This is a genomic window from Microbacterium endophyticum (assembly GCF_011047135.1).
In the GTDB taxonomy this organism is placed as follows: Bacteria; Actinomycetota; Actinomycetes; order Actinomycetales; family Microbacteriaceae; genus Microbacterium; species Microbacterium endophyticum.
The window spans coordinates 2588336-2815591 of sequence record NZ_CP049255.1 but is presented as its reverse complement, the minus strand read 5'-3'; the positions used below and the strand labels follow the sequence as shown (position 1 = coordinate 2815591).

The 227256-nt window shown below is 60.8% G+C and carries 227 protein-coding genes, 9 tRNA genes, 1 other RNA gene and 2 pseudogenes (2 of these 239 only partly in view); 94 read left to right on the top strand and 145 right to left on the bottom strand.

Annotation, left to right across the window (positions count from 1 at the left end; translation table 11 throughout):
* Positions 1-620: the start of an isoleucine--tRNA ligase gene (gene ileS, locus G6N83_RS13260; protein ID WP_165142795.1), read on the bottom strand. The gene continues 2767 nt to the left of window position 1, outside the view; 620 of the gene's 3387 nt are visible here — the first part of the coding sequence; the start codon lies at positions 618-620; the stop codon falls past the left edge of the window.
* Between the two features lie 194 nt (positions 621-814).
* On the opposite strand from ileS, the gene G6N83_RS13805 reads away from it, so the two are divergent.
* Entirely contained in the window at positions 815-961 is a 147-nt protein-coding gene (locus G6N83_RS13805; RefSeq protein ID WP_206535815.1) for a hypothetical protein, read from the top strand.
* A gap of 35 nt (positions 962-996) precedes the next feature.
* On the opposite strand, the gene G6N83_RS13255 is transcribed toward G6N83_RS13805, so the two are convergent.
* Positions 997-1821, bottom strand: coding sequence for a type IV toxin-antitoxin system AbiEi family antitoxin domain-containing protein (locus G6N83_RS13255; protein WP_165142793.1), 825 nt, complete (start codon positions 1819-1821; stop codon positions 997-999).
* A 248-nt stretch (positions 1822-2069) separates the two neighbouring features.
* On the opposite strand from G6N83_RS13255, the gene G6N83_RS13250 reads away from it, so the two are divergent.
* The 4 genes from G6N83_RS13250 to G6N83_RS13235 all read left to right on the top strand — a co-directional run bounded on the left by G6N83_RS13250 (position 2070) and on the right by G6N83_RS13235 (position 8490).
* Positions 2070-3386, top strand: coding sequence for an MFS transporter (locus tag G6N83_RS13250; RefSeq protein ID WP_241246225.1), 1317 nt, complete (start codon positions 2070-2072; stop codon positions 3384-3386).
* Positions 3387-3574: 188 nt separating this feature from the next.
* Positions 3575-6154 carry a valine--tRNA ligase gene (gene valS, locus G6N83_RS13245; RefSeq protein ID WP_165142791.1) on the top strand — a complete coding sequence of 860 codons (2580 nt, stop codon included), beginning with the start codon at positions 3575-3577 and terminating at the stop codon, positions 6152-6154.
* A gap of 49 nt (positions 6155-6203) precedes the next feature.
* A complete protein-coding gene (locus G6N83_RS13240) occupies positions 6204-6404 on the top strand; it encodes a hypothetical protein (RefSeq protein ID WP_311737111.1) in 201 nt (66 codons plus the stop codon).
* A 31-nt stretch (positions 6405-6435) separates the two neighbouring features.
* A complete protein-coding gene (locus tag G6N83_RS13235; RefSeq protein ID WP_165142787.1) occupies positions 6436-8490 on the top strand; it encodes a M3 family metallopeptidase in 2055 nt (684 codons plus the stop codon).
* Positions 8491-8528: 38 nt separating this feature from the next.
* Here the strand turns inward: G6N83_RS13235 and clpX are convergent, their stop codons facing one another.
* The 6 genes from clpX to G6N83_RS13205 form a co-directional block, all read right to left on the bottom strand.
* A complete protein-coding gene (clpX, locus tag G6N83_RS13230) occupies positions 8529-9797 on the bottom strand; it encodes an ATP-dependent Clp protease ATP-binding subunit ClpX (protein WP_165142785.1) in 1269 nt (422 codons plus the stop codon).
* 174 nt (positions 9798-9971) lie between these two features.
* Positions 9972-10637 (bottom strand): ATP-dependent Clp protease proteolytic subunit, encoded by a 666-nt coding sequence (locus G6N83_RS13225; RefSeq protein WP_165142783.1) that lies wholly within the window; start codon positions 10635-10637, stop codon positions 9972-9974.
* A 29-nt stretch (positions 10638-10666) separates the two neighbouring features.
* Positions 10667-11251, bottom strand: coding sequence for an ATP-dependent Clp protease proteolytic subunit (locus G6N83_RS13220; RefSeq protein ID WP_165142781.1), 585 nt, complete (start codon positions 11249-11251; stop codon positions 10667-10669).
* A gap of 102 nt (positions 11252-11353) precedes the next feature.
* Positions 11354-11851: a tetratricopeptide repeat protein gene (locus tag G6N83_RS13215; protein ID WP_165142779.1), complete on the bottom strand. Its 498-nt coding sequence runs from the start codon at positions 11849-11851 to the stop codon at positions 11354-11356.
* A 66-nt stretch (positions 11852-11917) separates the two neighbouring features.
* On the bottom strand, positions 11918-13288 hold the full coding sequence (gene tig, locus G6N83_RS13210) for a trigger factor (RefSeq protein WP_165142777.1): 1371 nt from the start codon (positions 13286-13288) through the stop codon (positions 11918-11920).
* Between the two features lie 68 nt (positions 13289-13356).
* Positions 13357-13430: transfer RNA gene (locus G6N83_RS13205), tRNA-Pro, on the bottom strand.
* Positions 13431-13628: 198 nt separating this feature from the next.
* On the opposite strand from G6N83_RS13205, the gene G6N83_RS13200 reads away from it, so the two are divergent.
* Together G6N83_RS13200 and G6N83_RS13195 are read left to right on the top strand one after the other, a co-directional pair.
* A tRNA-Gly gene (locus G6N83_RS13200) sits at positions 13629-13702 on the top strand.
* Positions 13703-13834: 132 nt separating this feature from the next.
* Positions 13835-14881, top strand: coding sequence for an NAD(P)-dependent alcohol dehydrogenase (locus G6N83_RS13195; RefSeq protein WP_165142775.1), 1047 nt, complete (start codon positions 13835-13837; stop codon positions 14879-14881).
* A 121-nt stretch (positions 14882-15002) separates the two neighbouring features.
* Here G6N83_RS13195 and G6N83_RS13190 read toward each other — a convergent pair whose 3' ends face one another.
* Positions 15003-15539 (bottom strand): gamma carbonic anhydrase family protein, encoded by a 537-nt coding sequence (locus tag G6N83_RS13190; RefSeq protein WP_165142773.1) that lies wholly within the window; start codon positions 15537-15539, stop codon positions 15003-15005.
* 137 nt (positions 15540-15676) lie between these two features.
* Between G6N83_RS13190 and G6N83_RS13185 the strand changes: the two genes are divergently transcribed.
* Positions 15677-16162: a Dps family protein gene (locus G6N83_RS13185; protein WP_165142771.1), complete on the top strand. Its 486-nt coding sequence runs from the start codon at positions 15677-15679 to the stop codon at positions 16160-16162.
* 51 nt (positions 16163-16213) lie between these two features.
* Here the strand turns inward: G6N83_RS13185 and G6N83_RS13180 are convergent, their stop codons facing one another.
* The 5 genes from G6N83_RS13180 to G6N83_RS13160 all read right to left on the bottom strand — a co-directional run bounded on the left by G6N83_RS13180 (position 16214) and on the right by G6N83_RS13160 (position 21120).
* The gene (locus G6N83_RS13180; RefSeq protein ID WP_165142769.1) at positions 16214-17713 is read right to left on the bottom strand and encodes an amidohydrolase; all 1500 of its coding nucleotides are present in this window, start codon (positions 17711-17713) and stop codon (positions 16214-16216) included.
* Complete coding sequence (locus tag G6N83_RS13175) at positions 17710-18345, bottom strand: FMN-binding negative transcriptional regulator (protein WP_165142767.1); 636 nt, start codon at positions 18343-18345, stop codon at positions 17710-17712. The genes G6N83_RS13180 and G6N83_RS13175 overlap by 4 nt, the downstream gene beginning before the upstream one ends.
* Positions 18346-18352: 7 nt before the next feature.
* Positions 18353-19354, bottom strand: coding sequence for an Fpg/Nei family DNA glycosylase (locus G6N83_RS13170; protein ID WP_165142765.1), 1002 nt, complete (start codon positions 19352-19354; stop codon positions 18353-18355).
* Entirely contained in the window at positions 19354-19887 is a 534-nt protein-coding gene (locus G6N83_RS13165; RefSeq protein ID WP_165142762.1) for a ribose-5-phosphate isomerase, read from the bottom strand. The genes G6N83_RS13170 and G6N83_RS13165 overlap by 1 nt, the downstream gene beginning before the upstream one ends.
* 66 nt (positions 19888-19953) lie before the next feature.
* The gene (locus G6N83_RS13160) at positions 19954-21120 is read right to left on the bottom strand and encodes a ferrochelatase (RefSeq protein WP_165142760.1); all 1167 of its coding nucleotides are present in this window, start codon (positions 21118-21120) and stop codon (positions 19954-19956) included.
* A gap of 147 nt (positions 21121-21267) precedes the next feature.
* On the opposite strand from G6N83_RS13160, the gene pepN reads away from it, so the two are divergent.
* The 8 genes from pepN to G6N83_RS13120 all read left to right on the top strand — a co-directional run bounded on the left by pepN (position 21268) and on the right by G6N83_RS13120 (position 30878).
* Positions 21268-23814 carry an aminopeptidase N gene (pepN, locus tag G6N83_RS13155; protein ID WP_165142758.1) on the top strand — a complete coding sequence of 849 codons (2547 nt, stop codon included), beginning with the start codon at positions 21268-21270 and terminating at the stop codon, positions 23812-23814.
* A gap of 154 nt (positions 23815-23968) precedes the next feature.
* Positions 23969-24880, top strand: a complete 912-nt coding sequence (locus G6N83_RS13150) for an ATP-binding cassette domain-containing protein (protein ID WP_165142756.1) — start codon at positions 23969-23971, stop codon at positions 24878-24880.
* Positions 24877-26532: a histidine kinase gene (locus G6N83_RS13145; protein ID WP_165142754.1), complete on the top strand. Its 1656-nt coding sequence runs from the start codon at positions 24877-24879 to the stop codon at positions 26530-26532. The genes G6N83_RS13150 and G6N83_RS13145 overlap by 4 nt, the downstream gene beginning before the upstream one ends.
* The gene (locus G6N83_RS13140) at positions 26483-26986 is read left to right on the top strand and encodes a sensor histidine kinase (protein ID WP_165142752.1); all 504 of its coding nucleotides are present in this window, start codon (positions 26483-26485) and stop codon (positions 26984-26986) included. Before G6N83_RS13145 ends, G6N83_RS13140 begins: the two co-directional genes overlap by 50 nt.
* Positions 26987-27053: 67 nt before the next feature.
* A complete protein-coding gene (locus G6N83_RS13135; RefSeq protein WP_208379940.1) occupies positions 27054-27674 on the top strand; it encodes a response regulator in 621 nt (206 codons plus the stop codon).
* Between the two features lie 45 nt (positions 27675-27719).
* Positions 27720-28796 carry a mechanosensitive ion channel family protein gene (locus G6N83_RS13130; RefSeq protein ID WP_165142748.1) on the top strand — a complete coding sequence of 359 codons (1077 nt, stop codon included), beginning with the start codon at positions 27720-27722 and terminating at the stop codon, positions 28794-28796.
* Positions 28793-29191: a globin gene (locus G6N83_RS13125; protein ID WP_165142746.1), complete on the top strand. Its 399-nt coding sequence runs from the start codon at positions 28793-28795 to the stop codon at positions 29189-29191. The genes G6N83_RS13130 and G6N83_RS13125 overlap by 4 nt, the downstream gene beginning before the upstream one ends.
* Before the next feature lie 25 nt (positions 29192-29216).
* On the top strand, positions 29217-30878 hold the full coding sequence (locus G6N83_RS13120) for an FAD-binding dehydrogenase (RefSeq protein ID WP_165142744.1): 1662 nt from the start codon (positions 29217-29219) through the stop codon (positions 30876-30878).
* On the opposite strand, the gene G6N83_RS13115 is transcribed toward G6N83_RS13120, so the two are convergent.
* Positions 30875-31549 carry a DUF8185 domain-containing protein gene (locus G6N83_RS13115; protein ID WP_165142742.1) on the bottom strand — a complete coding sequence of 225 codons (675 nt, stop codon included), beginning with the start codon at positions 31547-31549 and terminating at the stop codon, positions 30875-30877. The genes G6N83_RS13120 and G6N83_RS13115 overlap by 4 nt on opposite strands.
* A 57-nt stretch (positions 31550-31606) precedes the next feature.
* Between G6N83_RS13115 and G6N83_RS13110 the strand changes: the two genes are divergently transcribed.
* Entirely contained in the window at positions 31607-32470 is an 864-nt protein-coding gene (locus G6N83_RS13110) for an acyl-CoA thioesterase (protein ID WP_241246224.1), read from the top strand.
* Between the two features lie 4 nt (positions 32471-32474).
* On the opposite strand, the gene G6N83_RS13105 is transcribed toward G6N83_RS13110, so the two are convergent.
* From G6N83_RS13105 to ssb, 4 genes are all read right to left on the bottom strand, one after another.
* The gene (locus tag G6N83_RS13105) at positions 32475-32978 is read right to left on the bottom strand and encodes an acyl-CoA thioesterase (protein WP_241246223.1); all 504 of its coding nucleotides are present in this window, start codon (positions 32976-32978) and stop codon (positions 32475-32477) included.
* Positions 32971-34653: an energy-dependent translational throttle protein EttA gene (gene ettA, locus G6N83_RS13100; protein ID WP_165142740.1), complete on the bottom strand. Its 1683-nt coding sequence runs from the start codon at positions 34651-34653 to the stop codon at positions 32971-32973. Before ettA ends, G6N83_RS13105 begins: the two co-directional genes overlap by 8 nt.
* Positions 34654-34740: 87 nt before the next feature.
* The gene (locus G6N83_RS13800) at positions 34741-35241 is read right to left on the bottom strand and encodes a DUF6993 domain-containing protein (RefSeq protein ID WP_183408390.1); all 501 of its coding nucleotides are present in this window, start codon (positions 35239-35241) and stop codon (positions 34741-34743) included.
* Between the two features lie 62 nt (positions 35242-35303).
* Positions 35304-35828 carry a single-stranded DNA-binding protein gene (gene ssb, locus G6N83_RS13090; protein ID WP_165142738.1) on the bottom strand — a complete coding sequence of 175 codons (525 nt, stop codon included), beginning with the start codon at positions 35826-35828 and terminating at the stop codon, positions 35304-35306.
* On the opposite strand from ssb, the gene G6N83_RS13085 reads away from it, so the two are divergent.
* The gene (locus G6N83_RS13085; RefSeq protein WP_165142736.1) at positions 35815-36318 is read left to right on the top strand and encodes a hypothetical protein; all 504 of its coding nucleotides are present in this window, start codon (positions 35815-35817) and stop codon (positions 36316-36318) included. The two genes, ssb and G6N83_RS13085, sit on opposite strands and share 14 nt — an antisense overlap.
* A gap of 7 nt (positions 36319-36325) precedes the next feature.
* Here the strand turns inward: G6N83_RS13085 and yczR are convergent, their stop codons facing one another.
* Both yczR and G6N83_RS13075 read right to left on the bottom strand, forming a co-directional pair.
* Complete coding sequence (gene yczR, locus G6N83_RS13080; protein WP_165142734.1) at positions 36326-37759, bottom strand: MocR-like transcription factor YczR; 1434 nt, start codon at positions 37757-37759, stop codon at positions 36326-36328.
* A gap of 104 nt (positions 37760-37863) precedes the next feature.
* Positions 37864-37939, bottom strand: a tRNA-Arg gene (locus tag G6N83_RS13075).
* Between the two features lie 138 nt (positions 37940-38077).
* Between G6N83_RS13075 and orn the strand changes: the two genes are divergently transcribed.
* The 5 genes from orn to G6N83_RS13050 all read left to right on the top strand — a co-directional run bounded on the left by orn (position 38078) and on the right by G6N83_RS13050 (position 39935).
* Entirely contained in the window at positions 38078-38704 is a 627-nt protein-coding gene (gene orn, locus G6N83_RS13070) for an oligoribonuclease (RefSeq protein WP_165142732.1), read from the top strand.
* A gap of 32 nt (positions 38705-38736) precedes the next feature.
* Positions 38737-38812: transfer RNA gene (locus G6N83_RS13065), tRNA-His, on the top strand.
* Complete coding sequence (locus G6N83_RS13060; protein WP_165142730.1) at positions 38813-39163, top strand: metallopeptidase family protein; 351 nt, start codon at positions 38813-38815, stop codon at positions 39161-39163.
* Positions 39154-39456: an ATP-dependent Clp protease adapter ClpS gene (clpS, locus tag G6N83_RS13055; RefSeq protein WP_165142728.1), complete on the top strand. Its 303-nt coding sequence runs from the start codon at positions 39154-39156 to the stop codon at positions 39454-39456. Before G6N83_RS13060 ends, clpS begins: the two co-directional genes overlap by 10 nt.
* Complete coding sequence (locus tag G6N83_RS13050; protein ID WP_241246222.1) at positions 39453-39935, top strand: DUF2017 family protein; 483 nt, start codon at positions 39453-39455, stop codon at positions 39933-39935. The genes clpS and G6N83_RS13050 overlap by 4 nt, the downstream gene beginning before the upstream one ends.
* Before the next feature lie 12 nt (positions 39936-39947).
* Here G6N83_RS13050 and G6N83_RS13045 read toward each other — a convergent pair whose 3' ends face one another.
* The 6 genes from G6N83_RS13045 to gatC are packed head-to-tail and all read right to left on the bottom strand — an operon-like array spanning position 39948 to position 45521.
* On the bottom strand, positions 39948-40484 hold the full coding sequence (locus G6N83_RS13045) for a nucleoside/nucleotide kinase family protein (RefSeq protein ID WP_165142726.1): 537 nt from the start codon (positions 40482-40484) through the stop codon (positions 39948-39950).
* Positions 40485-40515: 31 nt separating this feature from the next.
* A complete protein-coding gene (locus tag G6N83_RS13040) occupies positions 40516-40836 on the bottom strand; it encodes a hypothetical protein (RefSeq protein WP_165142724.1) in 321 nt (106 codons plus the stop codon).
* 47 nt (positions 40837-40883) lie between these two features.
* Positions 40884-42146, bottom strand: coding sequence for a DNA polymerase IV (dinB, locus tag G6N83_RS13035; protein ID WP_165142722.1), 1263 nt, complete (start codon positions 42144-42146; stop codon positions 40884-40886).
* A 53-nt stretch (positions 42147-42199) separates the two neighbouring features.
* Positions 42200-43714: an Asp-tRNA(Asn)/Glu-tRNA(Gln) amidotransferase subunit GatB gene (gatB, locus tag G6N83_RS13030; RefSeq protein ID WP_165142720.1), complete on the bottom strand. Its 1515-nt coding sequence runs from the start codon at positions 43712-43714 to the stop codon at positions 42200-42202.
* Positions 43714-45225 carry an Asp-tRNA(Asn)/Glu-tRNA(Gln) amidotransferase subunit GatA gene (gatA, locus tag G6N83_RS13025; RefSeq protein ID WP_165142718.1) on the bottom strand — a complete coding sequence of 504 codons (1512 nt, stop codon included), beginning with the start codon at positions 45223-45225 and terminating at the stop codon, positions 43714-43716. Before gatA ends, gatB begins: the two co-directional genes overlap by 1 nt.
* Positions 45222-45521, bottom strand: a complete 300-nt coding sequence (gene gatC / locus G6N83_RS13020) for an Asp-tRNA(Asn)/Glu-tRNA(Gln) amidotransferase subunit GatC (protein ID WP_165142716.1) — start codon at positions 45519-45521, stop codon at positions 45222-45224. The genes gatA and gatC overlap by 4 nt, the downstream gene beginning before the upstream one ends.
* A 49-nt stretch (positions 45522-45570) precedes the next feature.
* Here gatC and G6N83_RS13015 point away from each other — a divergent pair, with 49 nt between their 5' ends.
* Entirely contained in the window at positions 45571-47268 is a 1698-nt protein-coding gene (locus G6N83_RS13015; protein WP_165142714.1) for a long-chain-fatty-acid--CoA ligase, read from the top strand.
* Here G6N83_RS13015 and ligA read toward each other — a convergent pair.
* From ligA to G6N83_RS13000, 3 genes are read right to left on the bottom strand one after another with little or no spacing between them, the layout of a single operon-like run.
* On the bottom strand, positions 47265-49514 hold the full coding sequence (gene ligA / locus G6N83_RS13010) for an NAD-dependent DNA ligase LigA (RefSeq protein WP_165142712.1): 2250 nt from the start codon (positions 49512-49514) through the stop codon (positions 47265-47267). The genes G6N83_RS13015 and ligA overlap by 4 nt on opposite strands.
* A gap of 32 nt (positions 49515-49546) precedes the next feature.
* A complete protein-coding gene (gene mnmA, locus G6N83_RS13005) occupies positions 49547-50644 on the bottom strand; it encodes a tRNA 2-thiouridine(34) synthase MnmA (RefSeq protein WP_165142710.1) in 1098 nt (365 codons plus the stop codon).
* Between the two features lie 9 nt (positions 50645-50653).
* Positions 50654-51835, bottom strand: coding sequence for a cysteine desulfurase family protein (locus tag G6N83_RS13000; RefSeq protein WP_165142708.1), 1182 nt, complete (start codon positions 51833-51835; stop codon positions 50654-50656).
* A 56-nt stretch (positions 51836-51891) separates the two neighbouring features.
* On the opposite strand from G6N83_RS13000, the gene glgX reads away from it, so the two are divergent.
* Genes glgX through glgB form a run of 3 tightly spaced genes read left to right on the top strand, consistent with a single transcriptional unit; the run spans position 51892 to position 58251 of the window.
* Positions 51892-53976, top strand: a complete 2085-nt coding sequence (glgX, locus tag G6N83_RS12995; RefSeq protein WP_165142706.1) for a glycogen debranching protein GlgX — start codon at positions 51892-51894, stop codon at positions 53974-53976.
* Between the two features lie 52 nt (positions 53977-54028).
* Entirely contained in the window at positions 54029-56110 is a 2082-nt protein-coding gene (locus tag G6N83_RS12990; RefSeq protein ID WP_165142704.1) for an alpha-1,4-glucan--maltose-1-phosphate maltosyltransferase, read from the top strand.
* A complete protein-coding gene (gene glgB / locus G6N83_RS12985; protein ID WP_165142702.1) occupies positions 56107-58251 on the top strand; it encodes a 1,4-alpha-glucan branching protein GlgB in 2145 nt (714 codons plus the stop codon). The genes G6N83_RS12990 and glgB overlap by 4 nt, the downstream gene beginning before the upstream one ends.
* 6 nt (positions 58252-58257) lie before the next feature.
* Here glgB and G6N83_RS12980 read toward each other — a convergent pair whose 3' ends face one another.
* On the bottom strand, positions 58258-59232 hold the full coding sequence (locus G6N83_RS12980; protein ID WP_165142700.1) for a tetratricopeptide repeat protein: 975 nt from the start codon (positions 59230-59232) through the stop codon (positions 58258-58260).
* Positions 59229-61049 carry a DUF8094 domain-containing protein gene (locus G6N83_RS12975; RefSeq protein ID WP_165142698.1) on the bottom strand — a complete coding sequence of 607 codons (1821 nt, stop codon included), beginning with the start codon at positions 61047-61049 and terminating at the stop codon, positions 59229-59231. The genes G6N83_RS12980 and G6N83_RS12975 overlap by 4 nt, the downstream gene beginning before the upstream one ends.
* A 152-nt stretch (positions 61050-61201) precedes the next feature.
* On the opposite strand from G6N83_RS12975, the gene G6N83_RS12970 reads away from it, so the two are divergent.
* The gene (locus G6N83_RS12970) at positions 61202-62257 is read left to right on the top strand and encodes an AI-2E family transporter (RefSeq protein ID WP_165142696.1); all 1056 of its coding nucleotides are present in this window, start codon (positions 61202-61204) and stop codon (positions 62255-62257) included.
* A gap of 8 nt (positions 62258-62265) precedes the next feature.
* Here G6N83_RS12970 and G6N83_RS12965 read toward each other — a convergent pair whose 3' ends face one another.
* From G6N83_RS12965 to rpsB, 9 genes are all read right to left on the bottom strand, one after another.
* Positions 62266-62991: an alpha/beta hydrolase gene (locus G6N83_RS12965; protein ID WP_165142694.1), complete on the bottom strand. Its 726-nt coding sequence runs from the start codon at positions 62989-62991 to the stop codon at positions 62266-62268.
* 1 nt (position 62992) lies between these two features.
* A complete protein-coding gene (locus G6N83_RS13895) occupies positions 62993-63277 on the bottom strand; it encodes a hypothetical protein (protein WP_165142692.1) in 285 nt (94 codons plus the stop codon).
* A 5-nt stretch (positions 63278-63282) separates the two neighbouring features.
* A complete protein-coding gene (locus tag G6N83_RS12955) occupies positions 63283-64026 on the bottom strand; it encodes an aggregation-promoting factor C-terminal-like domain-containing protein (protein ID WP_241246219.1) in 744 nt (247 codons plus the stop codon).
* Between the two features lie 81 nt (positions 64027-64107).
* The gene (locus G6N83_RS12950) at positions 64108-64689 is read right to left on the bottom strand and encodes a DivIVA domain-containing protein (protein ID WP_165143471.1); all 582 of its coding nucleotides are present in this window, start codon (positions 64687-64689) and stop codon (positions 64108-64110) included.
* A 68-nt stretch (positions 64690-64757) separates the two neighbouring features.
* On the bottom strand, positions 64758-65759 hold the full coding sequence (locus G6N83_RS12945) for a phosphatidate cytidylyltransferase (RefSeq protein WP_165142690.1): 1002 nt from the start codon (positions 65757-65759) through the stop codon (positions 64758-64760).
* Positions 65760-65770: 11 nt separating this feature from the next.
* Positions 65771-66325 carry a ribosome recycling factor gene (frr, locus tag G6N83_RS12940; RefSeq protein WP_165142688.1) on the bottom strand — a complete coding sequence of 185 codons (555 nt, stop codon included), beginning with the start codon at positions 66323-66325 and terminating at the stop codon, positions 65771-65773.
* 61 nt (positions 66326-66386) lie between these two features.
* Complete coding sequence (gene pyrH, locus G6N83_RS12935; protein WP_165142686.1) at positions 66387-67106, bottom strand: UMP kinase; 720 nt, start codon at positions 67104-67106, stop codon at positions 66387-66389.
* Positions 67107-67190: 84 nt separating this feature from the next.
* Positions 67191-68018, bottom strand: a complete 828-nt coding sequence (tsf, locus tag G6N83_RS12930; protein ID WP_165142684.1) for a translation elongation factor Ts — start codon at positions 68016-68018, stop codon at positions 67191-67193.
* Between the two features lie 91 nt (positions 68019-68109).
* The gene (rpsB, locus tag G6N83_RS12925) at positions 68110-69021 is read right to left on the bottom strand and encodes a 30S ribosomal protein S2 (RefSeq protein ID WP_165142682.1); all 912 of its coding nucleotides are present in this window, start codon (positions 69019-69021) and stop codon (positions 68110-68112) included.
* A 303-nt stretch (positions 69022-69324) separates the two neighbouring features.
* Here rpsB and G6N83_RS12920 point away from each other — a divergent pair, with 303 nt between their 5' ends.
* Positions 69325-69852: a murein hydrolase activator EnvC family protein gene (locus tag G6N83_RS12920; RefSeq protein ID WP_165142680.1), complete on the top strand. Its 528-nt coding sequence runs from the start codon at positions 69325-69327 to the stop codon at positions 69850-69852.
* A 14-nt stretch (positions 69853-69866) separates the two neighbouring features.
* Here G6N83_RS12920 and G6N83_RS12915 read toward each other — a convergent pair whose 3' ends face one another.
* The gene (locus G6N83_RS12915) at positions 69867-70439 is read right to left on the bottom strand and encodes a DUF3060 domain-containing protein (RefSeq protein ID WP_165142679.1); all 573 of its coding nucleotides are present in this window, start codon (positions 70437-70439) and stop codon (positions 69867-69869) included.
* Positions 70440-70475: 36 nt separating this feature from the next.
* Positions 70476-71381 (bottom strand): tyrosine-type recombinase/integrase, encoded by a 906-nt coding sequence (locus G6N83_RS12910; RefSeq protein WP_165142678.1) that lies wholly within the window; start codon positions 71379-71381, stop codon positions 70476-70478.
* A gap of 162 nt (positions 71382-71543) precedes the next feature.
* Between G6N83_RS12910 and G6N83_RS12905 the strand changes: the two genes are divergently transcribed.
* A complete protein-coding gene (locus G6N83_RS12905) occupies positions 71544-71981 on the top strand; it encodes a VOC family protein (RefSeq protein WP_165142677.1) in 438 nt (145 codons plus the stop codon).
* 48 nt (positions 71982-72029) lie between these two features.
* Here the strand turns inward: G6N83_RS12905 and dprA are convergent, their stop codons facing one another.
* The 8 genes from dprA to G6N83_RS12865 all read right to left on the bottom strand — a co-directional run bounded on the left by dprA (position 72030) and on the right by G6N83_RS12865 (position 78120).
* Positions 72030-73232 carry a DNA-processing protein DprA gene (gene dprA, locus G6N83_RS12900; RefSeq protein WP_165142675.1) on the bottom strand — a complete coding sequence of 401 codons (1203 nt, stop codon included), beginning with the start codon at positions 73230-73232 and terminating at the stop codon, positions 72030-72032.
* The gene (locus G6N83_RS12895) at positions 73229-74764 is read right to left on the bottom strand and encodes a YifB family Mg chelatase-like AAA ATPase (protein WP_165142673.1); all 1536 of its coding nucleotides are present in this window, start codon (positions 74762-74764) and stop codon (positions 73229-73231) included. Before G6N83_RS12895 ends, dprA begins: the two co-directional genes overlap by 4 nt.
* Positions 74761-75123, bottom strand: coding sequence for a YraN family protein (locus tag G6N83_RS12890; protein ID WP_165142671.1), 363 nt, complete (start codon positions 75121-75123; stop codon positions 74761-74763). Before G6N83_RS12890 ends, G6N83_RS12895 begins: the two co-directional genes overlap by 4 nt.
* Positions 75124-75222: 99 nt before the next feature.
* The gene (locus G6N83_RS12885) at positions 75223-75546 is read right to left on the bottom strand and encodes a DUF2469 family protein (RefSeq protein WP_165142669.1); all 324 of its coding nucleotides are present in this window, start codon (positions 75544-75546) and stop codon (positions 75223-75225) included.
* Positions 75547-75585: 39 nt separating this feature from the next.
* A complete protein-coding gene (locus tag G6N83_RS12880) occupies positions 75586-76245 on the bottom strand; it encodes a ribonuclease HII (RefSeq protein ID WP_165142667.1) in 660 nt (219 codons plus the stop codon).
* Complete coding sequence (lepB, locus tag G6N83_RS12875; RefSeq protein ID WP_165142665.1) at positions 76242-77003, bottom strand: signal peptidase I; 762 nt, start codon at positions 77001-77003, stop codon at positions 76242-76244. The genes G6N83_RS12880 and lepB overlap by 4 nt, the downstream gene beginning before the upstream one ends.
* A 105-nt stretch (positions 77004-77108) precedes the next feature.
* A complete protein-coding gene (gene rplS / locus G6N83_RS12870; protein WP_165142663.1) occupies positions 77109-77453 on the bottom strand; it encodes a 50S ribosomal protein L19 in 345 nt (114 codons plus the stop codon).
* A gap of 172 nt (positions 77454-77625) precedes the next feature.
* Positions 77626-78120 carry an MFS transporter permease gene (locus tag G6N83_RS12865; protein ID WP_165142661.1) on the bottom strand — a complete coding sequence of 165 codons (495 nt, stop codon included), beginning with the start codon at positions 78118-78120 and terminating at the stop codon, positions 77626-77628.
* A gap of 118 nt (positions 78121-78238) precedes the next feature.
* On the opposite strand from G6N83_RS12865, the gene map reads away from it, so the two are divergent.
* Positions 78239-79021, top strand: coding sequence for a type I methionyl aminopeptidase (map, locus tag G6N83_RS12860; RefSeq protein ID WP_165142659.1), 783 nt, complete (start codon positions 78239-78241; stop codon positions 79019-79021).
* A gap of 8 nt (positions 79022-79029) precedes the next feature.
* On the opposite strand, the gene trmD is transcribed toward map, so the two are convergent.
* The 4 genes from trmD to rpsP are packed head-to-tail and all read right to left on the bottom strand — an operon-like array spanning position 79030 to position 81029.
* Entirely contained in the window at positions 79030-79719 is a 690-nt protein-coding gene (trmD, locus tag G6N83_RS12855; RefSeq protein WP_165142657.1) for a tRNA (guanosine(37)-N1)-methyltransferase TrmD, read from the bottom strand.
* Between the two features lie 10 nt (positions 79720-79729).
* Positions 79730-80377, bottom strand: a complete 648-nt coding sequence (gene rimM / locus G6N83_RS12850; RefSeq protein ID WP_165142655.1) for a ribosome maturation factor RimM — start codon at positions 80375-80377, stop codon at positions 79730-79732.
* Positions 80377-80607 (bottom strand): RNA-binding protein, encoded by a 231-nt coding sequence (locus G6N83_RS12845; protein WP_165142653.1) that lies wholly within the window; start codon positions 80605-80607, stop codon positions 80377-80379. Before G6N83_RS12845 ends, rimM begins: the two co-directional genes overlap by 1 nt.
* Positions 80608-80612: 5 nt before the next feature.
* The gene (gene rpsP / locus G6N83_RS12840; RefSeq protein WP_165142651.1) at positions 80613-81029 is read right to left on the bottom strand and encodes a 30S ribosomal protein S16; all 417 of its coding nucleotides are present in this window, start codon (positions 81027-81029) and stop codon (positions 80613-80615) included.
* Between the two features lie 261 nt (positions 81030-81290).
* On the opposite strand from rpsP, the gene G6N83_RS12835 reads away from it, so the two are divergent.
* The 3 genes from G6N83_RS12835 (at position 81291) to G6N83_RS12825 (ending at position 83182) form a co-directional block, all read left to right on the top strand.
* Positions 81291-81638, top strand: coding sequence for a DMT family transporter (locus G6N83_RS12835; RefSeq protein ID WP_165142649.1), 348 nt, complete (start codon positions 81291-81293; stop codon positions 81636-81638).
* Positions 81638-81958 carry a DMT family transporter gene (locus G6N83_RS12830; protein WP_206535848.1) on the top strand — a complete coding sequence of 107 codons (321 nt, stop codon included), beginning with the start codon at positions 81638-81640 and terminating at the stop codon, positions 81956-81958. The genes G6N83_RS12835 and G6N83_RS12830 overlap by 1 nt, the downstream gene beginning before the upstream one ends.
* Positions 81959-82024: 66 nt before the next feature.
* Positions 82025-83182, top strand: a complete 1158-nt coding sequence (locus G6N83_RS12825) for a glutamate--cysteine ligase (RefSeq protein WP_165142647.1) — start codon at positions 82025-82027, stop codon at positions 83180-83182.
* Between the two features lie 11 nt (positions 83183-83193).
* On the opposite strand, the gene ffh is transcribed toward G6N83_RS12825, so the two are convergent.
* The gene (gene ffh / locus G6N83_RS12820) at positions 83194-84747 is read right to left on the bottom strand and encodes a signal recognition particle protein (RefSeq protein ID WP_165142645.1); all 1554 of its coding nucleotides are present in this window, start codon (positions 84745-84747) and stop codon (positions 83194-83196) included.
* Positions 84748-84827: 80 nt separating this feature from the next.
* Entirely contained in the window at positions 84828-85397 is a 570-nt protein-coding gene (locus tag G6N83_RS12815) for a TetR/AcrR family transcriptional regulator (RefSeq protein ID WP_165142643.1), read from the bottom strand.
* Positions 85398-85471: 74 nt separating this feature from the next.
* Here G6N83_RS12815 and lipB point away from each other — a divergent pair.
* Together lipB and lipA are read left to right on the top strand one after the other, a co-directional pair.
* Positions 85472-86119: pseudogene (lipB, locus tag G6N83_RS12810) on the top strand (lipoyl(octanoyl) transferase LipB); the annotation flags it as partial.
* A 65-nt stretch (positions 86120-86184) separates the two neighbouring features.
* On the top strand, positions 86185-87156 hold the full coding sequence (gene lipA / locus G6N83_RS12805) for a lipoyl synthase (RefSeq protein WP_241246347.1): 972 nt from the start codon (positions 86185-86187) through the stop codon (positions 87154-87156).
* A gap of 1 nt (position 87157) precedes the next feature.
* On the opposite strand, the gene G6N83_RS12800 is transcribed toward lipA, so the two are convergent.
* The 9 genes from G6N83_RS12800 to G6N83_RS12760 form a co-directional block, all read right to left on the bottom strand.
* A complete protein-coding gene (locus G6N83_RS12800) occupies positions 87158-87658 on the bottom strand; it encodes a DUF2004 domain-containing protein (protein ID WP_165142636.1) in 501 nt (166 codons plus the stop codon).
* A 71-nt stretch (positions 87659-87729) separates the two neighbouring features.
* Complete coding sequence (gene ftsY, locus G6N83_RS12795; protein ID WP_165142634.1) at positions 87730-88602, bottom strand: signal recognition particle-docking protein FtsY; 873 nt, start codon at positions 88600-88602, stop codon at positions 87730-87732.
* Between the two features lie 26 nt (positions 88603-88628).
* The gene (smc, locus tag G6N83_RS12790) at positions 88629-92138 is read right to left on the bottom strand and encodes a chromosome segregation protein SMC (protein WP_165142631.1); all 3510 of its coding nucleotides are present in this window, start codon (positions 92136-92138) and stop codon (positions 88629-88631) included.
* A 112-nt stretch (positions 92139-92250) separates the two neighbouring features.
* On the bottom strand, positions 92251-93141 hold the full coding sequence (mutM, locus tag G6N83_RS12785; protein WP_165142629.1) for a bifunctional DNA-formamidopyrimidine glycosylase/DNA-(apurinic or apyrimidinic site) lyase: 891 nt from the start codon (positions 93139-93141) through the stop codon (positions 92251-92253).
* The gene (gene rnc / locus G6N83_RS12780; protein WP_165142627.1) at positions 93134-93826 is read right to left on the bottom strand and encodes a ribonuclease III; all 693 of its coding nucleotides are present in this window, start codon (positions 93824-93826) and stop codon (positions 93134-93136) included. Before rnc ends, mutM begins: the two co-directional genes overlap by 8 nt.
* A gap of 8 nt (positions 93827-93834) precedes the next feature.
* Positions 93835-94044 (bottom strand): 50S ribosomal protein L32, encoded by a 210-nt coding sequence (gene rpmF, locus G6N83_RS12775; protein WP_165142625.1) that lies wholly within the window; start codon positions 94042-94044, stop codon positions 93835-93837.
* 18 nt (positions 94045-94062) lie between these two features.
* Complete coding sequence (locus tag G6N83_RS12770) at positions 94063-94557, bottom strand: YceD family protein (RefSeq protein ID WP_165143467.1); 495 nt, start codon at positions 94555-94557, stop codon at positions 94063-94065.
* A 99-nt stretch (positions 94558-94656) separates the two neighbouring features.
* Positions 94657-95154 (bottom strand): pantetheine-phosphate adenylyltransferase, encoded by a 498-nt coding sequence (gene coaD / locus G6N83_RS12765; RefSeq protein ID WP_165142623.1) that lies wholly within the window; start codon positions 95152-95154, stop codon positions 94657-94659.
* 35 nt (positions 95155-95189) lie between these two features.
* On the bottom strand, positions 95190-97376 hold the full coding sequence (locus G6N83_RS12760; RefSeq protein ID WP_165142621.1) for an ATP-dependent DNA helicase RecG: 2187 nt from the start codon (positions 97374-97376) through the stop codon (positions 95190-95192).
* Positions 97377-97428: 52 nt separating this feature from the next.
* Between G6N83_RS12760 and rsmD the strand changes: the two genes are divergently transcribed.
* Positions 97429-98001: a 16S rRNA (guanine(966)-N(2))-methyltransferase RsmD gene (gene rsmD / locus G6N83_RS12755; protein WP_183408391.1), complete on the top strand. Its 573-nt coding sequence runs from the start codon at positions 97429-97431 to the stop codon at positions 97999-98001.
* On the opposite strand, the gene thiL is transcribed toward rsmD, so the two are convergent.
* Positions 97971-98963: a thiamine-phosphate kinase gene (thiL, locus tag G6N83_RS12750; protein ID WP_165142617.1), complete on the bottom strand. Its 993-nt coding sequence runs from the start codon at positions 98961-98963 to the stop codon at positions 97971-97973. The genes rsmD and thiL overlap by 31 nt on opposite strands.
* Before the next feature lie 32 nt (positions 98964-98995).
* Between thiL and G6N83_RS12745 the strand changes: the two genes are divergently transcribed.
* Positions 98996-99469 carry a DUF3515 domain-containing protein gene (locus tag G6N83_RS12745; RefSeq protein WP_165142615.1) on the top strand — a complete coding sequence of 158 codons (474 nt, stop codon included), beginning with the start codon at positions 98996-98998 and terminating at the stop codon, positions 99467-99469.
* On the opposite strand, the gene G6N83_RS12740 is transcribed toward G6N83_RS12745, so the two are convergent.
* Genes G6N83_RS12740 through leuC form a run of 6 tightly spaced genes read right to left on the bottom strand, consistent with a single transcriptional unit; the run spans position 99466 to position 105835 of the window.
* Entirely contained in the window at positions 99466-100557 is a 1092-nt protein-coding gene (locus G6N83_RS12740; RefSeq protein ID WP_165142613.1) for a D-alanine--D-alanine ligase family protein, read from the bottom strand. The two genes, G6N83_RS12745 and G6N83_RS12740, sit on opposite strands and share 4 nt — an antisense overlap.
* Positions 100463-101593, bottom strand: a complete 1131-nt coding sequence (locus G6N83_RS12735; RefSeq protein WP_241246217.1) for an NAD(P)H-dependent glycerol-3-phosphate dehydrogenase — start codon at positions 101591-101593, stop codon at positions 100463-100465. The genes G6N83_RS12740 and G6N83_RS12735 overlap by 95 nt, the downstream gene beginning before the upstream one ends.
* Complete coding sequence (locus G6N83_RS12730; RefSeq protein WP_165142609.1) at positions 101583-102353, bottom strand: lysophospholipid acyltransferase family protein; 771 nt, start codon at positions 102351-102353, stop codon at positions 101583-101585. Before G6N83_RS12730 ends, G6N83_RS12735 begins: the two co-directional genes overlap by 11 nt.
* A gap of 3 nt (positions 102354-102356) precedes the next feature.
* Positions 102357-103721 carry a UDP-N-acetylglucosamine 1-carboxyvinyltransferase gene (gene murA, locus G6N83_RS12725; RefSeq protein ID WP_165142607.1) on the bottom strand — a complete coding sequence of 455 codons (1365 nt, stop codon included), beginning with the start codon at positions 103719-103721 and terminating at the stop codon, positions 102357-102359.
* A gap of 13 nt (positions 103722-103734) precedes the next feature.
* Positions 103735-104346, bottom strand: coding sequence for a 3-isopropylmalate dehydratase small subunit (gene leuD, locus G6N83_RS12720; RefSeq protein WP_165142605.1), 612 nt, complete (start codon positions 104344-104346; stop codon positions 103735-103737).
* 1 nt (position 104347) lies between these two features.
* The gene (gene leuC, locus G6N83_RS12715; RefSeq protein WP_165142603.1) at positions 104348-105835 is read right to left on the bottom strand and encodes a 3-isopropylmalate dehydratase large subunit; all 1488 of its coding nucleotides are present in this window, start codon (positions 105833-105835) and stop codon (positions 104348-104350) included.
* Between the two features lie 364 nt (positions 105836-106199).
* On the opposite strand from leuC, the gene G6N83_RS12710 reads away from it, so the two are divergent.
* Entirely contained in the window at positions 106200-107102 is a 903-nt protein-coding gene (locus G6N83_RS12710; protein ID WP_165142601.1) for a hypothetical protein, read from the top strand.
* Positions 107103-107215: 113 nt separating this feature from the next.
* Here G6N83_RS12710 and G6N83_RS12705 read toward each other — a convergent pair whose 3' ends face one another.
* A complete protein-coding gene (locus tag G6N83_RS12705; protein ID WP_183408392.1) occupies positions 107216-108265 on the bottom strand; it encodes a TerC family protein in 1050 nt (349 codons plus the stop codon).
* A 255-nt stretch (positions 108266-108520) separates the two neighbouring features.
* Between G6N83_RS12705 and G6N83_RS12700 the strand changes: the two genes are divergently transcribed.
* Genes G6N83_RS12700 through G6N83_RS12685 form a run of 4 tightly spaced genes read left to right on the top strand, consistent with a single transcriptional unit; the run spans position 108521 to position 112330 of the window.
* The gene (locus tag G6N83_RS12700) at positions 108521-109075 is read left to right on the top strand and encodes an RNA polymerase sigma factor (protein WP_165142599.1); all 555 of its coding nucleotides are present in this window, start codon (positions 108521-108523) and stop codon (positions 109073-109075) included.
* The gene (locus tag G6N83_RS12695; protein ID WP_165142597.1) at positions 109075-110226 is read left to right on the top strand and encodes a DUF4349 domain-containing protein; all 1152 of its coding nucleotides are present in this window, start codon (positions 109075-109077) and stop codon (positions 110224-110226) included. Before G6N83_RS12700 ends, G6N83_RS12695 begins: the two co-directional genes overlap by 1 nt.
* 33 nt (positions 110227-110259) lie before the next feature.
* Positions 110260-111636, top strand: a complete 1377-nt coding sequence (locus G6N83_RS12690) for a TrkH family potassium uptake protein (protein WP_165142595.1) — start codon at positions 110260-110262, stop codon at positions 111634-111636.
* Entirely contained in the window at positions 111629-112330 is a 702-nt protein-coding gene (locus G6N83_RS12685; protein WP_165142593.1) for a potassium channel family protein, read from the top strand. Before G6N83_RS12690 ends, G6N83_RS12685 begins: the two co-directional genes overlap by 8 nt.
* Before the next feature lie 10 nt (positions 112331-112340).
* Here G6N83_RS12685 and G6N83_RS12680 read toward each other — a convergent pair whose 3' ends face one another.
* The 3 genes from G6N83_RS12680 to msrB are packed head-to-tail and all read right to left on the bottom strand — an operon-like array spanning position 112341 to position 114541.
* Positions 112341-113480 carry an NAD(P)-binding domain-containing protein gene (locus tag G6N83_RS12680; protein ID WP_165142591.1) on the bottom strand — a complete coding sequence of 380 codons (1140 nt, stop codon included), beginning with the start codon at positions 113478-113480 and terminating at the stop codon, positions 112341-112343.
* A gap of 48 nt (positions 113481-113528) precedes the next feature.
* Positions 113529-114074: a peptide-methionine (S)-S-oxide reductase MsrA gene (gene msrA / locus G6N83_RS12675; RefSeq protein ID WP_165142589.1), complete on the bottom strand. Its 546-nt coding sequence runs from the start codon at positions 114072-114074 to the stop codon at positions 113529-113531.
* Entirely contained in the window at positions 114071-114541 is a 471-nt protein-coding gene (gene msrB / locus G6N83_RS12670) for a peptide-methionine (R)-S-oxide reductase MsrB (protein ID WP_165142587.1), read from the bottom strand. The genes msrA and msrB overlap by 4 nt, the downstream gene beginning before the upstream one ends.
* 145 nt (positions 114542-114686) lie before the next feature.
* Here msrB and G6N83_RS12665 point away from each other — a divergent pair, with 145 nt between their 5' ends.
* The 4 genes from G6N83_RS12665 to G6N83_RS12650 all read left to right on the top strand — a co-directional run bounded on the left by G6N83_RS12665 (position 114687) and on the right by G6N83_RS12650 (position 118831).
* A complete protein-coding gene (locus G6N83_RS12665; protein WP_165142585.1) occupies positions 114687-115226 on the top strand; it encodes a TetR/AcrR family transcriptional regulator in 540 nt (179 codons plus the stop codon).
* A gap of 57 nt (positions 115227-115283) precedes the next feature.
* Positions 115284-115907 carry a GNAT family N-acetyltransferase gene (locus G6N83_RS12660; RefSeq protein WP_165142583.1) on the top strand — a complete coding sequence of 208 codons (624 nt, stop codon included), beginning with the start codon at positions 115284-115286 and terminating at the stop codon, positions 115905-115907.
* A 1-nt stretch (position 115908) separates the two neighbouring features.
* Positions 115909-116991 carry an NADH:flavin oxidoreductase/NADH oxidase gene (locus tag G6N83_RS12655; protein WP_165142581.1) on the top strand — a complete coding sequence of 361 codons (1083 nt, stop codon included), beginning with the start codon at positions 115909-115911 and terminating at the stop codon, positions 116989-116991.
* A gap of 124 nt (positions 116992-117115) precedes the next feature.
* Positions 117116-118831 carry a long-chain-fatty-acid--CoA ligase gene (locus G6N83_RS12650; protein WP_165142579.1) on the top strand — a complete coding sequence of 572 codons (1716 nt, stop codon included), beginning with the start codon at positions 117116-117118 and terminating at the stop codon, positions 118829-118831.
* A gap of 8 nt (positions 118832-118839) precedes the next feature.
* Here G6N83_RS12650 and G6N83_RS12645 read toward each other — a convergent pair whose 3' ends face one another.
* The 3 genes from G6N83_RS12645 to G6N83_RS12635 all read right to left on the bottom strand — a co-directional run bounded on the left by G6N83_RS12645 (position 118840) and on the right by G6N83_RS12635 (position 120222).
* Entirely contained in the window at positions 118840-119556 is a 717-nt protein-coding gene (locus G6N83_RS12645) for a YidC/Oxa1 family membrane protein insertase (RefSeq protein WP_165142577.1), read from the bottom strand.
* 102 nt (positions 119557-119658) lie between these two features.
* Positions 119659-119937, bottom strand: a complete 279-nt coding sequence (locus tag G6N83_RS12640) for a DUF6412 domain-containing protein (RefSeq protein ID WP_165142575.1) — start codon at positions 119935-119937, stop codon at positions 119659-119661.
* Between the two features lie 209 nt (positions 119938-120146).
* Positions 120147-120222: transfer RNA gene (locus G6N83_RS12635), tRNA-Glu, on the bottom strand.
* Between the two features lie 108 nt (positions 120223-120330).
* Here G6N83_RS12635 and G6N83_RS12630 point away from each other — a divergent pair.
* Positions 120331-120969, top strand: coding sequence for an MBL fold metallo-hydrolase (locus G6N83_RS12630; RefSeq protein WP_165142573.1), 639 nt, complete (start codon positions 120331-120333; stop codon positions 120967-120969).
* A gap of 68 nt (positions 120970-121037) precedes the next feature.
* On the opposite strand, the gene G6N83_RS12625 is transcribed toward G6N83_RS12630, so the two are convergent.
* The 8 genes and pseudogenes from G6N83_RS12625 to G6N83_RS12590 all read right to left on the bottom strand — a co-directional run bounded on the left by G6N83_RS12625 (position 121038) and on the right by G6N83_RS12590 (position 128541).
* On the bottom strand, positions 121038-121307 hold the full coding sequence (locus G6N83_RS12625; protein ID WP_165142571.1) for an HPr family phosphocarrier protein: 270 nt from the start codon (positions 121305-121307) through the stop codon (positions 121038-121040).
* 34 nt (positions 121308-121341) lie between these two features.
* Positions 121342-123414 carry a PTS fructose transporter subunit IIABC gene (locus tag G6N83_RS12620; RefSeq protein WP_165142569.1) on the bottom strand — a complete coding sequence of 691 codons (2073 nt, stop codon included), beginning with the start codon at positions 123412-123414 and terminating at the stop codon, positions 121342-121344.
* Between the two features lie 34 nt (positions 123415-123448).
* Positions 123449-124405, bottom strand: coding sequence for a 1-phosphofructokinase family hexose kinase (locus tag G6N83_RS12615; protein ID WP_165142567.1), 957 nt, complete (start codon positions 124403-124405; stop codon positions 123449-123451).
* Positions 124402-125187 (bottom strand): DeoR/GlpR family DNA-binding transcription regulator, encoded by a 786-nt coding sequence (locus tag G6N83_RS12610; protein WP_183408393.1) that lies wholly within the window; start codon positions 125185-125187, stop codon positions 124402-124404. The genes G6N83_RS12615 and G6N83_RS12610 overlap by 4 nt, the downstream gene beginning before the upstream one ends.
* A gap of 95 nt (positions 125188-125282) precedes the next feature.
* Positions 125283-125786, bottom strand: coding sequence for an SRPBCC domain-containing protein (locus tag G6N83_RS12605; RefSeq protein ID WP_166769993.1), 504 nt, complete (start codon positions 125784-125786; stop codon positions 125283-125285).
* A gap of 93 nt (positions 125787-125879) precedes the next feature.
* Positions 125880-125951, bottom strand: a tRNA-Gln gene (locus tag G6N83_RS12600).
* 86 nt (positions 125952-126037) lie between these two features.
* On the bottom strand, positions 126038-127549 hold the full coding sequence (gltX, locus tag G6N83_RS12595) for a glutamate--tRNA ligase (RefSeq protein WP_165142561.1): 1512 nt from the start codon (positions 127547-127549) through the stop codon (positions 126038-126040).
* A gap of 50 nt (positions 127550-127599) precedes the next feature.
* Positions 127600-128541, bottom strand: a pseudogene (locus tag G6N83_RS12590) (LysR family transcriptional regulator).
* A gap of 82 nt (positions 128542-128623) precedes the next feature.
* On the opposite strand from G6N83_RS12590, the gene G6N83_RS12585 reads away from it, so the two are divergent.
* A complete protein-coding gene (locus G6N83_RS12585; RefSeq protein WP_165142559.1) occupies positions 128624-129673 on the top strand; it encodes an aminotransferase class V-fold PLP-dependent enzyme in 1050 nt (349 codons plus the stop codon).
* Here G6N83_RS12585 and G6N83_RS12580 read toward each other — a convergent pair.
* From G6N83_RS12580 to G6N83_RS12560, 5 genes are all read right to left on the bottom strand, one after another.
* Entirely contained in the window at positions 129654-130901 is a 1248-nt protein-coding gene (locus G6N83_RS12580; protein ID WP_165142557.1) for an MFS transporter, read from the bottom strand. The two genes, G6N83_RS12585 and G6N83_RS12580, sit on opposite strands and share 20 nt — an antisense overlap.
* Positions 130894-131661, bottom strand: coding sequence for a fumarylacetoacetate hydrolase family protein (locus G6N83_RS12575; protein WP_165142555.1), 768 nt, complete (start codon positions 131659-131661; stop codon positions 130894-130896). The genes G6N83_RS12580 and G6N83_RS12575 overlap by 8 nt, the downstream gene beginning before the upstream one ends.
* Before the next feature lie 35 nt (positions 131662-131696).
* A complete protein-coding gene (locus G6N83_RS12570) occupies positions 131697-132803 on the bottom strand; it encodes a branched-chain amino acid aminotransferase (RefSeq protein ID WP_165142553.1) in 1107 nt (368 codons plus the stop codon).
* A gap of 66 nt (positions 132804-132869) precedes the next feature.
* Positions 132870-133922 (bottom strand): 3-isopropylmalate dehydrogenase, encoded by a 1053-nt coding sequence (locus tag G6N83_RS12565; protein WP_165142551.1) that lies wholly within the window; start codon positions 133920-133922, stop codon positions 132870-132872.
* Between the two features lie 43 nt (positions 133923-133965).
* Positions 133966-135516: an MFS transporter gene (locus tag G6N83_RS12560; RefSeq protein ID WP_165142549.1), complete on the bottom strand. Its 1551-nt coding sequence runs from the start codon at positions 135514-135516 to the stop codon at positions 133966-133968.
* 67 nt (positions 135517-135583) lie between these two features.
* Here G6N83_RS12560 and G6N83_RS12555 point away from each other — a divergent pair, with 67 nt between their 5' ends.
* Positions 135584-136129, top strand: a complete 546-nt coding sequence (locus G6N83_RS12555; RefSeq protein ID WP_165142547.1) for a TetR/AcrR family transcriptional regulator — start codon at positions 135584-135586, stop codon at positions 136127-136129.
* Positions 136130-136591: 462 nt separating this feature from the next.
* Here the strand turns inward: G6N83_RS12555 and serA are convergent, their stop codons facing one another.
* The 9 genes from serA to G6N83_RS12510 all read right to left on the bottom strand — a co-directional run bounded on the left by serA (position 136592) and on the right by G6N83_RS12510 (position 146765).
* Positions 136592-138196 carry a phosphoglycerate dehydrogenase gene (gene serA, locus G6N83_RS12550; RefSeq protein WP_165142545.1) on the bottom strand — a complete coding sequence of 535 codons (1605 nt, stop codon included), beginning with the start codon at positions 138194-138196 and terminating at the stop codon, positions 136592-136594.
* Between the two features lie 134 nt (positions 138197-138330).
* Complete coding sequence (locus tag G6N83_RS12545) at positions 138331-138690, bottom strand: bacitracin resistance protein (protein ID WP_165142543.1); 360 nt, start codon at positions 138688-138690, stop codon at positions 138331-138333.
* Positions 138687-139181, bottom strand: coding sequence for a DNA polymerase III subunit gamma/tau (locus tag G6N83_RS12540; protein ID WP_165142541.1), 495 nt, complete (start codon positions 139179-139181; stop codon positions 138687-138689). Before G6N83_RS12540 ends, G6N83_RS12545 begins: the two co-directional genes overlap by 4 nt.
* Positions 139182-139306: 125 nt before the next feature.
* Complete coding sequence (gene ilvC, locus G6N83_RS12535) at positions 139307-140332, bottom strand: ketol-acid reductoisomerase (RefSeq protein ID WP_165142539.1); 1026 nt, start codon at positions 140330-140332, stop codon at positions 139307-139309.
* Between the two features lie 90 nt (positions 140333-140422).
* The gene (ilvN, locus tag G6N83_RS12530; protein ID WP_165142537.1) at positions 140423-140932 is read right to left on the bottom strand and encodes an acetolactate synthase small subunit; all 510 of its coding nucleotides are present in this window, start codon (positions 140930-140932) and stop codon (positions 140423-140425) included.
* A gap of 1 nt (position 140933) precedes the next feature.
* The gene (locus tag G6N83_RS12525) at positions 140934-142736 is read right to left on the bottom strand and encodes an acetolactate synthase large subunit (RefSeq protein WP_165142535.1); all 1803 of its coding nucleotides are present in this window, start codon (positions 142734-142736) and stop codon (positions 140934-140936) included.
* Between the two features lie 42 nt (positions 142737-142778).
* A complete protein-coding gene (gene ilvD, locus G6N83_RS12520) occupies positions 142779-144497 on the bottom strand; it encodes a dihydroxy-acid dehydratase (protein ID WP_165142533.1) in 1719 nt (572 codons plus the stop codon).
* 55 nt (positions 144498-144552) lie between these two features.
* Positions 144553-145353 (bottom strand): trehalose-phosphatase, encoded by an 801-nt coding sequence (gene otsB / locus G6N83_RS12515; protein WP_165142531.1) that lies wholly within the window; start codon positions 145351-145353, stop codon positions 144553-144555.
* The gene (locus G6N83_RS12510; RefSeq protein WP_165142529.1) at positions 145350-146765 is read right to left on the bottom strand and encodes an alpha,alpha-trehalose-phosphate synthase (UDP-forming); all 1416 of its coding nucleotides are present in this window, start codon (positions 146763-146765) and stop codon (positions 145350-145352) included. Before G6N83_RS12510 ends, otsB begins: the two co-directional genes overlap by 4 nt.
* Positions 146766-146894: 129 nt before the next feature.
* Between G6N83_RS12510 and G6N83_RS12505 the strand changes: the two genes are divergently transcribed.
* Entirely contained in the window at positions 146895-147152 is a 258-nt protein-coding gene (locus G6N83_RS12505) for a protein BatD (protein WP_165142527.1), read from the top strand.
* Between the two features lie 9 nt (positions 147153-147161).
* On the opposite strand, the gene G6N83_RS12500 is transcribed toward G6N83_RS12505, so the two are convergent.
* From G6N83_RS12500 to G6N83_RS12490, 3 genes are read right to left on the bottom strand one after another with little or no spacing between them, the layout of a single operon-like run.
* Complete coding sequence (locus G6N83_RS12500) at positions 147162-148343, bottom strand: acetyl-CoA C-acetyltransferase (protein WP_165142525.1); 1182 nt, start codon at positions 148341-148343, stop codon at positions 147162-147164.
* Entirely contained in the window at positions 148340-148987 is a 648-nt protein-coding gene (locus G6N83_RS12495) for a CoA transferase subunit B (RefSeq protein WP_183408394.1), read from the bottom strand. The genes G6N83_RS12500 and G6N83_RS12495 overlap by 4 nt, the downstream gene beginning before the upstream one ends.
* 1 nt (position 148988) lies before the next feature.
* Complete coding sequence (locus G6N83_RS12490; RefSeq protein ID WP_165142523.1) at positions 148989-149765, bottom strand: CoA transferase subunit A; 777 nt, start codon at positions 149763-149765, stop codon at positions 148989-148991.
* A 114-nt stretch (positions 149766-149879) separates the two neighbouring features.
* Between G6N83_RS12490 and G6N83_RS12485 the strand changes: the two genes are divergently transcribed.
* From G6N83_RS12485 to G6N83_RS12475, 3 genes are read left to right on the top strand one after another with little or no spacing between them, the layout of a single operon-like run.
* Positions 149880-150692: an IclR family transcriptional regulator gene (locus tag G6N83_RS12485; protein WP_165142521.1), complete on the top strand. Its 813-nt coding sequence runs from the start codon at positions 149880-149882 to the stop codon at positions 150690-150692.
* A 32-nt stretch (positions 150693-150724) separates the two neighbouring features.
* Positions 150725-151162: a MarR family winged helix-turn-helix transcriptional regulator gene (locus tag G6N83_RS12480; protein ID WP_165142519.1), complete on the top strand. Its 438-nt coding sequence runs from the start codon at positions 150725-150727 to the stop codon at positions 151160-151162.
* A 32-nt stretch (positions 151163-151194) separates the two neighbouring features.
* Positions 151195-152382, top strand: a complete 1188-nt coding sequence (locus G6N83_RS12475; protein ID WP_165143461.1) for an MFS transporter — start codon at positions 151195-151197, stop codon at positions 152380-152382.
* Between the two features lie 6 nt (positions 152383-152388).
* Here the strand turns inward: G6N83_RS12475 and G6N83_RS12470 are convergent, their stop codons facing one another.
* The 3 genes from G6N83_RS12470 to G6N83_RS12460 all read right to left on the bottom strand — a co-directional run bounded on the left by G6N83_RS12470 (position 152389) and on the right by G6N83_RS12460 (position 153902).
* Positions 152389-153105 carry a hypothetical protein gene (locus G6N83_RS12470; RefSeq protein ID WP_165142517.1) on the bottom strand — a complete coding sequence of 239 codons (717 nt, stop codon included), beginning with the start codon at positions 153103-153105 and terminating at the stop codon, positions 152389-152391.
* Positions 153106-153114: 9 nt separating this feature from the next.
* Positions 153115-153648: a hypothetical protein gene (locus G6N83_RS12465; RefSeq protein ID WP_165142515.1), complete on the bottom strand. Its 534-nt coding sequence runs from the start codon at positions 153646-153648 to the stop codon at positions 153115-153117.
* A 181-nt stretch (positions 153649-153829) separates the two neighbouring features.
* Positions 153830-153902: transfer RNA gene (locus G6N83_RS12460), tRNA-Lys, on the bottom strand.
* Positions 153903-154005: 103 nt separating this feature from the next.
* On the opposite strand from G6N83_RS12460, the gene G6N83_RS12455 reads away from it, so the two are divergent.
* Complete coding sequence (locus G6N83_RS12455) at positions 154006-154860, top strand: inositol monophosphatase family protein (protein WP_165142513.1); 855 nt, start codon at positions 154006-154008, stop codon at positions 154858-154860.
* Positions 154857-155435, top strand: coding sequence for a hypothetical protein (locus G6N83_RS12450; RefSeq protein WP_165142511.1), 579 nt, complete (start codon positions 154857-154859; stop codon positions 155433-155435). Before G6N83_RS12455 ends, G6N83_RS12450 begins: the two co-directional genes overlap by 4 nt.
* On the opposite strand, the gene G6N83_RS12445 is transcribed toward G6N83_RS12450, so the two are convergent.
* Positions 155413-157416: a sensor histidine kinase gene (locus tag G6N83_RS12445; protein ID WP_165142509.1), complete on the bottom strand. Its 2004-nt coding sequence runs from the start codon at positions 157414-157416 to the stop codon at positions 155413-155415. The genes G6N83_RS12450 and G6N83_RS12445 overlap by 23 nt on opposite strands.
* A gap of 70 nt (positions 157417-157486) precedes the next feature.
* Here G6N83_RS12445 and G6N83_RS12440 point away from each other — a divergent pair, with 70 nt between their 5' ends.
* The 3 genes from G6N83_RS12440 to crcB are packed head-to-tail and all read left to right on the top strand — an operon-like array spanning position 157487 to position 158764.
* Complete coding sequence (locus G6N83_RS12440; protein ID WP_165142507.1) at positions 157487-157867, top strand: response regulator transcription factor; 381 nt, start codon at positions 157487-157489, stop codon at positions 157865-157867.
* A 1-nt stretch (position 157868) separates the two neighbouring features.
* Positions 157869-158390, top strand: coding sequence for a fluoride efflux transporter FluC (locus tag G6N83_RS12435; protein ID WP_183408395.1), 522 nt, complete (start codon positions 157869-157871; stop codon positions 158388-158390).
* Positions 158387-158764: a fluoride efflux transporter CrcB gene (gene crcB / locus G6N83_RS12430; RefSeq protein ID WP_165142505.1), complete on the top strand. Its 378-nt coding sequence runs from the start codon at positions 158387-158389 to the stop codon at positions 158762-158764. The genes G6N83_RS12435 and crcB overlap by 4 nt, the downstream gene beginning before the upstream one ends.
* On the opposite strand, the gene G6N83_RS12425 is transcribed toward crcB, so the two are convergent.
* The 6 genes from G6N83_RS12425 to ssrA form a co-directional block, all read right to left on the bottom strand.
* Positions 158761-159609, bottom strand: coding sequence for an SDR family oxidoreductase (locus tag G6N83_RS12425; RefSeq protein WP_165142503.1), 849 nt, complete (start codon positions 159607-159609; stop codon positions 158761-158763). The two genes, crcB and G6N83_RS12425, sit on opposite strands and share 4 nt — an antisense overlap.
* Positions 159610-159657: 48 nt before the next feature.
* Complete coding sequence (locus G6N83_RS12420; protein WP_165142501.1) at positions 159658-159804, bottom strand: hypothetical protein; 147 nt, start codon at positions 159802-159804, stop codon at positions 159658-159660.
* 81 nt (positions 159805-159885) lie between these two features.
* Positions 159886-160191 (bottom strand): hypothetical protein, encoded by a 306-nt coding sequence (locus G6N83_RS12415; RefSeq protein WP_165142499.1) that lies wholly within the window; start codon positions 160189-160191, stop codon positions 159886-159888.
* 58 nt (positions 160192-160249) lie between these two features.
* Positions 160250-161344: an N-acetyltransferase DgcN family protein gene (locus G6N83_RS12410; protein WP_165142497.1), complete on the bottom strand. Its 1095-nt coding sequence runs from the start codon at positions 161342-161344 to the stop codon at positions 160250-160252.
* A 116-nt stretch (positions 161345-161460) separates the two neighbouring features.
* On the bottom strand, positions 161461-161778 hold the full coding sequence (locus G6N83_RS12405) for a YbjQ family protein (RefSeq protein ID WP_165142495.1): 318 nt from the start codon (positions 161776-161778) through the stop codon (positions 161461-161463).
* Positions 161779-161877: 99 nt separating this feature from the next.
* Positions 161878-162248: a transfer-messenger RNA gene (gene ssrA / locus G6N83_RS12400) on the bottom strand.
* Positions 162249-162383: 135 nt separating this feature from the next.
* Between ssrA and G6N83_RS12395 the strand changes: the two genes are divergently transcribed.
* The gene (locus tag G6N83_RS12395; RefSeq protein WP_165142493.1) at positions 162384-163049 is read left to right on the top strand and encodes an SIMPL domain-containing protein; all 666 of its coding nucleotides are present in this window, start codon (positions 162384-162386) and stop codon (positions 163047-163049) included.
* A gap of 13 nt (positions 163050-163062) precedes the next feature.
* On the opposite strand, the gene smpB is transcribed toward G6N83_RS12395, so the two are convergent.
* The 4 genes from smpB to prfB all read right to left on the bottom strand — a co-directional run bounded on the left by smpB (position 163063) and on the right by prfB (position 166713).
* Complete coding sequence (smpB, locus tag G6N83_RS12390; protein ID WP_165142491.1) at positions 163063-163539, bottom strand: SsrA-binding protein SmpB; 477 nt, start codon at positions 163537-163539, stop codon at positions 163063-163065.
* A gap of 66 nt (positions 163540-163605) precedes the next feature.
* Positions 163606-164520: a permease-like cell division protein FtsX gene (gene ftsX / locus G6N83_RS12385; RefSeq protein ID WP_165142489.1), complete on the bottom strand. Its 915-nt coding sequence runs from the start codon at positions 164518-164520 to the stop codon at positions 163606-163608.
* Entirely contained in the window at positions 164517-165494 is a 978-nt protein-coding gene (ftsE, locus tag G6N83_RS12380; protein WP_165142487.1) for a cell division ATP-binding protein FtsE, read from the bottom strand. The genes ftsX and ftsE overlap by 4 nt, the downstream gene beginning before the upstream one ends.
* Positions 165495-165603: 109 nt before the next feature.
* Positions 165604-166713: a peptide chain release factor 2 gene (gene prfB / locus G6N83_RS12375; protein ID WP_165142485.1), complete on the bottom strand. Its 1110-nt coding sequence runs from the start codon at positions 166711-166713 to the stop codon at positions 165604-165606.
* A gap of 119 nt (positions 166714-166832) precedes the next feature.
* Here prfB and G6N83_RS12370 point away from each other — a divergent pair, with 119 nt between their 5' ends.
* From G6N83_RS12370 to G6N83_RS12330, 9 genes are all read left to right on the top strand, one after another.
* Positions 166833-167996, top strand: a complete 1164-nt coding sequence (locus tag G6N83_RS12370; RefSeq protein ID WP_165142483.1) for a TadA family conjugal transfer-associated ATPase — start codon at positions 166833-166835, stop codon at positions 167994-167996.
* A complete protein-coding gene (locus G6N83_RS12365) occupies positions 167993-168853 on the top strand; it encodes a type II secretion system F family protein (protein ID WP_165142481.1) in 861 nt (286 codons plus the stop codon). Before G6N83_RS12370 ends, G6N83_RS12365 begins: the two co-directional genes overlap by 4 nt.
* On the top strand, positions 168850-169779 hold the full coding sequence (locus G6N83_RS12360) for a type II secretion system F family protein (RefSeq protein ID WP_165142479.1): 930 nt from the start codon (positions 168850-168852) through the stop codon (positions 169777-169779). The genes G6N83_RS12365 and G6N83_RS12360 overlap by 4 nt, the downstream gene beginning before the upstream one ends.
* 26 nt (positions 169780-169805) lie before the next feature.
* Positions 169806-170018: a hypothetical protein gene (locus G6N83_RS12355; RefSeq protein ID WP_165138070.1), complete on the top strand. Its 213-nt coding sequence runs from the start codon at positions 169806-169808 to the stop codon at positions 170016-170018.
* Positions 170019-170021: 3 nt separating this feature from the next.
* Positions 170022-170420, top strand: a complete 399-nt coding sequence (locus G6N83_RS12350; protein ID WP_241246209.1) for a TadE/TadG family type IV pilus assembly protein — start codon at positions 170022-170024, stop codon at positions 170418-170420.
* A gap of 28 nt (positions 170421-170448) precedes the next feature.
* Positions 170449-170886 (top strand): TadE family protein, encoded by a 438-nt coding sequence (locus tag G6N83_RS12345; RefSeq protein ID WP_165142477.1) that lies wholly within the window; start codon positions 170449-170451, stop codon positions 170884-170886.
* Complete coding sequence (locus G6N83_RS12340) at positions 170883-171308, top strand: hypothetical protein (protein WP_165142475.1); 426 nt, start codon at positions 170883-170885, stop codon at positions 171306-171308. The genes G6N83_RS12345 and G6N83_RS12340 overlap by 4 nt, the downstream gene beginning before the upstream one ends.
* A gap of 48 nt (positions 171309-171356) precedes the next feature.
* A tRNA-Leu gene (locus G6N83_RS12335) sits at positions 171357-171438 on the top strand.
* A gap of 36 nt (positions 171439-171474) precedes the next feature.
* Positions 171475-172200, top strand: a complete 726-nt coding sequence (locus G6N83_RS12330) for a DedA family protein (protein WP_165142473.1) — start codon at positions 171475-171477, stop codon at positions 172198-172200.
* 11 nt (positions 172201-172211) lie between these two features.
* On the opposite strand, the gene G6N83_RS12325 is transcribed toward G6N83_RS12330, so the two are convergent.
* From G6N83_RS12325 to murI, 4 genes are all read right to left on the bottom strand, one after another.
* Entirely contained in the window at positions 172212-173129 is a 918-nt protein-coding gene (locus tag G6N83_RS12325) for a cation diffusion facilitator family transporter (RefSeq protein ID WP_165142471.1), read from the bottom strand.
* 73 nt (positions 173130-173202) lie between these two features.
* Positions 173203-173811, bottom strand: coding sequence for an RdgB/HAM1 family non-canonical purine NTP pyrophosphatase (gene rdgB, locus G6N83_RS12320; RefSeq protein WP_165142469.1), 609 nt, complete (start codon positions 173809-173811; stop codon positions 173203-173205).
* Entirely contained in the window at positions 173808-174560 is a 753-nt protein-coding gene (gene rph / locus G6N83_RS12315; protein WP_165142467.1) for a ribonuclease PH, read from the bottom strand. The genes rdgB and rph overlap by 4 nt, the downstream gene beginning before the upstream one ends.
* A gap of 28 nt (positions 174561-174588) precedes the next feature.
* The gene (murI, locus tag G6N83_RS12310; protein WP_165142465.1) at positions 174589-175407 is read right to left on the bottom strand and encodes a glutamate racemase; all 819 of its coding nucleotides are present in this window, start codon (positions 175405-175407) and stop codon (positions 174589-174591) included.
* 52 nt (positions 175408-175459) lie between these two features.
* On the opposite strand from murI, the gene G6N83_RS12305 reads away from it, so the two are divergent.
* Positions 175460-176803 (top strand): nicotinate phosphoribosyltransferase, encoded by a 1344-nt coding sequence (locus G6N83_RS12305; RefSeq protein ID WP_165142463.1) that lies wholly within the window; start codon positions 175460-175462, stop codon positions 176801-176803.
* On the opposite strand, the gene G6N83_RS12300 is transcribed toward G6N83_RS12305, so the two are convergent.
* Genes G6N83_RS12300 through G6N83_RS12290 form a run of 3 tightly spaced genes read right to left on the bottom strand, consistent with a single transcriptional unit; the run spans position 176789 to position 179732 of the window.
* Complete coding sequence (locus G6N83_RS12300) at positions 176789-177055, bottom strand: DUF3039 domain-containing protein (RefSeq protein WP_165142461.1); 267 nt, start codon at positions 177053-177055, stop codon at positions 176789-176791. The genes G6N83_RS12305 and G6N83_RS12300 overlap by 15 nt on opposite strands.
* A gap of 44 nt (positions 177056-177099) precedes the next feature.
* A complete protein-coding gene (locus G6N83_RS12295) occupies positions 177100-178668 on the bottom strand; it encodes a hypothetical protein (protein ID WP_165142459.1) in 1569 nt (522 codons plus the stop codon).
* A complete protein-coding gene (locus G6N83_RS12290; RefSeq protein WP_165142457.1) occupies positions 178644-179732 on the bottom strand; it encodes an ABC transporter ATP-binding protein in 1089 nt (362 codons plus the stop codon). The genes G6N83_RS12295 and G6N83_RS12290 overlap by 25 nt, the downstream gene beginning before the upstream one ends.
* Positions 179733-180205: 473 nt before the next feature.
* Here G6N83_RS12290 and G6N83_RS12285 point away from each other — a divergent pair, with 473 nt between their 5' ends.
* Positions 180206-180898, top strand: coding sequence for a phosphocholine cytidylyltransferase family protein (locus G6N83_RS12285; RefSeq protein ID WP_165142455.1), 693 nt, complete (start codon positions 180206-180208; stop codon positions 180896-180898).
* Between the two features lie 51 nt (positions 180899-180949).
* A complete protein-coding gene (locus tag G6N83_RS12280) occupies positions 180950-181858 on the top strand; it encodes a hypothetical protein (protein ID WP_165142453.1) in 909 nt (302 codons plus the stop codon).
* 3 nt (positions 181859-181861) lie between these two features.
* Here G6N83_RS12280 and G6N83_RS12275 read toward each other — a convergent pair whose 3' ends face one another.
* Positions 181862-183136, bottom strand: coding sequence for a CDP-glycerol glycerophosphotransferase family protein (locus G6N83_RS12275; protein ID WP_165142451.1), 1275 nt, complete (start codon positions 183134-183136; stop codon positions 181862-181864).
* Positions 183137-183175: 39 nt separating this feature from the next.
* Between G6N83_RS12275 and G6N83_RS12270 the strand changes: the two genes are divergently transcribed.
* Positions 183176-184270, top strand: coding sequence for a glycosyltransferase family 2 protein (locus G6N83_RS12270; protein WP_165142449.1), 1095 nt, complete (start codon positions 183176-183178; stop codon positions 184268-184270).
* A gap of 5 nt (positions 184271-184275) precedes the next feature.
* Here the strand turns inward: G6N83_RS12270 and G6N83_RS12265 are convergent, their stop codons facing one another.
* From G6N83_RS12265 to G6N83_RS12255, 3 genes are read right to left on the bottom strand one after another with little or no spacing between them, the layout of a single operon-like run.
* Positions 184276-185730 carry a CDP-glycerol glycerophosphotransferase family protein gene (locus G6N83_RS12265; RefSeq protein WP_165142447.1) on the bottom strand — a complete coding sequence of 485 codons (1455 nt, stop codon included), beginning with the start codon at positions 185728-185730 and terminating at the stop codon, positions 184276-184278.
* Positions 185727-186998, bottom strand: a complete 1272-nt coding sequence (locus tag G6N83_RS12260; protein ID WP_165142445.1) for a CDP-glycerol glycerophosphotransferase family protein — start codon at positions 186996-186998, stop codon at positions 185727-185729. The genes G6N83_RS12265 and G6N83_RS12260 overlap by 4 nt, the downstream gene beginning before the upstream one ends.
* 49 nt (positions 186999-187047) lie before the next feature.
* Positions 187048-188583 (bottom strand): S1C family serine protease, encoded by a 1536-nt coding sequence (locus G6N83_RS12255; protein ID WP_165142443.1) that lies wholly within the window; start codon positions 188581-188583, stop codon positions 187048-187050.
* A gap of 97 nt (positions 188584-188680) precedes the next feature.
* Between G6N83_RS12255 and G6N83_RS12250 the strand changes: the two genes are divergently transcribed.
* Entirely contained in the window at positions 188681-189886 is a 1206-nt protein-coding gene (locus G6N83_RS12250) for an aminotransferase class I/II-fold pyridoxal phosphate-dependent enzyme (RefSeq protein ID WP_165142441.1), read from the top strand.
* 6 nt (positions 189887-189892) lie between these two features.
* On the opposite strand, the gene G6N83_RS12245 is transcribed toward G6N83_RS12250, so the two are convergent.
* Positions 189893-190702, bottom strand: coding sequence for a carbon-nitrogen hydrolase family protein (locus G6N83_RS12245; protein ID WP_165142439.1), 810 nt, complete (start codon positions 190700-190702; stop codon positions 189893-189895).
* A 99-nt stretch (positions 190703-190801) separates the two neighbouring features.
* Between G6N83_RS12245 and G6N83_RS12240 the strand changes: the two genes are divergently transcribed.
* Positions 190802-190878, top strand: a tRNA-Met gene (locus G6N83_RS12240).
* 63 nt (positions 190879-190941) lie between these two features.
* On the opposite strand, the gene G6N83_RS12235 is transcribed toward G6N83_RS12240, so the two are convergent.
* On the bottom strand, positions 190942-191415 hold the full coding sequence (locus G6N83_RS12235; protein ID WP_165142437.1) for a MarR family winged helix-turn-helix transcriptional regulator: 474 nt from the start codon (positions 191413-191415) through the stop codon (positions 190942-190944).
* 77 nt (positions 191416-191492) lie between these two features.
* On the opposite strand from G6N83_RS12235, the gene idi reads away from it, so the two are divergent.
* The 7 genes from idi to G6N83_RS12200 are packed head-to-tail and all read left to right on the top strand — an operon-like array spanning position 191493 to position 197059.
* Entirely contained in the window at positions 191493-192044 is a 552-nt protein-coding gene (idi, locus tag G6N83_RS12230) for an isopentenyl-diphosphate Delta-isomerase (RefSeq protein ID WP_165142435.1), read from the top strand.
* A complete protein-coding gene (locus G6N83_RS12225; protein WP_165142433.1) occupies positions 192041-193105 on the top strand; it encodes a polyprenyl synthetase family protein in 1065 nt (354 codons plus the stop codon). The genes idi and G6N83_RS12225 overlap by 4 nt, the downstream gene beginning before the upstream one ends.
* Entirely contained in the window at positions 193102-193968 is an 867-nt protein-coding gene (locus G6N83_RS12220) for a phytoene/squalene synthase family protein (protein WP_165142431.1), read from the top strand. The genes G6N83_RS12225 and G6N83_RS12220 overlap by 4 nt, the downstream gene beginning before the upstream one ends.
* A complete protein-coding gene (gene crtI, locus G6N83_RS12215) occupies positions 193965-195536 on the top strand; it encodes a phytoene desaturase family protein (RefSeq protein WP_165142429.1) in 1572 nt (523 codons plus the stop codon). Before G6N83_RS12220 ends, crtI begins: the two co-directional genes overlap by 4 nt.
* A gap of 1 nt (position 195537) precedes the next feature.
* Positions 195538-195873, top strand: a complete 336-nt coding sequence (locus G6N83_RS12210; protein ID WP_165142427.1) for a lycopene cyclase domain-containing protein — start codon at positions 195538-195540, stop codon at positions 195871-195873.
* Entirely contained in the window at positions 195870-196175 is a 306-nt protein-coding gene (locus G6N83_RS12205; RefSeq protein ID WP_165142425.1) for a lycopene cyclase domain-containing protein, read from the top strand. The genes G6N83_RS12210 and G6N83_RS12205 overlap by 4 nt, the downstream gene beginning before the upstream one ends.
* Positions 196172-197059, top strand: a complete 888-nt coding sequence (locus tag G6N83_RS12200) for a prenyltransferase (protein WP_165142423.1) — start codon at positions 196172-196174, stop codon at positions 197057-197059. The genes G6N83_RS12205 and G6N83_RS12200 overlap by 4 nt, the downstream gene beginning before the upstream one ends.
* Before the next feature lie 19 nt (positions 197060-197078).
* On the opposite strand, the gene G6N83_RS12195 is transcribed toward G6N83_RS12200, so the two are convergent.
* Together G6N83_RS12195 and G6N83_RS12190 are read right to left on the bottom strand one after the other, a co-directional pair.
* Positions 197079-200009 (bottom strand): UPF0182 family membrane protein, encoded by a 2931-nt coding sequence (locus G6N83_RS12195; protein ID WP_165142421.1) that lies wholly within the window; start codon positions 200007-200009, stop codon positions 197079-197081.
* 66 nt (positions 200010-200075) lie between these two features.
* Positions 200076-201200 carry a YlbL family protein gene (locus tag G6N83_RS12190; RefSeq protein ID WP_165142419.1) on the bottom strand — a complete coding sequence of 375 codons (1125 nt, stop codon included), beginning with the start codon at positions 201198-201200 and terminating at the stop codon, positions 200076-200078.
* 129 nt (positions 201201-201329) lie between these two features.
* Here G6N83_RS12190 and G6N83_RS12185 point away from each other — a divergent pair, with 129 nt between their 5' ends.
* Positions 201330-202712, top strand: coding sequence for a zinc-dependent metalloprotease (locus tag G6N83_RS12185; protein ID WP_165142417.1), 1383 nt, complete (start codon positions 201330-201332; stop codon positions 202710-202712).
* A gap of 728 nt (positions 202713-203440) precedes the next feature.
* Here the strand turns inward: G6N83_RS12185 and G6N83_RS12180 are convergent.
* Together G6N83_RS12180 and nudC are read right to left on the bottom strand one after the other, a co-directional pair.
* A complete protein-coding gene (locus tag G6N83_RS12180; protein ID WP_165142415.1) occupies positions 203441-205204 on the bottom strand; it encodes an ATP-dependent helicase in 1764 nt (587 codons plus the stop codon).
* Positions 205201-206112 (bottom strand): NAD(+) diphosphatase, encoded by a 912-nt coding sequence (nudC, locus tag G6N83_RS12175; RefSeq protein ID WP_165142413.1) that lies wholly within the window; start codon positions 206110-206112, stop codon positions 205201-205203. The genes G6N83_RS12180 and nudC overlap by 4 nt, the downstream gene beginning before the upstream one ends.
* A 62-nt stretch (positions 206113-206174) precedes the next feature.
* On the opposite strand from nudC, the gene G6N83_RS12170 reads away from it, so the two are divergent.
* Positions 206175-207416 carry a phosphotransferase gene (locus G6N83_RS12170; protein ID WP_165142411.1) on the top strand — a complete coding sequence of 414 codons (1242 nt, stop codon included), beginning with the start codon at positions 206175-206177 and terminating at the stop codon, positions 207414-207416.
* 6 nt (positions 207417-207422) lie between these two features.
* Here G6N83_RS12170 and G6N83_RS12165 read toward each other — a convergent pair whose 3' ends face one another.
* Positions 207423-210758, bottom strand: a complete 3336-nt coding sequence (locus G6N83_RS12165; RefSeq protein WP_277601908.1) for a UvrD-helicase domain-containing protein — start codon at positions 210756-210758, stop codon at positions 207423-207425.
* Positions 210755-213865: an ATP-dependent helicase gene (locus tag G6N83_RS12160; RefSeq protein ID WP_165142409.1), complete on the bottom strand. Its 3111-nt coding sequence runs from the start codon at positions 213863-213865 to the stop codon at positions 210755-210757. The genes G6N83_RS12165 and G6N83_RS12160 overlap by 4 nt, the downstream gene beginning before the upstream one ends.
* Before the next feature lie 141 nt (positions 213866-214006).
* On the opposite strand from G6N83_RS12160, the gene G6N83_RS12155 reads away from it, so the two are divergent.
* Together G6N83_RS12155 and G6N83_RS12150 are read left to right on the top strand one after the other, a co-directional pair.
* Positions 214007-214231: a DUF3107 domain-containing protein gene (locus G6N83_RS12155; protein WP_165142407.1), complete on the top strand. Its 225-nt coding sequence runs from the start codon at positions 214007-214009 to the stop codon at positions 214229-214231.
* 33 nt (positions 214232-214264) lie between these two features.
* Positions 214265-214555, top strand: coding sequence for a hypothetical protein (locus G6N83_RS12150; protein ID WP_165142405.1), 291 nt, complete (start codon positions 214265-214267; stop codon positions 214553-214555).
* 10 nt (positions 214556-214565) lie between these two features.
* Here G6N83_RS12150 and G6N83_RS12145 read toward each other — a convergent pair whose 3' ends face one another.
* Positions 214566-215282, bottom strand: a complete 717-nt coding sequence (locus G6N83_RS12145; RefSeq protein ID WP_165143453.1) for a ferritin-like fold-containing protein — start codon at positions 215280-215282, stop codon at positions 214566-214568.
* Between the two features lie 154 nt (positions 215283-215436).
* Between G6N83_RS12145 and G6N83_RS12140 the strand changes: the two genes are divergently transcribed.
* A complete protein-coding gene (locus G6N83_RS12140) occupies positions 215437-216867 on the top strand; it encodes a DEAD/DEAH box helicase (protein ID WP_165142403.1) in 1431 nt (476 codons plus the stop codon).
* Positions 216868-216945: 78 nt separating this feature from the next.
* Positions 216946-217362, top strand: coding sequence for an SHOCT domain-containing protein (locus tag G6N83_RS12135; protein WP_165142401.1), 417 nt, complete (start codon positions 216946-216948; stop codon positions 217360-217362).
* 35 nt (positions 217363-217397) lie between these two features.
* Here G6N83_RS12135 and G6N83_RS12130 read toward each other — a convergent pair whose 3' ends face one another.
* Positions 217398-218267, bottom strand: a complete 870-nt coding sequence (locus G6N83_RS12130; protein WP_165142399.1) for a PHP domain-containing protein — start codon at positions 218265-218267, stop codon at positions 217398-217400.
* 67 nt (positions 218268-218334) lie between these two features.
* Here G6N83_RS12130 and G6N83_RS12125 point away from each other — a divergent pair, with 67 nt between their 5' ends.
* Both G6N83_RS12125 and G6N83_RS12120 read left to right on the top strand, forming a co-directional pair.
* On the top strand, positions 218335-219351 hold the full coding sequence (locus tag G6N83_RS12125; RefSeq protein ID WP_165142397.1) for an endonuclease/exonuclease/phosphatase family protein: 1017 nt from the start codon (positions 218335-218337) through the stop codon (positions 219349-219351).
* Between the two features lie 47 nt (positions 219352-219398).
* On the top strand, positions 219399-220838 hold the full coding sequence (locus G6N83_RS12120; protein WP_165142395.1) for an aminopeptidase P family protein: 1440 nt from the start codon (positions 219399-219401) through the stop codon (positions 220836-220838).
* Positions 220839-220850: 12 nt separating this feature from the next.
* On the opposite strand, the gene G6N83_RS12115 is transcribed toward G6N83_RS12120, so the two are convergent.
* On the bottom strand, positions 220851-221504 hold the full coding sequence (locus tag G6N83_RS12115; protein ID WP_183408396.1) for a YflT domain-containing protein: 654 nt from the start codon (positions 221502-221504) through the stop codon (positions 220851-220853).
* Positions 221505-221576: 72 nt separating this feature from the next.
* Between G6N83_RS12115 and G6N83_RS12110 the strand changes: the two genes are divergently transcribed.
* The 3 genes from G6N83_RS12110 to G6N83_RS12100 are packed head-to-tail and all read left to right on the top strand — an operon-like array spanning position 221577 to position 224573.
* Complete coding sequence (locus tag G6N83_RS12110; RefSeq protein WP_165142393.1) at positions 221577-222848, top strand: magnesium transporter MgtE N-terminal domain-containing protein; 1272 nt, start codon at positions 221577-221579, stop codon at positions 222846-222848.
* Complete coding sequence (locus tag G6N83_RS12105) at positions 222848-223444, top strand: DUF1003 domain-containing protein (protein WP_165142391.1); 597 nt, start codon at positions 222848-222850, stop codon at positions 223442-223444. Before G6N83_RS12110 ends, G6N83_RS12105 begins: the two co-directional genes overlap by 1 nt.
* Entirely contained in the window at positions 223416-224573 is a 1158-nt protein-coding gene (locus G6N83_RS12100; RefSeq protein WP_165143451.1) for an Mrp/NBP35 family ATP-binding protein, read from the top strand. The genes G6N83_RS12105 and G6N83_RS12100 overlap by 29 nt, the downstream gene beginning before the upstream one ends.
* 4 nt (positions 224574-224577) lie before the next feature.
* Here G6N83_RS12100 and G6N83_RS12095 read toward each other — a convergent pair whose 3' ends face one another.
* Complete coding sequence (locus G6N83_RS12095; protein WP_165142389.1) at positions 224578-224952, bottom strand: twin-arginine translocase TatA/TatE family subunit; 375 nt, start codon at positions 224950-224952, stop codon at positions 224578-224580.
* A gap of 72 nt (positions 224953-225024) precedes the next feature.
* On the opposite strand from G6N83_RS12095, the gene G6N83_RS12090 reads away from it, so the two are divergent.
* Positions 225025-225666: an O-methyltransferase gene (locus G6N83_RS12090; protein ID WP_165142387.1), complete on the top strand. Its 642-nt coding sequence runs from the start codon at positions 225025-225027 to the stop codon at positions 225664-225666.
* Positions 225667-225741: 75 nt separating this feature from the next.
* Here the strand turns inward: G6N83_RS12090 and G6N83_RS12085 are convergent, their stop codons facing one another.
* From G6N83_RS12085 to dapE, 3 genes are all read right to left on the bottom strand, one after another.
* On the bottom strand, positions 225742-225915 hold the full coding sequence (locus G6N83_RS12085) for a DUF3117 domain-containing protein (RefSeq protein ID WP_163620836.1): 174 nt from the start codon (positions 225913-225915) through the stop codon (positions 225742-225744).
* An 83-nt stretch (positions 225916-225998) separates the two neighbouring features.
* On the bottom strand, positions 225999-227228 hold the full coding sequence (locus G6N83_RS12080) for a hypothetical protein (RefSeq protein WP_241246207.1): 1230 nt from the start codon (positions 227226-227228) through the stop codon (positions 225999-226001).
* Positions 227210-227256, bottom strand: the 3' portion of a protein-coding gene (gene dapE / locus G6N83_RS12075) for a succinyl-diaminopimelate desuccinylase (protein ID WP_165142385.1). The gene runs 1030 nt beyond the window's last position; only the last 47 of its 1077 coding nucleotides appear in the window; the start codon falls outside the window, past its right edge; it ends in the stop codon at positions 227210-227212. Before dapE ends, G6N83_RS12080 begins: the two co-directional genes overlap by 19 nt.

The window sequence follows — 227256 nt, the reverse complement described above, 5'->3', positions numbered from 1 at the left end:
TTCGACAGCGGAGTTTCGTCACGCCAGCAGTAGGGCAGAACGCGGTATCCCTCGTACGCGAGATCTTTGTCGTAAAGGCTCTTGAACGCCCACAGGACCGACTCCATGAACCCCGTATCGAGCGTCTTGTAGCCCCGTTCGAAATCGACCCAGCGCGCCTGACGAGTGACATAGTCTTCCCACTCGTGCGTGTATTCCAGCACCGAAGCGCGCGCCTTCGCATTGAATGTGTCGATGCCCATGGCTTCGATTTCGCTCTTCTCGGTGATACCAAGCTGCTTCATCGCCTCGAGCTCGGCGGGGAGCCCATGGGTGTCCCAGCCGAAGACGCGGTCGACCTTTTTGCCGCGCATGGTCTGAAAGCGCGGGAAGAGGTCCTTGGCGTAACCCGTGAGGAGATGCCCGTAATGCGGCAGCCCGTTGGCGAACGGAGGCCCGTCGTAGAAGACCCACTCTTCAGCGCCTTCGCGCTGTGCGATCGACGCACGGAAGGTGTCGTCGGCCTTCCAGAACTCGAGCACGTCACGCTCGATGTCGGGAAAGCGCGGGCTCGGAACGACGGCGTTCGCGGTCGTTGAATCTGCTGCTGCTCCGAAGGCGGAGCGACGCGGATAGCTCATGAGTGTTCTCGCAGGGGTGTCGGCGTTTGAGTTATGCCGGGACGACCCTGGGAAGGACCGCGATACCACCCTGCGTTGTCGGTTGCCGAGGCATCCGACCTCTCTCACTGCGGCTATAACGGGCCTGACCCGCTCGGTTCTACCTGGCATAAGCCGCTCTTCCGAGTGCTCCCCGGTGATATCCGGATCAAAGCGTGTTCATTGATTCTACTCGTTACACCGCGCGTGCGCTCGCCGCAGTTGCTTGTGCGTTCCGCATCCCGCGGGGCGGTAGTGCTGAGCGCAGCTACGTCGGAGAATCGCACGATGTCGGAGCTATTCCGGCGATAGCTTCCGAATGAGTGCGATTCTCCGACGTAAGTCGCACAAGGGCATCTCACTTCGCGAGGTGCAGACCCTGGGCAACGGCCCGCATGATGACATCTTGCACGCGCGCCCAGTCCCCCACGATCTGCGAATACCCGACTCGGATCACATGAAATCCGTTGATCATCAGCAGCGCGTCGTGGGCGTTGTCGCTTAAGCGCTGAGCGCCCATGTGGTGCCCGCCATCAATCTGCAGGATGAGTCGGTCGCCAATAAGAAAGTCGACCCGATGCCCAAGTAACCAAGCCTGTGGAATTATCCGCACCCGCATCCACTTCAGCCTCGGGACGATGAAACTCTCCAAGCCGGAATCCGAGTACGGCGACGCGACGGCAAGGATCTCCCGGGCGCGATGATGGAAGGGCAGCATCTCCAACGCTGTCTTGGTCACGAGCCCGACCCGAAGCGCCGATTCCCACACAGCGAGTGCTGGCTCGAAAGGTTGACATGCCGAGACGATCGCAAGCATGTTCTCGACACCGTCGACCAAGGCATCTGGATGCCGCGGCACAACGGGTTGAGCCCAGTGCACATGCGCGCCTGGACGCTTGCCGCCGCGAGCGTGCGGCGCCGCAGCAACGTGGTACTCGGTTTCTTCGAGCACCCACAGCGAACGTCGACGCGCCGCGGTAATGCACGAGAGCACGACTCCCGCCCTAGCCGCGGCGACGAGTTCGATGTCAGCATCCGGGAGCGCAACCCATCCCCGGCGAGGTCGGATCAAAGTCCCACTGTCGAGAGCTGCGGCAATGCGAGCGCGCCTCACACCCCGTCGCTCCAGCGTCGCAACGCGTGCGATTCCACTTGATGATTCGACGGCATCGAGGAGATCCATGGAAATGAGGATGCGTCGACCACCCGTCTTCAACGACGATGCACACAGCATCCCTGAAGTTCTGTCGCTGAGCGCGAGTTGTGGAGAACACATCGGATCCGGTCGGAGAATCGCGATACGTCGGGCTTCCTACACGGCTTACATCCGACCGAGCGCGATTCTCCGCCCCAACATCTCGACCGAAATGGTTGAGGTAATTGTTGGCCTGCGTGCAACAACGCGCGAAAGCAGTGGCAAGATGGTCTCTCGTGACTTCTGCTGCGACACTTCCTCCCTCGTCCGCGTCGACGAAGCCCACTCGCCGTGTGGCGTGGGCATCGATGGTCGGCACCTCACTCGAATCGTTTGACTTCTACGTCTACGCCTATTTCGCAGCATTCTTTGTCGGGCCGCTCTTCTTCGATCCGCTCGGCGAAATCGGTGGCACAACGCTTGCGTTCCTCACCATCGCGATCGCGTTCGTTGTGCGTCCCATCGGCGCCTTGATCTTCGGGTACATGGGCGACCGCCTTGGAAGGCGCGCAACACTTCTCTGGACAATCGGAATCATGGGGGTGGCAACCGGCCTGATCGGCGCTTTGCCCACCTACGCACAGGCAGGGTGGCTGGGCGCAGTCCTCCTCGTCATCCTCCGTATTGCACAGGGAATCTCGCTCGGAGGAGAGTGGGGCGGATCGATTTTGATCGCCACAGAGCACGCGAGCCCGCTCAAGCGCGCTTTCTACGCGGCAATACCCCAGCTCGGGTCACCGGTGGGATCGATCCTGTCGGCCACGCTGTTCATCATCATGACCACCGTTCTTCCCTCCGAGGAGTTGGCGGCATGGGGCTGGCGCATCCCTTTCCTCGTCGCTTTCCCGCTGCTCGCAGTTTCGCTGTATCTGCGGCTCAACATCACTGAAACTCCGGTGTTCGAGGGAGTCAAGGAAGAAAAGCGCCGCGATCGCGTGCCGTTCTTGACGATGTTCAAGAGCAGTCCAATAGCAATGGCCGTCGCTATCGGTGCCGCGCTTCTCGGCATTGGATCGTACGCACTAATGAACACCTACACGATCAACTACGGCGTGACCGAACTCGGCTTTACGTATCAGAGCCTGCTCGTTGCGACCACTATCGGAGCGCTCCTCCAGCTCGTGACAATCCCATTGTTCGGCGTATGGGCGACGCGCATCGGCTCTGCGCGTCTCGTGATGTTCGGTTCGCTCGGCACGCTCATCATCGCGTTCCCGATGTACTATCTCCTGCAGTTTGCAACCTTCCCGATCTTGGTCAGCACGATGATCATCGGCGGCATCCTGCCAACGATGGCTTGGGCGGGCCTCGGCGGGCTCATGGCGGACCTCTTCCCCGCGCACTTCCGCTACTCAGCGCTTTCGTTCGCCTATGCGATCGCCGCGACCGCGAGTGGCTTCGTTCCGAGCATCACGCTCGAACTTGGTAAGTCCACCGACTTCGCCTGGTGGCACCCTGGAATTGTTCTGGGCGTGATGTCGGCCATCACCCTGGTGTCCGCGTGGGCTGCATCGCGCATGAAGAAGGTCGACATCATCCAAGAGCGGGTCTGAGTTCGGTCGGAGAATCGCATTCCGTCGGATCCCTTCGCAAAGAACCTTCCGACGCAGTGCGATTCTCCGACCGAACGTGGTGAGCGCGATCGCGGGGAACGCGAGCGCCGTTAGCGCCGTTAGAATCGGGGAGTTCCGACATTCAGGCACGCTCACACAGTGCCGCACATATCGCCGAGGAGTCTCCCGTGGCCGAAGCAATCATCCCCGACAAGCCCGCCCTCGAAGGACTCGAAAAGAAGTGGGATGCCGCGTGGTCGGCGGCCGCAACCTACGCGTTTGATCGGGCCGCTGCGTCGAAGGTCGGCCGTGCCGGAGTATTCAGTGTCGATACTCCCCCACCGACGGCATCGGGGAGCCTCCACATCGGGCACGTCTTCAGTTACACGCACACCGATGTGAAGGTGCGTTTCGAGCGGATGCGCGGCAAGACCGTGTTCTACCCGATGGGTTGGGACGACAACGGTCTCCCCACCGAGCGGCGCGTGCAGAACTACTACGGCGTGCGTTGTGATACCTCGCTCCCCTACACACCTGACTTTGTTCCGCCCTACGAGGGTGGCGACAACAAGAGCAGCAAAGCTGCGGACCAGTTGCCGATCAGTCGCCGCAACTTCATCGAGCTCTGCGAAAAGCTCACCGTCGAAGATGAGAAGTTCTTCGAAGAGCTGTGGCGGAGCCTCGGCCTCAGCGTCGATTGGTCGCAGACATACCGCACTATTTCCGATGAGACGATACGCAGCAGCCAGCTCGCATTCATCAAGAACATCGAACGTGGCGAGGCATACCAGTCGATGGCGCCCACGCTCTGGGACGTCGACTTCCGCTCGGCTATCGCGCAGGCAGAGCTCGAAGACCGCGAGCAACAGGCTGCCTACCACCGCGTCGCCTTCCACAAGACAGATGGCAGCGGCGACGTCGTAATCGAAACAACTCGCCCGGAACTGCTCGCGGCGTGCGTCGCGTTGGTCGCGCACCCGGATGACGAGCGGTACCAGCCGTTGTTCGGTACAACAGTTCGCAGCCCGCTATTCGATGTTGAAGTGCCAGTACTCGCGCACCAGCTCGCGCAGAAAGACAAGGGCTCAGGCATCGCGATGATCTGTACGTTCGGTGACGTCACCGACATCATCTGGTGGCGCGAACTCGATCTCCCCAACCGTACGATCCTCGGCAAAGACGGACGCATCGTCGCCGACGCGCCCGAAACGCTCGTCAGCGAAACAGCGAAGACGCATTACGCAGAGATCGCTGGAAAGACGGTGTTCAGCGCGAAGAAGCGCATCGTCGAGCTGCTGACCGAATCGGGCGAACTTCTGGAGGTCGGAAAGCCCTTCGCACACGCCGTCAAGTTCTTCGAAAAGGGTGACCGACCGCTCGAAATCGTATCGACCCGCCAGTGGTACGTGAGAAATGGCGCTCGCGATGCGGAACTTCGCGAGAAGCTGGTGAACCTCGGTCGCGAAGTGGCGTGGCATCCGGAGTTCATGCGCGTTCGCTACGAAAACTGGACCAACGGACTCACCGGTGACTGGCTCGTTTCTCGCCAGCGTTTCTTCGGTGTGCCGATTCCGCTCTGGTACGCGCTCGATGAGAACGGTGAGCGCGACTACGAGCGGGTCCTCGTGCCAGACGTGTCGCTCCTCCCGGTAGACCCCACCACCGATGTTCCTGCTGGCTACAGCGAAAACCAGCGCGGTGTCGCGGGCGGGTTCGATGCCGAGCGCGACATCTTCGACACGTGGGCAACGTCATCACTCACTCCGCAGCTCGCCGGCGGCTGGGAGCGCGACCCGGAACTATGGAATCTGGTCGCGCCGTTCGATCTTCGCCCGCAGGGCCAAGACATCATCCGTACCTGGCTCTTTTCGACCATGTTGCGAAGCGCGCTCGAAGACAACCGCACACCGTGGAAGAACGCGGCAATTTCGGGCTTCATCGTCGACCCGGACCGCAAGAAGATGTCGAAATCGAAGGGTAACGTCGTTACGCCTGCCGACATCCTGGAAAAGCACGGATCGGATGCCGTTCGCTACTGGGCGGCATCTAGCCGACTCGGAACCGACGCTGCTTTCGATCCGCAGAACCCGACACAGATCAAGATCGGTCGCCGCCTCGCGATCAAGGTTTTGAACGCTGCCAAGTTCGTGCTGTCGTTCCCAGTTCCCGACGGTGCGGAAGTGACGCACCCGCTAGACGCTTCGATGCTGGCGAATCTTGACACGGTCATCCGGGATGCCACAACAGCACTCGAGAACTACGACCACGCTCGCGCACTGGAAATCACCGAATCGTTCTTCTGGACATTCTGCGACGACTACCTCGAACTCGTGAAGGAGCGCGCATACGACCAGGGCCACGAAGCACAGGCATCAGCTGCTCTCGCGCTGCGTCTCGCGCTTTCGTCGTTACTGCGGTTGCTCGCGCCCGTGCTCTCGTTCGCTACTGAAGAGGCCTGGTCGTGGTTCAACGACGGATCTATCCACACTTCCCCGTGGCCCGAAGCCCAGACACGAGGGGGAGACACGACCGTACTGTCGATCGTCGGGGAAGCGCTCATCGGCATCCGTCGCGCGAAAACGGAGGCAAAGGCATCCCAGAAGACGGCAGTCGCACGGATGACAATTGCCGGCGCGCCTGTCGCACTCGCGGCCCTCCGACTCGCCGAAGACGACCTCAAGGCAGTGGGTCGGATCGCAGAAATCGATTACGTTTCGGGTGAGACAACCGCCGTCACCCACATCGAACTCGCACCGCAGGAGGCCTGATATGCAACTCGGAACCCGGTGGAGCGTAGGTGCCCAGCCGCCTGCCGCCGTGCCCGCTGCACTTCACAAAGAGATAGCTCGCGTCGAAGAGTCGATGATCTCCGACGGGCTCGCCGCTGCGACACCTAGGTGGACACTCACATTTTTAGAGGGCCGCCCGATCGCTGAACTGGAAACCGGCATCATCGTCACTCTTGACGCCGACGGACAGGCAGTCGTGCATCACGACGTCGACGACGAATTCGCATAACGCGAGCACCGGCCGCCGTTACGCTCGAATCATGACGGATGCCGCGGCCAATCCACTCCTCACGCCCAGCGATCTGCCCTACGGCCTGCCGCCCTACGAGCTCATCGAGCCCGGGCATTACCTGCCCGCGTTCGAGATCGCTTTTGCTGAGCACAACGCCGAAATCGCTGCCATCGCTGCTTCTAGCGAACCTGCCACGTTCGAAAACACTCTCGTCGCGTGGGAAGAGAGCGGGAGGCTGCTCGGGCGACTATCGCGCACGTTCTACACAGTTTCTTCCGCTGATGCGACAGAGTCCATTCAGCAGGTGGACGAAACTCTTGCGCCACTGATGTCAGAACACTTCGACGGAATCCTGCTCGACAGTGCGCTTTACGAACGCGTTGTTGCGATTCATAATCAGAGCGCTGCCCTTCCAGATGCCGACCAGCGTTACCTCGCCGAACGACGATTTACGGCCATGACGCGCGCCGGCGCCGGACTTGACGATGAGGCAAAGGGTCGTCTTCGCGCCCTCAATCAACGTCTTTCCGTACTCACGACAGCATTCGAAAAGAATCTGCTAGCCGACACGAACGATCTCGCCCTTCACCTCACCGATGACGCGGAACTCGAAGGGCTCACCCCGGGCGAGTTGCAATCCGCGGCGGCGGCTGCGCGCGAACGCGGGCTCGACGGGTATCTGATCACGCTGCGATTATTTACGGGGCATCCGCTTCTGTCATCACTGACCTCGCGAGCCACACGTGCGAAGCTGATGCACGCGTCACGCGCGCGCGGCGCCGCCGGTGGCGCCCACCCTAACGACCGAGTACTCCTCGAAATCGTGCGGCTGCGTGCCGAACGCGCAGAGCTCCTCGGCTTTGCCTCTCACGCCGCTTTCATCACATCCGGCGAAACTGCTGGGTCGCCGGAAGCCGTCGCTGACATGCTGCGGCGGCTTGCGGTCCCCGCGGCCCGAAACGCCGCCAAAGAACAGCGTGCACTGCAGCATGTCAGCGATGAGAGCAGCGAGTCACGCGATCCTCTGGAAGCGTCTGACTGGGCGTATGTCACTGAAAAAGTGCGAGCCGCGCAATACGACCTCGATACGGCCGCACTTCGTCCCTGGTTCGAGGCAGATCGTGTGCTTGTCGACGGCGTGTTCTTCGCGGCGTCGGCTCTCTTCGGTGTCACCTTCACAGAACGTGCGGATGTGAAGGCCTACCACCCTGATGCGCGTGTCTTCGAAGTGCACGAGCACGACGGCACCCCGTTGGGTTTGTACATTTTGGATCTCTACACGCGTGACTCTAAGCGGGGCGGAGCATGGATGAATTCCATAGCCGTGCAGTCGCAACTGAGTGACGATCATCCGATCGTGGTCAACAACCTCAACGTATCGAAGCCCTCGAGCGGCGAACCGACGCTTTTGACGCTCGACGAAGTGACGACACTCTTCCACGAGTTCGGCCACGCACTGCATGGGCTCTTTGCGCGCGTCACATTTCCTTCATTTGGTGGAACGAACGTCTTTCGCGACTTTGTCGAGTTTCCCAGTCAGGTCAATGAGATGTGGATCTACTGGCCCGAAGTACTGCGCAACTATGCACGACACGTCGAAACCGGCGCACAACTACCCGATGAGACCGTTGCGGCGCTCACCAGCTCGGTCGCCTTCAACGAGGGCTTTGCGACGAGCGAGTACTTGGCCGCGGCCTGGATCGATCAAGCATGGCACTCGTTGAGCACATCGGATGCTGCCGCTATCACCGACGTTGCAGCTTTCGAAGCCGAAGCACTTGCAGACATCGGGCTTCTTAACCCGGTCATCCCGCCCCGATACTCGTCGACTTATTTCGCGCACGTCTTTTCTGGCGGCTACAGTGCGGGCTATTACTCCTACATTTGGAGCGAAGTGCTTGATGCCGACACTGTCGAATGGTTCCGTGACAACGCCGGGCTAACGCGCGCGAACGGGGATCGATTCCGGTCGCGCATCCTGGGCGTGGGTGGATCGCAGAATCCTCTGGCGGTTTATAGAGATTTTCGCGGACGTGATGCCGATATCGCGCCGCTCCTCAAACGCCGCGGCCTGCACGACTAAGCGTTGTCGATCACGCTGGCACTACCGGTGTGATCGAGTTACGCGCTCTTGCGCTTTTGCTGTAGAACGAACGTGGGAGCGGCGTTCGTCTCGACCGACTCGCGAGTGATGATGACCTTGTCGACGTCATCGGCAGACGGAATCTCGAACATGATTGGCCCGAGAACGTCTTCCAGGATGGCTCGCAACCCGCGTGCGCCCGTCTTTCGCAATACGGCGAGGTCAGCGATCGCCTCTAGTGCACCGCTTTCGAACTCTAGCTCGACACCATCGATCTCGAACATGCGCTGATACTGCTTGACGAGCGCATTGCGCGGAGTCGTGAGAATCTCCATCAAAGCTGACTGGTCGAGGGGCGCGACGGAGGCGACGACCGGAAGGCGCCCGATGAACTCCGGGATGAGGCCGAATTTGTGCAGATCCTCTGGAAGCACCTCGCCGAACAAATTCGCCTGCGCGTCTTTGTCTTGCAGCTGAGCACCGAACCCGACACCGTGCCGGCCGACGCGCGAAGAGATGATGTCTTCGAGACCGGCAAATGCTCCAGCGACGATGAACAGCACGTTGGTCGTGTCGATCTGAATGAACTCTTGGTGGGGGTGCTTACGGCCACCCTGAGGTGGAACCGAAGCGACCGTGCCCTCGAGGATCTTCAGCAACGCCTGCTGCACGCCCTCACCCGAAACATCGCGCGTGATCGAAGGGTTCTCGGCCTTGCGAGCAACCTTATCGACCTCGTCAATGTAGATGATGCCCGTCTCGGCACGCTTTGTGTCGAAGTCCGCAGCCTGGAGCAGCTTGAGAAGAATGTTCTCGACATCTTCGCCGACGTAGCCTGCTTCAGTCAGGGCCGTTGCATCGGCGACGGCGAACGGAACGTTCAGTCGCTTCGCGAGCGTCTGCGCGAGATAGGTCTTGCCACACCCGGTAGGACCGAGGAGCAAAATGTTGCTCTTCGCGATCTCCACTTCATCGGCCCGCTGCTCGGCGGAAGTGATCGTCGTGTGCGACTGCACACGCTTGTAGTGGTTGTAGACAGCCACAGACAGCGCACGCTTCGCATCTTTTTGACCGACGACATACTCCTCGAGAAAGTCGAAGATCTCGCGCGGCTTGGGGAGTTCAAAATCGGAAACGACGCCAGAGCCCTGCTCTGCCATGCGCTCTTCGATGATTTCATTACACAACTCGACGCATTCGTCGCAGATGTACACACCCGGGCCGGCGATCAGTTGCTGCACCTGCTTTTGGCTTTTGCCACAGAAGGAACACTTGAAAAGGTCGGCGCTTTCACCGATTCGTGCCATTTCATTCCTCCTTAAGGCGGCTTCCACCGTGGTTTTCGAGCCTAGCTGCTGCAACCGACATCCGTGGGTATTGTCGGGCGCTCGCCGCGAATGGCTTGTCCTACGTGCGCGGTCCGAGACAAAAAGCGACGGCGCCCTGATGCGAAGCCAGGGCGCCGTCGCGAGAAATCATGCTCAGGATGTGATCGCAGCAGGTGTGCGCTTGCGCGTGGTCAGCACCTGGTCAACGAGGCCATACTCGACGGCTTGCTCCGCTGAGAGGATGTTGTCACGATCGATATCGCGGTTGACCTGTTCCTGAGTGCGGTTCGAGTGCTTCGACAGCGTCGCCTCAAGCCAGGTACGCATGCGCAGAATTTCCGCGGCCTGAATCTCGATATCCGAAGCCTGCCCCTGGCCCGCTTCGCCGACAGCGGGCTGGTGGATCAGGATACGAGCGTTCGGTAGCGCGAGCCGCTTGCCCGGTGCACCAGCAGCGAGCAGAACAGATGCAGCGGATGCTGCCTGGCCCAAAACGACAGTCTGAATCTGCGGCGAGACGTACTGCATCGTGTCGTAGATCGCTGTCATCGCGGTGAAGGATCCACCGGGTGAGTTGATGTACATGATGATGTCACGGTCTGGATCCTGGCTTTCGAGAACCAGGAGCTGCGCCATAACGTCATCCGCCGATGCGTCGTCTACCTGCACACCGAGGAAGATGACGCGGTCTTCGAAGAGCTTGTTGTACGGGTCCTGGCGCTTGTAGCCGTATGCCGTTCGCTCTTCGAACTGCGGCAGTACGTAGCGGCTGCTGGGCATCTGAAGGCCCAGCGGGTAGCCGAAGGAGGGGGTGTTCATGCGGATTATCTCTCTTTCGCCTTCGATACTCAGTTTTTGGTACCGCCGCCGCCAGTGACGTCGGTGGCGTGTTCGCGAATGTGGTCGACGAAGCCGTACTCAAGTGCCTCTTCGGCCCCGAACCAGCGGTCACGGTCACCGTCAGCATTGATCTGCTCGACGCTCTTTCCGGTCTGGCCAGCGGTGATCTCAGCGAGGCGGCGCTTCATATCGAGAATGAGCTGCGCCTGAGTCTGAATGTCACTGGACGTGCCACCGAATCCGCCGTGAGGCTGGTGCAACAGCACGCGGGCGTTCGGTGTGATGTAGCGCTTGCCCTTGGTTCCGCTGGTCAGCAGAAGCTGACCCATCGATGCCGCCATGCCGATTCCTACGGTGACGATGTCGTTCGGGACGAATTGCATCGTGTCGTAGATCGCCATTCCCGCGGTGATCGAACCACCGGGCGAATTGATGTAAAGGTAGATGTCTTTCTGCGCGTCCTCAGCTGCCAGAAGCAAGATCTTGGCGCAGATTTCGTTTGCGTTCTCGTCGCGCACCTCTGAACCGAGCCAGATGATGCGATCCTTCAGCAGCCTGTCAAAGACGCTGGTTGCCATGAGAGGTTCGGCCATGTTCACTCCTGATTTCGTGGACGTGACATTGAATCTACCGGCGCAAAAAGAAGGCTCAGCCCGTGTTCGCCGTCGGCATACGAGGTGTCGTGGCCACGTTGGCTAATTCTCGGAACGCAGCGATGAGAGCTCATCAGCGTATGCGCGCACAGAACGTGAATATTGCGGAAGATGTGGGGCGAGAGCCGCAAGCGCAACCGCGGCAGCCTCGACGGGCCGATCGTCGCTCGCGAGTGCCAGTGCGTAGAACGCCTCCACTGCGTCCGCAAGACCGTGACGATGGGCGTTCGCTCGCTCAGCTTGCAGAAGCCGGATGCTTTCGGAAACTTCACCGAGGTTGCGGAGAGTGCTCGCAAGTTGGACCGACGCTTGCACGCGCTGCAGTTCGGGCAGGCCTGCCTCGAGCGCACGTCGGTAGAGGGCGACGGCTTCGTATTCGATGCCAGCCGAATCCCGGGCTCCCCCGCGTTCAAAAAGGGCAACTGGATCGGATTCACCGCGCTCTGCGGCAACATCGTCGATAGCGGCGATGCGTTCCGCATCACTCAACGTCGTGTCGGCCCACACCGCATCGATGCGCTCTTGCCAGCTCAGGCTCATGTCGCCGTCTCCTCGAACGACGAAGGTGCGGATGCCGCAGCATCCGCACCTTCGTCTGTAGATCTTCTACTTGGTGTCTTCTTCGCCCTCAGCGTCTGCTGCGGCCGCGGTGATCTCTTCAGCCTCGTCGACGGTCTCTTCTTCAGCTTCTGCTTCATCTTCGATGGCGATGAAACCCGAGAGGTCGACAGCGTTGCCGTTTGTGTCGACAACGTTGACGCGACCGAGAGCTACAGCAAGAGCCTTGTTGCGAGCTACTTCGCCCATGAGAGCGGGAAGCTGGTTGTTCTCCTGAAGCGCGTTGACGAAGTCCTGCGGAGCCATTCCGTATTGAGCTGCGGACTGGATGAGGTACTGCGTCAGCTCATCCTGCGAGACCTGAACGTTGTTTTCTTCGGCGATCTTGTCGAGAAGAACCTGCGTGCGGAACTGCTTCTCGCTGGCTTCGGTGACCTCTGCGCGGTGCTCGTCATCTTCGAGACGATTTTCGCCTTCGAGGTGGGTGTGCACCTCGTCTTCGACCAGCTGCGGCGGAACGGGGATCTCGACCTGTTCGAGCAGCGCCTCGACGAGCTTGTCGCGAGCTGCTGAACCCTGCGAGAAGGTCGACTGCTGCGCAACGCGGTCCGCGAGCGAGCCGCGAAGCTCTTCGAGCGTGTCGAATTCGCTGGAGATCTGAGCAAAGTCGTCGTCTGCTTCCGGAAGCTCGCGCTCCTTGACAGCTTTAACCGAGACAGCAACTTCTGCCTCTTCGCCAGCGTGGTCGCCACCAACGAGCTTCGAGCGGAACGTCGTGTCTTCGCCAGCGGTGAGCGAGTCAAGCGCTTCGTCGATGCCCTGCAGAAGTTCACCGGAGCCGACTTCATACGACACGCCTTCGGCGCGATCGATTTCGTTGCCGTCGATCGTGGCTACGAGGTCAAGTTCAACGAAGTCGCCGGTTGCTGCGGGGCGGTCCACCGTGACAAGGGTGCCGAAACGCGCGCGAAGTTCGTCGAGTTCCTTGTCGATCGCTGCGTCATCGGTCTCGACGGCGTCAACGGTGATGGTTGTACCTTCGAACGCTGGCAGATCGAACTCGGGACGCACATCCACCTCAACGGTAACGAGGAGGTCTCCGGAGAAGTCCTTGTCGTTGGGCCATTCAACGATGTCCGCGCTCGGGCGACCGATCACGCGGATCTCGTGAGCCGAAACGGCCTCGCGGTAGAACGTATCAAGGCCCTCGCTGACGGCGTGCTCGATGACAGCGCCACGACCGACGCGCTGGTCAATGATCGGGGCGGGAACCTTACCCTTGCGGAATCCGGGAACCTGGATGTCCTGAGCGATGTGCTCATATGCGTGGGCGATGCTCGGCTTGAGCTCGTCGGGGGTGACCGTGATGTGGAGCTTCACACGTGTAGGCGTGAGTGTCTCGACGGTGCTGGTGACCATACCTGTTCGTTCTCCTCTGATTTCCACGCGCATATGCCGTGGGCTGAAGGTCTGGGGGCCTTATTGTGTCGGGGCGACAGGATTCGAACCTGCGGCCTCCCGCTCCCAAAGCGGGCGCTCTACCAAGCTGAGCTACGCCCCGGACGGGCGCGCACGCGAACGTGCACGAAAATCGGCCCCCATTACTCTAGCTGACGGACGCCAGAATCTAGACCCGGCTCACACCGCGCACTGAAGTCACTCAGATGTGTACTACGATTGTCCAGTGCCCGATGGGGCGCGGGGAACAACATTCCCCGTCAATTCAATATTCACACTTCGGCGGAATTGTGCCGAACGTGGGGCTGTAGCTTAGTGGTAAAGCCTCTGTCTTCCAAACAGATGATGCGAGTTCGATTCTCGTCAGCCCCTCCACATACTCGTCATACTGACGAAAGTCGTTATACCAGTCACGTCGTTAGACCAGTCACGCGGGCGTAGCCTGATTGAAGCTTCGGAACGTGCGATGCTCGTGCGCGTAAGAGCCACGAAAGTGGGTATTCGAGCATGCGTGCAATGCGATTTACTGCTTGGCAGACCTTTCCGACTCTCGAAGACGTGCCACGACCTGCCCCAGGCCCTGGTGAGGTGCTCCTGAAGGTCGCGGGTGCCGGGGCTTGTCACTCCGACGTGTCGATCTTTTCGGACTTCACCGCTGAGACATCACCAGGTGGGATGAGCGCACCATTCACGCTCGGTCACGAAAACTCCGGATGGGTCGAAGAAGTAGGTCCGGGTGTTTCAGGTTTTCAAAAAGGCGACGCATACCTCGTCTACGGCCCCATCGGTTGTGGTCACTGTGTACCGTGCACGCGCGGCCAAGACACCTACTGTCAGAATGTCGCAACACAGCCCTACCTCGGAGTCGGCCTTGGTCGCGACGGTGGAATGGCTGAGTATGTCGTCGTCCCAAGCCGCAACCTTGTCGCTCTCGGTGATTCCGATCCTGTGACCGCGGCCCCGCTGGCGGATGCAGCGCTGACGCCCTATCACGCCATAACGCTCGCCCAGCCCGTCCTCGCGAAGGGTGGCGCGACAGCTCTGGTCATCGGCCTCGGCGGACTCGGCCAGATTGCCGTCCAGATCTTGCAGGCACTCACCTGCGCGACAGTCATCGCGACAGATGCAAAAGAAGACGCCATGGCACGCGCCTCCGAGCGCGGAGCCGTCACTGTGGGTGCAGGCGAAGACCAAGCAGCGCGCATTCGAGAGCTCACCGGCGGCCGCGGCGTTGACGCCGTGTTCGATTTCGTCGGCGTCTCGCCCACAATCAAGCTCGGCCAGTCTGTGCTCGCTCAGGGCGGTCGCCTCACCGTTGTCGGCATCGCAGGCGGCGAAGCTACGTGGACGTTCTTCACCAATCCCTACCAGGCTGTCGTTACCAATACCTACTGGGGCACCATCGCCGACTTGCACGAAGTTGTCGCGATGTATCAAGCCGGTCAGATCACTCCGGACATCGAACGCTTCACGCTAGACGAGGCTCCCGAGGCTTACAAACGGATGCAGGCCGGCACGCTTTCGGCACGCGCCGTGATCGTCCCTCAGGCCTAAGCCTCACTTCACCGCGTCGCAGATTCACTGCGTCGGAGTATCGCGCTCAGTCGGAGGTTTCTCGCAAATAGCCTCCGACAGAGTGTGATTCTCCGACGCTTTGTTGCTCCAGGCGTGAGCGTCAGGCGGGTAGTGCGCCGCGGTGCTCAGCGCTGTGAGCGACATACGCCGCTGCGTTTTTCAAGATACCGTCACGCTCTTCGTCGCTGAGTTCACGTCGCACCTTCGCGGGCACACCAGCGACAAGCGAACCGGGTGGAACCACCATGCCTTCTAGCACCACAGCTCCCCCGGCGACCAGGCTTCCTGCGCCGATAACCGCGCCCGAGAGAATCACGCTGCCCATTCCGATGAGGCATCCGTCTTCGATCGTGCAGCCATGCACGACGGCGTTGTGCCCGATCGAGACGTTTTCGCCCACGGATGCCGCGTGCCCGCTGTCGACGTGAATCGACACGTTGTCTTGCACGTTACTTCCAGCCCCGATAGTTATCGCAGCACTATCGGCACGCAGCACTGCGTTGTACCAAACGCTCGCTTGTTCAGCGAGCGTGACCGCACCGACCACCCGCGCGCCATCTGCCACGAAAGCCGTCGGATCGATCGCCGGAACGTGGCCGGGGATGCTGAGGACTGAAGCGCTGGATGCAATCGTCATACCGCTCACGCTACTGCCGCTCACGAATCGAAGGTAAGCACAACCTTGATAAGCGTTGCCTCAACTTCCTTGCGGAATATTTCACGCTGAGTACCGTTGATGACAGCAGAACAACTGCAAGACCCGGAGGTACGAATATGACTGATACAAAGACCACCCTCGCCACGACCGCCGACCCGACCGTCGCGGCGGCTACGGCGCAGTTCCTCTCCCCCGTTGCCCTCGGTCTTCAGGCTCTCGCCGTGAACGGCAAGCAGGCGCACTGGAACGTCCGTGGCGCGAACTTCATCGCCATTCACGAACTCCTCGACACCGTTGTCGGCAACGCGCAGGCCGGCGCCGACACCGCCGCAGAGCGCATCGTTGCTCTGGGCCTGCCGATTGACGCACGCCTTAGCACGATCGCACAAAAGACCACGGCGACAGCTGTTCCCGCCGGATTCACTCAGTGGGACGCCATCGTGGCGAACATCGTGAGCGATGTGGATGCTGTACTCGTCGACGTGCGCGCAGCCGTCGAGGGACTCGATGAAATCGACCAGACGAGCCAAGACGTCGCCATCGAGATCCAGCGGAGTCTTGAAAAAGACCGTTGGTTCCTCGTCGCGCACATCAGCGGCTAAAGACGCCAACGAACAAGCCCCCCACGCGCACCGCGGTGGGGGCTTGTTCGTTTATGCGACGTGAGTGAGACGAGACGAGATCATCGTCGCGCGCACAGACATCCCACGCAGCTCAGACTCGTTCGCGATCTCGGGGTCCGCATCCACGACCACCAGATCCGCCAACGCGCCTGGCACGACAGTCTCGGGCGAGAGCGAACCCGAGTGAGTGGATGCCGCGAGTGCAGTATCGATATCGAGCGCTTGCTCAGGTCGCCACGGTTCGCGGCCGTCGCGCGTGCGGAATGTCGCCGCCGCGAGAGCTGCCCACGGGTCAAGAGGTGACACCGGAGCATCCGACCCAAACTGCAGAGCGACACCAGCATCAGCCAGAGCGCGAAGCGGGTACGCGAGGGCAGTCTGCCCCGACCACTCCACATCGGTGATGTCGCGGTCATCAATCGCGTGCTCGGGCTGCACGCTGGCAGTGATCCCCAACCGGGCGAACCTCTGAATGTCCGCGTGCGCGACGAGTTGCGCGTGCTCGATGGTCCCCCGCGCTCCGGTAAACGCGAAAGCATCGAGCGCTCCGGCACCTGCCACGTCGCCGATAGCGTGGATGGCACTGTCAATGCCGTTCGCAGTCGCTATTGTCATCAGCTCTCGCAGAGTGTCGTTATCAATCGTGAGCACGCCGTGATTTTGTGGATCGCCTGTGTACGGGTGAGAGCAGGCGGCAGTGCGTGTGCCGAGCGAACCATCGCGAATCACCTTGAGGGGCCCGACCCGAACCAGATCGGATAGCGCGCCACGCACTGGGTCACCAGTGCGAAGCCCCTCCGTGATCGCGCGCTGCAAGAACATCGGGTAGATGCCGAACCGCACCCGGAGCTCATCGAACCCACCCTCGAGCCGACGTGCCCAAGACTCGTCGTTCCACTCCATGTCAAAGTCGACAAGGCCCACGACGCCACGAGAGGCTGCAGCACGAGCCATCTGCCACACGTGCGCATCGCCCATTCGCGGATCAACATGATTCAACCGTCGAGAAATCTCGAATGCGGGCTCTTCACGAACGACACCGTCGGCTGCGTCCATCTGCTCTCGCCGAAGCGCTGCCGAGTTCATCCACACACTATGGACATCCGCGTTGATGATGTAGGTCGGGATCTGTCCAGTTGCCTCATCGAGAATCGCCAAGCTCGGTACGTCATTCCAGAGCGCATCGCGGAATCCCACACCGACGCGCCGTCCATCGACGAGCGGAGGTGTTTGCGCCATGAGTGACGCGGCGTGCACGGCAGATACCGCCTCTCCCACATCGCGCCTCTGCGCGCTCAACGCTGTCTGGAGAACATGCACGTGATGATCCCAGAGGCCGGGCAACACCCAGCCGCCGTGCGCATCGACGACTTCGCCCTGGGGCGGCATGGCCCCCGCTGGTGCGATGTCCGCAATGTGACCATCGGAGATGAAAATGTCAGATGGTCCGTCCCATGGCAGCAACGCACTGCCGGGCCCCGAGATGCGGCCGCCTCGGATCGTGCCGATTTGTTCTCCGACTGCGCTCATGCGTCAACCCCGCGAAGACGCGCGCGACGCATCTCGGTTGCCAATGGCTCGTTGGTATGGACGCCTGTGCCTTCAAGACCCGCAATGATGGTGTCAACGACGTCTGAGGAGCGATTCTGGCTCATCTTCCGCTTTCCCACAACGCGCGATGGAGTGAGACGGAACCCCACCGTGCCGCTGGCCAGACGTTGCACAAAAGCCTCGTCATTCGGGCGCTCCCACATGCCTCGAGGATGCGGCATCCCACGCTCGAATCGGTCTACCAACCGGTCAAGAACCATGAGATTCTCTTCGGCGGTCAAAATCTCTGGGATGCCACTCAGATGGGCCGAGATGAAGTTCCAGGTGGGTACTGCCGCAACATCGCCGTACCAAGACGGCGAGATATACCCGTGCGGTCCTTGAACCACCACAAGAAGCTCGCGCTCGCCGAGCCCCAGAATCGCATCGTCAGGCTTGCCGACGTGACCGACAATCGTCAGGTCGTCGCGTGTGTCGTCGAGCAGCACAGCGTAGTGAGACGCGACCAGGCCATCTGGACCTGCGCTCATCAACGTGACCCACGGATTGAGTTCGATGAGGCGTCGCAACTCGGCGATGTCAGTCATCACGAAGCTCGGGTTCTGTCTCATCTCGTCCTTACGCTTGGCATTTGGGGCACCAGTACAGTTTTCTTCCCGCGGCTTCTTCGAGCACGATGGCCGTTCCGCACACGCGACACGGCAGGCCTGCGCGGTGATACACCCAGTGCCGGTCGTCTCGAGAAGCCATTGCGCGACGGTACGACTCCGGGTCAAGATCGTCCATTGTCATCATCTGACCGGCCTCGACGCCAATCGTCAGCAAACGAACCCAGTCCCGCCACAGCTCACGAACAGTAGACGTCGGAACGTCCCGCCCGGGTGTGTGCGGATTTTGACGGGCGCGAAAGAGCATCTCGGCGCGATACACGTTTCCGATGCCACTGATCACAGCCTGGTCCATCAGCAGAAGACCGATCGCCGTGGGTTTACGGGCAACGACCGAGACAAAGCGTTCCTCCCCCGCGGCCGGGTCATCAACGAGCGGATCAGGCCCGAGTTTTGCCACCGACGCCGCCATCTCAACCGATGTCTGCACTTGACACGCGGTCGGACCGCGGAGGTCGGCACACGTTGAATCTGTGAGGAGTCGCAGTCGCACCTGTCCCACAATCGGCGGAGGCCACTCCGCGTCATCGTCGGCGAGCCCCCTCGTCTGCTCAGACATCCGCACATGCACCCGAGCTTTTCGCGGTGCACCTATTGAGGCGAGAGAGTTTTCGCCCGCTGCGTCCATGATCGCTTCGTCTTCAAGAACAGTCCCGCGTTGGTTGGTCTGCCCCATGCGCCCGTTCGCCGAAGCAATAGTCGAATCCACGAGGATCTCGCCGGAAAAGTCCCATGCACCGTATAGGCCGAGGTGCACTCGGAGCCAAAGATCGCCTTCAAACTCCAAGAACATCTGCTTGCCCACGGCGCGCGCACCGACAAGAGTACGGCCCGACAACAGGGACGCGCCCTCAGTAAACCGTCCCTGCGGACTCGAGGCGGCAACCGTGCGGCCCTCGAAATTACGAGCAAATTGACGTGCAATCCGATGGACGGAATGTCCTTCGGGCATCAGCCGGCTTCGGGGTCGAACGAGTCAGGGGCGCTCACACTCGTGTGACCTGCGCGCGGGTCCGCCACGAGAGAACCGTCGGTTTCATACGCTGCCAGCTGCGCGATGCGTCGTGAATGACGTTCTTCGTTCGAGAAAGGGGTCGCGATGAATCGATCTATGAACTCGGATGCCTCGGCGAACGTGTGCTGGCGCGCTCCGATAGCGATCACGTTCGCATCATTGTGCTGACGCGCAAGCTCCGCCGTCGACAGGTTCCAGACGAGTGCGGCTCGAACACCGAGCACCTTGTTCGCGGCGATCTGTTCCCCGTTTCCCGAACCGCCGAAGACGACACCGAGGGTCTCGATCCCCGCAGCTTGATCGCGAACGACGGCTTGCGCCGCGCGAATACAAAAAGCGGGATAGTCATCGAGTGGCTCGTAAGCGATCGGCCCGTGGTCGACCACCTCGTGGCCGGCGCTCGTCAAATGCCGTTGCAACTCCGTGGAGAACTCAAGGCCAGCGTGATCAGTCGCGATGTGAATGCGCATGTGTCGATCCTAGAGATTTCGTCGAGCGGCGAATGCACGCCGTTTTGGTCAGCGACGGCGAGAAGCTTACGGAGCGATTCCTGCCGCGGCCGGTTTGAAGCCGGCACGCACGTTCTCGCAGCATCCCGGTCGACACACGTCGAACCACGGGCCAAGCTTCGTGACGTGGGGACGCTCGGCTACAGGTGTGCCATTCAGACGCTCTTCGATCAAGTCGACGAGCCCGCGGACGTACTCAGGGTCGGTGCCCGGAGTCGGCGTGCGCGCGAATCGGAGCTCGGCGTCGGCCGCGGCTTCCATGGCTTCGGTGTCAAGATCCCACATCACTTCCATGTGGTCGCTCACAAACCCCAGCGGCACAACGATCACGGCAGTGGCACCCGCAGCAGGCAGCCCTGAGATCACGTCGCACACGTCTGGCTCAAGCCATGGCTGCGACGGCGGGCCCGAACGGGATTGGTACACGACCTGCCAATCGATAGCTGTGGCGGCCGGAATTTCGCGGCTGACCTCAGACATGACGTAGGCGGCGACGGCTTCATGCTGCGCGGCGTAGGCACCGCCCGGGCCCAGATCAAGGTCTCGCGGACCCGATCGCTCAGCATCCGCCATCGGCACGGAGTGTGTCGAGAAGAGAATTCGGATGCCGTCAGCTTCTTCACCGTCCGCGAGCATCTGCACGACGGCTGCCTTCACGCCCTCCACAAATGGTGCAACGAATCCCGGGTGATCGAAGAACTGCCGCACTTTATCGATCGTGACGGTTTCGCTAAGACCCGTCTCGGTCAAGACCCGCGCATAGTCCTCGCGGTACTGGCGGCAACTCGAAAAAGAGCTGTATGCGCTTGTGGCGAGTCCGAGCAGCGTGTGGTCACCGGCATCCGCTGCCTCTTGCACGGCTTCAGTGAGATACGGCGCCCAGTTCCGGTTTCCCCAGTAAATGGGGATGTCGATGCCACGTCGAGCGAGTTCGTCTTCGAGCGCTGCCTTGAGCGAGCGATTCTGAGCATTGATGGGGCTGATGCCACCAAAGGCGCGGTAATGATGCGCGACCTCTTCCAGTCGTTCATCTGGGATTCCGCGGCCGCGTGTCACGTTCCGCAGGAACGGGATGACGTCATCCTGCCCCTCGGGTCCGCCGAAGCCGGCGAGCAAGATGCCGTCGTACGCCGTGGGGGTTTCGATATGGGGCGCGCCCGCAGACGCCGCGACAGATGAGAAGGGAACGCTCATTCATCTATCCTCGCACTTCGGGCGCGTTCCTGGATCGCTGCAGCGCGCGGCGATAGGGTTGGTGTGCCGCGCCCCCCGCGATCCGCCCAAGCGCGCCATGTGAGCTCAGCCTCACGAAGCATCCACCCCGAACCTGGGAGCAACGTAGTGCCTGGAGAGAACCTCACCCGCATTGAAGCGCAGGAGCGCCGTGCCGTCATCGACACACACTCCTACGACGTCGTGCTCGACCTGACAACGGGCCCGGAGGTGTTCCGCTCGCGCTCGACTGTGCGATTCGCGGCCACCGCCGGTGCCAGCACGTTTATCGACCTCATTGCCCGCGATGTGAACTCGATCACTCTCAACGGTCGCGTGATCGATCCCGCGAGTGCCTATTCGGAGTCGCGCATTTCACTCGATGATCTCGCAGAACAAAACGAACTCATTGTTGACGCGACCTGCATCTACACGAACACCGGTGAGGGCCTCCATCGTTTCGTCGACCCGGTAGACGAAGAGGTTTACCTCTACTCGCAGTTCGAAGTGCCCGACTCACGCCGCATGTACGCGGTGTTCGAGCAGCCAGACCTCAAAGCAGCGTTCACATTCACAGTGACAGCACCCGCGGAATGGAAGGTCATCTCCAATTCGCCCGAAGCGGCTGCTCCCGTAGACCACGGCAACGGTTCAGCCACCTGGACTTTCGAGCCGACACCGCGGATTTCTTCCTACATCACAGCGCTGATTGCGGGACCCTACGAGTCGACCTTCTCCGAGCTCACCAGCGCATCTGGCCGCGTCATCCCGCTCGGAGTTTTCGGGCGAAAGAGCCTTTGGCAGCATCTTGACGCCGACTACATCTTCGACAAGACGCGCGAAGGCTTCGCGTACTACGAAGAGAAATTCAACTACCCCTACCCCTTTGCCAAGTACGACCAGCTCTTCGTTCCGGAGTTCAACGCCGGGGCAATGGAAAACGCTGGCGCTGTCACCTTCACTGAAACCTACGTGTTCCGCAGCAAGGTGACGGATGCTGTCAAGGAGCGTCGCGTTGTGACGATCCTTCACGAGCTCGCGCACATGTGGTTCGGTGACCTCGTCACCATGAAGTGGTGGAATGGCCTGTGGCTGAACGAGTCGTTCGCGGAGTGGGCATCGACGATTGCGACCGCTGAAGCTACGGAGTGGACAGCGGCGTGGACCACGTTCAACGCGATGGAAAAGACATGGGCATACCGTCAAGACCAGCTCCCCTCAACCCACCCGGTCGTTGCTGAAATCAACGATCTTGACGACGTACAAGTGAACTTCGATGGAATCACCTATGCCAAAGGCGGTTCAGTTCTCAAACAACTCGCGGCTTGGGTGGGCGTCGAGCAGTTCTTTGCCGGAGTTGCCGCGTACTTCGCAAAGCACGAGTGGAGCAACACTGAGCTGAGCGACCTCCTCGTCGAACTCGAGGCGACGAGCGGCCGTGAACTCGGCGAGTGGTCGAAGAAGTGGCTCGAAACCGCGGGTGTCAACACACTGTCACCACTGATCGAAGAGTCAAACGGCAAGATCACGCGCTTCGCGATCGTGCAGACAGCACCAGCCGACTACCCGACAATCCGACCCCATCGGCTCGGCGTGGGCTTCTACAGCCTCCGCGACGGTCGTCTCGAGCGTGTGCACCGCGTCGAAATCGACGTTGATGGTGACCGCACAGATGTGCCATCGCTGGTCGGTATCGAACGACCCGACCTCGTGCTGCTCAACGATAGCGATCTGGCGTACGCCAAGATCCGGCTCGATGAGCGCTCGCTCGCGACAGCAATCGCGCACCTTCGCGACATCAGCGACCCGCTGGCGCGCTCGCTTGTCTGGGGTGCAGCTTGGGATCAGACCCGTGACGCTGAGACCGCGGCATCCGACTATGTCGATCTGGTATTGCGCAACATCGGGTCCGAGACCGAATCCACGACAGTGCGCACCACCCTTGGCCAGTTGCTCCTTGCGGCAAACAGCTACGTCGTGCCCGAGAAACGTGCATCGACCCGTGTCAAAGTCGCCGATGCTCTCTGGGAGCTGGCGCAGCACGCGGAGAACGGAAGCGACAGCCAGCTGCAGTTCGTCACGTCGTTTGCGACGGCCGCGTCGAACCCCGCGCAGTGGGAAACAGTCCGCGCGCTTCGCGACGGAGAGCTCGTCTTGGAGGGGTTGGAGATCGATACCGACCTCTCGTGGCAGCTCCTCGTGTCGCTTGCAGCAGGTGGCGTCGTGACCGCAGCTGAAATCGACACAGCACTCGAGTCCGACAACACTGCTAAGGGCGGAGAGTTCGCGGCTCAGGCGAAAGCCGCAATCCCCACGGCAGAGGCGAAGCATGCCGCCTGGGATTCGCTCGTCGTATCGGGCGATGCCCCGAACACGATCGTTCGTGCAACGGCGCTCGGTTTCACCAATCCGGCAAGCGCTGACCTTCTCGAAGAGTTCGTGGTTTCGTACTTCGACATGCTGCTTCCGATCTGGAACAGTCGCAGCTATCAAATTGCGAGCTATCTAATTGTCGGGCTTTATCCCGCAGCTCTGGCGAACACGAGTCTTCGCGATGCCACACGTCGCTGGCTCGCAGAGAACGCCGATGCGCCCGGCGCGCTACGCCGTCTCGTGAGTGAAAACCTTGCGGGTACCGTGCGCTCGCTCGCCGCGCAGGAGCGCGACGCCAGCTAGCCTCCGAGACCTCAACATGAAGTGAGCCTTCACGCCCTGGCGGTGTGGAGGCTCACTTCTTTGTGCAGAAGTGGTCCTACGGTGCCATACTCCGGCGAGAGTTTCATACTCCGGACCGATCCGCCCAGCCATGGTCCTTTTCTAGTCTCAAGACATGATCGTTGCAGAAAACCTCAGCAAGAACTTTGGGGCACAAAATGCTGTGTCCGATGTAAGTTTCACTGTCCAGCCAGGAAAGGTGACGGGTTTTCTCGGCCCAAATGGCGCGGGCAAATCCACGATTATGCGCATGATCGTCGGCCTAGACCGCCCTACCCGCGGCCAGGTCACGGTGAACGGCCGCGACTACACCAAACTCCGCGCTCCTCTCGCCGAAGTCGGAGTGCTTCTCGACGCTAAAGCCGTGCACACCGGACGTAGTGCACGGAATCATCTTCGAGCGATGGCAGCGACCCACGGCATCCCGCAGTCCCGAGTTGATCACGTCATCGAAGTAACTGGCCTTACGACAGTTGCCCGAAAGCGTGCTGGCGGATTCTCGCTGGGGATGGGTCAGCGCCTCGGTATCGCGGCCGCCCTTCTCGGAGATCCGCACACTCTCGTGCTCGATGAACCAGTCAACGGCTTGGACCCCGAAGGCGTCCTGTGGGTACGTCGGTTTGTTCGCCACGCAGCGGCGGAGGGAAAGACAGTTCTGCTCTCTAGCCATCTCATGAGCGAAATGGCTGTCACGGCCGATCACATCATTGTGCTGGGGCGCGGGAGAGTCCTCGCGGATGCATCCGTCTCGGAACTCGTTAAGAACTGGACACGTGCGTCGGTGCACGTGCGTAGTCCGCGCGTTTCGCTCCTTGCCACAGCGCTCGAACATGACGGCGTGACGACTACGAGCCATGACGGCGATCTACTCGAAGTGAGCGGAATCGAAGCTGCAGCTATTGGCGATCTTGCTGCAGCGAGGGGTATCCCGTTGCACGAGCTGACACCAACTTCCGGAACCCTCGAAGACGCGTATCTCCGCCTCACAGGCGATGACGTCGAGTACAAGACAAAGGACCTCGCATGACTATTACCGACAGCAGACAACACTCGCAGGCCGCCGCACCCCTGCCCAAAAACGAATATCGATTGAGTTTTGGGCACGTTGTGCGCTCGGAATGGACCAAGTTCACAACTGTCAGGTCAACCGGGTGGTCGATCGGACTTGTCACGGTCGTCTCCGTCGGCCTGAGCATGCTCATGGCCTCAGCGATCGCGTCTTTCGGAGGTGATGAAGCCGCGTCGGTGACGGCATCGAACGTGACCGCGGTGCAAGCGATCGTGTTCAGCACGGTATTGACACAGCTTCTCGCCGTCATCCTCGGTGCGATCTCGGTGACGGGTGAATACTCAACCGGCATGATCAGATCGACGCAGACGGCGGCTCCCGGGCGATTCGGGTCGCTTCTCGCGAAGTCACTCGTTGTGGGTACAACGATGTTCATCACGGGGATTGTCGCATTTGCGGTGTCGGTTGCCGTCACAACACCCATCCTGGGCAAGGCAGCGCTCGACTTTAGTGACACGTCGTCCTCACTGATGCCGCTGCTCGGCGGCGCGTTCTACCTAGCGCTGATCTCGATTTTGGGCGTGGGAATCGGATTCATGGTGCGAAATGGCCCCGGTGCACTTGCGATCGGCATCGGTCTGGTCTTTGTAGCCCCGATACTGTTCCTCTTCTTTCCTCGTACCGACAGTTTCGCCTGGGTTCAAACAATCGCAAGCTACGCACCCTCCAATGCCGGGCAGTCTCTCTTCATGGGTGGCGGCATGTCAGGCAACCCCCTCGAAACCTGGCCCGCAATACTCACACTGGTGGCGTGGGCACTGGTGGCCATCGTCGGCGGAGCTGCAGTACTGCGGGCGCACGACGCGTACAGTCACGCCGTGAGTAATTCCCGCGTTTTCGTCCTCGGTGGGGCCCACAGCATCACCGAGGACGAGCTGCGTCTGCCTCGTCCACCCGGGATGGTGAGGAGGTTCTGGGCACGACACCCTTTCTTCACCGATATTCTGATCGCAATTCTCACGCTTTTCGTCTCTGCGCTCGGGACTCGAGTGTCAGACGGAATGAGCACCGAACCTGATGCTCTAACGCTCACAGCCTCCATCGTTCTCATGATCGCCGGTTGTGTCGCGCTCATCTGGCGTCGACGTTGGCCGACGATCGTGTTCACCGTCTCCGTGCTTCCCCTTCTGCTCATCGGAGGGGGCGGAGTCGAACTGCTGGGCCCCGCAGCGGTTGTGTCGATCTATTCGATCGCCGTCTACCGCAGCGCACGAGCGTGTTGGTATTCGTTCGGGGCAGCCATCGTGCTGTTCGTGGTCGTCACCTGGCTTTCGCTCGCAATGGCGCACGCAGATCTGATGCCCGCGGTGAACGTCAACCTGAGCGCCACATTTCTCCTCCTTCTCGGCGCGCTGATCGGCATCAACGTTGGCAACCGCAAGCGATACCTCGAAGCGCTCATCGATCGCTCCCGACAGCTCCTCATCGAAAGAGACCAGCACTCACGTCTCGCGACAGCCGCCGAACGCACACGAATTGCGCGTGAAATGCATGACATCGTCTCCCATTCGCTCACAGCGATCGTCGCCCTATCCGAGGGCGCTAGCGTCACGAAAGATCATGAGCGAGCCGCTGAGGCCAGTCGTACGGTCGCGAAGCGCTCTCGATGAAATGCGGGTCATGCTCGGCGTGCTGAGAGACGATCAACACGACGACACTCTTCCACTCGCGCCCGACCTCGAATCGTCACTCAGCGACCTGGTGGACACTGCGCGGGAGGCCCACTTTCACGTGACGCTGAGTATCTCAGGCGAGCCGGCAGGTTCATCGGCGGCGCGCCTGGCGACGCTACGGATCGCCCGTGAGGGACTCACGAACGCAATGCGTTACAGCCACCATTCTGCGCGGATCTTCTTGGCTGTGACTTATACCGATAACGCAATCGAAGTCAGCATCGAAAACAACCCCGCCAGCGTTCTCGAACCCTCCCAGGGCGCCGGCTACGGGCTCAAGGGACTCGAAGAGCGCCTTGCCTTCGTAGGTGGAACTTTGACCGCCGGCTTCGTCGCTGATTCTGTCTGGCGCCTGCACGCCCTTATTCCGAAGGATCCCACGAGTGCCTGAGACCACATCTCCCGCGATTCGCGTGCTGGTTGTCGACGATCAACACCTCATCCGGCTCGGATTTCGAATGGTGCTCGATGCTGAGTCAGATATCGACGTGGTCGGCGAAGCATCTGACGGCGATGCTGCCCTTCGACGGGCCATTGAGTTGTCCCCCGACGTGATCCTGATGGATGTTCGCATGCCCGAGGTCGATGGCATCGCCGCGACGAAAAGGATCGTCGCCGCGCAGCCATCCGCCCGCATCATCGTGCTCACGACCTTCGATCTCGACGAATATGCGTTCGGTGCGCTGCGCGCTGGCGCTAGCGGCTTTCTTCTGAAAGATGTGCGTGCGGCGGAGCTGACATCAGCTATTCGTGCCGTGCACGGCGGCGACGCGGCGCTGTCACCGCGCATTACCCGCAAGATGCTGGATCTCTTTTCAGATAGCGTGCCCGACGATGCGGCTGACGAGCGGGACGTGCCGGAGCCACTTGCCCAGCTGACGGCACGAGAACGCGACGTCTTTGTCGCGATCGCCAGTGGCAAAACAAACGCTGAAATTGCCAGAGACCTGTTCCTCAGCGAGTCGACAGTGAAAACGCACGTCGGCCGTGTGCTCGGCAAGGTTCATGCCCGCGACCGCGTTCATCTCGTGATCCTCGCGCATAACTGGGGCGTTGTTCCGGGCACACCCTCACCATGACCTGCTCAAGTCGAAGTCACAGAGCACCTCGTTAGGATCGGTGGAATGTACACCGAAGCCTTGGAGACAGCCGAAAACGGCTCCGCATCGTGGTGGGGCGATGTGCTCGGTGTGCTGACCGAGGTGGGATGGAACGTCGCGGTCGTTGCGGGGATCGTCGTTGGCGGCATCCTGTTGTCGTGGGTGCTCCGCATCATCATTCACCGCGTCGTCAATCGGATTGTCAATCGCACGAAGAACAAGGCAAACGTCGAAGATACGCAAGCGCTAGATCGCTCACCGCTTGCAGCGGTGCGCGTCGTACAGCGCACACGCACTCTCGGGTCGATCCTGCAGAATATCGCCAACGTGACCATCGTGGTGATTGCGCTGCTGCTGATGGTGCAGAGACTCGCGCCAGACACTCTCGGCTCGTTGACGCTTCTGACGGCCGCGGTTGGTGCGGGTCTCGGATTCGGGGCACAGAACATTGTGAAAGATGTCCTCAACGGCATCTTTATCGTCGCCGAAGACCAGATTGGTATCGGCGACATCGTCGACGTCGGCCTCGCCACCGGGATCGTGGAGTTCGTCAGTGTGCGCGTGACTCATGTTCGCGATGCGAACGGCACTCTCTGGTACGTCCGCAACGGCGAGATCACTCGAATTGGCAACATGTCGCAGGGCTGGTCCCGCGCCATCGTCGACGTTGGGGTTCCCGCAGGCAGCGATATCGCTACGGTCGAAGCTGCGATGCTCGACGCGGCAAACGAACTCGCGAAAGAATCGAAGTGGCACAGCAGAATCCTTGAGCACCCCGAAACCTGGGGCCTGGAGACGATCTCAGGAGATCTTCTCGTGATTCGAGTCGTGATGAAGACCCGCGCCACAGCGAAAGATGACGTGACGAGCGAGTTGAAACTTCGCTTGAAACGGGCAGTCGAGACCCTAGGACTCACGGTACCAAGCCTCAACTCTGTGACGCTCACCGGCAACGACGCAGCGCAACGGGTGCGTGGCGCCAATCCACCTCGTACCCGGCCTACTCCGATTACGGCCCCGCCGGACCACCCGCTGTGGCGCACAACCGTTTCGCGCCCAGAACCCGGAATTTCTGACGAACTGAAGGATCCTCACGAGTGACAAATACCGAAACACCCAGCTTCTACGAGCAGATTGGTGGCCGCGCGACCTTCACGAAACTCGTTGACGTTTTCTACGAGGGTGTCGCGCGTGACGACGTCCTCGAACCGATGTATCCCGAGGCAGACCTTGAGCCGGCGAAGGAACGTCTCCTTCTCTTTCTCGAGCAATACTGGGGTGGGCCAACGACGTATAGCCAGGAACGCGGCCATCCACGTTTACGGATGCGACACGCGGGCTTTCACATCAACCCTGATGCGCGCGATCGTTGGCTCGCGCACATGCGAACAGCCGTAGACGCGCTCGAACTATCGCCGCTTCACGAAGCTACGCTGTGGGACTATCTCCAAAGAGCCGCGCTCGCGATGGTGAACACTTTCGAGCCGACGCCATAAGACATAGGACGACAAAGGAGTCGCCATGACAATCAAGCACAACACTGATGTCCTCGTGATTGGATGGGGGCTCTCCGGCCTCGTCGCGGCAACCGAAGCGCTTGCTTCCGGCGCAGCGGTGACGCTCATTGACCAAGAGTCGCGCCCGAACCTCGGCGGCCAAGCGTGGTGGTCCTTCGGCGGCCTCTTCTTCGTAGATTCTCCTGAGCAGCGAAGGATGGGCATACATGACTCCATCGATCTCGCACGGCAAGACTGGGATGCGACGGCAGCATTTGACCGCGAGGAGGATGCGTGGCCCAGACGGTGGGCTTCGGCATATCTGGATTTCGCAGCAGGCGAAAAGCGAGCATGGCTTCGCAGCAAAGGTGTCTCGTTCTTTCCTGTCGTTGGCTGGGCCGAGCGCGGCGGATATACCGCGATGGGGCCAGGCAATTCAGTGCCGCGATTTCACGTAACCTGGGGCACCGGACCCGGCGTCGTGGCGCCGTTTCAAGCCGCCGTCGAATCTGCCGAGGCGGAGGGACGTCTGACGATTCTGGCGCGGCACCGCGTCACATCCCTCACGGCCTCCAACGGAGTTGTCACTGGAGCTAGCGGGGTCGTACTCACACCATCAGAATCGGAGCGCGGCGTCGAAACGTCTCGCGACCCCATCGATGATTTCGAAATAGGCGCGCAGGCGACCATTGTCAGCACCGGCGGAATCGGCGGCAATCACGAACTTGTCCGAAAACAGTGGCCCGCGCGCTTAGGAACACCGCCCGTATCGCTGCTGACGGGCGTGCCTGCGTACGTCGATGGGTCGATGTACGCAATCGCCGAGACCGCCGGCGCACGACTAATCAACGGTGATCGGATGTGGCACTACGTCGAGGGAATCAAGAATTGGAATCCGATTTGGCCCGGGCATGGCATTCGAATCCTCCCAGGTCCTTCTTCACTCTGGCTGGACGCTACGGGCAAACGTCTGCCAGTGCCGCTGTTTCCTGGTTTTGACACGCTCGGCACACTCGAGCACCTCCGCGCATCCGGGCACGATCATTCATGGTTTGTGCTGTCCCAGCGCATCATCGAAAAAGAGTTCACGCTTTCAGGCAGCGAACAAAACCCCGACCTCACCGGCAAGGATGTCAGGCTTCTCCTACGCTCACGGCTAGGCCCGGGCGCCGCCGGTCCTGTGCAGGCGTTCCTTGACCACGGCGAGGACTTCGTCGTGCGTCACAACCTCGACGCACTCATCGATGGCATGCGAGCACTCCCGGGAGGTGAAGCTCTCGACCCGCAACGAGTTCGTGCCGAACTCGTTGCCCGCGACCGCGAGATCGAGAACGACTTCACCAAGGATGCGCAGATCGCCATGCTGCGCTCGGCCCGGGCATATCGTGGCGACAAGCTCATCCGAACGGCATCCCCCCATCGGATCCTCGACCCTGCAGCCGGACCTCTCATCGCGGTTAAGCTGCATGTCATCACTCGCAAATCCCTCGGCGGGATCGAGACTGACCTCTCATCGCGGGCGCTGGGGCCCGATGGCACGGTCGTACCGGGGCTCTATGCAGCAGGTGAGGCGAGCGGATTCGGCGGTGGCGGCCTGCACGGATATCGCGCGCTCGAGGGGACGTTTTTGGGAGGGTGTTTGTTTTCCGGCCGGGTCGCTGGGCGAGCGGCCGGTGCTGCGATCTAACGGGGACCGGTCGTGCGCACGGGCGTCAACCCACTCTGCTTCGGACCTCGCACGAGCACGTGCCCACGAGTAAACGTCAGCCGCTGCCAAGATGGCGCGCGGCGCAGCGGCGCCATCTCGTCGCCAGCGATGAAACCCATGGTGAATGCGGCAAAAGCCACACCTAGCGGCAGCCCCGCAAGTTCGCCATCAGGCACGCCCCAGATCGATGCGCGCACGCCATGGACGATATCCTCACCGGCATCCTGCGGCATCGCGTCGGAGACCGCTGCGATGCCCCACTGCGCGCGAGCAGCGACCACCGATGCGGCAATAGGTTCTGCGGGCTCCCAACCACCCCGCGGTGGCGCAATTCCTGCCCATGCTGCGGTCACGCTGTTGCCAGGAAGGATAACGCTACTCGAGTCGTCGGGATCAGTGACGAGTTCATCCGCGGCCACTACAAAGTCGCAAACGAGTTCCGGATCCACTGGAAGCGCCCGCATGGCAAGAATTGTCGGCGTCGTGTCGAGCAGGCCCTTGGGCGACAGGATCGCCGTCGTCATCGCGATCGTGCCACCCGCCGCTTGCAGTCTCACTCGAGATTCCGCCCCGAGCTTTGCAGCACGGGACGCAAAGGTCACGAGGTCGGAGGCAGAACCAGAATCGGGGAAAAACAGACGAGCGGGCACCCGACCTAAACTATCAACTGCGGGTGCATCCAGTTCGCTCGTGCCTAGAGGAGAGCGGTGAGCACTGTGCCTGATGATCCGATCGCAGATTTGCTTGGCGTACTCGCACTGGAGTCTTCAGAGGCTCGTACAACCGAGGACATCTTCACGGGACGTTCACAACCGATGCCCTACGGCCGAGTGTTTGGCGGTCAGGTTCTCGCGCAGGCTGTCGTGGCCGCTGGCCGCACTTTGCCCTCCGAGCGACTCCCCCACTCGATGCACGGATATTTTCTTCGACCCGGAGACGCTTCGCGCAGCATCACATTTTCGGTTGATCGCATCCACGATGGTCGTTCTTTCTCGACACGGCGAACACAGGCGTTCCAGGATGGCGTGCCGATCTTCTCGATGATCGCGTCTTTCCAAGACGAATCTCCCGGACTCGAGCATCACGTCGCGATGCCTTCAGGTGTTCCCGACCCTGAAGATCTTCCCGACCCCGACGGTTCTCATCCGTTTTCTGATCGAATCTTTCGTGAACAGCCGTTGGACGTGAGGCACGTTAATGGCGCGCTCTATGCGGACGCTGTCGAGCTGTCGACGACACAGTCCGTCTGGATGCGCACGCGCGGCGAGCTGCCCGATGAGCGTAGCGTTCACCGCGCCGCGCTGGCTTATATGAGCGATCTAACGATACAAGAGACGATATTGCGGGCACACGGGGTCGCCTGGACAACCCCGGGTTTGAAAGTGGCAAGCCTTGACCACGCCATGTGGTGGCATAGGGATGGACGTGCCGACGAGTGGGTTCTCTACGTACAAGAGGCCCCGAGCGCTCGCGGGGGCCGTGGGTTGGCGACTGGACGCATCTATTCCCGTGGCGGAGAACTCTTAGTCAGCGTGGCCCAAGAAGTCATGGTGAGGGTTCCACAGAGCTGAAAATTCACTTGCGGCGGGCATAAATGATCGGCGGGCCGACGTAGCGAGACCACACCGACCGCTGCTCGTCGGTGAGACGCACGGGCCGCCCCGTCTCGACACTGACCATCACGATCATGGCCGTCGCACGCGCGTAAAGCACGGGAGGTTCGTGACGGGACTCGTCCGAAAAAACTTCGTAACAGACCTCGAGACTCGATCCACCCAGTGCGCCGAACCACATCTGCACGTCGAGGGGCTGCCGCTGGTAAGGCACCGGAGCGAGATACTCGATTTCTTGGCGGGCGATAAGCGTCATCGCACCCGCTTCTGACGATGAATCGACCACAGCCGTCTCCGGAGCCGACTCATCTGCACCGGGTCGCCAAAACGCTCGAACCCGAGCTTCCTCAAGGAGCTTGAGCATCGACGTGTTGTTGACATGATTGAATGCGTCGAGGTCGCCCCACCTGAGGTGAATCGGGATGTGTATTCGCCGACCCGCCTCAGGCGCAGAAAATCTAGTCACGAGTGAGCTTGCGATACGTCGCGCGCGAGGGTTTCGCAGCGTCTGCGCCGAGACGCTCGATCTTGTTCTCTTCGTAGGCTTCGAAGTTTCCTTCAAACCAGTGCCACTTGTCGGGCTGCTCTTCGGTGCCCTCGTAGGCCAGGATGTGCGTTGCGATGCGGTCGAGGAACCACCGATCGTGTGTAATCACCACGGCGCAACCAGGAAATTCGAGAAGCGCGTTCTCAAGTGACTGCAGCGTCTCGACATCGAGGTCGTTTGTGGGTTCGTCGAGGAGGAGGAGGTTTCCACCCTGCTTGAGCGTGAGTGCCAGATTCAATCGGTTGCGCTCGCCACCGGAGAGCACACCAGCCTTCTTCTGCTGGTCGGGCCCTTTGAACCCGAACTTCGAGACGTACGCGCGAGAGGGAATCTCCGTCTTTCCGATCGTGATGATGTCAAGACCATCCGACACCACCTCCCAGAGCGACTTGTTGGGGTCGATGCCTCCGCGAGTCTGATCGACATAGCTGATCTTGACAGTCTCACCGATCTTGAGGTCACCACCGTCTAGCGGCTCCAAGCCAACGATCGTTTTGAAGAGAGTCGTCTTACCCACGCCGTTGGGACCGATGACGCCGATGATTCCGTTGGGCGGCAAGCTGAAGCTCAGTCCATCGATCAGCATTCGACCGTCGAAACCTTTTTGAAGCTTCTTCGCCTCAATAACCACCGAGCCGAGACGCGGACCCGCGGGAATCTGAATCTCGTCAAAATCAAGCTTCCGAGTGCGTTCGGCCTCCGTTGCCATCTCTTCGTAGCGGGCAAGTCGGGCCTTCGACTTTGCTTGACGCCCTTTGGCGTTCGAGCGAACCCAAGCAAGTTCCTCCGTCAGACGCTTCGCAAGCTTGGCGTCCTTCTTCCCTTGGACATTGAGGCGCTCGGCCTTCTTCTCGAGATACGTGGAGTAGTTTCCCTCATACCCGATGAGTCGGCCGCGGTCGACTTCAGCGATCCACTCGGCGACGTTGTCCAGGAAGTACCGGTCGTGCGTGATGGCGATCACTGCACCGGGATACTTTTGCAAGTGCTGCTCTAGCCACAACACGCTCTCGGCGTCCAAGTGGTTGGTTGGTTCATCGAGCAAAAGTAGATCGGGTTTTTGCAGCAGTAGCTTCGTGAGCGCAACTCGGCGCTTCTCGCCACCGGAAAGATTGGCGACCGTGGTGTCGCCGGGCGGGGTGCGTAAAGCATCCATCGCTTGCTCGAGCTGTGAGGTGAGGTCCCACGCATCTGCCGCGTCGATATCTTCCTGCAGCGTTCCCATCTCAGCCAGAAGCGCATCGAAGTCAGCATCTGGTTCGGCCATCAATGCCGAAATCTCGTTGAAACGGTCAACCTTCGCTTTGATCTCGCCAACGCCCTCTTCAACGTTTTCGAGAACGGTCTTCGACTCGTTGAGTTCGGGTTCCTGCATCAATATGCCGACCGTAAAACCGGGACTGAGGTTCGCGTCACCGTTGGAAGGTTGATCGAGCCCCGCCATGATCTTCAGGATCGTCGACTTACCCGCCCCGTTTGGGCCAACCATCCCGATTTTCGCCCCTGGCAAGAACGCCATGGTGACATCGTCAAGGATGAGCTTGTCGCCCACCGTTTTTCGGGCACGGACCATCTGATAGATGTACTCAGCCATAGCTTTTGAACGTTCTCCTCTAGGTGATGACGTCAGCGACCTAGCCTACCGGTGCAGTCACCGGCATGTATCCAGCTCGGTTTCGCACTACCAGTCGATCGGCCGAGTGTCTCCGAGAAGGCACGTCCCCGTCCCGAGAACCGGAAGCACAACCGTAACGGCTTGACCGGTGGCCGGTCCGACCTGTCCAACGAGACAGTCCTCACCGATCAGAACAGAGAACTGGATACTCTCGGCGGCGTTACCGACGGTAGTCATGTCTTGCGTGACCTGCATAGAACCCTTATCGAATCCCGCGGATGAAAGTGCGTCAATGTACGCACGTCCACTCACCGAATCGGGCCCGGCCCAAACGTCTTGAACAATCTGAGCAAAGAACGGCAAGTTTTCATCAGCGGTGCCGTCCGGAACGAGCGTCGGCGCCGGCTCTTCCGTGGGCGACGCAGCAGGTTCGGAAGTCGCCACAGCAGATGTTGTCGCTGTGCCACTCGGAGTGGGTTCTGTCGCCGTGCACCCGACGACGACCACACCGAGGGCGACAAGTGCCACGACGACGGCTGGCAAACGAGTGATACGTGGGCGATGCACGCGGCAAGTCTATGTGTCTCTCGCTGTGCGATCGGTTAAGAGCCGCGCGGGGAAGCGCGCCATCAAAACGGAACTTCGACAGTTTCAGCATCGTCCTCAGCACTAGCTTCTGCTCCTCGACGCGACGAAGAGCCAGCGTCTGAGCTCATGGGAGCTTTCCACGCCTCGTCGGAACCTGACGAAGCCCACTCTTCATCACCTGAATTCATAGACGCCGCGTTACCACCACCGCCGGAACCATCGCGAACAAATGTTGTCGTGCCCCAGAGTAGATCTGGACCGATCGCTTCAGCCTCCACTTCTGCGGAAACGCCCTTCTTCGTACCGGTGTCCCATTCACGAAGTCGCAGGCGTCCGTGCACGATCACACGGTCGCCACGGTGGAGTGACCGATATGCGTGATCGGCTAGCGTTCGAAACACCGAGACGGTGAACCAACTTGTCACCCCATCGGCCCAGGTGCTCTTTTCGCGATCGTAGCGTCGCTCCGTTCGAGCCAGCCGGAAGGTTGTCACCGCCACACCGCCGTTGGTCTCACGCCGTTCTGGTTCGGTGATGTTACCGGTGATCGTGATGCTGTCACTCATCGAAGTGACTCCTCTCCTCTTTACATCGGGTGCCCTGACGCCCGAGTGCCCGGCAGGCGCCAGGGCGATCTCTACTTTCGACGACCGGCTCGACAACGAGTTGCTGCTCGTACTGCTTGTGGACCATCAGCCGGCGTACGCATCGTGGGGAGAGCGCAATAGCGGCGCGAACTCAGTGTCGGAGGCCACGGATAGATTCGCCTCAGCAAAGGAGACGACCATGACAGCACTAAATTCCGCACCCGCCCTGGACCATCTCGTTCCGGGCCTCGTTCTCGCGAAGTCGCACGTCAAGTGTCACCCCCTGCCAGCTAACGCGTGGCGCGTTACCGATGTTCGAGACCGCGTTCTCGGTCACCTCAAAGCCAATGAGACACCGCAGGGCACGCAGTTTGTCGCGCGGCGGTTCCACGCGGCGAGCAGTGACTTCAGAGACGTCGGCACATTTTGGAACGCCGCCGATGCCTTGGAGTGCTTACGCCACTGCTGAGCGGCGCTTATACGACCGACTCGACCGTCGCGCTCATCACGTGCGGTGCACCCGCTCGGACAGCGCCCCACTGCGAAGCGAGAATGTCGACTGCGCGTTCCAGGTCCGACGGCGATGACGTAAATGGGATACGTAGATGGCGCTCGTGACCTCCTTCGAGCGAGAACCGAGAACCCGAGGACAGAATCAATCCTTGAGAGCGCGCCGCCATCGCAAGCGGACCACTCAACGGTGCATCGAGCTCTACCCACAACGAGACCCCACCGTGGGTATCCGGTACCCGCCACTGCGGCAACGTGCTGCTCAAAGCGCTGACGAGCGTATCGCGACTCTTTTGCATCACATCGGCGCGCTGCGCAATGATCTGCGGCATCCGTTCAAGTAGGCGAACTCCCACTGACTGTTCGAACTCCGGAGTTCCGAGTTCGTGCGCGAAACGGGCGATGACGAGCCTGCGGATGAAGTCCGATTGCGCACGCACCCACCCGATACGGAGCCCGCCCCACACAGTCTTGCCGAATGAGCCGATGCGCACGACATTTTGCGCATCGACCCAATCGCCGTGACCAAGCGGGCGATAGTGCCCAGCTCGGTCGATGTTGAGTTCTGCCGTGGTTTCATCGACCACGAGAATCGTGCCCGCGCGCGCGGCCGACTCCTCGAACACGCGGCGAGCTTCGTGCGACATCGACATGCCCGTCGGGTTATGGAAGTCGGGCATCAGATACGCCAGCGTTGGTAATGTCCGACGAAAGACCTGTTCCGCACGATCGAGATCCCATCCACTCACCGTGCTCACGGGGATCCCGATCACCCGCGCGCCGGCTCGACGCATTGCATCCGCCGCGTGGGGGTAGGTAGGAGTCTCCATCGCAACGCGATCGCCTCGACCTACCGCAACGGATGCGATGAGAAATATGGCGCTCTGCGCACCATTTGTGATCAGAATCTCCGACTCGGATGTGGGGATACCGGCGGCTGTGTAGCGAGCAGCTATCGCTCGTCGCAATTCCGGAGCACCAACGACGTCGTATCCCGAACGACCAAGAAGCGACGCAACGCTTGCTGCCGCATCTGAGAAGACCTCAGCCAGCCCGGGCCACGCTGCGGGGCTCGCCTGGCTGAGATCGATCGTCCCGGCAGAGGCCCACATCGTTGCCGCCTCGCGACCAGGAAGCGATCGGGTCACGCTCCCAGAGCCGCGGAGACTCTCGATGTGCCCCGATTCTCGGAGACTTTGGTAAGCCGCGGCAACAGTGGTTCGGCTGACGCCGAGGTGCGCGGAAAGCTCGCGTTCCGCAGGAAGCCCAGTCCCCGGGGCGATCCTGTTGTCGATGCTGAGCAGCCGAATACTATTCGCCAATGCCTCATATGCCGGGTCACTCACACGCCAGCTTCCGATGAGCGCTGTCAGTGATCGTGCGGAGATCCGAGAGTCCATTCCCACAGATTAGCGAGATTGGCCCCCAACAAACAGAGCGATGCCACTCCCCCAGAGGTCCAATTCTTCATCAGTGGACCCTGCCAACAGCTCAGGGATATTGGTGGTGCCCTCGGCACGATTCGAACGTGCGACCGGCGGATTAGAAGGCCGCTGCTCTATCCACTGAGCTACGAGGGCGTACTGCTTCTAAGATACCGCGCAGCCCGAACAGAGAGAAACGCCGCATGATGGACCGCAGTCTTCGAGAGGATCAGTGAACGGTAAAGTCGGCAGAGAACCCCCGGGATGTCCGACCCGGCTGACAGGATGGATCGCATGATGGGTACCTCCGAAAACGACCGGCTTGTCTGGATCGACTGCGAGATGACGGGACTCGATCTCGAAGTCGACGAGCTCGTTGAGATCGCAATCGTTGTGACCGACTTCGAACTGCGTGTTCTCGACCCCGGCTTCCAGGTCGTCATCAAGCCAGATGATTCTGCGCTAGCTAACATGAACGACTTTGTCACTCAGATGCACACGACGTCGGGGCTCATCGAGGAGATACCGCACGGCGTCAGCCTGGCCGATGCCGAGTTCCAAGCGCTGGAATACATTCAGCGATTCGCCCCCGTCGAAGGCAAGTCTCCACTGGCTGGAAACACGATCGGAACTGACCGAATGTTCCTCGCGAAGTACATGCCACGGGTTGACCGGTGGCTCCACTACCGGAACGTGGACGTCTCGAGCGTGAAAGAGCTTTCACGCCGTTGGTATCCCCGCGCGTACTTCAATGCGCCTGAAAAAAACGGCGGGCACCGGGCACTTGCCGACATCCTCGAGTCCATCCGAGAGCTTGCGTATTACCGTGAAGCCGTGTTCGTCCCTAACCCCGGCCCGACAAGCGATCAAGCTAAATCAGCATCCGCGGCCGTTGTGTCATCGTTTGCCTCTACTTTGTGAGAGGATTGTTCAGTTGCCCGCGAGGGCACATGGTGGGTATAGCTCAGTTGGTAGAGCACCTGGTTGTGGTCCAGGGGGCCGCGGGTTCAAGTCCCGTTACTCACCCCAATGTATGAAATCGATGCAGAAGCGTTCGAACACCTAGTGATCGAGGAGCTGGACAAGCTCCCTGATGACATGGTTTCGGGGTTGGATAACGTCGTTTTCGTTGTCGAAGATCGCCCCGAGGACGGAAGCCTCGACGTTCTCGGTGTCTATGACGGATGGTCGCTCCCTGAGCGTGATACCTATGGCATGGCCGAGCTTCCCGATAGAATCGTCGTCTTCCGTGAGCCTCATCTGGCCGCTGTCGACACGCTCGGTCAGCTACGCGACGAGGTGCACACAACACTGGTCCACGAAATAGCGCACTTTTACGGAATCGATGACGACAGGCTCCACGAACTCGGATGGGCATAAAATTGGCAACCGCCGACCTCGACGAGCGCGTGGGAACAACCGCGAGCATCGAACGCGACCGTAGTTGGCAAACAGTCGTCTGGAACGATCCCGTAAATCTCATGAGCTATGTCGTTCATGTTTTCAAGTCGTACTTCGGATACTCGCAGTCCGAAGCGAATCGTCTTATGCTCGCCGTTCATCATGACGGTTTTGCGGTCGTCGCTGAAGGCGCTCGTGAGGTGATGGAACTACACGCGCATTCCATGCACGACTACGGCCTCTGGGCCACCGTAAGAAGGAGTCCACAGTGACTGGTCTCGTCTTGATGACAATCACTCGAATAGAGGCAGCACACCTCGCGGACCTCGTGTCTCAGTTCACTTCGGTACTCGCCGAGCCGGATCACGACCCGGCGATGGAGCGGCTGTCGCCGTCGGTTTATCCCGACGATGCTCTGGCATCAGCAGAATTTCGTGACCTCACACGCGGCGATCTCATCGATCGTCGTCGTGCCGATGCCGATCTGATCCTCGCAGCGTTACGCGATGCGGATCTCAGCCTCGATACCGAAGAGGTCGACAACGCAGATGCGCTTGAAGAAGTCGTGCTGACGTTGTCGCCGTCGGATGCCGAATCCTGGCTGCGGACGCTTAGTGCAATCAGGCTCGTTCTGGCATCCCGATTGGGAATCACAACCGAGGATGACCTCGACCCAGAAGACCCGCGCTTTGGAATCTACGAGTGGGTTGGCTACCGACTCGACGGGCTTGTCAACGCAATAAACGAATAGCCATGAAGCCTCTCACGACACGTCGAAGGTGAGCGTCGCGCGAGCAGCCGGCTGGTCTCGAAGAATATGGGCATCTTCTTGAGCCGCCCACCGTTCCCAATGCGGAACGTATGCCTCGCCATCGCGAGCCAGGGCGCGGCGCTTTCTGGCAACGGCGGGAGCGTCGAGCCATACTCCGATCGACGCGAATCGCATCGATCTCTCGGTAATAACACCTGATCCCTCCACGATAAGGAGTTCCCGAGGCTCAACCTCGGAGTAGGAACCTCGACGTTCTCGTGTCCAGTCCCATTTGCGCCATCGCGCGGTCTCGTGGCGCGCGTAAGGCTCGATGACGTGTTTGAGGGCGTAATCGACTCCGGCAGCTAACCCGTCCCACCCTGGGTAAAGATCGTCCAGCGCAACCAACTGTGCAACGGACGACATGGACCAGCGTTCAGCTACCATGCGGGCAAGCGTCGTCTTACCCGCGCCGCTTCGCCCATCGATGAGGATGAGCGTCGAGTCCTCTTCAGCGCGCGCGGCTTCGATGCATACGAGATCTGCCACATCGCTCAGAGTCTGACCGAGCGAATGAGAGCTACTTCTTGAGCGCGCGGATGACACGGCTCAATGCTCGACCGGCTACCCAGATGAAGGGGATTGCGACGGCAACAAAAGACACGATGTTCGGCAAGAACCGCAGCTCGTCGCCCGTGCGGATATAAGCACCCAGCGGTACAGCGTAACCGCCACCGCCACCACCACCGTTTCCGGACTCATCGGAGCCTCCGCCAAACCCAGTCCATGTCAGGGCGACAGGAATGATGCGGATGCCATCGACATCCTGCTGTTCCCCATACGCTGCCTTCACGCCCAGGGTCGAAGCTTGCTTACCGATATCGAGTGCGATGTTTGGCATGTCCCCACGCTACCGCTCAAAGGGCTTCCTGCCCAGAACCCATCGGCTCAAGAAAAATCAGCATCAGGCCGAGGATGACTCGGCAACGAAGATCCGCTCTTCCGCCCACCAAGAAGTGCAGCACGAGTAATCGCTCCAACGCCAAAACGAGTCGCGGCGCCGTCCAGGGCACCATCCACTCGCCGCCACTCCGCGTCGTCATCCCAAAGGCCGCCACCCTGCACCGACGCTGGTCGCAGATTCTCGGCACGAACGCCGACGAGCCTCACCGGCTGACCGCGATGCAGCTGAGCGAAAAGATCGAGTGCTACATCTCCGAGGCGCTGGCTCACGTTCGATGGCTCGGCAAGCGTCAGACCTCGCGTAACCGTTGTGAAGTCCGCAAACCTGATCTTTATCGATACTGTTTGCGCACTCCACTCGTGGCGGCGGAGCCGCACGCCCACGCGGTCAGCCAAACGACGCAGCTCCGCCCGCAACGCGTCGGGGTCAGTCACATCGACCTCGAATGTCTCTTCGTGTCCAACACTCTTTTCGACGCGCTCAGTCTGTACGGTGCGCGTGTCGATACCGCGAGCGAGTTGCCACACGCGCTCTCCCATTGACACGCCTAGCGCGCGCTGTAACACCTCGATCGGCGTGGTCAATACATCGGCGACCACGCGAATACCGCGTGCCTCCAGAACATCGGCAGATTTGGGGCCAACGCCCCAAAGATTTCGGACCGACAACGGTGAAAGAAAGTCCGCTGTGGATGCCGCCGAGACCACCAACAGACCATCCGGCTTGCTGAGCGTCGATGCCATCTTGGCGACGTGTTTCGTCGCCGCCGCGCCGACACTGCATGTGAGCCCTGTGCGCTCATGAACGCGTGCGCGCAACATCTGTGCGATCTCGCGCGGCCTCCCCCACAACCTCCGCGAACCGCTCACATCCAGAAAAGCCTCGTCGATCGACAACGGTTCGACGAGTGGCGTCACCTCGTGAAAAACCGCCATCACCTGCCGCGATAGTTCGCTGTAGCGTGCAAAATGGGGTGGAACGACAATCGCCTTGGGACACAGACGAAGCGCCTGTGAGACCGGCATCGCGGATCTCACGCCGTACACACGCGCCTCGTAGGACGCGCTGGAAACGACGCTCCGGCCCTCGGTCGAGCCGATGATGATCGGCTTACCTCGAAGCGAAGGATTGTCGAGGATCTCTACTGAGGGATAGAACGCGTCCATGTCGACATGCAGCACATGCGCGCCGGTGTCGTCCACGTCGGGAGGCGACGTAAGGCGACCTCGACCATCACCTTTGCCCATGAGTCAATTGTCCCCCACCCCGCCGACATAAGGGGCGGGGAACATGAGGCGTATTAGCTCGCTGCGCGCTCGAGGATCAACTCTCGCACGCGAGCGGCATCCGCTTGGCCTCTCATCGCCTTCATCACGGCGCCGATCACCGCGCCGGCAGCCTGGACTTTGCCGTCGCGGATCTTTGCGAGCACATCTGGCTGCGATTGCAGCGCCTCGTCGATCGCAGCAATCAATGCGCCATCGTCAGAAACCACGGCGAGTCCGCGCGCGTCAACGATTTCCTGCGGCGAGCCTTCGCCCGCGATCAGGCCTTCCAGAACCTGACGTGCGAGTTTGTCAGTGAGCGTGCCGTCATCTACGAGACCCTGCAGCTGTGCGATATGCGTCGGGCTGACCAGATCCGAAGCCTCCCGGTTTTCAGCATTAGCAACGCGAGCGATTTCACCTGTCCACCATTTTCGCGCGGCGGCCGGCGTCGCTCCAGCATCGATCGTTGCCTCCACCTCGACAAGCACGCCACCGTTGACGACATCTTGGAATTCGAGGTCTGTGAAGCCCCATGCCAACTTCAACCGACGACGTCGAGCAACGGGCGGCTCTGGCAGGAGCGCACGAAGCGAATCGACCATCTCGATTGACGGCGCTACAGGCAAGAGATCAGGCTCCGGAAAGTAGCGATAATCATCGGCGTCAGACTTGGGGCGCCCCGGTGAAGTGGTGCCCGTGTCTTCGTGCCAGTGTCGCGTTTCTTGCGTGATCGTTCCACCGGACGCGAGAATCGCCGCCTGCCGCTGGATCTCGTAGCGCACCGCACGCTCGACCGAGCGCATGGAGTTGACGTTTTTTGTCTCGGTGCGCGTACCGAGCTTCTCGCTCCCGCGCGGTCGCAATGACACGTTCGCGTCGCAACGAAGGTTCCCGAGTTCCATCCGCGCCTCAGAGATTCCCAACGAACGCACGATATCGCGGATGGTCGAGACATAAGCTTTCGCAATCTCTGGTGAGCGGTGTTCGCCACCGTAAATCGGCTTCGTAACGATCTCCACAAGGGGCACACCAGCGCGGTTGTAGTCGACGAGCGAATACTCGGCGCCTTGGATACGCCCGGTAGAACCACCGACGTGCGTCAGCTTTCCGGCGTCTTCTTCCATGTGAGCGCGCTCGATCGGAACCTGAATGATGGTGCCGTCGGAAAGCTCGATCTCCACCGACCCTTCGAACGCGATCGGCTCATCGAATTGAGATATCTGGTAGTTCTTGCCGAGGTCCGGGTAGAAATAATTCTTTCTCGCGAACCGGCTAGACGGCGCAATAGAGCATCCCAGAGCAAGGCCGAGACTGATCGAGGAGCGAATCGCCTCTTCATTAACGACCGGCAACGAACCGGGGAGCCCCATGTCGACAGGAGCAACCAGAGTGTTGGGAGCGGCGCCATGGTTCTCGAGCGCGGCGGGGTTTCCCGCGGGCGAGAACATCTTCGTCTTTGTGTTGAGTTCAACGTGAACTTCGAAACCCATGACAGGTTCAAACAGCTCGAGCGCCTTGTCGAAATCCATCAGCTGAGCCTTAGCCATCAGCGTGCCCCTCCCAGAACAGGGGCGCGGTCCAGGAGCGGACCACCCCACTCAGCGACCAACGCCGCTTCCATTGCTGCGCCCACCCGATACAACCGGGCGTCTTCGCGGGCCGGCGCGAGGATCTGAATACCCACGGGCAACCCGTTCTCTTCGGCGAGTCCCGAAGGAATCGAGATACCAGGAATGCCCGCAAGGTTGGCCGGTATCGTCGCGACGTCGTTGAGGTACATCTGCAACGGATCATCAAGTTGCTCACCCAGACGGAACGCTGTTGTCGGCGCGGTCGGCGTCGCAATCACATCAACGGCGCTGAATGCCGCGTCGAAGTCCTGCTGGATGAGGGTACGAACTTTCTGCGCGGAACCGTAGTACGCGTCGTAGTAACCCGCACTCAGCGCGTAGGTGCCGAGAATGATTCGGCGTTTCACTTCATCGCCGAATCCGGCATCTCGGGTCGCCGCCATGACATCTTCGACGGTTCCGCCAGGAACGTTCACGCGCATACCGAAACGCACCGAGTCGAATTTGGCGAGGTTACTCGAAGCCTCCGCCGGCAAGATCAGGTAGTACGCAGCCACGCCGTGTTCGAAGTGCGGAGCACTCACTTCTACGATCTCGGCACCGAGCTGTTCCAGCGTATTCAACGAGTGACGAAAAGATGCCGCAACACCACGCTGGAAACCAGCCTCAGGCAGTTCACGCAAGACTCCAACTCGAAGCCCCTTCAACACGTCACCTCGGGCTCCGTCGCGCGCCGCATCCGCAAACGACGGCCAAGATTGCTCGAGCGACGTCGAGTCACGAACGTCGTGGCCAGCTATCACATCGTGTAGAAGACCGGCGTCAAGAACCGTGCGAGTTACCGGGCCCACCTGGTCGAGGCTCGATGCGAGGGCAATCGCGCCATAGCGGCTCACTCCACCGTACGTCGGCTTCATGCCCACGGTGCCGGTGACGTGTGCGGGCTGGCGGATTGATCCTCCGGTATCCGATCCGAGAGCCAGCGGCGCTTCAAATGCAGCAACGGCGGCCGCCGAACCACCACCAGATCCTCCGGGCACACGGTCAAGGTCCCACGGGTTGTGTGTCGGTCCGTAGGCCGAATGCTCAGTGGAAGAGCCCATGGCGAATTCATCCATGTTCGTCTTACCCAACGGAATGAGGCCAGCCCGACGTGCTCGAGCGACGACAGTCGCGTCGAAGGGCGACATGTAGCCCTCGAGGATGCGGGAGCCACTCGTTGAGGGCATGTCGGTGGTGACCAGCACATCCTTAATCGCCAGCGGAACTCCCGCGAGCGGACCGAGGTCCTCCCCCGCGGCGCGGCGGCTGTCGATGTCTGCCGCCACAGCAAGCGCGGCCTCGTTGACGTGAAGAAACGCGTGGATGTCTCCGTCGACGGCCCGAATACGATCCAGGTGCGCGGTGGTCGCTTCGACGCTCGATACTTCCCCGGAAACGAGCTTCTCTGCGAGATCGGCAGCGCTGAGCTTGATGAGGTCGGTCACTGTTCTTCTCCCAAAATCGCCGTCACGCGGATTCTGCCATCTGCTGCATCCGGCGCATTCTTCAGCGCCTCCGCGGGCGTCAGCACAGCTTCGGGAACGTCTGGGCGGTACACGTTTTGCAGTGCAATCGGGTGGCTCATCGCGGGTACCTCCGCGGTAGCAACCTGCGAAACCTTCGCGACGTTATCGACGATTGCGTCGAGTTGACCGGTGAGACGTTCCACCTCGTCGGCGCTCAGCTGAATCCGGGCGAGGACGCCAAGATGGCGGACGAGTTCGGGGGTGATTTCAGACACCGCACAAGTCTAGGCGGTCGACGTGGTTCAGCCCGCCTAGGCTAATCGCGTGACGACGTTCGATCCGCCCCGCCCCTGGACCACAAGCTACGCCGCGGGTGTGCCGCAAGACCTCGCGACAGTGTCCGGGTCGCTACTCGACATCGTCGAGCAGTCTGCCCGCGAGCACCCGAACGCGCCCGCGCTCGAGTTCTTCGGGAAGACGACGTCCTACCAGCAGCTACAGAATCAGATCGAAAGCGCTGCTGCCGGGCTATACGCGCGAGGCGTGCGTGCCGGTGATCCTGTCGCAATCGTTCTTCCGAACTGCCCGCAACACATCGTGGCTTTCTATGCGGTCCTGCGTCTCGGTGCAGTAGTGGTCGAACACAATCCGCTCTACACGGCGCGCGAATTGCGTACCCAGTTTCAAGATCATGGTGCCGTGCACGCGATCGTCTGGAGCAAGGTCGTAGACACCGTCCAAGCGTTCCCGGCAGATCTCGCCGTCAAGACGCTCGTTTCAGTGGACATCACGCGAGCAATGCCGTTCTCGACGCGTGCGACGCTTCGGCTGCCTATTGCAAAGGCCAAAGCATCACGCGCTGCCCTTCACACGGCTGTTCGCGGAGCCATCGAATGGGAGGCACTGCTCGATACTGCAGCCCTCGCGGCGACTCATCCGTACCCTTCTACTGACGATCTTGCGATCATTCAGTACACGAGCGGAACGACAGGCACACCGAAGGGTGCCGCTCTCAGCCACCGCAACCTCCTTTCGAATGCGGCGCAGTCGCAAGCGTGGGTCCCCTCGATCCGCCGGGGAGAAGGTTGTGTCGTTTATGCGGTTCTCCCGATGTTCCACGCATACGGACTCACGCTCTGCCTCACCTTTGCGATGTCGATGGCGGCACGCCTCGTGCTGTTTCCACGTTTCGACCCGGATCTGGTTCTCGCCGTTGCGCGAAAACGCCCAGCGACTTTTCTGCCTCTTGTGCCGCCAATTGCTGAGCGACTCTTGACCGCGGCGAGAACACAAAAGGTTTCACTTCACGGCACCGAGATCGCCATTTCCGGGGCCATGGCTCTCCCCCATGATCTCGTCGTACCCTTCGAGGACGCGTCGGGAGGCTACCTGGTCGAAGGCTACGGCCTCAGTGAGTGCTCGCCAGTGCTCATGGCGAACCCTGTCGCACAAAACAGAGTTCCCGGCACCGTGGGACTCCCATTACCCGGCACAGAGTGCCGTGTCGTCGACCCTGAGAATCCGACTCAGGATGTATCACCCGGTGCTCCTGGTGAACTCCTTGTGCGCGGTCCTCAGGTTTTTCGTGGCTACTACGGTAACCCCGAAGCGACAGCAGAAGTTTTCGTCGGGGACTGGTTCCGCACGGGCGATATCGTCACGATCGACGACCAGGGGTTCGTTCGCATAGTCGACAGGATCAAAGAGTTGATCATCACCGGTGGGTTTAATGTGGCACCCACCGAGGTAGAAAATGTACTTCGGCAGCATCCAGACGTCGCTGACGTGGCGGTCATCGGGATGCCTAGTGAACGGTCGGGGGAAGACGTCGTCGCCGCCGTCGTGCCAGCGTCGGGGCACAGTATCAACGAGGCGGCCGTTCGCGAATTCGCTCGCAGCATCCTCACGCCCTATAAAGTGCCACGCCGTATCGTCGTCGTCGAAGCACTCCCGACGTCTTTGATCGGAAAGGTCCTGCGACGCCGGGTACGCGAGGATCTGCTCGCCAAAAAAGACGACTAGTCGAGCGCTGAGGGTCCCTCCGTAACAAGACGGTGGAACTCAGCAGCGTCGATAATTCGTACGCCCAGATCTTCAGCCTTTGCCAGTTTCGATCCCGCTCCGGGGCCCGCCGCAACAAAATCTGTCTTTTTCGACACGCTTGAGGCGGCCTTTCCACCGGCGGTGATAATCGCTTCCTGGGCACCATCGCGCGTATACCCGTCTAGCGTTCCCGTCGCGACAATCGTCAGGCCTTCGAGGACGCCGGCAACGGTTGCGACGGCTCCGGGACCTGGATGCCCTGCCGTCGCAAGCTGCGCACCGGCATCGGCCCAACGCGCGACGATCTCGCTGTGCCAATCGACCTCGAACCAATCGAGCACGGCATCGGCGATGATGCCGCCGACGCCCTCGACGGCAGCCAGTTCTTCGCGTGAGGCGGCACGAATTTCAGATACCGAGCCGAACCACTGCGCGAGCGCGCGAGCTGCGACGGGGCCTACGTGACGAATGTTCAGTGCAACGAGAAAACGCCACAGTTCTGCGCTCTTGGCCTTCTCGATATTTGCGAGCAACTCTGTTGCGGCCTTCGAGAGAACCCACTCGGCATCACCGACGAACGTCTCGCTCTCGTCCACGGAAGGATCCGTGCGCTTTCGCTGCCGACGAAACGGCGAGCGGGTATCTGGCTCTCCGGACTCGGTCAACCGCGCCAGTCCTGTCTCGGGGTCGCGAACCACAACGTCGATCGGGAAGAGCTGCTCGGCAGTCAGATCGAAAAGACCCGCTTCAGTCACCAACGGCGGACGATCCGGACGCAAAGGTTGTGTCAAAGCGGCGGCCGATACCTCACCGAGCCCCTCGATATCAAGCGCGCCGCGAGAACCGATATGTTCCACACGCCCGCGCACCTGCGCCGGACATGACCGGGTATTCGGGCACCGAAGATCGATGTCTCCTTCTTTTGCTGGGGCAAGAGTCGAGCCGCAATCCGGACACGCCACCGGCATGACGAAAGCACGCTCGGTACCATCACGCAGCTCGACGACCGGGCCGAGGACTTCGGGGATAACGTCCCCCGCTTTACGGAGAACAACCATGTCTCCGATCAAAACGCCTTTCGCCTTGACGACTTCTTGATTGTGAAGAGTCGCTTGACGAACAACGCTGCCTGCCACCAGGGCCGGTTCCATAACAGCGAAAGGCGTGGCCCGGCCAGTGCGACCAACGGAGACGACGATGTCGAGCAGGCGTGTGTTTACTTGTTCTGGTGGATACTTGTACGCAATTGCCCACCGAGGCGCCCGACTCGTCGCACCGAGTTCATCATGAAGCGCCAAGTCATCCACTTTCACCACGACGCCGTCGATTTCGTGCTCGACTTCATGACGATGCTCACCGTAGTGGCGGATGAATTCGCTAGCGGCCGAGACCGAGTCCACGACGCGGTAGTAGGGACTCGTCGGCAGACCCCACGTAGCGAGCAGTTCGTAAAGGCCGCTCTGCGTCGCTGCCGGCGGATTCGCCCAGGCCCCGATCCCGTGGACCGTTAGACGCAGACGGGAAAGCCGTGCATCCATTGCTTCACGTTGCCGCGGATTCTTGCCCTCGCTCTTCTGACGTAGCGAACCCGATGCAGCGTTACGTGGATTGGCGAATAGCCTGTCCCCGACTTCTTCCTGACGCGCGTTCAAAGCCGCAAAATCTTCGACGGTGAAAAACACCTCGCCGCGCACTTCAAACAGTTCTGGAACGCCATCACCGTGAAGTCGCTGCGGTATTGCGGGTATTCGACGCACGTTTTCCGTCACATCTTCACCGATGCGGCCATCTCCACGAGTGGCCGCGGTCGTCAAACGTCCCTTTTCGTAGCGAAGAGAGAGCGCAAGTCCGTCGATCTTTACTTCGCACAGATACGCCACGTGACCGCCAGCGTCGCGCTCAACACGCGCGCCCCATGCCGCGAATTCTTCGCCGCTAAATACGTTGTCGAGGCTCAGCATGCGCTCGGCGTGCGTCACGGGGTCAAAAAGCGTCCCCAAAGCGGCACCGACTGTCAGGGTCGGCGAATCCTGACTCTGTAAGGCCGGGTATAGGCGCTCGAGTTCCTCGAGCCGCTGCATCCACGAGTCGTAGGTGGCGTCGTCGACCACTTCTGCATCACGCCCGTAGTACGCATCACGGGACTCCGAAATCCGCTCAACAAGCTGAGCGACTTCTTCGCGCGCCGCATCAGGAGTCTGTGTGTCAGTGTTCTCGATTGCCACCTCTCAATTCTAGAGAGCGGCCCCGACACTCATCAGGCGTTGACAGGGACCGCCGAAACCGTTTTGGCTACCGTGAACTGCCCGACGACCCGCGTACCGTCATAGAGCACAGCGGTCTGTCCCGGGGCGACGCCATCGAACGGCATGTCGGGGGTTACCGTCACGGTGCCGTCCTGCCACTGAGCGAGCGCAGGAACAGGCTCTGAGTGCGCACGAATCTGCACGTGACAGCGAAACTCCGACTCCGCAGGTGCACGCCCAGCCCAAGAGAAACGAGCTCCTGAAATCTCAGCCGTCGCGAGCGCCTCTTTCGGCCCCACGACAACTGTGTTCGATACGGGTCTCACTTCGAGAACAAAACGCGGCTTCCCATCGGATGCCGGAACGCCGAGCTTCAATCCTCGACGCTGCCCCACGGTGAAAGCGTGCGCTCCCTCGTGGGTTCCGACAACGTCTCCGTTGCGGTCGAGCACCTCGCCCGCCTCCGCGCCCACTCGATCAGCGAGCCACCCGCGGGTGTCCCCATCTGGGATGAAGCAAATGTCGTGGCTGTCGGGCTTATTTGCGACAGTAAGTCCTCGCTCTTGCGCTTCAGCGCGCACGATGGCTTTCGAAGGCGTCGACCCGAGTGGGAAGTAGGTGTACCGCAGTTGCTCCGCAGTCAATACACCGAGAACATAAGACTGATCTTTCGCGGCATCCGATGCTCGATGCAGCTCGAGGCCTCGACCTTCGTCGACCAATTTCGCGTAATGCCCGGTGCAGACGGCGTCAAAACCGAGTTCGATCGCACGCTCCAAGAGAGCTGCGAACTTGATCTTCTCGTTGCAGCGCATGCAGGGGTTCGGCGTACGTCCGGCCTGGTATTCCGACACGAAATCTTCAATAACGTCGTCACGGAATCTTTCGGAGAAGTCCCAAACATAGAACGGGATCCCCAGGAGGTCCGATGCCCGACGAGCGTCCATCGCATCCTCGATCGTGCAGCACCCGCGACTGCCGGCACGAAGGGTGCCGCCCGCGCGCGAGAGCGCAAGATGCACGCCTACGACGTCGTGACCTTCGTCGACTGCCCGGGCCGCCGCCACGGCGGAATCAACACCACCACTCATCGCTGCAAGAACACGCATATGTACAGTCTACGAGCGTGCGTCAGCACGGGAGCGGGATGCCGCAGCACGCTCATGCGCTATCGGGAGTGCCGCGAGCAACTCGTCGACGTCTGCTGGCGTTGTCGTTCGCCCCAGCGAGATTCGTAGCACCGAGCGCGCATCCGTTTCCGAGCGCCCTATTGCACGCACCACATGAGACGGTTCCGCCACCCCCGCTTGGCAAGCAGATCCTGTGGAAACCGAAATTCCAGCTTGATCGAGCAAGAACAGCAGCGTCTCGCCATGCGCACGCGGAAACAGAAAGTTCGCGTTACCCGGTATACGTTCGGTCGCATCCCCGAGCAGTACCGCATCGGGTACCACCGACTGAACGCCACGCACCACGCGATGTGTGAGAGTTAGCAACCGCGCACGCTCGCTATCCCGCTCCGCTTCTGCCGCGACCGCCGCAGCGGCGAATGCCGCAGCACCCGCGATGTCTTGAGTGCCGGCACGCAAACCGCGCTGCTGGCCCCCGCCATGCTGGAGCGGTGACAACTCTGCGCTGCGCGCAGCGACGAGCGCTCCCACGCCGACGGGGCCGCCGACTTTATGCGCTGACACGCTCAACGCCACGAGCCCCACTCCCGATCCAGCGTCAGCGCGGATCGAGTTGAAAGAGATCGGGATGTGCCCGAAAGCTGCAACGGCATCGAGGTGCAGCGGAACACCAGCTTCGGCGGAAAGCTCCGAAAGCGACGACACGTCATTCACCGTGCCCACCTCATTGTTCGCCACAAGCGCTGTAGCCAGCGAGGCGCCCGGCAACCGCCCCGCGAACTCCGCGAGAGATATGCGTCCCACCCCATCGAGCGACACTGCGCGCACCTCAGCACGGTCGTGGGTCATCAGCCAGTTCGCGGCGTCCATGGTCGCATGATGCTCGCCGTCAGGAAGGAGTATCGATCCGCCCTGCTTTCGCTCCCACCAGAGACCTTTGATCGCGAGGTTAATCGACTCGGTACCCCCCGAAGTGAAGAGTACTTCGACGGGATCGCAGTGCAGAACACCCGCGAGCATTTCGCGCGACTCTTCCAGGAGACGACGCGCCGATTGGCCACTGCCGTGAATAGAAGAAGCGTTGCCCGTGACCTCAACCGCCGCGAGCCAGGCATCGCGTGCTTCGGGTCGCAGCGGGCTCGTCGCGGCGTGGTCAAGATAAACCGACACGACAATTCCCCTTCCGCTGTGATCTGACAGCGCTGCGCATTACTACTGTAGATCGCATGCGCACACCGGAGCCCTCCGAGCCATCTCCTCACAGCGGCCTTCTCGACCCCATTTTCGATAACCTCGGCATCACTGTGCACCCCGATGGAGCAACGCTGCGCGTGTGGTCTGCGTCTGCATCCAGCATCGAGCTCGTCATTTTCGATGACACGGACCTCGACTGGGCGCTCGACACGTTGCAGTTGGTCGCGCGCGAGGGTGGCGTGTGGGAGATCACCACCCCCGCGCTTCGCCCCGGAGTGCGATACGCGGTGCGCGCAAATGGCGAGCACGGTCCCGGGAATACTTTCAACCCGCAAACCCTCCTCGTTGAGCCGTACTCAAAGGGACTCGTCAGCGCGGGTTACGAAGATTGGCGCTCGGTCGTCATAGCGGGCGAGTTCGACTGGGGCGGCGTTCAGAAGCCAGCAATTCCGCTGGATCGAACGGTCATCTACGAAACACATGTCAAAGGAATCTCGAAGCGGCATCCCGATGTTCCGCCGTCGCTGCACGGAACGTACGCGGGGCTCGCACATCCCGCGATGATCCAGCACTACCTGAAGCTCGGGGTGACAAGCATTCAGCTCCTCCCTGTGCATCAGTTCGCGTCCGAACCTCGGCTTTTGCAGCTCGGACTCACGAACTACTGGGGGTACAACTCCGTCAACTTCTTCACCCCTCACAGTGCCTACGCGACCCAAGCGGCCCGAAGCGAAGGCCCTGAAGCTGTGCTGCGAGAGTTCAAAGGGATGGTAAAGCTTCTCCACGAAGCGGGGCTCGAAGTCATCCTCGACGTGGTCTACAACCACACCGCCGAAGAAGGCATCGGCGGTCCACGAAGCAGCTTCCGCGGCATCGACAACCGCAATTACTACCGACAACAAGACGACGGCACGTACATCGATGTCACAGGATGCGGAAATGCTGTCAACACAGCAACGGATGCCGCAGCTCGACTGGTGCTCGACTCTCTTCGCTACTGGGCACAAGACGTACAGATTGATGGATTTCGTTTCGATCTTGCGGCGACTCTCGGTCGCGACGCCGCCCACACGTTCACTCCGGAGCATCCGCTGCTGCGAGCGATCATCGACGATCCGCAACTCGCGGGCGTCAAGAAGATTGCTGAGCCGTGGGACGTGGGAATGGGCGGGTGGCAGACCGGGAACTTCGGAGACGGCTGGCTCGAATGGAATGACAGATACCGCGACCGAGTCCGGAACTTCTGGCTGAGCGATGTCGACTACGCACGTCGCGCAGCGAACGCTCCCGTCGGAATCGGTGGCTTCGCTACCCGGCTCGCCGGATCGTCCAACACCTTCAGTGTCGAGCGTGGACCGTTGGCAAGCGTCAATTTCGTGACAGCACACGACGGTTTCACGCTGCGGGATCTCGTCTCCTATGACGTCAAGCACAACATGGGCAACGGAGAAGAGAACCGCGACGGTGCTAACACCAATCGGTCCTTCAACCACGGTGCTGAGGGCCCCACGTCAGACGAAGGGATCCTCGCGACACGCCGGAAAGCAATGCGGAACCTTCTCGGCACGCTGCTGCTTTCAGCCGGGGTGCCCATGATCACCGCGGGCGACGAATTCGGCCGCACGCAGCGCGGTAACAACAACGCGTACTGCCACGATTCAGCTCTCACGTGGATGTCATGGCAAAACGCCCCGTGGCAAGAGAACCTCTTCGCTCACGTGCAACGGCTGCTCACGGTACGCGCAGAAAATCCTGCGCTTCGCCCCGTTCATTTCGCGAGGCTCGGCGAACTCACACCGTCAGCATCCGTCATGGAGTGGTTCGACGAAAGCGGCCAAACCATGTCAGGAGAGCGCTGGACCAATCCGGCGCACCGCACGCTGCAGTACATGGCCTCATCGACACCAGAAGCTGAGGAATTCAACCGCATACTGCTGATCGTCCACGGTAATGAGACCACGATCGATGTCACACTCCCCCATGTCGAAAGCGTAGAGAGATTCACTTCTTTGTGGTCGAGCGCCGACGAGGTCCCACTCGTACCGGGTGATAGTTATGAGCCGGGATGCACACTCAGCTTGCCTCCGACTTCGATGCATCTATTCCAGGCCCTTTAGCACACCTCGGTTCGAGCCTGCAGAGTGGGCCCGGTCGCGATAGGTTCGACACGTGGCTAGCACAGAGAAATCCGTGACCTCTTCTTCGTGGCGCAGCGCTACGGCGCTCCCAATTCGCTCGGTCGAGCAATCGCCGTCCAACTTTCCGACTCTCGTCGGCCGGATCCCAACATCTGTTCTGCATCCGTCCGCGCCGGGAAGATACCGGCCTAAAGCTTTCGTAGGCGAAGTTGTGCCTTTCGTGGTGACCGCATTTCGCGACGGCCACGACGTCATCGGCGTTCACGTGCGTTTGATTTCTCCTTCTGGCGACATCTCGCTTCACCGACTTGAGCACACCGCGCCCGGTCTGGACCGCTGGTCCTGCGATGTGGAACTTTCCGAGCCTGGTGTGTGGCGGTTCCACTTTGAGTCGTTCACAGATGACTTCGCAACGTGGCGTCACGCTGCGGCGCTGAAGATCGCCGCCGGAGTCGACACTGCGCTCATGCGTGAAAGTGGGGCGCTCCTTTTACTCCGAGCCGCGGCGGAGGGTACCCGGTCGGCCGAGGAGCGCAAGATTTTGAAGAGCGCCGCGTCTTCTCTTCGCGCGGCGGACATCGACGATGAGGCCGCACTAGCGATCGTGGGTGACCCGCAAATCGCTTCTTTCCTGCAGGCGCGACCGCTTCAGTCGCTCACAACCTTCACAGAGAGATCTACCATCACCGTCGAGCGCACGCGCGCTGGCGTCGGTGCGTGGTATGAGTTTTTCCCTCGTTCTGAAGGCGCCTTCGTCGATAGCGACGGAATCGTACACAGCGGCACGTTTGCCACGGCAGCCCTCCGGCTCCCCGCCGTCTCAGACATGGGTTTCAACGTCGTTTATCTGCCTCCCATCCATCCGATCGGCCACCTCAACCGCAAGGGTAAGAACAACACCCTGACGGCGGCGCCAGGTGAGCCCGGCTCCCCGTGGGCTATCGGGAGCGCAGACGGCGGGCACGATAGCGTGCACCCAGATCTTGGCACGTTGGCAGACTTCCGTAACTTCGTCTCGGCGGCGAACGATTGCGGAATCGAGGTCGCGCTGGACCTCGCGCTTCAGGCAGCCCCCGACCACCCTTGGGTTACTTCACACCCGGAGTGGTTCACAACACTTCCTGATGGAACAATTGCTTTCGCGGAGAATCCGCCGAAGAAATACCAGGATATTTATCCGCTTAATTTCGACAACGATCCAGAGGGCCTCAGCGCTGAAGTACTTCGAGTGGTCCGCCTCTGGATATCCCAGGGCGTTCATATCTTTCGAGTTGACAACCCTCACACAAAACCCCTCCAGTTCTGGGAGTGGTTGATCGCTCGGGTCAACGAAGAATTCCCTGAAGTGATTTTCCTCGCCGAAGCTTTCTCGCGCCCAGCGGTGATGCAGGGGCTCGCCGCCGCGGGCTTTCAACAGAGCTACTCCTACTTCACCTGGCGCAACACGAAACAGGAACTGGAGGAATTCCTCGGAGAGGTGTCGCACGAGACGGCCGACTTCATGCGGCCCAACCTGTTCGTGAACACGCCCGACATCCTCACGGAATATCTCCAGTTCGGCGGCCGCCCGTCATTCAAGATCCGTGCCGCGATCGCCGCAACCGCGGCACCAAGCTTCGGCGTCTACGCCGGTTTCGAGCTTTTTGAAAGCGTCGCTCGACCCGGTGCGGAAGAGAATATCGACAATGAGAAGTACCAGTACAAGTTTCGTAATTGGGAAGAAGAGGAGGCATCCGGCAATTCACTCGCACCGTACCTTCGACGCCTGAACCAGATCAGAGCGGAGCACCCCGCACTGCGTCAGCTGAGAAACTTCTCTGCCCATTGGAGCGACGATGACGCGATTCTCGTCTACTCAAAACACATAGACGGAGCTTTTACCGACGATGGCCGTTCGGACACGATCATCGTGGTGGCCAATGTCGACCCGCATTCCGCCCGACAAACAACGGTGCACCTCGATACGCGAGTGTGGGGAGTGACCCCAGGCGCGTCCTTCAGCGTTCAAGACCTCGTAACCGGCGGTGAATGGAGTTGGAGCGACCACAACTTTGTGCGCCTCGACGCCTTCAGCGAACCCGTGCACATTCTGCATGTCAAGGAGAACTCATGAGCACGCTCGATCCGCGCATACTCGACACCGTGGCGACAGGTTCGTATCACGCGCCCCACGACGTCTTAGGAATTCACGCCGATGCAGCGAGCACCGGCTGGGTTGTCCGCGCACGTAGGCCGCTCGCCAAATCTGTAACGGCGCGATTCGCGGACGGGCGCGCGGTGGAACTTGAACATGTGCGCGCCGGCATTTGGGAAGGTTCTTTTTTCGTCGACCCGACTTCGTATGAAATCGTAAGCACGTATGACGATGGAACGGAGTTCGTACAGGACGATCCTTATCGGCACCTTCCTACTCTGGGCGAGCTGGATATCCACCTCATCCACGAAGGTCGACACGAGAAACTCTGGACAGTTTTGGGCTCACGCCCGCTCACCCATGACGGTGTCGCTGGAACGGCATTCGCGGTATGGGCTCCCCATGCGCAGGCGGTTCGTGTCGTCGGTGACATCAACGGTTGGGACGGGGCCGCTCACTCGATGCGCTCGCTCGGGTCGAGTGGTATTTGGGAATTGTTCATCCCAGAAGTTGGCCCAGGCTGCACATACAAGTACGAAATCTTGACGCGCAGCGGTTCGTGGATCATGAAAGCCGATCCCATGGCTCGTCTGGCTGAAGTCCCACCCGGAACCGCATCGATCGTCACGGAGTCCGCCTACCAGTGGCAGGACTCAGGCTGGCTCGCTGCACGCCGTGAATCTGAACCTCACCGGCAACCGATGTCGATCTATGAACTTCACGTCGGCTCTTGGCGCGAAGGTCTGTCTTATCGCGAGCTGGCCGACGAGCTCATCCCTTACGTCATCTCTCTTGGGTTCACACATGTCGAATTCATGCCCCTCGCCGAGCATCCGTTCGGTGGGTCCTGGGGCTACCAGGTCAGCGGCTACTACGCTCCTACGAGTAGATTCGGCTCACCGGATGATGTGCGCTACCTCATCGATCGGTTGCACGAAGCGGGTATCGGCGTAATTGTCGACTGGGTGCCAGGACACTTTCCGAAAGATGCGTTTGCGCTCGCGCAATTCGATGGCGAAGCCGTGTACGAGCATCCCGACCCGCGCCGCGGTGAGCACCGCGACTGGGGCACGCTAATTTTCGATTATGGACGCAGCGAAGTACGCAACTTTTTGGTTGCGAACGCACTTTATTGGTTCGAAGAGTTTCACGTTGACGGACTTCGTGTCGACGCCGTAGCCTCCATGCTTTATCTCGATTACTCGCGCGAAGCTGGCGAGTGGGAACCCAATATTTACGGCGGCCGCGAGAATCTGGAGGCTATTCGCTTTCTCCAGGAGGTGAACGCAACTGTATACAAGCAGCACCCGGGTGTAGCAATGATCGCGGAGGAGTCTACGAGCTATCCCGGCGTAACGGCACCCACAAGCCAGTCAGGACTTGGCTTCGGTAGTAAGTGGAATATGGGGTGGATGAACGACTCGCTCGTATATATCGGACGCGATCCGATGTACCGCTCACATCACGAAAACGACCTTTCGTTCTCATTTGTCTACGCGTTCAGCGAGAACTTCATTCTTCCGATCAGCCACGACGAGGTTGTGCACGGTAAAGGCAGCTTGCTGAGCAGAATGCCTGGAGATCATTGGCAACAGCTTGCGAACATGCGCGCGTTCTTGGCATACATGTGGAGCCATCCCGGTAAGCAGCTCCTGTTCATGGGTCAAGAGTTCGGACAATTCTCCGAGTGGTCCGAATCGCGAAGTCTGGATTGGTGGACGCTTGATCAGCCGTCCCATCGCCAGCTTCACGATTTCGTCGGGTCCTTGAACCGCATCTACCGCGAGCACGCACCGCTCTGGCAACGCGATCATGATGGCGCTGCGTTCTCCCGGCTTGGTGCGCCGACGTGGAACCCGAACGTTCTCGCATTTTCTCGCATCGATGAAGCCGGAAACACCATCGTCGTCGTGTGCAACTTTTCGGGCGTTCCTATCGAGAACTTTCAACTCGAACTGCCGAGCTCGGGAGTCTGGGCTGAGGTTCTCAATACCGACGCGGCAGAGTTCGGCGGATCCGGTACGGGCAACTTCGGCCATGTGACCGCGTCAGAATCCAACCTCGCAACGTTCACGCTCCCACCACTCGGGGTGCTCTGGCTCAGCCGTGAGGCGAACTGACGTCAGCTAGAACAGGAGCGATGCGAGCTGGCTGCGCGCTCGAAGAACACGCGGGTCGGTGTCGCCGACCAGTCCGAACAACTCCAGCAGGCGCTCCCGAACCGCAGCGCGCTCATCGGAAGGCAGCAGAGCGAACAGCGCAAGAAGGCGACCGAAGGCATCCTCGACATGCCCACCGGCAATATCGAGATCGGCCACTGCGAGCTGCGCTTCAATCGACTCTGGGTCGGCAGCTGCGGCATCGCGAACAGCTTGAGCGTCTGCGTTCTCAACCCGCTGGAGCAGCCGGACTTGCGCAAGGCCCGTTCGTGCATCGGCATCGCGAGGGTTCTCCTGTAGGGCCTTCTCGTACGCGAGCACAGCACGCGGGTAGTCGCCGGCTTCGATCGCCTCGAATGCCTCTGCATGGAGCGGCGGCAGAGGGGGCTCGGCCTGCGCGTCGGACGCGTCCTCAGTAGCTTCGCTCACGCTGACTCGCCCGGAAACGCCGTTCTGTCCAGCCACCTGCAGAAGCTGGCCGAAAACATCCCGCACCTGCTCGGCTGTTACGGAGCCGTTGAAAAGGGGCACCGGTTGGCCAGCGACAAGCGCGACGACCATAGGTATCGACTGGGCGCGAAAGCTCTGTGCGACCTGCGGGTTTGCGTCAGCATCAACCTTCGCCAGAACCAGAGCGCCGTTTGCCTCACGAACGATCTTTTCCACAATCGGGCTGAGCTGCGTACTCGCCTCACTGCGTGCAGACCACAGATCGACGACAACAGGGACAGTTCGGGAGAGCTCTAGAATCTGGCCGAAGCTTTGATCGGTTACGTCCATCACCAGAGACGGGACCGAAACGCCGGGGGAAGCATCCGTCGCCGACGCCGACCCACTCGTGGGAGGTGCTGATGCCGTCGTGGATTGCGTGTCGTGGCGCTGACGCAACGATGAGAGATCGATCGCGCCTCGCATGACTGCACCGGGTGTGACGTTGCTCACGGGATCACCTTTGCATTGAGAATGTCGGAGGAATAGCCAAGCAAACGGATTTTCTCCGTCGAGCCCTGGCCAGGAACATAAAAGAACAACTGATCTTTGAACGTTGTTGTGAAGCCGGTTTGAGACTCGTCACTACCGGACAGTGTCTTCACGGTCGGGTTGTTGTCGAGTTTGATGACGGCATCACTGTTGGTGGGTTTGACGGTGTCGACCTCTGAAACATCGATTGCCACGATCGCGCCACTTTCCAGAGTAGCCAGCGCCAATGGCTCGCTATCTCCCGGCTCCGCGGAAAACGACAGCGTGCCGGTATCAGTCGCGGTTTGATTGAACTCGTCCAAACGCTTCTGGCGATCATCGACGATCATCTGGCGGAATTTGTCGCTTTCATCGTCGAAGAGGCTCGCATATTCACTGTCATCGCCGTTGTTCAAAACATCGGCATAGGCCGCTGGCAGTTCTTCCGGAGTGATCACCAGAAACGCTGTATCGGGCCGCACCTGAACCGCGCCGACGTAAGCAGGCGCAAGATCGGGCATCGCGGTTGCGGCTTCAATCCCACCGATATAGGTGAGCTTGTATTGCGACCATGCGTCCTCTTGAGTCATCAGCATGATTGTCGGAGCAGGATCGGTATCGTCTTCATCACCGACGACCATCATCACCGTTCGTGGCCATCCGTCGTAGGCCTGAGGAAGGATGATAGAAACCGGGTCCGTAGGGATCGGATCCGGCGTCGCGTAATCCGCAATCTGGGACCTGAGAGTGTAGTTGGTATTGCGCACATCAAGCGCTGCACCATCAAGGCGAGTGGCGGCGAGATCCGAATCCATGTCAGTGTCGGCCTGAGCGACCGTTCCCGCGATTTCAGCGAGGATGTTCTTCGCCTGCGCCTCGGTCACCGCTGGCGCCTGTTGGTCCTCTGCATCGATCACGGTGGCGGTCGGCGAAGGTGTCGGGCTCGACGCAAGCTGCGGCCATGCTTCTGCCGAGCAGCCTGCGAGAAGACCCGCGGTCAGAGCGATGACGGGCACGGCGATTGCGCTACGCCGTCCCAGGGAGCGACGTCGTCCGGTGGCGGAAATGACTCCCTTCTTTCCTGACCCGGCTTCGATCTCACCAGCTACGTCGATCGGCTGCGTATGAGCCAGCGGCGGCGGCGCTTTGCGGCGCGGCCCGCGAGATCGCCGCGCGTGACGAATACCAAGCACATAGAGAATGGCGCCAACCGCGAGGAAAACGCCACCTAGCACGATGAGCGGTCCCGCCCACGGGGTCGCGTTATCGAGCGGCCAAGAGACTGTGACGTTGCTGGGCGCGGGAGACTCGCCATCCGTCGCGATGATGACACTCATTGTCGATGGAATCTGCAGCGGCGTAGTGACTACGCCGTCTTGCTGGAACTCGTCGATCCACAAGTCCGATCCGACCGGGCTTGGAGTCGTTTCATCGGCGGTCTCGGGATCCTCGGAGTCGGTTTCGGGTTCGATCAGCTCACTTGTGATCCCGCCATCTTCACCTACAGCAACGCGAGTGTAATCGGAGCGGGATACCCACGCGTCCACATCCGTTGTTCGACCGTAAGCCGCGAAGACGCTGCCCTCCCCCTCGACGCGCAAAGTCTGGGTTCCAGGGAGCATGGACATGACGCTTCCCTCGATGACAACGTAGGGCGCATCGGCATCCACTTCCACGCTCGCCGTTTGTGTTGAAGGTCCGCTCAGCACGGTTCGTTGCGCAATACCCGCACCGATCAGCAAAGCAGCCAACACAAAGGCAGCCACGGCCCACACAAAACGCACGAATATACCTCCCATGCTTCACCTCAGGGCGCGATGAAGCTAAGACTCGACGTTCCAGACTATCCAATCGCGGCTGAAAGCGCCCAGGGAAGGAGTGGCGTGCCCAGTGTGGCAAAACAATGCGTATTCTCTGAACAAGAGAACTACAGCCGTCGGAGGCGACAACCGTGAAGATTCAAAACCCCTTTCGGGTCGCTCTTGTTGCAACCCTCGGGGTCGGCCTCGGAATCATGCTGCTGGAGAGTATTACGACTCTCTCAACGATTTTGCTTTACGTGGGAACGGCGCTTTTTCTCTCTCTGGGTCTCGATCCGATCATCTCGTGGCTAGAGCGGCAGCGGCTCCCCAGATGGGCAGCGGTCCTCCTCACCGTTCTCGGTGTACTTGCAATCTTCACCGGAATAGTCGTCATGGTTGTACCGGTCATTGCTAGCCAGGTTGGTCAACTCGTCAAAGTCATTGCCGACCTCGTCGAAAAAGGGACGTTCTTCGATGACCTTCGCAACTGGCTAGAGACAACATTCCCCAATCTGCGGGTCGATCTCATCTTCGAGTACGCGACGGACTGGTTGCAGTCCTTAGACATCGGCTCGATCGGCGAGAGCGTTCTCGCAGTGGGCGCATCAATTCTTTCGGCCTTCGCCGGCGCATTTATCGTGCTCATTCTCACCATCTACTTCACGGCTTCCACACCATCCCTCAAAGCGGCCGTGTACCAGCTGGTACCAGCCTCGCGCCGGCCGCGGTTCATCGATCTTTCCGAGCAGATCACAGATTCAGTCGGGTACTACGTGATTGGGCAGGTGAGCTTGGGTGTTGCTAACGGCATCCTGAGCGCGATCTTTCTCTCCATCATCGGGGCTCCATTTCCCGCTGTACTCGCCGTTATCGCGTTTTTCTTCTCGCTCATACCGCTTGTAGGAACGCTCACTGGGTCCGCCCTCATCGTGCTCGCATGTCTGTTGCCTGGCGGGCTCGGCTCGCCTACGACGGCCCTCATCGCCGCGATTTACTACCTGATTTACATGCAAATAGAGGCCTACGTAATTTCCCCAAGGATTATGAGCCGAGCCGTCGCAGTCCCTGGCGCCGTCGTCGTGATTGCGGCTCTGGCGGGTGGCTCGCTGCTCGGACTTCTCGGTGCTCTCATCGCTATTCCGGTCGCCGCAAGCATCCTCATCATCTATCGACAGGTCGTCATACCGCGTCAGAACGAACGCTGAGCCACGCGCTACGGCAACGTTGCGTCGTCGTCCCAGCTTGTCTCTAGCGGCAACGCACTTGGGTTGACCGCGGCCACTATTTCGTTCAACACAAGACGCGTTTGGGTCTCCCCCACCCACAAATGCTTGCCACCATCGACGGGGATGATCGTTGCATCCGGAACCGATGCAAACCGCACAACCGCCTCTTCTGGTCGCAGATAGTCGTCGAACTCCGGGATGACCGCGATGAGGCGGCGTGTGTCATCCCGCCATGCGGCGACCTCATCAGCAGAAGTTCTGTGAAGCGGCGGAGAGAGCAAGATCGCTCCCTTCACATCAAAGCTGCGGCCGTATTTTAACGCCAGCTCTGTGCCGAACGACCATCCCACAAGCCAGGGATTTGGAAGTTTATTCGAGGAGACGAACTCCATCGCCGCAGCGACGTCGAACCGTTCAGCATCACCGCCATCGAACGCTCCTTCGCTCGTTCCCCTCGACGACGAAGTCCCTCGCGTATTGAAACGAAGTACCGCCAACGACGCGAGAGCTGGAAGCCGCGCAGCTGCCTTTCGCAGGATGTGGGAGTCCATAAAACCTCCCGCTGTCGGAAGCGGGTGAAGCGTGACGAGAGTTGCAACTGGCGGTCGCTCAAGTGGAAGCGCCAGCTCACCCACGAGCGTTACGCCATCAGCCGTAGTGAATTCAATCTCTCGACGATCGGCAGGCAACAGCAACGGTCCGCGAATTTCCAACTCAGTAAACCTTCCAGCAGTGGGAGTGCCAGTGGCGACGTCCCGCGAGATCAGCGGCGTCGCCTAAAACGCCGTCCGCGCGCCAAATGACGAGATGCGCGGTGCCGGGAACTACGTATCCGCCGCAACCAGGACACACATATGTTTTCATCGCTTGCTGAGCAGAAACAGGTTGGACAGTCCATTGCGAACCGCGCCGAGTTTCAGAGCGCTTCCATCCGGCGAGCATTCGCTCGAAAGAATCGCCAGCGCCCTCATGCGGTCGCCGCCTATGAGAGCGCGGCATCTGGATCAGTACCAGCCGGTGCTTTGGGAATGACCCCACGCGCCGCACGGCGTGCCGTAGCGTCCGGAAATATATCCGAGGCCCCACGAGATCTGTGTCGCAGCGTTGGTCTCCCAGTCGCCGCCAGCGCTCGCCATTTTGCTTCCGGGTAGTGCCTGTGGGATGCCATATGCGCCACTACCCGCGTTGTACGCGTTGACGCGCCAGCCAGATTCCTTATTCCACAACGCAACGAGGCAAGAAAACTCGTCATCGCCCCAGCCACGCGATACCACCATGTCGTATGCGGCCGCTTGCGCACTTCCCGGATCAGGGCTCACAAACGGCGGCGCCCAGCCCGTGGAAGGAGAAGAAGAGGAAGAAGAAGAAGCTGTCTCCGCGGTCTCGGTGGGAGTGGGAGTAGGAGTAGGCGTGACATAAACCTCGTAGTTGCCACGGTCGAGCTCTTCAGCGTTCTCCGAAGATGCTTCCGAAACCACCATGCTCTGAGCGTCCATCAGCGTGCTCGCGTACAGCGTTGTGGGAACAGTGTCAGCTGCAGTCGCTTGCGAAATGACTAAGCCAGTCGGTCCCGCGTATGCGGCGATAAAACCGACAGCCGCCAGTGCGGCAAAAATCCCGAGCACTCCGCGCCGTCGCGACCAACGCGTCCGGGGTACGGTAACGGACCCGCGCGAGACCTGAACGTCCTGAGAACGCCGAGAAATCGGGCGGGATGTCTGAGGTTTCATCTCGTTGCCGGAAGTCACAGTGCACTGAGTCTATCCGCCAAACGCTGAATGTGTCATTAGCGCCGCGATATCCACGCGACCCGCGAGGTACGGTCTTGCTCAGCGCACTGCGAGCATCACTTCAACGACTGCATCCAGGACCGCATCGACTTGGCTTTCGTGATACCCGCCGCGCTGCATGCGAAAAGCAACCGCGCGTACCTGATCTACCGTCACGAGTTCTCCGTCGGACAAATAGCCAGCGATCTTGTCAGAAACTACGTCAACTTCGTCGACTCGATAGCCGTATCGCATCCAGGAAACACGCCGAAAACGACGCCCACGTCGACGCGAAAGGCGATCGAGAATCACCTGGGCCTCGCCCCTGCTGCGATCCACCCATTCCTGAACGCCATCCGCTTCGAGGCTTTCCGCTCGTTCGCGGGCGAAGAAAGCGTCTTCGAGACGGCCGAGCGCGGCGTCCACTGCCGACACGACGTACCCACCCTTCGACAGCGGGAACGCAGCCGAGCGTACCGAAGCTGATGTCATCCGAGGAGCGGTCTCCACATCCTGGTCTTCGAACGCCGCGCGCGCGTGCGCCAGGAAGGCATCCACGGCTCGCTGCTCGTAGCCTTTGCGTCGTCCTCGCTCGACCGGCAGCCCCGGACTCGGAGCGGTGCTCGAATCGCTATCGCGCATCTCTTCACCGCCGCGCTGGCGATCGTCGTCGCGCTCGTCTTCATCTCTGACCGAGAGATCGTCGACGCTCATGAAGCCACCAAGGGTGTGAGGAGATAGTAGAGCACGAGCGCGGGAACAGTCGAGGGAAGAATCGAGTCGAGCCTGTCGAGCACGCCACCGTGCCCCGGAAGCCACGAGCTCATGTCTTTGATCCCGAGGTCGCGTTTCACCATTGACTCTCCCAGGTCGCCGATCGTCGCGGTGCACAGAATTACGGCACCGAAAATGATGCCAGTCCACCATGGCAATCCCAATAGCAGCCAGGCGAGCAAGACACCGGCAACAATCGCGGCAAGAGCGGCGCCCGCAAAACCCTCCCATGTCTTCTTGGGACTGATGCGCGGGGCCATCGGGTGACGCCCCATAGTCAGACCAGACACGTATGCACCCGTGTCAGATACAACGACGACGATCAAAAACGCAAGAACCCACCACGCACCGCTGTCATTTCTCAGCAGAATAAGAACAAGGCTTGCAAGAAACGGAATGTACATCTGGACGAATGTGGAATACAGCACGTCGTCTACGACATCGCCGTAGGTGCGCGAATCCTGCGCACTCATCTGCGCAATGAGCCGCCAAACGACGACAAATGCGATGGCGACGAACACCACCACCCAATGCACCCACAGACCCAGTAAGTACCCCGACGTGACGATTGCCACGCCGGACGCTACCTGCGGAATGAGGTCAATCCGCCGCCCTGAAGCCTGCAACGCCCGAGTGAACTCGAAAATGCTGAGCACGGTCGCTGCCGCCGCAAATACTGCGAATGGCCAACTCGCGAAGATCAATGAGGCGAGCACGATTGCACCGATGCTCACACCGATGATGATCGCGAGGATGAGATCGCGACCTGTTCGTTCTCGAATCCGCGCGTTCGCTTCTTCGAACTCGGCACGAGCGTGTGCCACTTGGGTCTCAAACTCAGAGCGGGCAGAGCGAACCTGGTCACCGAACGCATGAGGAGATTCTGAGCGAGCGGGAAGCTCGTCATCCCGTTTTTGATAGTCCGCAGGGTCGATCATCGACGTGCTCCTCAGACTTCGAGAAGTTCAGCTTCCTTGCGTTTGAGAGATTCGTCAATCGCATCTACATGTGAGCGCGTAAGCGCGTCTAGTTCTTTCTCGGCCCGAGAAAGCTCATCTTCGCCGACATCACTTTTCAGCGCGTCGAGGTCGTCCTTAGCTTTCCGTCGGATGCCACGGACGTGCACTTTCGCATCTTCACCCTTTGTGCGAACGAGTTTTACGTACTCTTTACGACGCTCTTCGGTCAATTCGGGCATCGTCACCCGGATGATGTTGCCATCATTCGTCGGGTTAACGCCCAGGTTGGGAGTGTCCCGAATCGCCTGTTCGATCGCCTTCAGTGCGGTCTTGTCATAGGGGGTCACGATGATGCTTCGAGCTTCTTGACTGTTCAGGGAAGCCAATTGGCCCAGTGGGGTTGGGGTGCCGTAGTAATCGACTGGAATCTTCTGGAACAGCTGGGGATTCGCACGACCGGTGCGAACAGTTGCAAAGTCTTCTTTTGCAGCATCGACAGCCCGGTCCATGCGGGTGGCGGTATCGGCCAAAACGTCGGCGATCACGGGTACTCCATTCAGTGGGGCTTGAGGACATCTTATCCGGGGCTCACCCCCGGGACTGAACTCAAGCGGTCACGAGCGTCCCGATCTCGTCGCCGAGGAGAGCACGGGTGACGTTGCCCGCAGGCTCCATGCCGAAGACCCTCATGTCGATGCTGTTATCCATGCAGAGACTGAATGCTGTCGAATCCACTACCTTGAGGCCTTGGACAAGAGCATCAGAGTAGGTGATGCGGTCGAGACGAACGGCCGAGGCATCCTTTTTCGGATCAGCCGTGTACACGCCGTCGACGCCGTTCTTGGCAACCAATACTTCGTCCGCCTTGATTTCCAAAGCACGCTGGGCGGCCACAGTGTCAGTAGAGAAGTAAGGAAGTCCAGCGCCGGCGCCGAAAATGACAACGCGGCCTTTTTCCATATGACGCTCCGCGCGGCGCGGAATATACGGTTCCGCAACCTGCGTCATCGAAATCGCGGACTGCACGCGGGTTGCGGCACCCGCCTGCTCGAGGAAGTCTTGAAGAGCAAGAGCATTCATCACAGTCCCGAGCATGCCCATGTAGTCCGCTCGCCCACGGTCCATGCCGCGCTGGCTCAGTTCGGCTCCACGGAAAAAATTGCCACCACCCACCACGACAGCGATCTCGACGCGGTCGACTGCTTCAGCGATTTCACGCGCCATCTGCCCCACAACATCAGGATTGACTCCGAGTTGCCCGCCCCCGAAGGCTTCGCCTGAGAGTTTGAGCAGAACACGCCGTCGCCCGGATACCTCATTGATCACGTGTCAGTCCTTTCATCGCGTCTAAAACTACCCGGGGGCAGCAGAAAGGCCCGCATCGAAAACGATGCGGGCCTTTTACATGAGTTACGCGCCGACCTTGAATCGTGCGAAATCAGTAAGTGTGATGCCTGCTTCCTGAGCAACCTTCGCCACCGACAGTTTGTTGTCCTTGGCGTAGTCCTGATCAAGAAGAGCGACCTGCTTGAAGAACGCGTTTACGCGGCCTTCAACAATCTTCGGCAGCGCCGCTTCGGGCTTGCCTTCGTTGCGTGAGATTTCCGTGACGATTTCACGTTCCTTCTCGACATCAGCATCGGGAACGTCCGAGCGCGAGAGGTAAGACGGGTTGGCGAACGAAATGTGCTGAGCGATGCTGCGAGCAGTTTCCGCGTCGTCGCCCGAGTACGCCACCACGACACCGATCTGCGGAGGCAGGTCCTTGCTGGTCTTGTGGAGGTATACCTCGAATTTGTCGCCCGTGAGCGTGCGTACCCGACGCAGTTCGACCTTCTCGCCGATGATTGCGGCTTCATCGGAGATGATCTGCTCAACCGTTTGAGACCCGACAGTAACTGCCAAGGCGGCCTCAGCAGATTCTGCGCTTGCGGAAGCAGCAGCGTCAGCGACCTTGTCTGCAAGTGCGATGAAGCGATCGTTCTTCGCAACGAAGTCAGTCTCGCAGGCGAGCTCGATGAGTGTTACTTTGCCCTCATACTCACGAGCGACGATGAGACCTTCGCTCGTGGATCGGTCGGCACGCTTTGCATTTCCCTTTGCACCCTTGAGGCGCAGAATCTCGGTTGCCTTCTCGACGTCTCCGTCGGCTTCCTCGAGGGCCTTTTTCGTGTCGACCATGCCCGTGCCGAGCTGTTCGCGCAGCGCCTTGATATCGGCAATGGTGAAGTTTGCCATGAGTGGCGGCTCCTTGTATTTGGTGAATTCTCGGAAGAATCGGCGGACCGGCCGCAGCCGGCCCGCCGATCAACAAATTGGGGACGAGAGACTATTTCTCAGTCGCTGTGGCTTCTGCAGGGGCGTCGCTGGTGTCTTCAGCGGCCGCGGGAGCCTCCTCAACAGCGGCTTCAGCGACGGGCTCAGCCTTCGCCTCTTCTGCGTCATCCGACTTCTCGGCGGTCTCAGCTTCAGGAGCGGATCCACCCTTTTCGAGGAGCTCGCGCTCCCAGTCAGCGAGGGGCTCAACTGCTTCGGCCTCGCCTGTCGGCTGGTGACGCTGAACAAGACCCTCGGCAGCTGCGTCAGCAACAATTCGCGTAAGCAGGCTCACGGAGCGGATAGCGTCGTCGTTGCCGGGGATCGGGAACTGGAACTCGTCGGGGTCAGCGTTGGTGTCAAGGATCCCGATGACCGGAATGCCGAGCTTCATCGCTTCGTCTACCGCGAGGTGCTCGCGCTTGGCGTCGACAATCCAGATCGCAGAAGGTGTTTTCGTGAGATTACGGATTCCACCGAGCGACTTGTGAAGCTTGTCGAGTTCACGCTTCTTGATCAGCAGTTCCTTCTTCGTGAAGCCACTGTTCGCGGGAACCTCGTAGTCAAGCTCTTCGAGCTCCTTCATGCGAGCGAGACGCTTCGAGATGGTCTGGAAGTTGGTGAGCAATCCACCGAGCCAACGCTGGTTGACGTAGGGCTGACCGACACGCATTGCCTGCTCGGCGATGACTTCCTGTGCCTGCTTCTTGGTACCCACGAAAAGAATGGTTCCGCCGTGAGCGACGGTTTCCTTGACGAACTCATAGGCCTTGTCGATGTACGACAGCGACTGCTGCAGGTCGATGATGTGGATGCCACTGCGCTCAGTGAGAATGAAGCGCTTTACTTTCGGGTTCCACCGGCGAGTCTGGTGTCCGAAGTGAACGCCGCTGTCAAGCAGCTGGCGAATGGTGACGACGGCCATGGCCGTTCTCCTGTTCTCGACGCGTTCGCGCCGTTTGCGGTTTGTTTAGCCGAAGAAAAATTCCCGGCGTTCCTGGTGCCCGACCCAATCCCACCCGCACGTGTGTGTGCGGGACCGAAGGGAATGGTGCCATCCGAAGAACCGGACTGTGGGCACGCGTAGTCACCCCGACGAGCGAGGTGCCGCTTAAGTATACCAGCAGAGCCAGAACGCTGGTCTCCCCCGCGGCGCGCACGAAGGTCGCTCTCCACACATCCGTTTCGGGGGCATTGCTTTGTGAACGCGCCCGTCATATTTAGCGGCATGCTTACTACTCGGCAGGCTCTCCTGGTTTCTACGGTCCTGAGCTTGATATCGCTCGCATTGAGCACGGACAGCCCGATCGACGCACGCTCATCGTTCTCGCCCGGGCTCGCTAACAGCGGTCGTGAGTGGGTATGGCCGGCTGCAGATTTCGACATGCACTACAGCTACTCCGCACCTGCTCACGAGTATGCTCCCGGGCATCGCGGAGTAGATCTTGAGCTTCGCGGAGACAATGCTGTGGTGTCTCCCGCCGACGGAAAAGTAGCTTTTTCAGGTATGGTCGCCGATCGTCCTGTACTCACGATCAGCCACGGTGACGGGCTCGTAAGCACTCTCGAACCGGTCTCATCGACTCTGGTATCGGGAACATACGTGAACGCCGGAACAGTAGTTGGAGTTCTTTCGACAGGTGGCCATGCCGCCGAGGGGACTCTCCACTTTGGCGTGCGAGAAGATGGAAGCTACATCAACCCGTTGTCCCTGTTCAGCGACATACCCCGAGCAGTGCTTTTGCCCTGCTGTTGAAGGAAAACGGCGAATCAGCCGCGCGACACGACGTTGTCGGATCCACTTACATCCTGAAGCGGATCTGACCCTGACTTGATGACATTCGCGTTACCGGAAATAGTGATCGATTCAAGTACGCCGCTGACCGTTGCGAGGTTTTCATTTCCATTGATGTTCAGGGAACCGACCGTATCAGCGACCACGCTGCTGCCCTGACCGTTGATATCAATCGACGAGACACTCGCGGTGTGAAGGCTATTGCGGTCACCGTTGATTTCCATCGATGCGACAGTCGCCCCTGTCACATCCACGCTGTTGTCGCTGCCGCCGATCGTCACGGACGGGCAGTCGCCGATGAGCTTAAATTCCGAGTTCGATCCGTTCAGAGTGAGCGCATCACCCCCACAATCCACGGCGTCAACGTCGGTTGCCGCCGTGGCCGACGCTGTCGGTTGCCCGGTGAGTGCGGGCGACGCGCGCTCAGCAGGAGCCGAGGGAACTACGGTGCGACGCTGCTCACTGACCTGCGGCGAACAGCTGACGACAAGCACGCCGGAACATAAGAGCCCGATAAGAGCCAGTTCTTTTTTGCGAATTCTCATCATGCGCCCACGCTATTGCGCGCGGGAACAGAACGCTATTCATGCACGGGGGTGCGCGAGTCGATAGGACGCGGCAAGCCGCTCCGACGACACATGAGTGTAGATCTGTGTCGTTCCGAGGCTGGCATGGCCGAGTATTTCTTGAACGGCCCTCAGATCAGCGCCACCATCGAGGAGATGGGTCGCAGCAGAGTGCCGAAGCGCGTGCGGCCCAACGTCACCACCGCCAACGGCGGGAGACACCAGCCGCGATACGACATCGTACGCGGCACGGGGACCGAGCCGACCGCCACGAGCACCCAGAAACAGCGCTGTCGATTCTCCGTCGCCGCGGGCGAGGAGCGTAGGACGCGCGCGCACCCGATAGGCGTCTATCGCAGATGCGGCCGGCGCGCCGAAGGGTACGACACGTTCTTTTGCACCTTTTCCATTGACGCGGGCTGTGCGTCGGGAGAGATCGACGTCCTCGAGGTTCAATCCACAAAGCTCTGAAACCCGCATTCCAGAACCATAGAGCGTCTCCAAAATCGCGCCATCGCGCAGAACTATCGGGTCACCGCTCACGCCGGCATCGTGCTCTTTGTTCAGAACGTCGGCGAGCGCACCAGCCGTCGCGACTCGTGGAAGGGTCCTCCCGCGTTTAGGTGCTCCCAATCGCAATGCGGGATCTGTTGGAGCATGACCCGACTCCACCGACCAAGAAAAGAATGCCTTCACGCTTGAGGTGCGGCGTGCAACTGTTGCGCGCGAGTCACCTCGCTGCGTGGCAGCCCACTGCCATGAGCGAAGTACATCGAGGTCTACTTCCGCGATGCTCGTGGCGGGCCCTACTCGGCTCATGAGATCCCGAATATCAGACGTATACGCGCGCACCGTCGCTGGAGAAAGCCTACGGACGCGGACCAGATGGCGCTCCCACTCAATTAACCCGAGGTCAATCCGCATTGCTCCAGCATGACCGGAAACCCGCACTCGCCAAGAGTGGCGCGCCGATGCTATCGGGAGCGTGGCAAGTTAATCCGTTCGGGTGCTGGAGCACCCTCACAGCGCGATACCCCTTCATCAGGCGACTGCGCCCCGTCAGCACTTCTCAGTAACATGCGCAGCATGTCGATAAAACTTGAAAACGTTGGGATCGCAGTCCGTGACCTCGAAGCGACCATATCCTTCTTCATCGATCTGGGCCTCGAAGTCGTTGTTCGCGACACAATCAGCGGTGCGTGGGCCGATACCGCTGTCGGCCTCGACGGCAACCATACAAGGATCGCCGTGCTCAAGACACCGGACGGTCACGGACAGATCGAACTCTTCGAATATCTCCACCCAGCGGCGATCGAAACGGAACCCACGCTCCCGAACGAAGTCGGTATGCACCGTGTAGCTTTCTCGGTAGACGACATCGATGCGACCCTCGAGATCGCATCGCGGCACGGCTGCTATCCACTTCGCGGCGTTGCGACATACCTGGACATCTACAAGCTCACTTACCTGCGCGGCCCCAGCGGAATCATCGTGATGCTCGCCCAAGATCTGAAGAGTGGCTGAAGGTTCCCTGTGGTACCGGCGCAGGCAGCCTCCTGCGCGTCAGTATCATCACCGGCTCACCACTAGCCACCCTCCCCCGGACTGACGCACTTTTGCCGCGAGATGCAATACCCCAAGGGCCTGCTGCACATCAGGATGCGACATCCCGCTCCGACGCACGATGTCGTCGATGCTCCGAACGCTCCGAGGGCTCATTGCATCCGTCACCCTAGTGAGGTCATCAGTGCGATCTCCCTCCTCACCGGTACCGATTTCGAAGAGCGTCTCAGCAGCCCCCAACCCCAATAGCTCCATCACATCATCGGCGCTCGTCACACATCGAGCGTCGTACTCGCGCAAAAGCCGATGACAGCCAGCGGATGCTGCTGAGGTCACAGGCCCAGGGACGGCACCCAGAGCTCGAGACAACGCCGCAGCATGTCCCGCGGTATTCAGCGAACCGCTGCGCCATCCAGCTTCGACAACTACCGTGGCATCAGCCAACGCGGCGATGAGCCTGTTCCGCTGTAAAAATCGCCATTTCGTGGGAGCGGACCCGCAAGGGACTTCGCTGCAAACGATTCCACGTTCGGCTATGGCATCGATTAGCCGCGCGTGCCCGCTCGGATATGACCGGTCCGCTCCGCCAGCAAGTATCGCGATCGTTGTGCCTTCCACTGAAAGCGCTGCGCGGTGCGCGACTCCGTCGATGCCATATGCCGCGCCAGAAACCACCGAGATACCGCGCCCGGCAAGGTCTGCGGCGAGGTCTGCGGCGACATGCTCACCATAGCCCGTCGCTGCTCGAGCACCGACAATCGCCACGAGAGCGCGGGTTCGGGCGAACGTCAATGGATCACCGCGAAACCATAAGCAAAGAGGCATATGGTCACCCAGGTCGTCTAGTGCGTGTGGCCAGAGCTCATCGCGCCCAACCAGAAGACGGACATTCGCACGCGCAGCACGCTCAAAAGCGATGCCCACTGCGGCATCAGTGCAGCGCGGCCGCCACCGTGCTTGTGCGCGCACGAGTTCATCCGAAGAAATTGAAACATCCTCGGCAAATTCGCCGAGCTGTGCTCCCTGCGCAAGGCGAAGCGCCTCAACCGGACCTACAACGGATATCAGACGCCCAGCGACCGCGTCACCCGGCTCGACAATGCAACTCCATGACGCTAATGCGTACCGGGAAAGCGCATCGATATCGGTATCGACGCGGCAACCGATCTGGGCGAGCGCGGCGCGGGCGCGCGGAGCCTCGAGAGTAATCATGCGGTGAATCCCTTCTTTAGATAAAGCGCACGCCCCACATGATCGAGTTGCACCGCGTCGAGCCCGTCAAGATCCGCCAGGGACCACGCCACGCGCAGCACGCGGTCGTATGCACGGAGAGTGAGCGCCCCTCGATGAAGCGCAGCATCGAGGGGTCGTCGCGTCGCAGCTTTGAGCGCGAACGGGCCATGCCTCAACCACGCACCATCAACATCCGCGTTTCTCCGCCACGGGGTTTCTCGCAGTCGGCGCTGTGCACGGTCGCGCGCGACGCCCACCCGCTCTCGCGCCTGGGCTGTAGTTAGACGGGCGCTTTCCTCGCGCGCAGCGACAGAGGTGATCCGCAATACGTGTAATTCGATGTCTATGCGGTCAAGCAGCGGTCCCGAGAGCCGACCGAGATAGCGCCTGATCGCTTGCGGCGGGCAGATGCACTCAGCGCCCTTCACACCGTAGTTTCCGCAGGGGCAAGGATTGGTCGCGACGACGAGCTGGAAACGAGCGGGGAAGTCCGCAACGAATCCTGCGCGATGGATCACAATACGACCAGTTTCCAGCGGTTGACGGAGCGAATCCAGAACGTGTCTGGGAAACTCCGCAGCTTCATCGAGGAACAGCACTCCCTCGCCAGCGCGAGCAATCGCTCCGGGCCTGACGACACGCGAGCCTCCGCCGACGAGCGCCGCCACGCTCGCGCTATGGTGCGGCGCTTCGAACGGTGGTGTTCGGTCGAGCGCCGTTACGGGCGCCCCGCTCACTGACCGAACGGACGCGACGCGGAGCGCAGCATCATCAGATAGCGAGGGAAGTATCCCGGGCAAACGACGCGCCAGCATCGTCTTCCCTGCGCCTGGAGGACCACTCATCATCACGTGATGCCCTCCTGCCGCAGCCGCAACCAGCGCGTCGACAGCATCCCTCTGGCCGATCACATCCCCCAGTTCGAGTTCATCGTTGGCAGCCATCGCGGTCGACGCCGACGACGGCATCGCGACCGGCACGACCTCTCCCACGTCGACGGCTAGGCCATGCCAGCACACGACTTCCGCAAGAGAGGCGGCGCCCAGCACGTCCATGCCCTCGACAAGTCGTGCTTCCGCAGTATTGGCATGCGGAACGACGACGCGACGAAAGCCCGCGTCGCGGGCGCCGAGAACAGCGGGCAGAATGCCCGGCACGGGCCGCAGCCTTCCATCCAGACCGAGCTCTCCCAGATGAACAGTCTCAGCCAATGAGCCCGGGCGAAACACGTGCTCGGTCGCGAGCGCCGCGATCGCAATAGCGACGTCAAAGCCGGACCCGTGTTTGGGCAAGCTCGCCGGAGAAAGATTGATCGTCAATCGCCGACGCGGCAATGGAAGCTCGCTGTTCGCGCAAGCGTTGTGTACCCGCTGCACGGCTTCGCCAAGCGACTTGTCTGGCAGACCGATGAGACGAAAGTCTGGCGTCTGTGCTGATAGATCTGCTTCTACTTCGACAGGCGCTGCATGAATTCCCGTGAGAGCAAATGCCCAGGTGCGCGCCATGGTCATCGCAGATCCTGGAGATGTTCAACCGTGCCACACGATGGGTCGGGCCCTATTATTCCGACGGCGTCAATCCGCACGGTATGTCCAGCCGCGATGTGCGGGAATGCCGCGCACCACTGCGACGAGAGCCGCCACAAGCGCCGAAGCTTTACCGGACCGACTGCCTCGAGTGGGTGGCCAAAAGCCTCCGTGCGGCGAGTCTTCACTTCGACGAAGACCAAGAAGCTGCCGTGGCATACGACAAGATCGACTTCACCGTCGGCACCCCGCCAATTGCGCGAGAGCACTCGATAGCCGACGCCCTCTAGATATGTAGCTGCCCGCTCTTCGCCCCGCCGCCCCAACTCGTCTTTTTCCGCCATACCGGCAGCATGAGCGAGTCCGAGCTGTCGCTTCTACCTGTCACCTCGCGCAGTGGAAAGACACGGTCGAATGCAACGATGGGGAGGAGACAAGCCAAATCAGTTGTCGAGCGAGAGTTCCTCAGGAAGCTGGAAATCGCGCCGCGAGAGCTCTTCGACGTTGACGTCTTTGAATGTCAACACGCGCACCGACTTCACGAAGCGGTCAGCACGATAGATGTCCCACACCCAGACGTCAGTCATCGTGATCTCGAAGTAGAAATCATGCTCGGTGTCACGGCGCACGACATTGACGTCGTTCGCGAGGTAGAACCGTCGCTCGGTCTCAATTACGTACTGGAACTGCGAAACGACGTCGCGGTACTCGCGGTAGAGCGCAAGTTCCAGCTCACGGTCGTAGTCCTCGAAGACTTCGTCATCCATGGTGTCTCCATCCTATGGTGCCTGAGGTGTGAGTGAGGTTCAGGACAGACTCGCTACATCACGGATCGTCCACGAAGCGCGGTGATGGACACTCAGCCCATGCTCACGAATCGCGCCGCGGTGGGCTGCGCTGCCATATCCCTTGTTGCGCGACCAGTAGTAGTGCGGCTCATCGTCGTGGAGTCGGATCATCAACGTGTCTCTCGCCACCTTGGCGATAACGGATGCAGCGGCCGCGCTGGCGCAGTCGCGATCGGCCTTGACCACGGGCAGCACGGTGAGAGCCGTCGTTGTCATGGGCGAAATGTAGTCGTGGTTGCCATCGAGAAGGATGACAGCATTCGAAATCGATACATGCTGCTCCGAGAGTTGATTGAGCGCTCTCATCGCCGCGAGGCCGAGGGATGGGACGATACCGAATTCGTCGATCTCGGGCGCGCTCGCCCACCCCACCGCGCTCAGGTTTACCCATTCCTTCGCTCGCTGTGCGAGGGCGGGGCGTCGCGGCTCGCTGACAAGCTTCGAATCTCTGAGACCGTCCGGAACGGCACTGCTCACACTGACCGCATCAATCGCCACCGCACCAACAGCAACGGGTCCGGCAAGTGCGCCGCGTCCAACTTCGTCGCATGAGATCACAACGCCATAATCGTGGAGAAGTGATGTCTCTCTTGTGATGTCCGGAATTACAGCCGTCACCCTGCAGCTACCTCGTCTTCAGCTTTGGGAACACTGCCAAAGACTGAATGGTGAAAATCAATGGGGCCGAACCGGTCAAAGGGCCACGTTATCCAAAACGCGCGGCCGACCACATTACTGATCGGCACAAACCCACGACCGGGCTGATCCTGGTTGTATCGCGAGTCTTTCGAGCGGTACCGGTTGTCGCCCAGCACCCACAATGAGTCATCAGGTACAACAACGTCGAAGTCGACGGCCGATGCCGCTGCCCCAGGGTCGGGGACTTGAATATACGAGCTCTCGTCAATCGCCACCCCGTTGACTGTTATCTGGCCGAGATCGTTACAGCACACAACGTGATCCCCGGGCAGACCGATAACCCGTTTGATGAGGTGATCATCGCTATCTGACGCCGAAAGTCCGACGAGAGAGAGCATCCAATCTCCCGCTTGAGCGAGCGGCGACTGTTGCTGTTCAACTGAAGTGGGCAGCCATCCTCCGGGATCCCGGAAAACCACAACATCGCCTCGCTCGTAGGCGCCGAACATCGGCGTGATCTCGTCGACAAGGATTCGGTCGTTGACGACAAGCGTGCTTTCCATCGATTTCGACGGAATATAGAAAGAGCGGACGAGAAAGGTCTTGACCAGAAAAGACACGAGAACTGCGATCAAGATGATGATCAAGACATCCCGTAAGAACCTCAGCCCGCCGCTGCCAGATTGCCGGTTGCGCGTGACCGCCGGGGCGGGGGAATCTGCATTCTCAGTTGTCATCGGCGTCCTTCAGCGGCAGGTTTGGAGCATACTCGCCCGACGTTAAGCCTTGCATATAGAAGAAGCCCCAGAGGACATCCTCCGGGGCTTCTTCTATATGCGGTGTTAGCCGCGCTTTTCTTTGATTTTGGCCTTCTTGCCGCGGAGGTTACGAAGGTAGTAAAGCTTGGCGCGACGAACGTCACCACGGGTGACGACCTCGATGTGATCAATCACTGGGCTGTGAACGGGGAACGTGCGCTCCACGCCGACCTGGAAGCTCACCTTGCGAACAGTGAAGGTTTCGCGCACACCATCTCCGGAGCGGCCGAGGACCGCACCCTGGAATACCTGGATACGTGAGCGACTGCCCTCCGTGATGTTGACGTGGACCTTAACGGTGTCGCCGGGGCCGAACTCGGGAATGTCGCTACGGAGTGATGCCGCATCGACTGCGTCGAGGATCTGCATGATCTTCTCTTCCTGCGACCGCCACAGGTCGGACCGCGAAATAGTGTGATGAAAAGTATGTGTGCCCTCGCATCGGAGTACGACTCCTCTTACGTAATTCCCCTGAGGCAGAACTGGTCAGGGCACAGCTTTCAATAATGCCACGAATGGCGTCAAGCACAAAACCGCTCTGCTATCGCACGCGGTCCTCTTCCGCGATGACAAATACGTTGCGGACATCATCATCAGCCTTCGTCGGGCGTGACTGAGGGCGCAGATACCCGATTCCGTTGCTGGCACGCATCAACATGGTCCCCTGTCGTGACTCGCTCAAAAGTTGCCACAGTTCGAGCCAGAACAAGCCCAATGCAGCAACGACTGTGAGTACGAACATCGGCGCCCACCAGTCGTGACCGAAAAAACCAAGCGAAATCGTCAAGCTGTGCCACACGGCGAAACCGATGACATCCCACCACGAAACTGCACGCTGAGTGCGAACCGTGGCACGCGCACGGACGAGAAGCGTGAGCACTAGCTGCCCCACGAACACCGCGGGAATCGCTACGAATAGGACCCATAAGAAAGCCCATGCCCCGGCGTTGAACACACCCCAACCGATGAAGAGCCAGAGGGGAAGAAGAAACGCAGAGGGGAAGAGCCACCCGAAGAACGCGCGCCGCAACCACATATCTCAGATGTTACGCCGCGTTCTGTCATGAACGGTCCGAACTAGTCTGATACCAAGAACCCTTTCAGGCGGCCTGCGAACTCATCCGACAGAATGGATGATGATCGAGAGGAAAAGAATGATCGAACTTCGAACACCCGCCGAGATCGAGCAGATGCGTCCGGCAGGAAGATTCGTCGCCGAAGTATTAGCTACCCTTCGCGATGACGCGAAAGTGGGAACCAATCTGCTCGCGATCGACAAACGTGCACATGAGATGATCCGCAAAGCGGGCGCCACGTCGTGCTACATCGACTACCACCCCTCTTTTGGAGCGAGTCCGTTCGGAAAGGTCATCTGCACGTCGATTAACGATGCCGTCCTGCATGGGCTTCCCCATGATTACGCCCTTCGCGACGGTGACCTCGTTTCTTTGGATTTTGCCGTTTCTGTAGACGGGTGGGTTGCCGACTCCGCTGTTTCCTTCGTCGTAGGAAATGCACGCGACGAAGATCTGGAGCTGATTGATACGACGCAGCGCTCACTTGCCGCGGCAATTTCCGCAGCTACCGTCGGGAACCGAATTGGCGACGTATCAGCGGCGATCGCAGAGGTAGGGCACGCCGGCGGCTATTCAATCAACACCGACTTCGGCGGGCACGGCGTCGGCCGCATCATGCACGGCGACCCCCACATCCCTAACAATGGGCGTGCTGGCCGCGGATACCCTCTTCGGAGCGGCCTCGTTGTCGCGCTCGAGCCATGGTTGCTGGCAGCCACTGACGAACTCATCACAGATCCTGACGGATGGACACTACGCAGCGCCGACGGCTCGCGGGGTTCGCATTCGGAGCACACCGTCGCTGTCACGGCAGACGGACCGATCGTTTTGACGGACCGAGGTTTTCTCGGCGTCGAGTGAGCTCCGGTTCAGCCGAGCTCAGGCGGCAACAAGTCCGGTCGCTGAGATTGAGTGCGAGAAATTGACTGTTCACGTCGCCACGCCGAGATGGCAGCGTGGTTTCCTGAAAGCAAAACTTCCGGAACAGGACGGTCACGCCATCGCGGCGGTTTTGTGTAGATCGGGTACTCGAGGAGCCCAGACTCGTGAGACTCTTCGACGAGGCTCTCTGGATTGCCGACAACACCCGGGATGAGTCGTGAAATTGCTTCGATCATCGCGATAGACGCAACTTCGCCGCCGTTCAGAACGTAATCACCAATGCTCATCGGTCGAACCCGACCACGAGCACTGTACTCGTCGATGACGCGCTGATCGATACCCTCATACCGACCACACGCAAAGACTATGTGCGGGGTTTGTGCGAGTTCACGGGCGATAGCCTGCGTAAAAACCTCTCCAGAGGGTGAAGGCACGACGAGTACTGCGTCGTCCGTGAGGATCTCATCGAGAGCCGCACCCCACGGTTCTGGCTTCATCACCATGCCAGCGCCACCACCGTAGGGTGTGTCGTCGACCGTTCGATGCCGGTCGTTTGTCCAGTGCCGTAAATCATGAACGCCAAGATTCACGATCCCGCGCTCCCGCGCCTTGCCTATGAGCGAGAGATCTAGCGCATCAAAAAAAGCCGGAAAAATCGTAACGACGTCAATACGCATGTGGAAAAGTTTAGGCAGAACTGTCGCTAGCGGGCCCCGCGCCGTCGGCATCAGAATTCGCATCGGCCGGAAGTTCTTCGAACAGGCCGGCGGGTGGCGTCACGACGATGTGCCCAGCAACGGGATCAACCTCGGGCACGATGGCCTTCACGAACGGGACAAGCACTTCACGCTCGCCGGAGCGGACGAGAAGGAGATCGTGCGCCGGAAAGTGGTCCACGCGCATCACGCGTCCCACCGAGACACCGTCGCGCAGCACGTCGAGTCCTACCAGCTGATGGTCGTACCAGGCGTCTTCTTCTGGTGTGGATTCGGCTGCGTCCTGGTCGATCCACAGGATAGCTCGCACGAGTCCCTCGGCAGCCGAACGGTCATCGACTCCGTGGAAGAAAGCAACTGGGTGCGAATTCATCCAACGAAACTCGCGAACCGTCAAGGTCTTACCGTGCCATTCAGACGCCTCAGGCACCTGAAGCGTGAACGACGCTCCCGGAATGAATCTTCCGTCGGGATCGTCGGTGTAGAGCTCGATTTTGAGCGCGCCCTTCAACCCGTGAGCCTTGACCAAACGACCAACTCGAAGCTGCGCTTTTATATCGTGCGGGGGACGCGCAACAGAATCACTTCCGGGCTCCCCCGATGACTGCTCTGGCACCATCAGTCGTCAGCAACGTCGACGCGCACGCGGCGCCCGTCGGCCAGAGCTGAAACAACAGTGCGCAGGGCTTTTGCGGTGCGCCCGCCGCGCCCGATCACTCGACCCCGATCGTCGGGGTGCACGTGAACCTCGAGAACGTCACCCCGCGGCGAGGTAGACGAGTCGATGCGCACGTCATCGGGGTGATCAACGATCCCCTTGACGACGTGCTCGAGCGCGGCGGAAAGCACTGCGATTACTCCGCGTCTGTCGCGTCTGCGGCAGGAGCGTCAGCGTCAGCGACGGGCGCGTCAGCCTTTTTCTCCGCCTTCGGCTTGATGACCGACTTCTTCGAAGCGTCAAGCGAGAATGCTGGCTTAGGCTCAGCAAACTTAACGGTCGAAACTGCGTTCTTGTCGCCCTTGTACTGGCCCCAGTCGCCGGTCAGCTTGAGAAGTGCACGAACCTGCTCGGTCGGCTGTGCGCCAACGCTGAGCCAATACTGTGCACGCTCCGAGTCGACCTCGATGACAGAGGGCTCGTGGGTGGGGTGGTACTTACCAATTTCTTCGATGACACGACCATCGCGCTTGGTGCGCGAGTCGGCGACGACGATGCGGTAGTACGGCGCACGGATTTTACCCATGCGCTTAAGACGGATCTTGACAGCCACGATTCTCCTGAATGTGTGGAAAGTGAAGCGAACCGATCGCCCGGAGAGTGGGGTGCACACCCGGCGGAAGCTCAAAAGGAGGACGTTTGCACTGGATAGAGGGTCGAGTGCCACGTCCGACCCTTTATTCTGCCAGATCAAGACGGATGCCGCGAACTCACACGCGGGTGGTGCGGGGAGAGCTCCTGCCCGAGGTTCGCTACTGTAGGCCGGTATACGCTCCATGTCCGCAGAACCCCGTCAGCTGAAAGAAGTTTCTCCGTGACCAAATGGCTCTATCTCGTTGGCGCGATTTTATTGGAAGTCTCCGCCACGCTCTCTCTCAGGATGATGACCGAGAACTTCGTCTGGGTCGTTCCAGTCGCCATTGGATATGTAGGAGCTTTCCTCTGCCTGGCGTTTCTGCTGCGCGCTGGCGCCCCCATAGGTCTGACATACGGAGTCTGGGCAGCCTCCGGCGTCGCGCTAACGGCGGTCTCCGCATCGCTCCTGTTCAGCGACCCGCTCACGTGGCTCATGAGCCTCGGGATCATTGTTGTTATCGGTGGTGTTCTGCTCGTTGAGGTGGGCGCCACTTCTCATCGCCGAGCGACAACGGCGGCCAAATGATGATCTGGGTCATGCTGGGCGGGGCGATTGCATTCGAGGTGACGGGAACGATGGCACTTCGCGCATCAGAAGGCCTTCGTAAGAAGATCTGGATAGCGCCGGTGCTCGCTTCGTACGTCCTCGCGTTTAGTCTCCTGTTCTTGTGCCTCGAGCAGGGCATGCCGGTGGGAGTGGCTTACGGAATCTGGTCAGCGTGCGGCGTCGCATTGACTGCAGTTCTCGCTCGCATCCTTTTCAAGGAACCATTTACTTGGGTCATGGGTCTAGGAGTGATCGCAATTGCCGGCGGCGTTTTACTGATAGAGCTCGGTGCACGGTAATTCTCGGAGGATTCTCCGGGCGCGTCTGCGGCTATTCTGCGTTGAAAGCCGTGCGAAACTAGCGCCGTGACAGTGACTTTTTCCCAGTCCCCTCGCTCCACCGTCGGTATCGAGTGGGAGATCATGCTTGCGGATCGCCATACCGGCGAGCTCGTACCGCGTGCACCCGAGATCATTGATGCGCTTGCCGACGCTACGGCCTTAGAGCGCTACGTCGTGACCGAAGAATTGCTCACGAACACGATTGAAGTCACGAGTGGGGTGGGCGACACCGTGCAAGCGGCTGTGGATGACATCGACGATGCCATCTCATCCGTACGGGCTGTCGCTGAGCCCGCAGGTATCGAACTTCTCAGTGCTGGAAGTCACCCTTTTGCCCAGTGGTATGACCAACAGATCACCGATAAAACTCGTTACCACTCGCTGATCGAGCGAACCCAATGGTGGGGCCGCAACATGATGATTTGGGGCATTCACGTTCATGTCGGCGTCGAAGACGTCAATAAGGTCTTTCCGATTATCAATGCTCTGACGCTGTACTTGCCTCATATGCAGGCACTCTCAGCTTCGAGCCCGTTTTGGGCGGGCGAACGCACCGGATATGCGTCCAACCGAGCCCTGGTCTTTCAACAGCTACCGACTGCTGGACTGCCCTGGCCGCTGCAGAATTGGGCTGAGTTCGAAGGCTACTTGGACGATATGGCGCGTACTGGGGTCATGGCGGATGCCAGCGAGGTGCGCTGGGACATTCGCCCCGCGCCACGGTGGGGGACGATCGAGATTCGTGCCTGCGACGGGATGTCGACGCTCCCCGAACTCGCCGCTGTCGCCGCTCTCGCACAGGTATTGGTCGAACACCTCTCCCGCATGCTGGATGAGGGAAAGCCACTCGTAACGCTACCGCCGTGGTTTGTTCGCGAGAACAAGTGGCGCGCCGCTCGATTCGGCCTCGATGCTGAGATCATCGTTGATTCATATGGCACACAACGACCAGTGCGGGAGCACTTGGCCGAAACAGCCGCCGAGCTGACACCGATCGCAGAAGATTTGCACTGCGTGCGCGAGTTCGCTGGCATTTCGGAAATTCTTAGCGGCGGGTCAAGTTACGAACGCCAACTCCTCGTTGCCGACACCACAGACGGTGACCTACGTGAAGTAGTTCAGCATCTGATCAGGGAGTTTCGCGGCGGACCGACGCTGAGAGAACATCTTGCGAAGGTTTAGCAAAGCTGCCGTTACGGCTTTCCGAGGAGCTTCTGCAACTCTGCAAGATCCGCTTCGCTCGGCCCCGCGCCCCTCGCACCGAGTCCAAAACCTGAGCCTGTGGGCGCGCTCTGCTCTGCTGCGGTTGCAAGCCCTGAATTTTCGGCAGCACGCTTAGCTGGGTTACCCGAGCGCGAGCCCTTCGCTTTCTGTTGCTTGCCTCGCTTACTGGAGGCACCGGGCTTTCCCATTGCACCCATACCAGGCATGTTGGGCACTCCGCCGCGCGCAACAGTTTTCATCATCTTCGCCGCCTGCTCAAAGCGCTGAACAAGCTGATTCACGTCAGTCACTGTCATTCCTGAACCGCGCGCAATGCGCAGCCGACGTGAGCCGTTGAGGAGCTTGGGCGTTCGGCGCTCACTCGGCGTCATCGAACGAATGATCGCCTCGGTTCGGTCAATCTCTCTCTCGTCGAAATTGTCGATCTGCTGCTTCATCTGCCCCATGCCCGGCAACATGCCGAGCATTTTCTTCATGGAGCCCATCTTCTTGAGTTGCTGCATCTGCTCAAGAAAATCTTCGAGAGTGAATTGCTCGGTCGCGAGTTTTTCGGCGACCTTCATTGCCTCGTCCTCATCGAAGGCCTGCTGGGCTTGCTCGATAAGAGTCAGAATGTCGCCGAGGTCGAGGATACGACTGGCCATGCGGTCAGGATGGAATGGCTCCAGGTCCTCGAGACCCTCACCAGTCGACGCATAGATGATTGGGCGACCAGTGACAGAGGCGACTGAGAGAGCTGCTCCACCGCGCGCGTCACCGTCGAGTTTGGAGAGCACAACGCCCGTGAAATCAACGCCTTCTTGAAAGGCCTTCGCTGTATTGACGGCGTCTTGCCCAATCATCGCGTCAATAACGAAAAGTACTTCATCGGGCGATGTCACTCGACGAATATCAGAGGCTTGCTTCATCAGTTCCGCATCGACACCGAGGCGACCAGCTGTATCAATGATTACCGTGTCGTGCTGGTGACGCTTGGCATATTCGACGCCGTCCTTCGCGACCTTGACTGGGTCGCCTACACCGTTTCCGGGTTCCGGAGCGTACACAGCCGCGCCAGCGCGCTCTGCCACGACCTGAAGCTGGTTCACAGCATTTGGTCGTTGCAGGTCCGCCGCGATCAGGAGCGGCGTGTGGCCGTCTTTCTCGAGCAGCTTCGCTAGCTTGCCAGCGAAAGTGGTCTTACCCGAACCTTGAAGGCCCGCAAGCATGATCACCGTTGGGGGATTTTTCGCGAACTGAAGACGACGCTGCTCACCACCAAGAATTGCCACGAGCTCTTCGTTGACGATCTGCACGACCTGCTGAGCCGGATTAAGGGCGCGGCTCACTTCATCGCCGAGCGCGCGCTCCCGAACCTTCGCGGTGAATTCCTTAACCACCGGCAGCGCGACGTCTGCGTCAAGCAGTGCGCGCCGGATCTCGCGGACCGTGCCGTCAACGTCCGCGGGCGAAAGCTTGCCTTTCGTGCGGAGATTGCGGAAGGTCTCGGTGAGCCTGTCGGAGAGAGTGCCGAATGTCGCCATGATGCACCAAGTTTACGCGAGCACGAGGCGACAACGGATACGTCCACGCTCAGCCCCCCGTCGCGAAAGTGGCAACCCGGCTACTTTGCCGCAGAAAGTGCCTTTTCGAGAACCGCTGCAAGCGAAGTGCGGCCAGCCCCAGCCCTCGCCCATGTTCGTAGCGCCGCGAGTACAGCTCCCCCATAAGCCGCGCCACGCACACTCGCCGTCAGCTCGTCTATGCCGCTGCGCTGAAGCTGCTCTGCTGCGAGTGACCCGATTCGCGCTTGCCGGAGAGCCGAGTCCAGTTCTAGCTCACCTGCGAGGTCCATTGCCTGCGCGTTCACCAGCGCTAGGGCAAGGCTGTCAGGCGCGAAGTCTGTCGCGATTCCCATCACACTTACGCGAATACGCTCGGGCGCGTTGTCAGAGTTACCACTTCTCAGTTGTCGTGCGAGCGCTTCGATTCGCTCGTCGAGGCCTGACCACAACACGTCCGCTTTTGACGTGAAGTAGTTGAAGAAGCTCGAACGGCTCACACCTGCACGCTGCGCAATTTGCGAGATCGACGTCTTCTCGTACCCCTGCTCAAGAAAGAGTTCGCACGCGGCCTCTGATATCTCTCCGGGAGAAGACGCGCGCGGGCGACCGGAGCGCGAGATTTTCACCATGCTGTCAGCCTACGATGCTGGCACCTAGAGACTGAGCTGGCTATTGTTGGACTCAATGCAACAACTCACGTTCCGAGGGCACAATGATCGACATCTTGACAGCTGGGCTCGCGCCAGACTTCGTGCCGTACGCGAGCGCCTGGGCTCTTCAAAAGCGTATCCACGCGTCTGTCGTATCCGGGGATCGACCCGACACGCTGATGCTCCTGGAGCATGAAGCGGTCTACACCGCTGGCACGCGAACAGAACCTCACGAAAGACCGAGAACCGGCACCGAGGTTATAGATGTCGATCGCGGTGGCAAGATCACTTGGCACGGACCAGGGCAACTGGTGGGATACCCCATCTTCCGATTGTCGGAGCCCATAGACGTCGTCGCTCACGTTCGCCGGCTCGAACGTCTGCTGATCAACGCGTTGGCCACCGCTGATATCGAGGGCTACCAGGTGGCAGGGCGAAGCGGAGTGTGGGTGAGCCACGCCGGAGCCGAAGACAAGATTGCGGCCATCGGCGTCCGCGTAGAAAAAGGAGTCACGATGCACGGCTTCGCCGTCAACTGCAGCAACACCCTCGACGGGTTCGCAGAAATCATCCCCTGCGGGATCACGGATGCCGGGGTGACTACGGTCAGTGATGTTCTGGGTTGCACCGTGCACCCTCGAGACCTGGTCGACGCGGTCGCCAGCTGCTTCAAGACTGAATATGCCGAGGCCGCGGCATGAGCGGTTGCGCCGCGGACCCTCAGCACGCGCAGGACTCCCCCGCCACGGATCGCGGCGAACGACGTCTGCTGCGGCTCGAAGTGCGAAATGCCCAGACTCCCATCGAACGCAAGCCCGATTGGATTAAGACGCGGGCAAAGATGGGCCCCGAGTACACAGCCCTTCAGGCGCTTGTGAAGGACGAAGGACTCCATACGGTTTGCCAAGAAGCTGGCTGCCCCAACATCTTCGAGTGTTGGGAGGATCGAGAGGCGACTTTTCTCATCGGAGGCTCGCAGTGCACCCGGCGGTGTGACTTCTGCCAGATCGACACCGGAAAACCGGATGCCTACGACAGAGACGAGCCTCGTCGCGTCGCAGAAAGCGTCGCACGGATGAAATTGCGGTACGCGACAGTCACAGGCGTCGCCCGCGATGACCTCGACGACGGCGGTGCTTGGCTCCACGCCGAAACGGTTCGCCGAATTCACGCTTCGAATCCTCACACCGGCGTAGAGCTTCTCGCGACCGACTTCAGCGGCAATCCGGCCCAGTTGCAGGTCGTGTTCGACTCCCGCCCCGAAGTTTTCGCACACAACGTGGAGACCGTGCCGCGCATATTCAAGCGCGTTCGCCCAGCATTTCGGTACGATCGCTCACTCGCTGTATTGACGTCCGCGCGGGAGGCGGGACTCATCACGAAGTCGAATCTGATTTTAGGGATGGGTGAAGAACCTCACGAAGTTGTTTCTGCGCTGAATGACTTGCACGATGCCGGGACCGACATTATTACGATTACCCAGTACCTGCGGCCGTCACCGCGCCATATGCCGATTTCCCGCTGGGTGAAACCAGCAGAGTTTGTCGAATTCAAAGAAGAAGCGGAGCGGATTGGATTCCTCGGCGTACTCGCGGGTCCGCTCGTTCGCTCCTCTTACCGCGCGGGCCGACTGTGGGCGCAGTCAATGGTTTCGAAAGGGAACGCAATACCCGAGAACCTGGGCCACTTGGTGTCAGACATCGCCGCCGCTAACGAGGGTTTCGCGCAGGCGGTTTGAGTCACTCGGCGCTCGTTACGGATTGGACCTGCGCTGACGAATCGAGATTCACCAGCAAAACGTCGTCTGTGGCATCCGGATCGAGCGCGTACTCCAGTACTGCAAACGGATCAGACCCGCCGAGCTCATCAGCCAAGATCGTCATACTCATCAGCTGCAGTGAGCGGATGACGTCGACGTGAACGTCGCCAGAGATGTCGACCAACAGTCCCTCGATCTCGTCTCCGCGCTCAGCCTGCTGCTGCAAGATGTACTCGGTAACTTCGCTCGTGCGGTCATCCAGCTCGGTGACCATCGCGTTCCGCGCGCGCATGTCGATGTCTTCGAGCGCTGAAATCATCGCTGCAGCGACGTCGAGGGCGTCGATCGAGACATCTTCTTGATCGGGAGCGGTCAGGTCAACCGTCACGCTTTGATCGGCGAACTCAACAGTCTCCGACCAAAAGATCGATCCGTCGGGTCCGGATTCGAGAAGCCCGAAATAGTCGTGCTCGATGGTCATACCTCCATAAAACCAGCAGTACCGCCGCGGCGATAGGTCAACGTGTTCAGAACTCGCGTCAGGTCAAAGATTCAGTCAACGAGAGAGGCGGCGAACACGTGAGGCGTGAAGCCCGTGAGATCTCCAATCCCCTCGCCCTGCCCCAGCAGCTTGACAGGAATTCCGGTGCGTTCTTGAACAGCGAGAACGAAACCGCCCTTGGCTGATCCGTCGAGTTTTGTAAGCACGAGCCCGGTGACGCCGGCGTGTTCGAGAAAGGCCTGAGCCTGCATGACACCGTTCTGGCCCGTCGTTGCGTCCAAGACAAGAAGCACTTCACTGATCGGCGCCTGTTTTTCGATCACTCGACGAATCTTGCCCAGCTCATCCATCAAGCCGCCCTTGGTGTGAAGGCGACCCGCGGTATCGATGAGGACAATTTCGGTGCCGGTGTTCTTCGCGTACTCCACAGTCTGAAAAGCGACGGATGCCGGGTCTTGACCTTCGTGCTGAGGCCGAGTGATGGTGGCTCCTCCGCGCTCGGCCCACGTTGCGAGTTGCTCAACCGCGGCGGCACGAAAAGTGTCAGCGGCGCCGACAACAACCGAGCGGCCGTAGCTCTGAAGGAACTTGGCGAACTTGCCAATCGTCGTCGTCTTACCTACGCCGTTGACTCCAACGACCAGAACGACCGCTGGCCGCTCGCTGAGTCGCAGTGTCGTATCAAACTTCGCAAAATGCTCTTCCAACGTCTCACGCAGCATCCGCTGGAGGTCTTTGGGATCGGTCGTGCGGAACCGCTCAACCTTCTCTCTGAGCTCGTCAACAATGCGTTCCGTGATGTCGGGACCGAAGTCGGCCGTCAAAAGCGCCGTCTCCAAGTCCTCCCACGTCGTTTCATCGATCACAGGTCTCACAAACATGCCGCGCAGCGCGCGACCGAGCGACCAAGACTTCTCCGCCATGGTTCCAGCCTAGAGTGCGATCGGGGTCACGAAGCCGCGGCCTCGCGTACGCGCTGCCCAACAACGGCGGAAACGCCGTCTTGGCGCATGGATACGCCGTACAGAGCGTCTGCAATCTCCATCGTGCGTTTTTGGTGAGTGATGACGATCAATTGGCTGTTTTCGCGGAGATTTTTAAAAATCGCGAGAAGTCGACCGAGATTCGCATCATCAAGCGCAGCCTCAACCTCATCGAGAATGTAGAACGGGCTCGGGCGAGCCGTGAAGATGGCAACCAGCAACGCCACTGCCGCAAGAGACCTCTCACCTCCAGACAGGAGTGAGAGTCTTTCGATTTTCTTGCCCGCCGGGCGCACCGCGACATCGATTCCGGTGTTCAAGAGGTCATCCGGATTGGTCAGCGCAATATGTCCAGTGCCGCCAGGAAAGAGAATTGGGAAAATTTCAGCGAACGCGGCCCTCGTATCTTCAAACGCCGCCAAGAAGATCGTCTGCATCCGCTCATCGAGTTCCTCGATGATGGTCATGAGATCTTTTCGGGTTTGAGCGAGATCATTGAGCTGTTCAGTGAGGAAGGCGTGGCGCTGTTCCAGCGCAGCGAACTCTTCCAGCGCGAGTGGATTCACGCGCCCGAGCTGTGCAAGCTTTCGCTCGGCATCGCGTAGTCGCTTCTGCTGGGCGACCCGGTCAAATGGCTGCGGGGCAGCCGCCGCTGCTTCATCCGCATCCTCTGGTGCAGATGGTCCGTATTCCGCGACAAGAATGCTCTCATCCAGGCTCAGTTCAGATGCAACCCGCTCAAGCAAACTCGTGACGTGCAGTTTCTTCTCGTGGATACTCATCTCGAGGCCATGAACGCTCTCGGTAAGTCGCGCAAGGCGCTCCCGGATGGCAGCATCCTGTTGCCGCAGACCATCGAGTTCGGCCGTGAGCGCAGTCCGCGCCTGTTCCGCACTGGCGAGCTCTACTCGGGACTGCGACACCGAGCGGTCGACCGAATCGAGCAACGGCGGAAGCTGTGCCGCGATGTTTTCAGCCCGCGCCCGCTGACCTCGCCTGATGACAGCTTTTCGGGCCGCCTCCGCTGCTGCCGCCTGTTCACGCTCCCGCTGACGCTCAAGCGCGACAACGCGAGCCTCTTCAGCGCGGATGCGCTCGCGTAGCGTCTCAACATCGAGTCTCGCGCGCATCTCGGTGTCCCGCGCAGACTCGAGACGCGCGAGCATTCCGTCGCGGGCCGACACATCGAGAATCGGACGCGGAGCTTCAAGAGCAGCGGTCAATCGCTCCTGGGTTGCTCGAGCCGCCGTTTCGGCATCTTCGACCGCCCCCTGCGCCTGGTGCAGTCCCGCTGCAAGCCGGTCGCACTCCGCCACCGCAGACTCGTGTCGAACAGTGGCGCGATTGACTTTTTCAGCGTGCGCCGCGAGCGCTGCGTCATTCGCGCGAAGCGTCTCAAGGGCCTTTTTTGTGCGCTGCCGGGCGGATTGAAGGTCTTGAGTTCGCTCGACGAGTGGCTCGCGCAACGAGTCCGCGATCACCCGCACTTCCGCGAGTCGCTCTGTCGCGCTATCGCGTTCCGCGGCGAGCTCAAGTCGAGATTGCCCAGCGCCCGATCCTGCCCGCAACAAGAACGCCGTCGTCACCTCCCCGGCTTTCGTCACCACGGTAAGTAGGTGATCGCTCCCACCGCTCTGAGAAAACACCGCACGAGCCGCGTCGAGATCATCTGCGACGAGCACGTGGGAGAGGATGCCTTTCACCCCGGGTGGCGCAGTCACAACGTCGGTTGCCGGCATAAGCCCCCGGCCAGTCGGCAAGTCAACGGGAAGCGATTCTGCCTCCGCAATCACGAGGTCGACAACGCCAGCGTCGGACTCCCGTGCTCTGACGGCAGCCGTCAATGCGTCATCGTATGTGTCGACGAGTGCGCCTTCAGCCAACGGGCCCAGGGCTGCCGCAATAGCGGCTTCATAACCCGAGCGAATCTGTAAAGCGTCTCCGACCAAGCCACGAATACCAGGTCCACCCGTTCCGACGAGCGCTGTCGCACCGTTTCGAACATCAAGAGCGCGGCCGAGCGCAGCCGTTTGTGCGGTGAGTGCCTCTACTTCTCGTTCGGCTGTATGTAGACGCTCCCGCATCCCAGAAACATCGTTCTCAGCTTCAGTCGCCAGCCGCTGTGAATGCTCGTAATCGGCAGCGAGTGCAGCCGTCGACTCTTCGGGAGTCAACGCCGGTTCGACACCCGCGAGTGCTTCCTCGGCTTCAGCGCGGCGAACAAGTGCTGCATCGAGCGCAGCCTGCTGTCGTTCCACACCCTGCCGCACGGCGACGAGAGTCGAAGCCGCGGAATCTGCGGATCCTCGAAGCGCAGTCAACTTCATGTCGTGCTCCGACACAAGCGCACTCTGCGCCGCAATATCGGCGTCAAGCGCGTCAAGTTCCGCTCGTGACTTTATGACCTCGCGTCCGGCAGCGGCCGCGGCATCCTGAGCATCGCCGAGGCCCGCCGCAACAGCATCTATTTCGGCTCGCGCATCATCGATATCTCGTGGCGTCACGGTCACCGGGTCGATCAGCGCGTCGTCATCACTTCCGAGCAGTGCGAGTCGCTGCCCAGTCAGGGAGTAGAGCCCACGTAGGCGTTCCTGCACACGTTCGAGCGCAAACGAAACACTGCGCGCCTCGTCAACGGCCTCTGAACGCTGCTGAGCTTCGAGCGCAGCAATACGGCCACGAAATTCGTCGGCTTGCGCCTGCAGCACGAGCCGCTCGGTGTGTCTCTCCTGCTCGCTGTGTGCATATTCGCCGAGCTGAGTGCGCAGCGTGACAAGTTCGTCGGCGAACAGGCGCGCCTTCGCATCACGCACTTCAGCGGCGATGGTTGCTGCTTCCCGTGCAACTTCTGCTTGTCGCCCGAGCGGCTTCAACTGGCGTCTAAGCTCCCCCGCCAAATCGCTCAACCGCGTGAGGTTGCCCTCCATGGCCTGGAGCTTCCTCATCGTCTTCTCTTTGCGGCGCCGGTGTTTCAAGATGCCGGCTGCTTCCTCGATGAAACCTCGACGATCTTCGGGAGTTGCCTGCAAAACCGTATCGAGCCTGCCCTGCCCAACGATGACGTGCATCTCGCGACCGAGGCCAGAGTCGCTAAGAAGCTCTTGCACGTCGAGCAGACGGCACGTGTCACCGTTGATGGCGTATTCGCTCGCACCATTTCGAAAGAGCGTGCGGCTGATAGTTACTTCGGCGTACTCAATCGGCAGCGCCCCATCGGAGTTGTCGATGGTGAGTTGAACCTCAGCGCGACCGAGCGGTCCCCGGGTCGACGTGCCGGCAAAAATGACGTCTTCCATCTTGCCGCCACGGAGGGTTTTCACCGCCTGCTCGCCCATGACCCAGGCCAATGCATCGACGACGTTCGACTTACCCGAGCCGTTCGGCCCGACGATGCAGGTCACCCCGGTCTCGAGCGCGAAAGTGGTGGGCTGCGCGAACGACTTGAACCCTTTGAGCGTGAGGCTCTTCAGGTACATGCGGGGCCCTTTCGCCGAGGAGATTACCGGCCTACGCTATCGGACTTCGCTCAAACGACTGCGCGGCGGGCCGTACGGCTCTCAGAACGGACGGGCAAACATGTGCCAGCAACTACCGTTGCTGGCAGCGCGCGCAAAAATGACTGGAGCGGTTGGCGAACGCGACCCGCACAATCGGGTGGCCACAGCGCGGACACTCCTCGCCGCTGCGGCCATATGCGTTGAGCGAATGCGCGAAGTACCCAGCTTGCCCATTGACGTTGACGTACTGCGCGTCGAAGCTCGTGCCGCCCTCTGCGAGTGCTTTGTGCAGTACTGAGCGAACCTCTTCGAGAAGCGCGGTGACCTTCTCGGCAGAAAGATCTTTTGCGGGGGTCTCGGGATGGATCCGCGCAGCCCATAGCGACTCATCCGCGTAGATATTGCCGATTCCACTGACCACGGTTTGATCGAGCAGAACACGCTTTATTCCGGAGGACTTTCTCGTGAGTAGCAGACGAAAGTCGGCGTCGCTAAAAGCCGGATCGAGCGGATCGCGCGCGATGTGGGCGACCTGGCTTGGCACCGACGCACACCCGGACCCAGAACCCGCCGCTGCCCCATCCGGCGTATCGACAAGTGAGTCGATCGCAAGGGATCCGAACGTTCGTTGATCGGCAAAGATCACATCGAGGCTGCCATGAAGAGGGTGACTCACAGCGATGCGCACGCGCTCGTGCCGCTCACGGGGCGCGCCGCTCGCACGAAGTAACATCTGCCCGCTCATCCCTAAGTGAGCTAAAAGAGCATCATTTCGAGCCCGTAGTGGCACCCAAAGAAATTTTCCTCGACGCACTACGGCGTCCATTACCGATCCGGCCAACGCTGCTTCAAAATCGACAGCAGTCCCCGGATGCCGGGTCAGGGCGCGCGCATCGAGTACTTCGACAGCAACGATGCTGGCGCCCGAGAGTGCGGGTTCAAGCCCCGATCTCACGACCTCGACTTCGGGAAGTTCAGGCACGACCGCTGAGTTCGTGCCACGCAGCCAGAGCCGCCGCCATCTCCGCGGTCTTCTTGCTCGAGCCCGTGCCCGATGCTGACACGGCCTCGGTAGTCACAGTTGCAGTGAAGAATCGGTCGTGGTCGGGTCCCGAAGCCGTCACGGAGTAGACGGGCGCCGAAAGATGATGGTGGGCCACAAGCTCTTGAAGGCTGGTTTTGGGATCCATCGCGGCGCCATAGCGATCTGGGTCAGCGAGAAGCGGATCAATGAGCCGCAGCACGAGGGCAGACGCCGCATCCGCTCCGGCCGACAGAAAACTCGCGCCAATGAGTGCCTCAGTGGTGTCGGCGAGGATTGAGTCCTTATCGCGCCCACCCGTGAGCTCTTCACCGCGCCCTAGGCGGATGAAACGGCCGAGCCCGATCGTGCGAGCGACTTCGGCCAGTGCAACAGTTGATACAACGGCAGCACGACGTTTCGCCAGCGATCCCTCGTCAAGGTCAGGATGCGTCTTGTAGAGCATCACCGTGACCGCTTGGCCCAGCACGGAATCGCCGAGGAACTCAAGCCGTTCGTTATGTGGGATCTGGCCGTGCTCGTACGCATAGGAGCGGTGAGTCAGCGCCAACGAGACAAGCTCGGGGTCGATATCGACCCCGAGCTTGTTCAGAAGTTCGGTGTTATCCACCGGAGCATCCGTCATTGACGGATTCAGACGTCTGCGACCTTGCGGCCGTTGTACTCCAGGAACAGTTCAGTTCCCTGTGAGTCCGTGACGACCTTTGCCTGGTGGGGACGGCTGTAGACCGTCTTGCCGTTTTCAACGGTCTTTACGAGAGCGATGGGATCGGCCTTCCACTGCGCGCGACGCGAGCGAGTGTTGGAGCGCGAAACTTTCCGCTTCGGGGGGTTACCTGCCATGGTCTTCTCTTTTCGTTCTTAGGTCTGGGGTGTGGGCTCGTCATCAGACAAGCCATCAGCCTGCTCCGATGCCAACTCCGCTAACGCCGCCCAGCGTGGATCGAGGGTTTCGCGCGGTGCCGCACCGGAATTATCAGCCAAACGCTCGCCCGTTATGGGATCTAACCCGGGGCAGTCTGGCCGGCATACCGGCTGGAACGGAAGCGAAAGGACAGTTGCATCCCTGACCAGAGTTTCAAGATCCACGTGGTCGTCTTGAACCTCGAAGTCGTTCGCTTCCCCACCAGGGTACGCGAAAAGCTCTTGAATCTCGACTTCGACAGGCGCGTCGATCTCTTTGAGGCAGCGACTGCACTCTCCCTCGTACCGTCCTGTTGCGGTTCCGGTCACGAGGATTCCCTCGTGCACCGATTCCAAACGCACGTCTAGGGCGATATCGGACGATGCGGGCACCCACACCAATCCTTCTCCCCATTTTTCGGCAAGGGTCACTTCACGTTGGGTTTCGCGCATCTCGCCCGGGCGTCGGACGATGTCACGCACATTGATGCTGAAGGGTCCGGGTCTACGAGTTCTCACTCGTAAACCCTACAAGGGCCAAGCAGCGCCGGGTCAGATACCGCGAGATCCCGTGTCCAGAAATGACGCAACTGCCGGAGGAACGAACGGAGCGACGTCGCCGCCGAGATTCGCAACCTGGCGCACGAGTGAGCTCGAAACCAACGCGTGCGCGGGATCGGGTAGCAAAAATACCGTCTCGATGCCTGCCAAGTGCCGGTTCACGATCGCCATCGGCGACTCGTACGCAACATCGATCTGAGAGCGAATGCCTTTCACGAGCACTCCCGCTCCGACGTCTGTCGCATAATCAACGAGCAAACCGACGCTCCACGCTGCGACGACAACTTTGCCCTCGATGCCACCCTCGGCTATCGATTGCTCAAGGAGCGCGAGCCGCTGCGCGATAGGGAGCATCGCCTCCTTGGCAGGGTTGTGCACAACCAAAACGTGCGTCTCGTCATAGAGCGCGGCAGCACGGCGAATGACGTCGAGGTGTCCGAGCGTTGGCGGATCGAAAGACCCAGGAACGACGGCGATCCGGTTGCTCACACGTGCAAGCCTAGCTGCGTGCGGCGCGAAACCGTTCAGTTCTTTGCCATTGCCGCGCGCTCAGCGACATCCAAGCGGCGCTCGATCGCATCAGCGAGACCCTGGTGGCTTGAAAGAGTTGGGTCCTCGTTGAGGATTCTCTCCCCCTCGCCCCGAGCGACGGCGATGAGATCCGCGTCAGTCACCACACGAAGGAGGCGAAGCGAGGAACGCACACCCGACTGCGCATCACCGAGTACGTTTCCTTCGCCGCGCAAAGTGAGGTCGGCCTCGGCGAGCTCAAACCCGTCTGATGTCGCCGCCACCGCCTCAACGCGGCTACGAGCTGACGACCCCGGCACTGATTCAGTGACGAGCAGGCACAGCCCTGGAACACTCCCCCGGCCCACACGACCCCTCAGCTGGTGCAGTTGGGAAACGCCAAATCGATCGGCTTCCAACACGATCATTGTCGATGCATTCGGCACGTCGACCCCGACCTCAATCACGGTCGTCGCAACAAGAACATCGATGTCACCCGCGGCGAACGCGCGCATGATCGTGTCTTTTTCTTCACCGGTCATTCGGCCATGCAATATTTCCACGCGGATGTTCCGAAAAAGCGGATGCTCCGCCAAAAGCGCCGCTGCCTGCACAACTCCCCAGCGCGCGTTGGGTGCTGCTCCCTCCGACGGCGGTTCGACAGCGGCCGGTGAGTCTGCTTCTTCTTCAGCTCGATCGGATTCGATCGCTTCAGGCGCGGTATCGATCGCCGGGCACACGACAAAAACTTGCCGCCCTTTTTCGACTTCTTCTGCCGCGCGTGCCCACACTCGTGGAAACCACGACGGTTTCTCGGCGATAGGAGCAACAAACGTTTGAATGCCCGCGCGACCCTCAGGAAGTGTTCTGATCGTCGACACGTCGAGATCACCAAATACGGTCATGGCAACAGTGCGCGGAATTGGTGTCGCTGTGAGCACCAGTGCATGCGGACTCGAACCCTTCGCGCGAAGCGACTCACGCTGTTCCACGCCGAAACGGTGTTGTTCATCAACCACGACGAGGCCGAGATCTGCGAACGTCGTGGAGTCACTGAGCAGCGCGTGCGTTCCGATAACGATGAGGGCCTGTCCCGAGGCGACACGTAGCGCAGCCCGGCGACGCTCCGCGGCAGTCAGCTGCCCGGTGAGGAGAGTAGGAATGAGTCGCGGTGCGAGATCGGGTCCCAGCATCCGTGTCATCGATCGCAAATGTTGCGATGCCAATACTTCAGTCGGCGCAATGAGCGCCGACTGACCACCAGATTGCGCCACCTGCAACATCGCGCGGAGCGCGACGAGAGTCTTACCTGATCCCACTTCACCCTGCACGAGGCGATTCATCGGCCAGGGAGCGACGAGATCCTTTGCGATATCCTCGCCCACCGTCAGCTGATCCGCGGTCCGCGTAAACGGGAGGTTCCTGTCAAAAACTTCCAGAAGATCGCCGGGCGCGCGCTCTGTCGCAGACAATTCGCGAACGAACTGCCGTTGCTGCAACAACGCGGTTTGCAAGACAAGTGCCTCTTGCCACCGCAGCGTATGCACTGCCTCGGGGATCACGTCACGTGAATCTGGGCGATGCATGCGTTCGATGGCTTCTCGGAAAGACAAGAGACCCTGTCTCGCGCGCAGATCGTCCGGAAGCGGATCGTCGATCGGGCCCAGTGTGTCGAGCACGAGCGACACGATTTTTCCGATCTGCCAACTGGAAACCGACGAAGTTGCCGGGTAGATCGGGATGGGGTGATTTGTGTACGTTTCTGCGGACGACCGCGCTTGTTCGTCGTCGTCGAAGATTTCGTAGTCGGGGTTGGCGAACTGCATTTCTCTGCTGTATGCGCCGACTTTGCCGGAGAAGATGCCACGTTTGCCGGGAACAAGCTCGGTTATTCGCCACTTCTGGTTGAAAAAGGTGAGTTTGACGTCGCCCCGGCCGTCGGTAATAACGACCTCGAGCAACGATCCGTTGCGCTGACGCATCTTGCGCTCGTTCGCTGATTTGATCTGAGCGATGATCGTGACCTGCTCACCCTCGATCAAGGAGTCGAGCGGAGTGAGTTCGCCACTCATCGCGTACCGACGCGGGTAGTGACTCAGTAAATCACCGACTGTGCTCATGCCGAACGCACGCTTTAGCGCCTTGGAGGTTTTGCCGCCCACCACACCTTCGAGGCGTGTGGCGAGACCAACAGACGTCATAACTTCGACTCTAGCTGCGGCATCCGACACTCATGTTTGTAGGGTGAGTAGCGTGACGCGCATTATTTCGGGAAGCGCGGGCGGCATACGCCTCGATGTTCCCGCTGCAGGTACCCGGCCCACGAGCGAACGAGTGCGCGAGGCACTTTTCAGCGCGCTCGACGCAGCGAATGCCGTAGACGGCGCCCGCGTCCTAGACCTTTACGCGGGGTCGGGGGCACTCGGTCTCGAAGCACTCAGTCGCGGCGGCGCCACAGCAACACTGGTCGAACGAGGAGCACCTGCGGTGTCGGTCGCCCAAAAAAACGCATCCCGCGTATCGAACGCCGCCGGCGGGCACGCAACAGTGCATCGCGCCGCCGTTGCCAAATATCTGGAGGGATCGCGCGAAACGTTCGATCTGGTGCTCATCGACCCTCCCTACGACCTTGCCGAAGCTGAGCTGGCGCAGGTACTGGAACTTCTTGTACCGAGGTTGGCGGCCGACGCACTGATCGTTGTCGAACGCGGGCGTAGATCACCAGAGCCCGCATGGCCTGACGGCGTCGAACGTACACGCGATCGCGCCTATGGCGACACAGTGATGTGGTGGGCTCAGCCGCGCGCAGAATCCCAGTCACGATAGGGGTCCCAGCCGCTCTCACCGTCGTATGGCTCGCCGTCGATCGTTACTGGCGCGGCACCGACGTCTCGAACGGCTCCGACAGCACGAAATCCTTCGGGAAGCACTGCGCTCGGGGGAAAAGTCGCAAGCAATGCGTGGTCTTCCCCGCCAGATAGTGACAGCGGATCGTCGCCGACGCACTGTCGGTCGAAGTCGAGAGTGACCGTGGATGCCACGGCCATTCGACTTGCGTCGAGAACGAGGCCGTCGGAGACATCCATCATCGCGGAAGCTCCCGCGGAAGCCGCTGCTGGCCCGAGTGCGACTGGTGGAAACGGGCGTAGCTGGCGACTCAACGCCGTACCGTCCTCATCCGACAGGGAACGTAGCGCAGCGGGAGAAATCGCAATCGGAGTGCCGCTTGCGTCCGTGAAGTGCGAGAAGAGCAGATCTAGGCCGCGCGCTGCTACCCCCGTATCACCGGCGATAGCGATGATATCTCCGGGTCGTGCTCCCGACCGCGTCACGGCCGCGGCGTCGAGCACGCCAAGCGCGGTAACAGCGACGACAAGCGTGTCCGACACGGTCAGATCTCCTCCCTCGACCGCGCAGCCCGGCGCCAAAGCCTCGCACGCCGCACGCAGCCCATCGGCTATGTGCTCGACAAATGACGCACGCGTGGCATCCGGCATCGCCAGCGCGACCAGAAGAGCTGTTGGACGTGCGCCCATGGCGGCAACATCGGCGAGATTGACCGCGGCAGCTTTCCATCCCAAGTCGAAACCGTTCGACCATGCGAGTCGAAAGTCCGGTCCGTGCACCAGCGTGTCGACAGTCGCTACGAAACGACCGGACGGAGCCGCGATAACGGCGGCATCGTCGCCAGGCCCGAGTAAAGCACGGCTCGGTGAAAGACGTGCGAGGATCCGAGCGAGGATTTCTCCTTCGGAAAGTTCGCCAACAGTCGGATCAGACACGGTCATCCCTCAACGCTAGCGGCGGTTAGCCTGGAAGAGTGACCCGATCCTTCCGCGCCTTCGTCGTTGCGCTTCTGGCATTCGCCGTCGTCTTGACAGGGTGCACGTCCACGGTATCGACAGAGCCTGCGGTCGATGCGAACGACCCTCTGTGCGCAGAAATGATGGTGCGGCTACCGTCAACCGTCGATAACCTCGATCGCCGCTGGACTGATTCTCAAGCGACGGCTGCATGGGGCGACCCGACGGCCGTGATTCTCACTTGTGGACTGGAAGAGCCGGGTCCCTCGACTCTTCCTTGCCAGTCCCCCGGCGGCGTCGACTGGCTCATCGACGACAGCGAAGCGCCGTACTACCGATTCACCACATTCGGGCGGAGCCCCGCTGTGCAGGTGTATCTGAACTACGACGAGGTGTCAGGAAACGATGTACTGCAGGCGCTTGCGAGCGCTGTTTTCCAGATTCCACAGAAGGGCGGCGAATGCACCGACCGCCCGTCGACCGATAGTTAAGCGACTCGTTCGAGAGCAGCGTCGATGAGTTCGGAGACGAGATCGGCGTAGCTCAGCCCTGACGCTTCCCAACACTTCGGGAACATCGATATGGGTGTGAAGCCAGGCATCGTGTTGAGCTCGTTGACGACCGGGCCGTCGGCGGTCAAGAAAAAGTCGACACGAGCAAGACCAACTCCGTCCACCGCGGCGAAGGCACGTCGAGCGACGTCCTGCACAGCCGCTGTCTCGGCATCCGTCATGTCGGCAGGACAGACGACCTCTACTCCGTCGCCTCCGAGATACTTGCCCTCGAAGTCGTAGAACTCGCGGGTCGTCAAAACAATCTCGCCCGGGAGCGACACTCGCGCTTCATCACCCGCACGCCCCTCAAGCACCCCGACCTCAATCTCGCGACCCACGGCTCCTTGTTCGACGAGCACCTTCTCGTCCTCATGGAACGCGATCTCCAATGCCTCAACGAGCTCGCCGATAGCGTGGACTTTCGACACGCCAACGCTCGATCCGGCCCGTGCGGGCTTGATGAACCAGGGAAAAGCGAGACTTTCAGCACGTGCAGCGAACGAATCGAGGTCTCCATCCCATTCGTTCTGACGAACAGTGATCGACGGAGCTACTGGTACGCCCGCGGCCTGCAGCACGATCTTCATGAAGTGCTTGTCCATGCACAGGGCAGAGTCGAGCACGCCACCACCGGCATACGGGATCTCCAGCGTGTCGAAGAATCCTTGGATCGTGCCGTCTTCGCCGTGAGGGCCATGAAGAATCGGCAACACGACATCAATTGTTCCGAGATCCACAACCTCGCCATCAGCCTGACGCACGCGGAGCGTCCGCTCTCCCGCCGCCTCCGGCCACAACACACGCGTTCCGTTGTCGACTACCGCCGGCATCGCGTCGGGGACGAGCGCGAACTTCTGGGGATCATCGTCTTCGAGCACGAACGCGCCTTCTCGAGTGATGCCCACCGGGATGACCCGGAACCGGTCACGGTCAATCGCCCTGAGGACTCCGCCCGCTGTGACGGAACTGATCGAATGCTCGCTGGAACGTCCGCCAAAGAGCAGCACCACCGCTGGCTTGTCCATTGTTGGTCCTCTCACCTTGCGGCGTGTCGTCGTCGGTTGTCAGGTGTGGGGCGATGTCTCGCGGGTCCATGGTGCCGTCGAGAACTCGCTTGACCTGCTCGACGATGGGCATCTGCACACCCGCCGAGCGGGCGAGCTGCAGAATCGGCGCAACCGACGCGAGGCCTTCGGCAGTCTGTTGCATCTGCTTCACAACATCTTGGAAGCTATAGCCCTGGCCGAGCAGTCGACCCGCCGTGTTGTTTCGACTCAGCGGCGATTGGCACGTAGCGATAAGGTCGCCGAGACCCGCCAAGCCCTGGAGCGTCTCCGGCTCGGCGCCTTGAGCAACAGCGAAGTCCGTCATCTCGACCAGACCACGAGTGATGATCGAGGCTTTTGTATTCTCGCCGTACCCGACCCCGTCGACAATTCCGATGGCGACCGCGATGAGGTTCTTCAGTACGCCGCCGAACTCAGTGCCTACGACATCGGTGTTTACGAAACTACGAAAATAGCTGTTGCGTGCGCGCCGCGCCACAGCCTCAGCCGTCTCGGCGCTCACGGAGGAGATCACAGCCGCGGTGGGCTGTTCGCGGGCGATTTCTAGCGCAAGGTTGGGCCCTGATGCCACCGCTATTCGCGCGGGATCGCATTCGAGAGCTTGCTCGATGACCTGACTCATCCGCAGCCCGCTGCGCTTTTCCACCCCCTTCATGAGCGAAACCAGCGGAACGCTGTTGTCGCGGACGAACGGTCGCAGAGCGCTGAGGTTGTCGCGAAGGCTTTGGCTGGGCACCGAGAGGAATATCTGCTCAGCGCCCGCGAGCGCGTCCGCGAGGTCAGATGTCGCGGACATCGATCGCGGTAGGTTCACACCGGACAAATACTTGCTGTTGCGTTTTGCTTCGTTGATCTCCTGTGCAAGCTCAGGTCGGCGCGCCCACATGACGACGTCGGCACCACCGTCAGCCAAGATCTTCCCGAACGTCGTTCCCCAGCTACCAGCGCCGATCACCGCGACGCGAGGCGCAGCAGCATCGCTTTTACGAGTCAAGTCGACCCGTTTCCCGCTGCCCGTGCTCAGACGGATTCCACCGTTCTGCTGGCGCTTGCTCGCCACGAATCTCGCCGAGCATCTCCGCGATCTTTTCCATGACGGCATCCGTTGCTGCAACGAGGACAGACGGGGGCGTCGGCTTCTCGCCGCGCTCAGGCATCGGAACTGCCGGGCCGAGTACGACTTCAATGCGCTTCCGCAGTGGCCACAGGCTCACTTTTCCGTAGCGCGGCATGATCTCTTGCACACCCCAGTGCGCCATCGGAATCAAAGGGATGCCGCCAGCAACAGCGACGCGGACTGCACCGGTTTTGCCACGCATGGGCCACGCGTCAGGATCGCGTGTGAGTGAGCCTTCGGGATACACGATGACACCGCTACCCTCGTCCACCAGGTGATGAGCAGTTTGGATCGTGTGCTTGGCAGACGACGCATTCGACGTTCGCGCAACAGGGATCATTCCGGTGGCACGCAGCGCCCATCCGAGAACGGGAACTTTGAAAAGGCTCTCTTTCGCCATGAATCGTGGTGCGCGGCCGATTCGCCAGACGGCGACCGCGACGATCACGGGATCCACTTCGGAGTAGTGGTTCGGAGCGAGAACATACGCACCTTCGGTGGGAAGGTGCTCCGCCCCCGTTATCTCGATCTTCGTGAAGATTCCGACGATAGGGACCACAATCGCCGCCAGGGGCCAAAAAACGCTGGGCCTAGACTTCTCCGTCGACGCACGTCGTCGCGGGGCTGCAGCGCTCACGCCTTAGCCGATCACGTCAAAGTCTGCGCCAAGAGCGGAGAGTTTGTCGAAGAATTTCTCGTAACCGCGGCTAATGATCCCAACGTTCTTTACGACCGATTCGCCTTCAGCCGTCAGAGCCGCGATGACGTGGCTGTATCCGCCACGGAGGTCAGGAACAGTGATCTCCGCGCCACGAAGATGAGTCGGGCCGTTGATCACCGCAGCCTGCTCAAGGCTTCGGCGCGGCACTCGGCGCGGACCCTCTTGCAGTCCGTGAGGGTGTACGACGATGTTCGCGCCCATCTTCACGAGAGCGTTGGTGAAGCCAAAGCGGTTCTCATAGACGGTCTCATGCACGATCGACTCGCCTGCCGCCTGGGTGAGAGCAACAATGAGGGGCTGCTGCCAGTCGGTCATAAATCCTGGGTGCACGTCGGTTTCGACCGTGACCGGACGAAGCGACTCGCCCCGACGGAAGAGAATACCTTCTTCTTGGATGTCGAAGTCCGCACCGACCTTGCGCATCACGTTGAGGAAAGTCAGCATCTCCTGCTGCTTTGCCCCCCTGACGAAGATCTCGCCGTCGGTTGCGAGAGCAGCGCAAGCCCAGCTCGCAGCTTCGTTGCGGTCGAAGATCGCACGGTGGTCGTAACCGTGGAGCTTATCGACGCCCTCGATCAGAATCACACGGTTGGGCTCATATGAAATGATCGCGCCCATCTTCTGCAGCACGGCGATGAGATCCATGATCTCGGGCTCGATCGCGGCGTTCCGCAGCTCTGTCACACCCTTGGACCGCACGGCTGTGAGCAGCACCTGTTCGGTGGCGCCAACGCTCGGGTACGGCAGGTGAATGTTCGCACCGTGCAGACCGTTCGGAGCAGAAAGACGGATACCTGTCGGCAGCTTCTCTACAACTGCGCCGAACTTGCGCAGTGCATCGAGGTGGAAGTCGATCGGTCGGTCCCCGATGCGGCATCCACCGAGGTCGGGGATGAAGGCCTGACCAAGCCGGTGCAGCAGCGGACCGCAGAAAAGAATCGGGATGCGAGAGGCACCTGCGTGAGCGTCGATCTCCTCCATATGCGCAGACTCGACATCACTCGGGTCGAGGTGAAGCGTTCCGTCTTCCTCGCCGTCAACGACGCGCACACCGTGCACCTCGAGAAGCGATCTCACGACAGCAACATCACTGATGGAAGGAACGTCGCGCAGCACACTCGGGCTCTCGCCGAGGAGGGCTGCAACCATGGCCTTCGTCACGAGATTCTTCGCGCCCTTGACCCACACCTCTCCGGAAAGCGGCTGGCCGCCGCGGATAGCGAGCGTTTCACCGGTGGGGCCCTTGGGGTTATCCGGCGTTGAGATATCGCTGAGGAGTGTCATAAGCGGTGGTGCCTCACTGTATGGGAAGCGGCGGCACCGGTAAGGTGCGGGGCCTCCAGGATTCGCGTCGCGCTTCGTAGGCGGCGATCTTGTCTTCGTTCCGAAGGGTAAGCCCGATGTCGTCGAGCCCCTCAAGGAGCCGCCACCTAGTGTAATCATCGATCTCGAAAGCGACGCGGAGGTTGCCATGTTCAGCAATCCGCGTTTCGAGGTCAACGGTCATCGGTGTTGAGGGGTCCGACTCGATGGACGCCCACAGTGCTTCGAGGTCTGCCTCGGTGATAATCCCGGTGAGGAGCCCTTGCTTGCCCGCGTTTCCGCGGAAGATGTCGGCGAACTTCGGGCTGAGTACAACCCGAAATCCGTAATCCCGTAGCGCCCATACCGCATGCTCGCGGCTTGAGCCGGTGCCGAAGTCTGGTCCAGCGATCAGAACCGAAGCGTTTTTGTACGCCTCTTGGTTGAGGAGAAAATCGGGGTCCTGACGCCAGTTCGCAAAGAGAGCGTCGTCGAACCCGGTCTTCGTCACTCGCTTCAAATACACCGCAGGGATGATCTGATCGGTGTCGACCGATGAGCGTCGCATCGGCGCTGCGATTCCGGTGTGAGTAGAAAACTTGTCCATCTCAGCGCACCTCCGCCGTTGTCTGCGCCGCTGTGGCGGCGTCAAGTTCTTCAAGATCGCTCGGGCTCGAAAGTGTGCCTCGCACCGCTGTAGCTGCAGCTACGAGCGGTGACACAAGGTGAGTACGCCCACCTTTACCCTGTCTGCCTTCGAAGTTGCGGTTACTCGTCGAGGCGCATCGCTCCCCCGGAGCCAGCTGGTCCGGATTCATACCGAGGCACATCGAGCATCCGGCGAAACGCCACTCTGCGCCGAATTCGATGAAGAGCTTATCGAGGCCTTCAGCCTCTGCCTCTAGGCGGACACGGGCAGAGCCAGGCACGACCATGACGCGAACGCCATCAGCCTTCTTGCGCCCCGCAATAATCGAAGCGAAAGCGCGAAGGTCTTCGATGCGACTGTTTGTGCATGAGCCCATGAAGACCGCGTCAACGGGCACCTCTTTCAGCGGAACGCCAGGCGTGAGCGCCATGTACTCCAGGGCACGCTCTGCGGCAACGCGATCGTTGGGGTCGCTAAAGTCGTCAGGTGAGGGCACGACATCGCTGAGCGACACACCCTGACCGGGGTTTGTTCCCCAGGTGACGAACGGTTCGAGCTCGTTGGCATCAAGGAAGACTTCGGCGTCATATACGGCGCCCTCATCGGATGGAAGAGTTCGCCAGTAGCTGACGGCATCCTCCCAGTCTTGTCCTTGCGGAGCGTGGTCGCGACCCTTCACGTATTCAAATGTCGTCTCGTCGGGAGCGACCATTCCGGCGCGCGCACCGGCCTCGATCGACATGTTGCACATCGTCATACGGCCCTCCATCGAGAGCGCACGAACGGCGCTACCGCGGAATTCGAGCACGTAGCCCTGGCCGCCGTTTGTGCCGATTTTTGCGATGACAGCGAGAATGATGTCTTTCGCCGTCACACCAGCCTTCAGATCGCCCTCAACGGTGATCGCCATTGTCTTGAACGGTGTGAGCGGAAGCGTCTGAGTCGCCATGACATGTTCGACTTCGCTCGTGCCGATACCGAACGCCATAGCTCCGAACGCGCCATGAGTGCTGGTATGGCTGTCTCCGCAGACCACGGTGACACCGGGCATGGTGAGTCCGAGCTGCGGCCCGACAACGTGCACGATTCCCTGCTCTTTATCGCCCAGCGAATGCAGACGTACACCGAACTCCTCCGCGTTACGGCGGAGCGTCTCGATTTGCGTGCGCGAAGTGAGGTCGGCGATCGGTTTGTCGATCGCGAGCGTCGGAGTGTTGTGATCTTCCGTCGCGATCGTCAGGTCGACGCGCCGAAGTGGCCGACCTTCCGCGCGAAGGCCATCGAACGCCTGCGGGCTCGTAACCTCATGCACGAGGTGCAGATCGATGTAGATGATGTCCGGCTCGCCGTTTTCACCTTTGACCACCAAGTGGTCGTCCCACACTTTTTCAGCGAGGGTACGGGGGCGTTCCGGAATGACGGTTTCGTCAGGGATAGGTGTGCTCATTGCGTCGTTCTCCTGGGACAGAGGATCAAGCCCGCGACAGACTCCGCGACGAGGATGGCCTGGGGTTAGGCCTCGTCGCGGCCGCTAAGGAGAAGGCGAGCGATCCACACCCCACGAGGTTACCACCAGCTACCGCCTCCCCCTCGCGGCCGCCGCACTCCGTCCGTATGCACTCGCCGAGCCCTCGAAGGGTCGCAACACGCCGCAATGCATCGCGCCGATGTCGCGGAGTACGGCGTGTTGCGACCCTTCGGCGGCAGCTGATGGCGCGCGGGAATTTCTGCACACCTGGGCAGGAACAGGGGTTGTGCACCTGTTCCGTCGTAAACGAGCCGGCACGGATGCGTCGGCTGACTCTTGTGCGATGAGAACAGCGCAACCGCTACCGGCCGCGTGGCAGCACCGAAGCTTTTCCGTGGCGGATGCTGTGGCAAACGGTATCCCGGAGCAGCGTCTGCGCCGCCGCGATCTGCATGCCCCGTTCCATGGTGTGCGAGCACCAGCATCCGCGCATCTGGACGACCTGGAACTCGCCCGCGCATATGCGTCTCGCCCCGCAGCCGAACTCGTCTTTGCGCACGCGACGGCCGCGAAAATATGGGGCTTTCCCATGCCGGGATGGTTGGAGCGCGGCACCGATCTGCATGTGCTGCACCTTGGTGGCGGCCGCGCGCCTCGCGGTCGGGGGATCGTTGGCCACAAGACTTTGAAGCGACTGATACCGGAGCGTGTGTCGGGGCTGAACGTCACCTCCGCCATCGACACCTGGCTCATGCTCGGCCGGTGTCTTAGCGTCGACGAACTGATAGTGGCGGGCGACCGGCTACTCCAGTGGCAAGGAGAGCTCGCGACGCGAGACGCGATGGACGATTCCATACGTGCGAACACAGGTGCTCGCGGCATCCGGAACGCGCGCCTGGCATTCGACGAAATACGAGCTGGATCGCGATCGCCTCGCGAAACCCTCACTCGACTCGCGATAACTCGGTGCGGTCTTCCTTATCCGTCGCTGAACGCCCCGATCGCTCTCGCGAACGGGAGTGTTGTACACGGCGATCTCGTGTGGCGGCGCTGGCGGGTCGTTCTCGAGTACGAAGGTGAGCAGCACCTCTACGACGATGCGCAGTGGGCAAAGGACCTACGCAGGTACAACGACCTAAGCGCGGTCGGCTGGGTCACGATTCGAATCACCAAACGGATGCTGCCGCCCGAGATCGTCGCAGTGACAGCTCGAGCGCTGAAATCAGCCGGCTGGCGAGCTCGATGAGAGCCCGACTCGCTCTCGGCCCGCTACTTGGGTTCATCCGCGATGGGTCGCCAGCGGAGCGGAGATCGGGCGCAGTGCAGAGCCCACACGGGAGGATCGATCGCCGAGCGCGGCTACTCGACCGCGGGCGGCATTCCCTTTTCTTCAGCAACGGCTGCGGCGGCATCGGTCGCCGTCGAAGCTCGTTTGTCACGGGCTGATGCGATGAGGCTTGCGCCCGTTGCCACCGCCATCGATAGAACGATCACGGCAAGAGACATCCACGTGGATATCTCTGGAGCCCATGCGATCGGTTCTCCGCCGTTGATGAACGGAAGCTCGTTTACGTGCATCGCGTGGAGTACGAGTTTGACGCCGATGAAAGCCAGGATGAAGGCGATGCCGTAGTGCAGGTAGCGGAGTCGATCGAGAAGATCGCCGAGCAAGAAGTAGAGCTGACGCAACCCCATGAGCGCGAAGATGTTGGCGGTAAACACGATGAACGCGCTCTGAGTAATGCCGAATATCGCGGGGATCGAATCGAACGCGAATAGCAGGTCCGTCACACCGATAGCTGCGAACACGATGATCATCGGCGTGAACATCTTCTTGCCGTCGACGACGGTTCGCACTTTCGCACCGTCATAGTGGTCGCTGATGTCTATCGTGCGACGAAGGGTTCTGACGATGAGGCTCTCGTTGTTCGTGTCCGAGTCTTGATCTCCCCCTGGAAATGCTTGTCGGATCGCAGTCCAGACCAAAAAAGCGCCGAAGAGGTAGAAGATCGGGCTGAAGTTCTCGATAACCGTCGCACCGACAAGGATGAATGCTCCGCGAAGAATGAGGGCGATGATGATCCCAACCATCAACACTTCCTGCTGATAGCGCCGAGGCACGGCGAACTGAGTCATGATCAGCACGAACACGAACAGATTATCGATCGACAGGCTGTATTCGGTCAGCCAGCCGGCCACGAATTGACCGGCGTATTCGCCTCCGGCAAAGAGCCACATGAGGCCCGCGAACACGAGCGCCAACAGTACATAAAACGCAACCCAGAGTGACGACTCACGTGTCGACGGAATGTGCGGTCGTCGCAGGATGATCAGCAGATCGGCGAGCAGAATCAGCGTGAGTCCAACGAGAGAGCTGATTTCAAACCACAGCGGGAGTTGCAGGTCCATTCCGGGCCTTTCAGGCAAAGAGGGTCAAAGAGCACCGAAAGTCTCTCCCCGCAGCATGGGCTACGACACGTGACCGGAAATGCTGCACAGCACTTCGTGATGACGACCACGCGTTCTCGGGATACTCCCCTTCGCGCGTCCACTGTATCGGGACAACAATCCTTGAGACGATCGCGGCGTTGCCGACACATAGCTACTGAGAGACTGAGAACGGGATGCCTTGACAACAGGGCACCTTTGACGGACGGAGCCGGGATGCCCCACACGCGAGCAAGCGACGCCGACCTGATTGCGCGCGCAACAGCCGGAAGTGACGCCGCGTTCAGGGAGCTTTACCGCGCATACGGCGAAGCCGTCTATCGGATCGCTTTTGCAATCACGCGTCAAGCATCCGATGCCGAAGACGTCGTGCAAGAAACGTTCGTTACCGCGTGGCGAAAGCTGCGCGGGTTCGAGCTCGAAAGCACGAGCGCGCTCCCCTGGCTCGCAACGATCTGTCGCTTTCACGCGGCGAATCGGGTACGTCGCCAGAAACGTGAGCGTGAGCACATCACGTCGAGTGAGAGCGAGAAGGCATCATTGTCGATCGACGTGGAGCAGCAGATCATCTCCGCTGATTTAGCGGATCGAATTGCTCGCGAAGTACGGGGGCTCTCCGATATTGATCGTCAGATCTTTGTGCTGTGTGTAAGTGAGGGCTACGCCTACGTCGCCGCGGCCGAAGCGCTCGGTGTCACGCACGGTGTCGTCAGAAATCGTCTCTCCCGTATCCGCACTAAATTGCGCACCGTCGTGAAGGAGACAAACTAATGAACGAGTCCACGCCCGCGCGGCACGAAGACCTTCCCCCTTTCCCGACCGACCGCATGGATCTCGTCGAGCAAAAAATGCTTGAGGCGATCCGTTCTGACCGAACAAAAACGCGAACGCGCCGTCGGCGCGTGTGGACATCGGTCAGCGCCGCGGCCGCTGTTGTCGTTGTTGCCGCGGTCATCTCCCCGGCGGTTGTCGGAGACCTTCGTGGAACGAACACCGGCTCGGTGACAGTCACCAACGAATCTCTGAGCGATAGCAGTGCTGCGATGGACGTTCCGATGACGACGAGCGGCGAAGCTGGCCTCAACACTGTCGAAGGAGCGACAGCTGAGGGGGGTGACCGCAGCGAAACGGGCGCAGACATCATCGCCTCCGGCGCTCTCACTCTCACGGTCGATGATCTCGATGGTGCGGCCGCGAGCGTCACTTCGGTGATCTCGGATGCCGGAGGTTACATCGAGAACGAGTCGCGAACCAGCGGTGGCGACATGTCGGGTCTGATGTACGACACCAGCATGCCGGCGCCTGGAACAACCGATGGCGTGTGGATGAATGTCCGGGTGCCCGCCGACGACCTCACCGCGGTGATGTCTGACCTCCGCGCACTGGGAACCGTCACGTCCTCTTCGCTGTCTCAGGACGACGTAACAGACCAAACCGTCGACCTGCGAGCACGTATCGACGCGGCTGAGGCTTCGGTTACGCGGTTGACGGAGCTCATGGCGCAGGCTGATTCCACATCCGATCTTTTGGCTGCTGAGACAGCTTTGTCAGAGCGCCAAGCCACGCTCGAGTCGTATCAACAGCAATTGGACTGGTTGGAAAGCCAGGTCTCGATGTCGAGTATTTCGATAAACCTTTCTGCTGCTGAAGCGGATGCCACGCCGGAGCCGGTCGGATTTGTCGATGGCCTCGGCGCGGGATGGAGCGGCTTGATCGTCACGCTCAACGCAATCCTGATTTCGCTGGGCTTCCTGTTGCCGTGGATCGCAGTTATCAGCGTCGCCTCGCTTGTCATTTGGCTGATCGTGCGGCTTGTAAAGCGAGCTCGCACACGCATCGCACAAGCGCCTGTCGTGTTTCAGGAAACGGCGACGACCGGCGCTTCGACGTCAGAGAAAGTTGACGACGCACCGGAGAAATGAGCTAACCGCCCCACACAGCGCTAGTGTCTTCGAGTGAGCTTTCGCTCGAACCCGTCACGGCAACGCCGCACGGCACGACACCAACGTTTCCGTCTACACCCGGCACAAGCCGTGGTAGTCGGCTTTGCGCTGACGATCGCGGCGGGCACCGCCCTCTTGGTGTTACCGATAGCAAAAGCTGGACCAGGCGGCGCGAACTTCGTCGAAGCGCTCTTCACTGCGACAAGCGCCGTGTGTGTCACGGGCCTCACTGTCGTCGATACCGCAGTTTTCTGGTCGCCGTTCGGTCAGGTCGTCATCATGCTTCTGATCCAGCTGGGCGGGCTGGGGATCATGATCTTTGCATCGCTCATCGGGCTTGTCATCGCCCGGAAGCTCAGCGTGCGATCGCGACTCAACACCGCGACAGAGGCCAAACAAATCGGCTTCGATGACGTACGTGGGCTTGTGCGAGGCATCGTCAAGATTTCGCTCCTGATCGAAGCAGCTGTGTTCCTGATGCTCTTGCTTCGCTTCACGCTCGGCTATGGGTATTCGATCGGCAAAGGCGTGTGGTTCAGTCTTTTTCACGCGGTTTCGTCGTTCAACAACGCTGGGTTCGCGCTGTACAGCGATAACTTGATGAGCTTTGTTGAAGACCCCTTTATCTGCCTTCCTCTGTGCGTTGCGATCATCCTGGGTGGTTTGGGCTTTCCGGTCATCATGCAGTTGAAGAAAGAGTTCCGCAGCCCGCTCCACTGGTCGATGAACACGAAGATCGTGCTCTGGGGAACGGGCGTACTGCTCATAGGTGGCTGGCTCTACATCACCGCGTTGGAATGGAACAACCCGGACACCTTCGGCCCACTTTCACCGTGGGGCAAGATCCTTGCGGGGTTCTTCCACTCCGTTCAAACGCGAACGGCCGGCTTCAACTCCGTAGATATCGGAATGATGCACGACGAAACATGGCTGGGGATGGATGTGCTGATGTTTATCGGCGCCGGCCCGGCGGGCACCGGTGGTGGTATCAAGGTCACAACATTCGCGGTTCTCTTTTTCATCATGGTGACTGAGTTGCGTGGCGAGGCCGCTGTCAATATCTTCGGCAAGCGACTCTCGCGGGCTGTTCACCGCCAGGCGATAACTGTCGTGCTCATTGCCGTGGGAGCAGTCGTCTCGGGCGCGGGAATGCTGATGGTGATTTCGGGTGAACCCATGGATCAGTCACTCTTCGAAACGATCTCCGCTTTCGCGACGGTCGGACTTTCGACGGGCATCACCAACGAGATTTCAACGTTCGGGCAAATTGTTCTGGTCGTGCTGATGTTCCTTGGCCGCCTCGGACCGCTCACACTTGGAAGTGCCATCGCCCTGCGTGATCGGCACATTCTTTACGAACTACCGAAAGAAAGGCCGGCCATTGGGTAGGTTCCCGATTTTCAGCGCGAGAGACACCTCGCGCCGTATTGCCGAAGCAGACTCAGTTGCCGTCATCGGACTTGGTCGCTTCGGCAGCTCACTAGCTCTCGAGCTCATGGCCAGCGGGACAGAGGTTCTCGGCATCGACAATCACGAAGAACTCGTGCAGTCACTCAACGGAGAACTTACGCAGGTCGTTCGCGCAGACGCCACGAAACCGGAAGTTCTCGCGCAGCTTGCACTCGAAGAATTCGACCGAGTCGTCGTCGCAATCGGCAACGATGTCTCGGCATCAATTCTGACGTGTTCGGTCCTGCTCAATATGAAAAGTCCAGTGATCTGGGCGAAAGCCGTTAACGATCAGCACGGCCTCATTCTCGAGCAACTCGGCGTTCAACATGTCATATACCCCGAAAAGGATATGGGGCGTCGTGTCGCGCACCTCGTGCGTGGGGCGGCCCTCGACTACATCGAAGTCGCTAAGGGCTACGCTCTCGTGAAAGCACCGGTGCCCGGCATGTTCCAGAATGTAGCGCTCGGAGCAACCGATCTGCGGAAGACTCATCGCGTCACAGTGGCAGCATTCCAGCACGGCGACCAGCCGTGGACCAACGCCGACAATCAAACGGTTCTGGTCGAGGGCGACACGATACTCATCGTGGGCGCCACTGCCGATGCAGAGGCATTTGCACAGCTGCGATGATGCGGGGGCGCTAAGGCCGAACGGGCGAGACCTGGATCGTGGCCACCGCCCGATCATCAGCTTCGGCATCCATTTCGCTGACAATCGCGCGCACAGCGGCGCGGCCTGCACGGTTAGCGCCGACCGTCGAGGCCGAAGGACCGTAGCCCACGAGGAAAAGACGAGGTTCGTCGAGCGATCTTGCTTTATCTGCGCGGATTCCCCCGCCCGGCAAACGCACGTGAAGGGGAGCCAGGTGCGTGAGCGCTGCACGGAAACCAGTGGCCCACAGGATTACGTCGGCGGGTACGAATGTCCCATCAGGCATTCGCGCCCCGTCCCTTTCGAGGGCGCTGAACATCGGGTGCCGCACCAGCACTCCACGGGCCGCTGCCGCGCGTGCCCACGGTGTCCAGTGCATTCCCGTGATCGAGATGACGCTTCCGGGCGCGAGTCCCTCCCGCACCCGTTCGTCGATCCCCGCGATCGCGGCAACTCTCGTGGGGATATCGAAATCAGCGTCGATCCACTGCGGCTCGCGTCGAGTCATCCAGGTCGTCTCGGCCACATGCGAGATCTCATCGAGAAGCTGGATAGCTGATACGCCAGCGCCGACGATGATCACTCGCTTTCCGGCGAACTCGGCAGCGGAAACATAGTCCGCCACGTGTAGTTGTCGGCCTGCAAAAGCTCCTGCGCCTGGATGGTGTGGCCAGAACGGCTTCGTCCACGTGCCGGTCGCGTTGATGACGTATCGCGCGTCCCACGCACCCCGCGATGTTTCAACGCGCAGTCTGCCGTTCGGATCGTCATCGTCACGGCGGACTGCTGTGACATTCACCGGGCGTTGGACGTGAAGGTCGAAGCGGTTTTCGTACGCAGCGAAGTACGTCGGCAACACATCACGACTTGCCGCTTTCGGATCGGCGGGTGGAACCGCGAATCCCGGCAACTCGTGGATGCCGTTTACGGTCGCCATCCGAAGCGACGCCCAGCGGTGCTGCCACGCACCCCCGGGATGTTCATTCGCATCCAGGACGATGAACGTTCGACCGGCATCAACCAGCTCGGCGTCATGGGGCACAAAGCCCCGACGTCGCAGGTGGTAGGCCGCCGAAAGGCCAGCCTGTCCCGCGCCGATAACGACGACGTCCACCTCACGAATCGTCATGAAGAGGGGAACACCCGGCGCGAACCGCGCATTCCCCTCGGAAAGCCTCTAGTGAGCCGAACTCTGCTCGCGCGCGGGAAGCACCCACCCCTGGCGAGGAAAGTGGCATGTGTAGCCATTCGGGATGCGCTGCAGATAGTCCTGATGCTCCGGCTCGGCCTCCCAAAATGGGCTCGCCGGTTCAATAGTCGTGACAGCTTTACCGGGCCAAAGCCCCGATGCGTCAACGTCTGCGATCGTGTCGCGCGCCACCCGCTCCTGCTCATCAGAGAGCGGGAAGATTGCCGAGCGATAGCTAGTGCCGACGTCATTCCCCTGACGGTTCAAGGTCGAAGGATCGTGAATCTGGAAGAAAAACGCCAGGATGTCGCGGTACGTCGTTTTCTGCGGGTCGAATACGATCTCGACGGCCTCCGCGTGGCCTGGATGATTGCGGTATGTCGCGTGATCGTTCGAACCGCCGGTGTATCCGACGCGGGTGTCGAGCACGCCCGGCTGTCGACGAATGAGGTCTTCCATACCCCAGAAACATCCGCCAGCGAGCACTGCTGTTTCGTTGCCGGAAGTCTGTGTGATGGTGCCGTTATCGGTCATGATGCCTGCTCCTGAGTGTTCGTTGAGTCGAAGAGGTGGCGGTACTCACCGTATCCCTGTGATTCGAGATCGGCGACCGGCACGAAACGCAGTGACGCCGAGTTCATGCAGTAGCGCATACCGCCAGCCTCGCGGGGGCCGTCATCGAACAGATGGCCGAGGTGACTGTCTGCGAGCGCAGATCGCACTTCCGTCCGCTTCATCCACAGCGAGCGGTCGATCTTCTCGTTCACGGCTCCGCTCTTCAACGGCTTCGTGAAGCTTGGCCATCCCGAGCCGCTCTCGAACTTGTCTGTCGACGAGAACAAGGGCTCACCTGAAACGACATCGACGTAGATGCCATCGTCATGGTTGTCCCAGTACTCGTTGCGAAATGCTGGCTCGGTGCCATCTTCTTGCGTGACGCGGAACTGATTGGGCGTGAGACGCGCAAGCGCCTCGGGAGTCTTGCGGTAGTCGTGTGACACGTTTCCTCCTTTATCGACGCCACTGGCTGAGACGTCAATAGAGACAACGGATGTCGGTCGCCCGCTGTTCCTTCGAGGCTGGGAGCACGCTGCGAATAATCGCAGCCATCCCGAACTATACCGTACGACCGGTAAAGTTAAATTTATGAGAGCCAGCTCCCGTGACGAGATCCTTGACGCCGCCATCAGCGTCGTCGACGCCGATGGTCAGGCCGACATCACCTATCAGTCCGTCGCACGAGCTGCGGGTTTAACAAAAGCCGGGTTGATGTACCACTTCCCCACGAAGGACTCGATGATGATCGCTCTCATCGAGCACGTCATCGCAAGGTGGCAGGTTGAACTTCAAGCCGCATTGATCGTTCCGTTGGCTGAAACCACGCTTTCGCAACGAATTCACGCTTTCGTGCAATTCGCCGGAGATGGTGGCGCGACGCCGGGTGAGTTTGTCGTGTTTTCTGAAGCTGTGCGCCGACCAAACTTGAGCGCTCCATGGCTCGAATATCTCCAGACTTGGTTCGGGTTTGGAAAAGGCACCGACATGATGCCGCTCCTCCTCGTCTGGCTGGCTACCAATGGGCTGTGGATCGCAGAAGCCACAGGCGTACTGAGCATCGAACCCGAGCAACGCACAGCGCTCATTAGTCGTCTCCTCTCACTAGCCGATGAAGTGCCCTCGACATGAAGCACCCGCAGATCGCACAGCTCCCACCACCGCGAGTACTACCCAGAAAGAACCCCCATGTTCACCATCTCCCCCGCATCTCCCTCTGACGTCTCTGTCGTTTCGAGAATGCTCGCCGCCACGTTCTCCGATGAGACGGTGATGAGCACTCTCATCCACGGATCTCATCGCCAAGAACGATTCACGGAGCTTTTCGCAGCCATCCTCCGCTCCAGCGCGCTCCGCACGGGTCGGGTCGATCTCGCCCGCAGGCAATCCGACGGCATGGTTCTCGGAGCGGCGATCTGGGAACACCCCAGCCAACGGGCATCGATTCTCGCTCACCTGCGAGAGCTCCCCACTTTCGTGGGTGCACTCGGGTGGCGCGGACTACGTGGCGCAATTCAGCTAAAGACCACTCTTGCGCGTCACCGCCCCGCCGAGCCGCACTGGTATCTGTCACAAATCGGAGTGAGCGTCGAAGCTCGCGGGGCGGGCGTGGGTGCAGCGCTGTTGGAATCCCGGCTGAAGAGCATCGATGCCGATGCGGCCCCGGCCTACCTCGAATCGTCGAACGAGCGCAATCGCTCGCTGTACCGTCGTCACGGGTTTGAAGCCGTCTCATTGATCAGCGGTATCAAGAATGCTCACCCCATGGCGATGTGGCGCCCCTCCCACCGCAAAGAGAAGACAGAATTGTGAGATGAGTTTGCTCTTCTCCCCCCTCGCGGTGCGAAACGTCACCTTCAAGAATCGCCTGTGGGTCGCACCAATGTGTCAATACAGCGCAGAAGATGGCGTCGTCAATGACTGGCACCACGTGCACCTGTCGCAATTCGCCAGCGGCGGGGCAGGCCTCATCGTGACCGAGGCCGCAGCGGTCGTCCCCGAAGGCAGGATTAGCCCCCGCGACGCCGGCATCTGGAACGACACGCAGCGAGACGCCTGGGCCACGATCACCGAATCCATCCACGCTCGCGGATCGTTGGCGGGCATCCAGCTCGCTCACGCCGGGCGCAAGGCATCCACTTGGTGGCCGTTCTCCGGGCAGTCAGGCAGCGTGAGCGAGGTCGAAGGCGGCTGGGAGACGCTTGGGCCCTCGCCAATTGCATATGAGGGGTTCCACGCGCCCAGAGAGATGACTGCGGCGCAGATCATCGCAACGGTAGAGGCTTTCCGTCTCGCGGCCCGTCGCTCGATCACCGCAGGATTCGACGTCATCGAACTTCATGCAGCTCACGGATACCTTCTACACGAGTTTCTTTCCCCGCTCAGCAACACACGTACTGACGCGTGGGGCGGCAGCCTGGAGAACCAGGCTCGGCTACTTCTTGATTTGGTACGCGCTGTGCGCGACGAAATCGGCCCAAAGGTCCCACTATTCGTTCGATTTTCAGCGACAGACGCAGCTCCGGGTGGGTTGACGACAGACGATGTAGCCACCGTTGCTCGCTGGACGATCGAGGCAGGAGCCGATCTGTCGGATGTCTCTACGGCGGGGCTCGTGGCGCACCAGAAGATCACCGTGGGACCGGGGTATCAGGTCGCGCATGCTGCCCGCGTCCGCGAGGTGAGCGCTGCTCTGACCGCCGCGGTTGGGATCATCACAAGCGGACCTCAGGCGGAAGGGATTCTGCAGGCGGGCGACGCGGACGCGATCTTTGCCGGCCGCGAATTTTTGCGGGACCCGCACTTTGCTCTTCGGGCAGCGTCAGAACTGGGCGAGGACCCCGAGACGATCTGGCCGCCCCAGTACATCCGCGCATACCGTTCCGTGCCCCGATAAGCACCGCCAAAAGTTTACGGATCGCCTTTCTAGGTAGACGCCATGAGAAGGCTGAGGAATACCTGCGGCGGCATACGCCCACAGTTACGCTGAGGGTCAGTTTCCAGCCGTTAGGGGCATCCTCATGAATGAGCGCTACCCGTTTTCCGCCCAGCCTTGGCTGTCGGCATACGCCCCGAACGTTCCCCATCAGATCGGTGAAATCACTGAGACGTTGCCGGACATGATCGAGGCGAGTGTTGAGCGACACGCGCAATCTGTCGCGCTTGAATTCTTCGGCGCAACCACGACCTACGCTCAGCTCGGTGCACGCATCACGCGAGCTGCGGAGGGCCTCCGGCTCCTGGGCGTGCAAGCAGGCACTCGCGTCGCTTTGGTCATGCCCAACAGCCCCGCCCACATTGTGGCGTTCTACGCGACACTTCGATTGGGCGCGATCGTGGTCGAGCACAATCCGCTCTACACAGCTCATGAGCTCGGTCGGCAGTTCGTCGATCACGGCGCCACCGTCGCGATCGTGTGGAACCGGGTGGCCGACACGGTATCGGGTCTGCCAAAAGACACGCGGCCCCGCCACATCGTGAGCGTCGACATTACCCGCGACATGCCGCTAGCGAAGCAAGTCGCGCTGCGTCTGCCCGTTGCGAAGGCTCGCGCTGCGCGTGACCGCATCACGGCAAGCCCCAAGGCCAAGGAACTCATTCCTTGGCAGAAGATCGTTTCCGCGGCGCCGCTATCTCCGCATGCGCCCCGTCCCGAACTCGATGACGTTGCCCTTTTGCAGTACACGAGCGGTACGACCGGGGCACCTAAGGGCGCAATCCTCACTCATCGCAATCTCCGCGCAAATGCGATGCAGGGCCGCGCTTGGGTGCCGGGTCTTCGCGAGGGCGAAGAGGTCTTCTACGGAGTACTCCCCCTGTTCCACGCCTACGGCCTCACGCTGTGTCTGACATTCGCGATGAGCATCGGTGCAAAACTGGTCCTGTTTCCCACGTTCGATGTCGATCTCATCAAAGACGCAGTCCAGAAGAGTCCGCCCACGTTCTTACCCGCGGTTCCGCCGATCTACGACCAGCTGTCACGCGCGTCGAACAACGGCACGATTGATCTCCGCTCGGTGCGCTTCGCGATATCCGGCGCGATGAGTCTTCCCGTTTCCACAGTAGATCGATGGGAAAAGGCCACGGGGGGCCTTCTCGTCGAAGGCTACGGAATGACGGAAACTTCGCCGGTCGCTCTCGGAAATCCCATCGGCGAAAGCCGCCGCCCGGGGACGGTGGGAGTGCCGTTCCCGAGTACAGACATTCGCGTCGTCGACCCCGAGGACATCTCCGTCGACCGCGGATTTGGCGAGGCTGGTGAGCTTCTCCTCCGTGGCCCCCAAGTCTTTTCCGGGTACTGGGGCCAGCCCGAGCAAACCCGAGAAGTACTACTCGACGGCGGATGGCTACGCACCGGCGATATCGTCACAGTCGCAGAAGACGGATTTGTCACCGTCGTCGACAGGTTGAAAGAGCTCATTGTCACGGGCGGGTTCAATGTCGCCCCGACCGAGGTCGAAGAAGCGCTTCGTGCTCACCCATCGGTCGCTGATGTCGCCGTCGTGGCTCTCCCGCGCGGCCAGGGCGGCGAGCAGGTCGGTGCAGCAATTGTTCTCCGTGAGAAGTTCGAGCAGGATGCCGCAGCCATACGCGACTTCGCCCGCTCGTTACTCGCTGAGCACAAAGTACCCCGTCGAATCGTGTTCGTCGATGACCTGCCACGCTCACTTGTCGGTAAAGTTCTTCGCCGCGAAGTGCGTGAGCGCATCATCGGCGCCCCGAAACAGACCTCCTAGTCACGCTTTCACCGCGGCGGAGGAAGCGGATGCTTCCTTCTCAGGATGATTCGCTGCCCTAACGTCCATGCGACAGTGACTGTGAGGTAGAGCACCGCCGCCAGGGGTACGAAGAGCGCGAATCCCGCCGTGACGAACTGCAGCACGCCCACGAACCGCGGCGCATTTGGCATCGAAAACGCCCTTCGTGACAGCTCGGCGACCAGCGCGATCACCAGCACGAAAGCGCCAAACACCGCAATTGTCGAAAGCGTGAGTGTGCCCGATCCCCACGAAGACACGAAGCTCGCACCGAGAGATACTCCAAAGAGCTGCTCTGTCATTAGCGCATTCGCGTGACCTGCGATGCTGGTGTGCAGAAAGAGCGCGTAGATAACGCCGACCACCGGAGCCTGTAACAGCACCGGAAGGCACCCCGCGGCCGGTGAAACCTTTTCGGTCGCATAGAGGTGCATCGTCTCTCGTTGCAGTCGTTCCCGATCTTTGCCGTATCGAAGCCGCAATTTGGCCAGTGCGGGGGCTAGTCGTGCCTGCGTCTGTTCAGATTTCGCTTGCAACACACCGGCCGGAATCAGAGCGGCTCGTGCCAGCAGGGTGATCAGGACGATGGCCGCGGGGGCCGCTGCACCACCCACAACCGGTTCGAGAATTGCTGCGAGCATCATGAGCCCGCTATACGCCGCGTCGAGAACTGCGGCAATCGGTGGGAAAGAAAAAGGGTCCATTACGTATCCGTTCGTCGGAGTCGAGTTCGGGCTGCATCGCCACGAACTGCGCCGAGAATCAGCGTCGGACCCCTACAGGAGGGGGACGTGAATGTGCGCGAGCTACGTGGCCAGGGCCACGATCCCTGGGGCTCGCGAGCGGATGTGGCCCGCGGCATCCGGGTCGCTCTGCGTGAGCGGTGAAGATACATCTATCTCTATAGCCGGCCTCGTCGGACCCTGCGGCGCGTCCGAGGCCAGCGTAATCAGCCGCACCGATAGAGCGACGAGGGCTACCGCCATCAATGCGACAACGACGACGGTCGACGAGGAGCTTTGGAGAGCGGTCAAACCGACAGCGAGAAGGCAGAACTGCATCATGGAGCGGATTGACTCGAACATGCGCACTCTCCCCTCGTTCAGGACGTCTCAAGCTAGCACGCTGACAGGGCACTGAGGAAAGCAAATAGGCAGAGAAAAAGCCCCGGCCGTTACCACACAACCGGGGCGAGACGAATGAGAGTCCGCCTATCGATGTCAACACTACCGCACTTTCGGCGAAGTAACGCGTCAATACGAAAACGCCCGTCCTAAGGACGGGCGTTTTCGGTTGGTGACCCCAGCGGGATTCGAACCCGCGTTACCGCCGTGAGAGGGCGAGGTACTAGGCCGCTATACGATGGGGCCGTTCACGCAACCGTTCGATTATGCCATGAGAAACACAGACCAGACAAATCGAGCTCGATCCCGCGTCGCTGCTTGCCGCAAGGTAATTGCGGGAGTTGACTGAGCGTTATGCGAGTGACTAAGTACGAACATGCCGCCTTGAAAATCGAGAACGAGGGTGCAGCCCTCATTATCGACCCGGGCGTCTTCACCTCTCCCCTGGCAGAGCTGGGGAGCGTCGCTGGCGTCGTTCTGACGCACGAGCATCCAGACCACTGGACACCAGCTCACCTCGATCGAATACTCGCCGCACACCCCGGCATTCCTATCTTCGCGCCGGAGGGTGTCGCCAAGGCCGCTCCCGGATACGAGATAACAATCGTGAAGCCCGGGGACGCAGTGAGCCTCGCGCCGTTCGCACTAAAATTCTTCGGTGGCGACCACGCAGTGATTCACGAGAGCATCCCGATGATCGACAACGTCGGCGTCTTAGTGAACGACGAGTTCTATTACCCGGGTGACTCTTATGCAGTGCCGAAGCATACAAAGGTCAAGCTGCTTGCAGCACCCGTTGGTGCACCGTGGTTAAAAATAGGCGACGCAATCGACTTCGTGCTCGCAGTATCGCCGCAGGCTGTGTTCGCAACGCACGACATGACCCTCTCGCAAGCGGGGCTCGGGATGGGACGCGAGCGTCTCAAATGGGCGGTCGAGCAGGGTGACGGTGAGTTCATCGAGCTTGAACCCGGTGACTCCACAGAGCTCTAGTCGCTCCAAAAAGACGGATGCCGCGGCACCCCGTAGGGGATTGCCGCGGCATCCGTCTTTTTGGCGAGTTACGCCGCGTCGAGGTCCGTCTCAAGAAGTGCGACAAGTTCGTCGAGCGCCTGCTCGGCGCCGTCGCCCTCGGCCTTGAGCGTCACCACGGTGCCCTGGGCCGCGCCCAACCCCATGAGCGAAAGGATGCTTCCCGCATTCAGATCAGCACCACCCTCGACCGCGATGGTCACGGGAACCTTCTTCTCTTGCACCGCCTGCACGAACAGCTTTGCGGGGCGAGCATGAAGCCCCGACGAGCTCGCGATTGTGGCCTGGCGTTCTGCCATGGTGTCTCCTTACGTTGGTCCTAGTACCAGCTAATCAGACCGCGACGGCTACAGCTGGGTTCTCTTCAGCTTCTTGGAGTTCTTTCCGGCCGACGAACGTCTTCAATGCGACGACGATCAGAGCAGTGACGACGGTACCAACGGCAATCGAAAGAGCGAATGCCCAGAACGGGTTGATCGCAAAGAACACGAAAATACCACCGTGGGGGGCAAGCGATGAGACGCCCAGGAGCATGCTCATTCCACCGGTGATCGCGCCACCGACCATTGATGCCGGGATCACGCGCAGCGGGTCGGCAGCGGCGAACGGAATTGCACCTTCGCTGATGAACGACGCGCCGAGCAGCCACGCAGCCTTACCGTTTTCACGCTCGACCGGGGTAAATACCTTGCGGGAGAGCACTGTGGATGCGAGCGCCATAGCGAGCGGGGGAACCATACCTGAGGCCATAACCGCGGCCATGATGAGGAAGGGTACGGCGTGAATGTCGGCGGTCGATGCACTCGCGAGCCCTGCCGTTGCAAACGCGTAGGCGACCTTGTTGACCGGACCGCCGAGGTCGAAGCACATCATCAGACCGAGGATGATTCCAACGACCACGATCGCATCTGTCGCTGCGAGGTTCGTCAGACCCTCATTCAGCAATTCCATAAGAGATGCGATGGGTCGACCGAGGAAGAGAATCATCAGCCCAGAAGCGATGAGCGAGCCGATCAGCGGGATAATGACAACCGGCATCAGACCGCGCAGCCATGCGGGCGGGTTGAGACGACCGAGCCACCACGCGATGAAGCCGGCAAGCAGACCACCGATGATGCCACCGATGAAGCCAGCGTTCATGAGGACGGCTACCGCTCCCGCGACAAAACCCGGCGCAATACCGGGGCGGTCAGCGATGGCGAACGCGATGTACCCGGCAAGAGCCGAGACCAAAAAGCCCATCGAGGTTGCGCCGATCATGAAGAACACTGAGCCGAGATACTGGCCGAGCGGGCCGAGGTTCGACGTGATGTCTGTCGTGGGCAGATCCCACAGGGAGTTCTGTGTGATGACCGTCGCCGCGTTGTCGGTGACCTGATATCCGCCGAGTAAGAAGCCCAGAGCGATCAACAAACCGCCACCGGCAACGAACGGAATCATGTAGCTCACACCCGTGAGCAAAATCCGCTGGATGCGGGCACCCCACGATGTGGGTTGGGCCGGAGCATCAGCGGTTGACGACCCTGCGGAACCGCTCACGCGCGAACCCTGCGGGTTTTTTGCCGCCGCTATTGCATCAGCAATCATTTGGTCTGGGTGCTCGATGCCGCGCTTGACACCTGCGCGAGCGACGGGCTTGCCCGCAAAACGCTGCGGTTCGCGAACGTCAACGTCCACAGCAAAAATGACAGCATCCGCATTGGCGATCACCGAAGGATCAATCGCCTGGTAACCGCTAGAACCCTGAGGCTCAACGACCAAATCGATTCCGGCCTTCTTTCCCGCCGCGGTGAGAGCATCAGCGGCCATGAAGGTGTGGGCGATTCCCGTCGCACATGCCGTCACGGCGACGATGCGCGCGGGGCGTCCGTTGATAGAGAGCTCATCGGACGCAGACGGAGTTGTTGACGATGCCGCACCGGCGGCCGCGGGTGCGGCTGCCGAGGCAGCGTTGCCTTCTCCGATAGCGTTCTGCACGATTGCAACCACTTCGTCTGCGCTCTTCGCTGCACGAAGGCCCGAGGTGAAGTCATCTTGCATGAGACTGCGTGCGAGCTTCGAAAGCACCGCCAAGTGCGCCTCAGCGGCGTCAGCGGGTGCAGCGATGAGGAACACGAGATCGGCAGGTCCGTCGTCGGCGCCGAAATCCACGCCCGGCGTCAGACGGGCAAATGCCAGCGACGGCTCGGTCACCGCAGCACTCTTCGCGTGGGGAATAGCGATTCCGCCCGGAAGGCCGGTCTCATCTTTCTGTTCGCGGGCCCATGCGTCAGCGAACAGCGCTTCGGCATCTGTCGCGCGCCCCTGCGCGACAACGCGCTCGGCGAGAGCGCGAATGACGGCTGCCTTGTCTGCTCCGAGACTCGTGTCGAGAGACACGAGTTCAGAGGTGATTGTGTGGGACACGATGTCCTCCATATTTCAGTGGTGTGAGGGTTAGTTAGGTAAGAGGGTTGCTTCGCCGTCGCACGACGATCTCGCCGGGTGGAAAGTCCGATGACGTCGGAGGCTGTGTGCCGGGCAAAGTCGCCGCAGCGGCGCCATATCTGATCGCGCTGGCCAAACACTCGCTCGGGGCTGCACCACGAACGTCGGCGAGCAAAAAGCCGGCCAGTGAGCTATCGCCCGCGCCGACAGTGCTCGCCACGTGAATGCGGGGCGCAGGAGCCAAGAGTGCACCAGAACCATCGACGAAAACCGCGCCGTCACCGCCGAGGGTGATGAGGGCGGCGCCGACGCGATCTGGCACCAGGGACGCAGCAATCGGAAGCACCGCGTTTAAGAGATCCTCGGTGGGAGCATCGACACCAGCCAAGTCCGCGAGCTCATGTTCATTGGGCTTGATGAGATCGGGATGCCCCGAAGCGACGACTGCGCGCAGTGGTGCGCCCGAGGTATCCACCGCAATCCGAGGAGCGGCGTCTCCCCATCGGGCACGAACGGCGACAATCACGTCAACGTAGAAATCTACATTCATCCCCTGAGGCAAAGAGCCCGCCAGGACGAGCCAGTCAGCGTCTTCGCACGCAGCGACGATGATCGCGAGCAAGGCGTCGGTCTCACCGCTTCGCAGTGCAGCACCTGGTAGGTTGAGCTTTGTTGTGACGCCAGCCGGATCTGTAATCGTCAGGTTCGATCGAGCGTGACCATGCACCGGCACCGCATGAAATGGAAGGCCGGTTTCACCGAGAAGCGCAGCAAATGGGTCGTTCTGGGCCAGCGGCAACACAGCGAGCGTTTCTTCTCCCGCGGCTTGAATCACGCGCCCGACGTTGATGCCTTTGCCGCCGGCATCCTCGCGAGTAGAAGCGGCAGCCTGGACGATTCCGACCTCGAGCGGCGCGTCAAGGACCATGGCCCGGTCAAGCGATGGGTTTGCCGTCACCGTAACGATCATGCGATCCACGCCTCAACGCCAGCAGTCGCTAGTGCTTCAGAAAGTTCGGTATACACAGGAGCATCACTCACAATTACGTCGATTTCGGAAAGGGCTGCGAACCCCACGAGCAGCTCTTGCCCGAATTTGCTCGAGTCCGCAACGACGACAACACGCCGCGCCGCGCGTACGATCGCTTCTTTTACCGCAGCCTCTTCAGCATCGGGCGTACTCAGCCCGAACTCAGCGGAAATTCCGTTCGCGCCAATAAATGCGATGTCGGGCCGAATCGCAGCGATCGACCGGACCGTCGATGCACCGACTGCTGCTGCGGTGACACCGCGAATTCGTCCGCCAATGATGAAGAGCGAAATACTCGGAACGCCAGCGACGATCGGTGCGAGCGTCAGCGAATGCGTGACTACCTCGGCACTGCCACCAAAAGCGGCGAGACGGTCAGGCAGCATCGCAGCGATCGCCGCGGTCGTGGTTCCCGCGTCGAGATAGATCGATCCGCTGAATCCCGGCGGGATGGCGTCAAGAGCCCTAAGCGCGATCGCTCGCTTAGCATCGGCGCGTTGCGCAGTCCGTTCGATCACGGGCACTTCGCGTGTGCTCCCACGCTCTTTCGGCACCGCCCCGCCATGCACACGACGAAGCCGCCCCTCGCTCTCCATCGCGTCCAGATCGCGGCGCACAGTTTCGGTGGTTACGTCGAACCTCACAGCAAGATCGACGACGGCGACCCGACCTTCTTCGCGCAACACACTCTCGATGTGTTCTCTGCGCTCCATTGCGTACATGCAACCTCCGTGTTGCATGAAAGATTACAACGCACTTCCACATAAAACAACATTTATTCCTGTTGCTTTATGAGGTTTTTATCACAGAGAACGCGCTAGCTCGATACAGAACGACCTAGGGAAGACAAAACCTCATCGAGACGATCGAAGTTGGCATCCATCTCATCGTCGAGGCCGCTTTCCACCATCTGATCGCAGGCCTCCACTGTCGGGAATGTCGATGTCACGTCGAGCACCGACGAGGAGTGCGACTCTGCAGTAAACCGAAGCGCTTCCACGGTGAACCCCGTCTCGCCGTGGTACTGCCAGGTATGAACGATGAGACCGGGAACGACCACATGATAAGAACCGAAAAATACCGCAGCGGGCGTTCCCTCCATACCCACTCCGTAGCGAAATGCACCGCCGGTCACGGGGTTGAACTGCTCGAAGCTCACCATGCTTCCACGAGGACCCATCCATTGTCGAAAGAGCTCCGGATCAACGTGTGCGCGCTGCACGAGTTCGGCCGGTGCGGCGAATACACGGCGATGCGACAGCGACTGGTTCCCAGTGCGCACATGAGACGTGTGGTTGCTTCTCGGATCTTCAGATCGCACCGCGGGTGCCTCCTGTGAAAGCTCCATCCAAATCATGAATAAATCACGACCTCGGAAATGCAAAAAACCCCCGCTATGCGGGGGTTTTTAAAGCTGGGGTACCTGGACTCGAACCAAGAACAAAGGTACCAGAAACCTCCGTGTTGCCAATTACACCATACCCCATCGGTATCAGACCGAAGTCGTACCGAGGATCAACCTTACTCGACGCCGGGGGTGAAGCCAAACCGAGCAGCTCGGGCGAGCCGCAGTCAGCCCCGATGTGAAACGAGAGCGCCGAGCCGAGAAATCGTCTCTGCCTTACCCAAAAGCTCCATCGATTCGAACAGTGGGGGCGAAACGCGACGCCCGCTGACCGCAACCCGCAACGGGCCGTACGCGATCCGCGGTTTCAAACCCAAGCCCTCAACGAGAGCGCCCGCGAGGGCCTCTTGGATCACAGCTGTCGTGAATTCAGTGTCGGGCACAAGCTCGAGTGCACCGACACCGGCGACGAGTACCTCACCAGCGTTGTCCGGCAGCGTCGCGAGCGCCGCCTCTTCGTAGACGACCTCTTCTGTGAACAAGAAGCCCAATAGCCCGGGCACGTCGCCGAGGAGCTGAACGCGCTCCTGCACGAGAGGCGCGGAAGCCACGATTAGCTGCATCTGATCGTCCGTCGGCGGATCACTCACGATGCCAGCCGACAGCAAATACGGCATGATCCGCTCGACAAATACAGCGGGCTCCAGCATCCGGATGTGGTCGCCGTTGATGGACTCTGCTTTCTTCTGATCGAAGCGAGCAGGGTTGGGGTTGACGTTCTCGACGTCAAATGCCGCAGTCAGCTCAGCGAGTGAGAAGATGTCGCGATCCGGTCCGATCGACCAACCGAGCAAGGCGAGGTAGTTCAGCAGCCCCTCGTGGATGAAGCCCTTCTCACGCTGCAAGAAGAGATCCGCGCGTGGATCGCGCTTTGAGAGCTTCTTATTGCCGTCTCCAAGAACCAGCGGCAAGTGTCCGAATCGCGGAATGAAGTCGGTAACTCCAGCTTCGATAAGTGCGTCGTAGAGCGCGAGCTGACGAGCCGTGGATGGCATGAGGTCCTCACCACGAAGCACGTGAGTGATCCCCATGACCGCATCATCGACCGGGTTCACGAAGGTATAGAGCGGCACTCCCCCGGCACGGACGATCACGAAGTCAGGGAAAGACCCGGCAGGGAACGTGACTTCGCCACGCACGAGGTCAACATAGGTCAGGTCGTGATCGGGTACGCGCAAGCGCCAAGCCGGTTCACGACCCTCGGCCCGGAACGCGGCCTTCTGCTCGTCTGTGAGCTCGCGATCGTAGTTGTCGTAGCCAAGCTGCTTCGCTCGACCGTTGGCCTCGTTGCGTGCGTCGATCTCAGCTGCAGTGGAGTAGCTCTCGTAAACCACACCGGCCGAGATCAGCTTGTCGAGCACTTCACGGTAGATGTCGTGACGCAGCGACTGCCGGTACGGCGCATGGGGACCTCCGACCTCTACGCCCTCGTCCCAGTCGATCTTCAGCCAGCGAAGCGCATCCAGAAGCTGCGCATAGCTCTCTTCACTGTCACGAGCCGCATCGGTGTCTTCGATGCGAAACACGAGCTTGCCGCCGTTGTGGCGGGCGTAAGCCCAGTTGAAGAGGGCGGTTCGCACAAGGCCGACGTGCGGGAGACCCGTGGGAGAAGGACAAAAACGCACGCGCACGTCACTGCCAGTAGCAGTGGTGGTGCGGGGATCGGGTGAGCTCGACATAGGGTTCTAGCCTACTCGCGCTCGCGCTCATCACATGGTGAACATGGCGCTTACACAACTCGGCGAAGCGCCGCGAGGGTGGCGCGGACGGTCGGCACATCTTCGGCACCGTGAGCTGTCACAAGGTGAACTGTCCGTTCTTCGCCGCGTGGAAGCGCGATGGTCACAACTCCAGGCATGGCAGGAACTGAGTCGACAGCGAGTCGGGGCAGGGTTGCCACTCCGATTCCTTGTGCGACAAGGCACTCCACGGCAATGAAGTTGTCGGTCTCGAATGTGATGCGCGGCTCGAAGCCCGCACGTCCGCACAGCTCCAAAAGGTGCCCACGGCAGCGCGGACAACCCGCAATCCAATCTTCGTCAGCGAGAAGCGCCACGTCGACCTCTCCCCCGGTGTAGCTCGCGCGGGCTACCGGGTGATGAGTCGGGAGAACGGCAAGCATCTGGTCATGTCCGATGGAGCGCACCGACAACCCTCGCGCGCTCGATACATGCGGATCATCACGGTCGCCTGGATAGCTGAAAGTCAAAGCGACGTCGGCGCGGTCTTCGCGTACAGCTTCTACAGCTTCGGGCGGCTCCGCCTCGACATACGACACAGCTATTCCAGGGTGGCGTTCGGCCAGGTCCGCAAGGAGCTTCGGAAGCACAGTGGGCGAAGCAGAGGGAAAGCCCACCAGACGCACACGGCCAGATCTCAGCCCGCGCAAGTCATCGAGCTCTTCGGATGCCGCATCCAACGCATTCGTCACGGCAGGTGCATGACGAGCGAGAATTCACCCAGCCTCGGTGAGCCTCACTGTGCGGCCAACGCGCTCGACGATGCCAATTCCTAGCTTCTGCTCCAGCCTTCGCACGTGCTGGCTCAGCGCTGGCTGACTGAAACCAAGTGAGTACGCAGCACGAGTAATCGACCCTTCGTCGCTGATTGCTTTTACAACTCGTAGCGGGTAGACATCGAAGTCGTTTTCGCTCGCGTTTTGCGCTGCCATGCCCTAAAGCATAACCATCTGTCATGTTTTCGATGGCAAACCTGCTGTAGACGAATACAGCGGCTCGCAGGAGGCTCGATATATGAAAACTATTACGTCGGCACGCACGCAGTTCAGCGGCGGGCGTGGCTATCTCGCCAGTTGCACAGTTGGGTTGCCGACGCGCGCAACGCGTGCGGCGATCATCGCAGACCTCGATTCGGCAGCCGGTGGCCACCCCGACCTCGCTGACTACACGAGCGCGGTGGAGCGATCACGACGGAGCTTTGCGCGACTCGTCAAGGTTGCACCTCAACGGGTGGCAATCGGATCCCAAGCTTCCGTGATGACAGCCCTTGTCGCTTCCGCGCTTCCGGAACGAGCCGAGGTGCTCGTCGCTGACGGCGACTTCTCATCGATCGTGTTGCCTTTTGTGCACGCAGGGCGCGACTTTGAGGTCCGCTGTGTCCCGCTTCGGGATCTTGCTGCAGAGATACAGCCTCAGACTGCGCTCGTTGCGTTCTCGCTTGTTCAGTCCGCCACGGGCGAAGTCGCTGATGTCGGAGAAATTACCCGCGCGGCGCGCGCCCATGGAACTCTGACACTGTGCGACGCGACTCAAGCAGTCGGGTGGTTTCCCGTCGAGGCATCCGTCTTCGATGCGGTCATCTGCCACGCGTACAAATGGCTGTGCGCTCCGCGCGGAGTATCTTTTCTCACAGTTTCGAATGCACTACTCACCCGCGCATCGCCGCTTTTCGCTGGATGGTACGCGGGTGAAAACCCTTGGGATTCTTGCTACGGGGATGCCGTAACTCTTGCCTCCGACGCGCGGCGGTTCGATGTCTCGCCGGCATGGCAAGCGTTTGTCGGGGCCGCTCCAGCGCTGGCGCTGTTTGCCCGTACGAATCAGATGGCGCTCTACAGCCACACCACTCACCTCGCTCGCCTCTTTCGTGAAGAAATGGACCTACCGGAGCCGACTCGCGAAAGCGCGATCATCACGTGGCTCGATGACGAAGGCACCGCCGTCACCCGCTTGGCATCGAAAAAGATCGTGGCATCGGGCCGTGCGGGGCGTGCCCGCGTCGCGTTCCATATCTACAACGATGAGGAAGACGTAGACCTCGCTGTCAGTGCGCTGAAGTCTTAGCAGCAAACGGTGCCAGCGCACCCACCGCGGCAACAATCGCCAGAGCGATCAACGCGAGTCCGCCGTAACCGATGGCACCAAGAACGACGCCGGCAAGAATTGCACCGATAGCGCCGACCAGGTTCATTGCGAGGTCGCTTCGCCCTTGGCGCGTCGTTCGACGATCCTCAGAAGACATCTCTGTCAAGAGCGCAGAACCTGCAACCGTCGACGCGCTCCAGCCGAGCCCCAGCAACACGAGCCCGATCGTCACCGCCGCCGTCGAGTCCTGGCCAAGGCCCGCCGTGAGAAGTGCCGCGGCTAGCAGGACCTGACCGATAAGAATGACGGGAACGCGCCCCAGGCGGTCTGCAAGAAAACCGAACACCGGCGCGAGCGCGTACATACCAGCGATGTGGAGACTGATCGTGAGTCCTACAATCGTCAGCGTCGCGCCGTGGTGCAAGAGGTGCACCGGCGTCATCGCCATGACCGCCACCATGACTCCGTGAGCGCCAGCGACCGCGAAAATTGCGTAGCGCGCCGCCAGCGGCCTGTCTGCTCGAGCAATGCGTGCGGTGCCCGATGCGGCGTGATCTGCCGCGATCTTCTGCGCCAACAACAACGGGTCGGGTCGAAGCGCAATCAGGTAGAGCGCCACCCCCAGCACCTGGCACACGATCGTGAAGACATACGCTCCGGTGAGCGGAGGCATCCCTAGTGAGGCACCGATAGTCTCGCCCGGACCAACCAGGTTCGGTCCCAGCACGGCCCCGATAGTCGTCGCCCACACGACGAGAGAGAGGTCGCGACCTCTCGATGCGTCGGTCGCTAGATCAGATGCCGCGAAGCGAGACTGCAGGTTTGCCGCCTGCCCAGCGCCAATCAGCGCAAACCCCGCGAGGAGCGCGGGAAACGAGCGAAGCGCGGCTGCCGAGATAACCACAGCGACGCCGACGAGCGCGATCAGCATTCCCGTGGCGAGGGACATCCGTCTACCGTGCCTCTGGGCGAGGCGTGCGAGCGGTATCGCCAGGGCGGCGGCACCGAGGGTTACCGAGGCGGTCGCAAAACCCGCAACAGCCTCGTCGCCCGCGATATCTGTTGCAAGCACGGCACCGAGCGAAATCGTCGCGCCAAAAGCGACCCCGCCCAGAATCTGCCCTGCAGAAAGAACGCCGATCGTGCGGCGACGCACGGCACCGAGCTGCACCTCAGTGAGGATGCCCGGCACAGCGGTCTCAGGCATCCCGGACGGTGTTACCGAGCAGACCGAGACCGGTAATTTCCACTTCTACCCTGTCGCCCGCGACGAACTCGCCAACCCCCGCGGGCGTTCCGGTGAGAATGACGTCTCCCGGCAGCAGGGTGAAGGCGGCTGACGCGTACGCGATAATCTCAGGAACCGAGTGGATCATGTCGGAGATTGCTCCGTCTTGCCGCACTTCGCCGTTGACGCGCGTGATAACGCGCGCGTCACCCGCCGGGTCGAACTCGGTTTCGATGGCGGGGCCGAGGGGGCAGAACGTGTCGAAACCCTTGGCTCGCGCCCACTGACCGTCACTCTTCTGCAGGTCGCGAGCTGTCACGTCGTTACCGATCGTGTAGCCGAAGACGAAATCGAGCGCGTTCTCTACCGAGACGTTCTTGGCGATACGACCAATCACGACGGCAAGTTCACCCTCATGATCAGTGCGGTGCGACTGAGCCGGCCGAACGATCGCGTCACCGGGACCAATGACCGAAGTGTTCGGCTTCAGAAACAGCAGTGGCTCTGCGGGAGCATCGCCACCCATCTCGACGGCATGGTCGCGATAGTTCTTGCCGACGCACACGATCTTCGAACGCGGGATGACGGGCGCCAGCAGTGCCACGTCGCCGAGCGGAACGCGGGCTCCGGTCGGCTGGAATCCAGCGAACATCGGGTCGCCCGCGAGCACGACAAGTTCACCGCCGTCGACGATTCCGTAGGTGATGGCGTCTTCGTAGCTAAAGCGTGCGATTCTCACCGTTCCAGCCTACCGATGATGACCCACCGAATCGGCTAGGCATCGAGACGGTAGAGCCAGCCGTGCTTGTCTTCACGACGACCGTACTGAATGTCGGTGAGTTCTTCGCGTAGCTCGAGCGCGAGTGTTCCGGTCGGCTGCTGATCGAAGAAATCGCGACCCTTCAACACGCCAATGGGTGTCACGACAGCGGCGGTGCCACACGCAAACACTTCGACAATGTCACCTGAAGCGACTCCGGCACGCCACTCATCGAGCGAAACGTTGCGACCCTCGATCTTGTGACCGCGGTCAACCGCAAGCTGCAGGATCGAATCCCGAGTGATCCCCTCGAGAATCGAATCCGACTGTGGGGTGACGAGCGTTCCGTCTTTGTAGACGAAGACGATGTTCATGCCACCCAGTTCTTCCACGTTGCGATCCTGATCGAGGAAGACGACCTGGTCGCATTCGTTCTCGTACGCCTCGGACTGCGGGAGCAGGCTCGAAGCGTAGTTTCCGCCGGTCTTGGCAGCGCCAGTGCCACCCTTTCCAGCACGCGAGTAGTCCTCACTCAACCAGATCGACACCGGTTGAACGCCGCCCTTGAAATACGCTCCCGCGGGGCTCGCGATCACGTAGTAGTTAACCTTGTTGGCAGGCCGAACACCCAGGAATGCTTCTTTCGCGAACATGAAGGGCCGCAGGTAGAGACTCTGGTCTGCGCCGCTCGGAACCCAATCCGCATCCACGGCGAGTAACTCACGAAGCGACTGCAAGAAGTACGAGACCGGAAGCTCGGGAAGAGCCAACCGACGTGCTGACCGCTGAAGACGCCGCGCGTTCTGGTCGGGGCGGAACGTGTGGATCGAGCCGTCCGCATGCCGGTATGCCTTGATACCCTCGAAGACCTCCTGCGCGTAGTGCAACACTGCAGCGGCCGGGTCGAGGCTGAGCGGCCCGTAAGGCTGCACGCGCGGACGATGCCAACCTCCACCTACCGACCAGCAGACATCGACCATGTGATCGGTGAAGTGCGTGCCGAACCCCGGGTTCGCCAGAATTTCTTCGCGCGCCGCGGGAGACTTCGCGGCGAGATTTTTTCTCACCAAGAACTGGAGCGGGTTGAGTCCGGTGTCAGGGTCAGTATCGATCGTGGTCATTTTCTTCTCGCTGTCTCTGCGCCCCGCGGGCGGGATAGGGCGGCGTGTGCTGCGTGCGAGTACAGATTACGCCTGGACTCGCGCGGCTATCGCGTCGCCAATTTGTGAAGTGGTGCGGTGTGCGCCGTCACGGTGCGCGATATCTTCCTCAGCCGCGCGGGTGACGCGAGCGGCTTCCGCTGTGAGCCCAAGATGATCGAGCAGCAAAGCTGTTGAGAGAATCGCGGCCGTGGGGTCGGCTTTCTGCTGTCCCGCGATGTCGGGTGCAGATCCGTGAACTGGCTCGAACATCGAGGGGAATACGCGATCGGGATTGATATTTCCCGAAGCTGCGAGGCCGATGCCACCGGTTACGGCGCCTGCCAGGTCTGTCAAAATATCGCCGAAAAGGTTGTCGGTGACAATCACATCGAAGCGCGCCGGGTTCGTGACCAGGAAGATCGTTGCCGCGTCGACGTGGAGATAGTCTACGGCCACCGCTGGATACTCTGCTGCAACCTCGTCAACCAGACGTTTCCAGATGGCACCGGCGTGCACCAAAACGTTCGTCTTATGCACGAGGGTGAGCTTTCGGCGTCGGCGGTCAGCGAGAGCAAACGCGGCGCGAACGACTCGCTCCACTCCGAAGGCGGTATTCACCGACGTTTCGTTTGCCACCTCCTGAGGCGTGCCACGACGGATTGCTCCGCCGTTACCGACATAGGGGCCCTCGGTTCCCTCACGCACGACAACAAAGTCGACATCTCCGGGCGCCGCAAGCGGGCCTGGCGCACCGGGATAGAGCTTCGAGGGGCGCAGGTTCACGTAGTGGTCGAGCTCGAACCTCAGCTTGAGCAGCAGTCCGCGCTCGATGTTGGCGTCCTTAAGCCGGGCATCGCCGGGTACTCCCCCTACGGCACCGAGCATGATGGCGTCGTGCGACTTGATGGACTCGAGGTCGGCATCCGTCAGAGTGTCGCCGGTTTCGAGAAAGCGGCCCGCTCCAAGAGAGAAATGAGTCTTCTCAAAATGGATGCCACTGCCAGCAGTGACGGCATCCAGCACCTTTTCGGCTTCGGAAATCACTTCAGGACCGATACCGTCTCCGGGGATGACGGCGAGCTTCACAACGCGCGACATAGCTTTCTCCTCGCGGGGAATGCCACGTGGGCGGCGACGGTCGTCAGCGCGCCCGAACGCGGCGGGACCTTCCCAGGGTAGTGGCAGCGATGATCGCGGCTGCGACAACAAGGCCGGCACCAATCAGCGACGTGACGCTCACGCCGGCATCAAACGCTTGTGCGGCAGCGAGCCGGAGTTGAGCGCCAAGGTCTCCCCCGATGCTCTCCGCGGCTGACATAGCTCCTGCAAGCGTCTCGCGAGCAGCCGCGCTGTCGACCGCCGAAATGCCCTCGGGAACCGAGAGGTTCGTGCGGTAAAGCGCCGTCAAGATGCCTCCCAAAACCGCGGTTCCGAGCACAGCACCGAGCTCATACGACATTTCAGATACGGCCGCGGCTGCACCCGCCTTGTTCGGTGGCGCGTTGGAAATGACCAGATCGTTCGACACTGTTTGAGCCGCACCGATCCCAAGGCCCAGAACGGCGAACGCGATGACGAGCACGCTGACGTTCGCAGCATCCGTTGACGATGCCGCGATGATCAGATACCCGACAACAGTGAAAACCAAGGCGCTCGGAACCACGATGCTGGGTGCGAAACGCTTAGCGATCGGCACGATCGCGAGGCCCGCAACGATGGTGGCAACGAGTCCAGGAACGAGGGCGAATCCTGCTTCGATGGGGCTCAACTGCACGACAAGTTGAAGATGCTGTGCCACGAAGTAGAGGAATCCCACGAGAGCCATGACCGTCAACGTGTTGACGAGGAGAGCGCCGCTGAACGAGGAGCGGCGGAATAACCTCATGTCGAGCATCGGGACGGGTAACGCGAGCTGGCGCTTGACGAAGACCCAACCAATAAGCCCACCGAGAGCGAGAAGCCCCACGCTCAAGAGAGCCGGTCCGTGGATCGCGATCTCTTTGATCGCGTAGACGATCGGAACCATTGTGGCCAGCGACAGCACGATGCTCAACGCATCGATGCGGCCGGGGTACGGGTCACGGCTCTCGGGGAGCAAGAGCGGTGCGAAGACAAGCAGCGGCACGAGCACGGGGACGGCAAGAAGAAAGACCGAGCCCCAGGCAAAATGCTCCAGCAATACTCCACCGACGATCGGTCCGGCTGCGGCGCCTGCCGAGAACATCGCGGCCCAAATCGCGATCGCGATGCGGCGCTGATCCCGGTCGGTAAAGATGCTCCGCAGCAACGACATCGTCGAAGGCATCAGCATCGCACCGAAGACTCCGAGAAGAGCGCGAGCGGCGATGAGCAGCTCGGCAGTGGGTGCGAACGCTGCGAGTGCCGAGACAGCGGCGAATCCGATGGCACCGATGAGAAGCATCCGTCGCCGTCCGAAACGGTCTCCGAGCGTGCCCATTGTCACGAGGAGACCCGCGAGAACCAGCGGGTAGGCGTCGATAATCCATAGCTGCTGCACGCTGGTGGGCGCAAGGTCTGAAGCAATGGCGGGGAGCGCGAAGCTCAGCACCGTGTTGTCTACCGAAACCAAGAGCACCGGAAGCATCAACACCGCGAGCGCTGCCCAGCCGCGGGCGCCCACTTTTTGACCGCCAGCGTTCGCGATTTCGATTTCTTGAGTAAAAGTCGTCATTATTTCTATACCGTCCAGCTGGTATAGTAACACGATGAGCCCGCCCGAGATAGGTACGATTTAGCCGATGACCAGACCACCGCGTGCCCGCGAAACAGTTCTCGATGCGTTCGAGCAGGTGGTGCGCAGCGACGGTGAACGGGCCGCGACGATGGAGACAGTGGCGCGATTGGCCGGCGTCTCAAAGGGCGGACTGCTGTACCACTTCGCGTCGAAAGATGCTCTCGAAAACGGTGTCATCGAACGCATGGAAGAGCGTGCAGTTCTCGACGTCGAGAAGATTGTCGCGGCATCCTCCGGTCCGGTGGCGGCCTTAATGCGCAGCTCGATCATGACCGACTCGCCACTTGATCGTTCGATCATCGCCGTGTCGCGTCTCGCGCAGAATGGGCATCCTCTGGCCACCGATGCGTTACGTCGCGTGCGCGACATGTGGGAAGGCGCAATCAGGCCGCATGTTCGCGATGAATCAGCGCTCCAACTCGTCATGCTCGTGAGTGACGGCCTCTACTTCAACAACGCGTTGACCGTCGGCGCACTACCCGGACCCAAGTTCGATGAGCCTGAACTCGCCGCCCTCATCGCCCTGGTCGAGCACTCAACGCGGGCGTAACCCGTTCACTTCTTCGCGACTTGCCTGTTTTTGTGGGAGTCGCGCTGGATGACAGAAATGTAGGTCCAGCCGGACGCCCCGAGTCGACGCCGGCGAGCCAGGTCGCGTCGAAACTGCTCTGGTTCCCGGTGGCAGTCACCCTCGTACTCGATCGCGATAGTCAGTTGCCGATAGGCGAGGTCGACCCGCGCAACGAAAGTTCCGAAGCTGACGAAGACGTCGATATTGCACTCGGCCCTTGCAAGAACCGCAGTTCAGATTCTTTCGGCGATTCCGAATGCTTGTCCAGGAGCTCGAGCACTCGCTGACGTCACAGAAGGTTCGTGGCGGGTCGTCACCGCAGAGGCGACCTGGCTTGTTATGTGTAGAACATGCGATATCCACAACGTGACTTGCCCGTTTTTGCCGGCTCGCGCGCGAAACACCTGCAAAAACGGGCAGGTCAGGAGTGGTTACGGCTGTTTACGACTCGGTGATCTCAATCTGACGGATGAGTGCACCATCGATTGCGGCGCGCACATCGGCGAGAACCTCGTCGGGCACGGGCGAATCGACGGTCAGAATCGACAGCGCCTGACCGCCAGCGGCCTGACGAGCAATCTGCATGCCGGCAATATTGACGCCGGCGTCGCCGAACTTTTGTCCGTAGACCGCGACGATTCCCGGTCGGTCCGTGTACATCATGACGACGTGGTTCTTCTCGATGGGCAATTCGAGCGCGTGACCGTTGATGCCGACGAGCTTTTCAATCTGCTTCGTGCCCGTGAGCGTGCCAGATACCGACACCTGCGATCCGTCCGACAGTGCGCCAGCGACCGTGATCACGTTGCGGTACTCCTCGGACTGGTCGTCGACGATGAGCCGCACCTCGACGCCGCGCTGCTCCGCGAGCAACGGCGCGTTGACATACGACACGCTTTCACTTACGACGTTGGTGAATACGCCCTTGAGCGCCGCAAGCTTGAGCACACTGACGTCATATTCGCTCAGGTCACCATGAACTTCAACGTCCAGGCTCGTGACTGGCGAAAGCGCGAGGGCCGAGAAGATCTGGCCGAGCTTTTCGACCAGCGGGATGCCGGGTCGCACATACGGATCGATGACTCCACCAGCCACGTTCACGGCATCGGGTACAAGTTCACCGCCGAGCGCGAGCCGCACGGACTTCGCAACGGAGACGCCTGCCTTCTCCTGTGCTTCCTCCGTGGAGGCGCCCAGGTGCGGAGTTACCACGACGTTGGGGAGATCGAGGAGTTTTGCGGCTGACGAGTCTGCCTTGGGCGGCTCGCTCGTGAAGACGTCGAGGCCGGCGCCGGCGATCTCGCCCGTTGTCAAAGCCGTGTAAAGGGCTTCTTCATCGATAAGACCGCCGCGCGCAACGTTCACCACATATGCTGTCGACTTCATCCGGGCGAGCTGATCGGTGCTGATCATTCCCGTGGTTTCGGGCGTCTTCGGCATGTGGATCGTTACGAAATCGCTTTCCTCGAGAAGTTCCTCGAGGCTCAAGAGCTGCACGCCGAGCTGCTGCGCACGCGCGCTCGTGACGTACGGGTCGTAGGCTACGACACGCATGTCGAAAGCCTGAACACGGGCAGCGATGAGAGCACCGATGCGACCGAGGCCGATGATGCCGATCGTTTTCTCGAAGAGTTCCGTGCCGGTGTACGAGCTGCGCTTCCACAGACCCTCTGAAAGCGAAGCGTGTGCCGCGGGGATACGACGAGCAAGACTCAGAACGTGCCCCACCGTGAGTTCAGCGGCGGAAATGATGTTCGACGTCGGCGCGTTGACGACCATGACGCCAGCGGTCGTTGCCGACTTGATGTCGACGTTGTCGAGACCGACACCAGCGCGGGCGATGACCTTCAACGACGGGGCCGCGGCGATCGCTTCAGCATCCATCTTCGTCGCAGAGCGGATCAGAACAGCGTTCGCGTCGGCCAGCGCCGGCAGGAGAGCTGTGCGATCGGCTCCGTCGACATGACGAACCTCGAAGTCGGGACCGAGCGCGTCGATCGTGGCGGGTGATAGTTCTTCGGCGATAAGCACAACGGGCTTCGTCACGTGGTGGATCCTTTTGCAGCGCGGGTGACGTGCAGAGCACGGGGGACGATCGGATGCCTCGCAGCGCACGTCCGCGGGCGGGACCGGTACTACCCTATCGCTCGCTCACGCAACGAAATGCTGTGTGACGCTCATCAGGAGCCGAGCAGGCTCGTTCCGTAGACGCTCGCGTACGCGACGATGTTCAGCCAGAAGACCGAGACGAGGGCGAGACCCGTGAGCAGAATGAGCACCAGTGGGCCGATTTTTCGGCGCCATCCGAGCGTGAGAGCACCGGCGAAGGCGAGGATCGGAAAGAACACGGCGGCCAACAACACAAACCAGCCGTAGCCGCTCAATCCGAGCGGGCCGCTCGCTTGTCGAATGAGCAAGTCGACCGCGTTCCACACCGCGTAGGCGTAGAAGAGGCCGAAAAGCCCGCTGACTGTCGCTATCAACCACGTGGGCAGTGCTGACCTTCGCGCGGCAGACGTGCCAGTTGTCGATGCCATCATGTTCCGACCGCTCCCACCATGATGAAAGGCCACGGCAGCAGTACGAGCACTCCCACAATCAGCATGGACAGCCGCAACCACAGTTTCGAGCGCCGTGTGAGAAGAAAGACAGTGAGGAACCAGATCGGCGATGCCGCAACGGCGAGCCACAGACTCACTTGGAAACCCACTGGCGAGACGAGGAACTGGGCGTAGTCAGCGAGGCGAAGACCGCCAAGGAGCCACCCGATGGTCCATAGAAGGTAGACACCCCCGAGAACCCCCAGCGTCACCAGCGCTGCATTCCCCATGCCGCCTGGAGCTTTTTGCCCCGCGCTCGGAGTTTCCTGCTCGGATTCCGGTGCGTCTGCCGCGTCTTCATGTGGTCTACTCCCCCGGCCCACAGCGGTGTAGCCCGCAGGGAGAGAATCTGCGGGATCTCGCGAAACCACATCGAGCGTCGGATCATCGTCACCGCTCCAAGAAAGAGCGTCATCTTCACCGCGGGCCATTCGCCAACCTTATCCGCGTTCCAAAGCAAACGCGCACAAAACGCACGAAGACCCGAGCACGTCACTTGATGCGGTGGCGTGCTCGGGCCGGAGCCGTGCCGGTTAGGAACGGCGGTCTATCGTGACTAGCGAGCGGCGGAACCCTCGGTGTAGTCCTCGTCGGTCTGCTTCCATGCGAACAGGGCGCGGAGTTCCTTGCCCGTTGCCTCGATGGGGTGGCCCTGGGCCTTCTCGCGAAGCGCGAGGAACTCTGGGGCACCAGCATCCTGGTCATCGATGAATCGCTTGGCGAACGCACCGGACTGAATGTCTCCGAGAACCGCTTGCATGCTCTTTTTGACCTCGGGAGAAATCACGCGCGGTCCCGAGACGTAGTCACCATACTCAGCGGTGTCCGAGATCGACCAGCGCTGCTTGGCGATCCCGCCCTCCCACATGAGGTCGACGATGAGCTTGAGCTCGTGCAGTACCTCAAAGTAGGCGATCTGCGGCTGGTAGCCAGCCTCCGTGAGGGTCTCGAAGCCGTACTGGACGAGCTGCGACACACCACCGCAGAGAACCGCCTGCTCGCCGAACAGGTCGGTTTCGGTCTCTTCAGTGAAGGTCGTCTTGATGACACCGGCACGGGTACCACCGATGGCCTTCGCGTACGACTTGGCGACATCCCACGCCTGACCGGAGGCATCGCTCTCGACTGCGATGATGTCGGGGATACCGCGCCCGGCAACGAACTCGCGACGCACGGTGTGACCGGGAGCCTTCGGCGCGATCAGGATGACGTCCACACCCTCAGGGGCATCGATGTAGCCGAAGCGGATGTTGAAACCGTGCGCAAACGCGAGCGTCTTGCCCGGCGTCAGCTGGTCCTTGATGTGGTCGGTGAAGATCGAACGCTGGTACTGGTCGGGAGCCAGGATCATGATGAGGTCGGCCCATGCCGTTGCGTCGGCAACAGACTTGACCTCGAAGCCGTCTTCCTGCGCCTTGGCGGCAGACTTCGAGCCGTCTTTGAGGGCGATGACGACCTCAACGCCCGAGTCGCGCAGGTTCTGCGCGTGGGCGTGGCCCTGCGAGCCATAGCCGACGATGGCGACCTTCTTGCCCTGGATGAGCGAGAGGTCTGCGTCGTCGTCGTAGAAGATTTCAGCCACTTTGTGTTTCTCCTTGTTCTTGGTTTTTCAATGTCAGGATTCCGCTGTTTCGCACGTGCGCGCCCCCACTATGTCGACAGGGCGCCTGCGCTAACCGCGAAGGACTCGTTCGGTAATGCTTTTGCTTCCGCGGCCCATTGCGAGCAGGCCCGACTGGGCGAGCTCTTTCACGCCGAAAGGTTCGAGAGCCCGAAGCAACGCGTCGACCTTGCCCTTGTCTCCGGTGACCTCGATCACAACAGCGTCGGGCGCATAGTCGACGACCGACGCGCGGAAAAGGTTGACGACCTCGAGAACGTTCGAACGGTTGGCGTTATCAGCGCGCACCTTGATCAGCATGTGGTGACGCTGAACCGATGCTGCGTCTTCGAGCTCGACGATCTTGATCACGTTGATCAGTTTGTTGAGCTGCTTGGTGACCTGCTCGAGAGGAAGCTGGTCGACATCGACCACGACCGTGATGCGAGAAAGCCCCGGCACCTCGGTCACACCGACAGCGAGCGACTCGATGTTGAAGCCGCGCCTAGCGAAAAGGCCAGCTACACGAGTCAGCAGACCCGGCTTGTCCTCCACTAGGAGGCTCAGGACGTGCTTGGTCATCTCAGTCCTCCTCGTCGAATGCAGGCGCGTGCTCGCGGGCGTACTGCACGTAGCTGTTGCTTACGCCCTGAGGCACCATGGGCCAGACCATGGCGTCCGCACTCACCACGAAATCGATCACGACGGGCCGATCGTTCGTCTCCAACGCCGTCTGGATCGCGGCATCCACGTCTTCTTCTCGTTCCACACGGATGGCAAGGCAGCCATACGCTTCAGCGAGCTTCACGAAGTCGGGAATTCGAATGGAATTGTGCCCGGTGTTGAGATCGGTATTCGAATAGCGGCCGTCGTAGAAGAGCGTCTGCCACTGCCGGACCATCCCGAGGGACGAGTTGTTAATAATCGCTACCTTGATCGGGATGTTGTTGATCGCACAGGTGGCGAGTTCCTGGTTTGTCATCTGGAAGCATCCGTCACCGTCGATCGCCCATACAACACGATCAGGCTCGGCAACCTTGGCTCCCATTGCAGCCGGAACCGAGTAGCCCATCGTGCCAGCGCCACCTGAATTCAGCCAAGAATTCGGACGTTCATACTTGATGAACTGTGCGGCCCACATCTGGTGCTGACCGACGCCGGACGCGTACACGCCTTCGGGCCCCGTCATCTCTCCGATGCGTTGAATCACGTACTGGGGCGCCATGAGTCCGTCGGTCGGCTGCGAATAGCCGAGCGGGAATTCGTTGCGAAGACCGTCGAGGTAGGACCACCACTCGGCGGTATCGGGCTCTCCCTCGGAAACGGCGCCGTGGTAGGCGGCTTCGAGGTCGACAAGCACATCGCGAAGATCTCCCACAATCGGCACATCTGCGTATCGGATCTTCGAGATCTCGGCTGGATCGATGTCTACGTGAACCACCTGCGCGTTCGGAGCGAACAGCGCGGCCTTCCCGGTAACACGATCATCGAATCGCGCGCCGAGGGCGACGATCAAGTCAGCTTCTTGAAGGGCGAGAACAGCGGGGACCGTGCCATGCATGCCCGGCATGCCGAGGTGCTGCTGGTGCGAATCGGGAAAAGCGCCTCTTGCCATCAGGGTCGTGACGACAGGTGCGCCCGTTGCCTCAGCCAACGCAAGCAGTTCGCGTGATGCACGAGCTCGGATGACGCCACCACCGACGTAAAGCACGGGCTTCTGAGCGCTCGCGAGCAACTGCGCCGCAGCGTGAATCTGTTTTCCGTGCGCTTTCGTCACCGGACGGTAGCCAGGCAGATCGATCTTGGGCGGCCAGATGAACGGCGCCTCGGCCTGCTGCGCATCTTTCGTGATGTCGACAAGCACCGGGCCCGGTCGACCAGTGCTCGCGATTTCGTATGCCGCAGCGATAGCGCCGGGAATTTCTTCCGGCGTCTTCACGAGAATCGAGTGCTTCGTGATTGGCATCGTGATTCCGACGATGTCTGCCTCTTGGAACGCATCCGTTCCCATGAGCGTGCTGAAGACCTGACCCGTGATGGCCACGATCGGCACTGAGTCCATGTAGGCGTCAGCAATCGCGGTGACAAGGTTGGTTGCTCCCGGACCGGACGTTGCGATTGCGACGCCCGTTCGGCCGGAAGCTGACGCGTACCCTTCGGCGGCGTGGCCCGCGCCCTGCTCATGGCGCACGAGAATGTGACGGATCTCTTCGGTGTCCATGAGCGGGTCGTAGACCGGCAAGATGGCGCCGCCGGGAAGACCGAAGACGTCGGTCACCCCCAGAAGCTCCAGAGAACGGACGACCGCTTGTGCGCCCGTGAGCACGGGCGCCGATGCGCTTCGAGCGGGGGGCCGGGGAACGGCCGTGGCGGATTCGGCGGGCATGGTGAATAACCTCGAGTTCGGCAAAAGCGGATGAATGTCTGATCAGCCTGTGGTTGCGCCTTCAGCGGCGGAACGCACGAGCTTCGAGTACTTGGCAAGAACGCCACGGGTATAGCGGGGAGGTAGCGGTTCCCAGCCTTCGCGGCGGGAGCTGAGCTCTGCCTCATCGACGAGTAGGTCGAGAGTGCGAGCTGCGATATCGACCCGTATCAGATCACCATCGCGCACGAATGCAATTGGACCTGCGTCCACTGCTTCGGGTGCTATGTGGCCGATGCACAGGCCGGTTGTGCCGCCTGAGAATCTTCCGTCTGTCAAGAGTAATACATCTTTACCGAGACCGGCGCCCTTGATGGCTGCTGTGATGGCGAGCATTTCGCGCATTCCCGGTCCACCCTTAGGACCTTCGTAACGAATGACGATCACATCGCCCGCCATGATTTCGCCGTTGGTAAGTGCATCCATCGCACCACGCTCGCGCTCGAAGACCTTGGCGGGCCCCTCGAATACCGCGGCATCGAAGCCTGCTGTCTTGACCACCGCTCCGTCGGGTGCGAAGGATCCCTTGAGGATCGTGATTCCGCCGGTGGCGTGGATGGGGTTATCGAGCGTACGGATAACGGTGCCATCGATGGGGTCGGGATTCAGCGCCTCGAGGTTCTCGGCAACGGTCCTACCGGTGACCGTCAGCGCGTCACCGTGCAACAGCCCGGCATCGAGCAGTGCCTTCATCAGCACCGGAATGCCGCCGTGGCGATCGACATCGGCCATGACGAACTGTCCAAATGGCTTCATATCGGCGAGGTGCGGCACCTTGTCACCGATGCGGTTGAAGTCATCGAGCGTGAGTTCGACTTCGGCTTCACTGGCGATCGCGAGCAGATGCAACACGACGTTGGTTGAACCACCCAGTGCCATCGCGACGGTAATTGCGTTTTCGAAAGCTTTCTTGGTCATGATGTCGCGAGCGGTGATGCCCAGGCGCAGCATGTTGACGACCGCTTCGCCAGAACGATGGGCGAAGTAGTCGCGGCGACGGTCTGCGGAGGGCGGCGATGCCGAACCCGGCAGGCTCATCCCGAGCGCTTCAGCCACCGACGCCATTGTGTTCGCGGTATACATGCCACCGCACGCGCCTTCGCCAGGAGCGATTGCGCACTCGATGCGCTTGAGGTCTTCTTCACTCATGTTTCCGGCTTTGCACGCTCCGACGGCTTCGAAGGAGTCAATGATCGTGACTTCCTTCTCGGTGCCGTCGCTGAGCTTCACCCAACCTGGCGCGATCGATCCCGCGTAGAGAAAGACGCTCGAGAGGTCGAGCCGCGCAGCCGACATCAGCATGCCGGGCAATGACTTGTCGCAGCCTGCCAAGAGGACCGAGCCGTCGAGGCGCTCAGCCATCATGACGGTTTCGACTGAGTCCGCAATGACTTCGCGTGACACGAGCGAAAAGTGCATTCCCTCGTGCCCCATAGAGATTCCGTCCGAGACGGAAATCGTGCCGAACTGTAGCGGGTAGCCGCCACCTGAGTGCACGCCCTCTTTTGCTCCCTGAGCGAGTCGGTCAAGGCTCAGGTTGCAGGGAGTGATCTCATTCCAGCTGGACGCGATACCAATCTGTGGTTTTTCCCAGTCCTCGTCGCCCATGCCGACAGCGCGGAGCATTCCGCGAGAGGTCGTTGCTTCGATGCCATCGGTAACGACGCGGCTGCGTGGCTTGATGTCGATGGGCGCACCGGAGGTAGGTTTGATTTCAGGCATGTAACAGAGTGTATTCCTGCCTCGGCGGTCCTCGCGCGTTACGCGGGCGCGTCTCTCAGGCGGAACGAAGCTTGGCTAGGGCTAACAGCGCATGAGAGAGTGCTGCGGCGTCCGCGACCCGGACGCGTGCGTGAGTCTCGCCACTCCCGACTCGGACCCCGAGGTCCTCGGACTCAAGGCTCGCGAGTGCATCTTCGTCAGTGACGTCGTCGCCCGCGAAGAGAACAGCACTCGCGCCAAGGCGCTTCCGCAGCGCCGCAATCGCGGTGTCTTTTCCTTCGTGACGGTACGCGTACTCCAAAATGTTGTGGCCGGTGCGGCGACGCCATGATGGCGCACGTTCCGCTAGGAGGCTGTCGATACGCGACGCGGCAATCTCAGCGTCAGCAGATGCCGCAAGTCGGGTGTGAAGCCCGATCCCGAACTCTTTCGGCTCGATCCATGCACCGTCAATGTCTGCAACCGCTTGCTCGGCGCTCACGCGCACGTCATCACGCAGCGCTCTGTCTGCGGCATCCTCGTCAGAACTCTCACGAGGAGTTTCGCCCTCTCCTGGATGCCAGAACTCGGCGCCGTGAGAGCCGGCAAGGTGAACGAGCGAAGAATCGTCGTGTTCAGAAATGATCTTCAGATCGTGGAGAGTTCGTCCGGAAACGAGAGCGACCGACGTGTGTGGAGCCGCAACGAGCGCCTCCAGCGCACGGCGCGCCTCGGGCAACATGCGAGATTCCATCGGCTTGTCATTGAGCGATGCGAGTGTGCCATCAAAATCGAGGGCTATCAAAAGGTGCGCAGTTGCCGCCAGTTCTTCAAGTGCCGCCGTGACCTCTTCGGGCGACTCGACAGGCGTCGTCATGCGTTGTTCTCCGGCTCTTTCGCCTTTGCGAGTGCGTTCAGGAAAAGCTGAGACCACCGTTCGACGTCGTTTTCTCGCACTCGCTTTCGCAGCGACCGCATACGTCGCCCCTGTTCTGCAGCCGGCATTTCCACAGCGCGAACAATCGTGTCTTTAAGGCCGCCGATGTCGTGCGGGTTCATCAACAACGCGCTGCCCAGCTCATCAGCTGCGCCTGCGAACTCGCTCAGCACGAGAACACCACGGTTATCGACCCGACTCGCGACGTACTCCTTCGCGACCAAGTTCATGCCGTCGCGAAGCGCCGTGACGAGCATGACATCCGCTGCAAGGTAGAGCGCGACCATTTCTTCGCGCGGGTACGCCTGGTGCAGGTATCGAATAGCGCTGTGATCCATAGTGTCGCGATCGCCGTTGATCCGGCCGACTGTGAGTTCGATCTCGTCTCGCAACTGCATGTAAGCCTCGACGCGCTCGCGACTCGGACTTGCAACCTGCACGAGCACGACGTCTTCGACGCTCAGACGACCGTCGTTGAGCAGCTCGCCGTACGCCTTGAGACGGTGCCTGATTCCCTTGGTGTAGTCAAGGCGGTCGACGCCCAGAAGAATCTTCTTGGGGTTTCCTAGATTTTCTCGAATCTCCACCGCGCGCGCTTTGATATCTTCGCGCTGCGCCAATTCGATATACGACTCCGTGTCTATCGAAATGGGGAAAGCGCGCGCAATGGCCCGGCGGGTCGTACCGTCGGCGTTTGGGACACGGATGCCGGTGGCTTTGGTTTCGTAGTGGAACACGCGGCGCACTGCGCGGGCGAAGTTGCCGGCGTCAGCGACCCGCTGGAAGCCGATGACGTCCGCACCGAGCAGGCCCTGGATCACTTGACGCCGCCAGGGAAGCTGGGCGAAGAGGCCGTATGCCGGGAATGGAATGTGGTGAAAATATCCGATCGTCAGGTCGGGACGTAGCTCACGTACCATTTGCGGGACCAGCTGGAGCTGGTAGTCCTGCACCCACACGGTGGCGCCATCTGCTGCGGCCGCGGCAGCGGCCTCGGCAAAACGACGGTTGACCGTGACATAGGAATCCCACCATGCGCGCCGGTAGCGCGGAGCTGCGATCACATCGTGATAGAGCGGCCAGAACGTGTCGTTGGACATTCCTTCGTAGTAGTTCTGGACTTCGTCTTCGTTGAGCGAAACCGGAACCAGATGAGTGCCCTCAAAATCGAAAGGTTCAACCTCCAGGTTGGGCTTTCCCGCCCAACCGACCCACGCGCCATCCGCCTTCCGCATCACTGGCTCAAGAGCCGTCACGAGCCCGCCGGGTGAGCGCCGCCAGCCATTCTCGGAATCGGGATCGTGATCAACGGGGAGACGATTCGCGACGACAACGAACTCGGCTTTAGACACAGAACACTCCTGGTGATTCGGATTGTTCTTAATCTAACAGCGGCACACACACCCGCCCTGGGCTTGCGCTCGCCCGCCGATGCTGTCAAGAGGTGATCTCAACGCGATCTGCACGGTACCGTGGCTCTTATGCGCAAGTATCTGTTCGGCACCGGGCTCATCAACGCATTCATCATGGGTAAGCCGCTGTTCGACAGCCTCCGTGATCGCGACCATTTCACCTGGCGAAGCGTGCTCGCCTGGGCGAGTTGGATAATCACGGTCGTACTCGCCGTCGGTGCCATGGCGGATATTTATCGCGCCGGCCGGGGCAAAGGAATTCCCGGTGACTCTCCCATCGCGGGGCAAGAAGCAGAGCTCATGGAGAAGCACCTCCGCCGCCAATAGGCGTTGACTTCAGCGGCGCAGGATAAGAGCCTCGCCCTGACCGCCCCCGCCGCACAGCGCTACCGCCGCAGTTCCGCTGCCTCTGCGCATCAGTTCATGCACAGCATGGACCACGAGCCGATTGCCGCTCGCTCCGATCGGGTGACCAATAGCGATACCGCCCCCGTGCGGGTTAACGACGTCATCTCCTACGCCAAGCTCTCGCTGAGATTGCACGACAACAGCGGCAAATGCTTCGTTGATCTCGATAAAATCAAGCCCGCTTGGCTCAATCCCGTCTTTGCCGCAGGCAACCTTGATGGCGTTTGCCGGTTGAGCGTGAAGCGAGTTATCGGGACCAGCCACTTGCCCATGAGATCCGAGGCAGGCGAGTACGGCCCAACCGTTTTCATCGGCGTGAGCACGGGTGGTGAGGACAACGGCCGAGGCGCCGTCCGAAATCTGCGAGGAATTGCCCGCCGTAATCGTGCCCTCCGAAGCAAAAGCGGGGAGCAATTTCGCCAACGTGTCCGCAGTGGTCTCAGCGCGAATGCCTTCGTCGCGAGTGACGATGACTGCGGGACCTTTCGGCTGTGGAACCTCGACTTCGACGATCTCCCGATCAAAGACACCGTCCTCCCATGCGGCCGCAGCACGCTGATGAGAACGCGCAGCGACCTCGTCTTGTTGCGTCCGAGAAATCTCACGTGGGCCGTTCCCGCGCTCAGTCGAGGCCCCCATACTGTCGCTCTCGTATGCGTCCGTAAGCCCGTCATACGCCATGTGGTCGAGCACTTCCACGGAGCCGTAGTTCCACCCCTCGCGCGAGCCCATCAGCAAATGCGGAGCGTGCGTCATTGATTCCATTCCGGCGGCGACCACGACCTTTGCATCGCCCAATGCCAGCATTCGCTGCGCATCGATGACAGCGCTGAGGCCGGAAAGGCAGACTTTGTTGACGACTGCAGCGTGTGCACGCCATCCGATTCCCGCGCCGAGAGCAGCTTGCCGCGCAGGGTTCTGACCAGAACCGGCCGAGAGCACCTGACCGACGAACACTGCGTCAACAGCATCGGCGGGTATCTCGCCGGCGGCGAGAGCGCCGCGAATCGCAACTGCTCCCAATCGAGTGGCCGTGACAGACGAGAGTTGCCCCTTCAGGCGGCCCTGAGGCGTCCGTGCTGCCGCAACGATCACGATGTCATCGATCATGCTTCCTCCTTGAGAGCAATCAAAAGTTCTGGCTCTGTCGCAGACACCACGTCGTCAATGCTCACGCCGTTGGCTAGCTCGACAAGCACAAGTCCATCATCGGTCACATCGATAACGGCGAGGTCCGTGATGATGCGATCAACGACGCCGCGGCCGGTGAGCGGCAGAGCGCACTCGTTCAAAATCTTGGGTGCACCGTCTTTCGCGGTGTGCTCCATGAGCACGATCACCCGCGACGCGCCGTGAACGAGATCCATCGCACCTCCCGGCCCCTTCACCATCTTTCCGGGGATCATCCAGTTGGCCAGATCACCGCTCGCCGAAACCTGCATGGCGCCGAGAATAGCCGCGTCGATTTTCCCGCCCCGGATCATGCCGAAGCTCGTCGCGGAATCAAAAAACGAGGCGCCGGGGAGCGTCGTGACCGTTTCTTTTCCCGCGTTGATGAGGTCAGGATCGACAGCAGCGTCGTCGGGGTATGGCCCGACCCCGAGTATTCCATTCTCAGATTGAAGGATGACTGTCACCCCGGGAGGCACGTGATTGGGGACAAGCGTGGGCAACCCGATGCCGAGATTCACATACGAGCCATCCTGCAGTTCAAGAGCTGCCCGTGCAGCCATCTCGTCGCGCGTGCGCGGCATATCAGTTGCCCTTCTCTGCGGTCGAGACTGTTCGCTTCTCGATTCGCTTCTCGATATCTCGACCTACCTCGACGATGCGATGCACGTACACCCCCGGAAGATGAATCGAGTCAGGGTCGAGCATGCCCGGTTCCACGAGCTCTTCCACTTGGGCGATGCAGACGGTTCCTGCCATAGCGGCGAGCGGGTTGAAACTCCTTGCTGCCTTCGAGAACACGAGGTTCCCGTGGCGGTCGCCTCGCGCCGCGTGCACCAGTGCGAACTCCGTGACGATGGCTTCTTCAAGCACATAGGTCTTCGGATTACCGCTGACGTCAAACGTCCGAAGATCCTTTGAGGGAGAGGCGAGCGCCACTTTTCCCTCACTGTCGTAGCGCCGCGGCAGGCCGCCTTCCGCAACCTGCGTACCAACGCCGGTCTGCGTATAGAAGGCCGCGATTCCTGCTCCGCCGGCACGCAGTTTCTCCGCCAGGGTTCCCTGAGGCGTCAGCTCGAGTTCGAGTTCACCAGAGAGAAACTGGCGTTCAAACTCCTTGTTCTCGCCAACGTACGACGATGTCATCTTTCGGATTCGATGCTCACGCAACAGGATCCCGAGGCCCCAATCGTCAACTCCGCAGTTGTTCGAAACGACGGAAAGGTCGTCGATCCCAAGTTCGAACACCGCACGGATCAGCTCCATTGGGTTTCCTGAAAGCCCGAAGCCGCCGACGGCAATACTCGCTCCCGCCGGGATGTCAGCGACGGCCGCTGCCGCCGTACCCACTTCTTTGTTCACAGCGAGTACTCCTTCGTACGCTTATCTGGGACTTATCCGAGCCTCGACGATCACGCCTCGGTCTGCACGCACAACTGTTGCCATGTGGACACATTGCCGCATATTGTCCACAATATGGACAACGAAGAGTTCGAACGCCGTGGACCGAATGACGCTCCGATACCGGGAACTCAGTCGATTGCGCGCGCAGCGGCGCTGTTGCGCATCGTGAGCGGCACCAACGACGGTGTACGAACGGGGGAGCTCGCCCACCGCACCAGCATGTCCCGACCGACAGTGCACCGGCTGTTGTCTGCGCTACGCCGCGAGGGACTCGTCGACCACCTCGAGGGAACCGGATCTTGGGTACCCGGGCCCGAGCTCTATCTCATGGGGAATGCCGCTGCGGCGCGTTACGACGTCACCACTGTCGCGCGGGACATCGTACGCTCGCTCGCGATACGCACGGAAGAGAGCGCTTTTCTCTCTGTTCGTCGAGGGGATGAGACAGTCTGCCTGCTTCGCGAGGAAGGGAGCTTCCCGATCCGTTCATTCGTGCTCACCGAAGGTGTTCGCTTCCCACTCGGTGTCGCATCCGCTGGACTCGCGATTTTGTCCTTCCTTCCACCGCAGAGTATCGACGCGTTTTTTTCGCGCAATATCGAGCTGGGCACGAAGTGGGGAGCGGCCCACAGCGAGAGCCGACTGCGGCCTCGTCTAAGCGAAACGACAGAGCGCGGATTCGCGGTCAACCCGGGCCTTATTGTCGAGGGCAGCTATGGGATGGGTGCAGCCGTCTTCACTCCCGACGGCGATCCACAGTGGGCGTTGAGCCTTACTGGCGCACAGTTCAGGTTCACAGCGGAGCGCATACCCGAGCTGGGCCGAACGCTCCTCTCTCATGCCCACCAACTTTCCGCGCGATTGGCTTCTCCCCGAAATCACTGACGCTTTACATATCTCCGTTATATACTTTTGGTATGTCTCAGAGTGATGATCTCGAACGATTGGTCGTCGGTGGGCATGCGCTAGCGCGCATCGCCGCCCGAAAAACCGGCAATGACGCGCCGGCGGCCCAGTGGCGCGCCATCTCGTTACTGCGTTCAGACGGTCCTCGCCGCGTGGGCGAGCTTGCCGCGATGTGCCGCACTACGCAACCCGGGATGACAAGACTTCTCGGCCACCTTGAAGATCTTGGATTCGTCGAGCGTGCCGCTGACCCCGCCGACTCCCGAGCGACGATAGTTCGCGCGCTACCGGCCGGCGAAGCAGCACTCCAGCGCTGGCAAGAGCAGATGCGCGATGCGCTTCAGCCAATTTTTTCCGACCTTTCGGAAGCGGATTGGGCTGCGGTCAATCGAGTGGCCACGATTCTCGATGAACACACCCGGGTCGAGGCAGGGAGCATCATCCGGTGAGTGCCACAAACGAAGCCGTGTGGCGCCAACCCATGCAGGTGTGGGCTGTGCTTTTCGCCTGTGTTGTCGCATTCATGGGTATTGGATTGGTCGATCCGATTCTTCCCGCGATTGCCGACTCGCTTCATGCGACTCCCGTGCAGACCGAGCTCCTCTTCACGAGCTATCTCGTCGTCACCGGGCTTGCGATGCTCGTCACGAGTTGGATCTCGAGCCGCATCGGCGCAAAAGCGACCCTCCTCTGGGGTTTGGCGCTCATTTTCATCTTCGCCCTCTTGTGCGCCGTTAGCGGGAGCGTCGATGCCATCATCGGATTCCGCGCCGGGTGGGGGCTCGGTAACGCACTCTTCATCTCAACATCTCTCGCAACGATCGTGGGGGCGACCGCGGGCACCGCAGGTAGCACGATCATTCTTTACGAAGCGGCCCTCGGGCTCGGTATCGCAATCGGCCCGCTTCTCGGCGGCCTCCTCGGCGAAGTGAGCTGGCGAGGTCCATTCTTCGGGGTCGTCGTTCTCATGGCGATTGCACTGATCGCAGTGTCGACACTCCTTCGTGGCCCGAAATCAGAACGCCGCCCGATCCCGTTCTCCGCGCCGTTCCGCGCACTCCGGGTGCCCGCGATCGCAGTTCTCGCGACCGCTGCGTTCTTTTACAACATCGGCTTCTTCGTGCTCTTGGCGTTCTCGCCGTTTCCGCTCGGGTTCGGCGCGATGGGCATCGGCTTCACGTTCTTCGGGTGGGGCATTTCATTAGCAATCACGAGCGTGTGGGTAGCGCCGCTCATGCTGCGCCGGATGCGGCGGACCACCGCACTGCTCATCGCGCTACCGCTGCTGACGATCGACTTGATCGTCGCCGCGTTCTTTGTCGACTCCGCGGCTGGCCTCGTAACGGCGATCATCGTCGGTGGACTCATTTTGGGTGTTATCAACACGATCCTTACCGAAACCGTCATGGAGGCAACATCGCTCCCCCGCACTGTCGCGTCGTCGTCATACTCGGCGGTGCGGTTTCTCGGCGGAGCCGCGGCTCCGCCGACGGCGGCTCTTCTGTGGCACGCATACGGTGCAGCCGTTCCCTATCTGTTTGCCGCGGCATCCGTCTTGTTGGCAACGGCGACGATCGCACTCGGGCGCCGGGCACTGCGCCGCGCGGACGGACATGAAACGGATGCCGAAGAACTCGCTGAGGCAGTCGCCATCGGTGACGCGGCCTAGCTTTCGTCACGCCGGCGGCGGGCTGCTGACGTAAACCGCTACGGTGTCGCCTTTCAATACAAAGCGCACTGCCATGCCGTCAGTGAATTTTTCGCGCAGCAAGCCCGGTGCGGCTTCGTCGATGTAGTAGTCCATTGTCGGTTCGAGCCCAGGTAATGCACACGCGGCGATGGTGCCGTACCGGCCTGCGACGGCAGGATCCGCGTGCATTGCGTAAATGCACATGGTCTCCTGCCCCAAGTAAGGCGCGGTACTCGATGAGATAAGTAGGCCCGCGAAGTCGTCGTATCGCCGATAATCCTCAGAATCGACCGAGGCGCGAAGATCTTCGGGAACGTCTGCCCCCGCTATCAGATGCAATTGCGCATACGGTGTCGGCGAGCTCGTTGACACCACGACAGTCACCAAAGATGCGCTCCCGATCGCCGCGACGATGCTCGCAACCCACAGCCATCGCATGCGTGCGCTGACCGCAGGTCGCGCATCTGCGGGCTCGGCGCCAACAGTCTCTTCGGACGTGTCCTTCGCGTTCGGACCGGAAGAGATCTGCGAAGCCCCCGGCGTCGAGGCGATCTTGGCATTGCTTTCGAGGTGGCGGAGCCGCTGGAGCGCCATGAGATCGCGCGCGATATCAGCATCCGGTCCGTAGGCGCGCTGTCGCAGCACACGAAGCTCAGCGTCGTCTGACGAATCAACAGCTCCGTCGTCGGCGTCCCGTGTCACCATCGAATGCTATGGCGACGTTGACGAATAGCGCATGATCTCCCCCATCATGTCGCCCATGCCCGACAACATCACGGCAATGATCACACCCGCAAGTAGAAGCCCGATCACGAGCGTGCCGCCCAATGCCCAGAGCGGCGCGGCGCCGCGACCGGTACGTCGAATCACGACAACCGAGCGCCCGATAACGTACACAGGGCTCAGAAACTGCCATGCCCAGTGAAATGGTTTGGGCACGCCCATCGCCCTGAGATTTGCGAAGTCTCGGTAGGCGAAAAACACGTTCAAGCCGAATATGACCCAGCCCAGGCCGATGCTCAAGAGGTAGGCAGGTGAAAGGTAAAGACCCAGCATCGCCCGGTTCATCGCCATGGGATCGTTGTTGTAGAGATAGTCGACGTTGAACATGTCGCCCCACGGCACGAACATGACGAGCACCGACGGAATGATGGGCAAGAGAATGATGAGCCAGATCCAGGGTGTGTTCCAGCCTGTTCCTGGCTGCGCCTTCAGATCCTGGGCGGGAACCGTGCCGCCGTGCACGTGGCCAGTCCATGCGGCGCCATCCTAGTAGCGTGATGCGCCCGGATGCGCAGGGTCCGGGTACCAGCCGGCGGGAGCCTGTTGCGGTGTGCGATCACTCATACCTCGATGCTATGGCGAATGCGTCGCGTATGAAATGAAAAAGCCCCGCAGACTGGCGAGAGTCGACGAGGCTGATCCGTGCACCCCCTGGGACTTGAACCCAGAACCCACTGATTAAGAGTCAGTTGCTCTGCCGATTGAGCTAGAGGTGCATGATTTACAGTAAAAAACATCACTGCGAACCGAGGGTCAACATTATCATCACGACGGCCTGTACCGCGAATCGAGACCGCAACCTGCCGATATCCTTTACGAGTGACTCCAGGTAAATCAGCGCTCGACTTCGCCTCGCCATTCGACGGCAACCTGGAAGACGACCTCCTCCTTGCCCTCCGACTCGCGGATGCCGCAGATACCGTCACGATGGCGAAATTCGATGATCCCGATCTCGACATCAGCACCAAATCGGATGCCACCCACGTCACCGAAGCAGACCTCGCGGCCGAGCGAGCGATTCGGTCCCTGCTCGAGGCGGAGCGCCCGACGGATGGCGTCTTCGGGGAGGAGTTCGGGATCACCGGAACCTCGACGCGCCAGTGGATTATTGATCCGATCGATGGGACGGCCAACTATTTGAAGGGCATCCCGATGTGGACGACCCTTATTTCTCTTGCGATCGACGGAGTTCCACGCGTTGGTGTCGTCAGCCAACCTGCAATCGGTCGCCGCTGGTGGGCTGCCACGCATCTCGGAGCGTGGACCAACACCGACGGCGAACCTCGCCGATTAGGCGTGTCCAACGTGAGCACAGTTGCTGAGGCATCCTTCAGTTTTCAAAGCATCGAGCAGTGGGATGACGCTGGCCGCCTCGAGAGCCTTGTTCGCCTCACCCGAAGCGTGTGGCGCGACCGTGGCTACGGCGACGCCTGGCCATACATGCTGCTTGCCGAAGGGCGCCTTGAACTCGTCGCAGAGTTCGATGTCAAGGAATACGACATCGCAGCAATAGTTCCGATCATCTTCGAAGCGGGCGGCATGTTTACCGCCTTCAACGGGGAGCACACGATCGCCGACCGGTCGAGTTTCGCGTCGAACGGCATTTTGCACGACTCATTCCTTGCCGTTGCCCACAATGCTCCACTCACAGCCCCTGCAGAGAGCTCTTCATGACTCGACCATTCGTCGTTCGCACTTTCGCTATCGCCACGCTGCTTACAGGCGCATTGTTCGTTTCCGGTTGCACGGCGGCTGAAGAGACTACTGCTGAGCCGTCAACGGACACGACACCGTCAGAGTCGTCTTCAGAACCGACGGCAACGGTTACTCCGGAGCCGACAGAACCGGTAGACCCCACGTGCACGACAATTCTCCCGGAGTCGACCGTCGCTGACTTTGAGAGCCTCGGCTGGAGTGCGCGAGAAGACATCATGCGGGTCGGCAGTCTCAAACTGACAGGAAGCGTGCTCTGCACGTGGGGCGACTTCTCTGTCGCGACGGATCATGTACAGATATTCGGCTGGGCGCCGGCAACTGGAGCTGAGGCATCCGAGGTGCGAACCGAACTGATTGCCCAGGGGTGGATTGTTGTCGACGACGATTCGGGTGACTACGTAACCGAAAGCGCTGACACCGCCATCGCGACCGACGACGATGGCTTCGGTATGACGTATCTGTTCGAAGACGACGGTATCAAGCTGGCTGACACCAAGCAGGGCCTTCTTCTTATCGAGTGGCCGCCGGCATAACGCGCGGAATACGCACTTCGATACAGGTTCCCGCGGATAGGTCAGCTCGCAAGCTGATCGTTCCTCCCATCGACTGGACAAGTTCCCGCGCAATGGGGAGCCCTAACCCTGTTCCCGGTACGCCATCGCGGGTGGCTTGCGGACTCCGGTAAAACGGGTCGAAAATACGATCACGATCCTCAACGCTGATGCCCGGGCCCTCATCTTCGACCCCGATCACGACCACGGCACCATCGACTATTGCCGAGAGCGTGATTTTTCCCTCGCTCGGCGAGAACTTGATCGCGTTCGTCATAAGGTTCGAAAGCACTCGCTCGAAATCGGATTCCGAAACATGCAATCGGATACTCCGGTCAATTGCTGCGTCCACATGGATCCGCTTGCTACGGATCTGGTGGCCGAGATCAGAGATGCACTTTCCCACCGCGTCAACAACAACGACGTCATTTCGTCTCGCCTCGGCGTCCGTATCGCTATTTCGTTGAGCCACCAGCAACACATCGTTGACAACGCCTAAAAGCCTCAACGCGTTGCGCTGGATGACTTCGAGGTATTCCGCAGACTTATCATCGGAATCGTCGTCACGCATCTCCTCCGCGTACCCGAGGATCGACGTGATCGGGGTGCGCAGTTCATGCGACACGCTCGCCACAAAATCATTCTTTTGCTGGTTCAGTCTGCGAAGCGCATCGATTGTCGCGCGCTCGCGCTCAATTTGTAGCTGTAGCCGCTCTTCCGCCTCACGCAGCGGCGCAAGGTCCTTGATTGATGCGACCACCATTCGCCCGTCGTTCTCTTCCGACCCAATTAAGAGAGTGACTCTCGTCGTCGGCGACGTTTCCGACCCCGAACCCCATTCGAGAATTCTTGTCGCGCCGAGAGGCATTTCGGAAACGACGTCAAACAGCCGGCTCGACCGTCGAAGTTGCCATTTGCCTTCCACGTCCTCGAATGTGCCGGGCAAGAGCGTTGGTGCCACCGCGTTGATGTCCACCGCTTGGTATATCCCTTCTTCCCTTTCCTCCAGGAGTGCAAACCCGTCGGGACCGCGCTCGAAGGCATCTTGCACGAGCGCCAAAAGAGCCTGTGCGCGACGATCGCCGACGCGGCGTTCCTGCGTTGCTGCACCGATTACCAAAGTAAGCACAGCGAGTGTGAAGGCATAGAGTTGAGGAATGGCCACGACCGAGAACGGTCCCACGAAGTAGGCGAAGGCTCCTCCCCCCAACAGTGTGAGTGTGCTGACGCCCGCTGCGACGAATGCAACCTGTATGGCAGCCGTAAGCATCGATTGTGAGAGCGCAGCCCACACCAGTATGGGAACAGGCAAAAAGGTGAGCGGCGCCGGGCTTCCTGGAAAGAACGCCGCTACCACTGCTGCGGCGAGAGCAAGACTGACCGCCACGGTTTGCGGCCGCGTGGACACGCGGAATCGGACCCGATTGATAATGAAAATCGGTACGAGAATCACGATTGAAACGCCGTGCGACGCGGCCACAAGCACGAAAGTTTCCGCGAAGTCCAGCCCCGAAATTTGTGCGCCCCCAGCGACGATCACGGCGCCGACCACTGTTCCCGCGACATTCGCAATCAGAAATCGACCGACGTCGGTGACGCTCTTCAGCGTGGTCTTGCCGTCGCTGCCGGAGATAATTGCCGCGATGAGCCAAGCCTCGATCGCGCTCCCGACGCCGCCAATGAGCGAGAACTGCCACAGTCTGCCAGCACCGAGCGACCCCAGGGCTGTCACCACAACGATCGCGGCCAGCACATACCAAACCTCACGTTTGCGGGCAAAGAGCGCAGCGGCCAAAGCCGTAGCTGATGCCGGCCACCACCGTGCAATGTCCGCTTCCCCCGGGTTCCGGAGCGCCATGGCGAGCGCCGATATTCCGGTCAAAACTAGAAGACCCGCGACGAGCAGAAGCCTGAGACGAGCAGGCGCGGCTTGCGACCGTGCTGCCATGCTGGTGTTGGACACGGGACGACCTCTCTGTCGTGTACGCCTACGATAGTTGAATCGACGGGCATCCATGAAAGGCGCCGTTCTTATGGCAACAGTTGCGGTAGTTGACGATGAGCAAGATATTGCGCGTCTCATAGCCGCACGATTGCAGCGTGCAGGCTACGAGGTGTCGACGTACGAAGACGGTGCCGCCGCGCTCGTTGGGCTCACCGCGGCGCCGACAGACATCGCCGTCGTCGATTGGATGATGCCGCGGCTCGATGGCATCGCACTCGCGGCAGCTCTTCGTGCGCAGGATGCGACGAAGCACATCCGCCTGCTGCTCGTCACCGCCCGTTCAGATCCCGACGATCTCGCCTTTGCACGGACGCAGGGCTTCGAAGACGTGATGACAAAGCCGTTCACGCGGGATTCACTCCTGACCGCGGTTGCACGCTTGTGCGACACGCCCTCCCTCGACGCCTGATATGGCCCCCACCGAACCTTCTAATAGCGCTGAGCGTGATCTCCCGCAAGATCCCGACATCGAGGTCGTCGAGGCATCCGGTAAAACCCTCCTACCGCTGCACTTGCGGCCGGCGTCCCTGGTTTTTGTCTTCGTCGGCGGGGCACTGGGCACCGCAGCCCGCGAGGGAGTGAGTCTCGCGTTGCCTTCTGGCGGTGAAGTTCCGTGGGCGATCTTCGCCGTGAACATCTTGGGCGCCCTGCTCCTCGGGCTCCTTCTCGAGGCGCTCACGCGCCGTGGCCCGGATGCCGGGGCGCGCCGCGCCGCGCGGCTCTTGGTGGGCACGGGCTTCATGGGTGGATTCACCACCTACAGCGCACTTGCGGCCGACAGCGCCGCACTTCTTACAACGGGGCATGCGACGACCGCGATCGGCTACGCGGTCGGAACTGTGCTCATCGGCGCCGCAGCGACAGGCCTCGGTATTCTTCTGGGCTCGGCGCGGCACCGCCAGCAGCAAACCCGAACTGAAGGCGTGAAATGACGCCCCTCCTGTTCCTCGCGATTTCGCTTGCCGGCGGTCTCGGCGCGGTATCTCGTCTGACGCTCGACGGGCTCATTCGAAGCAGACTGAGCTCGACGTTTCCGTTTGGGACCTTCGCGATCAACGCGACGGGATCACTCGCTTTAGGCTTCTTCACCGGCCTCTTGATTGCGAACATGCTGCCAGAAGGCTGGTACCTCGTCATCGGTACCGGGTTCTTAGGTGGCTACACCACCTTCTCAACCGCGAGCTTCGAGACAGTGCGGTTGCTGCAAGAAAAACGCTGGGGAGCCGCCGCATTCAACGGTTTCGGCGTCCTGGCAACGTGCGTGGCTGCCGCCGCCTTCGGGCTGTGGCTCGGCGGGCTCGCCTAGCGCGCGGCGACGAACTGTTGCAACGACATCGGTTTTTGCCCGGTGATTTTTTCGACGGCGTCGCTGACAGCTGAGACTTCGCCTGCCGCGATCGCCGTGTAGGTGCTCACCCACGCATCGTTTTGCCAGTCGGGCGCTCCCCAGGGCTTTCGCGACTCGTATGCTTCGGCGAGAGTTTCATTGTGGAAGGTCACGCGCTGACCGGTGGCATCGCTGATGATCTTCGCGGCTTCGTCGAAAGAGACGGCCGTCGGCCCGGTGAGATCATACGTCGAGACGGCGTGCGCTTCGGGGTTGCGCAGAACCTCGGCCGCTACCCGTGCGACGTCATCCCGCGATACGGCGGCCACGCGACCGCTGCCCGCCGGGCCTCGAATCACGCCGTCCTCACCGACCACGGCGGCAAGAAAGTCGAGATAAAAACTGTCACGGAGCATGGTCCACGACATCCCGGATGCCTTGATGTGCTGCTCGGTCGCGTAGTGATCGCGGGCAAGAGTGAACAGAGCGCCTGGAGCCGCGCCCTGAAAAGACGTGTACACGATGTGCTTCACGCCCGCGGCTTGGGCGGCATCAACGAACGTGAGGTGCTGTGTGAGGCGGTCTTCGTGCTCCGCCGCAGACACCATGAAAAGCACCTCGACTCCGCGAAGCGCTTCGGTTGCTTGATCCAGGTCGCCAAAATTGCATTCGACAACCGTGCTGTTTGGGAACGCTGGTGCGCGCTCGGGCGAGCGAGCAAGCAGTCGCAGAGAATAGCCATCGCCGGAAAGCAATGAAGCAACTTTGCCGCCTAGTGCCCCCGTGCTGCCTGTGACAGCGATCGGTGATTGAGAGGTTGTCATGGTGCTCCCTTTTTCTCCAAGCGCTACTCTCTGCGCGTCCTGCACGATCTAACGCTTTTTTGACCTGGCAACGACATCAGAGTCGGCGCCGCGGTTGGCGACGGCCTTCTTGTCAGCCTTCGCCTGACGCTTTTCTTTCAGCGTCTTTGCGGGAGCAGTTTTGCCGCTCTCTTTGCGCGTATTTTTTTCAGCCATGGGTCGTGCTCCTTCGAGAGCCGCGGTGACCCTGTTGTGCTGAGGCTACACGCGCAGTCAATCACTGCAGCCCACCAGCTCTCAGCCGAGCCCCGTGACGCGAGAGTTCGCGTCACCCAGCGGGCCGTATCGTTTGCCCTGGGCGCGTTTCGCCTCATGGAGATCTTCGGCTTCAACCGAAATTTCACCCGATCGGCGCACTCGCCACGACCAAAGTCCAGAAAGCCCGGCGAAGACCGCTCCCCCTATGATTCCCATGATCACGCTCTGACAGAAGTACCCGAAGACGAACCCGAATGCGGTAGAGCCAGCCACCAGCGCCGTCAAGGTGAGCACATTCCGCACGTGTCGAGAAGAATGGCGCGATGCGTTTTCGGGTTTGACCATAGATTCCACGCTAGTTGACACGTGAGCGCAAGTGAAGATTAGTCGGCCGCGATCGTCACTACTCAACCAGCGTCGCTGTGGCACGCTCGGCTAGCGTGGGATAAGCCATCAAGACCATCTCTACGAGCCTGTCCAGCGGGCGCGTCAGAGGGTCGGTCGAGGGAATCCCGAGCTCGAGTTCGTGCTCGTCTATCGCCGAGCTGATCTGATCGTCCGTCATGTGTTCATGGTTGATCGTGACTCCGATCACGCGCGTGTCAGCGAAGCTCTCGATCAGAGCTATCTCACTCGCGGCCGTCGGCATCGGCAAGAACTGGTAATCGTCGAGCATCTCGCGCTTCGGTGCGTGCTGCACGATGACGCCGTCGGGGCGGCTTCCCCGCAAGATATAGGCAGACGTCAAGTACGCAGGATGACTCAGCGCGCCCTGGCTCTCAATCACAATAATGTCGGGATCCTCGTTCTCGAAAGCTGCGACGACCTGCGCTTCAACCTCGCCGGAGCAGAACTGCGGAACCGTGGAATCCAAAGCAACAGCGTACTTGGCGCCCTGGATAAGTGCGGTTTGGCCGGTGCCGACCATGATGGCTTTCACACCGCGCGCATTAAGGGCCTCGACAAGAAGCGTCGTTGTCGTGCGTTTTCCGATCGCGCCATCGGTTCCGAGCACAGCGACCCGAGGACACGTCACATCGAAGATTCGACCTGAGAATAGACGAAGATCTTTGCGGTCTTTCGTGCGTCGCACATCGGTGATGCTGACGCCAGCCAGTAGCGCTGCCGACGCGAACTCGGGATCTTCGTTGAGAAATTCGTGCAAGCCATTCACGAGGTTCATCCCGCGCGCTATGCCTTCAAGAAGATCAGTGCGCTGGAGTTCAGTGAGCAGACCACCCGCCGGCGCCATTCCGAAGATCAGCGAATTCGGCACACGGCCGGCGTGCGCGATTGCTTCGGTCAGGTTCGCCAGCACCGGTATCCCGTTAGCGACACCACTCAGAAGAAATCCTGCATCTCGACCAGCCTGCGTGCTGTCGATGACGCTGAGGATTTCGTACTTCTGCGAGTTGCGGACGAGGCCGTTCGCTGTCTTGCCATCTTGCTGAGCGAACTTGCCCTCGCAATAGACGACGGCGGTAACTGAAACGGGCATGGTGCTCCTCTGAGAAACCCAGAGGAGCAGACAATCGATACGTGTCTTCCCTGAAGCAGGCAAGATGCCAGCCTGCGAAAGTTAGCAGGGGTTCCTGGGCGAACGTCGGTGTGAGGTTAGCTAATGGTGACTGCGGTGCCGTACGCACACACCTCAACGCCGCCGCCGTCACCGTAGTCGTTGGTTTCGAACCGAAAAGCCACGACAGCGTTGGCGCCCTTGCTGTTGGCCTCAGCGGCGAGGCGTGACAGTGCCTCGTCGCGAGTTTCGTGAAGGAGTTGTGTGATGCCCTTCAGTTCGCCTCCGGCAAGAGCCTTGAATGACGCGCCGATATTGGAGCCGATGTGACGTGAGCGAACTGTGAGTCCGAATACCTCGCCGAAGACATTGGTGATGGAGTGCCCTGGAACGTCATTGGTCGTAACGATGATCATGTTCTCAGTGTTGCGGCTGTGTGAATTCCGCACAAGGAAAATGCCCATCCTTCGCAAAATGTTGCGAAGGATGGGCATTTCTCGTTCGTGACAACGGCTGCGTGGAGATGGGGGGAATCGAACCCCCGTCCATCACTGAGTCTCTGGGGCTTCTCCGGGCGCAGTCTGTGAAGACGTTCTACTCGGCCCCGACATTTGTCACAGACACCTAAGTCGACGGGCCCAGCCTGGGAAAAGTCCCGAACGGCGTCCAGACGCCACCGTTCAGCAAGACCCCTAAATGACGCCAGGGTCCGTGGCGGGGTCGCCCACGGTCTGACGGACTATCGGGCTCGCTTATGCAGCGAGGGCGAAGTCGTTGCGATTGGAATCGGCAACTATAGTTTTTGCAGGGAGCGTTCTCGAGATAACCCTGCATCCTCGGCCCGCTTCTCGCAGATTCGCAGGCGATGTCGAAACCGATCATCCCCGTGGTCCTTCTTGCGAAGGGGCCGTTGTCACACTGTTGAATTACCAACTCGAACACTAACTACGTCCGAGCGTTACAGCTTACAACGAATCCACTCCCCTCGAAATTCCCGCTGCGTGACCGTAGGCTCGGGTCTATGAGCGATGTCATCATCACTGTCCGCGGCGAACACGAAGACCGCTACACGCCTGAAGAGGGCGTCGTGCGCGTCGCAGTTCGCGCCGAGGGACCAGAGCGCGTCGCAGTTGTCGACGAGGTCACCGCTCACGCCGCTCCGATTCGCACAGGGCTCGATCACCGCCACAGCGCCGGCGCGGTGTCCCGCTGGACGAGTGAACGCATCACAGTGTGGTCAGATCGCCCCTGGAACGGTGAAGGGCAGCGATCGGATCTTGTGCACCACGCCTCGATTCAGTTCACCGCGATTTTCGCTGATGCAAGTGAGCTTTCGTCGTGGATTGAAGAGATATCCACCGTAGATACGGTGTCGGTCGAAAGCGTGGTCTGGCGGTTGGGGTCCGTCGCGGCCGCGCGCGCGGAGTCTGACGCTGCGGCACGCGCTGTATCGGTCGCTGTCGCACGCGCTAAGGCCTACGCCGAAGCTCTCGGACTCTCGTCCGTCAGCGCGGTGGAGGTCGCTGACAGCGGAATGCTCTCTGACGCACCGGCCACACCGTCGTCGCCCGCTGCCCTTTACGGAATGCGCGCGATGGCCGCGGATGCCTCATCTCAAGGCCTCGCGCTTCGCCCAGACGACATCGTGGTCTCAGCCGCAGTCGATGCTCGATTTCGGGCGTCCTGAACAAGATCCTGCGCTAGTCGCCCATGCGGTTGCGAGTGCGCATTGCACGCTCGGCTTCACGCTTATCTTGACGCTCGCGGAGCGTCTGACGCTTATCCCACTCGTGCTTACCCTTCGCGATGGCAATTTCTACCTTCGCGCGGCCATCAGAGAAGTAAAGCTTCAGCGGCACGAGTGTGTAGCCGCCAGCTGAAACTGCATGTGAGATTTTTACGATCTCTTCTTTGTGCAGCAACAACTTGCGCACGCGCTTAGACGCGTGATTCGTCCAGTGCCCCTGCGAGTACTCGGGGATGTGCACCGAGTCGAGGAAGATCTCTCCGCCATCGACATATGCGTAACCATCAGAGAGGTTTGCACGTCCTTGACGGAGCGACTTCACCTCGGTACCGGTCAACACCATGCCAGCTTCGTACGTCTTCTCAATGTTGTATTCGTGGCGCGCGCGACGGTTGGTCGCGATGACCTTCTCGCCGCGTTCCCTAGGCATGCTGACTCCAGATTATGTGCCGCGCACAGCACGCAGCAGCCCGCCAGTCTAGCAGTGGCAGCGCGGTTAAGCCCGCAGCCAACGTCGGATGGCGAAGCCTGCTGAGAATGCAGCCAAGACGATACCGATCACGATAATCACCGGAATCACGATTGCAAGCTCCGCGCCACCCACCCAGGTCGTCACGAAAGTGATTCGGCTGCGGAGGTAGTCGTCGACACCGACGCTCACGATCCCCCACACGGCAACGCTCGCGAGCGCCGAACCGATGAGTGCTGCGAAAACACCCTCGAGGATGAATGGCGTTTGAATGAAGCGGTTCGACGCACCAACGAGCCTCATGATGCCGAGTTCTTTTCTGCGAGCAAAAGCAGAAAGCCGAATTGTCGTCGCAATGAGCAGCACCGCAGCGATCAGCATCAAACCGGCAATACCGACAGCGATGTACGTGGCGACGGTGAGTGCAGAGAACAACGGCTCCAGATACTGCATCTGGTCTTGCACCTCTTCGACGCCATCCATTCCACTGAATGCCTCAGACAACACATCCGATTGGGTCTGATCTACGAGGTTGATCCAGAACGTCGCGTTGAGCTGCTCAGGCGTGATGATGCCCTCGTACTCCTCGCCCAGTTGCTGGATGGCTTCGTCGTAGGCTTCGTCGCTGGTCTGATAGTCGTAGTCACGGATAAGCGGAGCCAGTGCCGCGCCATCGAGCTGGTCGCGCACCGCCTGGAGCTGATCTTCGTCCGCTGCTCCGTCCGTGCAGGTCGCTGCCGTCGAGACTGATGTGCACATGTACACGGCAACCTGCGCACGATTACTCCAGTAATCACGCATCTGGCCGATCTGCATCTGCATCAACACCGCCGAGCCGACGAAAGTCAGCGAGACGAAAGTCACCAAAATGACAGAGATCACCATCGAGATGTTGCGGCGGAGACCGCCGAAAGCTTCTGAAAGAACAAGACCGAGCCTCATCGCGTTGGCCCCACTTCGTCGTCGTTCTTCTGTAACCCGAGTCGGTCCGCGAGGCCGAGCTCTGCGATATCGACACCAGCGTCCTGTGCCGCGCTTGAGATATCTGCGGGCTCCGCTTCGGTGGTCGCGGAGTGAGCGGCCCGGGCCGCGGCATCCACCGCAGCGTCAATCACGAGCGGCTCAATTTCGCCTGTCTCAACGATTTCACGCTGCAGCTCAAGAACGGCCGTCAACGCGGCAACGGATGCCGCGCCCTTCTCGACCTGCGGAGCAAGCTTAGGAACACCCGAAATGTCGCCATAGCCGCCGTGGCGCTCATCGCGCACGATGTCACCATTGCTGAGTTCGATCACGCGTCGGCGCATCTGGTCAACGAAACTCGCTTCGTGAGTTGCCATGACCACCGTCGTGCCGCCTGCGTTGATCCGCGCGAGAAGCTGCATGATGTCAACGGATGTCGCAGGGTCTAGGTTTCCTGTTGGCTCATCGGCGAGCAGGATCTGAGGACGGTTGACGAGCGCGCGCGCGATAGCCACGCGCTGCTGCTCGCCACCGGAAAGTTCGTGAGGCATCCGCTTCTGTTTGCCGTCGAGGCCCACCAGAGCGAGCGCTTCGGGAACGGCTTGTTGGATGAACCCACGCGAGGCACCGATCACCTGAAGGGTGAACGCAACGTTTTGGAAGACCGTCTTGTTCGGCAAGAGGCGGAAGTCCTGAAACACGGAGCCGATGTGCCGACGAAAGTAGGGAACTTTGCGGTTCGACAGCGAGCGGAGGTCGCGACCGAGCACGACAACACGCCCCTCAGAGGGTGCATCTTCTCGGAGGATAAGCCGCAAACACGACGACTTTCCTGACCCCGAAGCTCCCACGAGGAACACGAACTCTCCGCGTTGCACCTCGAAGTCGACGTTGTTCAACGCGGGACGAGAGGTGCCGCGATACCGCTTAGTAACATTTTCAAACCGGATCATGGCTGTGTCAGCCTAAGCTCGCAGCACGTGAACGCCCGGAAAGCACACGGCGCGCCGGCATGCGTGTCCCCTGTGAAAAACATTCGAGCGCCAGCGCAGCGCTCACTACTCAGTCGTCGTCGCGACGCTTGCGCCAACGGATGCCGGCAGCGATGAATCCGTCGAGATCACCGTCGAAAACCGCGCTCGGGTTGTTGACCTCGTGGTCGGTGCGAAGATCTTTCACCATTTGATACGGAGCAAGCACGTAGGACCGCATCTGATCACCCCAGCTCGCGGTGATCGTTCCCGCGAGTTCTTTCTTCGTCGCGGCTTCTTGCTCTTTCTGCAGCAACAACAGACGAGACTGCAGCACGCGAAGAGCTGCCGCGCGGTTCTGGATCTGACTCTTCTCGTTCTGCATCGAGACGACGATGCCGGTCGGAAGGTGGGTTATGCGCACCGCAGAGTCGGTCGTGTTGACCGACTGTCCGCCAGGACCTGACGAACGGAAGACGTCAACCCTAATATCCCCCTCGGGAACATCCACGGCGACAGCCTCTTCCATCAGCGGAATGACTTCGACCGCAGCAAACGAGGTCTGGCGCTTGCCCGCGGCCCCGAATGGACTCATGCGCACGAGACGGTGCGTGCCCGCTTCGACGCTGAGAGTTCCGAACGCGTAGGGCGCATCGACCTCGAAAGTGGCCGACTTGATGCCCGCTTCTTCGGCGTACGACGTGTCCATGACAGTCGTTGAGTAATTGTGCTGCTCGGCCCAACGGAGATACATGCGCAGCAGCATTTCGGCGAAGTCGGCAGCATCGACCCCACCCGCTCCCGAACGAATAGTGATGACAGCCGGACGGGCATCGTATTCACCGTCGAGCAGCGTCTGAACTTCGAGCTGGCCGATGACATCGACGATCTCGGCGAGCTCCTTACGGGCCTCGTCGGCCGAGTCTTCATCGCCCATTTCATTGGCGAGCTCGATGAGCACTTCGAGGTCGTCGAGTCGACGCTCGAGGCTTTCGATGCGAGCAAGTTCGCTCTGACGGTGGCTCAGCGCGCTCGTCACTTTCTGAGCTGACTCAGGATCGTCCCAGAGGTCGGGAACACCCGCCGCTTCAGACAGTCGTTCAATCTCGGTGCGCAGCGATGCCACATCTACAACGCTCTTGATGTCGTTGAAGGTGGAGCGCAAGGCCTGGATGTCGGCGGAGAGATCGATTTCGAGCATGACAGTTCAGACTAACGCGGATCTGCGCCTGACCCGAGCCCGCACGGACATTCTCCCGCTGACCAAAGACTGTGGATAACTTCAGCGAGTGACAGCATCCGATTGTCAGGATGCTGCGCATGTCGCCATCATCCGCCTTGCCAGGCTCTTCTGCCTCGGTGACCGTAGCTGAGCGAGTGCGAGATCGCTTGCGTGGCGACAGGACCGACCCGGCGCGCGACCCCGACACCGCGCGTCGGGTCGCCCACGCCGAAGTGCGACGCCACAACGACCTCGCGCTCGCTCAGGGCACGGCACCAATCGATGACGAAGCGGCGCTTGTTCGCGAGGTACTCGCCGCCGTCTCAGGGTTTGGACCCCTGCAGCCTTATCTTGACGACCCCGAGGTCGAAGAAATCTGGCTCAATCGCCCCGACCGTATTTTTGCTGCCCGCCGGGGAGTCTCTGAGCGTCTGCCCGTAACGCTCACCGACTCAGCCGTCCGTGACCTCGTCGAGCGGATGCTGCACACCACCGGCCGACGCGTAGACCTCAGCCAGCCGTTCGTAGACGCGTCGCTCCCCGACGGCAGCAGGCTCCACGTCGTGATCCCAGACATCACGCGGCGCCACTGGGCCGTGAACATTCGGAAATTCCTGCCCGCATATCGGCAGCTTGACGATCTGGTTCATGCGGGCTCGTTTCCCGAGCAGGTTTCCTCCCTCCTTGAAACCGCAATGCTCAAGGGGAAAAGCGTGATCGTTTCGGGTGCAACGCACTCCGGAAAGACGACTCTGCTCGGAGCTCTCATCGCAGCATGTGCAACCTCTCAACGCATTGTGACGGTTGAGGAGACATTCGAGCTAGCAATCGACGCCCCTGACCTTGTCTCGTTGCAGGGGCGCCAACCGAGCTTGGAAGGCACAGGAGAAGTGGCTCTCCGCCGGCTGGTAAAAGAGGCACTTCGCATGCGGCCCGACCGCATCGTCGTGGGCGAAGTTCGTGACGCAGAAGCGCTGGATCTCTTGCTCGCCCTCAACACGGGCGTGCCTGGTGCCGCAACCGTGCACGCGAATTCACCACGTGATGCGCTCCGCAAGCTCACCGCACTCCCCCTGCTCGCCGGACGCAATATCGATGCTGGTTTCGTGATGCCGGCTGTCGCATCGAGCGTCGACATCGTTGTTCACTGCGAACGGACTACCAGCGGCGAGCGCTTCGTCAGCGAGATTGTTGCGCCCACGGGAAAGATTGTCTCCGCTGAGATCGAAGCTCGTACGCTGTATCGAAAGCAGCCAGCATGACGGCGTTCTTGGGCGCGATGCTGGCCGCTGGCATCCTGCTCGTGATGTCGCCCTGGGTCTGGCCGCCACGCTCACGCACGCCCCCGGAACCTCTGGCGCATTCCAAAGCCGGTCGACTACTGGACGAAGCAGGGTTCGCTCACGCCGACCGACGGGTGCTCTTCGCCTCAACCGCGGCTGCAGGTCTCCTCGCGGCCGCCGGCGCATGGTTGATAGTTCCCGTACCTGTCGTATCCGTTCTCGCAGGAGTTGTCGGCACACTTGCACCAACTGCATGGCTGCGAGGTCGCAGACAAAAGCGCAGACGCGCGCGGCGCGGCATGTGGCCCGATGTGTGCGATCTGCTCGTCGCATCGGTGCGTTCGGGTATGTCATTGACTGTCGCCGTCAGCTCACTGTCGCTATCGGCGCCCGAGGTTCTACGCCCCGCTTTTAGGAGCTTTACGGCTGATATGGACGCTTCAGGGCATTTCGACACCAGCATGCTGCGTATGAAGGCAACGCTTGCAGACCCCGCGTCCGATCGCATCGTCGAAACTCTTCGCATGGCCCGTCAAGTCGGAGGCATCGAACTCGTGCCGATCCTCCGGGCCCTCAGCACGTCGATCCGTGCCGACGCTGCGCTCCGTTCAGAAATAGAGGCTCGGCAGTCGTGGACACGTGGGGCTGCTGTGCTTGGTGTTGTTGCGCCCTGGGTCGTATTGACGCTCTTGGCGTCTCGCCCGGAAGCGGCGAGCGCCTACTCCAGCCCTGAGGGCATCATGCTTGTCGTTCTCGGAGCTGTCGCATCGGTGATCGCGTTCCAACTCATGTTGCGCATCGGCCAGCTCCCCGACGAACGGCGATGGCTCGCATGATGATTCTCACCGCAACCAATGTCGCGATTTCCATCGTTCTCGGTAGCGCGCTCGGAGCCGGGCTCTGCTGCATGATCGCCGCTTCACCACGATGGGGTGCTCCTACCCTGAGTCGTCGCATCGCGCCCTATATTCGCGATATTGCCGATCCCCTTGGACTCACTCCCCTGGCGTCGTACCCAACCTCGCTCGCGGGCGCTTGGCTAGGCGTTCGATCACAACTAGATGTGATTGCCGGTGGGTCAACTTCCATCAACCGAAGGCTTCGCCACGCGGGGTGGCGCATCGATACCGCGACATATCGCGTCCGCCAACTTACTGGGATGCTGGCGGGCTGTACCCTGGGCGCCCTCACCACGATCCTGCTGTCGCTCACGGGTCAATTCAGCATCGCCACACTCGTTCTCCCGGCAGTCGGCGCGGTCGCCGGCGTCGTCACCATCGACGTCACGCTTTCGCGCGCACTAAAAGCGCGAAGCGTTCGAATTGGTTCAGAACTACCCACCGTGCTCGAATTCCTCTCGCTCTGCGTTTCAGCAGGCGAGGGACTCTTCGACTCGCTCAAGCGCGTCGGGCATACCGGAGTCGGGGAACTCGCCACTGAAATCGAGACCACGACGCTTGCAGTCGGAACCGGCTCATCGCTCCCTGATGCTCTGGCTGATCTGGCGCGAAGAACATCTCATCCGGCGCTCGATCGCAGTATCGACCACATCATCTCTGCTATCGAACGCGGAGCACCCCTCGCTCATGTTCTGCAAGCCCAAGCGAACGATGCGCGCGAAGAAGCGAAGCGGAGCCTCATCGAACAGGCGGGTCGTAAAGAAATCGGCATGCTCATTCCGCTCGTATTCATCATCTTGCCTCTCAGCGTGCTGTTCGCCGTCTTCCCCGGAATTGCCATCCTGCGGTTGGGGATCTCATGACCTTCAATGACCGAAAGGAATCACTTATGCGCGACCTCTTCACGTCTGCTTGTTTTCGAAGCAGCGCACGCATTCGCTCGCTGTGGGGCGACACCGTCAGGAATGAACAGGGAGATGTACCTGGCTGGGTGTTAATCACCCTCATGACGGCGGGGCTCGTAGTCATCATCTGGGCACTCGCAGGGCCCGCACTATCGCAGCTTTTCGAGCAGGCTATTTCCCGCGTCTCAGGTATTTGAGCTGTGTCATCTCCCAAGGGCCTCTTCGCGGATGATCGCGGCTCTGCACCGGTGGAGTTCGTGCTTGTCGGACTTATGCTCACGGCACTCACGCTCGCTGTCCTGCAGTTCGGCCTCGCTGTGTATGTACGAAATGTCGTGCACGATGCTGCTGTCGATGGCGCGTATCACGCGGCCCTCGCTGACACCACAACGGCCGAGGGAGCGCAGCGCACTCGCGACATCGTCAGTCGCACGATCGGGGCGGGATACGCGGCAGATGTGAGCGTTCGTGAAGAAATCTCTACGGGAAACCCGACCGTGGTGGTTTCGGTGCGCACCACGATGCCGATCATCGGCCTCTTCGGCATTGCTGGAACATGGGAAGTGAGCGGTCGTGCGCCGATCGAAAACTTCGGGTGATGGCATATCCACCACGTACGGTCGCGCCATGAAGGACGATGCTGGCTCGGCGTCCGTCGAGTTCCTCGTCGTCGGCATGCTTCTTCTCGTGCCGCTTGTCTACCTCATCGTGGCTCTCAGCACCATTCAGTCACATGCCATGGGCACCGCAGCGGCGTCACGGTACATCGCCCGCACTATCGCCACTGCTGGCTCAGGGGCAGCAGCTTCCACCTCTACTGAGCGCGCTCTTCAAATGCTCGCTGACGAATACGCCATGGATGCCGCGCAGATCGAAATCAGTGTTGATTGCGCGCCGTCGGCCTTCTCCTGCCCCGAGGCCGGCACCACAGTTACCGTGACTGTCCGCGCGGGCGCAACCCTCCCGCTCGTTCCGCCGATATTCGGTCTAGACAACGCCACCGCGATTCCCATCGAGGCGAGCTCGACGCAGAAAGTCTCACGCTTTTGGAATGCGAATCGGTGAATCACGAAAACGGCCGAGAAACTTGCGAGGACGGCAGTCTCCTGCCGCTTGCCCTTGGATATGCGGCGATCGCGCTCGTGCTCATCTATGTGTGCGTCTGCGCCACGAGTCTTTACCTCGGTCAAAAGCAGCTCGACGCCGCGGCCGACGCCGCCGCCCTTGCCGGGTCGGACGGCTTTTCGCTGACATTGAGCAACGACGGGCCCACAGCGCGCTTGACTAACGCCGCGGTGTACGAGCAGGCGGTGGCCGTCCTTGAAGCGACAGCCATCGAGACAAATCTCGATGAAGCGGTCACACCGGACGGAGTTTCAGCACGCGTTTCGGTATCGGCAAGGTGGCATCCCCCATTTCTCGCCATGTTTGTTCCGGACGGGGTCGCACTTTCTGCTACGGCGACGAGCCGCAACTCGTTGAGATGAGATGCGAGATGAAAACGTCCGCTCGTCATCGATAGACTGTGACCACTCGCGGGAGTGGTGAAATTGGCAGACACGCAGGATTTAGGTTCCTGTGCCTCCGGGCGTGTGGGTTCAAGTCCCACCTTCCGCACGGGTCGTGCGCTCTCGCGCGCCTCCTAACGCCGCAATGACGGGAACTAGCGTGCATTCATTAGGCCTTCTCTCATGGCTTGACCCTCAAACGATCATCGAAGGCGCGGGCCCATGGGCTCTCTTCATCGTCTGTTTCATCATTTTTGCCGAGACTGGTCTTCTCATTGGTTTCCTCCTTCCTGGGGACACGCTTCTTGTTATCTCAGGTCTGCTCTCTCATGCCAGCCCGATAGCGCCCAACGGCGTCTTCGGACTCAACGTCTGGTTCGTAGCGCTTCTGATAGCCCTGTCCGCATTCGTTGGTGGCGAAGTGGGATATTTCATCGGGCACAAAGCGGGGCCCACGATCTTCGAGCGCAAAGACTCCGGGCTTTTCAGCAGAGCGAACGTCGACCGTACGAATGCATTCTTCGAGCGGTTCGGTGGACTCACTGTCATCCTTGCTCGGTTCGTGCCGATCGTTCGCACGTTCGCCCCCGTAGCAGCCGGCGTCGGTCACATGCCGTGGCGCAAGTACAGTCTCTACAACCTCATCGGTGCCCTGCTGTGGGGCTTCGGCCTCACAATGCTCGGCTATGCCATTGGGTACGTGCCGTGGATTCGCGACATCGTCACGGAGTACATCGATCTCATCCTGCTTGCTGTCGTCCTCGGTACGGTCATTGTCACACTCGTGCATTACTTCCGTGAGCGGTCTAAGGCCAAGAATGAAACGGCAACGGCCGATTCTGAACTACCCGACCTCAGCGACGGCAAGTAGCGACGCGAACCTCAGCCGTGAGTTTCTCGCTCGACGTGCTCCACGGTCTCAAACTGGAATGTCGAATGCGCGACGTCGAAGTGGTTGGCGAGACACTTCTGCAACTGTTGCAACAGCTCTGGTGAACGACCGTCAGCCAGCACAGTGCCGTCGACGACCACGTGAGCGGTGAAGACGGGCGCGCCCCGCGTCAGAGCCCACACATGAACATCGTGAACCGCGCGCACACCGTCAGCACTCAAGATGTGCTCTCGAATTTCCGCTACGTGGGTTCCGACCGGAACGCGTTCAGCGAGCACGACCACTACTTCTCGCAGCAGCCCGACAGCTCGCGGCACGATCATCCCCGCAATCGCAAGCGAGGCCACAGCATCCGCTGCGACCCATCCCGTCGTGAGCACAACGACGGCCGCGACGATTACGGCGACCGATCCGAGCAGATCGCCCAGCACTTCGAGATACGCGCCGCGCACGTTGATGCTCTCACGCTGGGCGGAGCTCAGCAGCCACATCGCGGTCGCGTTCGCGATGAGGCCGACGGCGGCGGTGACGAGCATGATGCCACCGGCCACCTCGTAGTCGCCGGGATCGATCAGTCGCAACACGGCCTCGATGCCGACCCACAGCGCGATGGCAATCAAAATCACGCCGTTGATCAGCGCGCCAAACACCTCGGCGCGTTGATAGCCGAACGTGCTGCGCTCATCCGCCGGCCGCGCCGCCACCGCGGTAGCGATCAGTGCAATGATGAGCGCCGCAGCATCCGTGAACATATGCGCTGCGTCTGCCAGCAACGCCAGCGAGCCCGAAATCCATGCGCCGATAATCTGCACGACCATGACAACGGATGTAATGGCAAGCGAGATCGCCAAAAGACGGCGATTGCGAGCGCCGCGAATCCCCGTGGGTGAGTGCGAGTGATCGTGCATCTCTTTCACACTAGAGCCGCAGGCATACACCTGGAACTGCTTTGCTCTAGTCGGGAATGATGCCGATTCTCATCTACAGGGCTGACAGCAACGGCACAAGGCTCTGAAATGCGCGCGCACGATGGGATGCCGCGTTCTTCTCCGCCGCACTCCACTCGGCTACGGTTCGCTCGGAGCCAGCCTGACCGTCCGGAATGAAGATGGGATCGTACCCGAAACCACCCTCACCGTGAGCCGCGACTGCCAAGCGGCCAGGCCAGATGCCCTCGACGACGTGCTCGGTACCGCTCGGATGAACCAATGCGATGGTGCACGCGAACTGTGCGACTCGACGAGGATCGGAAATGTCCGAAAGCTGATCGAGTAGCAACCGGAGATTGACCGTGGCATCCTTCGCGTGTCCGGCCCAGTAGGCCGAGAATGCACCGGGCGCGCCTCCCAGCGCGTCGACGCAAATACCCGAGTCATCAGCGAGCGCCGGAAGCCCGGTGTGCACGCAAGCTGCCCGCGCTTTAATCAGCGCATTCTCGCGAAAAGTTACGCCGTCTTCGACGGGCTCTGGGCCGTCGTATCCCACGACCTCGAGATCGGGTCGCGTAGCCGAAAAGATCGCCTGAAACTCCGCAATCTTGTGCGCGTTGTGAGTGGCGAGAACCACGCGCTCAGGCGCGGCGCCCGTCACGCTGAAGCCTCAGCGCCTTCAGCGAGAGCAGCGATCTGGAAATCGCGGAGGTCGGCGCAGCCCGCCACGCCGAGCTCGAGCAGCGCATCGAGCTCGCGCTTATCGAAGGGTGCGCCTTCAGCCGTGCCCTGCACCTCGACAAACAAGCCGCGACCGGTCACAACGATGTTCATGTCGGTTTCGGCACGCACATCTTCGACGTAGGCGAGGTCGAGCATCGGCTCCCCACCGATGATTCCCACCGACACCGCAGCCACAGAGTCGATGAGCACCTGAGACTTCTGCCCGATGAACTTCTTTCGGCGTCCCCACTCGATCGCGTCTGCTAAAGCGACGTAGGCGCCTGTGATTGCGGCTGTGCGCGTGCCGCCGTCAGCCTGCAAAACGTCGCAGTCGATCACAATCGTGTTCTCGCCAAGCGCCTTTGTGTCAACGACAGCACGAAGCGATCGCCCGATGAGGCGCGAAATCTCATGAGTGCGCCCGCCAATCTTGCCTTTGACGCTCTCGCGGTCGTTTCGGCTGTTGGTCGCACGCGGCAGCATGGCGTACTCGGCGGTGACCCACCCCTTGCCTTTGCCAGTCAGCCACCGCGGCACACCGTTCGTGAATGACGCGGTGCAGAGCACCCGGGTGTTTCCGAAACTCACAAGGGCAGAACCCTCTGCCTGGTTGTTCCAGCCACGCTCGATCGTGACCGGGCGCAAGTCGTTGATGCTGCGGCCGTCGGCGCGCGTGATTTCAGTCATAGAACTCTCCTCGAACGGATGCCGGCGCTCAGCGCGGCAGGTCAATGGCCCCGGTTTGCACGAGGCGCACATCGCGCACTTCGCGTCCCATGAGCCGATGGGCAAGCTGCACGAAGTCATCGGCGGAGGAGCCGGTTGCTTCGTAGGTGTGGCGCGACTGAGCGGTCGGACCTGCGAGTAGGTCACGCCCAACAAGCTGGCGGTAAACGTCTTTCGCGGTTTCCGAATCACTCGAAACAAGACTCACGTCTGGTCCCATCACGTAGCTGATAGCGCCTTCGAGGAATGGATAGTGGGTGCACCCCAACACGAGAGTGTCGACGCCCGCATGTCGTAACGGCGCGAGGTATTTCTCAGCGACCGCGAGCACTTCGGGCGAGTCGGTGACGCCCGCTTCTACGAATTCAACAAAACGCGGACACGCCTCCGCGAATATGGTCAGGTTCGCGTTGACCTCAAGCATGTCCTGGTACGCCCGAGATCCGATCGTGCCGGTGGTTCCGATGACACCGATCCGGCCGTTTCGCGTCGTCGACATCGCGGTGCGAACCGCCGGGCCGATAACTTCAACAACCGGGATGTCGTAGCGCTCACGCGCATCGCGAAGCATCGCCGCCGAAGCCGTGTTGCATGCGATAACGAGCATCTTCACGCCCTGCTCGACAAGATCGTCCAGTACTTCCAGCGAGTATCGACGCACGTCCGCGATCGGCTTTGGCCCGTACGGTGAGCGCGCGGTGTCGCCGATGTAGACAATCGACTCCCGCGGCAGAAGCTGCGATACCGCCCGTGCCACGGTGAGACCGCCAACGCCGGAGTCGAAGATTCCGATGGGTGCGTCGTTCACGATGACCCAGCCTACGCCGTTTCCTCGCGCGCACCGCGCGTAGGCTGGCGCAATGACACGCAGCTCTGCTCTGCTGACCGATCGATACGAACTCACGATGCTGACGGCGGCTCTTCGTGACGGCACAGCCCACAGGCGTTGTGTCTTCGAGCTTTTCGCGCGCCGGCTGCCTGGCGGGCGTCGCTTCGGTGTCGTCGCAGGTATCGGTCGATTTCTTTCCTTGCTTCGCGACTTTCGCTTCGGCGAAGACGAGCTGAGATTCCTGCGGGATGAGCGCATAGTGGACGAGCCGACGCTCGCATACCTTGCGAACTACCGCTTCACCGGCAATATTGTCGGCTACCGCGAGGGCGAACTGTATTTTCCAGGCTCGCCCGTTTTAACCGTCGACGGGACATTTGCCGAAGCTGTAATACTCGAGACTCTCGCACTGAGCGTCTTGAACTATGACTCGGCCGTTGCTACGGCCGCCGCTCGCATGAGCATCGCTGCCGGGAACCGACCGCTCGCAGAGATGGGTTCTCGGCGCACGGGTGAACAGTCCGCAGTAGCTGCCGCACGCGCGTGCTATATCGCGGGCTTCAGCGCCACCAGCAATCTTGAAGCGGGCCGGACGTTCGGTATTCCCACGATGGGGACCGCTGCGCACGCATGGACGCTGCTTCATGAACACGAAGCAGATGCCTTCCGCGCCCAAATCGATGCGCTCGGGGCCGACACGACCCTGCTCATAGACACCTACGACATCGCGCGCGGCGTGCAAACCGCAGTCGATGTGGCAGGCGCGAGCCTCGGAGGCGTGCGAATCGACTCCGGTGACCTTCCCCTCGTTGCAGCTCAGGTTCGCGCGCAACTGGATAGTCTCGGCGCAACAGCCACGAAGATCACTGTGACGAGCGATCTCGATGAACACGCAATAGCGGCGCTTGCGGCGTCTCCCGTCGACTCATACGGCGTCGGCACCTCGGTCGTAACGGGCGCAGGCTCCCCCACGGCAGGGATGGTCTTCAAAATTGTGGCACGAGAGGCAAGCAACGGATCCTGGGTTTCGGTTGCCAAAAAGTCCGCTGCCAAGGCAACGACCGGAGGGCGCAAGACCGCATTCCGTACGCTAAACGACTCGGTGGCAACGAGCGAGCTGATCGCAATCTCGCCGCGTTTTGAATCAGCGACGGATGCCGCATCCACGTATGACGCTCGTGCACTCCAGGTCAACCTGGTGTCCGCTGGCGAGATCCACCCAGACCACGAGGGCATCCGGGCCGTCGCCGCTGCTCGTGCTCATCATGTGACCGCGCGAGCTGAGCTCCCGCTCTCAGCGTTGGCCCTGAGCCGTTCGGATCCGGCTCTCGAAACGGTTTACGTCACGCTCGACGAGACGTCAGGACATCAGTGATTCGTAGATCTCTTTGCACGAGGGGCATACTGGAAATTTCTCTGGGTCCCGACCGGGCGTCCACTTTTTGCCACACAGCGCCCGAACGGGCTTGCCGCTGATTGCGGACTCGAGAATCTTCTCTTTCTTGACGTAATGAGAGAAACGCTCATGATCGCCAGGTTCAACGTTCTCGTCTTGGACGAGATCTTCAAGTTCGCGATCGAGAGTGGCAGTGCCCCCATCATTGGGGCTATCAAGCGGCGTGCTCATGGTCACTCAGTCTATCGGCGAGTTCACCGCGCAGGGCGTTTTGGTCAGCCTGCCTGTGCAAATTCCATGATCGATTCACCACGACGAGTGAAGGTGAAGCCTCCGACCAGAACGCCCACAACGAGAACGGCGCTGCCAATTCCAATGCCGCTCCATAGGGCGGGTTCGGCGTAGCTTACGTCTTTTGTCACCGCTAACCATGACCACCACAATGACGGTGCGCTAACCGCCAATGCGCCCAACATGACAAAAGTCTGACCAAATAGGCCCGACGCTCCTGTGCGCTGAGGCTGTTGGAACGGGCTGTCTCCCGGCCGCGAAACCGCGTAGGGCGTCAGTGCGGAAGAGATGCTGGATAGTCCGAGCCCACTTAGGAACAGACACGCGGAGACACCAACCATCGCGGGAAGCACCGCCCAGCGCCCGTACAGGGAGATGGCGAGCGGAATACCGACAGCGAGAGTGGGCACCGTCACCAGGAAGATTGGCACGAGTCTGCCGATCCGATCGGCGACGCCCCGCATCCCGCTCACGACGTGAAGCCAGACAGCGGTGGAGTCATAAGCAAGATCGTTGTGAGGCAGCCAGCCAAAAAAAAGCGCCACTATCGGCACTGGGACAAGGGCCACAAGAGCCGGCGGTACACCGGCGATCGTCAGAGGAACCGTCGTCAGTAACGCCGCCAACGGCACGATGAGAACATTCACGGCATAGCGGCGGTCACGAGACCAATAGATGATGCTGCGAGCGGCGACGGCGCCTGCTGCGGTCCCCGGCGCGACAGCGAACCAGCCGAGCCCACCGCGCTCACGCACCGCCACCGGCCGCTCCGCGGTCGTCAAAAGCCGGCGCACAAGCCAAGACCAGAGCAGTCCCAAGACGAGGACTGTCGCGAGCGCGATTAGGGTACTTGCCCACGCATTCATATCCTCCGACACAAATGCCGCCGGCAGCGCCCAGGCGGCTCCCAAGGGCGTGAGCGCCAATACGTTCGAGGCTTCAGCCAGTTGTGTCGGCACGGTGCCCCGCCATTCGAGCGACGCGAAGAAGACGCCCACCGGGACCACAACGACGAGAACAGCTACAAGAAACACACCGCTCAGCTCGCGCGAGCGACGCTCGCGCAAAAAAAGTGCTGCGGAAGCAAGTCCAACACGCGCGAGGAGCACACACGTCACAACACTGATAACCGCGGAAGCCACGGACACCCACACCGGTACGCCGTGTTCCCCCCACATGACAGCTGCGCAGGAGACGAGAGCAACGAGAGCGATCATCGGCACGCTCACCAGGCTGGCAAGGGCTACTGACGCAGCAAGTGGCCCGGGCGCTATCCCAAACAGCGCAAACCGGCGAGGATCGAGAGGATCAGCGGAGCCCGCGATGAGAGGTGCAACCGCAAATCCTGTTGTTACGGCGGAACCGGCGAACACCGTAACTACCATCGCTGTGGTGTCAGCAGACCCCTGCAGACTCAAGAGCGCCCAGCCAGCAGCGAGGACTGCGGCGGCCGCAACGACAAGACCCAGCAGAACCCGCATGACATGGCCTGGCTCGCCGCGAAGACCACCCAGCAGCAGGTCGAACCTCAGCCGGAGAATGTGTGCAACCACTCCAGCCCCTCCAGGTCGCTCGCGCCGCCGGCAAGTTCGAGGAACCGCTCCTCGAGAGTCGATTCGCCACGCACGTCATCGACCGTGCCTTCAGCGAGCACACGCCCCGAAACGAGGACAGCTACACGCGAACATACGCGCTCGACCAAATCCATCCCATGACTCGAGAGGATGACGGTGCCACCGTGTTCGACGTACGTGCCGAGAATCTCGAGGATCACGGCGCTCGAGACCGGGTCGACCGACTCGAATGGTTCATCGAGGATGAGAAGTCGAGGCGAATGAATCATCGCGCCAGCGAGCATAACTTTCTTCGTCATGCCCGCGGAGTAGTCCGAAACGGGACGAGTAAGGGCTTCAGACAGGTCAAATGCGCGAGCTAGGTCGGCCGTTCTCTTCTCTACGACAGCAGGTGAAAGTCCGCGAAGCACGCCACAGTAGTAGAGAAGTTGACGCCCCGTGAGTCGATCGAAAGTGCGCAACCGATCAGGGAGCACTCCGATCATTCGTTTTGCAGCACGAGCGTGCTTGCGCGCGTCGACACCGCACACCTCAACTGAACCCTTATCCGCGCCGAGAAGACCGGAAATGATCGAAAGAGTGGTCGTCTTTCCGGCACCGTTGGGGCCAACGAGGCCGTAGAAGGTGCCGGCCGGCACTGTGAGGTTTACGTCGTCTGCCGCGCGTGTCGCGCCGAACAGCTTCGTCACGCCTCGGACGACAAGCGCATCCACCGGGCCGGTCGAGTCGGGACTGGCATCAACATCGGGGGTGAGGTCTGCAACAACAAGATCGGGTTCTGCGACCAGTGCTCTCGTCTCGAGCTCTGGTGAAATCTCCGGTTCCGGTTCCGGTTCCAGCTCAGGTTCGGGTTCCGGCTGCGGCTCAGGTTCGGGTTCCGGCTGCGGCTCAGGTTCGGGTTCCGGCTCCCGCGCCATGTCAGACGCACTGTCCGGAAGCTCCTCAGCGGTCGCTTCTTGCTGCTGCTTTTGCTCTTCCGCGCCTGGCAATGGCGGCCTCGGCGGAACAACCACATCAGCGAAATCGCTGTTAAATCCATCCATTAGCGCAGGCTCGGGCGGGTTCACGGAAGCCGCGGGTGCCGGCTTTGTGCTGGGCTTCGCAGCCTTCTGTGAAGCAGCAGTCGCCGCGCGGGGCGACGAAGCCTTTCGAGGAGCGGCTGGCTTGCGCGGCGCAGATGATTTCCGCGGCGTCGAACTCTTACGTGGCGCCCGTGGTTTGCGAGGTGCGGCCGGAGCCTTTTCACTCTCGATGGATTCACGACCGTCGTCGCTTTTACCCGGAAGGTTCCCGGAAGATTCAGGGTCATTGGTCGACGAGGCTGTCACAGCTCTAACGTATCAAGCGGTTGCGCCCCCACAGCGCGGCTGCGTAACAGATGAGAGTTTTGTCACGAAAGCACAACGGGGGCGCAAGAGCCAGTCTGCATTCAGGCACCGTCGGTACCATAAGCAGAGCACAACGTGGTGGCCGTGCCATGAACCCATGGTGAATTCCCAAACTCCAGGAGCTAATCGTGACTCTTCAGACCGTCATCCTCGCGGCCGGTATGGGCTCGCGCCTGGGTCGCAGCCTACCCAAGCCGCTGACCCCACTCTCGGATGGGCGCAGCATCATGCAGCAGCAGCATGACAACATTCGAACCGTGTTCGGCACCGATGCACGTGTCACGACCGTCGTGGGATACCGGGCCGAAACCATCGTCGAGGCGTTCCCCGATGCCTCGTACGTGTACAACGATCGCTACGACCAGACCAACACGTCCAAGAGCCTGTTGCGAGCTCTGGCCGCGACCGGAAAGAGCGGCGTGTTGTGGATGAACGGCGACGTTGTATTCGACCCACGCATTCTTGGTCGCGCTATTGAACTCATCGAACGGGAACAGTCCTTTGTCACGGTGAACACCGCGAAAGTCAGCGAAGAAGAAGTGAAGTACACGACGGACGCCGAAGGCTTCATCTCGGCACTGTCGAAGACCGTCTCTGCGGGTATTGGCGAAGCTGTCGGGATTAACTACATTTCGCGCGCCGACAAGAAGGCGTTCATGCATCAACTCTCGCGGGTCGATGACCAGGACTACTTCGAGCGCGGGCTCGAGCTCGCTATCGCCGAAAATGGGATGCGGCTTGAGCCTCTCGATATTTCGGATCTCTACGCAGTCGAGGTGGACTTCGCAGAGGATCTCGAACGCGCGAACCTTTACGTGTGAGTCGTCAATCCCCTCTTAATGCACAGGAGCACCTCATAAGATCAGCCCACAATGGCTGAAAAGGTGCAAAAGATTCACTCTCTGTCGAGCGACGGTCCCTGGGTCGGCGGCATACCGCCCGCCGGATCGACAGAACATCCGTTGACGATCCGTGCGTTAGACCGCGTGATGGCGATTCAACGCCCGGTCGTGCTTGCCCATTTGAGAAGCGTTCGCCTGAGACACCCGGAGGCATCACCTCAAGAGATCGTCGGGATGCTGGAGCGGCGCTTCCTCGCGGCTGTCACGACGAGCGGCGCAGCAGTTGGCGCTACGGCGGTCGTTCCCGGCATCGGAACCGGAATAACGCTCGCGCTCAGCGGCGCCGAGACCATCGGCTTCCTTGAGGCATGCGCCCTATTTGCGCAATCACTCGCCGAGGTCCACGGAATTCCCGTCGAGAGTCCTGAGCGAGCTCGAGCGCTAGTACTTACCCTGATGCTGGGGCAGGAGGGCATCGATCTTGTGGCGCAACTCACGAAGCAAGCCGCTGGAAAAGGCCCGACCCGAGACCGGTACTGGGGCGAACTCATCACGAAGACACTGCCCCGAGCGGCGGTCGGGCCGATGGTTGATCGGTTGAAAGCGACATTCGTTCGCCAATTCGCAACGCGCGGTAGTGCTTCATGGATCGGTAAAGCACTCCCCTTCGGGATCGGCGCGGCCATTGGCGGTGTCGGCAATCACGTGCTCGGTCGTCGAGTCATGATCACTTCCCGACGTGCCTTCGGGCCTGCGCCGGCAACCTTGCCCCCGGAACTCGAGCCGCAACCGGGCACGTTGCGAATTGAGCGCGCCGCGGGTGCCACTGTCGCTCGCGCCACCTCCGCGCTCGGCAAGGCCGTGGGCACAGCGACCAAGCGGACGGGCACTGCACTTCGACCCCGCAGCAAGAAGCCGCGCAAAGAGATCGAAGAGTAGCCGCTAGCCGTCCAGTTCTGCCGAGTCTTCGTCGAACGGATCATCTTCGCTGTCCGGCGACTCTCCAGCCCACCGCTCAGCTTCGTTCATGAGGTACTCGATCGCAGAATGAAATCTCGCGGTCGCAGAACCGGGTGTCGTGTCTCCAAAGTAGTGGCGTACCCAGTGATCGAGGCGCTCAGTTGCTCGGGGATCCGCCAAGATCCGGTCCGTCTCGGCGATGATGCTGGCGGCATGAGCCGCGTCGAGCCACTCACAGTCGGAAAGATATCCGTGCTCATCGATGGCTGCGGCAGGATCGACTGGCCGCGTAACCAACAGCGCTTTTCCTGACGCCAACCGGTCGTAGACCATCGCTGAGATGTCGACGACCGCCACGTCAGCAGCTGCCAGCTGCCAGCCAAGATCGGGGCCGTGGTCGTAAAAGTGGTGAGCGCTCGTGTCTCTCGCATTGGCGGCGGTGATCATTGCCACGATCCGCCGGTGAGCAGCTCCGTACTCGGCACTTACAACCCCGGATCGCGGGTGCGGGCGGTAAATCAATCGATGACGCCCAGTCTGCAGGAGAGCCGCGACCAGCGCTTCGCCGTGAGTCGAGAGCGACCCGTAGTGCGCCGATGGCCGGTCCCCCTCCCAGGTGGGTGCGTACAGAATAACGCGGCGTTCATCAGGCGTATACGGAAGACGACCGGAATAGTGATCGGCCTGTGGACGGCCGATTTCGATCGTCCGCGTATCGATGTCGTAATTCCACAGCACCCGCGAAAGACGTTCCCGCGCCGCGTCACCGGCAACGAAAGCGTAGTCATACGCTTTGAACTGGTTGGTCGTCATATACATCTTGTCGGACTCGCCATGGTTGATGAAGACGTGCCAGCGGTGCCCATAGCGGAACATCTGAAAATTCCGAGTGTTCTGATTGACGTACAACACGATTCGGATGTTCTGTTTCGCAATCGCCGATTCCAGGTTGCGCACCGACGGTACATATACGACTGGAAGCCCGCTTTCGCGCATGAGCGCACGCGCTCCGGATGCCACGCGGCTCAAGATCACGACGGATCTGGTTTTGGATAGCTCCTGCAGCGGTCGGTACCACTGGCGCATCTGATACATGTTGACTGCGCCGTCAGCAAAGTACACAGCCACCTCGTATTGCCCTACTGCGTGGGGACCTCGTGCCCTGTCGGCGTGTCTTACTTCTCGCGCGGCTGCACGGTTCTCGAGTGCCCTGCCGATAAAGGCCACCGTCTTGCGAATATCGGAGGCCAATTGCATCCCACCAGTTTACGTTGATCGTCGTGGGATGATCGACGGATGCAAGCCGACGATTCAGCACGCCGAGAGGCACCGGTTCCCGCCGAAGGAGCGGGTGTCTCGTTCGTGATGCCGGTGCTGAACGAGGTCACTTACCTGGAACGCGCGGTAGAGACCGTGCTTGCCCAAGATGTTCCAGGCCCGACAGAGCTGGTCTTAGCGCTCGGGCCATCAACAGACGGTACGACGCAGCTAGCAGAGCGACTGGCTGACAAAGATGCTCGAATTCGGTTGGTCTTAAACCCCGGTGCCGATATTCCGCGGGGCCTGAATCTCGCGATCTCTGTCAGTACATTGCCGACAATCGTGCGCGTCGATGCGCACTCAGAACTCTCACCCGGGTATACGCGCCGGGCGCTTGAAACGCTCACGCGCGTGGACGCGGCCAACGTGGGTGGTGTCATGCGTGCGGACGGGCGCTCTCCGTTCCAGCGCGCAGTCGCGCGAGCCTACAACTCCCCCATTGGACTCGGCGGCGGGGCTTATCACGGCGGCACTCGTGAAGGCGAAGCGGAGTCCGCGTACCTCGGCGTGATGCGCCGCACCGTCATCGCCGAAGTGGGCGGCTTTGATGAGTCAATTCGACGTGGCGAAGACTGGGAGCTGAATCTTCGTATTCGCAATGCTGGGTACCGAGTGTGGTTCGATCCGGCGCTTTCGGTCACATATTGGCCGCGCGAGAGCTGGGTGCGCCTCGCACAGCAGTTTCGGGCAACAGGTGCGTGGCGCGGTGAGCTCGTACGCCGATTTGGTCGCCGCAATTCACTTCGGTTCTTTGCCCCACCCGCACTCGTGGGCTTTGTTGCGTTGTCTGTTGTGCTCGCGATTCTGCAGGGTGCCCAGCTCGTCACGGGATGGGCGTCGCTTTTGGCCTCGGTGTTTTATATACCGATAGCGCTGTATTGCATCGCTGTGCTGGCTGCCGCAATCGGTCCTGGGGGAGGAAAAGGATGGCGGGACAAACTGTGGACGCTTGCTGTGCTCCCCACGATGCACCTGTCCTGGGGATGTGGTTTTTTGCAGGGCGCACTAACCGGCGCGCGCGACACGGTTGACACCTCCCGGCTCAACGACCGCAACACGCCGCTACCGTAGGCGGGTTACCGCTTCACAAATCCCTGGTCCAAAATACGGGCGACGACACGCTCGGCCGCGTGACCGTCGTCTCGATCGTTGAAGCGCGAGCGCCAGACCGAATATCGCTTTGCGTACGCGGACTGTTGAGAGTTCAAGATTGCATGGGCCAGTTGCTCTTGAGTCTGCACAAGTGGTCCCGGCGCGTGGTCAGCGAGATCAAAGTAAAAGCCACGCAGCTCGCCTCGGAAGTGCTCAAGATCTGGCACGAGAAAGTACATCGGCTTTCCGGTCGCGCTGAAGTCGAACATCACAGACGAGTAGTCGGTGATCAGCGCGTCAGCTGCGAGAAGTAGCTGGGCGGTGTCGGGGAACCCCGTGACGTCTATGACGCGCGCACCATGCGCATCAGAACCGGGGTGCAACGTTCTCGAATGCCCTCGAACAAGAACAACAGCATCCGTGTCCATCGCGAGCTTCTCCGCGTCAACGAAATCGACGATCTGCTCACGATCGTCTCGCCACGTCGGCGCATAGAGCAAGACGCGTTCTTCGGGCTCGATGCCTAACATTTCTCGCACAATGAGTCCGTCCCCGGTGGTCAGCACATCATTGCGGGGATAGCCCTCGACCCACAGCGGCCGGTTTAAGAACGCGTAAGCCTTACGCAGAATGCGGGCCGCAGCGGGGCTTTGTGCGAGGAGAACGTCCCACCGACGAGACTCCCTGATAACGGCGAGCGCCCGTCGAGGATCGAAGCCCGGACGGTGTAAAGCGAGTCGCTTCAGGGGCGTGCCGTGCCATGTCTGGAGCACTCGTTGGCCTTTTCGCCGCACAAAACGCCTGCGCAACCAATCGTTGACGACCAGCAGCTGCGCGCTTGCGCGGGCGTGCCACCACTCCGGGCTACCTTCAACGACAGCGATCGCACCCTCAGGAACGCGAACCGAAAGATCGACGACGCTCCAGTAGCGCACAACCGCGGGGGCGACGCGAGCAAGCTCGGCGTCAATCGCGAGAGGGTTGCAGCTCGCGTTGCGCCCGTAGAAGCTTTCGAAGAACACCGCGTTTTCGAGCTCCGCCGTGCTCCCGGCGTAGCGCCGCTCGAGTGCAGCTTGCCCCTCCGCCGAGGCGTACGCGGGATCAAGAGGTGGGCCGATAGTCACAACGCCGTCGCGAAGAGACGCGCTTACATCGCCGAGAACCGTGCTGCCGATCGAAGTCGAACGAAAGGGGGCCTGTGCATGATCTGCCGACCCGATCACCTCAACACGATAGTCGCCCGACGGTAGGGCCAGCTCAGGCCCGCCCCAACGTGCGGCTCGAAGCGGCATGACAGCCTTCCATGTCTGGCCACGACCGGTGATCACCGCCTGCACGTGCGCGCGTCGACCAACAAGCGACACCCGGTCAGGACGGGCGCCGCTGCCCGACAACAGAAGCGATGCAGTTGGCTCTGCCAAGAATTGTGCGTGAGTCACGCTTTTCCTTTCGGTGCACGATGAGGATTGTGCGCGCCGCTGAGCTTGGAGATTGCGCTGTACACACGCTGAGTATTCTTTCCATCACGATAGGTGTGCACACGTTCGCTCAGCGCGCGCGCGTGCGCTGAGCGCCCGGCCGCCTCGTGCTCGGTACTGAGCACCGCCTGCAGATCGTGCAGCACACCTGCCCAGTCCGTCGCCCATCCGTATTCTCCGGTGACATCACCGTATGTGCCGTAGAAGCCACGACGGGACTGGTATTCATCGAAATCTGGCGCGAAGTAGACAACAGGCAACGGCACGAGAGCCGAGTCGAAGATGAGCGACGAGTAATCAGTCACGAGTACGTCGAATGCAGGCAGCACGGGCGTGACGTTCAAAATGACATCTGCGCCGAGTGCCCTCACACGCGCGCTGGGCACAGGGGGCGCATAGGCTCCGGCGCCCAATGGGTGAGACCGCACGAACAACACTGCATCCTGCTCGTCCAATGCTGCGATAATCTTCTGCCACTCCGCGGCCGTTGGCACAGCAGGGTCGGGTGCACCGTCCCGCCACGTAGGTGCGTAGAGCACGAAGCGAGCGCCAGCATCCGAATTCGTCAGTTCCGAAATCTCTGCGCGAGCTCGCTCACGCCGCTCCGCAGCGGTGGCACGAGAGAGCACATCGACGCGAGGTTCACCGGTCACTGGAACGGCCGCATCCGGGATACCGAACGCTGACTGCAACCGGCCACGAACGAGATGTGATGCAGCGGGAAAAAGCCGAATTCGATGGGTCGCGCTCAGGTACATGAAACGCAGCAGTGCTTTCACCGCTTGAGATCGGGGCAGAATTCCGCTGCGGAGCGTTTCGGGTGAATCAACGCCGATGCGCTTCAGCGGTATTCCATGCCAGAGCTGCACCAGAAATCCACCCGAGACCGTGTATCGGTTCACATCTCCGAAGCCGTGAGTCACGACAATGACGCCGGCACGTGCGGTTGCCCACAGCCCGCGTAGCGAGTGCTTATAGGCAAAGCGGATGCCACGGCGAGCGGCATCCGCAGCTTCTCGCGGAGACGAAATCAGCCACAGCGGATCTTCGCCCTGCTGATGGGCATACTCCCAAAGCTCAAGAGCGCCATCACCGATTCCCACGCCGCATCCGATGACCCACTGGGTCGGATTTCGCGGGATAAATGTCGTCAATACGCGTCCTGCCGCATATAGCGGGATGCGCAGAATTTTTGCTGCATTGCCCGCCCCAAACGAAAAGGACGCCACCCCGCGAGCTTATCGCGAGGTGGCGTCCTTTGAGGTACTTACCCGATCGCTATTCCAGCGTGCCGAGCGTGACGTCTAGCGTCTGCGTTTTTCCGTTTCGAACGACCGTCACCGTTGCATCGCTGCCCGCTGCCGCAGCTCTCACCTGGGCTGTCAAGTCAACTGAGTCAGAAACCGGGACACCGTTGAACGATGTCACGACATCGCCGGCTTGTAACCCGCCTGCCGCGGCGGCCCCGCCCTCGGTGACCTCTGAGATGTAGGCGCCTTCGGTGGTCGCGCCTTCCACGGACGAGGCGTCCTGCACGAGAGCGCCGAGCAAACCGTGCGTCGCTGATCCATTTTCGATCAGTTCATTCGCGACCCGCTCCGCCACATTGGATGGAATGGCGAACCCGACGCCGATGTTTCCTGCCTGGCCGTCACCGGTCGATCCGGACGACGCGATTGCCACGTTGATCCCGATGAGCTTTCCTTCGCTATCGACGAGAGCGCCGCCCGAATTACCAGGGTTGATCGCGGCATCTGTCTGGATAACCGCGATCTTGATCGTCGAGCTCGCGGTGTTCGATCCCTGCGATTCGCCCTGGCCGAAGTCGAATTGGAATGGACTCTGGCCACCTTCCTGCTCCTGCGGACCGGATGAATCGGAGTTGTCTTCTGGAGCGGCGGACGACGCGATCTCGATTGATCTGTTGAGCGCACTCACGATGCCTGTCGTCACCGTATTCGACAGCCCCAGGGGCGCACCGACAGCGATAGCTGTTTCGCCGACGTTAAGGTCGCTCGAATCGGCGAAATCGATCGGGGTGAGGCCAGAAGCGTCATCCAGCTTGATGACTGCGAGGTCGTACGTCGGGTCGGTGCCCACGACTGTCGCACTGTAGACGGATCCATCTGAGGTCGTCACAGAGAGCGTGGGGTCGGCTGTCGCGCCGTCGAGAGTGACAACGTGCGTATTTGTGAGGATGTATCCGTCCTCCGAGAGAACGACGCCTGAGCCGGTACCACCGCTACTTCCGGATGATGCCGATATCGTCACGACGCTCGGCAGTACTTTCGTGGCAACTGCGGTCGCGGTATTGACGTTGTCGGTGTCGTTCACCGTCACTACGGCTGGCGACGAAGCGGCGCCCGAAGCGGTGGTACCCCACAGGCTCATGCCTGCGTACGTACCGCCGAGCCCAGCAGCTCCACCCACGAGCGCTGCCGCAACGAGGAGTCCTACCACTTTGCCCGCCCCGGCCTTTTTCTTTGGCGCGTTCTGGCGAAACTCCTGGTTCATCGGCAACGTCGGTTGCGTGTGGGCCGCTTGCCCGAACGATGCCCCTGGAGTGGGATAAGGGACACCGGCATACGTCGGCATCGCTGGCTGCTTCACCGCCGGCTCAGCACCACCGGCCTGCCCCGGCAGCGGGGGCCGAGGCGGCACCGGCGCCGATGCGGCGGGTGTACCTGGTGCCCCGGGAGCAGCGGCTGCTGCCTGAGGCGACTGGCTCGCGGGCGTCGCACCGTCGGTGGTTGACGCGTCCTGGGCGGATGCTGCAGGTGACTTCTCTGGGCTGATGCCCTCGTTCTCGCTCATAGGTGCTCCTTCTGACAAGCGCTCTCAGACTGTCGCCCGAGTCTGTGTGTTTCTTATGGCCCGAATGGGATGCGCCTATGCGACTAGCGTGTAGTCGATGCGAGACATTCCTGGCGCGTGGCGCCGCACCGCTGCAGGCGCGGGACTCCTTTCCCCCGCCGGCTCACCCATACCCACCATCTTCGCCGAGATGACGGCCCTCGCGGCCAAAACCGGCGCAATAAATCTGGGCCAAGGTTTCCCCGATGAAGACGGGCCGACGGAGGTTCTGGAACGAGCTCGAGCGGCTATCTCCGAAGGTACAAATCAATACCCTCCAGGGCGCGGTGTGCCGGATCTGCGCTTGGCTATCAGCGAGCACCAGGCACGTTTCTACAACATCCCCGTTGACCCGGATCAGAACGTACTCGTCACAGCAGGGGCAACCGAAGCACTCGCCGCCGCGCTGCTGGCGCTCATTGACGGCCCAGATGACGAGGTCGTTGTTTTCGAGCCCTTTTACGATTCCTATGCAGCATGTGTCGCGCTAAGTGGCGCGAAGCTTGTCGGCGTTCCACTGAAATGGCCAGATTTTCAACCGGACCTCGACGAGCTCAAACGCGCAGTGAATGACCGTACGCGCATCATCCTCGTCAACGATCCGCACAATCCGACCGGAGCCGTTTTCGCTTCAGAGGTGCACGACGAGATCGTGCGCCTTGCCAATCGCCATGACGCCGTCGTCGTCACTGATGAGGTCTACGAGCACCTCGTTTTCGACGGCGGAGTACACACTCCTCTCGCCACTCGCGAAGATGCAGCGTCTCGCACCCTCTCGATTTCTTCGGCGGGCAAGACCTTCGCGACGACCGGGTGGAAGATCGGTTGGATCACGGGTCCGCCGGAGCTGATCGACGCGGTCGTGGCAGTCAAACAGTTTTTAACCTACGCGAACGGCGCACCGTTTCAACCCGCAATCGCAACGGGTCTGCGCCTTCCGGATGGCTACTTCGATCAGCTCGCTGCCACCCTCGGTGCCAAGCGCGATTTACTCGTCAACGGCCTGCAAGACGCGGGATTCAAGGTTTCCATCCCGGCAGGCACGTACTTCACAGTGGCGGACGCGGGACCCCTTGGAGCGACGGATGCCGCGGACTTTTGTCGCGAAATCGCCCGCACCGCCGGAGTTGCCGCGATCCCGCTCACCGCATTCACGACGCCACGTCACCGTGCGGAGTATGCGACGCTCTTGCGATTCGCGGCGTGCAAGCGACGAGAAGTTCTCGTCGAAGCTTCATCGCGGCTTCAGTGGCTGAGTGGCTGAGGGGATTCACGTCAGCGGCATAACCCGGTAGCGGCGCAGCGCGAGAGCCGGGTTGATCTCACGCGTTCGTGCGATCAACTCGGTGTGGAGATGGGCCACCGCAATGTTCGTTCCGGTACCGACCGATGCGATGCTGACCCCCGTGGGGTCGAGCACACTCGAATGCCCCACTCCGAGTGGTGGCGCGTGATCGGCAGCTACGAGATACACGGTGTTCTCGATCGCACGCGCGGCTAAAAGCGTCTTCCAGTGATGTTCTTTGAGCGGGCCGCGTACCCACTCAGCAGCAACGACAACGACATCGACTCCCGCGTCAACGAGCACCCGCGTCACCTCGGGGAATCGTAGGTCATAGCAGGTCATAGTGCCGAAGCGCATTCCGCCCACGACGAACGTCTGCGGCGCTTCCAACTCCCCCGGCTCAACCCAATCGCTCTCTTGCTGGCCGAAAGCGTCGTACAGGTGCTGTTTGCGATATCTGGTCTGTAAGCCCTTAGCGTTCACTACAACGACGGTGTTGCGGATGCGGCGATCGTCGTCAGCTTTTTCGAGGAGGCCGGCGACGATGTGGAGGTCGAACTTCTCAGCGATTTCAGTGAGTCGCCTTACGAATGGGCCGTCGAGTGGCTCGGCGTGAGCGCGCAAGGAAGAATCAAACGGATCGACGAAATAGCTCGAGTACTCCGGAAACACCACGACGCGCGCCCCGCGATCCGCGGCATCCCTCGACATTGACGAGATGACGCTCAGATTGGCCTCTGCGTCGCCAGTCGGGGAGAACTGCGCGACCGCTACTGCGACGTACTGCTGCGACATGGATGCCTCCTGCGACCATCCTGGCGATGACGACGGAGATCGGCAAACTGGCCACGATTGGCACAGTCGGGAAAGCCGTGCTAGGTTTATCTCTTGTGCCGCGGGGTGGAGCAGTTCGGTAGCTCGCTGGGCTCATAACCCAGAGGTCGTAGGTTCAAATCCTGCCCCCGCAACCAATATGAGAAAAGGCGTCCGATTCGGACGCCTTTTCTTTTTGCCTAGAACACGCTCTATCTGCGCTATTGAGTGTCCTCGATGCGTTGCGAGAGTTCGCTTAAGAATCGCCCGATGACAGCAAGATCTTGATCGTTATATTGCTCGACCACGTCGCGAATGGGCGACATCCTCGTACCGAAGTGCTCACCGAACGTTTGTCGTAACGACTTCGTCAGAACCACGATCCGGGAGCGTCGGTCGTGAGGATGCCGATGCCTTTCCACAAATCCGGCCGCGGTCAGCCTGTCGAGGAGCTTCGTCGTGGAAGCCGTTGAGATATGCAGATGCCGCGCAACATCGTGAGGACTCACTGACTCTCCCCGCTCCTCGCGGATCACCATCATGCGCAGAGCGGCGAGATCCGTGCCATTCATCCCCATCGCATCCTTGAGGGCGCCATGCATGCGGTCCAGGGAGTCTGTCAGCGAACGCAAAGCAAGTAGTGTTTCTCGCACGCGCTCGTCATGCGTGATCTCTACCGATGATCCTGCGTTCATGTGGACACCTCCCCTCACCCGTTGTAGCATCATCAGTGAATTATTGCTAGTTTAGCTAGCGAGTATCTGGAGGAGAAATGTCAGTTTCAGAAGAGGTAGTTCTCCTCGATGAGGACGGACGCGCGACGGGAACTGCCTCCAAAATCAGCGTGCACGGCATCGACACTCCACTCCACCTAGCGTTTTCTTGCCATGTTCTGAACGCGCGAGGAGAAGTCCTCGTTACCCGACGAGCGCTCACAAAGCTCACCTGGCCGGGAGTCTGGACAAACTCGTTTTGCGGTCACCCACAGCCCGGGGAAGACATGGCGGATGCCGTGAAGCGTCGCGCCGCGTTCGAACTGGGTCTCGAGATATCGCAGCTATCGCTTGAGCTTCCCGACTTCCGCTACCGCGCCGTCGACGCGAGTGGAATCGTCGAGAACGAAATATGTCCCGTGTTCATCGCGCGCGCCGACGTTGACCCTCAACTCAATCCTCACGAGGTGGTCGACTCCAAATGGGCGACGCCCGATACCGTCGCTGCAGCACTGACCGCAACGCCCTGGGCATTCAGCCCGTGGCTGGTGTTGCAGGCTCAGCAGCTTCGCCTGTTCACTGAAGCGCTTACGCACGCGGATGCCTCATGATCACGCTGACACACAGCGAAGATCTCACCCTCGTCGATAGAGCCATAGACGGCGCGATCGACCGCATCTGTGAGCGCTCTCGCGCGTACGGCGAGAGTGCTCAAGCGCTCGCGGAGGCTATTCGTCGAGCCGCATTGGGCGGAAAGCGATTCCGTCCTCTCCTCGTTTCGGCAAGTTTCAACGCGTTCGGTGGAAACGCGGCTGCGGAAGACGGCATGCCGGCGATCGCCGCGGCTTTCGAGCTGCTTCACACCGCTTTTGTTGTCCATGATGACGTCATCGATCACGACACTATGCGCCGCGGCCAGCTGAATATCGCGGGCACGTTTTCCGCCCGCGCCCAGTCGCAAGGGGCGAACCTCGCCGGGTCGTTACTTTTCGGGGAGGCCGCGGCAATCCTGGCCGGCGATCTGCTTCTCCATGAAGCGAACCGCCTTGTAGCGCTCGCACCCCTCCGTGGCGACGCGCGAACGAAAATTATCGACCTCATCGACGACGCCGTGTTTGTGTCAGCCGTGGGTGAGCTCTCAGACGTGGAGAATTCGGTCACCGGAAAAAGCACACGCACTGAATCGCTTATCGCCACGGCACACGATAAAACTGCGGTGTACTCATTTAGCTCCCCGCTTCGTGCAGGTGCGCTTCTCGCTGGCGCGGATGAAGCCGCGATCGCCGCAGTAGGAAAGGCTGGCTCTAGCCTTGGCCTCGCGTTTCAGCTTGTAGATGACCTCATCGGAGCGTTCGGTACTCAGCAGCAGGCGGGACGCGAGCCCGGCGCCGATCTTCGAGAATCGAAGCAGACTGCGCTCATCGCACTCGCCCGTCAGACGACGGCATGGCCGAGGGTGAGCGCTGCTCTCTCGCAGGCGCACACGGGCCCGGTCGCAGTTCGAGAAGCCCAACATGCAATCGCTGAGTCAGGTGCGAGGGATGAACTGATGAATCTGGTCATCCGCACAATTCGAACCGCACGTGAGCAGTCGGAAGCGAGCGCGCTGCCCCCTCGGGTCGAAGCCTTGCTGGCAGATATCGCCAACGCCGTAGAGGAGCGAATCCCGTGACATCGGAACCGACCGGGCTCAGCCTGTACGACCACACGTCGGCACAGGCATCAGCGGTGGTGATCTCTGCCTATTCGACGTCTTTCGCGCTCGCGTGCCGCATGCTCGGGCCGCGAGTTCGAAGCCACGTTCGTGCCATCTACGCGCTCGTGCGAGTGGCAGACGAGATCGTCGACGGTCCAGGTTCAGAGGCGGGCCTCTCGCCCGAAGCGGAACGAGACGTGCTCGACCAGTTGGAAGCTGAGACGATCGCGGCGATTGATCGAGGCTTCAGCTCAAATCTGATCGTCCACTCGTTTGCGCGTACCGCTCGCGAATGCGGTATCGGGATCGATCAGATCGGGCCGTTTTTTGACTCGATGCGCACCGATATCACAAAAGATGTGCATGATGACCTATCTCACGACGTCTATGTCTACGGGTCGGCTGAAGTGGTAGGCCTCATGTGCGTGTACGTCTTCATAAATGCCGGCGGTGTTCGTCCGATTGCGCCGGCACCCGAGCTAATCAACGGCGCTCGACGACTCGGCGCAGCTTTCCAAGACGTGAATTTTCTGCGCGACATCGAGCATGACCAGTCCACACTCGGGCGCAATTATCTAGCCATCACGGATGCCGCGTCCCGTACTCGTGCGTTGGATCGAATCGACGCGGATCTCAAAGCGGCCGCTGATGTCGTCGGGCTATTGCCGCCCGATTGTCGCCGAGCGGTCTCTCTCGCACACGATCTTTTCGCCGAACTCTCCCAACGACTGCGTAAGGAAGGTCCAACTGTGCGTCGAGTACGTATCCCCGATGGACGTAAAGCCACGATTGCAGCCCAAGCGTGGCTGCGTCGCGGTCCGAGGAGTGGCCGCTCATGAGCGGTCATGGGAAGAGTGCAATTGTCATCGGGGGCGGAATCGCAGGACTTGCCACGTCCGCACTTCTCGGCCGTGAGGGATACAGCGTCACCCTGTGCGAAGCACATGACGACCTTGGTGGTCGTGCGGGAACATGGGAGCACGACGGCTTCCGTTTCGACACCGGCCCGAGCTGGTATCTCATGCCTGAAGTTTTCGAGCACTTCTTCCGACTCCTCGGCACCTCCGCAGAAGAACAGCTCGACCTCGCCCCGCTTGTGCCCGCATACCGGGTCTACTCCGAACCTTCAGAATCCGGCTCCACACGCTCAGTCGATGTGGTCTCGGGACGAGCTGAGGCAATCGACCTTTTTGAACAGATCGAGCCCGGCGCGGGCGTCCGCATCGACGAGTATCTCGACTCCGCGGGCGATGCGTATGACCTTGCCATATCGAGGTTTCTCTACGATACCTATGAGACGAAGGCGGGGCTCATCGACCCAACGCTGCTGCGCAGACTCCCTCAGCTCGTTCCGCTGCTGACACGGAATCTGGCAGCACACATCGATAAAAAGTTCACCGATCCTCAGCTCCAAAAGATCTTGGCGTACCCCGCAGTCTTCCTCGGCGGCTCACCCTACGGTGTGCCGAGCCTTTACCATCTGATGAGCCACTTGGATCTTGATGACGGCGTGCGGTACCCACGGGGCGGCTTCGTGACGGTCATCGAAGCCATCGCGAACCTTGCACGCGCGCAAGGCGTTCATCTGCGCACGAACGCACCAGTCAAGCGGATTCGAACCCGGAATGGGCGCGCTCTGGGTGTGACGCTCGAGACGGGCGAAGAAATTTCCGCGGACCTCGTCGTGTCAACGGCCGATCTGCACCACACCGAGACTGCCCTTCTCGAGCCGAGCGAACAAAGCTATCCGCAGAAGTGGTGGGATAAACGCGTTCCCAGTCCTGGCGCCCTCCTCATCCTGCTCGGCGTACGCGGATCGCTGCCTGAGTTGCCACATCACACGCTGTTATTCGCTGACGACTGGCGTTCAAATTTCGAGGCGATTTTCGGAACCGATACGCATATTCCGGATCCGGCATCCATCTATATCTGTCGCCCTAGCGCAACCGACGACACCGTCGCACCGGCTGATCACGAGAACCTCTTCGTCTTGGTCCCAATTCCCGCCGACCCCACACTCGGACATGGCGGAACCGAAGGCAGCGGTGACGAAACTATCGAGCACGCCGCTGACGCCGTTATCGCTCAGATTTCGAGTTGGTGCGGCGTCACAGATCTCGCCGAGCGTGTTGTCGTGCGTCGCACCATCGGTCCAGCTGACTTTTTGGATGACTTGAATTCGTGGCGGGGAAACTCGCTCGGGCTCGCTCACACTCTCGGCCAGAGCGCTTTTTTCCGGCCGGGGAATGTGTCGAAGAAAGTAGATGGCCTTTACTACGCGGGCACCTCTGCGCTCCCCGGCATCGGCCTTCCGATGTGTTTGATCTCGGCCGAGCTCGTGATCAAGCGTCTTCGCGGGGATCGAACAGCCGGTCCCCTACCTGAACCTGCGGGCTCGGAGGTCTGACGTGCCGGGCATCTACCTCGGCGCACTGCTCGTCAGCTTCGCAGGCGTCGCCGTGCTCGATGCCCGATTTCGACTCGTTTTTGCGAGCGCCCCCATCCGGACAGTCGCGACGACGCTCATCGCCGTGGGATTTTTCCTCCTCTGGGATGCTGCGGGAATCCTCAACGAGATCTTCTTGAAAGGCGACAGCCAGCTTTTCATCGGCATCGATCTCGCTCCCGACCTTCCACTCGAAGAGCCAATCTTTCTCGCCTTCCTCTGTTATTTATCGCTCGTGATCTGGAGCGCGATCATGCGAGCACTCAACCGACGCTCCGAGGCGAAGGAGCAGTCGTGACGTACCAGGTTCTCATCCTTCCTTTTCTTGCGGCAGCGGCGATACTCACGCTTCTGAGTGCGCTCCGGCCGCATTTTGGCAAGCGGATGATCGCCTCGACGATCGCAGCGGTGATCTTGCTCGCGCTCACCGCTGTCTTTGACAACGTCATGATTGGAGCTGGACTGGTCAAGTACCCCGAAGAGAACGTCAGCGGGATCGCGATAGGCCTCGCTCCGATTGAGGATTTCGCCTACACGCTGTGTGCCGCTTATGGCGTGCCAGCGCTCTTCGTTTTGCTGAGCAGAAAGAAGACCACGTGACCACGCCCGCACGCCAGAGAGGCGTTCTCGCAACACTCTTCGTATCGTCTCGACCCGTGAGTTGGGTGAATACGGCCTACCCATTCGCTGCAGCATGGCTGCTCGCCGCGCGTGAAGTCGACGTGACGCTCATCGTCGGCACGCTCTTCTTCCTCGTGCCCTACAACCTGGCAATGTACGGGATAAACGACGTATTCGACTACGAGTCGGACACGCGAAACCCTCGCAAAGGCGGGGCACACGGCGCAATACTTGACCGCGGCATGCACAAGATCACGCTCTGGGCGGCCGGCCTCTCGTGCCTGCCGTTCGTCGTGTATCTCGTCATCGCGGGGAGTCCTCTTTCATGGCTGGTATTGGCGCTGAGCCTCTTTTTCGTCGTGTTTTACTCGGCACCGCCGCTCCGCCTGAAAGAGGTTCCCTTCGCTGACTCGATGACAAGCAGCATCCACTTCTTCTCACCGGCGGTGTACGCCCTCGTGCTCGCAAATGCAGTCTGGACTCCAGCTCTCGTCGCGATCATCGTCGCCTTCGCGCTCTGGGGTGTTGCATCGCACGCATTCGGTGCCGTGCAGGATGTCGTGGCCGATCGCGAGGCTGGTATTTCATCGATCGCTACAGCGCGCGGAGCACGGTGGACTGCCCGCTTCGCTCTCGCCTGCTATGCGGCGTCGGGAGTCGTGATCCTCTTCGCGGCATGGCCCGGTCAGCTAGCAGCAATCCTGGTCGCGCCGTACCTCATTGCGGTGTGGCCGTACCGCTCGATCACAGATGCCGATGCGCACGAAGCGACAGCTGGATGGCGCCGCTTTCTTTGGCTCAACCAGATCGCGGGCTTCGGTGTGACGATGCTGCTGATTTGGTACGTCGTGATCACCGCGTGACCACGACGTACCGCGTCAGCTACTGAGAACCGTCGAGCTCGAGCAGTGTGTTGATCGCATCCGTCAGACGGGCATCGGCTTCACCGTACGCGGTCCAGTCGGAAGACTGCAGTGCGGTGTTACGGTCGACCATCGCTTGACGTGCCTCTTCGAGAGCTGCCTCGTACTCGGTTGCGGGAACCACGATCTCATCGGTGCCGCCGCCGGTTGAGTCGGTGCCGTCTGTCGTGTCGGTGCCGCCGCCCGAGCCGTCCGTCGTGCCGTCATCAGGCGCAACTTCCTCGTCACCAGCATTGGCTCCAGAGTCGCCGCCGAACAACGCATCAAGCGCATCGTTGAGGGTGTCCTCGAATGCAACCTCGTTACCGAAGGCAACGAGCACTTTCTGAAGCTGCGGCAGCTGAGTTCCACTGGATGCCTGCACGAACACCGGTTGCACATAGAGGAAACCACCGCCGACAGGGAGCGTGAGCAGGTTGCCGTTGATAACGTCCGACTGACCCTGCTTCAGGATGTTGATCTGCGATGAAATCGCAGTATCCGAGTTGAACGTGTTCTGAACCTGGCCGGGTCCTGGAACAGTCGTATCGGCGTCGATTTCCAGCATTCGAAGCTTGCCGTAGTCCTCACCGACAACCCCGTCCTCGCTGCCTGCGTCAGAGTCCACGGCGAGGTAGCCCATCAGCACGTTGCGGGAGTTGGTCCCGCTGGCTTCTGGAATGAAGCTCGTGAACATCGAGTACGTCGGAGATTCTTGTCCCGGCATCCGCATCGTCAAGTAATACGGCGGCTGAAGAAGCTGGTCGCTCTGGGGATCGTTCGGCGTCACCCAACGGTTGTCGCTCTGGTAGAACGATTGGGCATCATCAACGTGGTACTGACCGAGCATGGCGCGCTGCACCTTGAACAGGTCTGTGGGGTATCGCACGTGACTCATGAGCTCACCGCTCATCTCGCTGATCGGCTTCACCGTCGACGGATAAACCTTCTGCCACGTCTCAAGTACCGGATCCTCCTCGTCCCACGCATACAACGTCACGCTGCCGTCGTAGGCGTCGACAGTCGCCTTCACCGAGTTGCGGATGTAGTTGATGTCGTCGAGTTGGTATGTCGGCGCAGTGTTGTTCGTGTCAGCAATTGCCTGAGAGAGGCTCTGTGCCGTCGAGTAGGGATATGCGTCGCTTGTCGTATAGCCGTCGACGATCCAAACTATCCGACCATCCACGACGCTCGGATACGGGTCGGAGTCAAGTGTCAGATAGGGCGCGACTTTTTGAACACGATCGATAGGGTCGCGGTCGTAAAGAATCTGCGAGTCTTCGTTCACATAGTCGGAGAAGAGGATCTGCTCGGACTGGAACTTGAGAGCGTAGAGCAAACGGTTGAAGACGTTTCCAACGCTCGGGCCGCCGTCACCCGTGAAGGTCGTCTTGGTTTCGCTGGAGCCATCCGCGCCCGAGGGGTAATCGAGCTCGATCGGCTCGGTCGAGTCCGATCCGCCCACAATCGAGTAGGTCGGTGATGACTCACCGAAATACACGCGAGGTTCGAAATCATCAGACGACAAGAACCCGGATGCGGGAATACCGCTTTCGATGAAAACGGGGTCCCCGTCGGTTGTGCGCTCGTTGCCCTTGGCTACCACCATGCCGTAGCCGTGTGTGTAAACGAGAGTCGTGTTCTGCCAGGACGCGGCCGAGTCGAGCGCGTTCATGTTGAGGTCGCGGACCGAAACGATCGTGTCCTGCGACTCGCCGTCGATCTCGTAGCGGTCGACATCGAGGGGTGAAGAGAACTGATAGTACGCGCGGTACTGCTGCAGCTGGCTCACAGTCGGATTGATGATCGCCGGGTCCATGATACGAATGGACGCCGTTGTCTCAGCGTCTGCGCGCAACTGACCAGCTTCGGCATCCGTGACGGCGTCGTAGTTGGTCTTCTCAAGGCCATCGATCCCGAAGGCTTCTTTCGTCGAGTCGATGTTTCGCTGATAGTAATCGCGCTCGAGGGCGAGCTGGTTCGGCTGAACCTGCACCGTGTTCAATACCCATGGGTAACCGACGCCCACAACGAGTGATGAAACGATCAGCAGCGCGGTGGCGATGAGTGGGTACCGCCAGCGACCGATCGCCGCGGTCACGAAGAAGAGAATCGCAACAATCGCGGCAACAACGGAAAGAATCGCGAGTCCGGGAATCACAGCGTTGACGCCGGTGTAGCCGGGGCCCGTAATGCGGCTGCCTGCCTCGGTCAGCGTCTTGTATCGATCAAGGAAAAGGCTCGCTGCCTGCAGAAGAAGATAAATGCCCGCCAGAATCGCGACCTGGATGCGGGCGGCTTTCGAGATCCGGAGTTCGCGCTGACCCACGCGGACAGATCCATAAAGGTAAGTGACCGCTGCCGTCACCAGAAGACTGATCAGAATCGTTGCCGACGCAAACCCGAGAACGCTCGAATAGAACGGCAGGGCGAAGAGGTAGAACCCGGTGTCGAGATTGAACTGCGGGTCCGTCACGGACGTCTGGACACCATTGATCCAGAGCGCGGTCGTCTCCCATCCGGCAGATGCGGCAAAACCAGCAAAGAAACCGAAGAAGACGGGGATGCCCCACGTTGCGAGCCGTCGAAGCGGCTCAACAACCTCTTGGTAGCGGTCGAGTTGGGAGCTCAACCGCACGTACACCGGCCGCAATCGATACGCCAAGGTGATTGAAAGCCAGACCGGAACTGCCATTGCAACGAATCCGATGACGAACATCACGACCCGCGCGACCCACTGCGTGAGCAGGACCGATTCGAATCCGAGCTGGGCGAACCACAGCCAATCGGTGTAGAGGCTGGCAAATATGAAGAACGCCACCACGATTGCCGCGATAACCACGAAGGAGATCGCAATAATACGACGGGAACGTGAGGGCGTGGCCGGTGTCGGCGCTGAGGTCGAGGTCACGCAACCATCCTACGTGCGTAGCTCTGGGGGAACGCCGAGGATTCGCTCAGGTTCGCGAATAACCGATCATCCGGTGGAGCACGTGGGCAGCGCGTCGAGGTCTCCCCCGTCGCTCAACGCGGTCATGACGTCGAGTGCGTCATCGAGAGTACCAACCGCGAATACTTGCAAACCGTCGGGCACATGACCGACGACTTCATCACAGTTGGTCTCCGGTGCGAGGAAGTATTCCGCGCCCGCATCCAGCGCTCCCCACAGCTTTTGACGGATACCTCCGATGGCGCCCACGGTGCCGTCGGCGCTAATCGTCCCGGTGCCGGCCACGTCTTTGCCCCCATTGAGGTCATCCGGTGTCAGTGTGTCGATAATCCCGAGCGCGAACATCATGCCGGCACTCGGACCACCAACATTGTTCAGTTCGATCGATACATCGATCGGAAAGTCGTAGTCATGGAGGAGGGAAACACCGAGAATCCAGCTTTTCTCACCGTCACTGGTCGTCTCCTCCGGGGTGACTGTCATCTGCTGTTCGGCGCCGTCACGCTCAACAACGAGGTCGAGAGGGGCACCTTCTCCGGCAGCGATCACCGCACGCAGAGCGTCGGCATCGGCGACTGACTCCCCGTCTGCAGAGACGATGACATCTCCCTCGCTGAGCACGCCCTCAGCCGCGGACCCCTCTTGGACGGCATACACCGTGACGACAGATGTCACGTCGTAGCCGAGTTCAGTCAGTGCTGCCGCCTTCGCCTCGGATTGCGAATCGACCATCATCGCGGTGCTCGCAGCGTCGCGCTCTTCGGTTGTTTGCCCTTCGGGAAAAACCGAATCGATCGGGACGACCGCCTTCGACTGGTCGAACCACGCCATTGCGAGCTCGAACCATGAGGGCGTGCGGTCCCGATTGCCGAGCACTTGCACCGTCAACAGATCCAAAGTGCCGGACGTCGGGTAGGTCTCAGCTCCGTCGACAGTAATCAGCTGCACATCGTCACCTTCGGCATCCGTCACGCTTCCGAGCGTGTTGTATACCGGACCGGGCTGCTGTACGACGAACGATGTTGGCAGGAATGACAGCACCAGAAGCAATGCCAGTGCAACGACAAGTGACCAAATACCAGCGACCGTGCGTTTAGACGGGCGGCGCCGGGCTGGCGGCACTATCGTCACGTCCTCGTCAAACAGCGACACAGGTTCCTTCTCTCGATTTGTTATCGTTCGCGACCGGCGTACGACGTCGAGATACTGAGTCGGGCAGTGCGATGATCCGTGCGACTAGCGTAGATGGACAGGCTTCGATCGGGCTGAAAGGCGGCTGACATGGCAGACGACGAGGGGCAGCGCCCCGAAGATGAGTTCCAAGAATTACTGCGCCAGCTGTTTGGCGGTGACGGCACTATAGATCCCGAGCAGCTTTCCAAGCTCTCGGGCATGAACGTCGACCCGGCAATGATGCAACAGATGATGCAGCAGCTGCAGGGGGCCTTCGCGCAGGCAGGCGGTGAAAACGATCCGCAGATCTCCTGGGACAATGCCAAACGCGCCGCACTTCACATCGCCAATCAGAGCGACCTCGGAATCACCGGCGGCAACCGCCGAGACCTCGATCAAGCTTTCACACTCGCAACGCTGTGGTTGGGCGAGGCCACGACAGTCTCGGAACTGGCGGCTCCCCCGCAGGCAATGACGCGCGGAGCTTGGGTCGAAAAAACGCTAGAGGTCTGGCAAGAGCTCGCCGCACCCGTTGCCTCAAGCATTGCGGACGCGCTCACATCGGCACTAGACCAGCAGGTGCCGGAAGAGATGCAGGGGCTCGTCGAGGGCGCCGGGCGGCTCATGCGGTCAGTGGGCGGTTCGCTCTTCGCGGCGCAGCTCGGGCAGGTTGTCGGCAAGCTTTCAACCGAAGTTGTGAGCGGTGGCGACGTAGGAATCCCCGTGATGCCTGCTGGTGAGGCAGCTATTTTGCCGCAGAACTTTGCCGATTTCGGCCGCGACCTCGAGATCCCCGAAGATCAGCTCGCGTTGTATATCGCGACGCGGGAGCTGGCGCACGCGCGACTTTTCCGGCACGCGAAGTGGCTGCGTCTAGATGTAATCACCCAGGTCACCGAATTTGCTCAGGGCATTCATGTCGACACAGACGCGCTTGAAGATCTCGCAGGACGCTTCGATCCTTCGGAGCCGGAAGAGCTGAGAAGAGCGCTCGAAAGTGGAGCGCTGCTCCCAGCCCACTCTCCAGTGCAGGTAGCCGCACTCGGGCGCCTCGAGAACCTCCTCGCTCTCGTCGAGGGCTGGGTCGACATCGTCACCGAAGACGCGACATCACGACTGCCGAGTGCTGATCGGATCGCCGAGACGGTGCGCCGCCGCCGCGCAGCGGGTGGGCCGGCGGAGAAGGCGCTCGGCTCCCTCGTCGGCCTCGAGCTTCGTCCCAGACGTATGCGTGAAGCCGCAGCCATGTGGCGTGCTGTGACCGCAGCGGTCGGTGTCGGAGCGCGCGACGCGCTGTGGGACTACCCCGATCTCATGCCCTCGTCGGAAGACATCGATGACCCAGCAGCTTTGATCGCGCGACTCGAGGCGCGTGCTCGCGGCGAAGAACCTGAGCGTGACGCGATGGATGATGCACTCGCAGAGCTGCTTGCCAGTGAGATCGACGATGACAAGGGAGATGAGAACCCGACGGGACCTCAACCCGTCTGACGTCTCTCCACCGATCCCGATTCTTCCGCGAGCCACATTATTCTGTGGATAACCCGCGTCGCGGCTCACGAACGCGCACAATCGGGACATGTTTCGTCTTGATCCTTCGTTCCCGCCCGTATGGGCGACGCCTGAGCGATTGCAATTCGGCGTCGACGCCGTCGTGACGGTTTCGGACCCGGCCCCGTGGGTTCAACGCATCGTGAACGAACTTCGCAAGGGCATCCCGGAGCTTGCGTACGCGGGAGTCGCAAGGAGCTTTGGCGCAGGACCAGGCGAAGCCGACGCTCTACTCTCCCTCCTTTCGCCCGCGCTTGAGAGACCGCAGAAGCCGCGAATTCGAGCCCACCTCTGGATGGGTGAACGGCCCGATGCAGAGCCGCTCGACATTTTCACTGATGCACTAGCGAAGTACGGAGTCGACCTCATTCCATCGCCTCGCGAGGCGGATTTTGAGATTCTGGTGGCGCGGGATGTGATCGATCCTCACCGCGCCGCAGCCGCAGCGCGCGATGACATCGTGCACGTGCCGGTCGTCTTTTGCGGCCGGACGGCGACCATCGGGCCCATCGTCGTCCCGGGCGTGACGCCCTGCATTGCGTGCGGTCATGCCTACCAGCGTGACGCGCGTCCCGAGTGGCCAATCGTCGCGGCTCAGGCGCTCGGCCGTTCCCTCGGCGACCTCGACCCCGCTCTCGTCCTCGAAGCCGGCACGGCCACTGGTCGCCTCATGCGGGTGGTAGACGCACGCCCGGTCTCTGCTCTATCGGTGACTGTCGACGCTGCCGGCCTGCACCAGAAGGTTCGCGTGCATCAACCGCACCCAGAGTGCCGGTGCCAATCTCTCGAAGGAAACGGGACGGCTGGCGCTCTCGGGCGCCGGCTCCTCGAGACCACGACAACGACAACGTTTGCTCAGCCCGCGTGATCCCCACGTAGGCAAGACGACGTTCCTCATCTATCTGATCGAAAGTCGATGCATACGAAATCGGGAGTTGGCCTTCCGCCAGGCCGACGAAGTACACGTGCTTCCATTCGAGGCCTTTTGCCGCATGCAGGGTCGACAGCGTGACAGTCCGCAGCGAAGGTTCGTGTTGGTCTTTCGCTCGCGCAAGAAGCTGATCAGCAAATTCGCGCAGTGTCGTTCCTTCGGTCGCTTCCTCAGCAAGACGCAATATCGCCGATCGAGCCTCCCAGGCTTCACGAAGAGCCCCGCCCGCTGGGGGTGCTTCGTCGACGAGCCCGAGCGAGCGGAGCACATCGCGAACACCATCTCGAAAACCGTGCTGTTGCGGAGCGACGGATGCTGCCCGCAGCGCCATAATCGCTTGGCGCACCTCCGGCAGATCGAAAAAGCGTTTGCCACCGAGAACCGTCGTCGGAATCGAGACATCCGACAGGGCAGTGATGATTTCGGGCGACTGCGAGTGCGCACGATAAAGCACCGCAATGTCCTCCACGGGGATGCCGTCTCGCACCTGAGCAGCAACTGCCGCTGCTACGCCACGCGCTTCGGCATTCTCGTCGGGGTATGCCGTCGCTACCGGCATGGGGGCAGGAGCCGCACGCGCGGCCGAGAGCACCAGAGCGCCCGGGCGACCGCGCATGAGAGCATTCGCAACCGCGACGACCTGGGGAGATGACCGGTAATTCTGCCGAAGCTTGACGACGTGCGCGTCGTCGTATCTGCGCTCGAAATCAAGCAAGAAATGCGGCTGAGCTCCGGCAAATGAGTAAATAGTCTGGCTCGCATCCCCCACGACGCAGATGTCACGCCGGTCCCCCAGCCACAGCTCGAGGAGACGATTTTGCAGAGGCGAGACGTCTTGGAATTCATCCACGGTGAAGTGGCGATACTGCTCGCGGACGGCCTTCGCGACGCGCGGCTCGCTCTCGATCATGCCCGCGCATGCAAGAAGCACGTCTTCGAAATCCAGCTGCCGGCGCGCATCCTTAACTCGCTCGTATGAGCGCTGCAGATCTGCGAGCGCAGCCCCAGATAACCTGCCCACACCGTCTGGGCGCTCAGCGAGGCCCTCCTCGACACTTCGCATCGTCACCTTCCGCCACTCGATGTGGCTAGCGGCGTCGCGAAGAGTCGGCGTGTCCGGGTGCATTCCAATCTCGTCCGCCGCATGGGCAAGCAGTCGAACTTTGTTGTCGATGAGAGAAGGTGGTGCGTCCCCTGCGATCGTGGGCCAGAAAAAGTTCAGTTGTGCCAACGCTGCAGCATGGAACGTGCGGGCCGAAACGCCGACAACGCCGAGGGAACGCAGACGTCCGCGCATCTCGCCCGCAGCTTTCGCCGTAAACGTGACGGCCATCACTCTTCCGGGCGAATACGCACCGGTGTCGACTCCATGCGCAATGCGCCGAGTGATGACACGCGTTTTTCCCGTACCAGCTCCGGCCAACACGCAGAGCGGTCCGCGCAGCGTTCGAACAGCTTCGGCCTGTTCTTCGTCGAGGCCATCCCAAATATCAGCGCTCACGAAACCTCCGCGTGCCAGTGCGAAATGAGGCGCGCCGCGATCGACGATGGACCTGGAAGAAGCACGTCTCCCTCACCCGCGAGCGCGGCGCCGATCTCGGCGCGATCAAACCAGCGCACCTGCAAAATCTCGGTGCCATCGGGCACTGCAGCATCAGCATCCACTGCTGTCGCGTAGAAGCCCAGCATCAACGATCTGGGGTACGGCCACGGCTGCGAGCCCATGTATCGCACGCTGGAAAGGTCGACGCCACACTCTTCTGCCACTTCGCGCTCGACAGCGCTTTCCAGCGACTCGCCCGCCTCGACGAAGCCTGCGAAACACGAGTAGCGATTGGACTCCCACATCGCGTTCGAGCCGAGCAACAGCCGAGACGAATCTTGGTCTGTCACAGCGACAATGACCGCGGGGTCGGTTCGTGGAAAATGCTGACGTCCACACACCGGGCATTGGCGAGACCATCCCGCCTGAGTAACATCCGTACGTGATCCGCAAGCCGAACAGAATGGTGCGGCCACGAGCCAACGCCCGATACTGATTGCGACGACGAAAACCTCAGCGTCAACTTTTTCTAAGAACGCCGAATGAGTACGGAGAGTCCCCCACGCTGAAAGCGGCTCGATCGACGCGAAGTCTTCCGGATCGAACACAGCAGCAAGCACGGGTCGAGCGTCGCCATCACGCCCAAGGAACGCCCACGCTTTCGGGAACGGAATCGACTCCGGAGAGAGATATCGAAGCTTCGTCGGGGATTCCAGCGCGGCTTTATCGCCGCAAACAAGTATCACTCGAGTATCGCTGGCAGCCCGTAGCTGTTCCAGGAGCAAAGGCTCATCCCGCTCTGCTGCGGACCGATTCCACTCGTGCACAGATGGTGCTGACTGCGAAACGACATCATCAGCCGTCATCGATACCTCCTCGAAGGGCGTGGCGCGAGCGCGCGGCGTGACGCCCGACCTAACCTGGGGGCATGGGACGCTCTTCCTTCACTCTAGCCGCGGCTGTTACAGCAGCACTGCCTCACGCGGAGGTCGTTCGTGTCGGCGCCCTCAGCGAGGGGAACTCTGGGCGTTTCGACTCAGCCGTCGTCGACCTCTCCGACGGGAATCGCGTCGTTGTACGTGCTCCCGTAGACGCGGACGCCGCGCACGAACTGACGACGAGTGCACGAGCGCTGCGCGCTCTGAGTCCAGGTGTGCGAGCGCTGCTGCCATTTCGCGCACCCGAGGTTCTCGGCGACGCAGAAATTGCCGATGCGCGCGTTCTCGTCGTCGACTTTCTCGACGGATACCGCCTCACTGCAGCCGACGTGCCAGCCGGCCCCGGTGCCGCGCGCTCGATCGGCGCGGCAATCGCTGCTATCCACGGTTTGCCCGTTTCGATCGTCCGCGATGAAGGCTTACCAGTGCGGCCGCCCGAGCACGTTCGGGCAGATGTGCGCCGGCTCGTCGAACGCGCAATCGCGACTGGGCGCATCCCTGACGCATTGCGCGATCGCTGGCACCGAGCGATTGAAGCCGATACTCTCTGGCGGTTCGAACCTGCCGTGATCCTCGGCAGCGCTGATGCTTCTTCTTTCGTTTTCATCGACGATGACCTGGAGCCGCGCGTCGGTGCAATCCTCGACTGGCACGAACTGAGTGTGGGCGATCCCGCGAGCGATCTCCGATGGCTCGCCGGTGCTCCGACCGCCGCAGCAGATGTGACCGACGCTTATCTGAACGCAGTTCGCCGCTCCCCCGATGCCATGCTCAATGAGCGTGCGCGGCTCTACGCCGAACTGGAATTTGCACGCTGGCTCGTTCACGGCGTCGATAGCGATAGAGAAGATATCGTTTCTGACGCTCAAGACCTCCTGGTATCGCTCGCCGAGGGCACCGAGGGCGATGACTTTGTCCCACGTGCGACAGGCGTAGATGATGCGATAGCGCTCCTCGCACATGTGCCGTCGACAGCGAACCCATCAACATCAGAAGCCTCGAGCACCTCGATGCAAACTGACGCCTACGATCCGGAAAAGCTCTCGGCATATCTTGCTGCGGATCAAGAGGAACCGCTGCGCGACGCTGCCGGAGCATCCGCTGATACGGCGCCAATCGACCTCGGGGCGTGGACTGCCATGGCCGCGACAAATGAGGCTCTCACTGATGAGGAACAAGAAGCAGCACGCGCTTCTGCTGCAGCTCTTCGTCGATGGGGTCAGAGCGACTGACCCGCTTCATCCGCGAACAACGATGTCGTGCGCGACGTAATAGAGCGCAACGTCAATGTCATCCATCGGTACCCCGTATTTGGCATTGTAGGCACGACGATAAAGCTCGATTTGAAGCATCCTTGCCTCTTTCTCAGCCGCGGTTCGCGGGGGCGCGCCCGTCTTCCAATCGACAATCTCAATTCGATTACCACGGTCTTCGCGCACGTAAACCGCGTCGATCTTGCAAATAGCGATGTGCGGTCGCTCGTCGAGTCCGACAAACGTGAAGTCAATCTCAGTTTCGACGGCAATAGGCTGACGACTGCCCCACTCCGATGCTTCGAAGCGTCGCTGCAACTCCGCAAGCGCGGTCGCATCGCCGGCATCGGCACTCTGCTCACCGTCTTCGACCTCCCACAGCGCATCATCGAGTGAACCACCTGAGCTGGACCGGCCGGATCGCTGCTCGACCCACGCATGGAAAAGCGTGCCCCGTCTCGTCTGGCGGTATGGACGTTCTGGCAGCGGTCGTTCAATCGCAGCGACCGCGCCCGCGTAGTCGTGCACGAATTCTTTGTACCGCGACGCCGGGATACGCGTTGGTGCGCGACCCACCACGGCGGGAGCGCTGAGCGCGTCTCTCTCGGCCAGCAGCAGAGCGAGGTCTCGCGTAGGAGCAGCACGAATCGAGACTCGCGCTTGTTCGACGAGATCTGCCGCGGCAACAACACGCTCAGCCCGGGAACCAAGCGCATCGAGTGGCCAGCTCAAGGTGCGACGCTCATCGGCGTATGGATCATCTCCTGGGTCCTGCACGTCGAACTGCATGTCGAGAACGTGCGCCGCCTCCTCGAGAAAACGACTTGCCCTCCGAGGGCGCTTTGTTCCTGACCAGGCCGAACCGGTAAGCAATAAGCGGTCTCGCGCGCGTGTCACAGCGACATATGCAAGCCTTCGGTCTTCATCGAGTTGCCGGTTCCGATGAGCATCGACGCTGGCTTCAAGCGCAGCTTTCAGATCCTGCTGAGTCTCTGCGCTCCGCCACGCGAACATCGGTAGCCAGTCCACATCACCGCGAAAATCGTAAGGCAAAACTCCAAACGTGAGCCACCCCTTGGTATCTTTCGCGGCAGTTGGCAGTTCGTCTTCGACCATACGAACGACGGCGACAGCATCCCATTCGAGTCCTTTAGACCCGTGAATCGTGAGCAATTGGACGACATCAGATTCGGGCGGTTCGGTCCGCGGCGCGAACTCGTCCACCTGCTCGGCATGCTCGAGCCACGCCAAGAGGCTCGGGATCGAGCCAGATTCATCAGCTGCAAGAAACCCATGGACCTCTGCGAGGAATGCGCGCAATTGCGCGGAGGCGATGCGGGCAGGCCCTCGCGTTTCGTTCGCGGCGAGCTCGATGTCGAGCCTGAGTTCGATCTCGATAAGCCGTATGAGCTCAGGAATTGGCGCATCTGCAGCGCGGCGAAGACCGGCAAATGTGGCGCCGGCATCCCGAAGACGCTCACGAGCGAGAGGCGTGAAACCCTCCAGCCAACGGTGATCGTCACGGTGCCTCGCTATAAAGTCCAGCGCGTCGGCAAGAGTGCCCCGATCTCCGTCGCTCGAGTTACGGAGACCATCACTCACGCTCTGCGAGAGCGGACGGAGTGCGGCATCATGCGTCGCAAGGCGACGCGCGAGGCTCGCGAGCGCGCGGAGGTCTGAGAGGCCAATCGACCACCGCGGGCCAGCGAGCAACCGAATCAAGGCGGATCCTGCTGTCGGCTCGCAGACAACTCGAAGCGCAGAGACCACGTCAACCACTTCGGGTGTGGAGAGCAAACCACCGAGCCCCAGAATTCGATGCGGGACGCCGTAGGCGCCGAGAGCATCGGCAAAGCGCGTCATGTGACGCTTACTTCGAAACAACACAGCCGAGGTCTTGGGCGTTTTTCCTCCTGCGCGCATTCCTGCAAACCAAGCAGCGACGCGATCGGCCTCGGAGTCGATATCGGAATCAAGTGCGATCTGGACTTCGCCCAGCGGCGCCCCGGATCGGGGCTGAAGCTCACCGACTGACACGGGCGACCTCGCAGCGAGTGGCTCAAGGAGCGCGTTCGCCACTTTCAATATGTCCGACCCGTTTCGCCAACTCGTCAGCAATGAGAACGTTGAGACCCTGCACGCTTCTTCGTTTTGAGCGTCGCCTGACCGTCCAAATGCGTGTGAAAATCCGCCTAGATTTCCGGCGCTAGCTCCTCTCCACCCGTAAATCGCCTGGTGCGGATCACCAACAGCCATGACAGCTCCGCCACGAAACAACGTAGCGAGCAACTCGGTCTGCGCAACGGATGTGTCTTGGTATTCGTCGAGGAGCACGACGCGGTACCTCGATCGGATCTCTGCCGCTGTCGCGGGGTATGCGCCGACCAAATCAAGCGCGCCTGCAACCTGGTCAGAAAAATCAATGACACCATTTCGCTGTTTCAATGCTGCATAATCGCGCGCCAGAGCTGTCAAGAGCGGAAGCGCCGATACTCTTCGCTCAGCTTCGGCGATGTCGGCGTAGACGGTCGTTCGCGCGTTAGTGGAGGGCCGCTCACGCACGGAGGAGAACTCTCGTGCATACGCATCGACGCTGTCGAAGTCCGCGCCGTTGTCTACGCCGTCGCGCGCAATGCGAAGCGCCGCATCGACGATCGACCGCAGTGACTCTGATCGCTCTTCAAGTCGGGAGTCGTCGCTCGAAAGTAGCGTTCGGCGCATCATTAGCCACGCTGCTGACTCCGAAAGCACCACTGCCTCAGGATCGCGGCCTGCACGCACTGCGTGTTCGCGCACGATCGCATCCGCGAAGCTGTTGTAGGTCGACACGGTAGGGCGCGAAAGAAGGTCCACCGCTACCGAAGTTTCAGTGTTGGTCTGGAACCGCTGCTGCAGGTCTGCGAGCGCTTGAAATCTTGCCGCCTCATCTCCTGTGCTTTCAAATCCCGAAAAGACCTGGAGCATGCCCGACGAGTGAAGCTCACCAAGCCGCGGAAGCAGTCCGTGACGGCCAAAGTCGTCGAGCCGCGTCAACCTGCGATGGATTCGCTCGGATAACTCCCCCGCCGCTTTACGCGTGAACGTCAAGCCCAGTATTTCGTCGCGCGCCACAAGGCCATTTGCGACGAGCCACACGACACGAGAGGCCATCGTTTCGGTCTTGCCGCTTCCGGCGCCCGCAACGACCAGCGCGGGAGATAGCGGCGACTCGATAACCGCGACTTGCTCGTCGGTCGGCGGAAACTGTCCAAGCGCTGCAGCAATCGCATGAGCCGAGATGGTCGGCTGCACGGTGGTGGAACGCTCTTTTGAGCTGGTCACGACGAACTCACCGCGCTGATGGTGTGAATGCGGCAGAGGCCAAACGAGTGCTCGTCTCGGCAGTGCTGCTCGTACGGCGCGGTAAAGCTCACGCCTTGCATGACGGATGCCGCGGCCTGCACTCGCTCGATGAAGGCCGATCGCTCTTCGGCGGATAGGGGGGCCTGATGCGGTGTGACGAAGTCGCGCGAGGCCGCGCTCGGAGTCAAGACGAGCAGCTTCGCCCCGCCCGACGGCAGCCCGGCAGTTCCCGGGATCACACCGGTTGCAAAGGCCAGTTGGTAGGCCGCGAGTTGTGCGTTGCCGGCGACTTTCGCATCGGTCTGCGGCTCACTCTTTCCCGTTTTCAAGTCCACGATTTCGACGGCGCCATCGGCGCGCTGCTCGACTCGATCGATATACCCACTCAAGATCACGCCATGCTGGTCGCTGGTTCCAGGCTCACGCTCGAGACCGGTGAGCGGCAGCGGCACTTCGAAGTGCGGTTCCGCTTCGACGAGCCTGCCTCCTTCTGCTTCGAATTTTCGAAGATAGAGATGCAGTCGCCGCACGAGATCGCCCGCGCGCGCCCGTTCCGCACGATCCCGCCAGGGCGATTCGAACTCCAACTCACCCCACCGCGAGTTGACAACACGCATCATGCTCTCTTCAGAGATCGAATCGGCGGTCTCGAGCGCGGCATGAATTATCGTTCCGAGGCCCGCAACAGCTCCGCCGGGATCGCCACCCAGGTCACCGATCACCCAGTTGAGTTCACACTCTTCGATCGTGTGCATGAGTGAGGGCGAGACGCGAATATCTTCGCGCGACACATCGCGAAGCGGACTGGTCGACGTCGGAAAGAGTCCCGTGTACCAAGAATCAGGCGATGCACCCGCGACTCCAGCGTCAGCAAGAAGTGCAAGCTGCTCGGCGGCACCCATGCGCGCGCCGGGTGCGCTCCGGTGATCGGTAAGCGTGCGGCGATGTGCAGCAACGAGTCCTCGCAGTGTCAACGGGTGCTCTGACCCGGCAGCCAGAGGCTCCGGAGGTGGAAGAAGATCGAAGATCACGCTCGGTCCATTGTCGTCATCGTCGACAGCCGTGATCATGAGTCGGCGCCGTGCGCGTGAAATCGCCCGTACAAACAGCCGCAGTTCATCGTGCATCGCGCTGCGCCGGCGATCGATGGTGTCGTCGGCGCCCGCCGCGCCGTCCTGAGCTGCGGCGAGCCGCCAGGTGTCGAGGGCACTGCCACGCAAGCGCGTGTTCGGCCACACGCCCTCTTGCACTCCCGCGACAATCACTGTGTCAAATTCAGTGGATGCTGCTGCGGCTGGAGTAAGTACTCGTACCGCGTCGCGTGAGAGCGACGTTTCGAGCCGGTCCTCTGCGACGTCGCTATCGCTCACGCTGCGGACGAAATCGAGCGCCTCAGCGTCGGGAAGCCGTTCACCGAATCTCTTGGCCGCTTGGAACAAAGAAACGATGGCATCAAGGTCGCGGTTGGCAGCAGCAGCAAGTGGACCCGTTCCTCGAGAGGCTTCATGCCATGTCCGCTCGTTGCCGCTGCGCTCCCACGCGGTCCACAGGAGCTCATGCGCGCTCGCGCCACCGACTCGTTGCTCTGCCAAAAGCGTGATGGTCTCTGCGACTCGTGCGGCACGCCGGCCTTCTCGCGTGTCCAGCAGCACGAACTCGATCGGGTTCCGCATCGCTGACATCAAAAGTTCTCGCGCGGGGCGGATTCCGCCCTCGGAAAGCTCCGTGTGGCGAAGTGCCGAGCGGAGCCGTCGCAACTCGATGGGATCCATACCGGCGCCTTGGAGCGCATCTTCGACTGCCGACAGTTCCCAGGCAGTTTCATCGACGGCAAGCGACACGACTCGCAACAAATCACGAACGGGTCGCAGCGCACCCAGGGTAGATCCCGGACCGCTCGCATGCGCTGGAACCTCTCGTGCGACAAGCTCTGCTTCTAGCTGCGCAACCTGACGACCATCGTGAGCAATCACAGCGCACTGTGACCACGGGATGCCGTCATGAACGTGCCGTTCTCGCAACGCCCGCGCGATCATGTCGAGCTCTTCGCCCGGGGAACGAGCGAGGCGCGAACGCACACTGCCGTCGGCGCCCGCATTTACCGGAGCACTGCGGTGATCGACGACGCCGACCGCGCCGATATGCTGCGTAACGCGGCGCACAAGATCAGTCTGCGCGGGAGTTCCTCGGTGTTGGATGCGCAGTACGTGCAAGCTCCCAAGCGACGCTGTGAGGCGTGCGAAGTTCTCTGGTGTCGCTCCACGGAATGCACCCGACCCGACGTCGGGGTCGCCAAACGCCGTCACAGGCACTCCTCGCTCGAAAAGCGCTTCTGCCAGTTCAATGCCGCCGCGCGTGAGTTCTTGGGCATCGTCGAAAACCACAACGCCGAGATGAGCGGCGGCGCCCGCACGAACCAGCGGAATCGCCTCTCGAATCAACGTCGCGGCATCGCGATAAGCTCCGCGCATCCGCGCTCGAACCTGCAGATACTCCTCCATGAACGACGACATGGCAGCCCACGCCGAGATATCACGTTTCTCAGCCCAATCTCTCAAGCTGCGCGGGTCGATTCCCAGCGTCGTGCACTCCGCAATGAAGGCACGAACCTCGCTGCGAAAACCGGTCGTCGATCGCACGTCAGGGCTGAGTTCGACCGGCCAACGTGACCCGTGATCTTGTTCGTCTTCGGCGTCTCCGTCGAGAAGATCGCGAATAATTTGATCCTCGTCACCACCGGTGAGCAGCTGCGGGCTCTCTCGGCCGGCCGCCACTTCAGCTGCGCGCACAAGTCCATACGCAAACGAGGCGACAGACCGCGCGAGCGGCCCCGACGTTGCCGTGCCTACGGCGAGCCCGAGCTCGTCGCGAAGCGCCGTGGCTGCCGAGCGTGTGGGCGTCAGCACGACAATCGAGTCGGCGCTCACTCCCCGCGCGACAAGCGCAGCAACGCGCGCCACGACTGTCGCAGTCTTGCCGGTACCGGGTGCGCCCACGACAACGAAGGATGCTCCGTGGTCGGCATCAATGATCTCGCGCTGTTCAGAGACGTGCCGCGAGGCGTCGGAGTGAGAACTATCAGCCATCGTCGATAACGGTATCGTTCAACGCCGACATCGGCGCAGAGCGGTCCCGCGTTCGCCAACAGCGTTCAGTACCCGCGCAGTCCGCGCCCACTCGTGTCGTAGAGTCGTGGTGCGCCTTCGGGCAAGAGAGAGGGAGAGACTGTGGAGATCCGCATCGGCATCGCAAACACCGGCCGCGAACTGAACTTCGAGACCAATGAACCGGCCGAGAAAGTGAAGAGCTCGGTTTCGACTGCGCTTGACGACGGCGCAACCCACGTGTCATTCACCGATGTCAAGGGCAACTCGTACATGGTCCCGACGGCGAGTCTCGCCTTCGTCGAATTCGGCACGGAAGAGTCTCGCCGCGTCGGCTTCGTGGCGTAGGTCACACCAGGCACTCGAAGAGAGTAGCTACCCGTGGAAATTCTCCTCGCGTTCATTTTTGGCGCAGCACTGGGTCTTGTTGCCCACTATGCGCTGCCAGGCCGTGACGTGCGCGGCGCAGCACTCGTTCCGCTCCTCGGCGCTGTAACGGGCGGAGTCGTGTGGCTTGCGCTCACCGCTCTCGGCCTCACAACAGCGAGTATTTGGCTATGGGCGGCAGCCGTGGTGATCCCAGCGGCAGTGGTCTTTTCGGCCACAGTTTTGCTGACGCGGGTCCGTCGTGCCCGCGACGAGCGAGTCAAGAAGAGTCTCAAGCTCGTCTGAGCCGCACGGGTTAAGACGCGAGTCCCATGGCTTCCATGCGCCGAGCATGTATGCCCATGATTTCGGTGAAAACTGGCTCGACCTGTTTTTCTTGCTCCTCGACCTCGAGTACGTGCGGTCGAAGCGCGGCGCGCGCGATCAAGAGGGTGTCGCCAACAAGCCGTCGTCCCCACAGCCCGAGCAGAGAAGCCCACTCGTCGCTGCTCGCGATCGTCGACGTCAATATCTCAACGAGAGCATCGCGGTCACTGTCTTGACCGAGGATTCGGGCAACGCGTCGACCGGTATCCCCATATCCCGCCGCAAGAGTTCGGTAGAAGTCGTCGAGCAGACCCGCCGTCAGGTGTACCGAGAGCATCGTCTCTTGCGGCCTACTGCCGTGAGTCGCACGACGGAATGTGTCTAGTTGCTCACGAAACGGAAGCATGAGAGCCGTCGGGTCGTCGCCTCGGTCCCGGATGAGTCCAACAAGCTCACCGTGCTTTCGGAGCGCTGCACCGGCCGCGCGTGACAGCGACTCCTTCTGTGATAGCTCGGGCGTCGCCGCGATGAGTTCACTCAGGGTTTCGACGTATCCGAGCTGCAGATAGGCCGCTTGACCCAAATATGTATCGATATCGGGCGCGAGCGCGGCGAAGTCAACCTTCCGCGCAGCCTGGAGCTCATCTCGGGTGCGAAGCCGGAGGTTGCGCACAGGACGGCGTCGCCGTCGAAACCATTCGAACACGCCCCCAGCATAGAGCCAGGGCATCCTCAGTCCCCTCCGCTATCGTGGGGATGTCCCGGCAACGGATCGGGGCCCCCGCGCCTCTGGTTGAGTGAAAGGCGTGGATCCGCATCGGCGGCGTCTCACGCCGCCACTCACCAGACAGGTTCATATAGTGACGACTTTCGCCGAGCTCGGCGTCGATCAAGACATCGTCGACGCTCTCGCATCGAAGGGCATCGTGGATGCCTTTCCGATTCAAGAACAGACAATTCCGCTCGGACTCCCCGGGCAAGACATCATCGGCCAGGCCAAAACTGGCACTGGCAAGACATTCGGCTTCGGCATCCCCGTTGTACAGCGTCTCGGTCCCGACCCCGAACCCGGAGTGAAAGCTCTGATCGTTGTTCCGACCCGCGAGCTTGCAGTTCAGGTTTTCGAAGACATGGCGATGCTCACGCAGAATCGGCCTACGAGCGTCGTTGCTATCTACGGCGGCAAGGCGTACGAAGGCCAGATCGACCAGTTGCGCGCAGGTGCACAGATCGTCGTTGGCACCCCGGGTCGACTCATTGACCTCGCAAACCAGCGCCTTCTCGATCTGTCGAATGCGACAGAAGTCGTGCTCGACGAGGCAGACAAGATGCTCGACCTCGGTTTCCTTCCCGACATCGAGAAGATCTTCCAGAAGGTTCCGGCAGTGCGCCACACCCAGTTGTTCAGCGCGACCATGCCCGGCCTCATCATCACGCTCGCTCGCCGCTTCATGTCGAACCCGATTCACATGCGCGCCAGCGACCCCGACGAGGGCCTCACCCAGGCGAACATTCGCCATCTCGTATATCGCGCTCACTCCCTCGACAAAGATGAAGTGATTGCGCGGATGCTGCAGGCCGAAGGCCGCGGAAAGTCAGTGATCTTCACGCGCACGAAGCGCGCGGCACAGCGTCTTGTCGACGAGCTCAGCGACCGCGGCTTCAATGCCGGAGCTGTGCATGGCGACATGAGCCAGGAAGCCCGCGAGCGCTCGATGGCTGCGTTCAAGGCCGGTAAGCGAGATGTGCTCATCGCAACTGACGTAGCCGCCCGCGGTATTGACGTTGATGATGTGACGCACGTCATCAACCACACGATTCCCGATGACGAGAAGACTTACCTCCACCGCGCTGGCCGCACCGGGCGCGCCGGGCGCACCGGAATCGCCGTGACTTTCGTGGATTGGGAAGACCTGCATAAGTGGGCCCTGATCAACCGTGCTTTGGAGTTTGGCCAGCCCGAACCTACCGAAACGTATTCATCGAGCCCGCACCTCTACTCGGATCTCAACATCCCCGAGGGCACCAAGGGTCGCCTCTCGACGGCACCCAAGGCTTCGAGTGCTAAGGCTGCAAGCAAAGCGCCGGCTTCTCGCGGTGGCGAGCAGCGCCGACGCCGCCCGGACTCGGCGACCAAACCAGAAGCCGCGTCGAGCGAAGTCCGCGCAGCTGAAGGCGCCGGAACGCACGATGGCGGCGGTAGCGAACACCACGATGGTAACGCGGCCCCGCGCCGTCGCCGCCGCCGCCGGGGACCACGCCCCGCAGATAACGCGGGAACAAACGTCTAGCGCGATTTCAGGTCACCGCTAGAGTGAGTCCGATGTCGCCGGGGAGTGACATCGGACTCACTCTAGAAGGGCACACTCGTGCACGTATTCGCGCAGACAGTTGAGTATCAGGGATTTTGGGGATCGTTCGGCGACCTCATCTGGTGGTTCCTGTCGATCATCATCTTTGTGGGCTACATCTTCGCGATCTTCGCGATCATCACCGACATTTTTCGGGACAACACACTTTCTGGTGGATTCAAGGCACTCTGGCTCCTCGCCATCGTCTTTTTCATGTTCCTGGGCCCGCTGGTCTACCTCATCGTCCGCGGCGGCGGTATGAGCGCACGTAGTGCCGCTCAAGCAAAGCAGTTTCAGGACGCGCAAGACTCTTACATCAAGAAGGTCGCGGGCACGAGCCCGACCCAGGAGATCGCAAAAGCGAAGGAAATGCTCGATTCCGGTGCCATCACCGCGAGCGAGTTCGATCAGCTCAAGGCGAAAGCGCTGAGCTGAACACTCGATTCCGCGACCGAAGCGCCCTCATCGACCTACGGGTAGAAGGGGGCGCTTCCTCGTGCGCTGCTGATGATGCGCGTTACCGCTGCATCCGCCGTCGTGTTCTCCCCTGGCACGTTTGGTTTTCCCCACCCGTGGTAGTCGCTTGAGCCCGTGACGATCAGGTCGTGCTGACTACTCAGCCTTCGAAGCACTTGCTTACCCTCTTCGGTGTTTTCACGATGATCAATTTCGAAACCGGCGAGACCCACAGCGATCAGAGACTCGAGCACGGGCACCGGCATCATTCGGTCACGCCCCGCTGGCGTCGGATGCGCGATGATCGGCACGCCGCCCGCTGAGACGACGAGTTTCACGGCATCTTCTATCGATGGCGCGTAGTGCGGGATGTAATACCCCGCGCGGGGGTGAAGTATGCCGTCGAATGCAGCACTTCGATCTGACGCAAGTCCCCTGGACACGAGAGCGTCAGCGATGTGGGGACGACCCACCGTCGCACCGTCGAACGTCTGAGCAACAACGTCTTCCCACGTCAGGTCGTAATCGCGCCCGATGTTCGCGACGATCGCGGCCGCTCGCCCCATTCGGGAGTCGCGAATACGAACCATTTCGGAGGCGAGATCAGCATTCGTGGGATCGAACAGATAAGCCAGCAGATGAACGCTGCGTCCCTGCTGCCTGGTGCTCAGTTCCATGCCGGGCACGAACGTCATTCCCAGCTCTCGAGCGGCGTCAGCGGCCTCGGACCATCCGGCGGTGGTGTCGTGATCTGTCAGAGCCGCCGTGCGGATTCCCTGTCGAAACGCGGCGGACATGACTGCGGCGGGAGAATCAGTGCCGTCCGATCGCAGCGAGTGGAGGTGAAGATCGCTTGGTCCGCGAAATTGCTCCTGCTCAGCCATCCTTTGAGCGTAGTCCGAGCCGCCGGCATCCGCCGATCTCTCAGCCTCCTACCGTAGAGTCGCCGTCGTGCTGCGCCTGTTCGGACTCCTCCTCACCGTGCTCGGCGCGATTGCTGTGGCGGTGATCTCCTGGCCCCAGTTCTTTCGCCTCGAACGTGACCTCCCCATCGCCCAGGTTGTTTCGTTCCGAGCGCTGATTGTGGTCGGTTTTGCCGCGCTCTTCGTCATCGGACTTGTCTTCGCGGTCATTCGGCCAATCCGCGCGCTCGCCTTGTCGCTGGCGGTGGTTTTTCTAGCCGGAGCTGTTGTCAATGGTGCGATCCTGACCTCGCGGGGTCTCGGATCGCAGACGCTCCCCGATCAGACCGACACCAGCGTTCGAGTGATGACCTGGAACACAGCGGGCGCGGCAACTTCTGCCGAAACAATCGCACAGGCGGCAGTCGCGATGGAGGCGGATATCGTCACGCTCCCCGAAACGACGATCGAGACCGGTACCGAGGTCGCAGTCACCATGGGTGAGCTTGGCCACCCGATGTGGGCACATCACACTCAATCTGGCGAGTGGGATGCGGAGTCCACCACGATCTTGATTTCCCCTGACCTCGGCGACTATTCCGTCATCGAGTCATCGGCCGACGGAACGAGCAATACCTCTACTCTTCCCAGCGCGGTAGCGATGCCCACCGACGGCGACGGGCCGATCGTTGTGGCGGCACACGCAGTCGCGCCGCGCGAGGACTATATGGCGCAGTGGCGCGACGATTTGCAGTGGCTGGCTGATCAGTGTGCGAACGATGCAAACGTGATCATGGCGGGCGATTTCAACGCAACACTCGATCACATGTCGGGTCTCGGAGTCGATGGCGGCGATTTGGGTCAGTGCACCGACACCGCGGCAATCACCGGAAATGGTGCCGTTGGAACGTGGTCCACAGCTCTCCCGGCGCTCCTCGGCGCGCCAATCGATCACGTCATGGTGAGCTCCGGATGGACTGCGACAGGATCTGTTGTCCTGCAGTCACTCGACGATGCGGGAAGCGATCACCGGCCGCTCGTCGTTCAGCTAGAGCCGTCGGAGTAATCGCTGCAATCAGCGTCGGTTCATTCGCGAAGTGCGAGAATTGTGGAATGACAACCACAGGCGATAGCGACACGATTGCATCCGCACCGACGCCCGAGGCAGCCTCCGATGCTCAGCCCGAAGCCGGGACCACCAACCGGCGCCAGCCCTTTCCGCAGGGGTTTCTCACAACGATCTCAACCGGATGGGCGGAACGCACCTCCACTCATGTGACTGCCCGTGCACAGGCGGCTTTCGCCGCGCGCCGACGTTCCGCGGTATCCGAAGCGTTCATAGGTCGACGCGTCGTCGTGCCTGCCGGCGAATTGAAACAGCGCAGCAATGACACCGACTACCCCTTCCGCGCCCACTCAGCGTTCTCGCACTTGACGGGGTGGGCCAGCGACACCGAACCCGGCGCCGTGCTGGTGTTCGACCCCAACGGTGACGGCCACGACGTCACGCTCTATTTCCGGGAGCGAGCTGATCGCAACACCACCGAGTTCTACGCTGATTCGACCGTGGGAGAGTTCTGGATTGGACCGCGCCCTTCTCTTTCAGAGGTTGCGGAAGACCTCAACATCGCAACAGCGCATATTGCGGACTTCACGTCAGGTCCCGGCGACGTGGTCGTTGAGGAGAACGCCGAGCTCACGCAGTTCGTTTCGGAGCTTCGGCTGATCAAAGATGAATTCGAGATCCAGCAGCTTCAGCTCGCGGTCAACACGACTGCGGCGGGCTTCGACGACATCGTGCGCGAGCTGCCCTCCATCGCGGCTCACCCCCGCGGTGAGAGGGTAGTCGAGGGTGTTTTCCATCGTCGCGCTCGCAGCGACGGGAACGGCGAAGGGTACGACACGATTGCCGCATCCGGACCTCACGCCTGCTATCTGCACTGGACGCGCAACGACGGCGCGGTTTCGCCGGGTGATCTAATCCTGATCGACGCCGGTGTGGAGGTCGACAGCCTCTACACGGCAGATATCACCCGCACCCTGCCTGTCAACGGAACGTTCAGCGCCGTGCAGCGAAAAGTATATGAAGCCGTGCGCGAGGCGGCCGATGCGGCATTCGCCATCGCCGCCCCTGGCGTGAAATTTCGCGACCTCCACAACACCGCAATGAGCGTTATCGCCCAGCGAGTCGCCGAGTGGGGCCTGCTCCCCGTGACCGCGGAGGAAGCCCTCGATGCGGACTCAGGTGGTCAGCACCGCCGGTATATGGTGCACGGCACGAGCCACCACCTGGGAATCGATGTGCATGACTGCGCCGCAGCGCGCCGAGAGATGTACTACGACGGCGTATTGCTGCCGGGAATGGTGTTCACGATCGAACCCGGCCTCTACTTTCAGATCGATGATCTGACTGTTCCGGAAGAATTTCGTGGCATCGGTGTTCGCATCGAGGACGACATTCTTTTGACCGACCAGGGCGCCATCAACCTCTCGGGCGATATGCCCCGCACTGCTGATGAAATCGAGCAGTGGATTGCGCGTCTCGCGAGCTAGCGCTGAGGAACGTTACGACGAGGGGCGCTCCTGTTCGGGGTGCCCCTCCGTCGTGTCTTGAGAAACTGGCGGCGTGATGCGCTCACCATAGCGCGGCGGCTCAGAGTCAACGTTAGAAGGAGCCGGAGCGGAAGGGCGAGCAGCCTGCGGTTTGCTCTCCGATAGTGTTGCCGCATTCGGTCCGGATGCGGCCGTCACAGCATTGCCGCTGAGCACCTGGCGCGCCCGCTGCACGCTCGTTGGCGCGACAGTGACGTCGTAACTATCAGCGACGATCTGCATGACGGAGGCGAAGTCGCGTCGGCGCCGCAGAAATGAGTACGTGATGATGCTCAACAGCATTCCGATCGCGATGCCCACCAGCAGTACACCCGCGAACGCCTGAATAGGTGCCGCCGGATCCCCGAGAACGAAGATGAAGGAGAACAGCAGACCGAGAAGGAGGCCATTGAGCGCACCGCTGCGCGCAGCCGCGGCGTAGCCAAGGCGACCAGTCACGCGTTCGACCGAACGCAACCCGTTGCCGACAATCGCTATTTGCTTCGCGGGCACCTCTCCCGCGATGAGCGACGAGACTGCTTTCTGCGCAGCCTCATACGAGGGGTAGCTCGCGATCGTGTCGCCAACTTCGCCCCGCGCTGGAGGATATCCACCCGAAATAGTCATGTACCCATCATCGCATCGCATCTGGCGTGGTGACGCGGTCGTGGTGCGCTGCCGCCTACTACGCTTGAGTGTGTGAGTACGCAACGGGTTTTCGCCGCACGCCTGGCTGGCTGCTCGGTTTTCGACCCCGCTGGCGATCGTCTTGGCAAGGTGCGCGACGTTGTCGTGATCTACCGCACCACCGAAGCCCCTCGTGTCGTCGGACTCGTCGTTGAAATTCCTGGTCGACGCCACGTTTTCGTGTCGATAGGGCGCGTGACGTCAATAGCCACCGGCCAAGTGATCACGACCGGACTCATCAATGTTCGCCGCTTCCAGCAGCGCGGCGGTGAAGTTCGAGTCATCACCGAGCTACTCGGGCGCAAAGTGTATTTGAAGGACGGAACGGGTCGAGCCGTCATCGAGGATGTCGCAATCGAGCGAAACAGACTCGGCGAATGGGATGTCGGACAGCTCTTCCTGCGACGCCCCAAAACCAGCTCCGCGCCTTTCGCGAAAGGCGCAACGACCTTTGCGGATTGGAAAGCGATCCGCGAGACGCAAGAGCCGGGTGAACCGCAGTCTGCTGAGCAGCTGGTAGCGAGCCTTGCAGAGCTCAAGCCCGCGGATCTTGCCAATACACTGCTCGACCTTCCCGAAGAACGCTTCATTGAGGTAGCGGGAGAGCTCCCCGATGATCGCCTCGCTGATGCGCTAGAAGAAATGCCGGAAGAAGATCAGGTCCACATCCTCGAGGCACTCGGGGACGAACGCGCCGCCGACATTCTCGATGCGATGGAACCGGACGACGCCGCGGATCTCCTCGGGCAACTGCCTGACGCGCGCTCCGAAGAACTCCTCGATCTCATGGAGCCGGAAGAGGCCGAAGACGTCCGTGCCCTGTTGAAATACGGGCCAGAGACTGCAGGTGGCCTCATGACGCCCGAGCCCATCGTGCTTTCGGCTGATGCAACGGTTGCCGAAGCGCTCGCGCTCATTAGACGCCACGAGCTGCACCCCGCACTCGCAGCCGCCGTCTACGTGACACTCCCCCCGTACGAGACCCCGACCGGGCGACTGCTCGGAACAGTGCATTTTCAACGGATGCTCCGCTACCCGCCCCATGAACGTCTGGGTGCGATTATCGACGACACCATCGACCCGGTGCCCGCGACAGCTCCTGCAGCCGAGGTTGCCAGGATGCTGGCGAGCTACAACCTGGTGTCACTCCCGGTGACAGACAGCGCGCATCGACTTGTCGGTGCGGTGAGCGTCGATGATGTGCTCGACTACCTCTTGCCTGACGACTGGCGCTCGGGCGACTCTGATGACGGCACCGAAACAGTCGTTGCGAGGACACGATGATGGCGCGAAAGGGTCGGATTCCGGAACTGGACGCGCCCCGCGGACGATCCGGGATGCTGGCACGCACGCCGCGCCCCTCACGCGACCGATTTGGACGCGGCACCGAGTGGATTGCGCGCGCCATGGGAACTCCGTGGTTCCTCATCGCACTAACTCTGTTCTGCGTTGCCTGGATCTCTTGGAATACCATGGCGCCCAACGCGCTGCGGTTTGATTCAGCAGCGAACGGCTTCACAGCGCTGACGCTCGTGCTCTCCTTGCAGGCCTCGTATGCAGCCCCACTGATTCTGCTGGCTCAGAACCGCCAAGACGACCGAGACCGCGTGCAGATCGAGCAGGACCGTCAACGTTCCGAACGCAACCTGGCTGATACGGAGTATCTCGCGCGTGAAGTTGTCGCGCTGCGGATGAAGATCACCGACCTCTCCGAAGAGATCGTCACACGGGACTCCCTGCGGGACGCGCTCAGATCCTTCGTAGAAGACCTTGATGCCCGAGCCGCGGGAGAGTCCGAAGAAGTCGTGGCCGAGCGAGAAGAACGCCGCGAGCGACGAGAACGCGCGGAAAATGCAGAACGGCGCGCTCGTGAACGCTGACGCCGCGAGCGTCCGTTCCGCGGTCTCTGCGGTCATCGACCCCGAACTCCGACGCCCGCTCGGCGAGCTCGACATGATCGGCGATGTGACCGTCGATGATGGCGTCGCGCACGTAAAGGTCGCGCTCACGATTGTCGGGTGCCCCGCGGCGGTTCGCATCGAAAGCGAAGTACGGGAAGCCGCCGCGCATGTTCCCGGAGTCTTACGCGCCGATATCGAAATGGGAGTGATGACTCCCGCGCAACGCTCAGCCCTCACTGAGCGACTTCGTGCTGGCCGACCGCGCGGAGTCGCCTTCACGGCTGACGGCCTTACGCGGGTCATCGCGGTCACAAGCGGTAAGGGGGGCGTCGGAAAGTCGACCCTCACGGCAAACCTCGCGGTTGCGCTAGCCGCACGCGGCCTCTCCGTCGGACTTGTCGACGCGGATGTTCACGGTTTTTCCATACCCGGATTGCTGGGGCTCGTCGACAGCGCTGGCAGAACAGTGCGTCCGACCCGTATCGATCAATTAATCGTGCCGCCCATCGCTTACGACGTGAAAACAGTGTCGATTGGCATGTTCTTGCGCGAAGGCGACGAAGGAGCGGCGGTCGCGTGGCGCGGACCGATGCTCCACCGAACGGTTCAGCAGTTTTTGACCGACGTACATTTCGGTGATCTCGACATCCTGCTGCTCGATATGCCTCCCGGCACCGGCGACGTTGCGATTTCGGTAGGCCAACTCTTACCCCACGCAGACGTTCTCGTCGTGACAACACCGCAGCCCGCGGCAGCAGAGGTTGCGGTGAGGAGCGGAGTTCTCGCCCGCCAGACCGGCCAGCGCGTTGTCGGAGTCATAGAGAACATGGCACCGATGGTCCTCCCCGATGGCACGACGCTCGAACTTTTCGGGTCCGGAGGTGGAGCGGCAGTGGCGGCATCACTCACTGAATCCGGCGATGAGGTACCTCTCGTCGCCTCCGTTCCCTTGAGCTCCGCATTGCGTGTCGCCGGTGACTCTGGTGCACCCATCGTGCTGTCGGATCCGGGCGATCCCGCAGCTCACGCGATCACGGTGTTAGCGGCGAAGATTGCCTCAGAACCTCGCGGTCTGGCTGGACGAAAGCTGCCACTGCAACCAAGGTGATGGGTTAGGTCGCCTCGTCGTCGTAGGGAAAATCACCATCGACGTTACGGGTGGTCTCCGGCCCCGACTCAGGATCAGAGAGGATCGCGGCAGCTGAGACAGCTTTCACCGTCGCCGTTGGCGGATCATCCAGCAGTGCCTCGCGAATGATCCGGCGCGGGTCGTACTGACGGGGATCGAGTTTGCGCCAGTCGACATCGTCGAAGTCCGCACCCATCTCGTCTCGCACCCTGGTCTTCGCTCCCCGCAGATAGTCACGCGCTTGGCCGATGAGGCGAGCAGCACCTTCGGCATATCGGGGAAGGCGATCTGGGCCAATGATCAGTCCAGCTATCACGGCAATCACCAAGAGCTTTTCGAAGGTGAGGCCGAAGATCATGACTTCAGATTACCGCCGCGCCTGCCGCGTTCGGTCATTGTGGCCGCGTACTCTGAATGCGGAGGTCTCCACATGGGTGAACACACAGCGAACGCACGCTTCGCCGACGAGGTCTCGGTCGAACCGGACTACATCTCGCGCGCACGCGCGCACGCGCTTGAACTCGGAGCCGCGCCTGTGAGCGCGGCAGTAGGCTCGCAGATCTCGGTCATCGCAGCAGCGTCGAACGCACTCAACATCGTTGAAATCGGCACGGGGGCTGGCGTATCCGGCTTGTGGCTCATGCGCGGAGCTCCGCGAGCGACTCTCACGACGATCGACAGCGAACCTGAGCACCTCGGTGCTGCCCGGCAAGCGTTCATCGACGCCAAGATCCCGCCCGCGCGTGCCCGTTTCATCACGGGACGTGCGTCGAGCGTGTTGCCACGAATGAATGAGGCGTCGTACGACGTCGTGCTGGTTGACGCTGACGCGGATGCCGTCATCGAATACGTCGAGCATGGACTTCGCCTGGTGCGCCCGGGCGGCACGGTACTCGTTCCTCGCGTACTCGCTGGGGGCGGAGTGTCAGACCCGGTGCGCCGAGACCCGACGACCGTCGCTTACCGCTCGCTGATTCAAGAAACGCAGTCATCCGCCGCCGTCATCGGCGCGCTATCGATCGTGGGCGAAGGACTCCTCCAGCTCACGACACTCCGAGACTATTCGTCCTAGCGCCGAAAATTCCGCGCCGGTATATACGAGACGGTCGGTCCCGAATGGGACCGACCGTCGATTTCGCCGTAAGGATCAGGCTGCGTTTACGACTCCGCTAAGAACGTCGTAAAGCTCCTTCGCTTCCGCGTCGTTGACGGAGACGACGAGACGTCCGCCACCCTCAAGCGGTACGCGAACGATGATAAGGCGCCCTTCCTTCACGGCCTCCATCGGCCCGTCTCCGGTTCTCGGCTTCATGGCTGCCATCGTGGCTCCCTTTCCTCACATGTCTTACCAATGAGTTTACCGTGATGGATCGCACAGCGGATAACTCACGCACCGCAACGCACTCAAGGAATTTGCCAATAGGTGTTGCCGAGCGCATACATGTTGTATATCCACCACCACTGCCCCGCCAGCGCCACCACGAGGACACTGACACGCCATGCCGTCCGTTTCGGCACAGCGACCGCAGCCCACAGCGGTGAGAGCGGTACGAGAAGACGAAAGATACTCGACTGAGGAAAGAAAACCGCGAGCAGGTAGAGCAGGTAGCTTGCCGCCCAGAGTCGAATCTCCATGCCGGTGCGTCGCACAGCGCGGTGAAAGATCAGTAGCGCTCCCAACGCAACGATTCCAAGGCCGAGAACAATCAATCCGATGAGCGCGGAACTCCCCCAGGAAACGAACCAGAATTCAGCGCCCTGAACGAAGCCCTCGAACGGGACGAAGCCCGCGCTGTCACCAGTGAGCCAATTGCGGCGCCACGCCAGTTCAGTCGCAAGATAGGCCGCAGGATCACCGGTGGCGACAGCCGCGATAACCTGCCATGCGAATCCGACGCCGACCGCGAGAGCACCAAGAGCGAGGATGTGGGTGACCTCTCGACCACGAAGCGGGTCTTCCTGACGCCGCATCCATCGCCAGATTCCGAACAGGCCAAGGAACAGCGCGAACGCGAGCACAGCCGGTCGAGTGAATCCCATGAGCGGAACAACGACATACAGCCATCCATAGCGCCGCTGCGAAATCAGCAGGAGCGCAAGAAAAAGCCAGAGCATGAACAACGACTCCGCATATCCCACTTGGAAGAGCGCAGCGAGCGGGCCCGAAACGAAAAAAATCACAGCCCACATGGCTGCCGACGCACCGACGCGCGGTGTCCAAAGTCGATACAGCACGACAGCGGAGAGATACCCAGCAACTAACGAGATGACGACCGCGCCGGCGATCCACGAACCTAAAGCTGCGCCGAGGGCAGCTGCAAGATACGCGTAGATGGGCATGAAGGCCCATTGGTTCTCCGCGACCTGCCCACTACTTGTCAGAGGAAGATCCGCGGGGTATCCGCTGACGGCGGTGAGCCAATACCACTGCGCATCCCAGCCGACGGCAAGATCTGCGACGGTGGGATTTACACCGAATCGCGACCCCGGTCCCGACATCGCGGAGGCGAGAACGAAGAAACCCGTCGTTACCGCGCGCGCGGCCAGATAGAAGACGCCGATACGCAGCCACGGCGATAGTGCTCCCCACCGTTCCCGCAGGCGCCGAGGTTCGCTTAGGACTTGCTCAGCCACGCGCGTAGGCCCCGCTCGACACTTTCGA

Bases quoted from the DNA above. Each gene is read 5' to 3' on its own strand.
- G6N83_RS12395 (WP_165142493.1), top strand. From the start codon at position 162,384: ATGAGCGATGTCATCATCACTGTCCGCGGCGAACACGAAGACCGCTAC.
- G6N83_RS12300 (WP_165142461.1), bottom strand. From the start codon at position 177,055: ATGAGCACGCCGCTTGATAGCCCCAATGATGGGGGCACTGCCACTCTC.
- rplS (WP_165142663.1), bottom strand. From the start codon at position 77,453: ATGCAGATCCTCGACGCAGTCGATGCGGCATCACTCCGTAGCGACATT.
- G6N83_RS12480 (WP_165142519.1), top strand. From the start codon at position 150,725: ATGTCTCAGAGTGATGATCTCGAACGATTGGTCGTCGGTGGGCATGCG.
- G6N83_RS12545 (WP_165142543.1), bottom strand. From the start codon at position 138,690: ATGATGGCATCGACAACTGGCACGTCTGCCGCGCGAAGGTCAGCACTG.
- G6N83_RS12245 (WP_165142439.1), bottom strand. From the start codon at position 190,702: ATGTCGCAGCAGTACGTCGCAGTAGCGGTCGCGCAGTTCTCCCCGACT.
- ftsY (WP_165142634.1), bottom strand. From the start codon at position 88,602: ATGGCGGAGAAGTCTTGGTCGCTCGGTCGCGCGCTGCGCGGCATGTTT.
- glgX (WP_165142706.1), top strand. From the start codon at position 51,892: ATGCGCACACCGGAGCCCTCCGAGCCATCTCCTCACAGCGGCCTTCTC.
- ilvN (WP_165142537.1), bottom strand. From the start codon at position 140,932: ATGACCAAGCACGTCCTGAGCCTCCTAGTGGAGGACAAGCCGGGTCTG.
- G6N83_RS12345 (WP_165142477.1), top strand. From the start codon at position 170,449: ATGAAGGACGATGCTGGCTCGGCGTCCGTCGAGTTCCTCGTCGTCGGC.
- G6N83_RS12130 (WP_165142399.1), bottom strand. From the start codon at position 218,267: ATGGCTGAGCAGGAGCAATTTCGCGGACCAAGCGATCTTCACCTCCAC.
- G6N83_RS13235 (WP_165142787.1), top strand. From the start codon at position 6,436: ATGACGGATGCCGCGGCCAATCCACTCCTCACGCCCAGCGATCTGCCC.
- G6N83_RS12580 (WP_165142557.1), bottom strand. From the start codon at position 130,901: ATGCCTGAGACCGCTGTGCCGGGCATCCTCACTGAGGTGCAGCTCGGT.
- leuD (WP_165142605.1), bottom strand. From the start codon at position 104,346: ATGGACAAGTTTTCTACTCACACCGGAATCGCAGCGCCGATGCGACGC.
- G6N83_RS12225 (WP_165142433.1), top strand. From the start codon at position 192,041: ATGATCACGCTGACACACAGCGAAGATCTCACCCTCGTCGATAGAGCC.
- G6N83_RS12170 (WP_165142411.1), top strand. From the start codon at position 206,175: ATGGGACGCTCTTCCTTCACTCTAGCCGCGGCTGTTACAGCAGCACTG.
- rpsB (WP_165142682.1), bottom strand. From the start codon at position 69,021: ATGGCCGTCGTCACCATTCGCCAGCTGCTTGACAGCGGCGTTCACTTC.
- mnmA (WP_165142710.1), bottom strand. From the start codon at position 50,644: ATGCGTGTTCTTGCAGCGATGAGTGGTGGTGTTGATTCCGCCGTGGCG.
- ilvD (WP_165142533.1), bottom strand. From the start codon at position 144,497: ATGCCTGAAATCAAACCTACCTCCGGTGCGCCCATCGACATCAAGCCA.
- G6N83_RS12500 (WP_165142525.1), bottom strand. From the start codon at position 148,343: ATGATCGATGACATCGTGATCGTTGCGGCAGCACGGACGCCTCAGGGC.
- G6N83_RS13195 (WP_165142775.1), top strand. From the start codon at position 13,835: ATGCGTGCAATGCGATTTACTGCTTGGCAGACCTTTCCGACTCTCGAA.
- G6N83_RS12665 (WP_165142585.1), top strand. From the start codon at position 114,687: ATGAGAGCCAGCTCCCGTGACGAGATCCTTGACGCCGCCATCAGCGTC.
- G6N83_RS13160 (WP_165142760.1), bottom strand. From the start codon at position 21,120: ATGAGCGTTCCCTTCTCATCTGTCGCGGCGTCTGCGGGCGCGCCCCAT.
- G6N83_RS12440 (WP_165142507.1), top strand. From the start codon at position 157,487: ATGGCAACAGTTGCGGTAGTTGACGATGAGCAAGATATTGCGCGTCTC.
- G6N83_RS12090 (WP_165142387.1), top strand. From the start codon at position 225,025: ATGGGTGAACACACAGCGAACGCACGCTTCGCCGACGAGGTCTCGGTC.
- G6N83_RS12275 (WP_165142451.1), bottom strand. From the start codon at position 183,136: ATGCAATTGGCCTCCGATATTCGCAAGACGGTGGCCTTTATCGGCAGG.
- G6N83_RS12655 (WP_165142581.1), top strand. From the start codon at position 115,909: ATGAGTTTGCTCTTCTCCCCCCTCGCGGTGCGAAACGTCACCTTCAAG.
- G6N83_RS13040 (WP_165142724.1), bottom strand. From the start codon at position 40,836: ATGCCAAACATCGCACTCGATATCGGTAAGCAAGCTTCGACCCTGGGC.
- G6N83_RS12645 (WP_165142577.1), bottom strand. From the start codon at position 119,556: ATGGACCCTTTTTCTTTCCCACCGATTGCCGCAGTTCTCGACGCGGCG.
- G6N83_RS13180 (WP_165142769.1), bottom strand. From the start codon at position 17,713: ATGAGCGCAGTCGGAGAACAAATCGGCACGATCCGAGGCGGCCGCATC.
- crcB (WP_165142505.1), top strand. From the start codon at position 158,387: ATGACGCCCCTCCTGTTCCTCGCGATTTCGCTTGCCGGCGGTCTCGGC.
- glgB (WP_165142702.1), top strand. From the start codon at position 56,107: ATGAGCACGCTCGATCCGCGCATACTCGACACCGTGGCGACAGGTTCG.
- G6N83_RS12570 (WP_165142553.1), bottom strand. From the start codon at position 132,803: ATGACCACGATCGATACTGACCCTGACACCGGACTCAACCCGCTCCAG.
- thiL (WP_165142617.1), bottom strand. From the start codon at position 98,963: ATGACCGTGTCTGATCCGACTGTTGGCGAACTTTCCGAAGGAGAAATC.
- G6N83_RS12100 (WP_165143451.1), top strand. From the start codon at position 223,416: ATGCAGAACGGCGCGCTCGTGAACGCTGACGCCGCGAGCGTCCGTTCC.
- G6N83_RS12830 (WP_206535848.1), top strand. From the start codon at position 81,638: ATGATCTGGGTCATGCTGGGCGGGGCGATTGCATTCGAGGTGACGGGA.
- G6N83_RS13120 (WP_165142744.1), top strand. From the start codon at position 29,217: ATGACAATCAAGCACAACACTGATGTCCTCGTGATTGGATGGGGGCTC.
- G6N83_RS12920 (WP_165142680.1), top strand. From the start codon at position 69,325: ATGCTTACTACTCGGCAGGCTCTCCTGGTTTCTACGGTCCTGAGCTTG.
- G6N83_RS12290 (WP_165142457.1), bottom strand. From the start codon at position 179,732: ATGGATGGATTTAACAGCGATTTCGCTGATGTGGTTGTTCCGCCGAGG.
- G6N83_RS12910 (WP_165142678.1), bottom strand. From the start codon at position 71,381: ATGCGGATTGACCTCGGGTTAATTGAGTGGGAGCGCCATCTGGTCCGC.
- G6N83_RS12915 (WP_165142679.1), bottom strand. From the start codon at position 70,439: ATGATGAGAATTCGCAAAAAAGAACTGGCTCTTATCGGGCTCTTATGT.
- gltX (WP_165142561.1), bottom strand. From the start codon at position 127,549: ATGTCGAGCTCACCCGATCCCCGCACCACCACTGCTACTGGCAGTGAC.
- G6N83_RS12085 (WP_163620836.1), bottom strand. From the start codon at position 225,915: ATGGCAGCCATGAAGCCGAGAACCGGAGACGGGCCGATGGAGGCCGTG.
- G6N83_RS12890 (WP_165142671.1), bottom strand. From the start codon at position 75,123: ATGGCGGAAAAAGACGAGTTGGGGCGGCGGGGCGAAGAGCGGGCAGCT.
- G6N83_RS13185 (WP_165142771.1), top strand. From the start codon at position 15,677: ATGACTGATACAAAGACCACCCTCGCCACGACCGCCGACCCGACCGTC.
- G6N83_RS12475 (WP_165143461.1), top strand. From the start codon at position 151,195: ATGCAGGTGTGGGCTGTGCTTTTCGCCTGTGTTGTCGCATTCATGGGT.
- G6N83_RS12185 (WP_165142417.1), top strand. From the start codon at position 201,330: ATGGCAGACGACGAGGGGCAGCGCCCCGAAGATGAGTTCCAAGAATTA.
- msrA (WP_165142589.1), bottom strand. From the start codon at position 114,074: ATGACCGATAACGGCACCATCACACAGACTTCCGGCAACGAAACAGCA.
- G6N83_RS12560 (WP_165142549.1), bottom strand. From the start codon at position 135,516: ATGACGACTTTTACTCAAGAAATCGAAATCGCGAACGCTGGCGGTCAA.
- G6N83_RS12700 (WP_165142599.1), top strand. From the start codon at position 108,521: ATGCCCCACACGCGAGCAAGCGACGCCGACCTGATTGCGCGCGCAACA.
- G6N83_RS12660 (WP_165142583.1), top strand. From the start codon at position 115,284: ATGTTCACCATCTCCCCCGCATCTCCCTCTGACGTCTCTGTCGTTTCG.
- leuC (WP_165142603.1), bottom strand. From the start codon at position 105,835: ATGAGCACACCTATCCCTGACGAAACCGTCATTCCGGAACGCCCCCGT.
- gatB (WP_165142720.1), bottom strand. From the start codon at position 43,714: ATGGCTAAGGCTCAGCTGATGGATTTCGACAAGGCGCTCGAGCTGTTT.
- G6N83_RS12250 (WP_165142441.1), top strand. From the start codon at position 188,681: ATGCGAGACATTCCTGGCGCGTGGCGCCGCACCGCTGCAGGCGCGGGA.
- G6N83_RS12305 (WP_165142463.1), top strand. From the start codon at position 175,460: ATGACACGCAGCTCTGCTCTGCTGACCGATCGATACGAACTCACGATG.
- otsB (WP_165142531.1), bottom strand. From the start codon at position 145,353: ATGACGACGCCTGTCGAGTCGCCCGAAGAGGTCACGGCGGCACTTGAA.
- G6N83_RS12760 (WP_165142621.1), bottom strand. From the start codon at position 97,376: ATGACGTCTGTTGGTCTCGCCACACGCCTCGAAGGTGTGGTGGGCGGC.
- G6N83_RS12365 (WP_165142481.1), top strand. From the start codon at position 167,993: ATGACGGCGTTCTTGGGCGCGATGCTGGCCGCTGGCATCCTGCTCGTG.
- smpB (WP_165142491.1), bottom strand. From the start codon at position 163,539: ATGCCTAGGGAACGCGGCGAGAAGGTCATCGCGACCAACCGTCGCGCG.
- G6N83_RS12450 (WP_165142511.1), top strand. From the start codon at position 154,857: ATGACTCGACCATTCGTCGTTCGCACTTTCGCTATCGCCACGCTGCTT.
- map (WP_165142659.1), top strand. From the start codon at position 78,239: ATGATCGAACTTCGAACACCCGCCGAGATCGAGCAGATGCGTCCGGCA.
- G6N83_RS12485 (WP_165142521.1), top strand. From the start codon at position 149,880: ATGGACAACGAAGAGTTCGAACGCCGTGGACCGAATGACGCTCCGATA.
- G6N83_RS12280 (WP_165142453.1), top strand. From the start codon at position 180,950: ATGGCTGAAAAGGTGCAAAAGATTCACTCTCTGTCGAGCGACGGTCCC.
- clpS (WP_165142728.1), top strand. From the start codon at position 39,154: ATGGGCATAAAATTGGCAACCGCCGACCTCGACGAGCGCGTGGGAACA.
- G6N83_RS13145 (WP_165142754.1), top strand. From the start codon at position 24,877: ATGACTATTACCGACAGCAGACAACACTCGCAGGCCGCCGCACCCCTG.
- G6N83_RS13085 (WP_165142736.1), top strand. From the start codon at position 35,815: ATGCTGTCACTCATCGAAGTGACTCCTCTCCTCTTTACATCGGGTGCC.
- G6N83_RS12425 (WP_165142503.1), bottom strand. From the start codon at position 159,609: ATGACAACCTCTCAATCACCGATCGCTGTCACAGGCAGCACGGGGGCA.
- G6N83_RS12495 (WP_183408394.1), bottom strand. From the start codon at position 148,987: ATGCCGCGCACGCGCGACGAGATGGCTGCACGGGCAGCTCTTGAACTG.
- G6N83_RS12505 (WP_165142527.1), top strand. From the start codon at position 146,895: ATGCGCAAGTATCTGTTCGGCACCGGGCTCATCAACGCATTCATCATG.
- G6N83_RS12160 (WP_165142409.1), bottom strand. From the start codon at position 213,865: ATGGCTGATAGTTCTCACTCCGACGCCTCGCGGCACGTCTCTGAACAG.
- G6N83_RS13190 (WP_165142773.1), bottom strand. From the start codon at position 15,539: ATGACGATTGCATCCAGCGCTTCAGTCCTCAGCATCCCCGGCCACGTT.
- G6N83_RS12650 (WP_165142579.1), top strand. From the start codon at position 117,116: ATGAATGAGCGCTACCCGTTTTCCGCCCAGCCTTGGCTGTCGGCATAC.
- G6N83_RS12640 (WP_165142575.1), bottom strand. From the start codon at position 119,937: ATGTTCGAGTCAATCCGCTCCATGATGCAGTTCTGCCTTCTCGCTGTC.
- G6N83_RS13150 (WP_165142756.1), top strand. From the start codon at position 23,969: ATGATCGTTGCAGAAAACCTCAGCAAGAACTTTGGGGCACAAAATGCT.
- G6N83_RS12420 (WP_165142501.1), bottom strand. From the start codon at position 159,804: ATGGCTGAAAAAAATACGCGCAAAGAGAGCGGCAAAACTGCTCCCGCA.
- G6N83_RS12415 (WP_165142499.1), bottom strand. From the start codon at position 160,191: ATGGTCAAACCCGAAAACGCATCGCGCCATTCTTCTCGACACGTGCGG.
- G6N83_RS12325 (WP_165142471.1), bottom strand. From the start codon at position 173,129: ATGCACGATCACTCGCACTCACCCACGGGGATTCGCGGCGCTCGCAAT.
- G6N83_RS12565 (WP_165142551.1), bottom strand. From the start codon at position 133,922: ATGTCGCGCGTTGTGAAGCTCGCCGTCATCCCCGGAGACGGTATCGGT.
- G6N83_RS13060 (WP_165142730.1), top strand. From the start codon at position 38,813: ATGTATGAAATCGATGCAGAAGCGTTCGAACACCTAGTGATCGAGGAG.
- lepB (WP_165142665.1), bottom strand. From the start codon at position 77,003: ATGACAACTGAGAATGCAGATTCCCCCGCCCCGGCGGTCACGCGCAAC.
- G6N83_RS12095 (WP_165142389.1), bottom strand. From the start codon at position 224,952: ATGATCTTCGGCCTCACCTTCGAAAAGCTCTTGGTGATTGCCGTGATA.
- G6N83_RS12555 (WP_165142547.1), top strand. From the start codon at position 135,584: ATGACCAGACCACCGCGTGCCCGCGAAACAGTTCTCGATGCGTTCGAG.
- G6N83_RS12585 (WP_165142559.1), top strand. From the start codon at position 128,624: ATGAAAACTATTACGTCGGCACGCACGCAGTTCAGCGGCGGGCGTGGC.
- crtI (WP_165142429.1), top strand. From the start codon at position 193,965: ATGAGCGGTCATGGGAAGAGTGCAATTGTCATCGGGGGCGGAATCGCA.
- G6N83_RS12865 (WP_165142661.1), bottom strand. From the start codon at position 78,120: ATGTGGTTGCGGCGCGCGTTCTTCGGGTGGCTCTTCCCCTCTGCGTTT.
- G6N83_RS12525 (WP_165142535.1), bottom strand. From the start codon at position 142,736: ATGCCCGCCGAATCCGCCACGGCCGTTCCCCGGCCCCCCGCTCGAAGC.
- G6N83_RS12235 (WP_165142437.1), bottom strand. From the start codon at position 191,415: ATGAACGCAGGATCATCGGTAGAGATCACGCATGACGAGCGCGTGCGA.
- G6N83_RS13215 (WP_165142779.1), bottom strand. From the start codon at position 11,851: ATGAGCCTGAGCTGGCAAGAGCGCATCGATGCGGTGTGGGCCGACACG.
- G6N83_RS12975 (WP_165142698.1), bottom strand. From the start codon at position 61,049: ATGGGAGGTATATTCGTGCGTTTTGTGTGGGCCGTGGCTGCCTTTGTG.
- G6N83_RS13895 (WP_165142692.1), bottom strand. From the start codon at position 63,277: ATGCCGCGCTCTCATAGGCGGCGACCGCATGAGGGCGCTGGCGATTCT.
- idi (WP_165142435.1), top strand. From the start codon at position 191,493: ATGTCAGTTTCAGAAGAGGTAGTTCTCCTCGATGAGGACGGACGCGCG.
- G6N83_RS13170 (WP_165142765.1), bottom strand. From the start codon at position 19,354: ATGCCCGAAGGACATTCCGTCCATCGGATTGCACGTCAATTTGCTCGT.
- G6N83_RS12815 (WP_165142643.1), bottom strand. From the start codon at position 85,397: ATGGTGAAAATCTCGCGCTCCGGTCGCCCGCGCGCGTCTTCTCCCGGA.
- rpmF (WP_165142625.1), bottom strand. From the start codon at position 94,044: ATGGCAGGTAACCCCCCGAAGCGGAAAGTTTCGCGCTCCAACACTCGC.
- G6N83_RS12410 (WP_165142497.1), bottom strand. From the start codon at position 161,344: ATGCCCGTTTCAGTTACCGCCGTCGTCTATTGCGAGGGCAAGTTCGCT.
- G6N83_RS12615 (WP_165142567.1), bottom strand. From the start codon at position 124,405: ATGATCGTTACGGTGACGGCAAACCCATCGCTTGACCGGGCCATGGTC.
- G6N83_RS12905 (WP_165142677.1), top strand. From the start codon at position 71,544: ATGTCGATAAAACTTGAAAACGTTGGGATCGCAGTCCGTGACCTCGAA.
- G6N83_RS12695 (WP_165142597.1), top strand. From the start codon at position 109,075: ATGAACGAGTCCACGCCCGCGCGGCACGAAGACCTTCCCCCTTTCCCG.
- ettA (WP_165142740.1), bottom strand. From the start codon at position 34,653: ATGGCTGAGTACATCTATCAGATGGTCCGTGCCCGAAAAACGGTGGGC.
- rph (WP_165142467.1), bottom strand. From the start codon at position 174,560: ATGACTGAAATCACGCGCGCCGACGGCCGCAGCATCAACGACTTGCGC.
- G6N83_RS13225 (WP_165142783.1), bottom strand. From the start codon at position 10,637: ATGAACACCCCCTCCTTCGGCTACCCGCTGGGCCTTCAGATGCCCAGC.
- nudC (WP_165142413.1), bottom strand. From the start codon at position 206,112: ATGACGGCTGATGATGTCGTTTCGCAGTCAGCACCATCTGTGCACGAG.
- G6N83_RS12405 (WP_165142495.1), bottom strand. From the start codon at position 161,778: ATGATCATCGTTACGACCAATGACGTTCCAGGGCACTCCATCACCAAT.
- G6N83_RS12885 (WP_165142669.1), bottom strand. From the start codon at position 75,546: ATGGATGACGAAGTCTTCGAGGACTACGACCGTGAGCTGGAACTTGCG.
- ftsX (WP_165142489.1), bottom strand. From the start codon at position 164,520: ATGAGGCTCGGTCTTGTTCTTTCAGAAGCTTTCGGCGGTCTCCGCCGC.
- G6N83_RS12705 (WP_183408392.1), bottom strand. From the start codon at position 108,265: ATGGACCTGCAACTCCCGCTGTGGTTTGAAATCAGCTCTCTCGTTGGA.
- G6N83_RS12625 (WP_165142571.1), bottom strand. From the start codon at position 121,307: ATGGCAGAACGCCAGGCCACAATCGCGAGCTCGTCGGGGCTTCATGCT.
- dinB (WP_165142722.1), bottom strand. From the start codon at position 42,146: ATGGGCAAAGGTGATGGTCGAGGTCGCCTTACGTCGCCTCCCGACGTG.
- G6N83_RS12945 (WP_165142690.1), bottom strand. From the start codon at position 65,759: ATGATCGACCCTGCGGACTATCAAAAACGGGATGACGAGCTTCCCGCT.
- G6N83_RS12950 (WP_165143471.1), bottom strand. From the start codon at position 64,689: ATGCGCGATAGCGATTCGAGCACCGCTCCGAGTCCGGGGCTGCCGGTC.
- ssb (WP_165142738.1), bottom strand. From the start codon at position 35,828: ATGAGTGACAGCATCACGATCACCGGTAACATCACCGAACCAGAACGG.
- G6N83_RS12680 (WP_165142591.1), bottom strand. From the start codon at position 113,480: ATGACGATTCGTGAGGTGGACGTCGTCGTTATCGGCGCGGGACAGGCT.
- G6N83_RS12255 (WP_165142443.1), bottom strand. From the start codon at position 188,583: ATGAGCGAGAACGAGGGCATCAGCCCAGAGAAGTCACCTGCAGCATCC.
- G6N83_RS12540 (WP_165142541.1), bottom strand. From the start codon at position 139,181: ATGGCCCGCGGTGAAGATGACGCTCTTTCTTGGAGCGGTGACGATGAT.
- rnc (WP_165142627.1), bottom strand. From the start codon at position 93,826: ATGACGGATGCTCCGGTGGATAACACCGAACTTCTGAACAAGCTCGGG.
- G6N83_RS12610 (WP_183408393.1), bottom strand. From the start codon at position 125,187: ATGTACGCAATGGAGCGCAGAGAACACATCGAGAGTGTGTTGCGCGAA.
- prfB (WP_165142485.1), bottom strand. From the start codon at position 166,713: ATGCTCGAAATCGATCTCTCCGCCGACATCCAGGCCTTGCGCTCCACC.
- G6N83_RS12740 (WP_165142613.1), bottom strand. From the start codon at position 100,557: ATGGACAAGCCAGCGGTGGTGCTGCTCTTTGGCGGACGTTCCAGCGAG.
- G6N83_RS13165 (WP_165142762.1), bottom strand. From the start codon at position 19,887: ATGCGCATTCACATCGCGACTGATCACGCTGGCCTTGAGTTCTCCACG.
- ftsE (WP_165142487.1), bottom strand. From the start codon at position 165,494: ATGATCCGGTTTGAAAATGTTACTAAGCGGTATCGCGGCACCTCTCGT.
- murA (WP_165142607.1), bottom strand. From the start codon at position 103,721: ATGACACTCCTCAGCGATATCTCAACGCCGGATAACCCCAAGGGCCCC.
- tig (WP_165142777.1), bottom strand. From the start codon at position 13,288: ATGGTCACCAGCACCGTCGAGACACTCACGCCTACACGTGTGAAGCTC.
- G6N83_RS12370 (WP_165142483.1), top strand. From the start codon at position 166,833: ATGTCGCCATCATCCGCCTTGCCAGGCTCTTCTGCCTCGGTGACCGTA.
- G6N83_RS13220 (WP_165142781.1), bottom strand. From the start codon at position 11,251: ATGGCCGAACCTCTCATGGCAACCAGCGTCTTTGACAGGCTGCTGAAG.
- G6N83_RS13140 (WP_165142752.1), top strand. From the start codon at position 26,483: ATGAGCGAGCCGCTGAGGCCAGTCGTACGGTCGCGAAGCGCTCTCGAT.
- G6N83_RS12270 (WP_165142449.1), top strand. From the start codon at position 183,176: ATGCAAGCCGACGATTCAGCACGCCGAGAGGCACCGGTTCCCGCCGAA.
- G6N83_RS12360 (WP_165142479.1), top strand. From the start codon at position 168,850: ATGATGATTCTCACCGCAACCAATGTCGCGATTTCCATCGTTCTCGGT.
- trmD (WP_165142657.1), bottom strand. From the start codon at position 79,719: ATGCGTATTGACGTCGTTACGATTTTTCCGGCTTTTTTTGATGCGCTA.
- G6N83_RS13175 (WP_165142767.1), bottom strand. From the start codon at position 18,345: ATGAGACAGAACCCGAGCTTCGTGATGACTGACATCGCCGAGTTGCGA.
- dprA (WP_165142675.1), bottom strand. From the start codon at position 73,232: ATGATTACTCTCGAGGCTCCGCGCGCCCGCGCCGCGCTCGCCCAGATC.
- G6N83_RS12120 (WP_165142395.1), top strand. From the start codon at position 219,399: ATGACAACCACAGGCGATAGCGACACGATTGCATCCGCACCGACGCCC.
- G6N83_RS13130 (WP_165142748.1), top strand. From the start codon at position 27,720: ATGTACACCGAAGCCTTGGAGACAGCCGAAAACGGCTCCGCATCGTGG.
- rimM (WP_165142655.1), bottom strand. From the start codon at position 80,377: ATGGTGCCAGAGCAGTCATCGGGGGAGCCCGGAAGTGATTCTGTTGCG.
- G6N83_RS12895 (WP_165142673.1), bottom strand. From the start codon at position 74,764: ATGACCATGGCGCGCACCTGGGCATTTGCTCTCACGGGAATTCATGCA.
- G6N83_RS13135 (WP_208379940.1), top strand. From the start codon at position 27,054: ATGGTGCTCGATGCTGAGTCAGATATCGACGTGGTCGGCGAAGCATCT.
- clpX (WP_165142785.1), bottom strand. From the start codon at position 9,797: ATGGCACGAATCGGTGAAAGCGCCGACCTTTTCAAGTGTTCCTTCTGT.
- smc (WP_165142631.1), bottom strand. From the start codon at position 92,138: ATGTACCTGAAGAGCCTCACGCTCAAAGGGTTCAAGTCGTTCGCGCAG.
- ffh (WP_165142645.1), bottom strand. From the start codon at position 84,747: ATGGCGACATTCGGCACTCTCTCCGACAGGCTCACCGAGACCTTCCGC.
- G6N83_RS12355 (WP_165138070.1), top strand. From the start codon at position 169,806: ATGCGCGACCTCTTCACGTCTGCTTGTTTTCGAAGCAGCGCACGCATT.
- G6N83_RS13255 (WP_165142793.1), bottom strand. From the start codon at position 1,821: ATGGATCTCCTCGATGCCGTCGAATCATCAAGTGGAATCGCACGCGTT.
- orn (WP_165142732.1), top strand. From the start codon at position 38,078: ATGATGGGTACCTCCGAAAACGACCGGCTTGTCTGGATCGACTGCGAG.
- G6N83_RS12330 (WP_165142473.1), top strand. From the start codon at position 171,475: ATGACGGGAACTAGCGTGCATTCATTAGGCCTTCTCTCATGGCTTGAC.
- G6N83_RS12630 (WP_165142573.1), top strand. From the start codon at position 120,331: ATGCGAGTGACTAAGTACGAACATGCCGCCTTGAAAATCGAGAACGAG.
- yczR (WP_165142734.1), bottom strand. From the start codon at position 37,759: ATGGACTCTCGGATCTCCGCACGATCACTGACAGCGCTCATCGGAAGC.
- tsf (WP_165142684.1), bottom strand. From the start codon at position 68,018: ATGGCAAACTTCACCATTGCCGATATCAAGGCGCTGCGCGAACAGCTC.
- G6N83_RS12105 (WP_165142391.1), top strand. From the start codon at position 222,848: ATGGCGCGAAAGGGTCGGATTCCGGAACTGGACGCGCCCCGCGGACGA.
- G6N83_RS12710 (WP_165142601.1), top strand. From the start codon at position 106,200: ATGAGAACAGCGCAACCGCTACCGGCCGCGTGGCAGCACCGAAGCTTT.
- G6N83_RS12770 (WP_165143467.1), bottom strand. From the start codon at position 94,557: ATGCGCGAAACCCAACGTGAAGTGACCCTTGCCGAAAAATGGGGAGAA.
- G6N83_RS12800 (WP_165142636.1), bottom strand. From the start codon at position 87,658: ATGACCATCGAGCACGACTATTTCGGGCTTCTCGAATCCGGACCCGAC.
- G6N83_RS12115 (WP_183408396.1), bottom strand. From the start codon at position 221,504: ATGACTATTTCGGGTGGATATCCTCCAGCGCGGGGCGAAGTTGGCGAC.
- G6N83_RS12435 (WP_183408395.1), top strand. From the start codon at position 157,869: ATGGCCCCCACCGAACCTTCTAATAGCGCTGAGCGTGATCTCCCGCAA.